The sequence below is a fragment of the Haloarchaeobius caseinilyticus genome (assembly GCF_051207395.1).
Taxonomy (GTDB): Archaea; Halobacteriota; Halobacteria; order Halobacteriales; family Natrialbaceae; genus Haloarchaeobius.
Window position 1 is genome coordinate 1,326,026 of sequence record NZ_JBPJZC010000001.1, and the last position, 222,467, is coordinate 1,548,492.

The 222,467-nt window shown below is 64.5% G+C and carries 225 protein-coding genes and 3 tRNA genes (2 of these 228 running past the window's edge); 102 read left to right on the top strand and 126 right to left on the bottom strand.

Translation table 11 applies throughout. From position 1 onward, the window contains the following. The 4 genes from ACSC1P_RS07025 to ACSC1P_RS07040 form a co-directional block, all read right to left on the bottom strand. Window positions 1-901 carry the 5' portion of an outer membrane protein assembly factor BamB family protein gene (locus tag ACSC1P_RS07025; RefSeq protein WP_435359424.1) on the bottom strand. 356 nt of this gene lie to the left of the window's left edge, so only the first 901 of its 1,257 coding nucleotides appear in the window; the start codon lies at window positions 899-901; the stop codon falls past the left edge of the window. An 81-nt stretch (window positions 902-982) separates the two neighbouring features. After that, window positions 983-1,864: an ATP-dependent ribose-1-phosphate kinase gene (locus ACSC1P_RS07030; RefSeq protein WP_435359425.1), complete on the bottom strand. Its 882-nt coding sequence runs from the start codon at window positions 1,862-1,864 to the stop codon at window positions 983-985. Continuing rightward, complete coding sequence (locus ACSC1P_RS07035; protein ID WP_435359426.1) at window positions 1,865-2,809, bottom strand: DUF63 family protein; 945 nt, start codon at window positions 2,807-2,809, stop codon at window positions 1,865-1,867. It abuts the gene before it with no gap. Window positions 2,810-2,906: 97 nt separating this feature from the next. Continuing rightward, window positions 2,907-3,872: a ribose 1,5-bisphosphate isomerase gene (locus ACSC1P_RS07040; protein ID WP_435359427.1), complete on the bottom strand. Its 966-nt coding sequence runs from the start codon at window positions 3,870-3,872 to the stop codon at window positions 2,907-2,909. 406 nt (window positions 3,873-4,278) lie between these two features. Here ACSC1P_RS07040 and deoC point away from each other — a divergent pair, with 406 nt between their 5' ends. Further along, window positions 4,279-4,923, top strand: a complete 645-nt coding sequence (gene deoC, locus ACSC1P_RS07045; protein WP_435359428.1) for a deoxyribose-phosphate aldolase — start codon at window positions 4,279-4,281, stop codon at window positions 4,921-4,923. Window positions 4,924-5,025: 102 nt separating this feature from the next. Here the strand turns inward: deoC and ACSC1P_RS07050 are convergent, their stop codons facing one another. Next, window positions 5,026-7,035: a hypothetical protein gene (locus tag ACSC1P_RS07050; RefSeq protein WP_435359429.1), complete on the bottom strand. Its 2,010-nt coding sequence runs from the start codon at window positions 7,033-7,035 to the stop codon at window positions 5,026-5,028. A 238-nt stretch (window positions 7,036-7,273) separates the two neighbouring features. After that, window positions 7,274-9,178, bottom strand: a complete 1,905-nt coding sequence (locus ACSC1P_RS07055; RefSeq protein WP_435359430.1) for a PGF-CTERM sorting domain-containing protein — start codon at window positions 9,176-9,178, stop codon at window positions 7,274-7,276. Window positions 9,179-9,451: 273 nt separating this feature from the next. Here ACSC1P_RS07055 and ACSC1P_RS07060 point away from each other — a divergent pair, with 273 nt between their 5' ends. Together ACSC1P_RS07060 and ACSC1P_RS07065 are read left to right on the top strand one after the other, a co-directional pair. Continuing rightward, window positions 9,452-10,708 carry a tRNA (N(6)-L-threonylcarbamoyladenosine(37)-C(2))-methylthiotransferase gene (locus ACSC1P_RS07060; protein ID WP_435359431.1) on the top strand — a complete coding sequence of 419 codons (1,257 nt, stop codon included), beginning with the start codon at window positions 9,452-9,454 and terminating at the stop codon, window positions 10,706-10,708. Between the two features lie 319 nt (window positions 10,709-11,027). Further along, a complete protein-coding gene (locus ACSC1P_RS07065) occupies window positions 11,028-11,414 on the top strand; it encodes a winged helix-turn-helix transcriptional regulator (protein ID WP_435359432.1) in 387 nt (128 codons plus the stop codon). A gap of 31 nt (window positions 11,415-11,445) precedes the next feature. Here ACSC1P_RS07065 and ACSC1P_RS07070 read toward each other — a convergent pair whose 3' ends face one another. The 3 genes from ACSC1P_RS07070 to ACSC1P_RS07080 form a co-directional block, all read right to left on the bottom strand. Next, on the bottom strand, window positions 11,446-12,372 hold the full coding sequence (locus tag ACSC1P_RS07070; RefSeq protein WP_435359433.1) for a cation diffusion facilitator family transporter: 927 nt from the start codon (window positions 12,370-12,372) through the stop codon (window positions 11,446-11,448). A 49-nt stretch (window positions 12,373-12,421) separates the two neighbouring features. After that, window positions 12,422-13,225 (bottom strand): ZIP family metal transporter, encoded by an 804-nt coding sequence (locus ACSC1P_RS07075; RefSeq protein ID WP_435359434.1) that lies wholly within the window; start codon window positions 13,223-13,225, stop codon window positions 12,422-12,424. Between the two features lie 170 nt (window positions 13,226-13,395). Then, window positions 13,396-13,932, bottom strand: coding sequence for an HIT family protein (locus tag ACSC1P_RS07080; RefSeq protein WP_435359435.1), 537 nt, complete (start codon window positions 13,930-13,932; stop codon window positions 13,396-13,398). A gap of 255 nt (window positions 13,933-14,187) precedes the next feature. Here ACSC1P_RS07080 and ACSC1P_RS07085 point away from each other — a divergent pair, with 255 nt between their 5' ends. Further along, window positions 14,188-14,388: a DUF7835 family putative zinc beta-ribbon protein gene (locus tag ACSC1P_RS07085; protein WP_435359436.1), complete on the top strand. Its 201-nt coding sequence runs from the start codon at window positions 14,188-14,190 to the stop codon at window positions 14,386-14,388. 340 nt (window positions 14,389-14,728) lie between these two features. Here the strand turns inward: ACSC1P_RS07085 and map are convergent, their stop codons facing one another. After that, window positions 14,729-15,631, bottom strand: a complete 903-nt coding sequence (gene map, locus ACSC1P_RS07090) for a type II methionyl aminopeptidase (RefSeq protein ID WP_435359437.1) — start codon at window positions 15,629-15,631, stop codon at window positions 14,729-14,731. A 133-nt stretch (window positions 15,632-15,764) separates the two neighbouring features. Here map and ACSC1P_RS07095 point away from each other — a divergent pair, with 133 nt between their 5' ends. Next, window positions 15,765-16,472, top strand: coding sequence for a metallophosphoesterase family protein (locus tag ACSC1P_RS07095; protein ID WP_435359438.1), 708 nt, complete (start codon window positions 15,765-15,767; stop codon window positions 16,470-16,472). Window positions 16,473-16,889: 417 nt separating this feature from the next. On the opposite strand, the gene ACSC1P_RS07100 is transcribed toward ACSC1P_RS07095, so the two are convergent. Continuing rightward, window positions 16,890-17,801, bottom strand: coding sequence for an isoaspartyl peptidase/L-asparaginase (locus tag ACSC1P_RS07100; RefSeq protein WP_435359439.1), 912 nt, complete (start codon window positions 17,799-17,801; stop codon window positions 16,890-16,892). Window positions 17,802-17,874: 73 nt separating this feature from the next. Between ACSC1P_RS07100 and ACSC1P_RS07105 the strand changes: the two genes are divergently transcribed. From ACSC1P_RS07105 to ACSC1P_RS07125, 5 genes are all read left to right on the top strand, one after another. Continuing rightward, complete coding sequence (locus ACSC1P_RS07105; protein ID WP_435359440.1) at window positions 17,875-18,597, top strand: hypothetical protein; 723 nt, start codon at window positions 17,875-17,877, stop codon at window positions 18,595-18,597. 123 nt (window positions 18,598-18,720) lie between these two features. Next, on the top strand, window positions 18,721-19,980 hold the full coding sequence (gene icd, locus ACSC1P_RS07110) for an isocitrate dehydrogenase (NADP(+)) (protein WP_435359441.1): 1,260 nt from the start codon (window positions 18,721-18,723) through the stop codon (window positions 19,978-19,980). Window positions 19,981-20,104: 124 nt separating this feature from the next. Beyond that, window positions 20,105-20,779, top strand: a complete 675-nt coding sequence (locus tag ACSC1P_RS07115) for a helix-turn-helix domain-containing protein (RefSeq protein WP_435359442.1) — start codon at window positions 20,105-20,107, stop codon at window positions 20,777-20,779. 64 nt (window positions 20,780-20,843) lie between these two features. Next, complete coding sequence (locus ACSC1P_RS07120) at window positions 20,844-21,131, top strand: SUI1 family translation initiation factor (protein ID WP_435359443.1); 288 nt, start codon at window positions 20,844-20,846, stop codon at window positions 21,129-21,131. A 97-nt stretch (window positions 21,132-21,228) separates the two neighbouring features. Continuing rightward, complete coding sequence (locus tag ACSC1P_RS07125) at window positions 21,229-21,750, top strand: DUF5817 domain-containing protein (protein WP_435359444.1); 522 nt, start codon at window positions 21,229-21,231, stop codon at window positions 21,748-21,750. 27 nt (window positions 21,751-21,777) lie between these two features. Here ACSC1P_RS07125 and ACSC1P_RS07130 read toward each other — a convergent pair whose 3' ends face one another. The 6 genes from ACSC1P_RS07130 to pdxS all read right to left on the bottom strand — a co-directional run bounded on the left by ACSC1P_RS07130 (window position 21,778) and on the right by pdxS (window position 28,282). Then, the gene (locus tag ACSC1P_RS07130) at window positions 21,778-22,128 is read right to left on the bottom strand and encodes a hypothetical protein (protein WP_435359445.1); all 351 of its coding nucleotides are present in this window, start codon (window positions 22,126-22,128) and stop codon (window positions 21,778-21,780) included. A 63-nt stretch (window positions 22,129-22,191) separates the two neighbouring features. Beyond that, window positions 22,192-22,533 (bottom strand): cupin domain-containing protein, encoded by a 342-nt coding sequence (locus ACSC1P_RS07135; RefSeq protein WP_435359446.1) that lies wholly within the window; start codon window positions 22,531-22,533, stop codon window positions 22,192-22,194. A gap of 73 nt (window positions 22,534-22,606) precedes the next feature. Beyond that, window positions 22,607-22,813, bottom strand: coding sequence for a heavy-metal-associated domain-containing protein (locus tag ACSC1P_RS07140; protein WP_435359447.1), 207 nt, complete (start codon window positions 22,811-22,813; stop codon window positions 22,607-22,609). Window positions 22,814-23,067: 254 nt separating this feature from the next. Continuing rightward, window positions 23,068-24,282, bottom strand: coding sequence for a hydroxymethylglutaryl-CoA reductase (NADPH) (gene hmgA / locus ACSC1P_RS07145; RefSeq protein ID WP_435359448.1), 1,215 nt, complete (start codon window positions 24,280-24,282; stop codon window positions 23,068-23,070). 40 nt (window positions 24,283-24,322) lie between these two features. Further along, window positions 24,323-27,121, bottom strand: a complete 2,799-nt coding sequence (locus ACSC1P_RS07150; protein WP_435359449.1) for a vWA domain-containing protein — start codon at window positions 27,119-27,121, stop codon at window positions 24,323-24,325. 252 nt (window positions 27,122-27,373) lie between these two features. Further along, a complete protein-coding gene (gene pdxS / locus ACSC1P_RS07155) occupies window positions 27,374-28,282 on the bottom strand; it encodes a pyridoxal 5'-phosphate synthase lyase subunit PdxS (protein WP_435359450.1) in 909 nt (302 codons plus the stop codon). Window positions 28,283-28,524: 242 nt separating this feature from the next. On the opposite strand from pdxS, the gene ACSC1P_RS07160 reads away from it, so the two are divergent. Beyond that, complete coding sequence (locus tag ACSC1P_RS07160) at window positions 28,525-30,375, top strand: asparagine synthase-related protein (RefSeq protein ID WP_435359451.1); 1,851 nt, start codon at window positions 28,525-28,527, stop codon at window positions 30,373-30,375. A 93-nt stretch (window positions 30,376-30,468) separates the two neighbouring features. Further along, window positions 30,469-31,203, top strand: coding sequence for a DUF1405 domain-containing protein (locus ACSC1P_RS07165; protein WP_435359452.1), 735 nt, complete (start codon window positions 30,469-30,471; stop codon window positions 31,201-31,203). Between the two features lie 24 nt (window positions 31,204-31,227). Here the strand turns inward: ACSC1P_RS07165 and ACSC1P_RS07170 are convergent, their stop codons facing one another. The 3 genes from ACSC1P_RS07170 to ACSC1P_RS07180 all read right to left on the bottom strand — a co-directional run bounded on the left by ACSC1P_RS07170 (window position 31,228) and on the right by ACSC1P_RS07180 (window position 35,991). Then, entirely contained in the window at window positions 31,228-32,112 is an 885-nt protein-coding gene (locus ACSC1P_RS07170) for a mechanosensitive ion channel family protein (protein ID WP_435359453.1), read from the bottom strand. Between the two features lie 82 nt (window positions 32,113-32,194). Further along, a complete protein-coding gene (locus tag ACSC1P_RS07175) occupies window positions 32,195-34,816 on the bottom strand; it encodes a valine--tRNA ligase (protein ID WP_435359454.1) in 2,622 nt (873 codons plus the stop codon). Window positions 34,817-35,100: 284 nt separating this feature from the next. Continuing rightward, on the bottom strand, window positions 35,101-35,991 hold the full coding sequence (locus ACSC1P_RS07180) for an HFX_2341 family transcriptional regulator (protein ID WP_435359455.1): 891 nt from the start codon (window positions 35,989-35,991) through the stop codon (window positions 35,101-35,103). A 432-nt stretch (window positions 35,992-36,423) separates the two neighbouring features. Here ACSC1P_RS07180 and ACSC1P_RS07185 point away from each other — a divergent pair, with 432 nt between their 5' ends. Continuing rightward, window positions 36,424-37,857, top strand: a complete 1,434-nt coding sequence (locus ACSC1P_RS07185) for an MFS transporter (protein ID WP_435360263.1) — start codon at window positions 36,424-36,426, stop codon at window positions 37,855-37,857. A 47-nt stretch (window positions 37,858-37,904) separates the two neighbouring features. After that, window positions 37,905-38,462 carry a maltose acetyltransferase domain-containing protein gene (locus ACSC1P_RS07190; RefSeq protein WP_435359456.1) on the top strand — a complete coding sequence of 186 codons (558 nt, stop codon included), beginning with the start codon at window positions 37,905-37,907 and terminating at the stop codon, window positions 38,460-38,462. A gap of 9 nt (window positions 38,463-38,471) precedes the next feature. Here the strand turns inward: ACSC1P_RS07190 and ACSC1P_RS07195 are convergent, their stop codons facing one another. Beyond that, window positions 38,472-39,128 carry a DUF6517 family protein gene (locus ACSC1P_RS07195; RefSeq protein WP_435359457.1) on the bottom strand — a complete coding sequence of 219 codons (657 nt, stop codon included), beginning with the start codon at window positions 39,126-39,128 and terminating at the stop codon, window positions 38,472-38,474. A 254-nt stretch (window positions 39,129-39,382) separates the two neighbouring features. Between ACSC1P_RS07195 and ACSC1P_RS07200 the strand changes: the two genes are divergently transcribed. Continuing rightward, the gene (locus ACSC1P_RS07200) at window positions 39,383-40,309 is read left to right on the top strand and encodes an ArsR/SmtB family transcription factor (protein WP_435359458.1); all 927 of its coding nucleotides are present in this window, start codon (window positions 39,383-39,385) and stop codon (window positions 40,307-40,309) included. A 170-nt stretch (window positions 40,310-40,479) separates the two neighbouring features. Then, complete coding sequence (gene dnaG, locus ACSC1P_RS07205) at window positions 40,480-41,859, top strand: DNA primase DnaG (RefSeq protein ID WP_435359459.1); 1,380 nt, start codon at window positions 40,480-40,482, stop codon at window positions 41,857-41,859. Window positions 41,860-41,923: 64 nt separating this feature from the next. Here dnaG and ACSC1P_RS07210 read toward each other — a convergent pair whose 3' ends face one another. Both ACSC1P_RS07210 and ACSC1P_RS07215 read right to left on the bottom strand, forming a co-directional pair. Next, a complete protein-coding gene (locus ACSC1P_RS07210) occupies window positions 41,924-42,343 on the bottom strand; it encodes a GNAT family N-acetyltransferase (RefSeq protein WP_435359460.1) in 420 nt (139 codons plus the stop codon). Then, window positions 42,340-43,716: a DUF92 domain-containing protein gene (locus tag ACSC1P_RS07215; protein WP_435359461.1), complete on the bottom strand. Its 1,377-nt coding sequence runs from the start codon at window positions 43,714-43,716 to the stop codon at window positions 42,340-42,342. Before ACSC1P_RS07215 ends, ACSC1P_RS07210 begins: the two co-directional genes overlap by 4 nt. A 98-nt stretch (window positions 43,717-43,814) precedes the next feature. On the opposite strand from ACSC1P_RS07215, the gene ACSC1P_RS07220 reads away from it, so the two are divergent. Further along, on the top strand, window positions 43,815-44,423 hold the full coding sequence (locus ACSC1P_RS07220) for an undecaprenyl diphosphate synthase family protein (RefSeq protein WP_435359462.1): 609 nt from the start codon (window positions 43,815-43,817) through the stop codon (window positions 44,421-44,423). A 68-nt stretch (window positions 44,424-44,491) separates the two neighbouring features. Here the strand turns inward: ACSC1P_RS07220 and ACSC1P_RS07225 are convergent, their stop codons facing one another. Both ACSC1P_RS07225 and uppS read right to left on the bottom strand, forming a co-directional pair. Continuing rightward, complete coding sequence (locus ACSC1P_RS07225) at window positions 44,492-45,109, bottom strand: hypothetical protein (RefSeq protein WP_435359463.1); 618 nt, start codon at window positions 45,107-45,109, stop codon at window positions 44,492-44,494. A 115-nt stretch (window positions 45,110-45,224) separates the two neighbouring features. Further along, the gene (gene uppS, locus ACSC1P_RS07230) at window positions 45,225-46,148 is read right to left on the bottom strand and encodes a polyprenyl diphosphate synthase (protein ID WP_435359464.1); all 924 of its coding nucleotides are present in this window, start codon (window positions 46,146-46,148) and stop codon (window positions 45,225-45,227) included. A gap of 164 nt (window positions 46,149-46,312) precedes the next feature. Here uppS and ACSC1P_RS07235 point away from each other — a divergent pair, with 164 nt between their 5' ends. The 4 genes from ACSC1P_RS07235 to ACSC1P_RS07250 all read left to right on the top strand — a co-directional run bounded on the left by ACSC1P_RS07235 (window position 46,313) and on the right by ACSC1P_RS07250 (window position 49,195). After that, on the top strand, window positions 46,313-46,507 hold the full coding sequence (locus ACSC1P_RS07235) for a cold-shock protein (RefSeq protein ID WP_435359465.1): 195 nt from the start codon (window positions 46,313-46,315) through the stop codon (window positions 46,505-46,507). 192 nt (window positions 46,508-46,699) lie between these two features. After that, window positions 46,700-47,104 (top strand): DUF5778 family protein, encoded by a 405-nt coding sequence (locus ACSC1P_RS07240; RefSeq protein ID WP_435359466.1) that lies wholly within the window; start codon window positions 46,700-46,702, stop codon window positions 47,102-47,104. 87 nt (window positions 47,105-47,191) lie between these two features. After that, complete coding sequence (gene ahbB, locus ACSC1P_RS07245; RefSeq protein ID WP_435359467.1) at window positions 47,192-48,310, top strand: siroheme decarboxylase subunit beta; 1,119 nt, start codon at window positions 47,192-47,194, stop codon at window positions 48,308-48,310. Window positions 48,311-48,709: 399 nt separating this feature from the next. After that, window positions 48,710-49,195, top strand: coding sequence for a hypothetical protein (locus tag ACSC1P_RS07250; protein WP_435359468.1), 486 nt, complete (start codon window positions 48,710-48,712; stop codon window positions 49,193-49,195). A gap of 144 nt (window positions 49,196-49,339) precedes the next feature. Here ACSC1P_RS07250 and ACSC1P_RS07255 read toward each other — a convergent pair whose 3' ends face one another. Next, entirely contained in the window at window positions 49,340-49,882 is a 543-nt protein-coding gene (locus ACSC1P_RS07255) for a hypothetical protein (RefSeq protein WP_435359469.1), read from the bottom strand. Between the two features lie 130 nt (window positions 49,883-50,012). Here ACSC1P_RS07255 and ACSC1P_RS07260 point away from each other — a divergent pair, with 130 nt between their 5' ends. Together ACSC1P_RS07260 and hemA are read left to right on the top strand one after the other, a co-directional pair. Then, window positions 50,013-50,660, top strand: coding sequence for a precorrin-2 dehydrogenase/sirohydrochlorin ferrochelatase family protein (locus tag ACSC1P_RS07260; RefSeq protein WP_435359470.1), 648 nt, complete (start codon window positions 50,013-50,015; stop codon window positions 50,658-50,660). Further along, window positions 50,660-51,982: a glutamyl-tRNA reductase gene (gene hemA / locus ACSC1P_RS07265; RefSeq protein WP_435359471.1), complete on the top strand. Its 1,323-nt coding sequence runs from the start codon at window positions 50,660-50,662 to the stop codon at window positions 51,980-51,982. Before ACSC1P_RS07260 ends, hemA begins: the two co-directional genes overlap by 1 nt. Here the strand turns inward: hemA and ACSC1P_RS07270 are convergent. Further along, window positions 51,966-53,501, bottom strand: coding sequence for a PQQ-dependent sugar dehydrogenase (locus ACSC1P_RS07270; RefSeq protein ID WP_435359472.1), 1,536 nt, complete (start codon window positions 53,499-53,501; stop codon window positions 51,966-51,968). The genes hemA and ACSC1P_RS07270 overlap by 17 nt on opposite strands. Window positions 53,502-53,757: 256 nt before the next feature. After that, window positions 53,758-54,564 (bottom strand): twin-arginine translocation signal domain-containing protein, encoded by an 807-nt coding sequence (locus ACSC1P_RS07275; RefSeq protein ID WP_435359473.1) that lies wholly within the window; start codon window positions 54,562-54,564, stop codon window positions 53,758-53,760. Window positions 54,565-54,707: 143 nt separating this feature from the next. Here ACSC1P_RS07275 and ACSC1P_RS07280 point away from each other — a divergent pair, with 143 nt between their 5' ends. Then, on the top strand, window positions 54,708-57,824 hold the full coding sequence (locus ACSC1P_RS07280; protein WP_435359474.1) for a PAS domain S-box protein: 3,117 nt from the start codon (window positions 54,708-54,710) through the stop codon (window positions 57,822-57,824). A gap of 39 nt (window positions 57,825-57,863) precedes the next feature. Continuing rightward, on the top strand, window positions 57,864-58,385 hold the full coding sequence (locus tag ACSC1P_RS07285) for an HAD family hydrolase (protein ID WP_435359475.1): 522 nt from the start codon (window positions 57,864-57,866) through the stop codon (window positions 58,383-58,385). 29 nt (window positions 58,386-58,414) lie between these two features. On the opposite strand, the gene ACSC1P_RS07290 is transcribed toward ACSC1P_RS07285, so the two are convergent. The 3 genes from ACSC1P_RS07290 to ACSC1P_RS07300 all read right to left on the bottom strand — a co-directional run bounded on the left by ACSC1P_RS07290 (window position 58,415) and on the right by ACSC1P_RS07300 (window position 60,515). After that, window positions 58,415-59,491, bottom strand: a complete 1,077-nt coding sequence (locus tag ACSC1P_RS07290; RefSeq protein WP_435359476.1) for an archaeosine biosynthesis radical SAM protein RaSEA — start codon at window positions 59,489-59,491, stop codon at window positions 58,415-58,417. Between the two features lie 350 nt (window positions 59,492-59,841). Then, window positions 59,842-60,120 carry a DUF7521 family protein gene (locus tag ACSC1P_RS07295; RefSeq protein ID WP_435359477.1) on the bottom strand — a complete coding sequence of 93 codons (279 nt, stop codon included), beginning with the start codon at window positions 60,118-60,120 and terminating at the stop codon, window positions 59,842-59,844. Then, window positions 60,117-60,515 carry a helix-turn-helix domain-containing protein gene (locus ACSC1P_RS07300; protein WP_435359478.1) on the bottom strand — a complete coding sequence of 133 codons (399 nt, stop codon included), beginning with the start codon at window positions 60,513-60,515 and terminating at the stop codon, window positions 60,117-60,119. The genes ACSC1P_RS07295 and ACSC1P_RS07300 overlap by 4 nt, the downstream gene beginning before the upstream one ends. A gap of 110 nt (window positions 60,516-60,625) precedes the next feature. Between ACSC1P_RS07300 and ACSC1P_RS07305 the strand changes: the two genes are divergently transcribed. From ACSC1P_RS07305 to ACSC1P_RS07320, 4 genes are all read left to right on the top strand, one after another. Further along, window positions 60,626-61,171 carry a GNAT family N-acetyltransferase gene (locus ACSC1P_RS07305; RefSeq protein ID WP_435359479.1) on the top strand — a complete coding sequence of 182 codons (546 nt, stop codon included), beginning with the start codon at window positions 60,626-60,628 and terminating at the stop codon, window positions 61,169-61,171. Window positions 61,172-61,196: 25 nt separating this feature from the next. Next, window positions 61,197-61,754, top strand: coding sequence for an SRPBCC family protein (locus tag ACSC1P_RS07310; protein WP_435359480.1), 558 nt, complete (start codon window positions 61,197-61,199; stop codon window positions 61,752-61,754). An 80-nt stretch (window positions 61,755-61,834) separates the two neighbouring features. Continuing rightward, the gene (locus ACSC1P_RS07315; protein WP_435359481.1) at window positions 61,835-62,593 is read left to right on the top strand and encodes a class I SAM-dependent methyltransferase; all 759 of its coding nucleotides are present in this window, start codon (window positions 61,835-61,837) and stop codon (window positions 62,591-62,593) included. Window positions 62,594-62,704: 111 nt separating this feature from the next. Continuing rightward, window positions 62,705-63,238 (top strand): SRPBCC family protein, encoded by a 534-nt coding sequence (locus ACSC1P_RS07320; protein WP_435359482.1) that lies wholly within the window; start codon window positions 62,705-62,707, stop codon window positions 63,236-63,238. On the opposite strand, the gene ACSC1P_RS07325 is transcribed toward ACSC1P_RS07320, so the two are convergent. Further along, the gene (locus ACSC1P_RS07325) at window positions 63,205-63,645 is read right to left on the bottom strand and encodes a VanZ family protein (protein ID WP_435359483.1); all 441 of its coding nucleotides are present in this window, start codon (window positions 63,643-63,645) and stop codon (window positions 63,205-63,207) included. The genes ACSC1P_RS07320 and ACSC1P_RS07325 overlap by 34 nt on opposite strands. A 148-nt stretch (window positions 63,646-63,793) precedes the next feature. Between ACSC1P_RS07325 and ACSC1P_RS07330 the strand changes: the two genes are divergently transcribed. Then, a complete protein-coding gene (locus ACSC1P_RS07330; protein WP_435359484.1) occupies window positions 63,794-65,728 on the top strand; it encodes an aldehyde ferredoxin oxidoreductase family protein in 1,935 nt (644 codons plus the stop codon). A 204-nt stretch (window positions 65,729-65,932) separates the two neighbouring features. Beyond that, window positions 65,933-67,711: a vanadium-dependent haloperoxidase gene (locus tag ACSC1P_RS07335; protein WP_435359485.1), complete on the top strand. Its 1,779-nt coding sequence runs from the start codon at window positions 65,933-65,935 to the stop codon at window positions 67,709-67,711. Window positions 67,712-67,760: 49 nt separating this feature from the next. Here the strand turns inward: ACSC1P_RS07335 and ACSC1P_RS07340 are convergent, their stop codons facing one another. The 3 genes from ACSC1P_RS07340 to ACSC1P_RS07350 are packed head-to-tail and all read right to left on the bottom strand — an operon-like array spanning window position 67,761 to window position 68,702. Further along, window positions 67,761-68,162, bottom strand: a complete 402-nt coding sequence (locus ACSC1P_RS07340) for a DUF8048 family protein (protein ID WP_435359486.1) — start codon at window positions 68,160-68,162, stop codon at window positions 67,761-67,763. A gap of 1 nt (window position 68,163) precedes the next feature. Then, window positions 68,164-68,421, bottom strand: a complete 258-nt coding sequence (locus ACSC1P_RS07345) for a MoaD-like domain-containing protein (RefSeq protein ID WP_435359487.1) — start codon at window positions 68,419-68,421, stop codon at window positions 68,164-68,166. Then, on the bottom strand, window positions 68,418-68,702 hold the full coding sequence (locus ACSC1P_RS07350; RefSeq protein ID WP_435359488.1) for a ubiquitin-like small modifier protein 1: 285 nt from the start codon (window positions 68,700-68,702) through the stop codon (window positions 68,418-68,420). Before ACSC1P_RS07350 ends, ACSC1P_RS07345 begins: the two co-directional genes overlap by 4 nt. A gap of 127 nt (window positions 68,703-68,829) precedes the next feature. Here ACSC1P_RS07350 and ACSC1P_RS07355 point away from each other — a divergent pair, with 127 nt between their 5' ends. Next, window positions 68,830-69,432, top strand: coding sequence for a riboflavin synthase (locus tag ACSC1P_RS07355; RefSeq protein ID WP_435359489.1), 603 nt, complete (start codon window positions 68,830-68,832; stop codon window positions 69,430-69,432). 25 nt (window positions 69,433-69,457) lie between these two features. On the opposite strand, the gene ACSC1P_RS07360 is transcribed toward ACSC1P_RS07355, so the two are convergent. Continuing rightward, on the bottom strand, window positions 69,458-69,844 hold the full coding sequence (locus tag ACSC1P_RS07360; RefSeq protein WP_435359490.1) for a DUF7971 family protein: 387 nt from the start codon (window positions 69,842-69,844) through the stop codon (window positions 69,458-69,460). 424 nt (window positions 69,845-70,268) lie between these two features. On the opposite strand from ACSC1P_RS07360, the gene ACSC1P_RS07365 reads away from it, so the two are divergent. Continuing rightward, window positions 70,269-72,365 (top strand): outer membrane protein assembly factor BamB family protein, encoded by a 2,097-nt coding sequence (locus ACSC1P_RS07365; RefSeq protein WP_435359491.1) that lies wholly within the window; start codon window positions 70,269-70,271, stop codon window positions 72,363-72,365. 249 nt (window positions 72,366-72,614) lie between these two features. Here the strand turns inward: ACSC1P_RS07365 and arcS are convergent, their stop codons facing one another. Continuing rightward, complete coding sequence (gene arcS, locus ACSC1P_RS07370; RefSeq protein WP_435359492.1) at window positions 72,615-74,366, bottom strand: archaeosine synthase subunit alpha; 1,752 nt, start codon at window positions 74,364-74,366, stop codon at window positions 72,615-72,617. A 322-nt stretch (window positions 74,367-74,688) separates the two neighbouring features. On the opposite strand from arcS, the gene ACSC1P_RS07375 reads away from it, so the two are divergent. After that, window positions 74,689-75,174 carry a hypothetical protein gene (locus ACSC1P_RS07375; RefSeq protein ID WP_435359493.1) on the top strand — a complete coding sequence of 162 codons (486 nt, stop codon included), beginning with the start codon at window positions 74,689-74,691 and terminating at the stop codon, window positions 75,172-75,174. Between the two features lie 54 nt (window positions 75,175-75,228). On the opposite strand, the gene tgtA is transcribed toward ACSC1P_RS07375, so the two are convergent. The 7 genes from tgtA to ACSC1P_RS07410 form a co-directional block, all read right to left on the bottom strand. Further along, window positions 75,229-76,716, bottom strand: a complete 1,488-nt coding sequence (gene tgtA, locus ACSC1P_RS07380) for a tRNA guanosine(15) transglycosylase TgtA (RefSeq protein ID WP_435359494.1) — start codon at window positions 76,714-76,716, stop codon at window positions 75,229-75,231. A 100-nt stretch (window positions 76,717-76,816) separates the two neighbouring features. Then, window positions 76,817-77,008, bottom strand: coding sequence for a hypothetical protein (locus tag ACSC1P_RS07385; RefSeq protein WP_435359495.1), 192 nt, complete (start codon window positions 77,006-77,008; stop codon window positions 76,817-76,819). A 415-nt stretch (window positions 77,009-77,423) separates the two neighbouring features. Next, window positions 77,424-77,999 (bottom strand): NUDIX hydrolase, encoded by a 576-nt coding sequence (locus ACSC1P_RS07390; protein ID WP_435359496.1) that lies wholly within the window; start codon window positions 77,997-77,999, stop codon window positions 77,424-77,426. 53 nt (window positions 78,000-78,052) lie between these two features. Then, window positions 78,053-78,208, bottom strand: coding sequence for a C2H2-type zinc finger protein (locus ACSC1P_RS07395; protein WP_435359497.1), 156 nt, complete (start codon window positions 78,206-78,208; stop codon window positions 78,053-78,055). Between the two features lie 42 nt (window positions 78,209-78,250). After that, on the bottom strand, window positions 78,251-79,147 hold the full coding sequence (locus tag ACSC1P_RS07400; RefSeq protein WP_435359498.1) for an alpha/beta fold hydrolase: 897 nt from the start codon (window positions 79,145-79,147) through the stop codon (window positions 78,251-78,253). A 64-nt stretch (window positions 79,148-79,211) separates the two neighbouring features. Then, a complete protein-coding gene (locus ACSC1P_RS07405; RefSeq protein WP_435359499.1) occupies window positions 79,212-80,009 on the bottom strand; it encodes an ABC transporter permease in 798 nt (265 codons plus the stop codon). Next, window positions 80,006-80,932 (bottom strand): ABC transporter ATP-binding protein, encoded by a 927-nt coding sequence (locus ACSC1P_RS07410; protein ID WP_435359500.1) that lies wholly within the window; start codon window positions 80,930-80,932, stop codon window positions 80,006-80,008. The genes ACSC1P_RS07405 and ACSC1P_RS07410 overlap by 4 nt, the downstream gene beginning before the upstream one ends. 252 nt (window positions 80,933-81,184) lie before the next feature. On the opposite strand from ACSC1P_RS07410, the gene ACSC1P_RS07415 reads away from it, so the two are divergent. From ACSC1P_RS07415 to ACSC1P_RS07425, 3 genes are all read left to right on the top strand, one after another. Beyond that, window positions 81,185-82,240, top strand: a complete 1,056-nt coding sequence (locus tag ACSC1P_RS07415) for a hypothetical protein (RefSeq protein ID WP_435359501.1) — start codon at window positions 81,185-81,187, stop codon at window positions 82,238-82,240. A 150-nt stretch (window positions 82,241-82,390) separates the two neighbouring features. Beyond that, window positions 82,391-84,214 carry a histidine kinase N-terminal 7TM domain-containing protein gene (locus ACSC1P_RS07420; RefSeq protein WP_435359502.1) on the top strand — a complete coding sequence of 608 codons (1,824 nt, stop codon included), beginning with the start codon at window positions 82,391-82,393 and terminating at the stop codon, window positions 84,212-84,214. 223 nt (window positions 84,215-84,437) lie between these two features. After that, window positions 84,438-85,241, top strand: coding sequence for a hypothetical protein (locus tag ACSC1P_RS07425; RefSeq protein WP_435359503.1), 804 nt, complete (start codon window positions 84,438-84,440; stop codon window positions 85,239-85,241). A gap of 190 nt (window positions 85,242-85,431) precedes the next feature. Here the strand turns inward: ACSC1P_RS07425 and ACSC1P_RS07430 are convergent, their stop codons facing one another. The 3 genes from ACSC1P_RS07430 to ACSC1P_RS07440 all read right to left on the bottom strand — a co-directional run bounded on the left by ACSC1P_RS07430 (window position 85,432) and on the right by ACSC1P_RS07440 (window position 87,651). After that, window positions 85,432-85,944 (bottom strand): P-loop nucleotide/nucleoside kinase family protein, encoded by a 513-nt coding sequence (locus ACSC1P_RS07430; RefSeq protein ID WP_435359504.1) that lies wholly within the window; start codon window positions 85,942-85,944, stop codon window positions 85,432-85,434. 124 nt (window positions 85,945-86,068) lie between these two features. Continuing rightward, a complete protein-coding gene (locus tag ACSC1P_RS07435; protein ID WP_435359505.1) occupies window positions 86,069-86,794 on the bottom strand; it encodes a profilin-fold protein in 726 nt (241 codons plus the stop codon). Window positions 86,795-86,868: 74 nt separating this feature from the next. Next, a complete protein-coding gene (locus tag ACSC1P_RS07440; RefSeq protein WP_435359506.1) occupies window positions 86,869-87,651 on the bottom strand; it encodes a helix-turn-helix transcriptional regulator in 783 nt (260 codons plus the stop codon). A 125-nt stretch (window positions 87,652-87,776) separates the two neighbouring features. Here ACSC1P_RS07440 and ACSC1P_RS07445 point away from each other — a divergent pair, with 125 nt between their 5' ends. Further along, window positions 87,777-88,301, top strand: coding sequence for an Lrp/AsnC family transcriptional regulator (locus tag ACSC1P_RS07445; protein WP_435359507.1), 525 nt, complete (start codon window positions 87,777-87,779; stop codon window positions 88,299-88,301). Window positions 88,302-88,368: 67 nt separating this feature from the next. On the opposite strand, the gene ACSC1P_RS07450 is transcribed toward ACSC1P_RS07445, so the two are convergent. Then, window positions 88,369-88,797, bottom strand: coding sequence for a PaaI family thioesterase (locus ACSC1P_RS07450; RefSeq protein ID WP_435360264.1), 429 nt, complete (start codon window positions 88,795-88,797; stop codon window positions 88,369-88,371). A gap of 43 nt (window positions 88,798-88,840) precedes the next feature. Next, entirely contained in the window at window positions 88,841-90,799 is a 1,959-nt protein-coding gene (locus ACSC1P_RS07455; protein WP_435359508.1) for a 3-hydroxyacyl-CoA dehydrogenase/enoyl-CoA hydratase family protein, read from the bottom strand. A 394-nt stretch (window positions 90,800-91,193) separates the two neighbouring features. On the opposite strand from ACSC1P_RS07455, the gene ACSC1P_RS07460 reads away from it, so the two are divergent. The 5 genes from ACSC1P_RS07460 to ACSC1P_RS07480 all read left to right on the top strand — a co-directional run bounded on the left by ACSC1P_RS07460 (window position 91,194) and on the right by ACSC1P_RS07480 (window position 93,097). Further along, window positions 91,194-91,445, top strand: coding sequence for a hypothetical protein (locus ACSC1P_RS07460; RefSeq protein WP_435359509.1), 252 nt, complete (start codon window positions 91,194-91,196; stop codon window positions 91,443-91,445). 130 nt (window positions 91,446-91,575) lie between these two features. Beyond that, the gene (locus ACSC1P_RS07465; protein WP_435359510.1) at window positions 91,576-91,797 is read left to right on the top strand and encodes a hypothetical protein; all 222 of its coding nucleotides are present in this window, start codon (window positions 91,576-91,578) and stop codon (window positions 91,795-91,797) included. A gap of 172 nt (window positions 91,798-91,969) precedes the next feature. Continuing rightward, on the top strand, window positions 91,970-92,284 hold the full coding sequence (locus ACSC1P_RS07470; RefSeq protein ID WP_435359511.1) for a hypothetical protein: 315 nt from the start codon (window positions 91,970-91,972) through the stop codon (window positions 92,282-92,284). Continuing rightward, entirely contained in the window at window positions 92,271-92,657 is a 387-nt protein-coding gene (locus ACSC1P_RS07475; protein ID WP_435359512.1) for a DUF5658 family protein, read from the top strand. The genes ACSC1P_RS07470 and ACSC1P_RS07475 overlap by 14 nt, the downstream gene beginning before the upstream one ends. Further along, a complete protein-coding gene (locus ACSC1P_RS07480; protein WP_435359513.1) occupies window positions 92,657-93,097 on the top strand; it encodes a helix-hairpin-helix domain-containing protein in 441 nt (146 codons plus the stop codon). Before ACSC1P_RS07475 ends, ACSC1P_RS07480 begins: the two co-directional genes overlap by 1 nt. Here ACSC1P_RS07480 and ACSC1P_RS07485 read toward each other — a convergent pair whose 3' ends face one another. Next, window positions 93,098-93,640, bottom strand: a complete 543-nt coding sequence (locus tag ACSC1P_RS07485; RefSeq protein WP_435359514.1) for a hypothetical protein — start codon at window positions 93,638-93,640, stop codon at window positions 93,098-93,100. 486 nt (window positions 93,641-94,126) lie between these two features. On the opposite strand from ACSC1P_RS07485, the gene ACSC1P_RS07490 reads away from it, so the two are divergent. Next, complete coding sequence (locus ACSC1P_RS07490; protein ID WP_435359515.1) at window positions 94,127-94,663, top strand: hypothetical protein; 537 nt, start codon at window positions 94,127-94,129, stop codon at window positions 94,661-94,663. Between the two features lie 35 nt (window positions 94,664-94,698). Here the strand turns inward: ACSC1P_RS07490 and ACSC1P_RS07495 are convergent, their stop codons facing one another. After that, window positions 94,699-95,001, bottom strand: a complete 303-nt coding sequence (locus tag ACSC1P_RS07495; protein ID WP_435359516.1) for a hypothetical protein — start codon at window positions 94,999-95,001, stop codon at window positions 94,699-94,701. A gap of 158 nt (window positions 95,002-95,159) precedes the next feature. Here ACSC1P_RS07495 and ACSC1P_RS07500 point away from each other — a divergent pair, with 158 nt between their 5' ends. Continuing rightward, complete coding sequence (locus ACSC1P_RS07500) at window positions 95,160-95,750, top strand: tyrosine-type recombinase/integrase (protein WP_435359517.1); 591 nt, start codon at window positions 95,160-95,162, stop codon at window positions 95,748-95,750. Window positions 95,751-95,876: 126 nt separating this feature from the next. Here ACSC1P_RS07500 and ACSC1P_RS07505 read toward each other — a convergent pair whose 3' ends face one another. Continuing rightward, the gene (locus ACSC1P_RS07505) at window positions 95,877-96,290 is read right to left on the bottom strand and encodes a type IV pilin domain-containing protein (RefSeq protein WP_435359518.1); all 414 of its coding nucleotides are present in this window, start codon (window positions 96,288-96,290) and stop codon (window positions 95,877-95,879) included. A gap of 6 nt (window positions 96,291-96,296) precedes the next feature. Continuing rightward, on the bottom strand, window positions 96,297-96,710 hold the full coding sequence (locus tag ACSC1P_RS07510; RefSeq protein WP_435359519.1) for a type IV pilin domain-containing protein: 414 nt from the start codon (window positions 96,708-96,710) through the stop codon (window positions 96,297-96,299). A gap of 520 nt (window positions 96,711-97,230) precedes the next feature. On the opposite strand from ACSC1P_RS07510, the gene ACSC1P_RS07515 reads away from it, so the two are divergent. Next, the gene (locus ACSC1P_RS07515; RefSeq protein ID WP_435359520.1) at window positions 97,231-98,037 is read left to right on the top strand and encodes a hypothetical protein; all 807 of its coding nucleotides are present in this window, start codon (window positions 97,231-97,233) and stop codon (window positions 98,035-98,037) included. Window positions 98,038-98,044: 7 nt separating this feature from the next. On the opposite strand, the gene ACSC1P_RS07520 is transcribed toward ACSC1P_RS07515, so the two are convergent. The 7 genes from ACSC1P_RS07520 to ACSC1P_RS07550 form a co-directional block, all read right to left on the bottom strand. Further along, the gene (locus tag ACSC1P_RS07520) at window positions 98,045-98,551 is read right to left on the bottom strand and encodes a hypothetical protein (RefSeq protein WP_435359521.1); all 507 of its coding nucleotides are present in this window, start codon (window positions 98,549-98,551) and stop codon (window positions 98,045-98,047) included. 418 nt (window positions 98,552-98,969) lie between these two features. Next, on the bottom strand, window positions 98,970-100,652 hold the full coding sequence (locus ACSC1P_RS07525; RefSeq protein WP_435359522.1) for a DUF7845 domain-containing protein: 1,683 nt from the start codon (window positions 100,650-100,652) through the stop codon (window positions 98,970-98,972). Window positions 100,653-100,725: 73 nt separating this feature from the next. Continuing rightward, window positions 100,726-101,211 (bottom strand): hypothetical protein, encoded by a 486-nt coding sequence (locus ACSC1P_RS07530; RefSeq protein ID WP_435359523.1) that lies wholly within the window; start codon window positions 101,209-101,211, stop codon window positions 100,726-100,728. Continuing rightward, the gene (locus ACSC1P_RS07535) at window positions 101,204-101,389 is read right to left on the bottom strand and encodes a hypothetical protein (RefSeq protein WP_435359524.1); all 186 of its coding nucleotides are present in this window, start codon (window positions 101,387-101,389) and stop codon (window positions 101,204-101,206) included. Before ACSC1P_RS07535 ends, ACSC1P_RS07530 begins: the two co-directional genes overlap by 8 nt. Then, window positions 101,389-101,643, bottom strand: coding sequence for a hypothetical protein (locus tag ACSC1P_RS07540; protein ID WP_435359525.1), 255 nt, complete (start codon window positions 101,641-101,643; stop codon window positions 101,389-101,391). Before ACSC1P_RS07540 ends, ACSC1P_RS07535 begins: the two co-directional genes overlap by 1 nt. 170 nt (window positions 101,644-101,813) lie before the next feature. Further along, window positions 101,814-101,886, bottom strand: a tRNA-Pro gene (locus ACSC1P_RS07545). Between the two features lie 59 nt (window positions 101,887-101,945). Next, window positions 101,946-103,031: a hypothetical protein gene (locus tag ACSC1P_RS07550; protein WP_435359526.1), complete on the bottom strand. Its 1,086-nt coding sequence runs from the start codon at window positions 103,029-103,031 to the stop codon at window positions 101,946-101,948. 138 nt (window positions 103,032-103,169) lie between these two features. Here ACSC1P_RS07550 and ACSC1P_RS07555 point away from each other — a divergent pair, with 138 nt between their 5' ends. Both ACSC1P_RS07555 and fdhF read left to right on the top strand, forming a co-directional pair. Continuing rightward, the gene (locus ACSC1P_RS07555) at window positions 103,170-104,720 is read left to right on the top strand and encodes an NADH-ubiquinone oxidoreductase-F iron-sulfur binding region domain-containing protein (RefSeq protein WP_435359527.1); all 1,551 of its coding nucleotides are present in this window, start codon (window positions 103,170-103,172) and stop codon (window positions 104,718-104,720) included. Further along, on the top strand, window positions 104,717-108,019 hold the full coding sequence (gene fdhF, locus ACSC1P_RS07560; protein ID WP_435359528.1) for a formate dehydrogenase subunit alpha: 3,303 nt from the start codon (window positions 104,717-104,719) through the stop codon (window positions 108,017-108,019). The genes ACSC1P_RS07555 and fdhF overlap by 4 nt, the downstream gene beginning before the upstream one ends. 231 nt (window positions 108,020-108,250) lie before the next feature. On the opposite strand, the gene trmY is transcribed toward fdhF, so the two are convergent. Both trmY and ACSC1P_RS07570 read right to left on the bottom strand, forming a co-directional pair. Beyond that, a complete protein-coding gene (gene trmY / locus ACSC1P_RS07565; RefSeq protein WP_435359529.1) occupies window positions 108,251-108,847 on the bottom strand; it encodes a tRNA (pseudouridine(54)-N(1))-methyltransferase TrmY in 597 nt (198 codons plus the stop codon). 39 nt (window positions 108,848-108,886) lie between these two features. After that, window positions 108,887-109,828, bottom strand: a complete 942-nt coding sequence (locus ACSC1P_RS07570; protein WP_435359530.1) for a CE1 family esterase — start codon at window positions 109,826-109,828, stop codon at window positions 108,887-108,889. Between the two features lie 72 nt (window positions 109,829-109,900). On the opposite strand from ACSC1P_RS07570, the gene ACSC1P_RS07575 reads away from it, so the two are divergent. The 3 genes from ACSC1P_RS07575 to rnhB all read left to right on the top strand — a co-directional run bounded on the left by ACSC1P_RS07575 (window position 109,901) and on the right by rnhB (window position 112,890). Continuing rightward, complete coding sequence (locus ACSC1P_RS07575) at window positions 109,901-110,527, top strand: hypothetical protein (protein ID WP_435359531.1); 627 nt, start codon at window positions 109,901-109,903, stop codon at window positions 110,525-110,527. 17 nt (window positions 110,528-110,544) lie between these two features. After that, the gene (locus ACSC1P_RS07580) at window positions 110,545-111,870 is read left to right on the top strand and encodes a tRNA pseudouridine(54/55) synthase Pus10 (RefSeq protein ID WP_435359532.1); all 1,326 of its coding nucleotides are present in this window, start codon (window positions 110,545-110,547) and stop codon (window positions 111,868-111,870) included. 378 nt (window positions 111,871-112,248) lie between these two features. Then, window positions 112,249-112,890, top strand: a complete 642-nt coding sequence (gene rnhB / locus ACSC1P_RS07585) for a ribonuclease HII (RefSeq protein ID WP_435359533.1) — start codon at window positions 112,249-112,251, stop codon at window positions 112,888-112,890. Window positions 112,891-112,922: 32 nt separating this feature from the next. On the opposite strand, the gene ACSC1P_RS07590 is transcribed toward rnhB, so the two are convergent. From ACSC1P_RS07590 to secF, 3 genes are all read right to left on the bottom strand, one after another. Beyond that, window positions 112,923-113,321, bottom strand: a complete 399-nt coding sequence (locus ACSC1P_RS07590) for a hypothetical protein (RefSeq protein ID WP_435359534.1) — start codon at window positions 113,319-113,321, stop codon at window positions 112,923-112,925. A 93-nt stretch (window positions 113,322-113,414) separates the two neighbouring features. Beyond that, window positions 113,415-114,959: a preprotein translocase subunit SecD gene (locus ACSC1P_RS07595; protein ID WP_435359535.1), complete on the bottom strand. Its 1,545-nt coding sequence runs from the start codon at window positions 114,957-114,959 to the stop codon at window positions 113,415-113,417. Further along, a complete protein-coding gene (secF, locus tag ACSC1P_RS07600) occupies window positions 114,956-115,852 on the bottom strand; it encodes a protein translocase subunit SecF (RefSeq protein ID WP_435359536.1) in 897 nt (298 codons plus the stop codon). Before secF ends, ACSC1P_RS07595 begins: the two co-directional genes overlap by 4 nt. A gap of 124 nt (window positions 115,853-115,976) precedes the next feature. Between secF and ACSC1P_RS07605 the strand changes: the two genes are divergently transcribed. Beyond that, window positions 115,977-116,294, top strand: a complete 318-nt coding sequence (locus tag ACSC1P_RS07605) for a DUF7968 family protein (RefSeq protein WP_435359537.1) — start codon at window positions 115,977-115,979, stop codon at window positions 116,292-116,294. Window positions 116,295-116,312: 18 nt separating this feature from the next. Here ACSC1P_RS07605 and ACSC1P_RS07610 read toward each other — a convergent pair whose 3' ends face one another. Together ACSC1P_RS07610 and ACSC1P_RS07615 are read right to left on the bottom strand one after the other, a co-directional pair. After that, window positions 116,313-116,786 (bottom strand): DUF5812 family protein, encoded by a 474-nt coding sequence (locus tag ACSC1P_RS07610; RefSeq protein WP_435359538.1) that lies wholly within the window; start codon window positions 116,784-116,786, stop codon window positions 116,313-116,315. A 44-nt stretch (window positions 116,787-116,830) separates the two neighbouring features. Further along, window positions 116,831-117,346, bottom strand: a complete 516-nt coding sequence (locus ACSC1P_RS07615; protein WP_435359539.1) for a DUF8056 family protein — start codon at window positions 117,344-117,346, stop codon at window positions 116,831-116,833. 226 nt (window positions 117,347-117,572) lie between these two features. On the opposite strand from ACSC1P_RS07615, the gene ACSC1P_RS07620 reads away from it, so the two are divergent. The 4 genes from ACSC1P_RS07620 (at window position 117,573) to ACSC1P_RS07635 (ending at window position 120,286) form a co-directional block, all read left to right on the top strand. Then, a complete protein-coding gene (locus ACSC1P_RS07620) occupies window positions 117,573-117,764 on the top strand; it encodes a hypothetical protein (RefSeq protein ID WP_435359540.1) in 192 nt (63 codons plus the stop codon). Between the two features lie 41 nt (window positions 117,765-117,805). Continuing rightward, window positions 117,806-119,098 (top strand): phosphoglucose isomerase-related protein, encoded by a 1,293-nt coding sequence (locus ACSC1P_RS07625; RefSeq protein WP_435359541.1) that lies wholly within the window; start codon window positions 117,806-117,808, stop codon window positions 119,096-119,098. Between the two features lie 80 nt (window positions 119,099-119,178). Then, window positions 119,179-120,012, top strand: coding sequence for a CPBP family intramembrane glutamic endopeptidase (locus ACSC1P_RS07630; protein ID WP_435359542.1), 834 nt, complete (start codon window positions 119,179-119,181; stop codon window positions 120,010-120,012). Between the two features lie 136 nt (window positions 120,013-120,148). Next, window positions 120,149-120,286, top strand: coding sequence for a CopG family transcriptional regulator (locus tag ACSC1P_RS07635; protein WP_435359543.1), 138 nt, complete (start codon window positions 120,149-120,151; stop codon window positions 120,284-120,286). Window positions 120,287-120,290: 4 nt separating this feature from the next. On the opposite strand, the gene ACSC1P_RS07640 is transcribed toward ACSC1P_RS07635, so the two are convergent. After that, window positions 120,291-120,752 (bottom strand): NOB1 family endonuclease, encoded by a 462-nt coding sequence (locus ACSC1P_RS07640; RefSeq protein WP_435359544.1) that lies wholly within the window; start codon window positions 120,750-120,752, stop codon window positions 120,291-120,293. After that, window positions 120,753-120,998 carry a PRC-barrel domain-containing protein gene (locus tag ACSC1P_RS07645; RefSeq protein ID WP_435359545.1) on the bottom strand — a complete coding sequence of 82 codons (246 nt, stop codon included), beginning with the start codon at window positions 120,996-120,998 and terminating at the stop codon, window positions 120,753-120,755. A 153-nt stretch (window positions 120,999-121,151) separates the two neighbouring features. On the opposite strand from ACSC1P_RS07645, the gene infB reads away from it, so the two are divergent. Next, entirely contained in the window at window positions 121,152-122,963 is a 1,812-nt protein-coding gene (gene infB / locus ACSC1P_RS07650; RefSeq protein ID WP_435359546.1) for a translation initiation factor IF-2, read from the top strand. 359 nt (window positions 122,964-123,322) lie between these two features. Beyond that, window positions 123,323-123,988 carry a helix-turn-helix domain-containing protein gene (locus tag ACSC1P_RS07655; RefSeq protein WP_435359547.1) on the top strand — a complete coding sequence of 222 codons (666 nt, stop codon included), beginning with the start codon at window positions 123,323-123,325 and terminating at the stop codon, window positions 123,986-123,988. On the opposite strand, the gene ACSC1P_RS07660 is transcribed toward ACSC1P_RS07655, so the two are convergent. The 4 genes from ACSC1P_RS07660 to ACSC1P_RS07675 all read right to left on the bottom strand — a co-directional run bounded on the left by ACSC1P_RS07660 (window position 123,989) and on the right by ACSC1P_RS07675 (window position 128,106). Then, a complete protein-coding gene (locus ACSC1P_RS07660) occupies window positions 123,989-126,307 on the bottom strand; it encodes a CPBP family glutamic-type intramembrane protease (protein ID WP_435359548.1) in 2,319 nt (772 codons plus the stop codon). After that, window positions 126,304-127,062 (bottom strand): ABC transporter ATP-binding protein, encoded by a 759-nt coding sequence (locus ACSC1P_RS07665; protein ID WP_435359549.1) that lies wholly within the window; start codon window positions 127,060-127,062, stop codon window positions 126,304-126,306. Before ACSC1P_RS07665 ends, ACSC1P_RS07660 begins: the two co-directional genes overlap by 4 nt. A gap of 142 nt (window positions 127,063-127,204) precedes the next feature. After that, window positions 127,205-127,600 (bottom strand): DUF5811 family protein, encoded by a 396-nt coding sequence (locus tag ACSC1P_RS07670; RefSeq protein ID WP_435359550.1) that lies wholly within the window; start codon window positions 127,598-127,600, stop codon window positions 127,205-127,207. Window positions 127,601-127,683: 83 nt separating this feature from the next. Continuing rightward, window positions 127,684-128,106 (bottom strand): hypothetical protein, encoded by a 423-nt coding sequence (locus ACSC1P_RS07675; RefSeq protein WP_435359551.1) that lies wholly within the window; start codon window positions 128,104-128,106, stop codon window positions 127,684-127,686. Between the two features lie 94 nt (window positions 128,107-128,200). Here ACSC1P_RS07675 and ACSC1P_RS07680 point away from each other — a divergent pair, with 94 nt between their 5' ends. The 3 genes from ACSC1P_RS07680 to truA are packed head-to-tail and all read left to right on the top strand — an operon-like array spanning window position 128,201 to window position 130,123. Next, complete coding sequence (locus ACSC1P_RS07680) at window positions 128,201-128,629, top strand: hypothetical protein (RefSeq protein ID WP_435359552.1); 429 nt, start codon at window positions 128,201-128,203, stop codon at window positions 128,627-128,629. Further along, complete coding sequence (locus ACSC1P_RS07685) at window positions 128,622-129,227, top strand: DUF7965 family protein (RefSeq protein WP_435359553.1); 606 nt, start codon at window positions 128,622-128,624, stop codon at window positions 129,225-129,227. Before ACSC1P_RS07680 ends, ACSC1P_RS07685 begins: the two co-directional genes overlap by 8 nt. Window positions 129,228-129,271: 44 nt before the next feature. Beyond that, window positions 129,272-130,123 carry a tRNA pseudouridine(38-40) synthase TruA gene (gene truA / locus ACSC1P_RS07690; protein WP_435359554.1) on the top strand — a complete coding sequence of 284 codons (852 nt, stop codon included), beginning with the start codon at window positions 129,272-129,274 and terminating at the stop codon, window positions 130,121-130,123. A gap of 162 nt (window positions 130,124-130,285) precedes the next feature. On the opposite strand, the gene ACSC1P_RS07695 is transcribed toward truA, so the two are convergent. Then, window positions 130,286-131,302 carry a spondin domain-containing protein gene (locus ACSC1P_RS07695; RefSeq protein ID WP_435359555.1) on the bottom strand — a complete coding sequence of 339 codons (1,017 nt, stop codon included), beginning with the start codon at window positions 131,300-131,302 and terminating at the stop codon, window positions 130,286-130,288. A 251-nt stretch (window positions 131,303-131,553) separates the two neighbouring features. Continuing rightward, window positions 131,554-132,876, bottom strand: coding sequence for a M28 family peptidase (locus ACSC1P_RS07700; RefSeq protein WP_435359556.1), 1,323 nt, complete (start codon window positions 132,874-132,876; stop codon window positions 131,554-131,556). A 250-nt stretch (window positions 132,877-133,126) separates the two neighbouring features. On the opposite strand from ACSC1P_RS07700, the gene ACSC1P_RS07705 reads away from it, so the two are divergent. The 6 genes from ACSC1P_RS07705 to ACSC1P_RS07730 all read left to right on the top strand — a co-directional run bounded on the left by ACSC1P_RS07705 (window position 133,127) and on the right by ACSC1P_RS07730 (window position 139,816). Next, window positions 133,127-133,306, top strand: coding sequence for a hypothetical protein (locus ACSC1P_RS07705; RefSeq protein WP_435359557.1), 180 nt, complete (start codon window positions 133,127-133,129; stop codon window positions 133,304-133,306). 157 nt (window positions 133,307-133,463) lie between these two features. Then, entirely contained in the window at window positions 133,464-135,257 is a 1,794-nt protein-coding gene (pepF, locus tag ACSC1P_RS07710) for an oligoendopeptidase F (RefSeq protein WP_435359558.1), read from the top strand. A 147-nt stretch (window positions 135,258-135,404) separates the two neighbouring features. Continuing rightward, entirely contained in the window at window positions 135,405-136,541 is a 1,137-nt protein-coding gene (locus tag ACSC1P_RS07715; protein ID WP_435359559.1) for an outer membrane protein assembly factor BamB family protein, read from the top strand. 138 nt (window positions 136,542-136,679) lie between these two features. Further along, window positions 136,680-137,816: an outer membrane protein assembly factor BamB family protein gene (locus tag ACSC1P_RS07720; protein ID WP_435359560.1), complete on the top strand. Its 1,137-nt coding sequence runs from the start codon at window positions 136,680-136,682 to the stop codon at window positions 137,814-137,816. A 201-nt stretch (window positions 137,817-138,017) separates the two neighbouring features. Beyond that, window positions 138,018-139,262, top strand: a complete 1,245-nt coding sequence (pan2, locus tag ACSC1P_RS07725) for a proteasome-activating nucleotidase Pan2 (RefSeq protein ID WP_435359561.1) — start codon at window positions 138,018-138,020, stop codon at window positions 139,260-139,262. Between the two features lie 80 nt (window positions 139,263-139,342). Further along, window positions 139,343-139,816, top strand: coding sequence for a pyruvoyl-dependent arginine decarboxylase (locus ACSC1P_RS07730; RefSeq protein WP_435359562.1), 474 nt, complete (start codon window positions 139,343-139,345; stop codon window positions 139,814-139,816). A gap of 48 nt (window positions 139,817-139,864) precedes the next feature. On the opposite strand, the gene ACSC1P_RS07735 is transcribed toward ACSC1P_RS07730, so the two are convergent. Together ACSC1P_RS07735 and hisS are read right to left on the bottom strand one after the other, a co-directional pair. Continuing rightward, window positions 139,865-140,200 (bottom strand): putative quinol monooxygenase, encoded by a 336-nt coding sequence (locus tag ACSC1P_RS07735; RefSeq protein WP_435359563.1) that lies wholly within the window; start codon window positions 140,198-140,200, stop codon window positions 139,865-139,867. A gap of 89 nt (window positions 140,201-140,289) precedes the next feature. Further along, window positions 140,290-141,600: a histidine--tRNA ligase gene (hisS, locus tag ACSC1P_RS07740; protein ID WP_435359564.1), complete on the bottom strand. Its 1,311-nt coding sequence runs from the start codon at window positions 141,598-141,600 to the stop codon at window positions 140,290-140,292. Between the two features lie 416 nt (window positions 141,601-142,016). On the opposite strand from hisS, the gene ACSC1P_RS07745 reads away from it, so the two are divergent. Further along, window positions 142,017-143,066 (top strand): sensor histidine kinase, encoded by a 1,050-nt coding sequence (locus ACSC1P_RS07745; RefSeq protein WP_435359565.1) that lies wholly within the window; start codon window positions 142,017-142,019, stop codon window positions 143,064-143,066. Window positions 143,067-143,217: 151 nt separating this feature from the next. Here ACSC1P_RS07745 and ACSC1P_RS07750 read toward each other — a convergent pair whose 3' ends face one another. From ACSC1P_RS07750 to ACSC1P_RS07765, 4 genes are all read right to left on the bottom strand, one after another. Beyond that, window positions 143,218-143,808 (bottom strand): DUF7411 family protein, encoded by a 591-nt coding sequence (locus tag ACSC1P_RS07750; protein WP_435359566.1) that lies wholly within the window; start codon window positions 143,806-143,808, stop codon window positions 143,218-143,220. Further along, window positions 143,808-144,158: a DNA-binding protein gene (locus ACSC1P_RS07755; RefSeq protein ID WP_435359567.1), complete on the bottom strand. Its 351-nt coding sequence runs from the start codon at window positions 144,156-144,158 to the stop codon at window positions 143,808-143,810. Before ACSC1P_RS07755 ends, ACSC1P_RS07750 begins: the two co-directional genes overlap by 1 nt. Window positions 144,159-144,246: 88 nt before the next feature. Beyond that, on the bottom strand, window positions 144,247-144,702 hold the full coding sequence (locus ACSC1P_RS07760) for a 30S ribosomal protein S19e (protein WP_435359568.1): 456 nt from the start codon (window positions 144,700-144,702) through the stop codon (window positions 144,247-144,249). A gap of 51 nt (window positions 144,703-144,753) precedes the next feature. Next, complete coding sequence (locus tag ACSC1P_RS07765; protein WP_435359569.1) at window positions 144,754-145,803, bottom strand: lysylphosphatidylglycerol synthase transmembrane domain-containing protein; 1,050 nt, start codon at window positions 145,801-145,803, stop codon at window positions 144,754-144,756. A gap of 102 nt (window positions 145,804-145,905) precedes the next feature. Here ACSC1P_RS07765 and thiL point away from each other — a divergent pair, with 102 nt between their 5' ends. Next, window positions 145,906-146,802 (top strand): thiamine-phosphate kinase, encoded by an 897-nt coding sequence (thiL, locus tag ACSC1P_RS07770; protein WP_435359570.1) that lies wholly within the window; start codon window positions 145,906-145,908, stop codon window positions 146,800-146,802. Between the two features lie 274 nt (window positions 146,803-147,076). On the opposite strand, the gene ACSC1P_RS07775 is transcribed toward thiL, so the two are convergent. The 4 genes from ACSC1P_RS07775 to ACSC1P_RS07790 form a co-directional block, all read right to left on the bottom strand. Continuing rightward, on the bottom strand, window positions 147,077-148,210 hold the full coding sequence (locus ACSC1P_RS07775) for a site-2 protease family protein (protein ID WP_435359571.1): 1,134 nt from the start codon (window positions 148,208-148,210) through the stop codon (window positions 147,077-147,079). A gap of 355 nt (window positions 148,211-148,565) precedes the next feature. Beyond that, window positions 148,566-148,817 (bottom strand): DUF7123 family protein, encoded by a 252-nt coding sequence (locus ACSC1P_RS07780; RefSeq protein ID WP_435359572.1) that lies wholly within the window; start codon window positions 148,815-148,817, stop codon window positions 148,566-148,568. A gap of 276 nt (window positions 148,818-149,093) precedes the next feature. Beyond that, the gene (locus tag ACSC1P_RS07785; protein ID WP_435359573.1) at window positions 149,094-149,930 is read right to left on the bottom strand and encodes a molybdopterin synthase; all 837 of its coding nucleotides are present in this window, start codon (window positions 149,928-149,930) and stop codon (window positions 149,094-149,096) included. Window positions 149,931-149,968: 38 nt separating this feature from the next. Further along, window positions 149,969-150,325, bottom strand: coding sequence for a hypothetical protein (locus tag ACSC1P_RS07790; RefSeq protein ID WP_435359574.1), 357 nt, complete (start codon window positions 150,323-150,325; stop codon window positions 149,969-149,971). 237 nt (window positions 150,326-150,562) lie between these two features. Between ACSC1P_RS07790 and pyrH the strand changes: the two genes are divergently transcribed. Next, window positions 150,563-151,279 carry a UMP kinase gene (gene pyrH, locus ACSC1P_RS07795; protein WP_435359575.1) on the top strand — a complete coding sequence of 239 codons (717 nt, stop codon included), beginning with the start codon at window positions 150,563-150,565 and terminating at the stop codon, window positions 151,277-151,279. Between the two features lie 117 nt (window positions 151,280-151,396). Then, on the top strand, window positions 151,397-153,052 hold the full coding sequence (gene lysS / locus ACSC1P_RS07800; RefSeq protein ID WP_435359576.1) for a lysine--tRNA ligase: 1,656 nt from the start codon (window positions 151,397-151,399) through the stop codon (window positions 153,050-153,052). 27 nt (window positions 153,053-153,079) lie between these two features. Here the strand turns inward: lysS and ACSC1P_RS07805 are convergent, their stop codons facing one another. Further along, window positions 153,080-153,346 carry a hypothetical protein gene (locus tag ACSC1P_RS07805; RefSeq protein WP_435360265.1) on the bottom strand — a complete coding sequence of 89 codons (267 nt, stop codon included), beginning with the start codon at window positions 153,344-153,346 and terminating at the stop codon, window positions 153,080-153,082. A 172-nt stretch (window positions 153,347-153,518) separates the two neighbouring features. On the opposite strand from ACSC1P_RS07805, the gene ACSC1P_RS07810 reads away from it, so the two are divergent. Both ACSC1P_RS07810 and ACSC1P_RS07815 read left to right on the top strand, forming a co-directional pair. After that, window positions 153,519-155,318, top strand: coding sequence for a site-2 protease family protein (locus ACSC1P_RS07810; RefSeq protein WP_435359577.1), 1,800 nt, complete (start codon window positions 153,519-153,521; stop codon window positions 155,316-155,318). 4 nt (window positions 155,319-155,322) lie between these two features. Next, window positions 155,323-155,616, top strand: coding sequence for a hypothetical protein (locus tag ACSC1P_RS07815; RefSeq protein WP_435359578.1), 294 nt, complete (start codon window positions 155,323-155,325; stop codon window positions 155,614-155,616). Here ACSC1P_RS07815 and ACSC1P_RS07820 read toward each other — a convergent pair. Next, on the bottom strand, window positions 155,580-156,107 hold the full coding sequence (locus ACSC1P_RS07820; RefSeq protein WP_435359579.1) for a PadR family transcriptional regulator: 528 nt from the start codon (window positions 156,105-156,107) through the stop codon (window positions 155,580-155,582). The genes ACSC1P_RS07815 and ACSC1P_RS07820 overlap by 37 nt on opposite strands. A 143-nt stretch (window positions 156,108-156,250) precedes the next feature. On the opposite strand from ACSC1P_RS07820, the gene ACSC1P_RS07825 reads away from it, so the two are divergent. Both ACSC1P_RS07825 and ACSC1P_RS07830 read left to right on the top strand, forming a co-directional pair. Further along, window positions 156,251-156,580, top strand: a complete 330-nt coding sequence (locus ACSC1P_RS07825; protein ID WP_435359580.1) for a DUF7957 family protein — start codon at window positions 156,251-156,253, stop codon at window positions 156,578-156,580. 58 nt (window positions 156,581-156,638) lie between these two features. Beyond that, window positions 156,639-158,171, top strand: a complete 1,533-nt coding sequence (locus ACSC1P_RS07830) for a heme-binding protein (protein ID WP_435359581.1) — start codon at window positions 156,639-156,641, stop codon at window positions 158,169-158,171. Between the two features lie 476 nt (window positions 158,172-158,647). On the opposite strand, the gene ACSC1P_RS07835 is transcribed toward ACSC1P_RS07830, so the two are convergent. Continuing rightward, on the bottom strand, window positions 158,648-159,700 hold the full coding sequence (locus tag ACSC1P_RS07835; protein ID WP_435359582.1) for an aldo/keto reductase: 1,053 nt from the start codon (window positions 159,698-159,700) through the stop codon (window positions 158,648-158,650). A 152-nt stretch (window positions 159,701-159,852) separates the two neighbouring features. Between ACSC1P_RS07835 and ACSC1P_RS07840 the strand changes: the two genes are divergently transcribed. Further along, window positions 159,853-161,991: a glycoside hydrolase family 32 protein gene (locus ACSC1P_RS07840; protein ID WP_435359583.1), complete on the top strand. Its 2,139-nt coding sequence runs from the start codon at window positions 159,853-159,855 to the stop codon at window positions 161,989-161,991. A gap of 368 nt (window positions 161,992-162,359) precedes the next feature. Here the strand turns inward: ACSC1P_RS07840 and ACSC1P_RS07845 are convergent, their stop codons facing one another. Then, window positions 162,360-163,685: a glycoside hydrolase family 68 protein gene (locus tag ACSC1P_RS07845; RefSeq protein ID WP_435359584.1), complete on the bottom strand. Its 1,326-nt coding sequence runs from the start codon at window positions 163,683-163,685 to the stop codon at window positions 162,360-162,362. A 276-nt stretch (window positions 163,686-163,961) separates the two neighbouring features. Between ACSC1P_RS07845 and ACSC1P_RS07850 the strand changes: the two genes are divergently transcribed. Continuing rightward, window positions 163,962-164,861 (top strand): acyltransferase, encoded by a 900-nt coding sequence (locus ACSC1P_RS07850; protein ID WP_435359585.1) that lies wholly within the window; start codon window positions 163,962-163,964, stop codon window positions 164,859-164,861. Between the two features lie 39 nt (window positions 164,862-164,900). Next, window positions 164,901-165,986 carry a PQQ-dependent sugar dehydrogenase gene (locus tag ACSC1P_RS07855; RefSeq protein WP_435359586.1) on the top strand — a complete coding sequence of 362 codons (1,086 nt, stop codon included), beginning with the start codon at window positions 164,901-164,903 and terminating at the stop codon, window positions 165,984-165,986. 54 nt (window positions 165,987-166,040) lie between these two features. On the opposite strand, the gene ACSC1P_RS07860 is transcribed toward ACSC1P_RS07855, so the two are convergent. Next, a complete protein-coding gene (locus ACSC1P_RS07860; RefSeq protein WP_435359587.1) occupies window positions 166,041-167,339 on the bottom strand; it encodes an aryl-sulfate sulfotransferase in 1,299 nt (432 codons plus the stop codon). Window positions 167,340-167,755: 416 nt separating this feature from the next. Here ACSC1P_RS07860 and ACSC1P_RS07865 point away from each other — a divergent pair, with 416 nt between their 5' ends. Together ACSC1P_RS07865 and ACSC1P_RS07870 are read left to right on the top strand one after the other, a co-directional pair. Beyond that, window positions 167,756-168,046 (top strand): DUF7577 domain-containing protein, encoded by a 291-nt coding sequence (locus ACSC1P_RS07865; RefSeq protein ID WP_435359588.1) that lies wholly within the window; start codon window positions 167,756-167,758, stop codon window positions 168,044-168,046. A gap of 94 nt (window positions 168,047-168,140) precedes the next feature. Next, complete coding sequence (locus ACSC1P_RS07870) at window positions 168,141-168,296, top strand: DUF7331 family protein (RefSeq protein ID WP_435359589.1); 156 nt, start codon at window positions 168,141-168,143, stop codon at window positions 168,294-168,296. On the opposite strand, the gene ACSC1P_RS07875 is transcribed toward ACSC1P_RS07870, so the two are convergent. The 4 genes from ACSC1P_RS07875 to ACSC1P_RS07890 form a co-directional block, all read right to left on the bottom strand. Beyond that, window positions 168,272-168,763: a cupin domain-containing protein gene (locus tag ACSC1P_RS07875; RefSeq protein WP_435359590.1), complete on the bottom strand. Its 492-nt coding sequence runs from the start codon at window positions 168,761-168,763 to the stop codon at window positions 168,272-168,274. The genes ACSC1P_RS07870 and ACSC1P_RS07875 overlap by 25 nt on opposite strands. A 73-nt stretch (window positions 168,764-168,836) precedes the next feature. Continuing rightward, complete coding sequence (locus tag ACSC1P_RS07880; protein ID WP_435359591.1) at window positions 168,837-169,019, bottom strand: hypothetical protein; 183 nt, start codon at window positions 169,017-169,019, stop codon at window positions 168,837-168,839. Between the two features lies 1 nt (window position 169,020). Next, entirely contained in the window at window positions 169,021-169,284 is a 264-nt protein-coding gene (locus ACSC1P_RS07885; RefSeq protein WP_435359592.1) for a hypothetical protein, read from the bottom strand. A 376-nt stretch (window positions 169,285-169,660) separates the two neighbouring features. Further along, window positions 169,661-169,731, bottom strand: a tRNA-Gly gene (locus ACSC1P_RS07890). Between the two features lie 211 nt (window positions 169,732-169,942). On the opposite strand from ACSC1P_RS07890, the gene ACSC1P_RS07895 reads away from it, so the two are divergent. Then, window positions 169,943-170,740 (top strand): NAD+ synthase, encoded by a 798-nt coding sequence (locus ACSC1P_RS07895; protein ID WP_435359593.1) that lies wholly within the window; start codon window positions 169,943-169,945, stop codon window positions 170,738-170,740. A gap of 21 nt (window positions 170,741-170,761) precedes the next feature. Here the strand turns inward: ACSC1P_RS07895 and ACSC1P_RS07900 are convergent, their stop codons facing one another. Beyond that, window positions 170,762-171,382, bottom strand: coding sequence for a MoaD/ThiS family protein (locus tag ACSC1P_RS07900; RefSeq protein WP_435359594.1), 621 nt, complete (start codon window positions 171,380-171,382; stop codon window positions 170,762-170,764). A gap of 69 nt (window positions 171,383-171,451) precedes the next feature. Further along, on the bottom strand, window positions 171,452-172,141 hold the full coding sequence (locus tag ACSC1P_RS07905) for an enoyl-CoA hydratase/isomerase family protein (RefSeq protein WP_435359595.1): 690 nt from the start codon (window positions 172,139-172,141) through the stop codon (window positions 171,452-171,454). 60 nt (window positions 172,142-172,201) lie between these two features. Between ACSC1P_RS07905 and ACSC1P_RS07910 the strand changes: the two genes are divergently transcribed. The 3 genes from ACSC1P_RS07910 to ACSC1P_RS07920 all read left to right on the top strand — a co-directional run bounded on the left by ACSC1P_RS07910 (window position 172,202) and on the right by ACSC1P_RS07920 (window position 174,041). Further along, entirely contained in the window at window positions 172,202-172,876 is a 675-nt protein-coding gene (locus tag ACSC1P_RS07910) for a DUF7114 family protein (RefSeq protein WP_435359596.1), read from the top strand. Window positions 172,877-172,940: 64 nt separating this feature from the next. Further along, window positions 172,941-173,012: transfer RNA gene (locus tag ACSC1P_RS07915), tRNA-Thr, on the top strand. Window positions 173,013-173,408: 396 nt separating this feature from the next. Further along, entirely contained in the window at window positions 173,409-174,041 is a 633-nt protein-coding gene (locus ACSC1P_RS07920; protein WP_435359597.1) for a GNAT family N-acetyltransferase, read from the top strand. Window positions 174,042-174,056: 15 nt separating this feature from the next. On the opposite strand, the gene ACSC1P_RS07925 is transcribed toward ACSC1P_RS07920, so the two are convergent. Next, window positions 174,057-174,620 carry a hypothetical protein gene (locus tag ACSC1P_RS07925; RefSeq protein WP_435359598.1) on the bottom strand — a complete coding sequence of 188 codons (564 nt, stop codon included), beginning with the start codon at window positions 174,618-174,620 and terminating at the stop codon, window positions 174,057-174,059. 172 nt (window positions 174,621-174,792) lie between these two features. Here ACSC1P_RS07925 and ACSC1P_RS07930 point away from each other — a divergent pair, with 172 nt between their 5' ends. Together ACSC1P_RS07930 and ACSC1P_RS07935 are read left to right on the top strand one after the other, a co-directional pair. Further along, the gene (locus tag ACSC1P_RS07930) at window positions 174,793-175,776 is read left to right on the top strand and encodes an NAD-dependent epimerase/dehydratase family protein (protein WP_435359599.1); all 984 of its coding nucleotides are present in this window, start codon (window positions 174,793-174,795) and stop codon (window positions 175,774-175,776) included. A gap of 93 nt (window positions 175,777-175,869) precedes the next feature. Next, window positions 175,870-177,450: an Hvo_1808 family surface protein gene (locus ACSC1P_RS07935; protein ID WP_435359600.1), complete on the top strand. Its 1,581-nt coding sequence runs from the start codon at window positions 175,870-175,872 to the stop codon at window positions 177,448-177,450. On the opposite strand, the gene ACSC1P_RS07940 is transcribed toward ACSC1P_RS07935, so the two are convergent. Together ACSC1P_RS07940 and ACSC1P_RS07945 are read right to left on the bottom strand one after the other, a co-directional pair. Beyond that, window positions 177,436-179,631 carry an LUD domain-containing protein gene (locus ACSC1P_RS07940; protein WP_435359601.1) on the bottom strand — a complete coding sequence of 732 codons (2,196 nt, stop codon included), beginning with the start codon at window positions 179,629-179,631 and terminating at the stop codon, window positions 177,436-177,438. The genes ACSC1P_RS07935 and ACSC1P_RS07940 overlap by 15 nt on opposite strands. After that, complete coding sequence (locus tag ACSC1P_RS07945; RefSeq protein ID WP_435359602.1) at window positions 179,628-180,134, bottom strand: LUD domain-containing protein; 507 nt, start codon at window positions 180,132-180,134, stop codon at window positions 179,628-179,630. The genes ACSC1P_RS07940 and ACSC1P_RS07945 overlap by 4 nt, the downstream gene beginning before the upstream one ends. A gap of 136 nt (window positions 180,135-180,270) precedes the next feature. Here ACSC1P_RS07945 and ACSC1P_RS07950 point away from each other — a divergent pair, with 136 nt between their 5' ends. Next, complete coding sequence (locus tag ACSC1P_RS07950; RefSeq protein WP_435359603.1) at window positions 180,271-180,927, top strand: potassium channel family protein; 657 nt, start codon at window positions 180,271-180,273, stop codon at window positions 180,925-180,927. A 408-nt stretch (window positions 180,928-181,335) separates the two neighbouring features. Next, a complete protein-coding gene (locus ACSC1P_RS07955; RefSeq protein ID WP_435359604.1) occupies window positions 181,336-182,199 on the top strand; it encodes a dihydrodipicolinate synthase family protein in 864 nt (287 codons plus the stop codon). On the opposite strand, the gene ACSC1P_RS07960 is transcribed toward ACSC1P_RS07955, so the two are convergent. After that, window positions 182,176-182,901 carry a TOBE domain-containing protein gene (locus tag ACSC1P_RS07960; RefSeq protein ID WP_435359605.1) on the bottom strand — a complete coding sequence of 242 codons (726 nt, stop codon included), beginning with the start codon at window positions 182,899-182,901 and terminating at the stop codon, window positions 182,176-182,178. The genes ACSC1P_RS07955 and ACSC1P_RS07960 overlap by 24 nt on opposite strands. 64 nt (window positions 182,902-182,965) lie before the next feature. Here ACSC1P_RS07960 and ACSC1P_RS07965 point away from each other — a divergent pair, with 64 nt between their 5' ends. From ACSC1P_RS07965 to ACSC1P_RS07980, 4 genes are all read left to right on the top strand, one after another. After that, entirely contained in the window at window positions 182,966-183,982 is a 1,017-nt protein-coding gene (locus ACSC1P_RS07965; protein WP_435359606.1) for an extracellular solute-binding protein, read from the top strand. 69 nt (window positions 183,983-184,051) lie between these two features. Further along, entirely contained in the window at window positions 184,052-185,035 is a 984-nt protein-coding gene (locus tag ACSC1P_RS07970) for an ABC transporter permease (protein WP_435359607.1), read from the top strand. Continuing rightward, window positions 185,032-185,967 (top strand): ABC transporter ATP-binding protein, encoded by a 936-nt coding sequence (locus ACSC1P_RS07975; RefSeq protein ID WP_435359608.1) that lies wholly within the window; start codon window positions 185,032-185,034, stop codon window positions 185,965-185,967. Before ACSC1P_RS07970 ends, ACSC1P_RS07975 begins: the two co-directional genes overlap by 4 nt. 122 nt (window positions 185,968-186,089) lie before the next feature. Continuing rightward, the gene (locus tag ACSC1P_RS07980; protein ID WP_435359609.1) at window positions 186,090-186,557 is read left to right on the top strand and encodes a DUF7384 family protein; all 468 of its coding nucleotides are present in this window, start codon (window positions 186,090-186,092) and stop codon (window positions 186,555-186,557) included. Between the two features lie 28 nt (window positions 186,558-186,585). On the opposite strand, the gene ACSC1P_RS07985 is transcribed toward ACSC1P_RS07980, so the two are convergent. From ACSC1P_RS07985 to ACSC1P_RS08000, 4 genes are all read right to left on the bottom strand, one after another. Next, a complete protein-coding gene (locus ACSC1P_RS07985) occupies window positions 186,586-186,783 on the bottom strand; it encodes a hypothetical protein (protein WP_435359610.1) in 198 nt (65 codons plus the stop codon). Window positions 186,784-186,822: 39 nt separating this feature from the next. Beyond that, window positions 186,823-187,602, bottom strand: a complete 780-nt coding sequence (locus tag ACSC1P_RS07990) for an SDR family NAD(P)-dependent oxidoreductase (RefSeq protein ID WP_435359611.1) — start codon at window positions 187,600-187,602, stop codon at window positions 186,823-186,825. 416 nt (window positions 187,603-188,018) lie between these two features. Next, window positions 188,019-188,582 (bottom strand): XTP/dITP diphosphatase, encoded by a 564-nt coding sequence (locus ACSC1P_RS07995; RefSeq protein ID WP_435359612.1) that lies wholly within the window; start codon window positions 188,580-188,582, stop codon window positions 188,019-188,021. Between the two features lie 62 nt (window positions 188,583-188,644). Beyond that, window positions 188,645-189,298 (bottom strand): helix-turn-helix domain-containing protein, encoded by a 654-nt coding sequence (locus tag ACSC1P_RS08000; protein WP_435359613.1) that lies wholly within the window; start codon window positions 189,296-189,298, stop codon window positions 188,645-188,647. Window positions 189,299-189,448: 150 nt separating this feature from the next. Here ACSC1P_RS08000 and ACSC1P_RS08005 point away from each other — a divergent pair, with 150 nt between their 5' ends. Beyond that, complete coding sequence (locus tag ACSC1P_RS08005) at window positions 189,449-191,119, top strand: NADH-quinone oxidoreductase subunit D (RefSeq protein WP_435359614.1); 1,671 nt, start codon at window positions 189,449-189,451, stop codon at window positions 191,117-191,119. Window position 191,120: 1 nt separating this feature from the next. Here ACSC1P_RS08005 and ACSC1P_RS08010 read toward each other — a convergent pair whose 3' ends face one another. The 12 genes from ACSC1P_RS08010 to ACSC1P_RS08065 form a co-directional block, all read right to left on the bottom strand. Continuing rightward, window positions 191,121-191,393 (bottom strand): DUF5808 domain-containing protein, encoded by a 273-nt coding sequence (locus ACSC1P_RS08010; protein WP_435359615.1) that lies wholly within the window; start codon window positions 191,391-191,393, stop codon window positions 191,121-191,123. Window positions 191,394-191,434: 41 nt separating this feature from the next. Beyond that, entirely contained in the window at window positions 191,435-192,013 is a 579-nt protein-coding gene (locus tag ACSC1P_RS08015) for a VIT1/CCC1 transporter family protein (protein WP_435359616.1), read from the bottom strand. A gap of 2 nt (window positions 192,014-192,015) precedes the next feature. Continuing rightward, a complete protein-coding gene (locus ACSC1P_RS08020) occupies window positions 192,016-192,303 on the bottom strand; it encodes a DUF211 domain-containing protein (RefSeq protein ID WP_435359617.1) in 288 nt (95 codons plus the stop codon). 61 nt (window positions 192,304-192,364) lie between these two features. Then, on the bottom strand, window positions 192,365-194,002 hold the full coding sequence (locus ACSC1P_RS08025; protein WP_435359618.1) for a bifunctional N(6)-L-threonylcarbamoyladenine synthase/serine/threonine protein kinase: 1,638 nt from the start codon (window positions 194,000-194,002) through the stop codon (window positions 192,365-192,367). A gap of 217 nt (window positions 194,003-194,219) precedes the next feature. Then, window positions 194,220-194,354, bottom strand: coding sequence for a 30S ribosomal protein S27ae (locus ACSC1P_RS08030; RefSeq protein ID WP_435359619.1), 135 nt, complete (start codon window positions 194,352-194,354; stop codon window positions 194,220-194,222). Next, a complete protein-coding gene (locus ACSC1P_RS08035; protein ID WP_435359620.1) occupies window positions 194,354-194,656 on the bottom strand; it encodes a 30S ribosomal protein S24e in 303 nt (100 codons plus the stop codon). The genes ACSC1P_RS08030 and ACSC1P_RS08035 overlap by 1 nt, the downstream gene beginning before the upstream one ends. Before the next feature lie 68 nt (window positions 194,657-194,724). Then, the gene (locus tag ACSC1P_RS08040) at window positions 194,725-195,273 is read right to left on the bottom strand and encodes a GTP-dependent dephospho-CoA kinase family protein (RefSeq protein WP_435359621.1); all 549 of its coding nucleotides are present in this window, start codon (window positions 195,271-195,273) and stop codon (window positions 194,725-194,727) included. 5 nt (window positions 195,274-195,278) lie between these two features. Continuing rightward, entirely contained in the window at window positions 195,279-195,476 is a 198-nt protein-coding gene (gene spt4 / locus ACSC1P_RS08045) for a transcription elongation factor subunit Spt4 (RefSeq protein WP_435359622.1), read from the bottom strand. A 2-nt stretch (window positions 195,477-195,478) separates the two neighbouring features. Further along, window positions 195,479-196,048, bottom strand: coding sequence for a DNA-directed RNA polymerase (locus ACSC1P_RS08050; RefSeq protein WP_435359623.1), 570 nt, complete (start codon window positions 196,046-196,048; stop codon window positions 195,479-195,481). Next, window positions 196,049-196,435: a PIN domain-containing protein gene (locus ACSC1P_RS08055; protein ID WP_435359624.1), complete on the bottom strand. Its 387-nt coding sequence runs from the start codon at window positions 196,433-196,435 to the stop codon at window positions 196,049-196,051. Beyond that, the gene (locus ACSC1P_RS08060; RefSeq protein ID WP_435359625.1) at window positions 196,436-197,671 is read right to left on the bottom strand and encodes a translation initiation factor IF-2 subunit gamma; all 1,236 of its coding nucleotides are present in this window, start codon (window positions 197,669-197,671) and stop codon (window positions 196,436-196,438) included. A gap of 92 nt (window positions 197,672-197,763) precedes the next feature. Continuing rightward, window positions 197,764-199,599 (bottom strand): SLC13 family permease, encoded by a 1,836-nt coding sequence (locus ACSC1P_RS08065; protein WP_435359626.1) that lies wholly within the window; start codon window positions 199,597-199,599, stop codon window positions 197,764-197,766. 122 nt (window positions 199,600-199,721) lie between these two features. Here ACSC1P_RS08065 and ACSC1P_RS08070 point away from each other — a divergent pair, with 122 nt between their 5' ends. The 3 genes from ACSC1P_RS08070 (at window position 199,722) to ACSC1P_RS08080 (ending at window position 201,971) form a co-directional block, all read left to right on the top strand. Then, on the top strand, window positions 199,722-200,606 hold the full coding sequence (locus tag ACSC1P_RS08070; RefSeq protein WP_435359627.1) for a DUF7351 domain-containing protein: 885 nt from the start codon (window positions 199,722-199,724) through the stop codon (window positions 200,604-200,606). 103 nt (window positions 200,607-200,709) lie between these two features. After that, the gene (locus ACSC1P_RS08075; protein ID WP_435359628.1) at window positions 200,710-200,958 is read left to right on the top strand and encodes a hypothetical protein; all 249 of its coding nucleotides are present in this window, start codon (window positions 200,710-200,712) and stop codon (window positions 200,956-200,958) included. A gap of 41 nt (window positions 200,959-200,999) precedes the next feature. After that, a complete protein-coding gene (locus ACSC1P_RS08080; protein WP_435359629.1) occupies window positions 201,000-201,971 on the top strand; it encodes a DUF5787 family protein in 972 nt (323 codons plus the stop codon). Between the two features lie 124 nt (window positions 201,972-202,095). Here ACSC1P_RS08080 and ACSC1P_RS08085 read toward each other — a convergent pair whose 3' ends face one another. The 4 genes from ACSC1P_RS08085 to ACSC1P_RS08100 form a co-directional block, all read right to left on the bottom strand. After that, window positions 202,096-202,977 carry a phosphorylase family protein gene (locus tag ACSC1P_RS08085; protein WP_435359630.1) on the bottom strand — a complete coding sequence of 294 codons (882 nt, stop codon included), beginning with the start codon at window positions 202,975-202,977 and terminating at the stop codon, window positions 202,096-202,098. 54 nt (window positions 202,978-203,031) lie between these two features. After that, a complete protein-coding gene (locus ACSC1P_RS08090) occupies window positions 203,032-203,862 on the bottom strand; it encodes an MBL fold metallo-hydrolase (RefSeq protein WP_435359631.1) in 831 nt (276 codons plus the stop codon). A 3-nt stretch (window positions 203,863-203,865) separates the two neighbouring features. After that, the gene (locus tag ACSC1P_RS08095) at window positions 203,866-205,215 is read right to left on the bottom strand and encodes an ATP-binding protein (protein WP_435359632.1); all 1,350 of its coding nucleotides are present in this window, start codon (window positions 205,213-205,215) and stop codon (window positions 203,866-203,868) included. A gap of 136 nt (window positions 205,216-205,351) precedes the next feature. Next, on the bottom strand, window positions 205,352-207,646 hold the full coding sequence (locus ACSC1P_RS08100; RefSeq protein ID WP_435359633.1) for a flippase activity-associated protein Agl23: 2,295 nt from the start codon (window positions 207,644-207,646) through the stop codon (window positions 205,352-205,354). Window positions 207,647-207,967: 321 nt separating this feature from the next. Here ACSC1P_RS08100 and ACSC1P_RS08105 point away from each other — a divergent pair, with 321 nt between their 5' ends. From ACSC1P_RS08105 to ACSC1P_RS08120, 4 genes are all read left to right on the top strand, one after another. Continuing rightward, on the top strand, window positions 207,968-209,113 hold the full coding sequence (locus ACSC1P_RS08105; RefSeq protein WP_435359634.1) for a thiolase family protein: 1,146 nt from the start codon (window positions 207,968-207,970) through the stop codon (window positions 209,111-209,113). Window positions 209,114-209,639: 526 nt separating this feature from the next. Beyond that, window positions 209,640-210,107: an HTH domain-containing protein gene (locus ACSC1P_RS08110; RefSeq protein WP_435359635.1), complete on the top strand. Its 468-nt coding sequence runs from the start codon at window positions 209,640-209,642 to the stop codon at window positions 210,105-210,107. Between the two features lie 79 nt (window positions 210,108-210,186). After that, on the top strand, window positions 210,187-210,963 hold the full coding sequence (locus ACSC1P_RS08115; protein WP_435359636.1) for an ABC transporter ATP-binding protein: 777 nt from the start codon (window positions 210,187-210,189) through the stop codon (window positions 210,961-210,963). A gap of 10 nt (window positions 210,964-210,973) precedes the next feature. Beyond that, on the top strand, window positions 210,974-212,467 hold the full coding sequence (locus tag ACSC1P_RS08120; RefSeq protein WP_435359637.1) for a hypothetical protein: 1,494 nt from the start codon (window positions 210,974-210,976) through the stop codon (window positions 212,465-212,467). 14 nt (window positions 212,468-212,481) lie between these two features. On the opposite strand, the gene ACSC1P_RS08125 is transcribed toward ACSC1P_RS08120, so the two are convergent. Continuing rightward, window positions 212,482-213,012 carry a 2'-5' RNA ligase family protein gene (locus ACSC1P_RS08125; RefSeq protein ID WP_435359638.1) on the bottom strand — a complete coding sequence of 177 codons (531 nt, stop codon included), beginning with the start codon at window positions 213,010-213,012 and terminating at the stop codon, window positions 212,482-212,484. A gap of 2 nt (window positions 213,013-213,014) precedes the next feature. After that, window positions 213,015-214,694: an aldehyde ferredoxin oxidoreductase family protein gene (locus ACSC1P_RS08130; protein WP_435359639.1), complete on the bottom strand. Its 1,680-nt coding sequence runs from the start codon at window positions 214,692-214,694 to the stop codon at window positions 213,015-213,017. Between the two features lie 157 nt (window positions 214,695-214,851). Here ACSC1P_RS08130 and ACSC1P_RS08135 point away from each other — a divergent pair, with 157 nt between their 5' ends. Further along, window positions 214,852-215,058: a hypothetical protein gene (locus ACSC1P_RS08135; RefSeq protein ID WP_435359640.1), complete on the top strand. Its 207-nt coding sequence runs from the start codon at window positions 214,852-214,854 to the stop codon at window positions 215,056-215,058. Between the two features lie 98 nt (window positions 215,059-215,156). Then, a complete protein-coding gene (locus tag ACSC1P_RS08140; RefSeq protein WP_435359641.1) occupies window positions 215,157-215,411 on the top strand; it encodes a hypothetical protein in 255 nt (84 codons plus the stop codon). Between the two features lie 19 nt (window positions 215,412-215,430). Here the strand turns inward: ACSC1P_RS08140 and ACSC1P_RS08145 are convergent, their stop codons facing one another. The 4 genes from ACSC1P_RS08145 to ACSC1P_RS08160 all read right to left on the bottom strand — a co-directional run. Next, window positions 215,431-217,362: a cation:proton antiporter domain-containing protein gene (locus tag ACSC1P_RS08145; RefSeq protein ID WP_435359642.1), complete on the bottom strand. Its 1,932-nt coding sequence runs from the start codon at window positions 217,360-217,362 to the stop codon at window positions 215,431-215,433. Window positions 217,363-217,503: 141 nt separating this feature from the next. Continuing rightward, the gene (locus ACSC1P_RS08150; RefSeq protein ID WP_435359643.1) at window positions 217,504-219,486 is read right to left on the bottom strand and encodes an AMP-dependent synthetase/ligase; all 1,983 of its coding nucleotides are present in this window, start codon (window positions 219,484-219,486) and stop codon (window positions 217,504-217,506) included. Window positions 219,487-219,565: 79 nt separating this feature from the next. Next, window positions 219,566-221,548, bottom strand: coding sequence for an AMP-dependent synthetase/ligase (locus ACSC1P_RS08155; protein WP_435359644.1), 1,983 nt, complete (start codon window positions 221,546-221,548; stop codon window positions 219,566-219,568). A gap of 113 nt (window positions 221,549-221,661) precedes the next feature. Beyond that, a protein-coding gene (locus tag ACSC1P_RS08160) for an AMP-dependent synthetase/ligase (RefSeq protein ID WP_435359645.1) crosses the window boundary here: on the bottom strand, window positions 221,662-222,467 show its final stretch. It continues 1,135 nt past the right edge of the window; only the last 806 of its 1,941 coding nucleotides appear in the window; the start codon falls outside the window, past its right edge; the stop codon is at window positions 221,662-221,664.

Genomic DNA, 222,467 nt, shown 5'->3' on the forward strand with positions numbered 1-222,467 from the left:
CGCCGCCGCCGGTTTCGTAGCGCCACACCTCTGTCCCCTCGGTGCGGTCGATTGCGTGGCAGACCCCGTCGCGCCCGGCGAAGTAGACCAGGTCACCGGCGACACAGGGCGGTTCCAAGACCCGGGTGTGGGTCGTGTACTCCCACTCGACGTCGCCAGTCGCCGCGTCGAGCGAGTAGAGTCGGCCGCCGTCGGTCGCCGTCGCGAACACCCGGCCCGGTGTCGCTGCCGGTGCCCAGACGCGCCCCGGTAGTTCGGTTTCCCACTCGACTCCACCAGTGTCCATCGAGAGCGAGACGAGTTTGTCGTCCAGTCCGGTGTACACACTGTTGACGAGTGGGACCGGAGAGGTCGGGTGTCCGTCGAGCGAATTACTCTGCCACACCGTCGTTCCATCGGCTGGGTCGATGGCGTACAGATAGCCCTCGGTGTCGCCGACGAACAATCGGCCGTCTTCGATGGCGGGTGACGAGACGAGGTGGCCCTCGAACGGTCGCTTCCAGTGGACCTCGCCGTCCGCGTAGTCGACGGCGAACAACTGCGTGCCGCGCTTCGCAGTGAACACCGTTCCGTTGACGATGGCCGGCGTCAGCCACGACGAAGCACCCTGGCCACCGGGCAGGGCCCACGATACCTTCACGTCGTCTTTCGGTCCCGTCGTCCCCGGATGGTGGCCAGTGTTGGCGGCGTCGGCCTGCAACATCCGCCAGTTGGCAGTGGTCGGTCCGGCCTCGGCCGCCGCCGTCTCCGTGTCCGTCACTGCTTCCTGGTCAGTGCCGCCGCTGGTCTCGCTCGGTACTGCCGCGTTGCCATCCGTCGTCGTTCCATCGCTGGAGTTGAGCCTGAGGCAGCCAGCGGCCCCGAACCCCACCGTGGAACCGAGAAACGCCCGTCGTCGCATTGGACAGAATCGACACTCTTGGTGCAAATACCTGTTGGCTTTCGGTACAATTCGGCAGGAAGCCGCCAGTAGGCAGCAGACTTAGAACTGCGAGTCGAGGAACGCTTCGAGGTCGTCCACCGACGGAGCGACGCGTGCGCCCTCTTCGGCCGCCGTGATGGCTCCGCAGGCGTTGCCACGTTCGAGCGCTCGCTCGTAGTCGTCGGAGTCGAGCAGCGCCGAGATGAAGCCCGCAGCGAAGGCGTCGCCGGCACCGGTCGTGTCGACAGGGTCGATGCCGAAGCCGGGGTGTCCGTAGCTCGCGCGGGGGGTGTAGACCTCTGCGCCGTCGCTTCCGCGCTTGATGACGAGGACGCGGTCGGCGAAGCGAGACTCGTGGTACTCACCCTCCATGACCGACTTCGCCTCCTTGTCGTTCAAAAAGACGATGTCGGCGTCGGCCAGCGCCGCCGAGAAGTCGCGGTCTGCGAGGCGACGACCAGGGTCGAAGCTCACCGTGATACCGGCGTCTGCGGCCAGTTCTGCGATTCGTGCCGCGGTATCGGGTCGCTGGCTGGTCAGGTGGACGTGCTCGGCCGACCGGACGTACTCGGCGTCGACATCGGCCGGTGTGACGGCCTCGTTCGCCCCGTCGTTGCCCAACACCGCGACCTCGCCAACTTCGTCGACGAGCAGGTACTTCACCGCGGTCTCGGCGTCTTCGACGGTCTTCAGCCCGCCGGTGTCCACGTCGGCTCCGTCCAGTTCGCGTCGAGCGAGCAGCCCGTGCTGGTCGTCGCCGAGACTGCCGATGAGGCCGGTCGCGACCGCGAGACGCGAGAGCGCGACGGCGACGTTCGCGGCACTACCGCCGCCCGAGGAGCGTTGCGAGTGGATGCGCGACTCGCCGTCGGGTTCGGGCAGGCGGTCTACGCGTAGGGTCACGTCCCAGTTCACGTGGCCCGCAGTCAGGACGCGCACCACTCAGAACACCCCCACGAGCGTGGCGATGGCGAACGGGAGCGTTTCGGCGGCCACGTTCTCGGACACCGCGAACAGGACGAGGTTGTGGACGCCTGGCCCGAGCCCGACCGCCGCGACGAGCGTGAGCAACAGTCTGGCCTGTCGGGGTTCCTCGTCGACGTACTCCTTGAACGCCGCGACGATGACCAGCGCGAGGAGCACCTTGACGAGGACGAACAGCCAGCCTGCGCCGATGTACTCGGCGGTCGGCAGTCGCTCTCCCGCTTCGAGGAGGTACTTCGAGAGTGCGACGCGCTCGCCAGCGTTGAGGATATCGTATCCGATAGCGGTCGTCACGCCGTCGAGCGTGTGTGCGAAGACGACGAACGCGCCGGTCTTGCCGACGTGTGCCGCGATTTCTGTGTAGCGAAGGCTCAACAGGAGCCACGCGACCGCGGCGACGATACCCGCACCGACCGCACCGATGACAGACCAGAACGGCGTGAACGTCTCACCGTTGACCGCGAGCAAGATGGCGAAGATGGTGAACATCACCGCGAATCCCGTGCCGACGATACCGACGCCACGGTCCACGTCGAAGTCGGACCGGACCGCGGCGGCGAACGTCATCACGATCCAGACCAGTCCGGCGGCCGTCGCCGTCGTCACGTACACCGAAAGTGTTCCGAACAGTGGTGCGACCGCTTCGGGATACGCCCCCATCTGGTGGAGGACGTGCAACACCGCACCGGTCGCCATCCACGGCCCGAACGCGATAGCGGTCCAGTCCGTGACCGGTGGATGAATCGCCCACAGGAACGCAGCGACCCCGAGCAACGCGAGGACGAGTGGGACGGCGTAGATGAGCGGCGGAATTTCGGCACCCGCTGGCAGCACCCCCGAAGACTGGAGGAGAAGCGTAGACGTGGACGAGAGGGGAGTCGCACCCCCTGCTGACAGCACCATGGTCCCATATCGTGATGGGGAGTAGAAAGAAGGTTCCGGTCGGTCCGGCCGAAAAGAAAAGGAGGGGACCCGGGTCAGTCGTCCAGTAACCGACCGCTCAGACTTCCCACGGCCGGTCCGTCTCGCTCCCGAACAGGTCGCGCATCAGGACGACGACGCTCTCCGGCGGGAACTGTCCGCGCTCAGTGACGATAGCGTCGACGTACCGCGGCGGCGTCACGTCGAACGCCGGATTTCGAACCGTGAACCCGTCTGGGTCGCCCTGAATCGCCTCGCGTTCCTCGTCGGAGATGATTTCCGTCTCGTCGCGCATCTCGATTTCGACGGTGTGGCCGGTGAGCGTGTCCGGGTGGAGTTTGATGGTCTGGGCCGCGACCATCACGGGCGTGCCGCGGTCGCGGGCGTTGACCGCCAATCCCGAGGTCCCGATTTTGTTGATGACGCTCCCGTCCGCGGCGATGGAGTCCGCACCGACGAGGACGTGGTCCACGTCGTTGAGGTAGCGTCGTGCCGCGCTGTCGACGACGAGCGTGACTGGGACGCCCCACTCGCGCAGCTGTTCTGCGGTGATGTGACCCTGCTTTCGCGGGCGCGTCTCCTTCACGATTGCTTCGATGTGTTTGCCCTGGTCGAGCGCCGCCTTCACGCACGAGAGTGCGTCCGTGGAGTGGCAGTGCGTCATCACGGTGTCGCCGTCGCGCAGACGGTTCGCGCCGACCTCGCCGAGTCGGTCCTGCGCGTGGTCGAGGTCGCGCTGGAACGTCGCAGCGCTCTCGACGGCCGATTTGCGGACCGCTTCGACCGTGTCGCCGTCGATGTGCGCCATCACGAACCGGAGGGCGTTCGGCAGGCTGACCGCGGTCGGTCGCGTCTCGTACAGCACTTTCGCCGCTTCTCGGAGTTCCGTGAGGAGGGCCTCGGGCGAGTCGGCGTCGCTCTCGCGCGCCTGTGTCGCCAGTGCGCCGGCGGCCGCGTTGGCGATGGTCGCCGCGCCACGAATCTCCATCGTGGCGATATCGTCGGCCGTCTCGGCCACGTCGGGGTGAACGTCGTGTTCGCTCATAGCTGAACCTCTCGCAGGAGCAACCAAAAAGTGCCCGGACCCGGGAGTATCGAGGATTAGGGAGACGTAGGGAGTCGAACGACCGCCGTGGCGCGCGCTCGTGAGTGTGGCCGAACGACGAGGCGACGCAGTCGCCTCGCAAAGTGAGGCCCACGAGCGGTAGTCGCGCGAGGGATGAGCCAGACGAAACGCAATGGAGTCTGGCGAATCGGATGGGGATGTAGTGGCGGAAGGCGGGGGTCGCGGTGCGGTCATGTTCCGTCGGCATTCGTGGTCGTGTTGTCGCCACCTGAATCAGCGACGACGCCCGACACCAACACACCAACCACGCCCGAAACAGCGACCGACACCGAACACACGAATAGAGAACACGGCGTATTTTACCGTCGACACACAACACCGGGCCATGAACCGCGACGATCTCGCAGCCAGCATCGACCACACGGTCCTCGGCCCCGAGACGACACTCGACGACGTGAAAGCAGTCCTCGACGACGCCAGCGAATACGGCATGAACGCCTGTATCCCGGCGTGCTACGTCGAAGAGGCCGCCGAGTACGCCGCGGACGTGACACTCGCGACCGTCGTCGGCTTCCCGCACGGCCAGCACGTCCCCGAAATCAAGCGACGTGAAGGCGTCGAAGCGTGGAACGACGGCGCTGACGAACTCGACGTCGTCATCAACGTCGGCCGACTCAAGATGGGCGACACCGACGCGGTCCGCGACGAACTCGCCGAACTCGTCGCCGCGGTCCCGATTCCGGTCAAAGTCATCATCGAGACGGCGCTGCTCACCGACGAGGAGAAACACGCCGCCTGTCAGGCCGCGAAAGACGCCGACGCGGAGATGGTGAAGACCTCGACCGGCTTCGCCGACGGCGGCGCGGAAGTCGACGACGTGGCACTCATGAGCGAATACTTGCCCGTCAAGGCCAGCGGTGGCGTCGGCTCGTGGGCGGACGCGAAGGCGATGTTCGACGTCGGCGCGGTCCGTATCGGTGCGTCGAGTGGCGTCGAAATCGTCGACGACTTCGAACAGAACGCAGAATAGCGCCGTAGTGCGGTAGCGCGGTAGCGCTAGGAACGGCCCGTTCGGGTCGGGCCGTCAGTTCGTTCGTCGATTCGGGCAGCGCAGCTCGGCAGCCGCTGCGGCTCAGCGTTTCCGAGTCCGAGCGATGAGCACGCTGCCGAGGACTGCTCCTGCGGCGAGGAGTGCAACACCCGTGCCGGTGCCGGGCAAGTCGCCCGGAGCGGTACTGGGTGACTCGTCCCCGTCGGCGAGGAACGTCTGGACTGACGCTTCGTCGAATTCGGGGATGCCGGCGGTCTCAGCGTCCCAGGTTCCCGGCAGGTGAACGATGGTCTGGTCGTCGACTTCCGAGATGGCGAGGACGTCGTCCATCGTCGCGTTCTCGACGGTCGCACCCGTCACGTGGACGAACACGACTTGCTGACCCGCTGCCATCGTGCCGGTGATGCGCTCGACGGCGAGGCCATCGAACGTCTCTGCGAGGTGGTCCTGCAGCGGCGTGAGGTCTTCGAACTTCGTGGCGGCTTCGAAGGTGATGGTCCCCTCGGCCATCGAGACGTCCATCTTCACCTTCTCGAAGCCAGCGTCTCTGAGCATCTCCAGCATCTCTGCTTGCTTCTCGTCGCCCGAACCCTGCTTCTCGTCGCCCGAGCCCTGCTTCTCGTCGCCCGAGCCCTGCTTCTCGTCGCCCGAGCCCGGTCCCATCGCGGTTGCGCCAGCCAGAATCTTGTCGACGATGGAGTCGACCACGTCTCGCTGGTTCAGCGTGACGCTGATGGTCACCGTGATGGCCCCTTCGTCGTCGGTCGTGGCGTCGAGCGTCACAGTGGACTCACGGAACTCGATGTCCTGCGCTTCGAGTTCGTCGACGTAGTCGGTCCAGTTCTCGGTCTCGTAGCTGGCGGTGAGCTGGACGGTCGTCGTCTCGGCCTCGGTCGTCGTGGTACCACTCCACGACAGTGTGGCGGCGAGGTCGGCGTTCTTCTTGGCCTCCAGCATGGCGGCCTGTTTTGCGAGCGCCTCTTCGTCGGCGTCCGGCGCGAACGAGTCGAGCGTGAGGCTCGCCTCCATCAGCGAGTCGATTTCGTCGATCTGGAGGGTCCAGTCGAAGAACGTCTCGGTGCCGACCGTCTCCATCACGTAGGAGATCTCCGTCAGCTGAGCGGTCTCGATGTGGGCGGCGACTTCGCCGAGTTCCTCGTCGGTGAGGGTCATGTCACGGTCGTCGGCCATCATCTTCGCGATCTCCATCGCGATAGCGGGCTTGACGTCGGTCAGCGTGGCAGTGTAGCGAAGGTCGAGACGGTTCGTCTCGGTGTCGAACGCGTAGGAGTCGATGGTCACCTCGGCGGTGCCACCGAGCGAGTCGGCGACTTGGGTGAAGCGCTCGTCGAGCGCCTGCTGGGCCGCTTCTTCGGTCTCGAAGTCGGTGGTTTCGAAGTCTTCGAGCATCGCGCTCTTCTCGACGGTGATGACGATGGCGTCCTCAGTTTCAGTCAGCATCATCGAGAGGTAGCTGTCGGCTGCCTCGTCGTCGGTCGCGGCACCGGTGACGGTCGTGACCATCTGACCGGCGGCTTCGAGCGACGAACCGACCACCACGAAACCGTCACTGGTGACGGTCATCTGCGTGTCGGCGTGGGCGGTGTCGGACTCGTCTCCGACCTCACCGACGTCACCCATCTCACCCATCTCCCCACTCTCGGGCGTGCGAATCGTCGCATCGAGTGAGAGCGACCCGCTCGCTTCGTCCCTCGTCTGAACCATCGAGGCGTGCATGTCGAGCGCTTCGATGTCCTCGGGCTGGAGGAACGTGATCTCACCGTCGGTCATGAGTGAGTCGGGCTCTGCGACGAACTCCGCGTTCGCGTCGAGTCCGGGGTCGACCTCGTCGGTCAGGAAGACGTGAGCGAGGCCGCTCGGAACGTCGATTGCGAACGTTCCTTGCCCTGTCGCGTCGGCGTCTGTCATCCGGTACAGCAGTACCGCGTCGCCGTTGTCGTACACGAAAATCTCGTCTGCTGCAGTAGCAAGTGTGTCATCAGAACTGGCAACCGCACTCGTCATCCCACCACTCAGAACGAGCATGGCGACGACGGCGAGTACGACCGCAGTCCGTAGTTGAGACGGCATTACAACAGAGGTTAGCCGCACAGCAGAATAACACTCGCGTGTAATCTGACACTTTTTGGGAGTCTCCAAATAGAGGAGTCGTGCGGAACGAAACCGAGAGCCCGCAGCAGCGTAATTCGCAATTATCCCCAGCTAGCATCTGAATCTCACCGAGACTGATGCGGTTCGAAGATACATCTGTCGACCGGTGCGACGCTCACCACGAAGAGACGAAAGAGAACAGCAGTGAGAGTCCGGTTCAGTCGCGCCGCAGTGCGACGAGCGAGACGCCGACGAGCGCGACGAGTGCGACGCCGACACCGAAGCCGGGCATGCCGCCGAGGAAGCCACCGTCATCCTCGTCGGTCTGGAGGTAGCCTTTCACCTCGGAGGCGTCCATCTCGGGGAAGTCCTGTTCTTCCTGACTCCAGTCGCCCGGCAGGTGAACGGTCGTCTCGGCGTCGACGGCCGCGAGCGCGCGGACGTCGGACTCGGCCGGGTTCTCGCCGGTCGCGCCCTTCAGGCGGACGTAGGTAACCGACTCGCCGTCTTCGACCTCGCCGTAGGCGCTGGCGACGTTCATGCCGCCGTACTCGTCTTTCAGCACGTCAGAGAACGCAGAGAGGTTGTCGAACGAGGCACCGGCTTCGAAGGTGACGCTGTCCTTCTGGACGGAGACGTCCATCCGTGCCTTCTCGAAGTTCGACTTCTTGAACGCGTCGAGGACCTTCCGCGCCTGCGAGTCCTCGGACGCGCCGGTCGTGCCCTGTGCGGAACTCAGCATGCCGTCGATTGCCTCGCGAATCATGTCCTCCTGAGCCACTTCGGCCTCGAAGGAGGTCTGCAGTTCGCCGTTCTCCGTCTTCGCGTGGAACTCGGCCGTCGTCTCACCCATGTCGTCGATGCCACGGGATTCGAGTTCGGAGATGTACGCGCCCCAGTTCTCCGTCTCGTAGGAGCCGTCGAACGTGATGCGTGCCGAGTTTGCGTCGGGCGACGTGAGTTCACCGTTCCAGGTCGCCGTCTGTTCGAGTTCGGCCGCCTGCTGTGCCTCGAACATCTTTCGGGCCTGCGTGATGGCCTCGTCGTCCTGCATTTCGGTCGCTTCGGCGATGTCGAGCATCGCCTTCGCAGCCTCGTCGTACTCGTCGAGCTGGACGTCCCACGACGCCGTCGCCTCCGTGTCCGTCACGTCGAGCGTCGCAGAGACCTTCGTCACTTCGAGCTTCTGGATGCGCTGGGCGAGGTCTTCCGCTTCGGACTGGGAGAGGTCCATCTGCTGGGAGGACGCGAGCGACTGCGCGATCTGCTCGGAGAGCATCTCGTCGACGCCGCTGAACTCGACCACGTACTCGATGTCGAGTCGGTTGGTCGCGCTGTCGAACGAGTGCGACTTGATGTTCACCGACACGTCACCACCGAGCTGTTGCCCGATCATGCTGAACTGGGCTTCGAGGGACTGGCGTGCGGCTTCGCGGGTCTCCCACGAACTCTTGCCGAACGAGCCGACCTCGTAGTTCTGCGCCATCGAGAGCGTGTAGCCTGCGTTCGTCTCTTCGAGGGTGAACTCGTGGTGCTGGTTCGCCATCGACGCCGGGGCCTGCTCGAACGTCGCCGTCACGGAGCCGTCCGTGGCGAACGAGGAGGCGGTCGAGGTGAACGTCCCCTGCGTGGAGACGGACTCGAGCATGGAGGTACCCTGTCCGACCGTGCCGGACTCGCTCTGGAACGTCGCGTCGACGGAGGCGGACGCCTTCGCGTCCTTCTTCGTCTGCGTGAGCGAGGCGTCGACCGTCAGGTCAGACACCGAGTCGGGCGTCGGCATCTGGAAGTCACCTTCGCCGGAGAGCGACTCCGGCCCCATGACGAACGACGCGTTGCCAGTGACGTTCGAGTCCGTGGAACTGTTGTCCTGCACGAAGGCGTGGAGCAGCCCTTCAGACACGTCGATACCGTACTGTCCGGTGGTCGTCGACGACGACTGGTCGTCGCGGTACACCAGCATCGCATCGCCGTTTTCCTGCACGTAGATTTCGTCAGCCGGCTGGACCGAGTCCTCGCTGGACTGGCCGAGTCCGCCAGCCATCGCCACGGACCCGACGGTACTCCCGACGAGGAGGGCGGCGACGGCGAGGACGAACGCCGATTTGAAGCTATCTCTCATTCGCGCGAGTCTTTCGGTTCCGGGAATATAACTCTCCCGGTCTGGTCTGTAATCTGATTATTCTCTCAATATGGGTATTTTGAGCTGGAATCGGCATACTCGGTCGACTTACCGTTCTCGTCTATGGCCGTGCATACGCGTAGCACCCCGGGATAACTCGGATGGATTACCATCGACCAGCGCGTGTGAAACGAGACCATCGGGCAGTCGCCCGCCGGTGAGTAATCGCGTTTCGTGGCCCTTTTGCCCGCCGACACGGTAGCGAGTGATAGTATGGCCCGGTACCACATCGAAACGTACGGTTGCACCTCCAACCGTGGGGAGAGTCGACAGATAGAGTCGGCACTCCGCGACGCCGGCCACTACCGCGTGGACGGTCCGGAGGCGGCCGACGTCGCCATCATGAACTCGTGTACGGTGGTCGAGAAGACGGAGCGAAACATGCTCCGCCGGGCCAAAGAACTCGAAGCCGAGACCGCAGACCTCATCGTCACCGGCTGTATGGCGCTGGCACAGGGTGAGGAGTTCCGCGACGAGGAGATCGACGCGCAAATCCTCCACTGGGACGAGGTCCCCGAAGCCGTAACGAACGGCGAGTGCCCCACGCCAGGGCCGGGCGTCGAACCCGTCCTGGACGGCATCGTCGGCATCCTGCCCATCGCCCGTGGCTGCATGAGCGACTGCTCGTACTGCATCACGAAGCACGCCACCGGAAAGATAGAGAGCCCACCGGTCGAGGCGAACGTCGAGAAAGCTCGCGCGCTCGTCCACGCGGGCGCGAAGGAGATACGCATCACCGGACAGGACACCGGCGTGTACGGCTGGGACACCGGCAAACGCCAGTTGCACACGCTGCTGGAGCGCATCTGCACCGAGATAGAGGGTGACTTCCGCGTGCGCGTAGGCATGGCGAACCCGAAGGGTGTCCACGGCATCCGCGACGAACTCGCCCGAGTGTTCGCCGAACACGACGAACTGTACAACTTCCTGCACGCGCCCGTCCAGTCCGGCAGCGACGACGTACTCGGCGACATGCGCCGCCAGCACCAGGTCTCCGAGTACCTCGAAGTCGTCGAGACGTTCGACGACGCACTCGACCACTGGACCCTGAGTACGGACTTCATCGTCGGCTTCCCGACCGAGACCGGCGAAGACCACAAACAGAGCCTCGCACTCCTGCGCGAGACCCGCCCGGAGAAGATCAACGTCACGCGCTTCTCCAAGCGCCCGAACACGGATGCAGCCGACATGAAGGGGCTCGGTGGCACGCTGAAGAAAGAGCGCTCGAAGGAGATGTCCGACCTGAAGATGGACGTGGTCGGCGACGCCTACGACGCGATGGTCGGCGAGACGTTCGAGGACGTACTCGTGGTGCAGGAAGGAACGGGTGATTCGGTGAAGTGCCGCGACGCGGCCTACCGACAACTCATCGTTCGGAACGCCTCCGACCACGGCCTCGAACCCGGTGACTTCGTAGACCTCGAAGTGACGAGTCACAATACGGTGTACGCGTTCGCGACGCCGGTGTAGTTCGGACCCGACTCGGACTCGTTCCGTCTCGATTCCTTTCCTCCCGCCCGATTCGCCCGCTCAACAACAACAACAACAGCAGCCGGAGCCACAGCAGCAGTCGGTCCGTCGGCGGTCACGGCAGCCACACCCAGACAGCACGACGACGACGGGTGCGGACGAATCGGTCGGACAGCAGTTCTCGGTCGGTGTGTCTTCTGACATCACAGGAGGATGGACGACCCGGTCGACCATAAATTAGCAATTTACTGAAATATGGGTGGTTTCTCGCGGGAAACTCGGCGGCAGGGTTGAAACCTACCGGGGGCGAACGGGCGGTATGGACGAGTCGTCGCAGGAACTGTGGCACGGCCTCCGGTCGGTCGTCGGGTCGAAGTGGGCGATGCACGTCGTCGCTGCGCTAGCCGACGAGGAACACGGGTTCAACGAGTTACGGCGGGAAGTGGGCGACGTGACCGCCAAGACACTCTCGGCACGCCTCGCAGAGTTGCGCTGTCTCGGCTTCGTCGAAAAGGAGGTCCACGCGACCACGCCACCGACGACCAGCTATCGACTCACCGAGTATGGTCACCGACTGGCCGACGTGCTGGCCGACCTCGAATCGCTCGTCCGCGTGATGGACTGTACCGACACGAACTGTCCGGACGACGACTGTCCGGTCGAGTACTGTGTGACACCCGCAGACCCGGCGTACTGCGACTGTTGAGTCGTCGAATCGCCGAGTCACTCGACTCTTCTTACTCGTCCGGTGAGGCCCCTTCGAGCAATCGGTCGGTGTCTTCGTCCTCTTTCCACTCACCGAGTTCTTTCGGGTCGACGTGGACGAACACGTCGTCGACCTCGTCGATGGCCTGAATCGACTGGACGACCGCTGACTCGATGTCGTGCGCCTCGAACAGCGTATGGTCCCCCTCGACCTCGATGTGCAACGAGACGTCTATCTCCGGGCCGACGTAGTGCGCAATCACGTCGTGGACACCGTGGACCTCGGGGTGTTCGAGCGCCCGCTCGACGATTTCTGCGCGGAGGTCTTCCGGCGGGGCAGCCCCGACGAGGTAGTTCACGTTGTCGCGGACGATTTCGACGCCGGTCCAGAGGATGGCGAACGAGACGACGACCGCGGCGAGCGGGTCGAGCACGGGAAAGCCGAGTCCACCACCGACGACACCGACGAGTGCCGCCAGCGCGGTGAGCACGTCGTTGCGGTTGTCGAGCGCCGTGGCGACGAGTGCGGGTGAGTTCACGTTCTCTCCGGCGGTGAGACAGTAGCGGTAGAGACCGAGCTTTATGACCGCAGAGCCAGCGAGGACGGCGACCGCCATCGTGGAGTAGTGCGAGACGTAGGTGCCGGAGAGGAGCGTCGTCACCGACTGCCAGAGGACGACGCCACCGGCGAGGAACACACCCGCGGCGACGAACAGCGAGACGAACGGTTCGATGCGTTCGTGGCCGTGCGGGTGTTCGAAGTCGGGTGGTTGCGTGGTGAGGTAGAGTCCGGCGAGGACGACGATGCTGTACACCGAGTCCGAGAGGCTATTGACGGCCTCGGAGCCGACGGCGAGGCTCCCACTCTCAGCGTACACGACCGCTTTCGCCAGTGCGAGGACGACGTTCGTGGCGACGACGACCAGTCCCACGCGACGCACCGCGTTCGCCCGACTCATGCTGGATTCGCCTACGAGGGGAGTGGTAAAAGGGCCTGTCGGCAATAGCTCAGATGAACGCGAGCGGAACCATCACCGCAAACCCGAGTGCCAGCCCAGAGAGGAGTTCGCGCGTGCCGCCGCCGGGGAGTTCTTCGCCGAGTTCGCGCGCTTCGGGGATGAACTCCGTCGCCACGAGGAAGATCATCGCACCCGCGGCGAAACCGAAGCCGAACGGGAGGAACTCACGCGCGACGCGGACGAACGCGAAGGCCATGACCGCGCCGATTGGCTGTGGCAAACTGGAGAACACGGCCCACCAGACCATCTTCGGTTCGCTGACGCCCATCGCGCGCAGCGGAATCGAGATAGCGACGCCCTCCGGGATGTTGTGGATGGCGATGGCGACCGTCATGAACACGGCGAGAATTGGTACTCCAAAGCTGAGGAGGCCGAGCGTCTCTGCGTCAGCGAGGTTGAGGTCGGCGAACGAGACACCGACGGCGACGCCCTCCGGGAACGAGTGGACCGTGAGAATCCCGAGGATGAGCACGAGTTTCTTGAAGTCGGCTTCGGCGTACTCGCCCGGGTCCGGTTCGTACTCTTCGATGACCTCGTGTGCGACGACGACGAGCGCAGCACCGGCCACCATCCCCCCGGCGACGCCGAGGAGTTGTCCGTTCGCCGCGCCCTCGAAGATGAGACCGAACACCGACGCAGACACCATGATGCCGGAGGCGAGTCCCCAGAGGAGGACGTTCGTCCGGTCGCTGATGTCGTCGAGGAAGAAGAAGGGCACCGCGCCGAGTCCGGTGGCCAGTGCGGTTATCAGCCCCGCGACGAACACCAGCACGAGATTCTCGACGAGTGCCATGGGTAGCTGAATCTCGGTGCCGGACCACCATAGTGCTTCTCACTTCAAGAACAAAATTTTGGGTTGCCTAAAAAATTGTTGTCGGGGTGGGCCGCAGGCACGCCGTCGGTGCGCGGCCGACGCGTGATGTGACCGCGCGCGCCAGCGCGCACCGGCGAAATCGGGCCCGGTCAGAACTGGACTGCAGTGGCCTCGTCGACGACAGAACTACCGTCTTGAGCCGCGAAGGCGGCGTGGAGCCGGTCGTAGGTGTCTTCGAGTCCTTCGACGATGACTTTCGTGTCTGCGACCACCGGCATGAAGTTCGTGTCACCGTTCCAACGAGGAACCACGTGTGTGTGCAGATGGTCGTCGATAGAACCGCCTGAAGCCCCACCACCCAGATTCAAGCCGGTGTTGAAGGCGTCAGGACCCATCGCGTCGGCGAGTGCGTCGAGCGTCCGCTGTTTGAGCTTCGCGTGGTCTAACAGCACCTCGTCGGCGAGTTCGGTGTACTCACCGCCGTGGGCTGCGGGGATGACCATGGCGTGGCCCGGATTGTACGGGTAGTTGTTCAGCAAGACGAAGGCGTGCTCCGACCGCGCGACGATACGGTTCTCTCGGTCCGCCTCACGCTCGGGGAGCACACAGAACGGACAGCCGTCGATGCCGTCACCACCGTCTCGCTCGACCCAGTCGATACGCCAGGGAGCGAACACTTGGTCCATAGTTCCCACTCGTGAGCGACCGATTTGAAAGCCCCGTTCGCGCAACTATCAGCTTCCGTATGAGATTGGGGTGCTATCCCTGCTTCAAGTACTAATTTCGAGACTACAAGGACCGGCAATTCGGCCGACAGACGTTTCGAAACCGGTAGATTATCGATTTCGACACAATTCCTCCAATCGCTATCACATTCGGTCAGTTCAACCGATTAAACGGTCGGTTCTTTTTATAGGGTATCCCACTCTGGAGGATATTGGATGGCGACGACTGACAACGCAATCGACGGGAGAACCGAACGCTGCAACAATTGTGAAACGGACACGGTCCACCAGGTGTCGGTGCAGCTCGTGACCGAGAGCAAGAAGAAAGAGAACGCACAGTTCTCGCGCGAACCCTACCGTGTGACCGAGTGCCAGGCGTGCGGGACGCGCGAGAGCACGCGGATGAACAACGCCTGAGTGGGTCCGGGTGACGCCTGCGTGGCCGCAGGCGAACGGTGCCAGGGCTGGTGACACGGGCGTGGTGGCCCGAGTCACGTACGACGGACGGCACACTGGTGATGCGGACGTGGTGGTCCGCGCCGGCGTGTGCCACGCGGTATGGTGGTGACGCGGACGTGGTGGTCTGCGTCACGCGGTGATGGAAACGAGATGTGGTGTATCCCACGCGGGCTGTGGTGCGGTTGCCCGGCGGGTGGTGGTGCCCGCCGTGCGGTGGCTATCGCGACGGGTGTATCGACGTGAAAACAGCGGCTTCGGTGGGTACCGCAGCGGCTTCAGTAGATAACGGGTCGGCCGGTCAGCGCGACCGGGTGGTCACTTCGCAACCGTCTTCGGTGACGATGACGGTGTGTTCTTTCTGACTCACGAGCTTTCCATCGGCTTCCTTGAGCACCGGGTAGCCGTGGACGATGTTGTTCATCTTGAGCCGGCGCAGTGCCATCTCCGGGCGCGGGACGTCGAGCCATCGCGTGGCGAACGGGAGCGTACGGAACTCTTCGGCGATCTGTTCGAGGGCCTGCCGCGCGCCGCGGTCGCGGACCGAGCCGTCGCGCTCCAGCGCGAAAATCTGTTCGTCGGCCCCTTCGGTCACCTTGCCGGAGCCGTCGGTGGCGAACGGTTCGATGGCGACGACCTGCCCGACTTCGAGCGTCGTCCCCTGCGAGACGGCGCGGTTCGGGATGTTCGGGTCGGTGTGCTGTTCCCAATGGCCGAGGCCGTGGCCCGAGAGATTGACGACCGGGTTGTAGCCGTAGCCCTCGATGACGTCCTCGATTTCGGCCCCGATGTCGCCCGTGTCGACGCCGGGTTCGACCATGTCGAGTGCTGCGGCGAGTGCCTCCTCGCTCGCTTCTGCGAGTTCCGGGTTGCCGGAGAGGTCGACGGTGATGGCGGTGTCGGCCAGCCAGCCGTCGATGGAGACACCGATGTCGAGGTTCACCATGTCCTCACCGAACGTCGAATCGTCGTCGATGCTCGGTGTGGCGTGGGCTGCTTCCTCGTTCACAGAGATGTTGACTGGGAACGCCGGTTCACCACCGAGTTCACGGATTCGGTCTTCGGCCCACTCCGCGACTTCGAGGTGGCTCGCGCCGACTTCGACCATCTCGGCGGCGGCGTCACGAACCTCCGCGAGGATGCGACCCGCTTCCCGATGTTTCTCGTACTGTTCGGCCTCCAGGTCGACCTCCGTCTCGCTCATGGCCTGCAGTTCGCCCACGACGGAAAAAGAGGTTCCGCCTCGGCTGCCTGCTAGCGGTTCGCAAACCATGGTCTATATAGACATGTTAGAAAGGTTTTATGGCCCCGAGTTCTTGCTACCAGCCAGTTCAACTATGAGTACACCAGCACCTTCGTTCCCCGACGACGACGACGCGCGGCATCAGACGGTCGACGCGGACGATTGGGACGAAATTTACCTCGTCGGTGACGTCCACGGCTGCCTGGACGCGCTGGAGAAACTGCTGGCCGAACTCGACCCTAGCGACGACGACCTCGTCGTCTTCGTCGGCGACCTCGTGCGAAAAGGACCGGACAGTCAGGGTGTGGTCGAACGCGTCCGTGAAGCGGACAACATGATTTCGGTACGCGGAAACAACGAGGACAAGCTCATCCGCGGCGACAAGGAACTTCCCGAACTCACCGACGAGGACATGGCCTACATCCACGAGATGCCCGTCGCACTCTCGTTCGACGATGCGCTGGTCGTCCACGGCGGCATCGACCCCCGAAAACCGCTCGACGACCACACGCCGAACGAAGTGCTGAACATGCGCTCGCTCGCGCCCGACGGCAGCTACGACCGGCCGTACTGGTTCGAAGAGCACGCGGACGGCCCGCGCGTGTTCTTCGGCCACACCGTCCTCGAATCGCCGGTCGAGCGCCGGCACGCGGTCGGCCTCGACACCGGCTGCGTCTACGGTGGGGAACTCACGGCCTACAGCTACTGGGAGGACGAATTCGTCGCGGTTTCGCTCGACGGAGACGGAAAAGGTCGCAAGGACTCGAAAATCGTCACACCGCCCGCGAAGCGCGTCGCGTGAGGAACTGCCCCGAAAACTGACGACAGCACCCGTGATTCGTCGGACTGACTCACTGGTTCAGCAATTCGTTCGGCTGCGACTCGTTTTATTGCGGTTCGACCCAGGAACACTCCGGGCAGGCGTCGACTCCTTGTACGTTCACCGTCTCTGTGTCGCACTCCGGGCAAGTTCTGGCTGCACCGTGTTGTGGCTGTTCGAGCATGATAGCCATATGGAGTTCGACGACAATAAATGTCGGCTACGACAAATGACGAAAATCGTGTGTCTCTGTATCACTTTCTCTCCCCTGACCAGTCCTGCCTCGTCGGGTGAGTGTCCGACAGTGCGCGTGTCTCACCCGTACCACAGCCGCCGGTCACCATCGGCGACCGTCGAAACCCGGTGAGTGGGCTGTGGCTTCCGGTCGGCGACTGGCAGTCAGCGACTGACCGCAGTCTGCATCGCGTCGGAGTTGTACGCGCTGCCGACGCTCCCGTCCCGGCCGAGGACGATGACGCCCGCCGACGAGCCGGTGAGCTCACCGAACTCGTCGATGGCGCGGTCGGCCGCCTGCTGTGCGCTGTAGCCCGCTTCGAGGTAGCCGACGGCGCGGCGCGAGAGCGTCACCCGGGCGATGTCTTCGCCCGCACCCGTGGCCGACGCACCACCAGCCGGGGCGCAGTAGAAGCCGTTGCCGAGCTGTGGCACGTCGCCGACGCGGCCAGCCAGCGCGAGCCAGCGACCACCCGTCGAGGTGGCTGCAGCGAACGACTCCCCGTCGTGGGCGACCGCGCCGACCGTATCGTGGTCGTACTCGTCGCCGACGCCGGCGGACGTGGCCTCATCCGCTTCGTTCCCGTCCGGGTCGGTCGTCCCGAATCGCTCGCGCAGATAGGCGAGGTGCTCACGCGGGCCGCCCTCGGGAACGTCCTCTTCGGCCCATCGCTCGCGGGTCCGGTCGCTCCAGAGGTTGACGCCGGTCTCGACGTCGAAGTCCTCGGCGAGCGAGACCGCGTGTTCACCGGAGACACAGATGTGTGGCGTCTCCTCCATGACGACGCGCGCGACGCTGACGGCGTGTTCGACGCCGGGCATGGAACAGGCTGCACCAGCCTCGCGGTCGTCGGTCATCACACCGGCGTCGGTTCGAACGACACCGTCGGACTGGACCGCGCCGCCGACGCCAGCGTTGAACCGTGGCGAGGATTCGAGGACGTGAATCGCGCGTTCGACCGCGTCGAGCGGTGTGTCGGCTGCTGCACCCGCGTCGGCCGCGTCGTCGAGGACTGCCTGTCGGGGCTCTGGTTCGTCGGGGTCGGCACCAGCGCCGCCGTGGACGATGACGTGCATACCGCTTTCTGGCACCCGAGTCGTCTTCAATCCCGTCGAAAAGCGAAAGAGGGCGACGTGAGTAGCCGCGAGCATGCCGGTGTACGACCGTGGGGGCGCGACCGAGTTCGAGGTCATCGACGAGTGGGAGGCAGGTGTGGGCTGGGTCGCCCATCCCGACGAGGAGGGTCGCCGCGCCAGTCACGCGATTCACGGTGAGAACGGTGACGTGTGGCTGTTCGACCCACTCGACGCACCCGGTGTCGAGTCGCTGTACGACGAACTCGGGCCGGTCGCCGGTGTCGCCGTCTTCTCGGACTGGCACACCCGCGACGCGGCAGTCTTCGCGAGCCGACACGACGTGCCCGTGTTCGTTCCCTCCTGGCTCGACCGCGTGGCGGACAAACTGCACGCCGCCGACGAGTCGGTCGACGTCGTCCGATACGACCGTGACCTCGGCACTTCAGGGTTCGAAGTCCGCCGTGTCGACCCGTTCCCCGGTTGGCACGAAGCCGTCGCCTACCGCGACTCCGACGAGACGCTGTACGCCGCCGACGTGCTGGGGACCGTCATGGGGTCGACAGTTGGGGACGAACGAGTCGGCTTCTTCCTCCTGCTTCGACCTGCGCCACCGGTCGCTCCCTTCGTCGACCGCCACCCAGAACGCATCCTCGTCGGCCACGGTGCGGGCGTGTTCGATGACGCGACCGCCGCACTGACCGACGCAGTGACTGGTGCACGACGACGGTTCCCTCGCACGCTCGCGAACTACGGTGTCACACAATTTCGCGGACTCGTCGGTGCGTTGTGGAACTGACACACCACTATGTCAATAGGGCACACAGCCGGTGTGTAGCGGCCTTCACGAGCGATTTCGCAATATTTGCCACCGGGCGAAATGGGAGGTCTTTTAGGCGCAACTTCCGACGAACTAGACGATATGAGCTACGACTACGACAAGGTTGAGGTGCCGGATGAGGGGCAGCAGATCACGGTCGAGGACGACGAACTCGTCGTTCCCGAGAACCCCATCATCCCCATCATCCACGGCGACGGCATTGGCACGGACGTCGGTCCGGCCGCACAGAAGGTGCTCGACGCCGCCGCCGATGCAACCGGTCGCTCCATCTCGTGGATGCGCGTCTACGCTGGCTCGTCCGCCCGCGACAAGTACGACGAGAACCTGCCCGCCGACACCGTCGAGGCAATCAAAGAGTTCAACGTCGCAATCAAGGGCCCGCTCACGACGCCGGTCGGTGCTGGCTTCCGCAGCCTGAACGTCGCGCTCCGTCAGAAGCTCGACCTGTACGCGAACGTTCGCCCGACCTACCACCTCGACGGCGTCCCGTCGCCGGTCAAGAACCCCGAGGAGATGGACATGGTCACGTTCCGTGAGAACACGGAAGACGTCTACGCCGGCATCGAGTGGGAAGCCGGTACCGACGACGTCCAGAAGGTCAAGGAATTCGTCGAGGAGGAGATGGGCTACGACGAGACCATGCACGACGGCCCCATCGGCATCGGCATCAAGCCGATCACCGAGTTCGGCACGAAGCGTCTCGTCCGTGAGGCCATCGACTACGCCATCGAGAACGAGCGTCCCTCCGTCACCCTCGTCCACAAGGGTAACATCATGAAGTTCACCGAGGGCGCCTTCCGTGACTGGGGCTACGAGGTCGCCGAAGAGGAGTACGGCGAGGACGTCATCACCGAGGACGAGCTGTGGGACGAGTACGACGGAGAGCAGCCCGAGGGCAGCCTCGTCGTCAAGGACCGCATCGCAGACAACATGCTCCAGCAGCTCCTGACCCGCACCGACGAGTACGACGTCATCGCGACGATGAACCTCAACGGTGACTACATGTCCGACGCCGCCGGCGCGCAGATCGGTGGCCTCGGCATCGCACCCGGTGCGAACTTCGGTACCGCCCGCTGTCTCGCAGAGCCGGTCCACGGCTCCGCCCCGAAGTACGCCGGCCAGGACAAGGTCAACCCGACCGCGATGATCCTCTCCGGCCGTCTCATGCTCGAGTACATGGGCTGGAACGACGCCGGTCAGCTCGTCCGTGACGCCGTCGAGAAGACCATCTCCGAGGGCGACGTCACGTACGACCTCGAACGACAGATCGAAGGCGGCAACAAGCTCGCGACGAGCGAGTTCGCCGACAAGATCGTCGAGAACATTCACGAACTGGCGTAAGTGGCTTCCCCCGTCGACGCTGACGGACCGCAACACACCATTTTTCCGCCGGTCATCACGTTGTGCACCGAGTGCCAACTGAGCCGTACACACGCTTAACCCCCTTGCCACCATCTACCACACCATGGCCATCATCGCGGAGGTGACGATTGCTCCAGAGGCGTTCCCCCTCGGCCGCGTCTCGCTCGCCGAGCCGTCGGTGCGCGTCGAACTGGAGCGAGTCGTCCCGACGACGGACGTGACGCTGCCGTTCATATGGGTGACGGGGGCGAACCTCGATGCCTTCGAGCGGTCGGTCGAGTCGCTGGAGGAGGTAGACGAACTGACCGAACTGGCCCGGTTCGACCGGTCTGCGCTGTACCAAGTCCAGTGGGGACCATCGGTCGAGAGTTTCGTCACGGCGCTCGCCGAACGCGGTGCGACGGTCCTCACGGCCGAGGCCGACGGCGAGTGGCAGTTCAAACTCCGGTTCGCCAACCACGCCGACCTCTCACAGTTCAGCGAGTGGTGTCGAGACAACGACTACACCATTGGCCTGCGACGATTGCACTCCCTCGCCGACGCGACCGACTCCCGAAGCGAACTCGGGTTGACCGGCGAACAGCACGAGGCACTCACGCTGGCGACCACACTCGGCTACTTCAAAGTGCCAAAACGGGCGACGCTCGCCGACCTCGCCGCAGAGCTCGACATCAGCGAACAGGCCGCGGGCGAGCGGGTACGTCGCGCGATGGACCGGCTTGCCAACGCGGTCGTCCTCACCGACGAGTCACCGGTACAGTCGACGACGCCGCGGTAACTGGCGGAATCGCCACGATGGTCGACGAGACAACCGCTATATCGCCTGAGACCGTATTTGTGCCGTGGGACACGAGAATCACACAGAATTCGACGACCTCGACTTAGACCTCATCGGCGACCTCGACCGCGCGGACACCAAGCTCTCTGTCCGGGTCGAGAAACGCCGGTACGGGAAGCCGATGACGATCGTCGAAGGGTTCCCGCACGGGACCGACCTGCGAGACCTCGCCTCGACGTTGAAGCGTGCGGTCGGCGCTGGCGGCACCGTCGATGGCGACACCATCGAGATTCAGGGAGACCAGATCGACCGCGTCCGCGATATTCTGAAGCGCGAAGGCTACGCACTCTAACACTTTTGCGGCGCGGCGACGACCCTCGTCGAGCCGATGCCAGATTTCGGCGCAGCCGTTGGGAACGTTCAACACGTAGGCGGCCCCAGCCACAGCTATGTACCACGTGGTGGGCTGTCGTGAGTGCAGTGCGTTGCGGATCATCGAGGGACGGCCAGAGACGACCCAGTGCGGGCGATGTGGACACCGCCGCAAGTTCAAGAAGGTCCGGTCGTTCGTCGAGACCGACGACCTCGACCACGCCCGCGAGGTCCGCGCATCGATGCTGGCGAACCGGCAGGGCCACGGCGACGAGTTCGCGAAAGTCGATTCGTTCACCGAACTCGAATCGGCGGTCGAAGACGGTGTCGTCGACGACGAGGAGTTCCTCGAAGCGTCGGGGCTCGACACCGACGAAGTGAACGACGCCGGGAAGCGAGCGAGCGAGACGACCCGGACGATGAACAGAAAGGAGACCGTCGAGGCCGCCCTCCGCGAGCTCGACCACCCGACCGAAGACGACATCGTCGCGTACGCCGCCGACCACGGTGTTCCCGAATCCTACGTCACGAAGGCACTCGACAAACTGGCACGACGCGGTGAGGTCTCTGAGAGTCGTGGTCGCTATCGACTGCTCTAAGCCGAGTGACTGCCACCCCTGTTCTCCTCAGCCAAACACGCCACTCGTCACGAGGAACACCCCAATCGAGGTGAGCCCCGCCCCGAGACAACAAAAGGCGACGCCGAAGCGGCTGGAAAGCCCGCCTTTCGGCTGGACCGACCACGGGTTCGTGACGTCGAAGCCACCCGAGACCGACGCGCCTGCCGAGTCGAGGCCGGCGTCGCTCGTGGCGAACGCAGTCGGAAAGGCCACCAGCATCGCACCGCCGAAGAAGAACGCGACGCCCGTCAGTGGCGCGCCTGCGGCGACGGACACGCCAAGGACGACGGCGGCGAACACCGGGCCGACGAGCAGGGTGTACCGTAGCACGTACGGTTTGAGTGCGGTCAGTGCCATACATCACCTACATGACAGAAACATATCAATCTTCCGTTGGGTCGTGCACCGACCGGGGCGGACTCAGTCCTCCTGCCAGTCCGGATTCTCTCGCGGCGGACTGAAGATGTCGACGCCACGGACAGGCACGTCCCCGCGGTTTACCGCTGCGTGCGGTTCGTCGCTCCGTAACGAGTACGAATCACCGGCCGCGACGAGGACATCCTCGTCGTCGACGATGAAGGTGAGCGTCCCCTCGTAGACGAAGCCAGCCTGTTCGTGGTGGTGACTGTGTTCGGGGACGGTCGCACCCGGTTCGATGACGAAGTGCTGGACGTTCATCCCCTCGCCGCCAGCGAGGATGGCGAGGTGGACGCCGTCGACGGCTTCGGTGGACTCGACCGACTCAGTGGGAACGTGTTCCATACCACACCCTCACAGCCGACCGTGATACAGTTTCGCCCGGGGGCCTAAAAGAGACGAAGTCCGCCAGCGGCAGCTACCGACTCGCCGTAAATCCGAGTTTGTTGATGGCGCTAACGACGTCGTTCGGGTCGACACTGCCGACGACCTCGACGGTCCCTTCGATGTGATTGGCGCTTACTCGCTCGACACCATCGATGCGCCGAAGTCCGTCCTGAATCGTGTCCTCACAGCCGTTACACTTCATGTCCTCGACTGTTACCTGAATCTTGGAGACTGCCATCGTACGCTGAAAGAGGCGGCCGAGGCGGATAAGGTGGCGACCGGATACCTCAGGACGGGCCGCTGGCCGACAGTTAGCCTGACATTCGAGCCACAACAGTACGTTGCTCGGTGTACTCTCGGGTACCGTGCATCAGGGTCGTGTCCTCCGTCGCAGTGCAACGAACCGGACTCGCTGAGGCAAGTCGTCTCTCGACGATACTCGACAGTAGTGAGTAACGAGGACACAGCCACCACGAAAACGCGTGAGCGCGATTACCGGCCCAGTTCCTCGTGCGCCGACGAAAGGTGACGCGACGCGAGTGCAGCCAGCAGCGAGAGTTCACCCGCCAGCGCACCAACCGCGATGACCTCTGCCAGCGCGTCGGCGTTCGACCCGGCCGGGTCGCCGCCGCCAGCCAGTCCGAGCACGTCGAGTGCCTCGGACTGCGTCGGGAGTTTCGTCCCGCCGCCCACGGTCCCGACCTCCAGCGACGCGAGCGAGATGGAGACGTACAGGTCCCCGTCGCGTTCTTCCGCGGTCGTGATGGCGTTGCTGCCTTCGACGACCTGCGCGGCGTCCTGTCCAGTGGCGAGGAACGCCGCCGCGACGGTGTTCGCCGCGTGCGCGTTGAAGCCGAGTGCGCCCGCCTTCGCGCTGCCGACGAGGTTCTTGCGTGTGTTCGCCTCGGCGATGGCTGCGGAGGTGGTGTGCAGACGCTCTTCGACCACGTCGCCAGGAATCAGCACGTCGGCGGTCACGGAACGACCGCGGCCTTCGACGGCGTTGACGGCTGCCGGCTTCTTGTCCGAGCAGAGGTTGCCCGAGAGGGCGACGAGCGACGCTGGCGTCGCTTCCTCGACGACTTCGCACGCCTCGCGCGTGGCGATGGTGGCCATGTTCATCCCCATCGCGTCTTTCGTGTCGTAGCGGAATCGCAGGTAAACGGAGTCGCCGACGACGTAGGGCGTCACGTCGAGCAGTTCGCCGTGACTCGTCGTCGACTCGGCGGCCTCGCGCAGTGCGTCGGTGTTCTCACGAACCCACTCGACGACTTCGGCCGCTTCGACGATGCCCGAGACACGGAACACCGGTGCGCGAGTCATCCCGTTCTTGGTGACGCGTGCGTCGGCCCCGCCCGCGGATTCGACGACAGAGAGACCGCGGTTCACGCTCGCCAAGAGCGCCCCCTCGGTCGTCGCCAGCGGCAGGTAGTACTCGCCGTCGGCCGCGCCACCGTTCACCGTGACGGGACCGGCCACACCCATCGGGAGCTGTGCCGCCCCGAGCATGTTCTCGATGTTCGACTCGGCGTCGGCCGCGTCGAACGCGTAGTCACCTACGGTGTCGAGCGAGGCATCGGTCTCGTCTTCGAGAAGGAGTCGGCGTGCCGCCGCCGCCACGTCGGCGTCGTCGGCGTGTGCTTCGAGTTCGTGCAATCGCAAGTCGCCCTCGCGGACGCGAGAAGCGAGCGTCGGCGCGTCGGTCATACGAGGGAGTCCGTATCGGGACCTGATACCGGTTGTCCTTTCAGGCGAGTCGGGCACGCGGCGCGACGGGACCGACTGTGCCTGCTGGGCCCGAAGAGACCAGCCGCGCCGAGTCGCCGACAGCCTCGACCGTCGGCGACGAGACGACCGAGGGTGTGACGAGTCGGCTGTCGTTCTCGGTCACGACCTGACTCACGTCGACGGTCAGTACGGAGTCTGGCTGTTCGGTACACGACCCCACCGAGAGCTTCAACACGAGGTTGTTCGCGTCCGTGACGCCGCCACGGTCTTCCGCAGAGACGACGGCGATGACCTCGTTCGCACAGAGATTGGCGGTCCGCATCGTGCCGCCATCCATGCGGTAGTACTGGTCGCCGCTTCGGGTCGTCAGCATCGACGAGAGCGAGTCCTGCCACGCGAGGCTGCTCGTGTCCGCGATGACCGTGTCGTTGGCGTAGAAGCGCACCGTCGACTCGTCGTCCGTGAGGTTCAGCCCGCCGAGTTGGGTGCAGGCGGCGTCTTCGTACGTCTCGCCGCCGATGGTCGTCGACCCCCCGGTCGTCGTGTTCGCCAGACAGTCGCGGAACTGTGGCGAAAGAGTCGTCGTCTGGCCGTCGTCGACCGTGAATCCGACCGCGGGGTACGTCTGGCCTGCAGTCCAGTTGTTCAGGTTCTGGCCGCTCCAGAGCGATTTCGTGGTCCCACCGACGTCCGCCGTGAGCGTCGTCGGTCGGTGGACGAGATACCGACCGCTCGTGGTCGTCGTCGGGGTCAAGTGGCGCGACTGTAGGACTACCGAATCGTCGACGGGAACCGTGCGCGTCTCGCTGAACGAGAGCGTCATCGGCACCGAGACGGTCTCGGTCACGTTCTGCATCGTCGCCTCGTCGAACGTCGTGCGAGTGAAGTCGACCGACACTCGCTCCGTGCCCGAAACGGTCGTCGTGTTCGTGCCGGTCACCGAGACGGTGTCACCGACGGAGAGATTCGCGGCCTCGTCGGCGGTGAGCGTCCGTTCGACCGACGCGGTGAATTCGACGTCTTGGACCAACTGCTCGGCGTTCGCCGCGTCGGTCTCGTCCCACTCGTGATAGCGGACCACGGTTCCGCGGTACACCTGCTCGCTGCGGTTGACGTGGATTATCTCCGTCGTCTCGTTCCGGGCGATTTGCTCGAACAAGCCGTCGAGTTCGGTCGACCGGTCGACGTCGTAGTAGTTCCCGCCCGCGGTCGTCGCCACGTCCGAGAGCAGACTCGCGTCGACCCCTGAGCCGACGCCGACCGAGTGGATGGTGATGTTCTGCTGGGCGGCGAGCGTCGCGGCGTAGCGCGGGTCGGTCGTCTGCTGTGTGTTCTGCCCGTCTGAGAGCAGGACGATGACCTGATTGTCCGCGCCGTCGCCCTGCGATTCGAGCATGTTGATGGCGTCTGCGAGGCCGTCACCGACGGGTGTGCCGCCGTCGGCCCGGAGCCGCTGAACCTGTGCCTTCGCACCGTCGAAGTTAGTCGTCAGGTCCTGATAGCGCTGGGTGAATATCGGACACTCGTACGGGTTACCCTGCTGGTAGCACCAGCGTTCCTGCGGCGTCGAGTCCCAGAGGTACCGCGTCGAGTAGCCGACGACACCGACCTCGTGCGACTGGTTCCGCCGGACGGTGTCGAGGAAGTGGCGCGTCGCACTCTTCGCGTGCGAGAGTTTAGAGCCACGCATCGAACCGGATTCGTCGACGACGAAGACGACTTCGAGCGGCGGGACCGCGTCCGTGTGTTCGCGTCTGGTCGTGTTGTTCCAGACCGTCTCGTAGACGGGGACTTCGTACGGCACGGAGACCGAACCAGTTCCCGGCAACGCGAGCGTGGAGTTGTTCCAGCCGACGAGTGGGTCGCCGGGCCCGTTCGTCCGCGTGGTCGCGGTCTCGGTGTAGGCGTTGGCCGTCCCGAGCAGTTCGACACTCACGTCGTACTCGTTGCCGGCACCCTTGTCGACCGAAAGCCGGTCGTCGTCGCTCGGGACGGTCGCCACGTCTCCGTCCGTCGTGTCGGGATTGGTGAAGTCGACGACCTCGTTCGACCCGTGGTCGAGGCGGTCGGGGAGCATCGACTTCGAGACCACGACGCGGACCGTGTCCGGAGCCGGCGTCGTGACCGTCGCACCCTCGAACTCCGCTTCGAGGTGCGTCCGCCACGCCTCGTGGTAGTCGCTCTCGACCGTGATGGTGATGTTGTCGACGTTCTGCGCCTGACCGCACGACCCGGCGAAGAGGTTCTCCTTCACGCGGGCAGTCATCTGCCGCGACTGCGTCGTGTTCTTACGGACGGCGAGCGTCTCGTCGTCGACGGCACCAGCGAGGTGGACGACGGAGAGGTGGAGTGTCCCGTCGCGGTAGCGCAGGTCGGGCGCGTCGAGTTCGACCGTCCCACTCGCCGACGAGCGCCAGATTGCACCGCCTTCGTACGCGATGGTCGTCCCACGCTCGTGACGATATTCGAGCGCCGAGAGCGGCAGCGTTGCTTCACACGCTGGCAAGTCGTTCACCCGGAGGGCGATGGACCCCGTCTGCACGATTTCCGTATCCGGCGGCGACATCGAGCCGAGCTGTAGTTCGTCTCCTGCGGCTGAGGAACCAAGCGCGAGTGAACCGAGACGTGCGTCGACGTCTTCCATCACCATCTCCGCAGACTGTACTTCGGTGCTGTCCTGGACGCCGTTACTGACCGCTGTCCCGCTGACGAACAGCATCGCCGCGCCAGCGACGACGATGCCGACCAGTATGACGACCCCCGTAATCTCTGAGACACCGCGATTGGTGGCGTCTCGATGTGTGTGTGGCGACCACATGGCGCAACCCTTTCGTTCATACAACAGCAGACGAGATATTAAATCTATTCACCAGCAGTGAAAAAATATAGGAACGATGTCTAAATCTAGTTCCCACCTACTTCTGGCTCCAGCGTGAAGAGCCTAGAATAGAACCGAGCCCGGTAGGTCGAAACCCACGGCTGGAGTGGGGAGTCGCGGGCACTCGAAGTCTATGGCGTCGGCTAGCGGGCAGTGTGTCGCAGAAAACCGTGAGTGAACGTCGGGACCGACTCAGACGCCGCGACCCTGCATCTTCTCCTCTTCGGGCAGGTCGACGTTCGCGTCGCCCTTCATGCCCTTGCCGATGTTGGAGGAGATCGCTGCGAGTTCTTCGGGGTCGTCCCAGTTGTTGACCGCCTGTACGATGGCGTTGCCCATCGCTTCGGGGTCCTCTGCGCCGAAGATACCGGAACCGACGAAGATGCCGTCGCACTCGTGGTGCATCATGAGCGCGGCGTCGGCGGGCGTCGCGATGCCGCCGGCCGCGAAGTTGACGACGGGGAGGCGGCCCATCTCGGCCGTCTCGTGGACGAGTTCGGCGGGTGCCTCGTGCTCGCGGGCCCACTTCTCGCGCTCTTCCCAGTTCATGCCTTCGAGTTTGCGAATCGCACCCTTGATGGTGCGCTGGTGGTGGACTGCCTGGTTCACGTCGCCGGTGCCGGCTTCGCCCTTGGTCCGGATCATCGCTGCGCCCTCGTCGATGCGGCGAAGCGCCTCACCGAGGTTACGCGCGCCACAGACGAACGGCGACGTGAAGTCGCGCTTGTCGATGTGGTAGGCGTCGTCCGCGGGTGTGAGGACTTCGGACTCGTCGATCATGTCGACGCCGATGGCCTCCAGAATCTGGGCCTCCTTGTGGTGGCCGATTCGGGACTTGCCCATCACCGGGATGGAGACGGAGTCGATGATCTCCTTTACGTCTGCGGGGTCGGCCATTCGGGCGACGCCGCCGCGCTTTCGGATGTCGGCCGGAACGGCTTCGAGCGCCATCACGGCGACTGCACCGCACTCTTCTGCGATTTTCGCCTGCTCCGCGTTCACGACGTCCATGATGACGCCGCCTTTCTGCATCCGAGCGAACCCGCGCTTGACGAGTTCGGTCCCACGCTTGAGTTCTTCGAGGTCAGTCTCGTCGGTCATACCGCCGACTTAGGCCCACCTCCACTTAATGAGGTCGGTCGTCGTCGGTCGACCAGTCGCAGCGTCGTCGCACGGTTCCAGTCGGGCGGACATCAGCGAACGGAGAACTCCCGCGTCCGCGTAGCGAGACACCACCGCGACGACCGTTTCAGCCCGTCCCAGCGATTACCAGCGGGGTAACGGGTTATTTTATCTACTTATTCTGCTGATAACTGTATGGGTATCACTCAATAGACCAACGTATGGCTGGTATCTGTGGCGTCGTCGGTGAGGGCTCCGATGCCGTCGACGCGCTAGCGAGTGACCTCCAGTGGACCGGCGACGAGCGCATACAGGCGACACGCGAGGACGGTCTCGGCGTCGTCGTCGCCACGCATCCAGCGAGTACCGACCCACAACCGGCGAGCACTGGCGACGTGACGGTCTGGTGCTGGGGGGAAGTGTACGGGTACGACGGCCCAACCGGGTACGTTTCGTGTGACCGACCCCCCGCCGACTTCATCGCCGAACTGTACGACCGACGGGGCCGCCGGGCGTTCGCCGACGTGAACGGCCTGTTCGCCGCCGTCGTCCGCGGCGGTGACCGGGTCGAACTCGTCACGGACCGCCTCGGCACGCGACCGTTCTACTACACCCGAATCGACGGCGGCGTCGTCTTCTCGACGCACATCCAGTCGCTGGACCGTCATCCCGCCGTGACGACCGGCTTCGACCCCGACTTCGTGACGGAATACCTCGCGTGCAAGCGCGCGTACGGTGTCCATACACCACTGTCAGGCGTCACGCAGACGCAGCCCGCAGCCGTGAGCGTCGTCGACCCCGGCGGCGACGGCGCACTCGCCCACCAGCGGTACTGGCGGCCGGTCCATCGACCGGTCGACCGGCCGAAGTCGTACTTCGTGCGGGAATTAGCCGACCGGTTCGAGCGAGCCGTCGCAGAGCGGACCAGCGACCGCGGCCGGACCGGTGTCCTCCTCAGCGGCGGCAGCGACTCCCGACTCGTCCTCGCGGCACTGGACTCGCTCGGCCGCGACGCGACGATGTTCCACCTGAACGAGTGGGAGAACGCCGAGTACGACATCGCGCGCGAATCAGCCGCCACGACCGACGACGAGTTCGTCTTCTGTCGACGCGACCCCGACTATCAGGCCCGCGCCCTCGAACGAAACCCTGCGATGATGAACTTCGTCGGCTACTTCAATCAGGCCCACGCCGCCGGGTTCGAAGACGAAATCCGTGGTCGGGTCGACCACCTGCTCACCGGCCACTACGGCGATATGCTGTTCAAGGGGAACCATCTCCCCTCGAAGACGGTCTCGCTCGGCCCACTCGGCGAGATGTCGGTCCCCACCGGCTCTATCGAGACGGTCGACGAGTACGTCGACCATCGCGCGAGCGACGCCCCGCCGTTCCTCGCCGGGCGGTCGCCACGGCAAATTCTGGCCGAGAATATGCACGCGGTCGACGGTCGAGTCGTCGACCACGGCGTCGAGTACGACTCCATCCGTGAGGCACTGTTGGCGAGTCGCAGTCCGCTCACGAACGGGACCTCACAGTTCTTCTACTTCGGGACGGCCCAGAGCATCCCGGCGACGACGCCGTTCCTCGACACCCGACTGGTCGACCTGTTCCTGACGATTCCACGCTCGCTCCTTCGTCACGGTGGGCTAGTCAACGCCGCGGTCGAGCGCCTGTCCCCCGCCCTCGCCGAGATTCCCCACGGCGCGACTGGCCAGCCACTCTCACGGTCGTACCCGGCGCAGTATGCGGGCAAGTACCTGACCGCACTGAAGCGAAAACGCGCCAGTGCCCCGCCGGTGGCACACGGCACGCACGGCCCCTGGACCGCCCACGACGACCTCGTCCGCGAGCGCGAGTTCGTCCACGACTGCGTCGACCGCAACCGCGACCTGTTCGAGACGCTCCCGTTCCTCGACTGGGACGGCGTCCAGCAGCAGTTACGGGCGCAAGAAGCCGGTGCAAACGAGTTCGGCTCGCTGTACGCACTCGTCAGTTTCCTCGAAATGCCGGTGACCCGCCGACTCGCGACGACCGACCGGCCGAGCGTCGCCGACCGGGCGAGAGCGGACTGAGACAGGACCAGCAGGTGCAGTCGGCGGCGGCCGGGCACGCTTCCCCACCGTGAACCGTCATGGCTTTGAAACCCCCGTCCATTCTCGTATTCGATGCGAGGGTTCACTGACCCGTTGCCCGAGCGCGAGTCGCTGCCGTGGTACGTCGCACCCGTCCCGGAGGCCATCGAGGACCTCGGCCTACGACTGGTGTGGCTCGTCGTCCTGACGAACCTCGTCGGGACGGCCTTCGGCTTCTACTACTACGGGCTGACCCCGACACTTTCGGGCTTCGTAATCGAGGGACAGTTCGCCATCGAACCCCTCGTGATGTGGCCGTTCGTCCCCGACAGCCCCGTTGCGACGCTGTTCATCGCGCTTGCCTTCGGTGCGTGGGCGATGGGGCGCCGGAACGACTACCTCTCGGCACTCGCCTTCTTCGGTTGCTTCAAACTCGGTGCGTGGACCCCGTTCGTCCTGCTCGCGTTCAAAGCCGACTTCTCGTACGTCCACTGGGCGATGTACAACTTCCTGTTCTGGAGCCACCTCGCCATGGTGCTGCAGGGCTTCGTCCTGCACCGCATCACCGACTTTCCGGTGAAAGCCGTGGCCGTCGCGCTGCTCTGGTACGGGTTCAACGACCTCGTGGACTACTTCGTCCCCATCGTCGGGACACCCCACCACACGCTCATCCCGGCCGAACAGATTACGTCGACCGGCGTCATCCACACGCCGGGACCGCACCGCGTCGCCGCCGCGGGCGCACTCGCGCTCACACTGCTGGCGACGTTCCTCTCGCTGTCGACGCGGGTGAAGAAGTTGGAGCTACGACTGGACCAGCGGTCGTGAGTCGCCGGGCAACATCGACGCTCGTCACCGCCCAAATTCTGGGACTTCCGCTAGTTGGTCGACGATCACCTGCCCGAGCAGTTCGCGCTTCGTCGCCGGGCTGAGAGTGATCTCACCGCGCTCGAACTCGCGTTTCAGTCGCCGCGCGAAGTTCGACCGAATCGAGAGCAGGTTCCGGCGGGTGTCCGCGGGGAGCCAGTACTGTACCATCAGTTCGACGGCGTCGCCACCGAACGCGACGACGTAGGCCGCCGGTGCAGGGTCTCTGAGAACACTTGGGTCCGCGCTCGCCGCCTCACGAAGCAGGCGCAGTGCGGCGTCCACGTCGTCGTCGTAGCTGATGCCGACGTGTTCGGTGATGCGAAAGCGCCCACGACCGTACGGCGGGCGGGCCACCGAATTCGCGGTCAATTCGGTGTTCGGCACCGTGATGACTTCGTTCTGGAGCGTCCGAACCCGAGTCGTCCGGAGCGTTATCGACTCGACGACGCCCTCGCGGCCGTTCCACGATATCCAATCACCGACGTTGAAGTACGGGTCCGCGACGAGGAACAGGCCGCTGATGACGGCACCGACGACCTGCTGACCCGCGACACCGAGCGCGAGCGTGACCGCCGCCAGCACGATAGCGGAGTTGGTCAACCACGCGCCGTATCCCGCCACCGCCAGTGCAGTCGCCGCCGCGACAGAGAGTACGAGCACCCAGACGTACCGGGAGACCGCCTCCTGTACCGTCGGATTGTTCCGGTTTCGGGCGCGGACGATTCGGACGACAGACGGGAGGACGAGGTACTTGCCGACCAGATAGACGGCTAGAAATCCGAGTGCGAACCGACCGAGTGTAAACAGGACCGTCTGATACTCGACGGGGACACCGGGGACCGTCTGCGCCGGAACGAACGAACGCATGCGCCTGCTAGGTGCTGTAGCGAGAAAAGAAACGTCGAGAGGAGGTGTCACCTCACGCTGCCGAGGGACGAGACGACGCGCCTCAGGAGACGATGACGAGCGTGTCGTCCGTCTCCAGCATCTCGCCTTCGCCGGAGTAGGTCCGCTCCTCACGGACTTCGAACTCGTCGGCGGCCAGTTCCTCGCCCGCGACGTGGAGTTCGTCGCCCGCGAGTTCGTACTCGCCCTGTGCGATGGCCTGGTCGAACTCGCCGACCTTGCCGCCGTACTTCGGCCCGAGGACCGAGTACTCCAGACTGATGTCGGCGATTTCGGTCGTGATTTCGGGTGGTTCGTCGAGGAATTCCATCTCGCCGACGTGCATGACGCCCGCGATGGCCTCGGCGAAGCCGCCGATGTCACCGTACACCTGCACGCGGTCGAGTTCCGCGTTCAGGGGCAACTGGTGTTCGGACTTGTACCGGCGGAGCGCGCCGATGACGGCCATGGCGTTCTCCCCGGCGTCGAGGTTCGCTTCGTAGCCCGCCGGTTCGGGCCAACTCTGCAGGTGCAGGCTCTCCTCGTCCTCGGCGTGCATGTCCTGCCACAGTTCCTCCGTGATGTGGGGCATCAGCGGCGCGAACAGGTGCAGGAACGTCTCGTGGGCCGTGCGAAGCGCGTACTTCGTGGACTGGCTGTCCTCCTCGTCGAGTCGCTGTTTGGCGATTTCGAGGTAGTCGTCACAGAACGTGTTCCAGAAGAACCCGCGCAGGTGGTCGCGAGCCTTCGAGAACTCGTAGGCGACGAAGTGGTCGGTCAGCGTCTCGATGGTCGCGTCGAGTTCCGCCAGCAGCCACTCGTCGAGGTCGTCCAACTCGTCAGGCTCGTCTACTGGTTCCGGCGCGAGGTGTTCGATGAGCTTCGACGCGTTCCAGAGCTTGCGGAGCAGCTTCTCGCCCGCGACGATGTCCTTCTCCTTGAACGGGAAGTCGTCGCCGACGGCGGTGCTCGCGGCCCAGTAGCGAATCGCGTCGATGGGGAAGTCGGCGACGACCCGAGCGGGGTCGACGACGTTTCCACGCGACTTCGACATCTTCTCGCGGTTCTCGTCCAGCACGTGGCCGTTGATCATGACCGAGTCGAACGGGACTTCGCCGGTGTGCTCGTAGCACTTGACGACCGTGTGGAAGAGCCAGAACGAGATGATGTCGTGGCCCTGCGGTCGCAGGTCGGCCGGGTAGAGTTCGGGGTTCTCGAAGGTGAACTCTCCTTTCGAACTATCCCAGTCCCACCCCGAGTTGACGAGCGGCGTCAGGCTGGAGGTCGCCCACGTGTCGAGCACGTCGTCTTCGGGTTCGAACTCGTCGTGGCCACACTCGGGACACGAGTCGACCGGCGGGTCGTCCGAGAGCGGGTCGACGGGCAGGGACTCGCGCTCGGCGAGGACCTCGTGGCCGCAGTCGCCACAGTACCAGACCGGGAACGGGATTCCGGAGTCGCGCTGGCGCGAGATGAGCCAGTCCCACTCTAAGCCCTCTATCCAGTGCTGGTAGCGCGTCCACATCTTCTCGGGGTACCACTCCATCTCGGCCCCGGCGTCGAGGTACTCCTGTTTGTGGTCGAGAATCTCGATGTACCACTGCTTCGAGACGCGGAACTCGACGTCGGTCTCACATCGCTCGTGGACCTGCACCGTGTGCGTGAGTTCTTCGCGACCTTCGAGATGGCCGAGGTCGTCGAGGTCTTCGACGATTTCCTCGCGTGCCTCGTGCGTGGTCATGCCCTCGTACTCGCCCGCGAGGTCGGTCATCGTCGCGGACTCGTCGATAGCCACGCGCAGTGGGAGGTCGTGTGCCTGGTACCACTCGATGTCCTTCTGGTCGCCGAAGGTACAGCACATGACGACGCCCGTGCCCTTTTCCAGGTCGACGCGGTCGTCCTCGATGATGGGGACTTCGTGGCCGAAGATGGGCACTGTGGCGGTCTCGCCGACGAGTTCCTGATTCTGCTCGTCGTCCGGGTGGACGAAGACGCTGACACACGCCGGGAGCAGTTCCGGGCGCGTGGTGCCGATGACGAACGAGTCGCGGCCCGATTCCGTGGGCTCCGCGAGGTCGAAGCGAACGTCGTTGAAGTGCGTGTGACGCTCTGCGTCCTCCTGTTCGACCTGCGAAATCGCGGTCTCACACTCGGGACACCAGATGGCCGGGGCCTTCTTGCGGTACTCGCGACCCTGGTCGTACAGGTCACAGAACGAGAGCTGCGAGACGCGCTGGACCTCCGGACTGATGGTCTTGTACGTCCGGTTCCAGTCGATGCTCATTCCGAGGTTCTGCATCTTGTCCGTGAACTCCGCCTCGTACTGGGCACAGACCTCGCGGCACTTCTCTTGGAACTCGCGTCGCTCGAAGTCCTGATGGCGAATCCCGAGGTCTGCCTCGGTGAGGCGCTCCGACGCGATGCCGTTGTCGTCGTAGCCGAACGGGAACATCACGTCGCCGTCGTGCATCCGCTTGAAACGCGCCGCGAAGTCCTGCAGCGTGTGGCCGTACAGGTGACCCATGTGCAGGCTGCCCGACACCGTCGGCGGCGGCGTGTCGATAGCGAACACCGTGTTCGGGTCGACCTCCTCGTCTTCGGGTGCGTAGGCGTACGTCTCCTCGTCCACCCATCTATTCTGCCACTTCTCCTCTGTCGTCTCCGGGTCGTAGTCTCCCTCTGGCATGTGAATCTAGATACCGTACGTTGTGCGTTCAGTGGTCCAATCGCCGTTTAATACAATCGATGCAGTCTCACGACGCGACGCCGTCGCTACGCGAGACGGTCGACGCGAGAGAAACGTCGGGCACCGCTGGCTGGCCTTACAGACGTACTACGGCGACAGCAGGATGCTCCATACAGTCGAGTGGTCGGTGGGAAGGTAAAAAGCCAGCGGTGGCGTGTGTCTCGTTCGCTCGCTCGAACGATTTGTTGTTCCAGTAGCGGGCGCAAGCAGAGTCGCGTCGGCGACTACTCCTCGCCGGAGTGTGCTCGAACCCACAACTCGCCGATGCGCGACAGTCGCGTTCGGTAGGACTTCCCGGCGTCCTCCTGCTCGATGTAGCCCTTCCCACCCGGGCCGAGTCGGTCGACGTTGTAGATGACCTTCGAGCGGAACGAGTCGGTGTACTCCTCGTTCAACTCCTTCGCCAACGCTTCTGCGAGTTCCGACACCGAGTCGAACTCACCCGCGTCGCCGAGTTTGTACAGGATGACCTCCTCGAACGGTTTGACGTTCGAGAACGAGGCGACCGGCAACTCGACGATGTGGCTGCCGCCGACTTCCTTCGCCCCGATGGTCGTCCCACGCTCGTCGAACTCCGAGAGCAGGTCGGTCGCGGTGTCGAGTCGCTCGGTCACGCGGTCGTCTTCGACACCAGACTCCTGCAGGTCGCGAAGCAGGTCCTGTTGCTTCCGCAGTTCCTCGGCGAGTTCCGTCTCCAGATACTTCTCCGGGGCCGTGTAGTAGGTGTGAATCTTCTCGCGGTCTTCCTGGCGCTCGACCATCAGCGAGTGCGCCGCCGTCGCGTACGCGAACGAGACCGTCCGGGGCATCGCGGCGACGTTCACCCACACCTCGTTCCCGCGGTCCAACTCGTCGTTGATGAGGTCGTACGCCTGCTCGAACGCCTCGTCGTAGTTGTACACGTCCGGGATGACGAAGCGCTCCGTTTCGGCCCCGAGCAGGTTCTGGAAGTCCTTTTCGAGCTTTCGCGAGAGGTTCTTCGAGTACTCGACGTTGGCCTCGCTTCCCACCGCCCCTTCGAGGAGGATGACCCGGTCCACGTCGAACTGGTCCCGGACCAGTGGCGCGATGAGCCGGTCGTAGTCGAACCCGACCGGGACGATGTGTGTCTGCATGGGGGTGGGTTGGCTGGTGGGGCGCTTCAATCTGATTACTCGCTATCGGTGTGCTGGGTCGCAGAATTCGCGTCTCGTGTCACTGTGACCGTCGACGTGACTCCTCGATTCGAGAAGCAGACTACTACTGCTGGTGCACATGACCGCAGCCACACCCTCCCCAACCGATTCGCTCCACTCACTCTGCTCACGGGTCGTTTCACTCCCCGTTCGCAACGAGGCGACGCAGTCGCCTCGCTCCGTTCGTATCACTCATCCCTCGCGCGGCTACGTCTCGCGGTCTCGCAAAGCGAGACACGCTCACCAGCGCGCGCCAGACCGGTTGCTGCTCCGAGCGACGACGACCACGCCGGCGTCGTCGACGGGAGAACCGGCTAAACGACGGAAAACCCATCCGATTTATGCGGTTTCGAGGACACGCCATTGAGTAACGTGACCCAGAAATCTGCGACCGAGGACACCGTCTCCGTCTCCCAGGTCCTCGACCGAATCCCAGTCGGACGGTTCCACCGCCGCTTGCTCGCCATTTGCGGCAGTGCGTGGGCCTTCGACGGGATGGAGGTCATCGTCATCAGTTTCACGCTTCCAGTGCTCGTCGAGGCGTGGGGACTCTCTGGCCTGTCTGCGGGGCTACTCGGTGCTGCGAGCCTCATGGGCATGATTCTGGGCAACTGGGGCTGGGGCTGGTACGCCGACCAGCACGGGCGCATCGACGCCTTCCAGTGGACCGTGTTGATGTACTCCGTGTTCGCCGGACTGACCGCCCTCGCAACCGGGTTCGCATCCGGGTTCCTCCTGCGCTTTCTGACCGGTGTCGGCCTCGGCGGGGCACTCGCCGTCGACACCTCGTACCTCTCCGAACACCTGCCAACCGACAAGCGCGGTCGCTATCTGGTCTACCTCGACGCCTTCTGGCCCATCGGAAACCTCCTCGCGGTGCTGCTCGCGTGGGTCTTCCTCTCGGTACTGCCCTCGGGCGGAACCGTCGCGGTTCCTGCACTTGGCGAGGTCGCCGGCTGGCGACTGCTCTTTGTCGCCTCCGCGTTCCCGGCCCTGCTCGTGTTCGTCATCCGGTCGCAACTGCGCGAGACGCCGTACTTCCTCGCGCGAAGCGGTGACATCAAGGGTGCGAACGACCGCATCCGCGAGATTGCAGAAGAAAACGACGCCGAGTACACACCCATCGAGGCGGCACAGGTCGAGACTCGTCCTGCAGCCTCGTTCTCCAGACTCTTCGAACCGGACCTGCGCCGCCAGACCGTCATGATTTCGACGGCGTGGTTCGCCATCAACTTCGGCTACTACGGCGTGTTCATCTGGCTGCCACAGACCGTCGGTGCGGCGGGCGTCGTCGAGAGCGTCAGCATCGGCGGCGCGACCCTCGAAGGCATCTACGTCTACTTCGTCCTCATCGCACTCGTGCAGATTCCGGGCTACCTGAGCGCGGCCTACCTCGTCGAGCGAATCGGAAGAAAGCCGACCCTCGGTTCGTACCTCGTCGCCTCGGGCGTGTTCACCTTCGTCTTCGCCGCGTCGATGCCCGGAGTCGACTTCTTCGGCCTCGGCCTCTCGGGCTTCTGGCCGTTCCTCGGCGGCCTGCTCGCCGCGAGTTTCTTCACGCTCGGCGCGTGGGGAGCCATCTACGCCTACACACCCGAACTGTTCCCGACCGAGGCCAGAGCGACCGGCAACGGCTTCGCCGGCGGCGTGGGCAAGGTCGCCGCAGTGGTCGGCCCCATCCTCGCCGGCCTGCTCGTCGAGACAGGCTACCTCGTCGCACTGCTCCCGTTGGCCGTCGCGTTCGTCCTCGGCGGTCTCGTCGTCCTCGCACTGGGTGCGGAGACGATGGGCGAACCGCTGTTCTGACCCCGCGCTGACGAGGATTTATCCCGTCGCTCCGCGCCAGTTACTCCATGCCGACCGAGAAGGAGAAGATGCTCCGTGGCGACCTGTACGACCCGTCGGACCCGATTCTCTCTGAGGAACACCACCACGCACGAGAAGAGTGCCAGCGCTTCAATCGGACCGACGTGAGCGAGACGGCCGAGCGCAACGTCATCCTCGCGGACCTGTTCGGCGCTGTCGGCGACGACGTGACGGTGAAACCACCGTTTCGGTGTGACTACGGCTACAACATCAGCGTGGGCGACAGGTTCTTCGCCAACTTCGACTGCGTCTTTCTGGACGTCTGTGCCATCGACTTCGGCGACGACTGCATGCTCGGCCCCGGTGTCCACGTCTACACCGCGACACATCCACTGGAGGCCGACGAACGAGCCAGCGGCGAAGAGTACGGAAAGCCAGTCACCGTCGGCGACGACGTGTGGATCGGCGGGCAAGCCGTCGTCAACCCCGGTGTGACCATCGGTGACGGTGCGGTCGTCGCCGCGGGTGCTGTCGTCACCGACGACGTGCCACCGGCTGTCGTGGTTGGCGGGAATCCTACTGCGGTCATCAAAGAACTGGACTGACTCGACCGATTACTCCACTCGCCGCATCGCCTCGAACACGCGCTCTTTGTCTCTCTCGGGAGTGGGGTCGACCCGCGCGTCAGTCGCCAGTCGTGCACCCGACGCTTGCCGCTGAATCGCCTCGTCGACCTCTTCGACCGGCCACATGCCGCCCGCCATCGCGTACGCGCCTTCGGTCGGCCACAGACACGCCCACAACTCCGACTCCAGGACGAACTGGCCGTCGACCACGTCCTGTTCGATGACGTCGTCGTGCAGGGGAAAGTCGACTTCGTAGCCGAATATCCGGGCAGGGCCGTGGCCCGGCCGGTCGAAGTCGCGGGCGTCGACCTGTCGCACGTCGGTCAGTCCGTCGGCTTCGATGCTCTTTCTGAACTCCTTCTTCGCGTGCGAGACCGCGATGTTGAACACCGAGGCTGGGTCGACGCCGAACTTCGACAACGGCGGGCGAAACTGCAGGTCGGTCGTAAAGAAGGCTCGACCAGCGATTGTCACCCGTGGGTCGGCGATGGCGTCGTAGGCGTCGACGCTCGCCGTGTCCTCGTAGATGGCGTTGTGTGCAGTAATGGAGAAAAAGGGCAATTTCAGTGCGTCCTCGCTCTCGGTCTGCGCGAGGGTCCAACCGAAGTCCGCGAGCAGGTCGTCTGGGACGCGGGGTGCGTGCATCGCTCGCTGGTAGTCGGTCGATGGTCTTCGGCGTGCCGGTCGCGGCGGACTCGTCACTGACTGAGACGAGATTTTCACCCTCTTCGACGAACGACAACGAGCGTTTTAGCTACCGTATCACAGTTGCCTACCGAGCACCGAGTGTTTCGGTCCAATATTTACGAATCACAAGACTGCGTCGTGGTAGGGTAGGTTAAAACAGCGTTTCAGCTTGCGAAACCCGTTTACTTACGGGGGAAATACAGTGGAGTACGATGTCACGGCTCCTCCCGTTCCGCGCGGACGACACGCCCACACCCGGCGAGCAGGCACCACGGGTCGTGGACTTAGAAGGCGACGACGCCGACAAGGTGTTCAGTGCCCTCTCGTCCGACACTGCTCGCCGAATCTACACCTGTCTGAACGAGGAGCCACGCACACCCTCAGACGTCGCCGAGGCGATAGACTCGTCCATCCAGAACGTCCGGTACCACCTCGAGAAGCTCGAAGACGCCGGACTCATCGACGTGGTCGACGTGTGGTACTCCTCGCGCGGCAACGAGATGAACGTGTACGCGCCAACTTCCGGCCCGCTCATCGTCTCCGGCGACGAGCAACGTGCGTCACGACTCCGCGGTGCCCTCGCCCGGTTCCTCGGTGGTGTCGGCGCACTCGCCGCTGGGAGCCTCTTCGTCCAGTACGCCCTCCCGCGACTGCTCGGCGGGCCGACGAACATCGGGAGCGGCGGCGATTCCGGCGGTGCCGGAGGCGGCGACACCAACTCCTCCATGGGCGGCGGGAGCGCGGACGAAGCCGCGACCGCCTCGACTTCCACGGTGAGCGACGCGAGCACCGGTGGTGGCGGCGGCGGCGGTCCCTCCGTCAATAACGTGGACGGAACGTCGACCTCTGCTGCACAGGCCACGCAAACACAGGCCACGCAGAGTGGGGCAGAAGCCACGCAGGCAGCCACAGAAGCACCGACCGGGGCACAGGACACGACCCACCAGACCGTTACCGAGGCCGGAAAAGCTATCGCCGACGGTGGCGTCCAGACCACGCAACAGGCAGCGGATGCCGCCAGTTCTGGGACCGACGCCGTCCTCTCGACCATTCCGCCGGGCGCGCTCTTCTTCGCGGGCGGGCTCTGCGTGCTGCTCGTCGTCACGGGGTTCTGGTACTTCAGTAGTGCCTCCCGCTGAGGACCACGAGACGACGCGCGCTTCCCCGCCGTTCACGGTTTCTCCCGCCCCGAGGCGCTGCCTATGCCGATAACAACAAGTATCCGCGACGAAGCCCTACGTAGTAGTGCGGTCCATGAACACATTCATGGCTTCATCAGCATTCGCCCCCGCGACGGGGCAGATCATCAATGGACGATACATCCAAATACCTGATTCACGCGGAGATAGCGGCCGACGGGGTGGTAGAACGCAGTGACGTCGTCGGTGCCATCTTCGGCCAGACAGAGGGATTGCTCGGCGACGAACTCGACTTGCGAGACCTCCAACAGTCCTCGAAAGTCGGTCGAATCGACGTCGAGATACAGTCAGAGGCCGGTCGGTCCTTCGGTGAAGTCACCATCGCGACCAGCCTCGACAAAGTCGCGACCGCCACCCTCGCGGCCGCACTCGAATCGATAACACGAGTCGGGCCGTGTACCGCACGACTGGACACGAAGAGCATCGAGGACGTTCGCGCAGCGAAGCGTCGGGAGGTCGTCGACCGTGCCAAAGAGCTACTCGCGACCTCCTTCGACGACACGGTGATGTCCTCGGAGGAGATTCTACGCGAAGTACGCGAACACGTCCGCGTCGAGGACATCACGGAGTACGAAGGCTTCCCAGCAGGACCACACGTCACCGAGTCCGACGCAATCGTCATCGTCGAAGGCCGGGCAGACGTGCTCCAGTTGCTCAAGTACGGTATCAAGAACGCCATCGCCGTCGAAGGGACGAACGTCCCGGAGGCGGTCGCGGACCTCACGCAGGAGAAGACCGTGACGGCGTTTTTGGACGGCGACCGCGGCGGCGACCTCATCCTCAAGGAGTTGTCGCAAGTCGCCGCTGTCGACTACGTGGCGTTCGCTCCGGCCGGCAAGTCCGTCGAGGACTTGCTCCACCACGAGGTGTTCGAGGCGCTGCGCGAGAAGGTCCCGTTCGACGTGGTCTCGGAGACGAACGTGCCCCACGAAGCCGTCGCCGCGACCGACGGGAGCGCCGTCCCGGCACCCGAATCCGAGAGCGAGTCACCGACGGAAACAGTCACGGCGACGACCACAGCGAGTGCCGAGACGGCTGGAACCGAATCGCCGGAGCCAGTCGATATCGAAGACACGGCGGACGCGACGACCGACGCGACCCCGGACTCACCAGAAACGGCCGACCAGGCCCAAGCGGCCGAAGCGAGTGAGTCCGCAACTCCCACAGGCTCGGACACTGCACCCGCCGAGACGCTCCGTGGACACGTCGCTGCGGTAATCGGCGACGCGACCGGACAGGTTCGCCTACTCGACGCCGAGTTCGAAGTCCTCGACGACGGCGACGCCGAGGACGCGTTCGACCTCGTTCGGGACGCAGCGACCGTCCCGTTCGCCGTCGTCGTCGACGGAGAACTCAGCCAGCGCGTCCTCGACGTGGCGGCGCAGCGCGGCGTCGACCACGTCGTCGCCCGGTCGCTCGGCGAGTTTGTCAAGCGCCCGACGAGTGTCCGTATTCGGACGGCAGAACAGTTGCTCGGGAACGACGCCTGAAACACGCGGCACTTTAGACTCCACACTCCGGCACGCTTTTCGCGCAAGGTATTCGGTTCGACAGTTACCCTCGCCTGAGCCGAAGCGCGTCCTGTCCCGAATCGTAGAAACCGGGGAGTTCCTCGTCGACCACGAAACCGAGCGACGCGTACAACTGGCGGGCACCGTCGTTGTCGGTCGCGACAGTCAGCGTCGCTGTCGGATAGCCGTCTCGTTCCAGTCGGGTGAGGACGTGCGAGAGAAGTCGTCGCCCGTGTCCCTCGCGTCGGTGTGCGGGCGCGACGGCGAGTTCGGAGACGTACGCGGGGTTGCCGGTGAAGGCGTGGACGTACCCGACCGGCATGGAGCCGTCGCGGTCGGTCGGAACCGAGACGAACGTCAGGCCGAGTGGGAGGTCGTCGAAGAGGTCACTCGCGGGGTCGGTGAGACAGGACTGGAGTGCTCGAATCGCCGGAAGGTCCGCACTGGTCGCCGGTCGAATCACGCGAGGCCTCCGGTGACGACGATGGCCGCGGCAGCGACCAGTGCCCCGGAGAGGGTGGCGAGGAAGTTCACGCCCTGATTGCCCAGTACTTTGCCTTCGAGCGTCGCGCCGAGCAGGCTGTCGACGGTCATCCCGGCGACGCCCGCGGCCAGCACGACGGCTGCCCCAGTCGCCGACACGGGCAACCCGGCGCCTGTCGCCTCGAACGCGCCGAAAGCGACCGCGGCGACCAGCGCTGCCCCGGTGAGACCGGCGATTTCACCCTGCCACGTCACCGCGCCGTCGGTGCCGGGTTCGACTCGTTCGAGCGTCGTCACGAGTATCGGGTCGTCGTACACGCAGCCGATTTCGCTCGACAGGGTGTCACTCAGTGCGGTCGCCAGCGACCCAGCGAACGCGTAGAGGAAGATACCCTGTTCGACCGAGACGAGGCCGACTTCCGGGTCGGCGGCGGCGTAGCCGAGCACCGCGAACAGGGCCACCGCGGCGTTACCGAGGACGTTCCCGGTGCCGCGCGCCCCGTCGTTCTCTTCGGCGACACCGCGGTCAGCCTTCTCGTCGTACTTGAACTTGGTCGCGAGCGCGCCGACGCCGAAGAAAGTGATGAGGACCGCGAACCAGCCGATACCGCCGAGGACGATGGTGAGTACGGAAAGGAGAACACCGGTCAGCATGCCCTCGACGGAGGCCGTCTGGAGCGCGTAGGAGATGTAGCCCAGCGCGAGTGTGACCGCGATTGCGGCCGCCACGTCTTGCTGATGGACCTCCGGGGCGAGTTCGGTGAGCAGCCAAGTGAGCAGTCCGACGGAGAAGAGGACGAGCGAGTCGTCGTGTTCGAACAGTGCGGCTCGGAGCAACGCCCCGAGGAACGCGCCGCTGGCGGCGAGGAACGCGATTTTTGGGAGTGGTGCGCCTGCCAGACTCCCATCGACCAGCCAGACCGTCACGACCTGTCCGATGACGCCGGCGAGGAAGCCACCGGCGACGAACGCCGTGCTCACGGCGAACGGGTCCGGCCGGTACTGCTTGACGATGGCCGAACAGAGGTTGCCGTAGACGAGCAACAGGACCGTACCCACGAACACCGACAGTGGTAGCTCAGGTGCATCACCCGTGGTGAGGACGGACGCTGTGGTCAACAGACCGAGGCCGGCGACGGCGAGGACGAAGCCGATGAGCCCGTACAGGCGGTTCTCCTCGCGGTCACCGGGTCTGGCGAACAACTCGAACACAGGGCCGTTGGTCACGAACGCGGCACCCACGAGTATCGCCACGGCCAGCGGTGCGGCGACGGCCGCACCGAAGACCGGAACGACGAGTACCAGCGTTCCCACCGCGGCGAACGCCCCTGCTCTCCGGACTGCAGTAGTCACGCGAGTCCCCCTATTCCCGGCGGTTACTTACCGTTTCCGAAGCCAGCGGTTCGTGGCGAGGCGACAAGTACAGGGATGATGCGTGGCAACGACAGGTCGTGCGACTGTACGACCGGTATCTCGCCGCGCGAGTGCGACGAGACCAGACGACGCTGCCCGAACACGTCGCGCTCGTCATCACGGAGCGCGACCTGCTCGAACAGGGCGCGTACGAGACGCTAACGGACGTGTTCGAGTGGGCGTTCGAGTTCGGCGCAGCGCGCGTCACCGTCTACGTGAGTGTCCTCGACGCGGCCGCCGCCCCGACCCTCGCCCGCCAACTCGACGACCTCGACACCCCGCGCGAGGTCGCGGTTCGCGGTCCCGGCGACGCCGAACGCGCCGACGCGCCGATTCAGGTGAGCATCGGCCTCGGCGGGAAACACGAGTTCACCGCCGCGGTTCGGGGCGTCGCCGAGGAGGTCGCAGCGGGTAATCTCGACCCGGGAGACGTGGACGAAGCCGACATCGAGGGTCGACTGGTCTTCCCCGCCGAACCCGACCTCGTCATCAAGACCGGTGCGGAGCGCCTCTCCGACTTCATGATCTGGCAATCGGTGTACTCGGAACTGTACTTCACCGACGTGAACTGGCGCGACTTCCGGAAACGTGACTTCCTCCGTGCGGTCAGAGAGTATCAGAATCGGAATCGACGGTTCGGGCGGTAGAAAGCGGCGACCGAAGCGAAAAACGAGACGGCGACTGTTCTCACTCGACGACGTGACGGCGACTGTTCTCACTCGACGACGTGGTAGCCTGCACCGGCGAGCGCCTCGGCGACTCGCGTGTCGAGTTTCTCCCGCATCGTCGGTGCGAGATTCCCTACAGCGTGGTCGTGGCGCCAGAAGTTCACGTCCCGCTCGTTGCCTCGCTCGACGAAGTGATAGCGCAAGCCGTATCGTTCGCCGTTGTCGCCGTAGGCCAGTGCCATCACGTAGGGGTCGCCGACGAACGTGTGTTCGCTGTGGGTGACCTCGTCGAGTCCCCACTCTCCGAACTGGTGGATGGTGACGCGCTCGAAGTCGGAGAGCGTGGTAGCGAGGCTCCGGACGACCAGTTTTCGTTCGAACTCCTCGCGGTCCCACTCCCGGATGTCGACTTCGCCGTCGACGACACCCTCTGCGACGACGTGGTCTGGTGTTATTTCGGTGACCGTCCAGCGTTTGATGAGCGGCGATTCGACGTCTCGGTCGGCGTCTTTCACGACGTCACCGATGCGGACGTGGAAGAACACCGGGCGGGACGGTCGCCACTCGACGTGTACCTCCTCGGGCTCTTGCCACACCCGGGTCTCCTGGCCCTGAATGGTGCGGACCTCGACGGGTGCGTCTTTCTTCGAGAGAGATTTCGTCATGTGCTAACAGAGGTCGCGTACTCGGTTAACGTTCTCGTCGAAAGGGGAAGTCGAACGACTCGTTCGGTCTTTTCCACCGAGAAGTCGAGTGTGAGGAATTCGGCTAAACTGGGAGTCAGTCCGCCACCGATGGCTCTTCGGCGACCCGGTTCGCCTCGTCGCGTTCGTCCCCGGTGAGCGAGTCACGGAAGCGCGAGACGACCGACCGAGCCTCTTCGAGTTCGGTCGAACCGAACGCCCGCAAGAGGGCGAGACCGCGACGAGCGCGGGTCCGCCGCCACGACTGCTCGCGGTTCTCGTAGGTCCGAATCGCTCGCAGGAAGTCGACCTTCGAGAACTCCGGCCAGTACGGCGTACAGAAGAACACCGCCGCCTCGTTCCCGTTTGCGTGCCACGGGAGGAAGTTCGAGGTTCGCTCGTCGCCGCCGGTCCGGATGATGAGGTCCACGTCTCGAACCGGTTGGCCGTACAGTCGCTCCTCGATGGTCGACACGTCGATGTCGTCGGGGTCGAGGTCACCCGCCGCGACCGCCTCGGTGACGCCGCGCGCCGCCGTGAGTAGTTCGTTCCGGCCGCCGTAGGCCAGCGCGATGTTGAGGACGAACTCATCGTAGTCACGAGTTCGTTCGGCCGCGTACTGCACCGCAGCCTGGACACGCTCGGGGAGCAAGTCCACGTCGCCGAGGACGCGGATGGCGACCTCGTTCTCGTGGACCTTTTCGTTGTCGGCGAACTCGCGGAGTTTGTTCTCCAGTAAGTCGAACAGTGGGTCGAGTTCCTCCTGTGGCCGGTCGAAGTTCTCCGTCGAGAAGGTGTAGAGCGTCAACTCCTCGACACCCATGTCCTGACACCAGCCGAGGACCCGCTCGGTCGTCTGGGCACCGGCCCGGTGGCCATCGGGAGCGTCGCCGCCCTGATTCCGGGCGTAGCGACGGTTTCCGTCCTGAATCACCGCGACGTGCGTCGGCGACCCGGTAATCTCGCGCCTGAGCAGGCGCTCGTAGGCCATGCGCCATCGTTCTCGGACCCACGAGTACATTGACCGGTCTTTCGACAGTCCGGCTAATGGTTCTTGTGTTGTCCGTGTGTCGACGACTCGGGAAAACGAGCGACGACGGGACCGATATCCGCCGATTACTTTTATACTGATTGCTTGACCCTCACGTATCTTTTTATGGTATGGGTTCGTGACCCACAGTTGCAATGGCGAAAGGTAAGGTGGATTTCTTCAAGGAATCCGGCGGCTACGGTTTCATCGCGACGGACGACTACGAGGACGACGTGTTCTTCCACATGGAGGATGTCGGCGGCCCTGACCTCGAAGAGGACCAGGAAGTCGAATTCGACATCGCGGAGACGGACGACGGTCCGCGGGCGGAGAACCTCGAACGGCTGTAAACGTCTGTCCGAGTAGGCGGGCGAAACTGTAGGGGAGTCCAGTTCCCGGTGGTGGCGGGTGGTTCCGTTGCGCCGTGCAACACTCACTTTCTCACGTGGTGAGCGGCTGCGCTGGCTCTGGCAACCGATTCGCGACCGCCGGCGCGACCACGGACCGTGAGTGCTTTGAGTGGCGCGAGACGACTCCTCGCCATGAGCGAGACCATCGACGACGACCTGAAGAGACGGACGAAAGCACTGCTCGACCCCGGCGAGGTCCAGTTGAACGGGGCCATCGTCCACACCGAGTTCGACGGGCAAGAGGACGTCCAGATGATGCAGGCGACGCTCGATACGGGCGACATCATCGCCGAGCACGCGGGCCACGACCCGAAAGACGTGTTCGTCCACTCCGGTAACGACGATCCGGACTTCTCCTCGAACCAGCATCAGGGGCTGACCATCGACGGCGAGGAGTTCGTCTGGGAGTGCCAGCAACTCCTTCGAAACGGCTCGTTCGACATCGTCATCTACTACGAAGCCAGCGCCGACCACGAGGCTATCCTCGCCGACATCGAGGACCTCGGGTTCGACGTGACGGGCGTACGCGGCGAGTAAGCCGCGAAACCTGTTCGACCGAAAGCCGCGTTCCTTATACGACCCCGTCCCCGATTCCCGGGCATGCCACGGGCGGTGGACTACGAAATGGACAGCACGGACCGTGCTATAGTCAACGCGTTTCAGGGTGGGTTCCCCGTCGTCCGCCGGCCGTTCGACCCGGCCGCGGCCGCCCTGCGAGACCGCGGTGTCGACGTGAGCGAAGCCGACCTCGTCGAGCGCGTCCGCCGACTCGACGACGAGGGTGTGCTGACGCGCTTCGGACCGCTCATCAACGCACAGGAGATCGGCGGAACCGCGACGCTCGTCGCCATGCACGCCCCCGAAGCGCGCTTCGACGAGATCACCGAACTGGTCAATTCGCACCGTGAGGTCGCGCACAACTACGAGCGCGAGCATCCGCACCTCAACGTGTGGTTCGTCGTCTCGGTCGCCGATTCCGACCGCGTCGACGAAGTGCTGGCCGAAATCGAGGACGAAACCAACCAGCAGACGTACAATCTCCCGAAAGAGCGCGAGTTCCGCGTCGAGGCCAAGTTCTACGTCGACTCCGTCATCGAGGGCGGGTCGGTGGACCTCCGCGGACTCGGCCCGAACGAGGACCCATCCGGCCGGACCACGCTCACGCCCCAAGAGCGCGACCTCGTCCTGGAGATTCAGGACGGATTCCCGGTGACGGCGACGCCCTACGCCGACGTTGCCGAGGCCATCGGGGCAGACGTGGAGTGGGTGCTCTCGACTATCCGACGCTTCGAAGTCGAAGGGAAGATTCGCCGCATCGGCGTCATCCCGAACCACTACGCACTCGGCTACACGGAGAACGGGATGACCGTCTGGAACGTCCCCGACGACGTGGTCGATGAAGTCGGCCCCGAAATCGCCGCACTGGAGTTCGTCACCCACTGTTACAAGCGCCCGCGCCACGACGGCGTCTGGCCGTACAACTTCTTCGCGATGACGCACGGACAGTCGGAAGAAGAGAGTCAAGAGCGCATCGAACAGGTGCGTGAGAAGATGACCGAGTTCTGGGACGTAGAGGAGGACGACTGGGACAGTCTGTTCTCGACGCGAATCCTGAAGAAGACCGGTATCCGGATGGCCGAACGAGCCGAGGCGAACACGGAAGACGAGGCAGAAACGGCCGACGAGGAGGCCGAGTCGGCCAGTGAAGACGCGGAGTCGGAATCGGTCGTCGGCACCGAGTGAGGCGGTTTTTGGACGCGAGTTGGCGGACTGGTCTCCGGAGAGTGGGACCGCTCTCGGGCGTAGACCGATACGTCACCGATGCCGTCGGACTCTACCTCGTCCATTCCGATGATTTTCAACGCATAGAGTGCGTCATCCTTGCAGCGGTAGGCGTTGTCGACGTACGACGGAAGTCAACTCTGTTGATGCCGTTTACTATTTTTGCAGTGATAGCGTTAGCAGATACCGGGATTCCTGTTCTGTGCATAGCAGCAGTAGTAGGAGCAGGGAGGCCAACCTATTTAATTTCTGAAAAGATTGTTTCTTTGGTAGGAAAAGAAGATACGATGACGTAGTAGATTCCCGCACCATCTTGGTACCGCCATTATTTATATCGTCTTCTTAGATAAAAATAGGTTAATGGAGGGGATCGACACCATGGTCGGTAGTATCATAATCACGGAAAAAGGAATAGAAGTCAACCATGGACTCGTTAAATTCTTTAAAAGAGGGTGGGAGATAAATCCATTGGTCTTTTTCCTCTATCTGTTATCTTTCGCCTTCCCATTTTACAAATTCACTCAACAATCCCCGTTCCAATTTATTTATACAACCATGGTGGCGATATATCTCATTGGGTTTTTAATTTACTGTGTCGGAAAATATTATGGGCTGTTTAAATTCAATATTTCAAAAGATTCGATAGAAAACGTTCGATGGAAAGAGGGGAAATACTATCCACCCTACATTCAAATTGAGACTGACTCAGATAGTTGGTCAAAGGACACAAGAATTCGATTTGACCATTCGATTTTGGGTGGAGAGAAAAACTTCAATGAAGCACTAGAAGCATTGGAAAGGGAAGGAATGATTGCTTCAGAAGATAACGCCCCCATCAACAGTTGAGTACTACGCATCAAATCTGGATTGAGAGTACTAGTGGTTCACCAAGGCTCGCAAGCCCAGTCGCGCTTGTTTCGTCGAGATACACCTCAGCCTGCTTCCCGCTCTTCTCGAAACGTTCGTCTCTCAGTCGGTCGGTTGGACCCCTCAGTGGACGTTGCCGTCAGACTCCACCTCGTCCATGACGACGATTTTCAATGCGTACAGCACCTCATCTTTCGAGAGATAGGCGTTGTCGACGTACGACGGAAGCCCGGTCGCGCCTGTTTCGTCGAGGTACGCACTGGCCTGCTCGCCACTCTGCTCGACACAGTCGTCTATCAGCCGGTCGGTCGACTCGCTCACCGGGTAGCACTCGTCGATACCCATCGAGATGGCCGTGTCCGCAACCCGTTGCAGCGACGAATCCAGTTTCTCGTACTCGACGGGGCGTATCCACTGCAACTTCTCGTCGCTCAGTTCGACTGCCCGGCCCTCGAAAACGACGGGTTCGCAGGTCGCCTCAGTCGTCGCGTATACTTTCGTCTCGCGGTCTTCAAACGACGTTCCCTCGGTCGTCGTCGCCGTGTTCGTCACTGTTGGCGTCCGAGTCGCGGACCGAGAGGTTGCCGCGCCGTCGTCAGCGTCAGAGAGACACCCAGCGACGCCGACCGCCGCGGCCGCGGCGAGGAACTGTCTGCGAGAACGCATACCGTCGGCAATTCGTGTCGATGGTAAGTACTTTCTCCACGAACACGGCAGATTCCGCCCGTGGACGGTGTCTTTTTCCCTCGTCGCTCCCCAGAATCGCCAAGCAGCGTCGCAAGCACGTCCAGTCCACATGATTCCACTCCTCCACGATTTCACCGACGAACCGGTCCTGATTTTCGGTGGTGGCCGCGTCGGTGCCCGGAAGGCCCGACGCTTCGCCCGCGAAGCCCAGGTCGTCGTCGTGAGTCCCGACTTCGCGGACGAAGACTTCGGCGACGCCGAGTTCGTTCGGGCAGCCCCCGAACCCGACGACGTGCCGGACTGGCTCGACCGATTCGACCCGGCGCTCGTCGTCGCGGCGACGAACGATTCAGCCCTGAACGCGGCCATCGAGGCCGAGGCCCGGGAGCGTGGCGTCCTCGTGAATCGGACCGACACGCACGGAAGCCGCGACCGCGGGAGCGTCGTCGTCCCGGCGACGGTCCGCGACGGCGACGTGACCATCTCCATCTCGACGGGGGGAGCCTCGCCAGCGCTCTCGAAACACCTCCGCGAGCGACTGGAGGACGAGTTGGCGGGCGCAGGCGCGATGGCCGAACTCACCGGTTACCTCCGCGACGAGCTACACTCGCGCGACGTGCCACCGGCCGAGCGGCGGGCCGTGGTGCGAGATGTCGTTCGGTCGGACGACGTTTGGACAGTTTTACGTACAGGTAACACTAATCCCCGCCAGATAGCGCGCGAGGTTCTCGCAGCGCACGACCCTCTCAACGAATGATGGCAGGCACAGGAGTCATCTCCGGCGTTCGCGTCACGCACGACACGGCCAGTGTCGACGACATCGCAGCAGCCAGTGGTGAGTCCCAGCGGGCCGTCGTCGCCGCGCTCAGAGCGGAGTCCGGCGTCGAGGAGGCGTACTGCCTCCAGACGTGCAACCGGGCCGAGGCGTACGTCGTCACGACCGACGAGCACGCCGGCCGGGCCGCATTGGCAGACTACGCCAGCGACGTGGGTGATGAAGACGCCGTCGTCGAGATGGGCCACGAGGAGAGCCTCCGCCACCTTTTGCGAGTCGCCGCCGGGCTGGAATCGCTCGTGTTGGGCGAAGACCAGATACTCGGCCAGATCCGCACCGCCTACGAAGACGCCCGCGCCGAAGACGGCGTGGGTCGTGTCCTCGACGACGCGCTCCTCAAGGCCATTCACGTCGGCGAGCGCGTCCGCACCGAGACGGACATCAACGAAGGCGTCGTCTCGCTCGGGTCCGCCGCGGCCGAACTCGTCGCCGCAGAGCGCGACCTGACCGACGCGACCGCACTGGTCGTCGGCGCGGGCGAGATGGGAACCCTCGCCGCGCGGGCGCTGGCGAGCCGCGACGTGGCCGAACTCGTCGTGGCGAACCGGACGCTCCCACACGCCGAGCACGTCGCCGACGAAGTCGATGCGCCCGCCGAGGCGGTCGCACTCGCCGCACTCCCGACCGTCGTCTCGCAAGCCGACATCGTCGTTACCGCGACCGGGAGCGACGACCCAGTGCTTCGAGCAGCAGACTTGGACGACGGCCGCGAGCGTATCGTCATCGACCTCGCACAGCCGCGAGACGTGACGACCGACGCCCGCGACCTCGACTACGTCACCGCGTACGACCTCGATACACTGGAAGACGTGACGAGCGAGACACGTGAACAGCGCCGCGAAGCCGCAAGTGAGGCCGAGGCACTCATCGACGCCGAGTTCGAGAACTTACTCGACCAGTACAAGCGAAAGCGCGCCGACGAGGTCATCGCCTCGATGTACGAGTCCGCAGAGCGCGTGAAGGGCCGCGAGGTCCAGACTGCACTCGCCAAACTCGATTTAGACGACGAAGAGCGCGAAGTCGTCGAGTCGATGGCCGACGCGCTCGTCGGGCAGTTGCTCGCCGCGCCGACGAAGAGTCTGCGCGACGCCGCCGCGGACGACGACTGGTCGACCATCAACACCGCACTCCAGCTGTTCGACCCCGACTTCGGGCCCGAGGATATGCCGCCGTTCGCGGCACTCGGTGACGCCGAGGACATGCCCTCAGACGTTCCGATGGGCGCACTCAGCGACGACGACTGATTCTTCCGAGTCCGTAACTCCCGAGTCCGATGCCGAGGCCGAGGAGCGCCGCCAGCGACCCGAATCCTGGTGTCTCGCCGCTGGCGTTCGTGTCCGTTCCTGTCTCGTCCACGGTGGCCGTCTCCTCACTGTCCGTCGCAGACTCGACCGACTGACCGGTCGTCGTTCCGGCGGACCCAGTCTCTGTGTCGGCTTCACCGTCTACAGCAGCCAGTCGGAACACCTGTCCACTCTCGCCTGAGAGCGTCGCACTGTCCGTCGTCCCGATGTACAGTTCGCCGTCGTGGTCGCGGCCGAACGAGAGCAGGAGATTCGAAAGGGTCGTCCCCTGTCCCTCGACTGCGACGCTCGACATGGGCCACGCGCCACCGTCGGCGTCGTCGCTGGCCGTCGGGTCGGCGACGTAGAGTCGCCCGCCGGAGCCACCGCGCCAGTCGCCGAAGACGTAGCGGTCCTGGAGTGCGGGAATCGCACTTCCGTCGTATACGTAACCGCCGACGACCGCGATTCCGAGCGTCTCGCCGTCGCGTTCGTGCGGATACTCGACGACCGGGTCGACCAGCGGGTCGCCGTCCGGTGTCTCGCTCGGGCAGTTCGAGGCGTCGTAGCAGTGCGCGCCTTCGCGGACGTTCCACCCGTAGTTCCCACCCGACCGGACGAGGCTGACCTCTTCGTACTGATTTTGGCCCACGTCGGCGACGAGCAGGTCCCCGCCGGAGAACGACATTCGCCACGGGTTGCGAAAGCCCCACGCGAAATGTTCGTCGATGCCGTCGCGGCCGACGAGTGGGTTGTCCTCGGGAATCGCGTAGGGCTTTCCGTCCGATTCGCGGTCCACGTCGATTCTGAGTACGCTCCCGAGCAGGTTCTCGGTCACGTCCTGTCCGTTCCCGCCGGGGTTCGCCTCGTACCAGTCCGAGACGTGGCCGGTGCCGCGGTCGCCCGCACCGCCGCCGTCACCGGTCGCCACGTACAGGAAACCGTCGGGGCCGAACACGACCGCGCCAGCGTTGTGATTTCCTTGCGGTTGTGGGAGTTCGAGGATAGCCCGCTCGCTGTCGGGGTCGAACCCGTCGCCGTCGACCGTGAACTCCGAGAGCACGAACGTGTGCGAGTAGTTCGAGGGCGTTCCCTCCCGCCGCGGCGCACTGTACCGGACGAAGGCTCGCCCGTTCGACTCGAAATCGGGGTGGAAGGCGAGTCCGAGCAGGCCACGCTCTTCGTACCCCGACAGCGAGACCATGCGGTCGCGCACGTCGAGGACGGTCGTCGCCTCCCCGTCCGAGTCGACACGCGAAATCGTCCCGATCTGGTCGACCACGTACGGCCGGTCGTCACCCGGTGCGAACTCGACGGCGAGCGGCGCGGTGAACCCGTCTGCGACCGGTTCGAGTCGCACGGTCGCACCGGTCTGGAGGCGAGACGACGCGCCGACACACCCCGAACCGACGCCGATGCCGGCGACGGCCGCAGCTGCTGTCGTCCGGAGGAAGCGACGGCGGCCCTGTCTGGTGTTCATACCTGGGGTACGTGATGGAGTAGCAAAGGTGGATGGTTGGAGAATTTTGTCGTGGCGTGGCGGAAGGACCGCCACAACTGGTCTGGCGCGCGAGGAGCGCGCGAGGGATGAGCGAGTGAAACGGAGTGAGCGAAGCGAATCGGATGGGGAGGCTGTGGCTGCGGTCATGTGCACCAGCATTTGTGACCTGCTCGGCAACACCGACTGAGTTGCATGCGGTGATACAGAGCACAGCCGCAGTAACCGCAAAAAGCACTCACAACAGTCGTTCTTCGATAAATCGCGTCGTCGCCTGTAACGTCGCCTCACTCAGTACCCACGTGTGCTCCCAGTGTCGAGGCGTGAACTCCCGGCCATCGTGGCGGGCGAACTGGCCGTGGTGGTAGCAGCCGCCTCCGTGCCAGCGCGTCTCGCCGCCGAGGACCGTCGTGTCCGCGTAGGCGGTCGCCAGCGGCGTGACGACGACGGTTCCCAGTTCGCGCATGGCGACCGTTCCGAGGTCGTGTTCGCAGCGTGACCCGTTCACGGCCTCGGCTTCGTCACCGGTCAGGACCGTGTGCAGCCACTCGTGAACGGCGAGGTTCGCAGAGACGTGCTCGTCGTCCCAGAACTGTGTCGCGCCGAGGTTGGCGAACGCGACGGCACGGTCGCGGGCGACGTGGCCGCCCGCCCAGCCGTATCCCAGAGCACGGTTGAACGGTTCGTTCGCCAGATAGAGGTGTGTCGCGCCGTCGTCGTAGGCGTCGCGGTCGCGGAGCCACGATTCGAGCGTGTCGACGAGTGCGGGTGACGACGCGGTCGGGACCGTCTCGGGCGGGACCGGTTGCCCTTGGACGACTTCGGCCGTAACCGTTGCGTCGAGTCGGCGGTCCGCCCGGAACGCGACCTGTTCGACCCCGCGGTGGACAGCACGAGTGATGCGACGGGTGAGTGGGGACCAGCCAAACGAGTCGTCCGGATGGACGTGGACCCGGAGCGAGACAGTCGGTCGAGAACTGAAACCGACGCCGAGCGCCCCAAGCCCGGCAGCGGCGAGAAACGAGCGGCGGGTCGGAGGGGACACGCCCCGTGATTCACCCGAGGGCGCAATGAGCGTTCTGGCGCTGCTCACGGTTCGATTCGAGTCAGGGAACGGCTCAAAGATTAATGAGTATGCATCACCTGCGTAGAGGTGAACCGAGGTAGTACGCTACCTCAGCGACTCGCATGACAGGACGAGAGACTGACACACTTTGCGTCGGGCTGTCGCCCGAAGTGACGGCGAAGGTGACCGAGTCAGTGCCGGGAGCAGTAGCGACCGTTTCGACCGCCGAGGCGGTGCGCGAGGCGACGACAGCAGCAGTCGACTGTGTGGTCGTCAGTGACACCCTTCCCGACGGCGACGGACTCTCAGTACTTCGCACTGTCCAGTCACGACACCCGGACGTAGCCTGCTTTCTCTACGCCGAAGCCGGGAGCGAATCGCTCGCCGGTGACGCGCTGGCGGCTGGCATCGACGGGTACGTGCCCGCGAGCGACGGCCCAGCGACGCTCGTCGACCGCATCGAGACCGCCCTCGACGCGGGCGACCTGACCGTCGAGAGCCGTCGCGACCGACTCGAACTCGTCTACGAACAGGCTCCCCTCGCCATCATCGAAGCCGACCCGTCGGGCGACATCGTCGCGTGGAACGACGGCGCGACCGACCTGTTCGGCTACGACCGCGAGGCGGTCCTCGGCACGAACCTCATCGAGACGCTCGTCCCACCAGAGATACACAACGAGGTCACACCGGTGTGTGAGCGCGCGATGGCGAACGAGGACATCGACTGGAACGTGAACGCCAACGTCACCAGCGACGGCCGGACCATCACTTGTGAGTGGTTCAACCGGACGATGACCGACCACGACGGGAACGTCGTGGGGGCGCTCTCGTTCGTCCAGGACGTGACCGAACGGGTGACCCAGCGCCAGACCGTCGAAGACCTGCAGGAGACGACGCGCGAACTCATCACGGTCGATAGTCGGGACCACGTCGCCGAGTTCGCCGTCGATGCGGCCCGTACCGTCTTGAACGAACCGTACGCCGGTGTCTTCCTCTACGACGAGGACCGCGACGCACTCGTCCCGACGGCGGCGACCGAACCACTTCGACGGGTGTTCGAACCGGACGGCGTCCTTCGCGAGGGAAGTTACTCGTGGCGGGCGTTCACTGCCAACGAGCCCGTCATCCAGCCCGAAGGCGTCTCCCGAACCTCGACGGCACCAGCGGGTAACACGATCGAGAGTGGCATCTTCATGCCGCTGGGCGACCACGGCGTCCTCTTCTTCGGCACCGAGGAACTGGATGCCTTCGACCAGACCGACACCCACATGGCCAGTATCCTCGCGTCCGCGACGACCGCGGCACTGGACCAGAGCGAGCGCGAAGAAGAACTCAGACGCCAACAGACCATCGTCGAGGCCGCGGGCGACGCCGTGTTCGCGCTCTGTGAGGACGCGACCTTCCGGACCGTCAACGACGTGATGACCGAGATGACCGGCTACGACCGCGAGGAACTACTCGGGTCGCACGCCACCAAAGTCATCGACGAGAGAGATTACCAGCGCGGCCGCGCGGCGCTCGCGGACATGCTCGAAGCGGACGACCCGGACGTGTACAGCTTCGACGTGACCGTTCACACCGCTGACGGCCGCGAACTCCCGTGTGAGGGGACGATGGCACTGTTCCCCGACGATACCGGCTTCGACGGGACGGCGTTCGTGATGCGAGACATCACCGAGCGACAACAGATGGCGGACGAACTCGTCGAACAGAAGCGAAAAATCGAGAACCTCCACGACGTCGCCTCCAGTTTCGAAGACTGCGACAGCAAAGACGACGTGTGGGAACTCGCCGTCGAAGCGGCAGAGGGCGTCCTCGACTTCGACATCTGCTGTGTCGACAGCGTCGACGGCGAGTACCTCGTCTCCGAGGCACTCTCGTCCGAAGTCGAGCCGAAAGAGTACAAACAGCGGGCGCACATCTCGGACGGTATCGCCGGAAAGACCCACCGTACCGGCGAGTCGTACCTCGTCGACGACATTCAGGGCGACAACGAAGCGACGCCAGAAGCGGGCACGTATCGGTCGCTGCTGTCGGTCCCCATCGGCGACGAGGGCGTGTTTCAGGCGGTGTCGAACGAGCCGGGCGGCTTCGGCGAGACGGACCTCGAACTCGCCGAACTCCTCATGAGTCACGTACAGGACGCACTCGACCGAACCGCATTCGAGGAGCGACTGCGCGAAGAACGCGACCGCTTCGCTGCCCTGTTCGAGAACGTGCCCGACCCCGTGGTCTACGCCGTGCATCAGGACGGCGAACCGGTCGTCGTGCAGGTGAACACCGCGTTCGAGCGCGTCTTCGGCTACGACCAGACCGAAATCGTCGGTGACCATCTCGACGACTACATCGTCCCCGACACCCGCGACGCGGAAGCCAGCCGCATCAACAGCCGCTCGCAGAACGGCGAACTCGTCGACGCGGAAGTCAAACGCCGGACGACGGACGGGCTTCGGGACTTCCTGATGACCGTCGTGCCCGTCGACATCGGCGACGGCGCTGCCCGAACGTTCGGCGTCTACACCGACATCACCGAACGGAAAGAGCGCCAGAAACGTGTCGAGATTCTGAATCGCGTCCTGCGTCACGACCTGCGCAACGGGATGAACATCATCAAGGGGTCGGCACAGATGCTCGGCGACGTCGTCGAAGGGACGACCGCGGCAGGCTACGCCGAGTCCATCATCGAGCGGGCGGACGAACTCATCGGGTTGGCCGAGAACACTCGCGCGGTCGAACGGACGCTCGACCGTGACCAGACCGCGACCGGTCCCGTCGACGTCTGTGACAGCGTCCGGACCTCGGTCTCACGCCTCGAACAGGAGTACCCACACGCGACCGTGACGACGGACCTGCCCGAGGAGGCCGAAGCACGCGCCGACGACCTCCTGCGGACCGCCATCCATCACGTCATCGAGAACGCGCTCCAGCACAACGACCCGGACGACGCGTCGGCCCACATCTCGGTGTCGACCGACACCGACTCGCGGCACTCGCTCCGCGTCGTCGTGGCCGACGACGGCCCGGGAATCCCGGACGAAGAGCGTAAACTCATCACCGAAGAACAGGAGATAACCCAGCTCAGACACGCGAGTGGACTCGGCCTCTGGCTGGTGAACTGGGTCGTCACCCAGACCGGCGGGACGCTGTCGTTCGCGGAGAACGACCCGCACGGGACCGTCGTGACGCTGACCGTGCCGCTGGCGGTCGACGACGAACTCGTGCGCTCGGCGGACGACTAGGGGATACGTTTTCGCGTCGGCCGGTCGAACCGGACCGACATGACCGACGCCTACGACGCCGTCGTCTACGACTTAGATGGAACACTCGTCCGACTCGCCGTTGACTGGGAAGCGACAGCCGAGACCATCGCCCCGATTCTTCGTGACCGTGGCTGGGATGGCGACGCCAACGACGCGCTCGACTTGCTCCCCATCGCCGACGAACTGGACGCGAGAGCGGCTGTGGACCCTCACCTCGAAGCGGCCGAGGTCGAGGGCGCACGCCAGTCCGAGCGGCTGCCGATGCTCGACGAATTCGTCGAGTCGGACGTGCCGGTCGGTATCTGCTCGCTGAACTGCGAGGCGGCGTGTCACGAGGCGCTCGACGCGCACGGCGTCGAGCGGTCGGTCGGAGCCGTCGTCGGCCGCGATTCCGTCGAGACGCGAAAACCAGACCCCGAACCGCTGCTCGCCGCCGTTTCTGCGCTCGACACGAAGCCGGAGCGAACGCTGTTCGTCGGCGACTCGGACAGCGACGAAGTGACCGCCAACCGGGCTGGAACAGACTTCAGACGAGTGTAGAAGGAGAGAGATTACCGCGACAGCGGGTGTTACCGCGAGAGCGGCATGTTGTACGTCGTCTCGTGTTCGAGGACCGCCTCCCACGAGGCCTCGCACTCGCAAGAGACCTGTTCGAACACGGTCGGGTCCTGTCGCAGGTCGAAGTCCTTGATGGCCGTTTGCACCTGGTCGTCGCACTCGCCGCAGTTGTGCGGGCCGCGCTCGGAGCCGTGACCGACCGGGTCGGAGACGACGATGACGTCCTCGTCGGCGGTCGCTTCGAGTACCTTCGCGACCGACCAGAGCCACGGTGGGCGGTAGCCCCCGCGGAAGAACAGGTCGTCGACCATCGTGTAGCGCTGGACGTTACACGGGTTCATCGAGACGGTGTGACAGCCGTCGACGCCGGCACAGCGCCGGACCGAAGAAATCATGTCCTCGAGTGCTTCCGGCTCTGCGAGGAACGGCGGCTTCATCAGCAGATACGCCTTGATACCGGCGTCGGCGGCGCGGGCCTCGGCGGCCGCCGCCTCGAAGTCCTCGAAATCGAAGTACTTGTTCACGCAGTCGTGGCGTACCCTGTCCGTGGCGGTTTCGAGACCGACCGCAACGTCGGTGTCCAGTCCCTGCTCGGTGAACTCCTCCAACTTTGCCTGGCTCACGAAGTCCGGCAGCGACTCGACGACGATGCGCTCGCGGTCGCCGAACGTCTCCGCGATGGCCTGTCGCGTCTCGGCTGGGACCTCGCGCTCGTCGAGGAAGGAGCCGGAGGTGTAAATCTTGATGAGGCCCGATTTCTCGTCCGCTTCCTCGGCTTCGTGGTCCAGACAGACCTGAATCTGGTCCATCAGCGCCTCGTGGCTCACCGAGCCGCCTTCGACGGATTCGGCCACGTATCCACACATGGTACAGCCACCCGCGCGTGCCCAGCGGCAACCGCCCGTGTTGAGGATGATGGTCAGCGACTGGTAGACACCGCCGGGTGTGTTGTCTTCGTCCAGCCAGACCCGCGTCGGCTCGTGCGGGTCGTACGTCTTGTCCTTCTGGGCGCGGATGTCGCGCATCACCTTGTTGTGCGCGTCCATGCCCTTGCCCTGCTCGTACACTTCGGGCGTCGGCTTGCTCATTGGCAGGAACCAGCGGCCGTGCGCGTAAATCGGCTTCGGGTCTGTGGTGGTGGCCGGATTTACCGAGGCCGACGACGCCGACACGACCGGCATGGCGCGCGCTGGTGAGCGTGGCTGAACGAAGTGAAGCCCGCGAGGTGTAGCCGCGCGAGGGATGAGCCGCCTCGCCGGAGGCGAGCGGCGAATCGGTTGGGGAGGTAGTGGCGGGAGGACGGGAGGTGCGGATTTGTTCCGTCGTGATTCGTGAACTGTCTGTCGAGAACGACACCAATCACGACGACACACCGACCGACAGCCACAACGACAAACTGACCGAAAACACACCGCGAACAGACCCGAGAATCAGCGTCTCATTCCGCGTACAACGAGTACAGAATCACGCCGAATCCGACCGTCGTGAGTGCGCTCTCGATGATGAGCGCGGTCGAGTTATCGCCGAGGGTGAGGAACTGGTCGAGCGCGCCGGCGATGGCCGCCCCGGTGGTGATGATACCGAACCCGATAGCGAGTGCCCGGAGTGCCGGCGACCCGGTCCGGCGGTAGGCCTTCAGCGAGATGTAGGTGATGAGGCCGCCCATCACCAGTGTGAGCGTCTTGAACGCGACGACGAGTGGGGTAACGTCGCTCATGTCTCTTTGCGCACCTCCTTCCACATCGAGGCGAGGCGTTCCTCGGGCGTTTCGGGTGGCCGTTCGATACTGAGTGTGAGTGCGTGGTCCTCGGTGAGCATGATGGAGACGGTCTCGAAGTCGACGCGATACTGTGACGTGTGGCGGCCGTCCTTGCGGAGCTGGGTCTCCTCGGCGACGAGCGAGGAATCAGTCAGGAGTTCCAGCTTCCGGTAGGTCGTCGAGAGCGGGATGTCACACGCCTCGGAGAGTTCACTGGCCGTCATCGGCTCCGTCAACTCCTCGACGATGGCGTGACACGCCTCGTCGTCGAGTGCGTCGACGACTGCCTGGAACTCTGGGTCGTCCCCACCGGACGGGTCGCGCGGCTTCACTGGCTGGGACTGCTCGCGCATCCACCAAGTTCGTTCGGGTTTCGTCGGTCGTTCCCACGAACTGGTAACGACGGGGTAACGACCTGTCGGTCACAGAAGGGCTATTTACGTCTGACTCCTGATATACACCTATGTTAGCAGCTGTCAGAGGTGTATCGGCAATCGAAGACGTGTGGGCGGCCGACGACGTGAACCGGGCATCGTGGACGGCGGCATTCGGGGACGTGTTTCCGGCACGGGTGCTCGAACAGGTCGACGTGCCACCCGAAGAGCCGTGGGTCGAGTCTCGGTTCAATCAGATGTGTACGCATCCGGGGTTCTTACTGGCGACCGTAAAGGAGGACGTGGTGGGCTACGCGTACGCGGACTGGGGTTCGACCGCGCCGTTCGTCGGTGACACCGAAGCCGAGTTGAAGGAACTGTACGTCCACCCCGAGCACTGGGGCGAGGGCGTCGGGACGACGCTCCTCGATGCTGTCTGTGGCGCACTCCCTGTGGACCGGACCGCACTGGTGCTGACGACGCCGGAGCGCAACAGTATCGGTCGCTCGTTTTACGAGGCCCGCGGGTTCACCCTGCGAGAGACGCTGCCGGCGACTGACCCCGCCGGACAGTATCCAATGGTAGTTTACGCCCGAGAATTGCCGGTGACCGATGCATCTTGGTCGGCGACGTAACTGTCTCCACCGAGTAGCAGTAGGTGTGCCCCACAGTATCGAAGACATCCACGTCACGGTGACTCACCAGTACGACGCGAGGCCGCGTGCGGTGTGGACCGTGCTCTCGGACCCGGCAGTGGCCCGAGACGCGCTCCCTGCCGTCCGGTCGACGGAGACGGCAAGCGACGGGCTCGTTCCGGACGGCCTCGGGGCAGGAAGCGTGGTGACGGGCGAAGAATCGATCGAGGAAGGCGAGCGCTACGCGATGGTCATCGCATCGCCGCTCGACCGGTTCCCGACCGAGTTCCAGACGTACGCCACAGTCGGCGAGCACCGCTTCCCGCGGCTGGCCGTCGCCATCGGTGGAGACGGTGACCACGGGTCGTTCGACGCCCGGATGGAAGTCGAAGTCGAGGAGACGCCGACGGGGACGACCGTCGAGTGGTCGCTCGTCGCCAACGTCGCCGGCGAAGTCGCCGAGGTCAGCGAACGCGCGATTCAGCCCGTCCTCGCCCGGGAGGCTGACCGCTACTTCGAAGCTATCGAGACCCTGGTCGACTCGCACGCCGGTAGCGCCGACTCCTCTACAGGGAGTACCTGAGACAGTCGGCGATTTCTGACACGGACGGCCGATTCTGACACGAGCGATACGCCTACCGCACTGGCGAGTCGACTCGTGACATGGACGACGCCCAGCAGAAACGGCGGAACGTGGACTCCTTCTCGGCAGTCGCCGACCAGTACCTCGACAGTGCCGTCCACCGCGAGGGCCGCGACCTCGCGTTGCTCGCGTCGTGGAGTGACGACGCCGAGCGGGCGCTCGACGTGGCCTGTGGTGCAGGGCACGTCGCCGGGGCGCTCGCGGACTCGGGCGTCGCCGAAGTCGTCGCCGTGGATGTGACCGCAGAGATGGTCCGCACGGCACGTGCGGCGTTCGCCGTGCCGGGCGTCACGGGCGATGCAGAGCGACTCCCGTTCCGGGACGACAGCTTCGACGTGGTCACCTGTCGCATCGCTGCCCACCACTTTCCCGACCCGGCCGCGTTCGTCGCCGAAGTCGCGCGCGTCCTCGCACCCGGCGGCGTCTTCGCGCTGGAGGACAACGTCGCGCCCGAAGACGCAGCCCTCGCGGACTACTTCAATCGCGTCGAAGGCCACCGTGACGAGTCACACGGCCACGCCTACCCGGTGTCGTGGTGGCGCGAGACGCTCACCGCTGCGGGGTTCTCCGTCGAAGAGGCTGTGACGATGCGCAAGGAACTGGACTACGAATCGTGGCGCGACCGGACGACGCAGACCGCGGACCAGCGCACAGCCATCGACGACCTCGTCCGACGGTCCGAGAGTCGAGACGTGTACGGCGTCACCATCGAGGACGACGAAATCACGTCCTTCAGCAACGAGAAGGGGCTGTTCCGGGCACGGCTGCCAGCACGCTGACCGGCGACATCAAGAGAGTCGGCAACCACATCCTGTAATCTGGCGAGATTGTATTGGAACCCCAACTATCTTGGGACGGTTTGTAACGTGGTAGCTCTCGTATCCAGTAGTATGCCCCGCAGCATCGAAGACATCGAGTTCAGCGTCAGTAGCACGGTCAGTGCGGACCCGCACGTCACGTGGGTCGCTATCTCCGACACGGCACGCCTCCGTGAGACCCTCTCCGTGATGAGCGACTTCGAACACGTGAGTGCCGGACGACCCATGACCGACGGCGGGACCGTCGCGGACGCCGGCGCGATGTCCGCACCGACACAGCAGGCCATCGCCGCCGGAGAGACGTACACGGCGACGCTGTCGGCGCCGGTCGAACGCCTCCCGATGTCGTTCGACACGTACTGCACCGTCGAGGACCACTGCTTCCCGTGCATGGTCGCCACCGTCGGCGGTGACGGGGCGATGGGCTCGTTCGACGCCCGGGCCGTCCTGACCGTCGCGGACCACCCCGAGGGAACCGAAATCGAGTGGTCCGCGCGCGCGGGCGTGGCCGGGCCACTCGCCGGCCTGGGCGAGTCCGCGATTCAGGGACTGGTCACCTACATCGTCGAGGACTACCTCGACCGACTCGACGCCAGTCTGGCGTAAGCGAGCCAGCAGCCGAGACCGAGCGCCGCGCCTACCGTATTGACCGCCGCGTCGGTCAGGTCGAAGGCACGCGCTGGCAAGAAGAGTTGAACGACCTCGATGCTGCCCCCGAAGGCGGCCACCGCGACGAGTATCGTCGCGTGGCCCCACCACGACTCCGGTTTTTTCGCCGTCGCCGCCACCACCGCGAGCGTCGCGTAGCCAGTCGCGTGGAACCACTTGTCCGCACCCACGAGGCCGAGCGGGCCGGTCCCGCTCGTGACGCTGTCGCCTGCTGACCCGGTGCCCGGCGGCGTGATGACACTCGCGACGAACACGGTGAGCGCGAGCACTGCGACGACGAGCCACCGCCGGACAGCGACCGTCGCCGTGCCCAGCGGACGTGACTCGGACGATTGCCTGTCCATACCCACGCGACGGCCCCCGAACCGAAATGCTCGTCGGCGCCCTGCGTGGAAGAAAATCGCGAGACGGCGGCGAGTAACCACATTCAGTTACACCCTCTTTGCCAACAACCAACATGGTCGCGTCCCTATGTAACTATTAGACCTTACAATGACAGACATCGGTGGCTTCCAGGACCACGTCGCCCGAATCGACCTGTCGTCGGGGGACGTCAATTACGAGGGAATCGACGACGAGGACGCGAAGAAGTACATCGGGGCGCGCGGCCTCGGCGTGAAGTACGTCTTCGACAATGGACCAGACGTAGACCCGCTCGGCCCGGACAACCTGCTCGCGTTCGTGAACGGGCCACTCACGGGGACACAGACCGTGATGAGTGGCCGAATCGCGGTCGTGACGAAATCGCCGCTCACGAACACCGTGACCGACAGCCACCACGGTGGCTGGTCCGGCGCACGTCTCAAGTGGGCTGGCTTCGACGGCCTGCTGTTCGAGGGACAGGCGGACGAACCCGTGTACGCCGTCGTCGAAGACGGTGAAATCGAACTCCACGACGCCTCCGACCTCTGGGGCAAGGGTGTCCACGAGACCCGCGACACGCTCGAAGAGCGCCACGAGGGCAGTTACGGCAAGAACATGTCCATGATGGCCATCGGCGAGGGTGGCGAGAATCAGGTCCGGTACGCCTGCATCGTCAACGAGGACGACCGCGCCTCGGGCCGCGGCGGCACTGGCTGCGTGATGGGCAACAAGAAGCTGAAAGCCATCGTCGTGAAGTCGAACACGAAGATGCCGAAGCCGAAAGACCCCGAGACGTTCCAGAAGGGCCACCAGCAGGCCATGAGCGTCATTCAGGAGTCCGACGTGACCGCGCCGAACGAGGGCGGCCTCTCGATGTACGGGACGAACGTCCTGATGAACATCACCGAAGAGATGGACGGCCTGCCGACGCGAAACGGTCACTACACCTCGACGAGTTCCGAGGCCGAAGAAGACCCGAGCGAGCCGAACATCGACTCGGAGAAGGTCTCCGGGGAGAACGTCCGCGAGAACATCCTCGTCGACGAACCGACGTGTCACTCCTGCCCGGTCGCCTGTAAGAAGGAAGCAGAGGTCACGTACAACCACAAAGGCCAGGACATGAACGTCCGGATGGAGTCCTTCGAGTACGAGTCGGCGTTCGCACTCGGCCCGAACTCGATGAACGACGACCGCGACTCCATCGCCGTGATGATCGACCGCTGTAACGACCACGGCATCGACACCATCGAGGTCGGCAACATGATGGCGATGGCGATGGAGATGACCGAAGAGGGCAAACTCGACGACGCGGACGTCGAGGGCCTCGAATGGGGCGACAAAGAGACGATGATCGACCTCATCACCGACATCGCCAACCGCGACGGCGACCTCGCCGACCTGCTCGCCGGCGGTGCGAACCACATCGCCGAGGAGCACGACGCCCACGACAACTCGCTCGCGGTCAAGGGCGAGACGATTCCGGCGTACGACCCGCGCTGTATGAAGGGCATGGGCATCGCCTACGCGACCTCGAACCGCGGTGCCTGCCACCTGCGCGCGTACACGCCATCGGCCGAAATCCTCGGCTTCCCCGAGAAGGTCGACCCCTACGAGTGGGAGGGCAAGGGTGAACTGACCGCAGTCTTCCAGGACATGCACTGCATCTCCGACTCCTTCGACATCTGCAAGTTCAACGCCTTCGCGGAAGGCATCGAGGAGTACGTGCTGCAGTTCAACGGCATGACCGGTCTCGACTGGTCGGAAGACGAGATGCTCACCGCGGGCGAGCGCATCTACAACCTCGAACGGTACTACAACAACCTCGCCGGCTTCGACGGCAGCGACGACTCCCTGCCGGACCGGTTCCTGAAAGACGGCGTCCCCGGACAGGGCGCGAGCGAGGGTGAGTACTGTGAACTCGACCAGATGAAGGAAGAGTACTACGAACACCGTGGCTGGGTCGACGGCGTCGTCCCGGACGAGAAACTCGACGAACTCGGCATCGACATCGGCCCGGGCACCGGCGTCAGTTCGGGCGACTCCAGCGCACCGGCAGACGACTGAACTGCGGCAGCGACTCGACTTTTTTCGCGTCGGCGTCGACGCAGCGACCATGACGTGTCGTGCTACCGTCCAGTGAGGAGCCGGTGACTCGCTTCGAGACACACCGGAGACTCCGTCGGTGATGTATCAGTAAGCTAGAGTTATCTCCGAATATCGACTAGTGAGGTGTAGACAGGGTGGGAGTAGTCTCACTGCTGGCATATCATGACGAACACAGACAGTAGGTCTTCTGGCGTCCTCCGTCGGACGGTCCTCTCCGGACTGGGAGCACTCGGTATCGCAGGAACTGTCACCGCGAAAAACGGTGGGAAGAACGGTCGCAGTAGCGGTGGCCCCGTCGCCGCCGACGTGTCGGGAGACGACCTCGATTCGCCGCAAGAACGGCTCACTGCGGCGTTCCAACGTCGGAAGAACGCGGCGAGGGAACAGTTGTTGGGTCACGACCCGGCCGAGTGGACACCGAATCGAGACGAGCGTCGTTTCGGCACGCGTGCAGCGTTCACCAAGGGACTCCCACACGACGACCTCGGCGTCGGCGACGCTGACGCGTTCGAAGCGTTGCTCGCGGCCCTGTACGGTGATGGGGACTTCGAAGGGATTCCGCTCGGTGGCGACCGCGTCCTGGCGAACCCGCAGGCTGCACACTCGTTCGATATCTCGGGAGCCGACTCGCACGACCTGGCGATCCCGCCCGCGCCGGCGATGGACAGCCCCGAGGCCGGGGCGGAGATGGCGACACTCTACTGGCAGTCGTTGCTCCGCGACGTGCCGTTCGCCGAGTACGAGGGAAACGAACTCGTGGCGGCCGCCGCCGCAGAGTTGAGCGACATCGGCGGGTACGCTGGCGCGACCGACGAGTCGGGACGCGTGACGCCCCATCTCGCCTTCCGTGGCCGCCTCGCTGGCAGCGAAGTCGGTCCGTACCTCTCGCAGTTCTTCTACCACGAGGTTCCACGGGGTGATGGCTTTAGACAGGTCCAGCAGTACGACGTGTTACAGGCCGACACTGACTACATGACGACCGTCGACGAGTGGCTCGCCGTCCAACGTGGGGAGTCGCCACAGTCGCTTGACTTCTACGAGGAGACGCCTCGACACCTCGAGACCGGCCGGGACCTCGCCACGTACGTCCACCGAGACTACCCCGCACAGGCGTATCTAGACGCCGCCCTCATCCTGCTCGGACTCGGGGTCCCGTTCGACGAGAACGTCCCCTCGTTCGAGAAGACCGGGCTGTTCGTCGACCTTGGATTCGTCGACGTGCTGGACGCGGTCGTCGCCGTCTCACAGCCAGCCTTGCACGCTGCGTGGGTCCAGAAATGGCTCGTTCACCGACGACTCCGTCCCGAGGCGTTCGGCGGCCGAGTTCACCAGCACCTCACTGGTGCAGCCGACTATAGTGAGATGTTGCCAGCGAACCTGCTCGCGACCGCCGCGAACGATGGAGTCCTCGAAAACGTCTTCCAGAAACAGGGGACGTACCTGCTCTCGCAGGCGTATCCCGAAGGATCGCCGACGCACCCCTCCTATCCTGCCGGACATTCGACGCTCGCCGGCGCGTGCGTCACGGTACTCAAGGCGTACTTCGACACCGACATCGAGATGCCAGTCGCCGTCGACACGCCCGGCGAGACGGACGAATCCCTCACTGTCGGTGGCGAACTGCACAAATTAGCCGAGAACATGTCTATCGGTCGGGACTGGTCCGGCATCCACTACTGCGAAGATGCGAACTCGGGCTATGGTCTCGGCGAAGCGGTGGCGCTCGCGTTTCTCGTCGACCGGACGCGGACTTACGATGAACGCTACCAGTTCGACGGCTTTACACTGACGACGTTCGACGGCGACAGGGTTCGCATCACGCCCGAAGGCGTCGTTCCCGCAGACGGCGACGGAAACGGCAGCGGGAAGAACAGCGGGAGCGAGAAGAACAGGGGCAAGAATGGGAACGGGGCCTACGGCGGACAAAACGAGGGCTACTGAGTAGCTGTTCTGGCTTCCGCCTGAACCGGCGTCGGCTTCTCGCTGGGCGTCAACGGTCGGTCCTGTGTGCGGGTCTCGCACCTTCACACGCTTCCTCTTTCCCGATGAAGACACACTCTCGAATCTCCAGTGCCGTGTCGAACTCGTCACTCCGGTCGGTGTCGTAGCCGATGCGGTGTAGCTGCTCGGTATGGGCACGTTGGACCGCGTCGTAGGCCTGTCGCGTCACGTCGAGTCGTTTCCCGATGCCTTCCCAGTGTCCCGACTCGACCAGGAAGACGACGTAGTCCTCGCACTCGACGACCGACTCGTAGTTCGTCCGGTAGTCGTCGAGTCGGAGTCGGAGGTCTGCTTGCACGAGGTCGACCAGTTCCGGGAGGCGTCTCGGTGGGACGCTCGCCTTCGCCGCCGCGATGAGTAGTGCCTCACCGTCGATAGGGTAGCCGTCCATCTCAGCCACCCGCCCGCATGGCTTTCTGTGCGAAACGCTCGACGAGCGAATCGAGCGTCGAGTCGTCGCCCTCGAACTCGACGGTGACTTCGGTGACTTGGAGCGTCGGGCCGACGTCGACCGTCTCAGACGAGAGCGATGCGGTCCACCCGTCGCCCGCGACAGTCGCGTCGTCGACACGCTCGCCGCCGAGGTTTTCGAGGTAGTGAATAGCCAGCCGTTGTGAGATGCCGCGGAAAGACCGTACGACTTCGGTCATCCGCCGCCACCGGCGACCGGCGGAAACACCGAGACGGCGTCTCCGTCGGCCAGCGTCGTCTCAGTCCCCTCCATGTGCACCACGTCACGGCCGTTTTTGAAGATACTGAGCTGTGGCCGTATCGCTCCCCCCTCGAGGAGTTCCCCTTCCAACCCGTCGAACTCCGACTCCAGTGCGGCCAGCACCTCGCCCACGGTCGATCCCTCGTCGAAATCACGGTGGATGGTCTTCTGGCCGACTGCCTCGCGGAAGTTGGCGAAAAAGCGCAACTCCAGGTTCATTGCTCGCCTAGATATCGTCTACCCGTATAAGCACATGCCGCAACCAGTTGGTGCCGTGCCAGACGACGTCCTTCCAAAAGTGAGAACGGTAACAGGTTTGTGTGGTCGGTGAGCAGGTCGATTCGTCGTGTACACAGGACTCGTCGCGGGTACCGGGACGGTACTCGCTGCCAAACCCCAACAAGAGGGGTATCGACTCCGTATCGAGACGCACAACCACGTCGCACCAGCCCCCGGAGACAGTGTCGCCGTCTCTGGCGTCTGTCTGACCGCCGAGTGCGTCGGTGACGGGTGGTTCGACGCCTACTGCAGCGAGACGACGGTCGCGAAGACCGCCGTCGCCGACCTCGAACCCGGCGATCCAGTGAACCTCGAATCACCACTGACCGTCGGCGACACACTCGACGGGCACCTCGTCCGTGGCTGTGTCGAGACGACGGCCGCGGTTCGGTCGGTCGAGTCGACCGGCGCTGGGTGGCGACTGGCAGTGGCCATCCCCGACGGATTCGAGCACTTGCTCATCACCGGCGGCGGTGTCGCCGTCGACGGCGTGAGCCTCACCGTCGCGTCGCTCGACGACGACAACGGTACCTTCAGCGTCTCAGTCATTCCGGAAACCGCCGCGCGGACGACGTTGGCCGAGTTGCGTCCGGGTGACCGCGTCAATCTCGAACCCGACGCATTGGCGAGATACGTCGCTCGCCAAGCAGCGGTGGCCTGCACAGACTGAAAACCAGCACCGAGGAACAGTCGCGTTATCGGTCGCTCAGGCGAATCCCGTCTTCGACCAGTCGCGCGTTTCGCTCCCGGTCGAGTTCCTCGGCCACGGCCTCGTGTTCGTACAGTTGATGAACGAGGTCGGCGTAGAGGTTCCGCCACGCGATGGCGTAGATGGGCGACTGGCCCCACGCGCGCAGTTCCGGCACGAAGTCGTCGAATCGCTCGACGCGCTCTTCCATGCGCTCTACGGCGTCGGCGACGAATCGGATGGCCTCGCGGTCGTCGTCGGCCTCACCGAAAGCTCGGTTGATGCGGTCTTCCCAACTGGCGACCGCTCGCTGCATGTCTGCGCCCGCGTTGTCGCCGTCTTCGGGAAGCGATTCGAGAATCTGTCGTGGCACACCGAGTGAGACGTCGTCCATGTCCTCGTGGTAGGGGTGTGGGCGTAAAAAGACACGGCGAAGCGGAAGCCGTCGACTGGGTATCGTGCAGCGTCGATACCCGAGATTTTCGTTGCAGTCCTGGGTCCGCCTACAGCAGATGACTACGAGGAGTGAGTCAGTCTCGGCTGGCGACACTCGTCCGACCCCGCGTCGAGAGTGACGGAAAACAGTACAATCGGGGCGTTCGTTGCCGAATCGCCGGCACGGTTGACGACGTCGGCTATTACCGAACCGGTCCATAAATTCGGGTAGACCCCGACGCAGTCTGGCGATATCCCGACTGTTGTGGTGGCCTTCGCCCGATTATTCGCGAAGTAAGTAACGTACAACGACCATTTCGGGTAGAAGAGTACTGATTACCAACAATATATGATTTTACCCCACGTTCGATGGGGAACTTGCAATGGGACGACAGTCCTCCACACCCAATCGACGACAAGTCCTGACCGGCCTCGCCGCCCTCGGTGGTGGCTCGCTGGTCGCGAACGGACTCGCCGCCGCGACGACTGACGCCGACGCCGGCACCACGAACACCCGGACTACCCAGACCGTCCCGGCCACTGCACCCGGATTCGCACGCGAGTGGGTCAACGGCCGAGACATGGTCGCCGACCAGCGTCAGACCGTCGTCGCCGACGGTGTCGTGTACAACACCGACTACGGGGAGAGCGACGACGGCGACCGAGCACCAGTGGTCGAGGCCTACGACGTGGCCGACGGGGAACTGTGGCGAACCGAACTCGCCTTCGACCCGCCGACGGAGTTCGGGACCATGGTCCTCGGCGACGAGACCGTCTACGTCGCCGGGCTGTTCACACTCTACGCGGTCGACCGCGAGACCGGTGAAATCCGCTGGCAGCGCGATATCGGCTCTGAACTGGCAGTCACGGACGAGGATACGGTGTACGTGTTCACCGGCCCACTCGAAGGAGCCCCGCCAGCCGACCCTGACCTCCCCGCACTCACGATAGAGCGAGTGGTCGCGCTCGACGAGATGGAGGGGACCGCTCGCTGGGAACGCGAGACGACGGACGTCTACGACGCGCACTACACGGACGGGCACGTCGTGCAGGTCGTCGGCGACGACGACGACCCGACGGAGACCGATATCGCGACCCTCGACGCCGAGACCGGCGATGCCGGCTGGACGGCCGCGGGAACTGGCTGGGTCGAGACGACGGTCGCCGACGGCCTCCTCTGTCGCTTCGAGGACCGACTAGTGGTCAGAGCGACCGCGACCGGTGACGTTCGCTGGGACCTGACGGCCGACGATGGGTCTCGAATCGACCGGGACCTGACAGTCGCCGACGGAACCGTCTACGGCTTCGCGTTCACGGACACCGACGGCTCCATCTACGCCGTCGACACCGCGGACGGGACGGTCCGCTGGGAGACCGCGTTCGCCGGTGCCATCTCGTACTCGTACGACACGAGCCTGCACACCGAGCCGCCGGCTGTTGGCGACGGCAGCGTCTACGCCACGGTCGCGACCGGCACGGACGAGGAGGCCGACTCCGCGGTCGTCTCGCTCGACGCCGAAACCGGCGAGAAGCAGTGGGAGACGACCGAGTACGTCGATGCCCGCTTCGACCCAGTAACGGCTCCCACGGTCGGCGACGGATACGTCGTCGTCGGTGCGTACGTCGGTGACGACGCCGCCCCGGACGTCGCGAGTCTCGACGCGGAGACCGGTGCCATCTCGACCTACTACTGGTGGCCCGAGATGGAGCGAAGCTTCACCCCGCCGCCGTCGATTCGCCGTCCGGCCGTCGTCGACGATCACGTCGTGGTCACGTTCTCCACGCTCCCGAGCGGTCCCGGTGAACCGCTCACTGCCTCCCTGAAGTGGGGTGGGACGCCGCAGGCCGACGGCCCAGTCGCGCCCACCTTCTCGGTGAACGAGGATGCCGCCTGTACGACAGACGGCGAGACGACCTACGTACCGGTCTCGGTTCGGACGCCAGAGAGTGCCGACTCTCGGGACGCGTACTGGAGCAAGACCCACGTCGCGTTCGACGTCGACGACTCGGACGGCCTCGACACGACCAGCGGGCCGCTGCCGGTGCAGGGGTCGGGCGAACAGTCGGTCACGCTGGTCGCCTACGACCGCAACGGTCGGACCGTCGAAGAGACGCTCACCATCGACCCGGCTGCCGTCTGCGACTCGGTACCCAGCGAGCCAGAACCCGAACCGGAGCCGGAGCCCGAACCTGAACCACGGTTCGAACTCTCCGTCACGCCGAATCGGCTAGAGACCGACGAGACGATGACGGCGGAAGTCACCGCTACGAACGCCGACGCGTCGGAATACGACTTCCACTGGCTGGTCGACGCCGACTGCGAGGAAGACGCGGTCGACACGACCGGGCAGACGCTTCAGACCGACTTCGAAAATCAGGGCTCTTACCAGCTCCACCTCACGGTGACCGACGCTGAGACCGACGAGACGGTCAGGACGTTCACGGAATACATCGAGGTGGCCTGCAAGAACGAAAACTGAGCGTAGAACTGGGAGCAACGAGCCACTCAACCACCCGTTTTCTCACGAGCTGTTCCGACCAGCGTCGCTTCCGGGACTGACGAACGGTAGTTCTCGAACGCCGGCGATAGATACCGCAGCCACACCCTCCCCAACCGATTCGCTCGTTACACTCGCTCATCCCTCGCGCGATGTCTCCTCGCGGCCTCGCTCCGCGAGGCACGCTCGAAAGCGCGCGCCAGAGTGGTTACGTCGAAACTCGTCGCGCAGTTACAGTTCTTCGACGTGACGCACCGAGGTCGCTTCGCCGCGCGTGCTCTCGACCATCGCGTCGCCGTGCATCTGTGCGCGGCCGATACCGAACGCCTTCGGGCCGGAGATGACGACTTCGTCGCCGACGCGGATGTCCTCGTCGGCGTCGACCACACCGGGCGCGAGGACGCTCCCGTGCGGGACGAAGCCGTCGATTTCGACGGTCTTGGTCGGGACATCGGACTCGTCCCACATCTTCGCGCCTTCGAGCGTCAGCGACAGGGTGCCGTACTGCGGGACCTGCGTGGCGAGTTGCGTGCCCTCAGGGTCGCGGACCTGAATCTTCGGGTAGCGACTCGTCGTCTGGAAGTCCCCGAAGACGGTGTCGCCCGCGCCGTCGCCGAACTGGTAGTCGGCGATGGCCCGGACCGTGTTGTGTTCGCGCTCACGCTTCGAGTACTTCAGTTCGCCCGCGAGGGCGTCGCGCAGGTTCGACAGGCTCTCGTCGTCGGTCGGGTGCTCGGCAACGGTGTACTCGATGGGCGTGTCGATGTCGTCCTCGACGCGTTCGAGGATGGGCCGGTAGTCGTGGGGCAGGTGGGCGACGATTTTCGGGTAGTCGTTGCGGTCGAGGTAGCGCCCAAGCACCTTGCTTACGAACTCGATTTCGCCCGCGGTCCAACTGCCCGTGACGACGGAGTCGTAGTGCTGGGCGGGGTAGGTCGTCTCCAGTTCCTGCGGGACGACGCCGATGGGCGAGGTCATCGAGACGACGTGGCCGCGGAACTGAATCGCGTCCATGTACTGGCGGTGGCTCTGGGACTCACTGTAGGGCTTGCGTGCCGAACACGGGACGAGCACGAGCGGGTGGCCATCGAACCGGTTGTTGTACCGCGACGTGATGCGGTCGGCGAATCGCTGAATCTCCACGCGTCGAAGCGTGTCCTCCGTCGTCGCATCGAGATCGGCCTCGCGGTAGACGGGCGTGCGAGATTCGAGGTAGCCGTACTGCTGGTCCAGTTCGCGGAAGAGTGCGGTGAGCCACTGGTCCTGTCGGGCCTGGCCCTCGATGTAGTCGCGCAGGCGGCCGTCGCGGATGCGGCGGCGAACTCGTGCGAGTTCCGCAGAGAGCGCGTTGACGTTGTGTTCGGCGCAGGCGGCCCGGTCGAACTCCTCGCGGGGCACCTGACACGCCGGGCAGGAACACGGCAGTTCGTCGAGGTCTTCGAGGAAGTACCGGTCGTCCGTGGTCAGATACTCGCCGTCGGTCCCCTTCACGATGGCCTTCGTCGCGTCGAACAGGTCGACGCCAGCGTAGGCGAGGACTGCCACGTTCCTCGGTGTCGCCACGCCGGAGAGGAAGAGCGCGGTGTCGTCCGGAATCGCGTCACGGACCGTGAGGATGGCGTCCTTCATACCCGCGCCGTGGCCGACCGACCCCTGCGCGTCGGAGACGACGTACGCGTCCGCGCCGTAGTCAGCGGCAGTGTCGGTCGAGACGGCGACTGCGCTCGGGTAGTCCACTTCGGGGTAGTCGACCGCGAAGGAGTCCTGTACCTCGGGTGCGGTCCCCGCTGGCAGGCCGCGGTGTGGGAGAATCGTCAGTGTCGACTCGTCGCCCTCGGGCAGGTCGCGCTCTGCGGGCCAGAGGCTCCCGGCGTCAGTGACGACGTCGTCCACGAGCGCCGGGGTGTCGACCGGCTCGGACAGGCGCAACTCCGCCCGTCGCGCCGCCCCATCGCGCTCGTGTACTTCGAAGTACTCGGTCATAGCCCCGTCTCAGTGACCCACGCTCAACAGTCTTGCTTTCCTCCCCCACCTAAAGTGTGGAACTGTGAACGGACAGGATGATTGTCCAATCGACACTTGGTGGAAGTGGGTGCGGGCGTTCGGTAGACCAGATGCGGACGGCAGCAAGCAGGCAACCGTGGGCTGACAACCATCGCAGTCCGCTCTCCACACGTTTCACACCCGGTATCGTACAGGGTCGACGGCAGGTGTCGACCCCACCTCGATTCTTTCCCCTTCCCCCCTTTGGGACCGAACCGACGACTCGATAGATGAGAGACGATACGTCGACTCACCGAGAACCATGAATACGACTAGACGCGCCCTTCTTTCGTCCACCGCAGGCAGTGTCCTCGCGAGTACGGCCGGGTGTCTCGGCACCTTCGTGGGGACACCGCAGGCGACGACGAGACTGACCGAACTCACGTACCACAACCAGACCGACGAGCGACACACACTCCGAATCGAGGTCTCGACCGACGGTGGCAACGACACGCTGGTCGAGCGAACCGTCGACCTCGCGCCAGCGTCTTCAGACGGGGACGAAGACGGTGGAACGACGGCTGCGGCGAGTGGTACCATCGGCGACGCCCTCCCCGACGAGCGAGGTTCCTTCACCGTTTTCGCGACACTCGTCGACGAGAACGCCCGGTCGGCCGACTCGGAACGTACCCAGAAATTTCGCGTCCCCTTTTTCGACCGACGACGGGAATGCAGTCGAGTCGAGTTGCGCGTCGAACCGGGGGCAGACCTCGAAAGTGGGATACAGAACGGCTGCGAGAACGAGTGAGCGAGACAGCAGTCAGAGAACGCAGACAGTCAATCAGGTAACGTAGAGAACCTGTCAGGGCAGTCGTTCGCTACGCTCGACGAGGTTGACCACTTCGACAGCGTCGGGGACGCTCGCGAGGGCGCTCTCCGGCCAGTCGGCGTGGGCCAACGTGAACGAGGTCTCGGGATTCAGGTCGACCAGTCGCGCGACACCGCGGGCCGCACGCTCGTAGGCGTCGCGGTCGAGTCGCTCCGGAATCTCCGCGGTCAGCGGGTAGGTGTTGCGCAGTGCCTTCGGGAACGGCCCGAACGGCGGGACGACCGCCCACGACTCGTCGTAGTTCTTCGAGTGCGACCCTTCCGTGAGCAACACGTCGTCGCCTTCGGGCGAGAGCCGGTCCAGTCGCTCCTGATGCCGGAGGACTTCGGGTCGCGCGGCGCTCTCGTTCGAGGTGTAGAAGAACGACCCCTTCGAGGCGGGGTCCGTCTCCTCCAGTTGTGCGGCATGGTCTGTCAGTGCCCGGTAGCCGTCGAGCATCGCCGGGTGCGAGCGTGCGCGCTCGTCGACGAGTTCGAGCAGGTCGCCGTCGCGGATGGCCTGCTTGATGCGGCGAATCTCCTCGAACGTGACGTGCAGGTTGTGCGCGGCGAGTTCCTCCTCGCACTCGCGCTCGGGCAGGTCGCGCATCTCGGCCGGGTCGTACTCGGTACACACCGGGCAGGAACACGGGAAGTAGTCGAGCTCGTCGAGGTGTTCGGTCCCGCGAACCGTCAGGTAGCGACCGTCTCTAGCGTACAGCGCGTAGGCCGCGCTGTCGAACAGGTCACAGCCCATGGCGACCGCGAGCGCGAACATCATCGGGTGGCCCGCACCGAACAAGTGGACCGGACAGTCCTCGTCGAGACCGCGCTTGGCCCCGGCGACGGCGTCGACCATGTCGCCGTAGCGGTAGTCGTTCATCATCGGGACGACCGCGCCGACCGGGAACACGTCGAGGTCAGTGCTGGCCGCGTGTGCGCCCGCTTGCTCGCGCAGGTCTGGGTAGGTCGACCCCTGCACCGGCGCGTTGACGAGCATGTCGCCGACGTCGACCGTCTCGGCGAGTTCGAGTCGCTCTTGCGTCGTCGCGAGTTCCTCCTCGGCCTGCTCGCGCGAGACGTCCGGTGGCGTCGGGATGTCCACCGGCGTCCCGATGTCGCTCCCGATGTCGTGCTGGAACTGCAGAATCTCCTCGGTCGTGGTGTCGATTTGCCCGTACTCGGCGAGCTGGAAGCTCCCCGAGTCGGTCATGATGGCCCCGTCGAAGTCGAGCAGGTCGTGCAGGCCGTCGTCGAGGGCCTGCTCGCGGATGTCGTCGGTCGTCTTGATGATGTAGGAGTTCGTGATGAGGATTTCCGCGCCGAACTCCTCTTCGAGTCGCTTCGGCGGGATAGTGATGATGTTCGGGTTAATGACCGGCAGCAGCGCCGGTGTCTCGACGGTGACGCCCGCGCGGGGGACGGTCAACTCCCCGATGCGGCCGGCCGCGTCGGTGTCCCGAAGCTCGAAGTGGTCTCTCATTGGCCTCGGCTATCCGGGCAGCGCCGGTAAGGGTGTCGTTTAGGCGCGCTGACTGGGTCGCGTCGTCCACGAGAAAACGGTGGCGTATGGAGCGAGGCACTCAGCGATGGCGTCGCTCGGCGCGGGCGAATCTGGTCAGTCCGGGCCGGCGAATCTCCAGATACACCGACGCCGTCGCTGCGAGCGCGAACCAAAGACCGCCCCCAGTGAGAAAGCCGTAGACGAGGAGCAGGACGAACCCCAGCAGTCGGACGACCAACTGCTGTCGGAACGTGAGGAACGTCGCTGGCACGGACAGTTCTAGGGGCTGGGGGGAGATAACTACTGTGCCACCTTCTCGCACGCGATGGCCGGGGGCTGGCGGTGATGGCGAACAGGCGACGCTGTCGGTCGTGGGCACCGGGCGGGGCGTCGCACACCCGCGAACCGCCCGGTGATTACGGTTATCGGATGCTGGCTCTGGTGCCGGGTTGGTACTTGAAGACTCACACTGACGAATTCTCGGCAGGGTTGCCGCGGGCTCTGGTTCTGAGAAGCAGTTCACGACTCACGACGGTACATGACCGCAGCCACACCCTCCCCATCCGATTCCTCACTCGCTCCGCTCGCTCGTCATCCCTCGCGCGACTACATCTCGCGGTCTCACTTTCGTTCGACACACTCGCCAGCGCGCGCCAAAGTGGTCGTGACGGCCCTTCCGACCAGTCCTACTCGAACAGTTCGTAGTACATGAGTCCGGTCAGGGCACGCCCGTCGCGGAGGTCACCCGACTGCACGTCGGCCAGCAGGTCGTCGTACTCGGCCGTATCAACCCGGATGGACTCGTTGAAGTCGAGGTCCTGGGCGTCGGCGTCCTCGCAGTCGTAGGCGACGAAGTGGTGGTGGACCGAGTTGGCGATGCCGTTCGCTGGCTCGATGGTCGTCAGGTGTTCCACGCGGTCGGCCTCGTAGCCGGTCTCTTCCGTGAGTTCGCGATGGGCCGCGAGCGCGAGGTCGTCGTCGTCCGGTTCGACCGTTCCGGCCGGGAGCCCGCGGTTGACCGTCCCGACGGCCTGTCGCCACTCCTCGATGACCACTACCTCTCCCTCGCTGGTGAACGGCAGGACGACCACGGCGTGCGGTTCGTCGACGTAGTCGAAGTCAGTCTCGGTCCCGTTCGGCAGTCGAACCTCGTCGTGAACCACGTCGAAACCGGGGCACTCGTAGCCGACCCACGAGTCGGTCACGTCCCACGCGAGTTCGTCAGCAGCGTCCGTGTCGGGTGCGTCAGGCGTGTCGCTCATTGTCGGCTGGTCGCGCCCACGAGTAGAAAAGGTACGGCTTCAGGGTGTCCGGACTATCTGGCTTCGAACTGGAGGTCTTTCGCCGGGTCTTCGGCGACCATCCACCAGCGAACGTCGACTTTCGGATGCCGCTTTTTCACGTGGTCTTTCAGACTCCCCCCGTCGTCGAAGTCACGACCACAGAGGTTACAGCGGTTGTGTCGTGCCATACCTACAATACGCTGGCAGTGGGTTTAGCCGTCTCTTCGTCGTCACTGAGAGGTTCCGACGAAGTCGAGAATCTCCGTGGTCACGCGCTCCGGCGCGTCGAACTGCACCCAGTGGCCGGCGTCAGGCAGGCGCTCGATTCGCAGGTCGGACACCCACTCGTCAAGTCCCTCGGTGAGTTCAGGGACGAGTGCGAGGTCTCCCTCGCCCCAGACGAGCAGCGTCGGCACGTCGACGTGTTGTGCGGCCGTGTCGCTGTCGAGAAACGGGAGCGAATCTTTGACACTCTCGCGAATCACCGCCCGGTAGTAGTTGATGGCTGAGGTCGCCACGCCCGGTCGCTCGAACGCGGCCTTGTAGCGAGCCACGTCCTCGTCGGTGAACGCGTCCTCGCTGACTGCGCCGCCGTGGAATATCGCCTCCAGTGCTTTGCAGTTCCCGCGAGTCATGTACCACTCGGGCAGCCACGGCAACTGGAAGTAGAACATGTACCACGACTTGCGCAACTGCTCGCGGTTCGGTCGCCGGAACTCGCGTTCGAGCGCACCCGGATGCGGCGCATTGAGGACAGTGAGTGTCTCGACGACTTCGGGCGTGCGCGCAGCCACGTCCCAGACGACGCCGCCGCCCCAGTCGTGGCCGACGAGGTGGACCGGTGCGTCGAATTCCCGGCAGAGAGCGGCGATATCGGCCGAAAGTTCCGAAATCCGGTAGGCAGCCACGCCGTGCGGTTTCTCGGAGCGGTTGTACCCACGCATGTCCGGCGCGACGACGTGGTAGCCCGCGTCGGTGAGGGCAGGAATCTGGTGGTGCCACGAGTACCAGAACTCGGGGAAGCCGTGAACCAGCACGATGGTCTCGTCGTCGGGGTCGCCAGCCTCGACGTAGTGGAGGCGCACGTCGTTCACGATGGTCTGCTTGTGGGACCAGTCCGCAGTCATGGTTGGACGTGGTGGTGGCAGGACGAAAAGCGCAGGTGGTGACACCGCAGGGACGAGTGAGTCGCTACTCCATCAGCCCGTAGCCGCGCCGAATCAGCATCACGTCGACGGCGAAGATGGCTCCAGTCACGACGGCGAGGACGCCGAGCGAGAACAGCGGGTCGACTTCCGCGAAGTCGAGAAAGCCGTAGCGAACCGCGTTCACCATGTACACCATCGGGTTCAGGAACGAGAGGTCGTACCAGATGCCGGTGCCTTCGAGCGCCGACAGCGGGTAGAACACGCCGCCGAAGAAGACCAGCGGCCGGATGATGAACTGGTTGAGCACGGTCAGGTAGTCGAAATCTCTCGCCCAGAGGCCACCCAGAATCCCGAAACAGGCGAACAGCGCGGCGACGAGCACGAGCGAGACTGCGAGGTAGACCGGATGGGCCACCGACACGATGCCGTAGTCGGGGTTCAGCAGCGTGAAGCCGACGCCGATAACCGCGATGATGACGCCGACGAGGACACCGCGGAGCGTACTCGCAGCGACGTAGGCGAAGGTGAGTTGCCGGTACGACAGCGGCGACGTGAGCACTTCGTGGATGTACTCGTTCCAGCGCCCGTGAAAAATCGAGAACGAGGCGTTCTCGAATCCGTTCGAGACGGCTCCGAGGACGACCAGCCCCGGAAGGACGAACGTGATGTAGGGGATGCCGCCGGCGTACTCGCCGATTCTGCTTCCGAGGATGACGCCGAAGACGGCGAAGTAGAGCACGTTGTTGATGAACGGCGGAAGGAACGTGTTCCGGGGTCGACGGACGTATCTGAGGATTTCGCGCTTCGTCAGCGCCCACGTCCCGGTCGAGAGGCCCATCATCGGCCGTCACCCGTCAGTTCGACGAATATCTCTTCGAGCGAGGTCCGCGAGATGTCGAGGTCTATCGGTTCCAGCCCCATCGCTTCGAGTTCGTTCAGGAGTGCGGGCGTCACGGCCCCGCCGTTTTTCGCTCTGACGAGCAACCGGTCGCCGTCGAGGTCGACCGACTCGACCCTGTCGAGCGTCCCGTTCAGGTCGGGGGCACTCGCGGGTGGGTCGCGCAGGGTGACGGTGATGGTGTCGGTGCCCCGCCGCATGAGTTCGTCCGGCGTCGCGACTTCGACTTTCGACCCCTCGTTGACGATGGCGACCCGGTCACAGAGTCGTTCGGCCTCCTCGATGTAGTGCGTCGTGAGCAACACGGTCGTCCCGTCGTCGTTCAGTTGCGAGACGACTTCCCAGAGGTCGTGGCGTAACTGCACGTCGACGCCGGCGGTCGGTTCGTCGAGGATGAGCAGGTCCGGGTCGGTGACGAGTGCTCTTGCGAGCAACAGGCGTCGCTTCATCCCGCCCGAGAGCCAGTCGAATCGCTCCTCTCGCTTGTCGTAGATGCCGACGCGCTTCAGGGCTTCGTGCGCCCGGTCCAGTGCCTCGTCCTCGGGAATCCCGTGGTAGCCCGCCTTGTGAACGAGCACTTCTTCGATGGGGAAGAAGCGGTCGACGTTGAACTCCTGTGGCGCGAGGCCGATGGCGTCTCTCGCGTCGCGATAGTCGGCGACCACGTCGTGGCCGAACACGCGAGCCTCGCCGCCGCTCTTGCGGCAGAGGCCGACGAGGATGTTGATGAACGTCGTCTTGCCCGCTCCGTTCGGCCCGAGCAGTCCGAAGAACTCGCCCGACTCCACCTGCAAGGAGAGCCCGTCGAGCGCCCGTAACTCCCCGTACTCCTTCACGAGGTTCGACACCTCGATGGCGTGGGTCATTACCGAGCAGTCGGGTGAGTCGTCGGTTAAGCCCGTCGAAGGCGGTAGACGGCGGCGACATCGACGCCCCCAAGCTGTCCATACCGCAGCCCGAACGACCCGTTCGGTGCCGGATAAGCGACCGTGTGTCGCGCCCGAACTTTCAGTTCCGAACACGTAAGCAACCCGTAAGTAAGCCGGTACCCGACGAACCCGCCTCTCACCCACATCGCACGACTACGGCGTGCTTTTAGGGGATATACGGAGACAGGGATGACCAACGATAACGATACGACACAGCCGCTCTCCCGGCGAGCGATCCTCGCCGGACTCGGAACTATCGGCGTCGCGTCAGCGGGCGCGGGGCTGGGGACGACGGCCTTCTTCGGTGACAGCGAGCGACTGCAGGGCTGGTACGAAGCCGGTCGGGTGGACACGAAACTGGCGTTCAGGAGCCTGTACGAACCGTGGGAGCGGTTCGAACTCCAGCCGGACGACCCGCTCGCCGGGCAGGTACGACCGGTCGCCGGCGACGACATGAAGTTCGAGCAGGCCTCGAAACCCGAACTGTTCGACGCGACTGACGCGTCGTTCAGCCCCTCACTACTGGACTGGCTCGACAGCGTGACAATGATGGACCACTGCGCCGACGGGGTCGACCTCGTCGACGGCGTGGATGGCCTCGTCGTCGCACTGAACGACGTGAAGCCGGGTGATAGTGGGCTTCTCACCATCGCTGCCACGACCTGTGGCAACCCGTCGTTCGTCTCGACGGCGCTGCTCGAAGCCGACGACGAGGGGCCGCTCCCGCGACGAAAGGAGAACGGCGTCTTCGAGCCAGAAGTCGAAGCCGGTGACGACATTACCGCACTCGGCGAGCAGGACGGCGAACTCCCCGATTTCACGTACCTCCAGGTCTCGGCCGACCCCGGCCTCACCGGTGACTTCGACGGGAGCAACGTGCTGTACGAGGGCTCGTTCACCGGCTTCTTCGAGGCCCTCGAACTGGACCCGATGCTGCTGGCTCCAATCTCGGCCACCGCGTCGGACCCGAACTGTTCGGCCCCCGACATCGCCAACGTGTACCAGTTACGCTGGCGACTGCCGACGACCACCGACGACCTCTCGACGTTCAGTTCGAACGTCGACGTGCTCGTCGGCAACAGCTTCGGTATCCAGTTCGTCGACGTCGAGAGCAACGGGTTCGACTTCGAAGACGAACTGGTCGCCCGTGGCTATCTCGAACCCAACGTGAACATCGCACAGACGGACAGCTACGAGTTCGGCCTGACCTTCAGTGCTCAGCAGTGCCGCGGGAACGCGGTCTGAACGGTCTGATTTCGACTTTTTGCAGTTTCGGCTCGCGGACTCGACCCTTCGACGCGAGACGAGTGGCCCTAACGAGTTGGGCCAATAGCCATAAGACGGCGCGGAACACACCCAGGGACGAATCGTGGGTACAGGGGGACCGACGAACCGATGGTAGCCGACGCGCACCCGTACACGGCCGTTCTCTTCGTAACAGCCGTCGCTTCGGCTGTCGTCGCCGCCAAAGCGTGGCGCTATCGACCAGCGACCGGTGCGACCTCACTCTCGGTGATGTTGCTCGGCGTCACGCAGTGGCTCGCGTTCCACGCGCTCGAACTCGCCGCGACCGACCCGGGACGACGCGAACTCTGGGCAGACCTCCAGTGGATCGGTGCAGTCGTCGTTCCCGTCGCGTGGGTCGCGTTCGCACTCGCGTACACCGGACGGGACGGAGCGCGAACCGACCAGTTAGTGACGCTGCTCGCGCTCGAACCGCTCGCTGGACTCGTGTTGCTCGTCACGAATCGGTCGCACGAGCTACTCTGGGGAGACGTGACGATGGAGACCGTTTCCGCGCCAATCGGCGGCCCGGTCGTCATCGCATCCGCCGAGCCACACGTCGGCACCATCGCCCACGTACTGTTCAGTTACGTGCTGTTCCTCGTCGGCACCCTATTGCTCGTGCAGTTCAGCATCGAGCGGCGGTCGGTGTTCCGCTGGCAGGGCGCGACTATCGTCGTCGGTGTGCTCGCCCCCGTGGCCGCCAGCGCGGCTGCGGTTCTCGCCCTGACCCCACTCGACCTGACGCCGCTCGCGTTCGCCGTGACCGGCGTCGCGCTGACGCTCGGACTGTATCGCTACCGGTTGCTCGACCTCGCGCCCGTCGCACACGACCGTATCGTCCAGCAACTCGACGATAGCGTCATCGTGTTCGACCGCGACGACCGCATCGTCGAACTGAACGAGGCCGCCTGTGGACTTCTCGACTGTGAGGCGTCCACGGTCGTCGGACTGCCTGCCGACGAGGTCTTCGACACGGAACTGGTCGAGCGATACAGGACGACGTCGGAAGTCACCGATGAACTGGCCGTGAATCTGAACGGTGAGACCCGTCACTTCGTGGTCCGACTTTCGAACTTGACCGACGGTCGCGGTGAGCGTGCTGGCCGCATCGCCGTGTTGACCGACATCACCGCCCAGAAACAGCGAGAGCGCGAGTTAGAGCGAGCGAACGACGAGCTGGCCGAGACGAACGCGAAGCTCGAAGGGACGAACGAACGGCTGGAGGCGTTCACTGCCGTCGTGAGCCACGACCTTCGAAATCCACTCACTGTGGCCGCCGGCTACCTCGAACTCGCGCGCGAGTCGACCGACGTCGACGACGACCATCTCGCGGCCATCCGCGAGTCACACGACCGGATGCAACGCATCGTCGACGACCTGCTCGTCCTCGCACAGCAGGGAATCGACGCCGGGGATTGCGAGCCGATTCCGCTGTCGATGGTCGCCCAGAACGCCTGGACCGTCGTCGACACCGGCGAGTCGACGCTCGCAGTGGACACCGAACGCATCGTCGAGGCAGACCCCACCCGACTCCAGCAGGTGTTCGAGAACCTGTTTCGCAACGCCGTCGAACACAACGACGGCCCCGTGACGCTCCGTGTCGGCGACCACCCGGAAGGATTCTTCGTCGAAGACGACGGCCGCGGGATTCCCGCCGCCGACCGGGAACGGCTGTTCGAGTCCGGCGTCTCCGACGGTGGCGGGACCGGCCTCGGTCTCGCTATCGTCGACCGGGTAGCCGAAGCACACGGGTGGGACGTGCAGGTGACCGACAGCCACGACGAGGTCCCTAGAAGGGAGACGGTCGACGAGCGCGCAGAGACCACGGCAGCCGAAACTGGGGCGACGAACGATGGGGCACTCGCTGCGCCAGACGACGGACAACCGGTGACTGACGCACACGGCGCACGCTTCGAGTTCAGTGGCGTGTGATGCGAGTACGCGGCGATGGCAACTACCTGAGGGCTGACTATCCATCTACACCGAAGCGGGGCAGATGGTCAGCCACACCGGTATTTTCACGTTCATGAGTGTTGCAGTAAAATCAGGGCCGAGCGTTATTCCGTCAGCTATCGTACGTTCACTGCTAGCACGCAGGAACTGTCGTGGGCACACAGACGCTACACGTCGTTCGTCTAGCAGTCAGAGGGGAGTTATGACACCAACCGAACCTACAACAGGACCGTCCGTCAGCCGTCGTCACGTACTCGTCAGCGCTGGTATCCTCGGCGCAACCGTCTTCTTCGCGCCCGCAGTCAGCGCCGGCGACGACTCGACACCGACCGGGATGGAAGAAGAGGCCCCGACCGGCGGAGAAGAGCAAGAAGAAGAAGGGTACACGTCCTTCACGACGACCACCGACGACGCCGGCGTCATCAGCGCCGACGTGCCGACGGAGTGGACCGCGACGGCCTCACTCGGTGATGCAGAGAACGGCATCATGTTCGCCGTGGGACCCGACCTCGACGCGTTCAACAGTTCGTTCGAGGCGGAGACGTCGACCATCGAGAGTCCGGGTGCGTTCGTCCTCTGGAACCCGACTGGAACGGGCGACCCGGCCCAGTTGAGTACCGAATCCGAGAACGTGCCGATGAACTGCACGCAGTTCCACAGCACCGAGTACGAGAACCAGATGGGCCTGACGGGCACCGTCTCCATCCACGACCAGTGTGGTGGTGGCGAGGGCCTCGTGTTCAAGTTCATCGGGAAGCCGAAAGAGGGAGACGGCCTGTTCATCGCGCTGGTCGCGGTCAAAGACGACCGTGACATCGAAGCCGCGGTGACGTTCCTCGAGACGCTGGCCATCGCGGTCGAAGCCGAAGAGGACGGTGCAGAGGGACCGATGGAAGAAGAGGAGCCGTTGGAAGAAGAAGAGCCGTTGGAGGAGGAGGAACCGATGGAAGAAGAGGAGCCGGTAGAAGAAGAAGAGGAGCCGCCGTTGCCCGGCGAGTTCCTCTGAGTCGGCCACCACGACCGGCATTTTTCGAGTGACGACGTGACGAAGCCGTTCTGCCCGTGCTGAATCGAGTAGTGTCGACCTCGTCACACGCAATGGCGCTATCGACGCGAATCTGAGTGAGCGGTGACTCGGCGCTCCGAGACCAGTGTCTGTACCGCTTTCTCGTGTGAAACAGTCGGTGATGTGAGAATCAGTGGGGCGACATCGACACCGGCTCCTGAAACAGGGCCGCGACCTGTCGTGCGGTCTCGACCTCGCTGCCGGAGTTGTCGACGCGCTCGTGTGTGAGCGAGATGTCGTCGAATATCTCCCGGTAGCGCTGATGGACTTCGAAGTCGGCGTCGCTCGCGTCGCCCTCACGGGCGGCGATGCGCCGTTCGACGACCGACTCGTCGCAGGTGACACGGTAGAGGTCGAAATCGACGCCGAGCGACCGAGCGATGGCTTTCGCGCGGAGTCGGTCGCTGGAGCGCTGGAACGTCGCGTCGAGGACGACCGCCTCACCCTCGTCGAGGAGTCGCTTGGCACGCTCGAACAACGCCTCGTACACCATGTACGACTCGACGGTGGTGTACTCTGGGTCGTCGAGAATCTGTTTACGTATCACGTCGGACCGCAGTAACTGTCCGTCGAGGCGTTCGGTGACGTCCTCGGCGACCGTCGTCTTCCCGACGCCCGGCAGTCCACAGACGATGACTAACATCGCTCGTGGCCCCCTGTCGCCGGTCCAGCGCACTCGTCGTATCCAGTCCGTCCCGGAGACATGCTGTTCACCCTACTCGTAGTGCGACCCCTTCATGAATGTACGGAAACGTCTCTCGGGGCGCTCAGTCGAAGGAGATACCTTCGAGGTTCGCTTCGAGGTCGTCGACGTGGTCGTTGTAGGCGGCGACGAACTCGGCGAACGGTTCGGCGTATTCACGAACGACCGGGGCCGCCGGCGGTTCGTACTGCGACAGCAGGTAGACCCCACCCTCGCCTCCCACACGGAGATACGAGGCACGAGCACCGTCGCGTTTCAGTTCCCAGCGGCGGCCGTTCACCGACTGTTTGAACGAACCGTAGTCGGTGCCGTCGTAGCGGTGGAGTTGCCCGGCCATCTCGTCACAGACCTCGCGGATTCGCGCGACGATGCGGTCGCGCTCGGCGGTCACGTCCTCGGTCGAGGCGACCGACGGGAAGTCGGTCGACACGTCGTCGAGGACGCCAGAGAGCGAGGCCACGTGGTCGTTGTACGCGGCGACGAACGCCTCGTAGTCGCCCATGGCGTCCGTGAGGTCGTCGTGTGCCGGCGGCTGTTTCGTCGAGACGACGTAGATGTCGTCGCCGGATTTCGGCGAGAACCGGAGGTACTCCAGCGCGCCACCCTCGTACTTCACCGTCCACTGGCCGTCGTCGGTGTCGAAGTCGGCACGGCCGTAGTCGCCGCCTTGCAAGAGCGCGAGTTCACGCGCGATGGTCCCGGCGTGTTCACGGACCTCGGCGACGAGCGCGTCGCGCTCTGCCGCCGCGTCTTCGGTGCCATCGACGGTCGCATCTACCCCATCGGTCATCCTGTGGGTGGTGGCGGGCGACCGGCATAACGACTGCGTGTCTCGTCGGTCGACCGTCCACGATGCTGCCGCTGCTACTGCGCCGAAAACAGGTCGTCGGCCGCGTCGCGGTACTGTTCGAACACCTGGTTCGCCCACGCGACGGCGTCGGGTGAGTCGTTCTCGACGATAGCCTGAACGAGTTGGTTCTCGTCGTAGATGCCGAACAGGACCCGTTCCGTCCCATTTCGCTCGGCGATGAACAGGCCGAACGGGAGTTCGTCGATGGTGTACAATCGGACGCTGTCGCTCTCTTCAGCTTGGGCAGTCAGGTCGGGGTACGCCGAGAAGAGGCGGTCGGTCATCGGTCGCGTGAACACGACCTCGGCGTCGAGTTCACCCGCGACGACACTTCGCTCGTGGAGGTCGCGTATCGCCTTCGACTCGTGGTCGGCCACAGAGAGCCCGCGGATAGTGTCTGCGTCGACGAGAACCGAGGTCGCGTGTTGGATCGCCTCCATCGGTGCCGGGCCGGTCGCCGAGTGGACCGCCGCACCCCGAAAGAGTGCCGGCGGCAGTGCCGCGTCGGTCGGCAGGTGCGACAGCACGCTGTTCACCTCGTCGATAGTCGCGACTGTCTCGCGCGTCTCGTCGACGGTTCGGCGAAGGACGTCCCCAGCGTGCGATGTCCCGTATTGGCCGTCAGACCCCCGCTCCAGCAACCCCGCCGCCGTCAACTCCTTCATCGCCCTATCGACAGTCGAGCGCGAGTCGTCGAGTTCTTCGACGAGGTCACGCTTGTACGCGGGCGACCGAGCCAACCGGACGAGGTACTCGTATCGCCTGTCGACGAGGGTCAACAGGTCCTCGAACTCCATCCATCGAAGAGTGTCAGTCAGTCATTAAATCTCTTCGGGAGTGACCAACTACGCCACGCAGACGCGAGTGACCGGGCGACTATCGACCGAAACACACAGGAAAACCGCCAGCACACGTACCCACAATGACAGACGGCACGCCACCGGAGTGGTCCTTCAAAGAGCGTGACGTCATCATCTTACAGGAGCTCGCGGCGGACCCGCAGTTGTCGTCCCGCGACCTCGCCCGTATCTTAGCCGACGAGTACGACATCGACGTCTCGCACGTCACCGTGAGTGAGACCATCCGGAAGATGCGCGAACGAGGCGTGTTCCGCGAGGCGATCATCCCGAACGAGGAGTACTTCATCTTCGGCCTGTTCGAGTTCAAGTTCAACCCAGAACACTTCGCCGACGAGTGGTACGACGCGATGACGACCATCCGCGACGACCCGCACACGCTCTTTTACTTCCTCTCCGACGGGGAGTACCAGTGGAAGTCCGTGATGATGTTCAGAACGCGCGAACAGGAGTCACGCTGGATTCACGAGTTCTACAAAGAACACGGGAAGGTCATCTCGAATCTCCGGAACTCGGTCATCCACAACGTCCTCAAGTTCCGGACCGACCCGAGCGTGTTCCAGAGCTTGGACGACGAGACCGAAGAGTAGTCCACACCGGCGACGACTGCCGACAGAGACAGCGGGCAGCGGTCGGGGCTCGCCGCCGTCGTGATTGCTACTCTCGGAACAACCGATAGCTCGTCTGTCCGACTGCGACCTCCCGGCAGTCACCGGCGGAGTCGACGCTCTCGACGGTCACGTCTGCGACGCCCATCGAGCCACCGGCCCGGACGACCTCGGCCGTGACGGTCAAGTCGCCGGTTGCGGGCCGAAGGTACTTCACGTCGAGGTCGGTCGTCGTCAGTTTCGCGTTCGCCGGGTTCTCCCAAGTCGTCCGGAGAACGAACCCGCTCGAAGTGTCGACCAAGGTGGCGAGGATACCGCCGTGGACCGGCGTCGTCTCGACCGCGTCTTGGCCCGGGAGCGCGACGTTCTGGAACTTGTCGTCGTGGGGAACCGACATCACGATGCGCCCGCGCTCGACCGATTCGACGCCGAGTCCGAGCCACGAGAGGTAGCCGTGGCTGGCGATGTACGCCTCCATCACGTCGACGGCCTCGTCTGGTAGTGGCGGCAGGTCGTCCACCCTACTCGCCTCGGAACTCGGGGTCACGGTCCTGCGCGAACGCGGCCGTCCCCTCACGCACGTCGTCCGTACTCATGAGGAGGCCGAAGCCCTGACTCTCCATCGCGAGCGCCGCGTCGAGACTGGCGTCTGCGCCTTCGTTCATCACCGTCTTGGCGACTTCCAGTCCGAGCGGGGGCCCAGCGAGGATGTCGTCGACGAAGTCCTGCACCGTGTCGTCGAACTCCTCGGACGGCACTGCCCGATTCAGCAGCCCCCAGTCTGCCGCGCGCTCGGCGTCGATGTGGTTGCCGCGGAAGACGAGTTCTTTGGCGCGCGTCTCTCCGAGGAGCCGAAGAAGTCGCTGGGTGCCGCCACCGCCGGGGATGAGTCCGAGTCCGATTTCGGGTGCGCCGAGGGTGGACCGCTCGGTGGCGATGCGGAGGTCACACGCCAGTGCGAGTTCGAGACCCGCACCGAGACAGTAGCCGTCTATCTTGGCCAACACGGGCCGTGGGAACTCGTTCACCGTCTCGAAGGCGGGCGTCACGCGCATCGCGTCAGTCGGCGAACGGTCGTCGAAGCCGCCGATGTCCGCACCTGCCGAGAAGGCACGGTCACCTGCACCCTCGAAGGTGACACACAGCACGTCGTCGGGGTCGACTTGCGTGAGTAGGTCGTCGATTTCGTCGAGCAGGTCGCCCGAAAGCGCGTTCATCCGCTCCGGTCGGTCGAGTTCGACGGCGAGCAGGCCGTCGTCGGTCAGTTCGTAGTTCAGCAGGCGGTAGCTCCCGGGACCGTCGCCCGTGTCGTACTCGTAGAAGCCCGCACCTGCGTCCTCGCCAATCTTGCCCGCCTCGACCAGTTCGACGAGGTAGTCGGCCGGCCGGTGTCGCTCGTCGCCGCTTTCCTCGTACAGGTCGCGGAGCACCGAGAGGACGGTATCGAGGCCGTGTTTATCGGCTCGCCGGCAGGGACCTTCGGGAAAGCCCGTCCCGAGTCGCATCCCCGTGTCGACGGCCTCCGGCGTGGCCACGTCGTCGCCGACGAGTTTCGCGGCCTCGTTGACCATCACGGCTTCGACCCGGAGCGTGTCGAAGTCGCCCGCGTCGTCCGGTTCGTAGTCCGCACCGGAACCGTCTTCGTACTCGTAGTAGCCACGGCCGGTCTTGCGGCCGAGGTCGCCAGCGTCGACTTTCTCCTGCATGACAGGCGAGATGGGCCGCCCACTCTCCTTGCGGACGTGGTAGCCCACGTCGATACCGGTGAGGTCACCGAGTTCGAAGGGACCCATCGGGTAGCCACGACGGTGAACCATCGCGGCGTCTGCTTCGCGGATGGTCGCCTCGCCGTTCGAGACCATCCACGCCGGCTCGTCGATGAACGGCCCGAGGACGCTGTTGACGACGAACCCCCGCACGTCCTTGCGGACGTAGATGGGCGTCTTGTCGAGCGACTCGACCCACTCGTACGCCAGTTCCGCGGTGGCGTCGCTGGTGTGCTCCCCGTAGATGACCTCGACGAGGTCCATCTTCACCGGCGGGTTGAAGAAGTGCGCGCCGACGACGCGTTCCGGCGTTTCCACCGCTTCGGCGATATCCGTAATCGGGAGGCTAGAGGTGTTCGACGCGAGGATTGCGTCGTCGGGTGCCAGCGCTGCCACCTCGGTGAAAATATCGTGTTTGATGTCGAGTTGTTCCGGCCCGACTTCGACGACGAAATCGGTGTCGCCGACGGCCTCTGCCACGTCGACGGTCGTCTCGATTCGGGCGAGCACGTCCTCGGCCGGTTCGTCGAGTCGGCCCTTCTCCTCCAGTTTGTCGAGGCTCCAAGCAATGTTCTCGTACCCCTCTGTGACGATATCCTCCTCGATGTCGCGCATCGTGACCTCGTACCCGGCGAGCGCGGCGACCTCCGCGATTCCGTGACCCATGCTCCCCGCTCCGAGGACCGCGACGTGGTCGATGTCGGCGTGCGTCATGTCACAGTGTGTAGCGACGACCGCCTTAACTCCACCGTCGCGGTTTAACGATGTAAGGAAGCACGTCGTTTCCACGTCCGTGGAACGAAGCTAGACCGGCCTGCGTGCAGTACCGGACCGGACAATGTAAATGAGAGGTTGGGCGCTCGTCACGTTGTCGTCGACGACTCGGGTGGCGAATGCTCGACTTTGCTCAGGGGTGCACAGGGCCAAACATACCACCTTACATTTCTAATTTTTAATTAAATTTGAATTTACACGTTTCGGAGCCTATTCAGGCGTGTGAAACACACCGAGTTGGCGGTTTCCCGGGACATCGTCGAGGCGTTTCCGTCGCGAGGGTCGTGAGAACGTGGTTGCGGTCACCCAGTACGCATCGCACGTGGGTGTGAAAATGCGGGATAAGTGGGCCGGCATGACGCTCGACGACCCGACACACCAGATCTGGAACGCGAGTTCGACGAGAGAGGAGATCGAACTCCTCATCGAGTACCGAAGCCAGGCGACCGAGAACTACGGTTCAGGCGGCAGTGGCGGTGGCGACTGGGGTCTCGGTGGCTTCGGGGGTGCATTCGGAATCGGCCTCATTGCGCTCCTCGCGATAGCCCTACTCGCCGCAGACAGCGGAAACGACCTCATCAACTAACCCACCAGACCCATCTTTCGATGAAACGACGCACTCTACTCAAGACCCTCGGAGCCGCAACGCTCGCCAGCTAGCCAGCACTCGCACAGTCCGACAACCAGACAGTGACGACGGACCCAGCGCGGCCGACGTGCAGCGCGACACCTACATCGAGACCGCGGTCCGGGCCGCGAAACCGTGGACAGACGACGGCGGGATGACCTACCGCGAGATAGCCGACACCAGCGAAGACGGGCAGGAGAGCAATGGACTCGTGCCGAAGTCGAAGAGTTGGGTCGGCGAGCGTGTGCGCGAGTGGACGGACGGACAGCACCGAGACATCGTGGACGACCCGACGGAGGAAACCGCATGACTGCGTCCAGACGCCCGGCTGTCCACCACCACACACCCCCCGGCGGGAGCATAATTATATACATAGTGCCCCACCCGGCGGGGAAATCCGCGGACACCCGGCCCCAACCGGCGGTCGAAAATCGAGATTCACCCGGATTTGCAGCGGAAATGAAGGGGGTGACTTGCTGACGATGACGAGCTTCGAACTCTCGAAGCGAGAGAAGGCACTCGTCGTCGGCGTCGGCGCGGTCGCGCTCGTCGCCGGGATGTGGATCGGGCTCTGGCTCGTGCCCGACGCCGCCCTCGACGTACCGAAGGAGACTGTCGAGCAAGGCGGGCAGACGTTCGTCGACGCGCGCTACCAGCCTGTACCGTCGGCCATGCCGCTGTACAGCTTCGCCGTGCTGTTCCTCGGCGGGTTCGTCATCCAGCTCATCTACAGCGACGACGAGCTGGGAGAAGACGCGCTCGTGACTGACGGAGGTGACGACCGTGGCGACGAGTAGCCGCTTCGCCCGCCTCGACGACCCGGCCTTCCGCCAGCGCTGGCTCACCGCCTACCTCTGGTGTCTCGCCACGCTCACCTGGGGCGTCGGCGACACCGTGACGACGTGGGCCGGCATCGGCCACCCACTCGCGTACGAGGCCGTCCCGATCAACGCCTGGGCGCTCGACGCCGCGGGCATCGCTGGCGTCGTCGCCATCAAACTCGTCGTGCTCGCGTCGCTGTGGACCATCCATCAGCGAGCGCCTCGCGTGGTTCGGGCCCGGTACGGCTACTGGCTCGGTGGCGTCGAGCACGCCATCCCGCTGGGGCTGTTCGTCGCTGGTGCCCAGCTGACGCTCACGAACATCGAAGTTCTCGGAGTGGTCGGCTGATGAGACTTCCAGACCGCGAGTCAGTCAAAGTCACTACCTTCGTCGGCGTTATAACGTTCATCGCCATCCAGACGTGGGGATTCTACATTGGCGCCGCCATCGTCGTCCTCTTCGTTTCCGGTACTGACCTCGCCATCGGCTTCGTCCAGGAGGAAGACGACCTCGACGACGCCGAAGCTATCCGGCGGGCCTACGTCGACGGCGACCTCACCGACGCCGAGTTCGAACGAGAGCTATCGTTCGCCCTCGACGATGACGCCCAGGAGGTCCGGGCGACTGTCGAGGAGATCGGCGGCATCGGGCCGGACACCAGTGCGGCAATCGCAGAGGAGTTTCCGACGATGTATCAGCTTCAGAAGGCCAAGTACGATGATTTAATCACTATCCACGGAATCGGTGAATCGACGGCTGGGGCCGTACTCCAACAATTTCGAAGGTAATTATTGGAAAGCGCGCCCACCAGTATCGACCTCGGTATCATCACTTCCTACTGTCTCCTCAATACCTTCTATATCTACTCCGATAATATCCACAGCCTCTTGGAAAGCGTCAGTCACAACTCTATCAATCTGACAGAGCGACTCATCGAATCTTTTTGGACCAAACCGATCCTCATACACAAAGATGGGGGCAACGGCTCGAAATCCATCAAAATATTCTACTGGGTCATTCGATTTTGTCTCAGTAATCTCAAATATCTCTATGTTCCTCATATCCAAGCTGCTGTATAGGCGATTGAGTTCGGTCCTGATATTGACTACCGGTGTGCTCTGGCTGATTTCGAACCCTTCGATATTTAGGAGTCGCCTGGTCGTTGTTATCCTAAAGTATCCATCAGAGGGCTTCCCAAAGATTGTGAAAGGTCTGCCCCTATGCTCGACAAATATTCTGTATTGATCTTGGTCCCAAACTCCTTCGAAAGAGGCTCTCATCGTAGAGCAACAGCTGACAAGGTTCCCTAGTGCTTCATCAAACTCTCGCATACAAGGGAATCTGTCACCTCTCTATTAGAGTTTCCGGGCGTTTCTCATCAGTATCTTGAACCACAGGTAAAACTCTGAGTTCGTCACAATCCATCTTCATTAAAACAGAGGTGGCAGGAGATTGCTATCGCTTCGGATCCACCTTCGAATAGAGTAGCAGACACAGAATACACAGTGCTGCCAGTGCCATCAGGTTCACCGATAGCGGTACTCCTACAGGAACGGCTGAAGATAGCTCACGCCACCCAACTACGCCGAAGATGAACGCGGATACTGCTACTCCAACTCCTACAGAGTCAGTCATGATCCATACCCCAAAACGCAACTGCGGGTTGCGTATTTCTCGGTTCCAGTTTGATGCTTTCCTGCATCAACAGGTTAGAGGGCCAGTAGGTACATATTACCCGAACCTGTCACCCCATTCGACGGTCGCAGAATCGTATTTCGCCTACCGAAGAGGAGTGATTCGTCGACCGAAGAATGACAATGTCGGAGCTTCCAGACTGGATTGAAGACCGAATTGAACCGAACGCAGACCTCTCTTTGCAGTATCGGCCAGTCGTGGAGGTGTTTGTCGAAAATGATCGCCCATTCTTCACCCGTCGCCAGGTAGAGGCAGAGTTGGACGAAGAGTTCACGAAAGACACCGTGAAGGCCAGACTGGATGAACTGTGCGAGGACCAAATCTTGAAGATTGATCGAACCTCGGCAGGGGATCTCTACTGGTTGAATAACGAAGAATCGGATTGGCCAGTTCCAGGTGACGTAGTAGTAGAGGCAAAAAACGATGAACTCACTGTTTCTGAGTTTTTCGACAAAGATTCTGTGGGGTACGCTGCTCTCGGTGTCGGAAGTATCCTTATCTCCAGTCTGTTCATCTGGGCAGGTGGGTTCCTCGGGGCCTTCGAAACCTCAATCTGGTTCATCGGACCCACGGGACTGGCGGCAGCTGGTCTGTTTGCGACTTTCATTGGGTGGATCCTGTTTGGATATGGTGTGTTCAGATATTTCCAAGAATTGTAGACTTTAGACTGGGCTGCCTCTTGCCCGACTCTCTGTCAAAAGGCGCGGTCATACTTGAGCGACCAGTGCGCAAGAAGTGTGACCGCAACCACCAGATTCAGCAGTATCATAACCATGTTCCACTGGGTGAGACCTCCGATAAATCGAGGATAGAGCGTCTCTACATATAGCTCTAATACCATAATGAGGCCCTCTGTGTCTCTGGTCCATACGGCCTTACCAACCAATATCATTACCAACTGCACAGATGTGCTGAATCCGTTGGCAATTCCATAAGCCAGTATTAGTTGCTTGCTGAAAAATGACCCGAGGAAGTGGTTTATCGAGCGTTGCCGCATACTACCCGCATTTTACATAATATTCCATAAATAATCTCTGGCCAGTTGTGTCCGACTCTCAGCCAAGACTCGGACACCGTCGCCCTCGATCACCACCGAATCCCTCCCGAACCGCGCTCGATTCGTGGATTTTTGACCGCGACCCCGGCATCACGGACATGAACCTGCGACCGTACGCCGACAAAGACGGGATGCGGGCCTGGCTCTCAGAGAGCGAGGTCGGCCTCCTGTTCGACCAGTTCGACGCGGGCAGCGAAGCACGAATCGCCGTCGCGCTCGCGGTCCGGTGTGGGCTCCGCAGCGCGGAGGTCCTCGACGTCGCGCCGGACCACGTCGCCGACACCGACGCTGGCACGATGCTCCGCGTCTGGGAGGGCGCGAAGACCGGCGAGTACCGCGAGACGCCCATCCCCAGCGACCTGGCGACGACCATCCGGACCATCGGGCATCACCGCGACGCTCCTGCTGACGCGCCTGTGGTAACCGTCTCGACGCGCACGCTTCGACGGTGGATGGCGACCGCGACCGACGCGCTCCTCGACGAGACCGATGACCCCGGCTGGCAGTACGTCGGGATGCACGATCTTCGTCGGACGTGGGCGACGTCGCTACGGTCGGCCGACGTCGACGCGATGGTCGTCTGCGACTGGGGCGGCTGGAACGACTTAGAGACGTTCCTCGACCACTACAGAGGGACGCACTCACCAGAGGCGCGGCTCAGGGAGCGTGAGAAAGTGGCGTGGCTGTAGCTGTCCATGGCAACATCGATTTGAACAAGGTGGTTTCTGGCCAGTCTGACCGAGAGATTACGTTCTCACCCGGTGCTGCCGCTGACAGATTTGAAATATGAAAAAATGGATCCCGTTAATCCGTGGTTACGGAGACGTCCACTCGCTGAGGACGTTCGAGCCATCACCGGAGGGCGACGACCACACGATGCGGACATCAGTACCAGAGGACGAGACTGCTTCGCCAGTAGAGTAGGTCTCCCCACCAGACCAAGTGTCGTCGTTGTTTCCAATCTCCGTGGCATTTGCGTTCTCCGAAATGCCTCCAGAGAGCTTGATGTTCGCGATTTCGAGGTCGTCACCGCCATCGTGCGTGATGTTCACCGAGCTACCGTTTTCGAATCCGAACGAGGCCTGCGGAACCTGTTCCTGCGACCCGCCGATGTTCAGCACGAATGCACCGATTACAGCCGCGAGAATCACCGTTATGGCGACCATCAGAATGACGCCAATAACCGGTGAGACCGCGTCGTCGTCCGTAAAGAGGTTTTTAAGTTCCATTGGAATTCAGAAGGTGTGTTCTCCGATCACGTTGCTGCCGCCACCGCTCGGCGAGGTCCAGACGAGGCGACCCTCAAGACCGTCGTCGACAGTAGTGCCACCTTTGTTGACGTTGGTCAGAACTTCACCGCCCGAGAACTTTCCATCGCCACCAGCGGAAATCGAACTGTTGTCGAAGTCGCCCGTCACCGAAAGCGTACTCGTATCGAGGTCGTCACCGCCGTCGTGGACGATGTCGAGCTGGCCACTGTTGTTTTCCCAAGTGAAGCTGGCCTGCGGGACCTGCTCCTGCGATCCACCGATGTTCAGTACGAACGCACCGATCACTGCTGCGAGGATGACGGTTATCGCGACCATCAGAATGACACCGATGACCGGCGAAACCGCATCGTCTTCCGTAAAGAGGTTTTTCAGTTCCATGTTTGCGTGTATCCCACACCTTTGCGGCTGCGAGTTCCTGCCAAGGGGAAGGAGGCAGGTATCCCACCTCGCACCGTCAGGTGTTATCCAGTTCACCCCATTCGTTCGGGATAAAGGTACCGGAGTATGAAATCTTACTGACGGTAATCGCCCATTAGCAACCACCTTCAGCACCCACTTGCATGCTATCAAGCCCCCATTGAAATGCAGATAGATAGTTTAAAACTCCGGAAACCGCATTATTATCGGCTGTGATAACTTCGGCAGCTGTGAATGGTACGATGATTGACTGCTTACGCCCACGGCCGACAGGCTTAATTATACGCTCGAACTGCTGATTGGCCAACAACTCGCGCGCACATCGGCTTCGTCGCTCGTCTGACGTTGGACCACAGAAAGAGAGAGTGAAAATATCGTGTGGGATACGATAGCGAGGTCGTATGGTGCGCCCCGCCCATCTCTATCGGTAGTCGCCAAACCCATAAGGGTAGCACAGCGTTTGCACGAACAGAGAACACCCATGGCACTCGTCACCGAGCGCGACCTCGCCGATACGTTCCCGCTCCGGAACGGCTTCACCCCCTGGGAGCGCGTCGTCGAGTATCGCGAGGTTCAGTCGTACGCTTCCCGGCACCCGAACAAAGGTAGCGGCGCGGTCTCGACCGCCCTCGAACTTCCCCGCGGTCGCATCCGGTCGTGGGTCGACGGCAACGGGATGCCGGACCCAGTGCGGGCCATCGAGCGCGCCCGTGAACTCGGCTGGCTCGACATCGCCGCCGGGACCGACAAGGCTAGCGGACTGGTGAAACTCGTCGCGTGGATCTACTCCGGCGGGTCGATTGCACGCGAACACTTCGTCCCGACGTTCGCGATCCGCGACTTCGGCGGTCCCGACACCGTCGACCTCTCGATGCTGGAGACCGCCTTCGACGAACTCGGCGCGGAGCCCGAGGTCGTCCAGCGCGACGAAGGCCGCGCTACCGAAGTCCGGCCCGCTGAGGACGCTACGCTTCTCGGTCGACTCCTCGCCGCTGCTGGCGCACCCGTCGGCGAAAAGAACGACACCGCCGACATCACGCTGCCCAGCTGGCTCCCGGGCGTGTTCAAGTTCCACCAGCGCGAGTTCTGCCGAATCTACCTGTACAACCGCGCGGTCGAACGCGAGAAGGGACCGAGTCACCGCTACTCGATTCGCGAAGAGCGCACCGACGCCTACCACCAGGAACTCGCCGCGTTCTTCGAGTCCGTCGCTGGCGTCAAGGGCACGACGATATCCGAGCACAACATCTACCTCTCCGAGGACCTCGTCGACGCGATTCTCGGCTGATGAAGATTCAATCCGCCTTCTCGAACTCCTTAGTTGCGCCTGCGAACAGGACCCTTCGAATCAGGCTCTCAGTCAAGTAGTCATCTAAATTTTCTTCTGCAGTAACAATCAAGTCTTGAATCTCGGATAGTCGCGCGACGATTTCCTCCTCTGAATCTGCGACATACGCATCCGGCCGTTTCGACTCGTACTGCTCTCGTTGGATAAACTCTAGCTCTGCGAGAGCCAGAGTGAGGTCCTCAACGCTCTCGAAAATCTCGATGTAGTCCCCTGGAGAACCAGTCCTCACCGCTTCAATCATGTCTAACCGTACTACTCTGGAATAGCTTTCTGACCAGTCATCCCTGTGAATATCTTGAATCTCCCCCTCCAGACGCCAGTAATTGGAAGTGAGACCATGCTGGATCGCCGAAATAGAAGACCGCTTCCTACTCAAACTATCTACACCTTTTACCGCTACCGCACCAAGCAGTGCTGATAATACGGGTGGTACGAATATCAACAACTCCGTCATATTCGTGACTGGGTAGTTGGTAACTCAACACTATCGGTTGGTACAGCAGAATCAGCCACCCCTGCAAGTGTTTCAAGTGAACTGACTCCACGCGAAACAGGGGTTCGGTTCGGATAGAGAAGCCAGGAAACCGGTTTTCGACAGATACACCGAACCACGGGCGACCTCGGGGACCGTCCTTCCGGTGTAGCTGTGCGGAGGTGGGGGTATATTTTTCAGCGGGTCGCTTTAGCGACACCCGCTAAGGGGGCTGTGCCGCCCAGCGGCACAAGCACACGCACCGGTGCGGTTCCTCGACGACCAGACCACCTCGGAGTGTGGCCACTAACACAAGTAGACCAGAACACTACCGAAGTGTGTACAATCAGGGTTGCAGAAAAGAGGGTGTCGGAGAGCGTTGCCACTCAACTGGGCAGCGCTACCGCGTGGTCGTGCCCGCCTTGTCGCGTGCCTGACGGAGCACGCGGCTGAACCAGCCCATCGTCGACGTGGTGTTCCCGTCGCTCCACTCGACGACGATCTTCGACCGGTCGATGTCCAGGCCAGCCCGGGCGAGCGCCTTGTCGAGGTAGTCGAGCACGTCGCCGACGTACTCGCCGTTGCCCGCCATGTACCGCGAGAGCGTCGCGCCGATCTTGATGAGCATCTGTTCGGGTGAGTCCTCGACGACGTCCGCGGCGTAGTGCGTGAGCCAGCGCTCGAACGCGCCGCCGTTCTGCTTCACGACCTCGGGGTCGAGGTCGAGCACGCGACACATCGCCTTCGCGCCGTTCTCGACCGTGTTCTCGATGCGCTCGTACACCGCGTGTAGCTCCTGTCGAATCTTCTCGGAGCGGAACCGAACCGCGGCGTTGTCGTTCTCGACGAGTTCGTCCAGGCGAGACAGCGCGCGGTACACCGTTCGAATCGAGCAGCCGGCTTCCTCGGCTATCTCGCCGGGGTGTACGCCGTCGTTCTTCCCGCCGTCGGTCATCGCTCGCAGAACATCGTCGTCGGCGTCGGTGAGGTCGCGAAGCGTTCGCACCAGGAGGTTCTCCTGCTTCGCTTCGAGGTTCGGCGTCGGGTCGGAGTACCGCGTCACCGTCGGCGCGTCCTCGGACCGCGGACCGCCGGTGAACACATCGTCCTCACCGAAGACGGTCGGGTCAGCCCCGCGGGTCGGAATCTTCGCCCACGACAGGCAGTTGATGAGCGTCTCGTCGATCTCCCGCGTGAGGTCTTCCAGGTCGTTCCAGTTGAACGCCTGCCCGCCGTTGAACCGCTTCTTCAGCAGGACACCGAATTTCGGGTCCTTCAGCCGGTCATCGGCGTTCTCGGCGTCGCGGTTCTTCAGGTGGTAGTGCTTCAACTGCTTCCCACGGCGCCCGCCGGGGAGTTCGCGAGCCGCGCTCGGTTGCAACTGGAGCGCGTGGAGTTTCCCGACGATGTCGGTGTTGTCGACCTTGTACGTGTACTTCGTCCCGCGCTCGTCGCCCAGCAGCAGATGGAACCGACCGAACAGGCCGGACATCCGAATGAGCTTCTTCGCCACATCGGTTCGAAGCCGGACGTAGCGCTCGTAGGCCGTGACCTTGCTCGTCACGTAGACACCGCGCGGGTGGAAGTAGCGCTCGTTCAGGTTCGTACCAGCGAGGTTCGCGACCTCGCGCGCCGCCCAGCACAGGAGCTTCGGGTACTCCTCTGGCTCGATGTTCGAGCCGTCGACCTCCACGTCGAGGCCGGCGTCCGGGTGTCTATCTGATTCGCACCAGGTGTGCAGCGACGACGTGCTACCGTCGTCCTTCCGGTACTCCATGTTCTTCCAGCGAGGACGGACGAAGAAGGTCGCCTTTCGCTTGTTCTCGCCGCGGAGCATGATCTTCCACTCGGCGAGTTTTTCGACGTTGATCGGGTCGGTCGCACGGGGCACGAGTGAGCCAGCGCGGTAGCCGGTCGACAGTTGCCACGTCTCGCCCGTGGTCGGGTGCTCTCGCTCGACGGCGTCGAAACCGGCGTCGTGCGCCTGCATGATTGACGAAAGCGCCCAGTACGGCTTGTCGCGGTTCGTGGCGTAGTGGAGGTAGCCCTCGAACTCGTGCGGGGCCGTCTCGACGTACGTCACGAGAGAATCACCCAGCAGAGGAACGCGGTCGGACCACCGACCAGCAGCGCGAGCCCGAGGAGTAGTCGGGCAATCACTGGTCGTCACCGCCGTCGGCGAGGAGCGTCGACTGTGAAGTCGTCTGCTCAGTGTCGTCGACCTCGTAGACCGGGCTGGTCCCGCTGACGAAGCTCCCTGTGCTGCCGTTTTCGAAGGAACTCCGGAATGTGACCGGCTTCGGCGTGTACTCGTTGCCGTCCTCGTCGGTCCACCGGACAGAAGTCTCACCAGCTGCCTCGGCCAGTTCGACCGCGGCTTCGCGGAGATTGTCGGGCGACCGAGCGCCGAGTTCGGCGGGCGAGTCTTCGAGCAGGTCTGTGTTCTGCTCTCGCAGCGCCTCGACGACGGGACCGCGGTGACCAAAGTCAGCCTCGACGCGGAACCACGCTTCGAGGACCGCCATTCGTCGGATACCTCGGATTCTCGCGTAGGCGAGGCCGTTCTTCCAGTCCCCGTTCCGTAGCTCTCGCTGAGACAGTAGCGACAGGAACCGCCGAGCATCGGCTTCGTGATCAGACACGCCGACCACCTCGCGGGAGATTCCGCGGCGTGTACTGCCGGTCGTAACGATACTTCGTCCGGCAGGTCGGACAGAGAATCAGGACGTCTGCCCGGTCTCTGGCGTCGTCCCAACCACGGACGTACACCTTCTCCCGCGGGTGCGAGACCTGCGATTGGCACTCGTCGCACCGCGGCATCAGACATCACCTCCGTGCGTGTCCGGGAGGTCGTCGTAGCTCGGTGCGATTCGTCGCGACCGCTGGCCTCGACGGAGCCGACGCGGACAGTCCTGCCCATGACCGGCCTCGCGAACGCCGTCGGTGAGTCGGGTACAGCGAGCGTGACAGTGCGGACAGCGGAACTCTCGCTCCGTGTTCGGCTTGGGGCGAGAGTAGTAGCGACGACGGAGGGTCTCGGCGTCGATGCCGCCGAGGATGTCCTCGGCGCTCATCGCCAGGACACCTCACAATCGAGCGTCGAACAGCTCTCGCTCAGCTGGTCGAGAAAACCATCAGAATACGCAGATGATGGGCGCTGGTGCGGTGACTCAGCGACCACTGAGACCACCTCCAGATAGGCCGATACCTATCAGTAGAAGGTGGAAAAAGTATATGCGGGAAGTGGGCCGGCGCGAATTTGAATCGCGGTTACGGCCACCCGAAGGCCGAAGGATACCAAGCTACCCCACCGGCCCGCACTCTAAACAATGTGCGGTATACTTTTAACGCTTGCGAATCGAGGAACCGGCCGTCGTCACTCGATTCGGGCGAGGGCATCGAGGTGACCGCGGAAGTCGAGGTCGTGCCCGGCGACCGTCGAGATGCGGACGGCTTCGGAGGAGAAACTCGACTCGAGCCGGTACTCTTCGCCGTCGTCGCCGTCGACGTAGATGGTCGAGCCGCCGATGTAGCTGGTCTCGGCGCGGGTGACCGTGCCATCGACGGTCGAAATCTCCGAGGAGCCGTCGCGCGAGTCGCGCCGGATATCGAAGCGGACCTGGTCGTCGGTCTCGACATCGTCGAGTCCGGAGTCGAGGACGTTCTTCAGGTCGGAAGCGTCTGCTGCGGCGGCGGCCGTCGCGGCCTCGTCGGCGTCGTGGAGGTACTCGTCGTCGGTGTCGTCAGCACCGGCCTCGTCTTCCGCCGCCTCGTCGGTGGCGACTTCGTCAGCTTCGTCGGCCACGTGTTCGACAGTTTCGTCAGCAGTATCGTCGGCTGCTTCCGCGACTTCGTCGGCAACCGCGTCCGAAGCCTCGTCGGTGATTTCTGCGTCCTCAGCCTCCGCCTCTGTCTCACCAGCCGCTTCGACCGCTTCCGACTCGTCGCTCACGTCGGCCGACTCGTCTTCTGCGGCGTCTGCTGCTTCCTCGGTGTCCGACTCAGCCGCTGCGTCCGATGCTTCTGCGTCTTCGGCAGCCGATTCGTCGCCGCCGTCGGCTGCCACCACGACGTCGCCCTCGGGTTCGGACTCGGGGACGTTCGAGCAGAACTGGTCGAAGACGCTGGAACAGCCGGCACAGAGGACGTAACAAGTGTCGTCGACGGCGAGCAGTTCGAGGCTCGCATCGTCGTCGAAGTCGTTGCCACAGAAGCTACAGTCGGCGACCGCCGCCAGCGCGTCGGTGTCGGTCGCGTCCACATCGCGGGCCATCATGTCGCCAGTGAGCGAGAGGATCTCACCGAAGCAGTGCGGGCAGGCGAATCGCTCTGTAACGGCGTCAGCCCCGGTCTCGATGTCGAGACGGCGGTGGCAGAGCGAGTGGCAATCGGCGTGTGCATCGGGTTCGACTTCCCTGTCACAGAACGTGCAGGAATCCAGCGTGGTCGTGACGTCGGTCATCGTCTCTCCCATCCCACGGCCCACCACTTAATTTCGACCGTTCTCGCAACGGGGGAACTGTTGGGTGAGAAAGATATCGTGGTCGCGGGACACGTGTTAGGAGCCACGCTTTTGCAGGGTCACAGAGTAGCACGCGTCATGACGAGGAACTCCGGCGCGGTCGACCACGAGACGGTCGTCCGCATCATGGCGGATTCCACAGACGGCGCGGCAGTGCTCGCTGCCGCGCAGGAGGCTGCGACCGGCGTGCCAGTCGTCGAAGTCGGCACGACGGGTGTCCACGGACTGGACCCGCTGGTCGCGGTGACCCGTGACGGCCGGACGGTGTACCACGCGGCCGTCTCGCCGGACCGCGCGCGAACGCTCGTGGCTGCGGTCGACGACGAGTCGCTTCCGACCGACGACGCGCTCGCAGTCGTCGACCACGGTTCGGGCCAGGCGACACTCCCGATGCCAGCCGAGGGCCCGCTCTCGCACGGCACTCGACACGTTCTCGGCCCGTGCGGCTGGGTCGCGCCGACGGTCCCCCAGGACTACGGCGAGTTCGTCTCGCCCACGGTCCAGGATGACCCTGAGACTGCGCTCGCCACCGTACGCCGTGTCGGCCTGCTCGGTCGCGGTCGCGGCGACGCGCGAGTCGACGACCCGATTGCGCCCGCGTGGGAGACCGCGCGCGACGCCGACGGCGAGTCGGTCGTCGTGGTGAACGCGAACGAGTCCGAACGAGGCAATCGAACCGACAGAACGCTGCTCGGGAGCGCGCCGCTCGCGGTCCTCGACGGCGCAGTCACGGTCGCGCACGTAATCGACGCCGACGACGTGGTCGTCTACCTGAACGAGACCGACGAGGTGGTCCGCCGCCGCGTCGAGGGTGCAGTTTCGGCAATGGCCGAGGACGACTGGACAATCGTCCCTGCAGTCGTCACCGGCCCGGACCGCTACATCGCGGGGGAACCGACGATGGCACTGGAGTCGCTGGAGGGTAACGACCGACTGGAGGCTCGCCTGCGCCCGCCCGGCCCGGCGACTCACGGACTGTACGGGCGGCCGACCGTCGTTCACACGCCGCGGACGTTCGCGCAGGTTCGCCACCTGCTGCAGAATCCCGAGGACACCACACGGTTCGATCCGGCAGACGCCGACCCGGGCACGCGACTCGTGACCGTGACTGGCGACGTGCAATCGCGGGTGACGCTCGAACTCCCGACCGGTGGGTCGCTGGCGACTGCCCGGGAGGCGGTGGCAGTCGACGGCCGGTTCAAGATGGCCTGCGTCGGCGGTCGCTTCGGCGGCCTCACGCAGTCGCTCGACTGCTCGCCAAGCGCGCCAGCGCTGGCCGCGGCGGACCTCGGCACAGAGGGCGTGGTGCAGGTCTGCAACGACGAACGGTGTGCAGTCGCCGTCGCAGGTCACCGCGGCAGGTTTGCGAAGGACGAAAACTGTGGCCGCTGTGTTCCCTGTCGTGAAGGCTCGAAACAGCTCACGAACAAACTTCGTGCCATCTACGACGGAACCTACGACGGCGACGGCATCCGCGAGTTGACGCGGGTGATGCGCGAGACGAGCACCTGCGACTTCGGTCGCCACGCACCGCGACCGGTCACGACCGCGATGGACCGCTTCGAGACGGAGTTCCGCGCACACGCCGACGGTCGCTGCCCGGCCGGGGCCTGTGGAGGTGGGCAATGAGCCGTAGTGACGATGGCGGGGACCCGACCCCGCGCGTCCCCTCCTTCGAGGACCCGCGGCCGAGTACGCCAGTAACGGAGGACTTCCGACCAGGCACGGCGAACGACCCTGACTTCGGTACTGCTGGCGGTTCGACTGCCGACGCGGACGAGATGACCCACGTCACGGTCGACGGGCAACCAATCGCACTCCAGCCCGGTGCGACGCTCATCGACGCGGTGCACGCGCTCGACACCGAGGGCGACGTGCCTGCTGTCTGCTACTACGACCGCGACACCGAGCAGGCCGACGAAATCGGCACGCGGAGCGAGTGCCGGACCTGTATGGTCGACACCGACGAGCACGGACTGGTCCCGTCGTGCAGTTACCCAGCCGAGAACGGCATGACGATTCGGACGGACACCGAGGCGGCCGCCGAGGCCCGGGACGTGAATCTCGACCTCGTGCTGTCGAACCACAACCTCCGGTGTACGACCTGCGGCCAGAACGGTCGCTGTGAGCTACAGGATGCTTCCATCGAACACGGCGTCGACGAACCGCGATACGGCGTCTTCGAAGACCGTGACGAGTACGAACCAATCGACGACACCTCGTCGGTCATCCAGATCGACCGCAACAAGTGCATCCTCTGCAACCGCTGTGTCGAGGCCTGCAACGACGTACAGGTCGAAGGCGTCCTTCGAATCGAGGGCCACGGTGAGGACACCCGCATCGGCTTCCAGAACGACGCCGACGCGTTCGACGACTCAACCTGCGTCTCCTGTGGCCACTGTGCGACGGTCTGCCCGACCGGCTCGCTCGTCGAGAAGGGTATGGCCGACGCGACGACGATTCCGCTGCCGGGCTTCACGCAGAAGAACTCCATCGGCAAAGTGCAGTCGAAGGAACCGCCCGAAACCGCCGACGAGACGGCCGCGCCGAATCGCGACGTGCCAGCCGAGGCTGGCGGGAAGACGGCGACAGAGATAGCGGAAGAATCGGGTGTCGCACGCTTCATGCGCAAGGCGAAAGAGCGAGCGACAGCGACGGCCAACCGGGCGAAAACCGACACGGTTCGAGCGGTCGAACACACCGCCGAAGGGCTGGCGTCGCGGATGCTCACCGCCAGCCAGATGTTCGACATCGCCGGTGTCGTCTCCGGGGCGCGACTCTCGCGCATCGACACAACCGAGACGACCTGTAGCTACTGCGCGGTCGGCTGTCGCTTCGAGATGTACGGGAAAGACGGCTCGGTGCTCGGCGTCCGACCAGCCGACCCCGAGGCGACCCCTGCGAACGACTTCTCGACCTGCGTGAAGGGGAAGTTCGGCTACGACTACGTCGATAGCGACGACCGACTCACGATGCCCCTGATTCGCGAGGGCGACGAGTTCCGCGAGGCGACGTGGGACGAAGCACTCGCACGAATCGAGTCGGAGTTGTCCGACATTCAGGCGAAACACGGCGACGACTCGGTGGCCGTCACCTCCTCCTCGAAGTGTACCAACGAGGAGAACTTCCTCGCCCAGAAGTTCGCCAGGCAGGTGCTCGACACGCCCCACGTCGACAACTGCGCCCGGCTCTGTCACTCCTCGACGGTCTCCGCGCTCAAGCAGACACTCGGCTACGGCGCGATGAGCAACCGCATCAACGAAGACATCGCCGAGACCGACTGCTACCTCATCACCGGGTCGAACACGACCGAGAGCCACCCCGTGCTGGCAACGCGCATCAAGCAGAACGTCCGCGATGGCGCGGACCTGTTCGTCTTCGACCCGCGGAAAGTCGGTGTCGCGGACCACGCCACGCAGTACACCCGGACCAAGCCCGGGACCGACATCGCGTGGCTGAACGGGATGATTCGCTACATCGTCGACAACGACCTGCACGACGCCGAGTTCGTCGAGGAACGGACGAAGCACTTCGACGAACTGGTCGAGAAGGTCGAACCGTTCACGCCCGAGAAGGTGGAAGAACTGACCGGCGTGCCCGAGGACGAACTCATCAACGCCGCCGAGACCATCGCCACCGCCGACACGTGCATCTTCGGCTGGGCGATGGGCATGACCCAACACGCCCACGGCACGCGAAACCTGCTCGCCGTGACGAACCTCGCCCTCGTCACGGGCAACCTCGGCAAGCCCGGCGCTGGCGTCTCGCCGTTCCGCGGCCAGAACAACGTCCAGGGCGGCGGCGGCGACATGGGCCCGGCCCCGCACAACCTGCCCGGCTATCAGGACCCAGAGGACGAGGACGTGCTGGACAAGTTCGCAGCCGAGTGGGGCGAGCGCCCGCCGGGTGAAATCGGCCTCAGGTTGCCCGAACAGTACGAAGCCATGCTCGATGGCGAAATACGCGGGATGTTCATCATGGGCGAGAACCCGGCGCTCTCGGAACCAGACATCACGGAAGCGAAGAAGGGAATCGAGGAGCTCGACTTCCTCGCCGTGCAGGACATCTTCCTGACCGAGACGGCCGAGTTCGCCGACATGGTGCTCCCGGCTGCTTCTGGTGCAGAGAGCTACGGCACCTACACGAACACCGAACGCCGCGTCCAGATGGTCCGGCCGGCCGTCGACCCGCCGGGCGACGCCCGAACCGACTTCGACATCCTCTGTGCCCTCGCCAGCGAGTTCGGCTACGACTGGGACTACGCCGGCCCCGCCGACGTGATGGACGAGATTTCGCGCCTCGTGCCCATTTACGGCGGCATCAACTACGACCGACTCCAGTCGAAACCCGACGGGCTTCAGTGGCCCTGCGAAGACGCCGACGACCCCGGCACGCCGTTCCTGTACGAAGACGAGTTCAATTTCGACGACGGGAAAGCCCGGTTCGTCCCGGCCGACTTCGCCCAGCCACCGGAGTTACCGGACGAGGAATATCCGCTGATGCTCACGACGGGCCGCGTGCTGTATCACTGGCACACCGGAACGATGACCCGGCGGAACGAGGCGTCGATGGACAAAGTCCCGGAGAGCTTCGTCAGCATCCACCCGAAGATGGCCGAGCAACTCGGTATCGAACACGGCGAGTACGTCCGCGTCGAGTCGAAGCGCGGCGAAATCGTCGTGAAGGCGAACGTCGAGGACGTGTCTGACCCCGGCGTCGTCTTCATCCCGATGCACTTCGCCCACGGCGCGGTGAACACGCTCACCCAGCACGAACTCGACCCGACCTCGCGCATCCCCGAGTACAAGGTGTCGAGCGTGCGGATAACGCCGCTCGGGGCGAATCCCGATGCGGAAGTGATGCCGGTAGAACCGCCGGGCAACAGCGTGGAAGACGACGGCGAACCCAGACCGGCCGACGACGACTGAGCAACCACCACTCGGGTCGCCCAACCGCTAAGGTTTACGCCTGGTGTAAACTTTCGGTCCGCGCTCGACGCTTCGAGTCGGTTGGGGAGAGTATAGGCGAAGATGCTGGAGAGAGAGCGATGCGTGTATCTCCGTCGCGATTCGTGGTCGAGTCTCCAAAATCGCCCACGACGACGACATCCGACGAAAAAAACCGAACCAAACAGAAACCCGATATCGAACTCAGAGAGTTCAGAACTCCCGATAGCCTGCAGTATCCAGAAAGTGATGCGCGACCGTGATGGAGTGGTCGGCGTGCAGAATCTGCGGGCCGAGTCGCACGCGCATGTCGGCCGCCTCCGAGAGCAGTGCCTCCTCTTCGTCGGTGAAGTCGTTGTGGTCGGAGAGGACGAACACCGGGTTCTCCGGCACCTCGGCGTCGGCGAGCGGTTCACCGTCTTCGTGCAGTTGCACGATGGTTCCCTCGCGGGCACACTCGTCCAGTATCGTCTCGAAGCCGAACCGACGAATGGAGACACCTGGCGACGCCTCCGCGGGCATATGGCCGATGGCGTTCTCGCGGTGGTCTAATGCGTTCCTGACGAGCGCGGCGATGGAGCGTTCGTCGGGGTGGAGATTTCTGACTTCGCTGCCGTCGACCGTCACGGTGTACTCGTCGGCGAGCACGAGATGGACACGCACGTCCTCGCGCAGGCCGTAACTGGCGAGGAAGGCGGCGTTCAGACAGCGGGCGAGCAGGTCCATGCGGCCGGCCTCGCTGGCGAGCGCGTCGAGCGAGAAGTCGGCCGTGGTCGGGGCGTCGTGGCCCACGACGATGAACTGGCGCATACTGGTGAGTGACGATTCGTGGTCAAAGTCGCGTCGGAATCAGCGTGCGGCGAAGAACTCCCACGCCAACTCCTCGCCCGAAACCTCCTGCGTCGTCGGCCCGACGAGCATGTCGAACCAGGGCGAGTCGGCCCCGGGCCAGCCGTGGCCGCCACCATGCAACACGACGTGGCGAACGGGAGCAGTGCCGCCACCGTACTCTCGAAATTCGACGCTCGTCTCGTCGTCTGCGCAGTCCTGCGTGGTGACGGTGGGCTTCGGGTCGCAGCCGTTCGCGTCGACCCAGACCGCGACCGTGTCGTCGGCCGAGCGGACCCGGCCGCGTCCCTCCGAGGAGCGAGCGAAGCCAACGACGCCACCGTCGTAGGGCACCAGTGGGTCGGCGGTGCCGTGGACGAACGCCATCGGGAGCGGTGCCGGGTCGATTGGCAGGTCGCTCGCGTCGGAGACGGGCAGGTTCGCCGAGACGGCCATCGCACCGGTGAGCAGGTCCGGTCGTTCTGTAGCGAGTCGGAGCGTCATCATCCCGCCGTTCGAGATACCTGTACAGAACACGTTCTCGCGGTCGGCGATTTCCTCGTCGACGAGTCGGTCGATGACGGCTGCGAGGAAGCCCACGTCGTCGATACCCTCGCGGTGGGCCGTCGTCACGTCGGTCGACCGCAGGTCGTTCCAGTTGCCGTCGACGCCGTCGGGGAACACCGCGACGAAGCCTTCGCTGGCGGCCAGTTCTCGGAATCGCGTGTCGCGCTCGACCTGCTCGGCACTGCCGCCGCCGCCGTGCAGAATCAGTACGGTCGGGAGCGGCCCGGTGGCGTCGACCGGCCGAAAGACGAAGAACCGCCGTTCTCGGCCGTCGTGGGTGAGCGTTCGCTCTTCGAGCGGGCCGGGCGAGTCGGTCACGGTACAGCGACCGAGACAGCCTGCCAACCCGGTGACCGAGAAGCCACCGAGACCGGTAAGCAGTCGACGCCTGTTCACGGCCTGACAGACGTGTTTGTCGGTCCTGAATCCGTCGGCGGGTTGAAAGCCGGTCGAACCCTTGCAGCGTCTATGGTGTCGTGGCGCGCCGTGGGCGTCGGCCTGGTGGCAGAACTCCTCGCGCTGGTGTTCTTCGTGAGCTTCGCCGCCGTAACTGGCCTGTCGCCGTTCTACGACCCGTTCTCGCCGTCCAGACTCGCACCGGTCTGTGGCGGGGTGGCGGCCGGGTGGTGGGCACTTCGGCGGCACGAGGAGGCCGGTCCGAAGTCGCGGCCACGTCCGCGCCTCGACCCGGTTCGAACCGCGACGGAACACGGCGTCGCACTCGCGGGCGTCGTCGTCACGGGCGCACTCGTCGGAATCCTCTTGCAGAGCGGACGGTGGTTCCTCGTCACGCTCGTGTGTCTCGTTCTGGCCGGTGTGGCGTGGCGGAGCGACCGGGACGACCGCCGCCGACTGACCGCGACGGCCGTCTTTCTGGCGGTCGTGACCCTCATGCCTCGGCTCAGAGTTGGCTTCGGCTTCGCACTCGTCGTCGCCTCGCTCTGGCCGCACATGGGTGCGTACACGTTTCTGGTTCCTCGCCCCGGCACGGCTGGCTGGACGCTCCTCGGACTCGCCCTCGTGGGCTACGTCGTCGGCGCGGCACTGGCCGGTGTGTGGGCGAAGCGACGAGATGGCAAGGGACTAAGCCAGTGAGCGTCTGGAACCCGGTAATGGACGTACTCGACATCGCCCGAAAGCTGGTCGCGACCGGTCCCGTCTGCGACCCGTGTCTGGGTCGCCCGTTCGCCGACCGGAGCTTCGGCCTGACGAACGCCGAACGCGGCAAGTCGCTGCGCGTGAGCATCGCACTGGCCGACGACGAACCGTACGAGTCGCCCGAACGCGAAGCGTGCTGGGTCTGTGAAGGCCACACCGACCGCTTCGACGACTACGCCGAACTCGTCGCCGAACAGCTGACCGACGTGAGTTTCGGCACGTATCAGGTCGGGACCCGCGCGCCGCCGCTCGTCGAGGAGAACGAGCGCCTGTTCCGCGAAGACGCCGGGATGGACCCCGAAGCCGGTGAACTGTTCAAATCCGAGTTCAACCGCGAGGTCGGCAAGCGCGTGGGTCATCTTACGGAAACGGAGGTCGACTTCGAGCGCCCGGACGTCCTCGCCATCCTCGACCTCGAACGCGCGGGCGAAGACCCGTCCGACCACGCCGTCGACGTGCAGGTCAACCCCGCGTTCGTCTACGGTCGGTACCGGAAACTGGAGCGCGACATTCCCCAGACCGAGTGGCCCTGCCGCGAGTGCGGCGCGACCGGTGTCCAACTCTCGACGAAGACCGGCGACGAGCCGTGTGAACACTGCGGTGGCTCGGGCTTCCTCTACGACGACAGCGTCGAGGGGTTCGTCGCACCGCACGTGCTGGAGGCGATGGACGGCGACGAAGCCGTCTTCCACGGTGCGGGCCGCGAGGACGTGGACGCGCTGATGCTCGGCACTGGCCGGCCGTTCGTCGTCGAAGTGAAGACGCCGCGGGCGCGCTCACCCGACGTTGAAGCGCTCGAAGCCGAAATCAACGAGGCCGCCGCGGAGTCGGTCGAAGTCGAGGGCCTCCGACTGGCGACCCACGAGATGGTCGAGCGCGTCAAGGAACTGGACGCCTCGAAGACCTACCGCGCCGAAGTAGAGTTCGGCGACGAAGTCGGTGAAGAGGACCTCGCCGCCGCAGTCGACGAACTCGACGGCGCGACCATCACGCAGCACACCCCACAGCGCGTCGACCACCGCCGGGCGAGCCTCGACCGCATCCGGACCGTCTACGACATCTCCGCCGAACAGGTCGATTCGACCCACGCGACCGTCGAGATTCACGGCGAAGGCGGCCTCTACATCAAGGAACTCATCAGTGGCGACGAGGGACGAACCGAGCCGTCGCTCGCTGGCCTGCTCGGTGTCGACGCGGTCGTGACCGCACTGGACGTGCTCGCCGTCGAAGGCGAAGACGAGGACTTCGACGACCCCGAGTACATCCGCGACGAGAACTGACGACCGCGTTTTTCGGTGCGGGTTTCTTCTACGGTTTCGTCTGCGCTGCACTTTGGACCGTCGTCGCTCAGAGACACTACCGGTCTGGCGCGCGCTGACGAGCGTGGTCGAACGAAGTGAGGCCCGTGAGTCGTCGCCGCGCGAGGGATGAGGAGCACAGCCGAAGGCGAGCACCGCAATCGGTTGGGGAGGACGAGGTGCGGTGCTGTGTGGTCGCGGTCGTGTTCCGTCGGCAGTCGTACCCTGCTTCTCGAAACCAGTGGCAGTACCGACGATTCCAGAACAGGCTCGTCCACAGACTCTTCTCGCGCTCCGAATTCACACGTTCCACACGAAACCACGCCCTAGAAGACACCACACGAACAACCACACCGACGAATGCGATTCGGTGTCGACGAAGCCGGGAAGGGACCAGTGTTCGGGTCGATGTGGGCAGCCTGCGTGGTCGCCCCCGACGAGTCTGCCGTCCCCGATGGCGTGGACGACTCGAAACGACTCAGCCCCGAGCGACGCGAAGAACTCGCGGCCGTCATCCGCGACGACGACCGCCTGCGCGTCGGTGTCGCCGAGATTACGCCCGAGCGAATCGACGACCCCGAGACGGACATGAACACGCTGACTGTGGCAGCCCAGGCCGAGGCCATCGACGACGCGGGAGTCGACGGCCTCGCGGGCGAGGTCGACGCTGGCGACACGAGCGAATCTCGATTCGCCCGGCGCGTGACCGAAGCCGCCAGCGCCGACGTGGACATCACGGCCGAACACGGCGCAGACGAAACCTACCCGCTGGTCGCCGCGGCCAGCATCGTCGCGAAGGTCGAACGCGACGCCCAGATGGCGCGCCTCGCCGAGGAGTTCGGCGAAGTCGGCTCCGGCTACCCGAGCGACGGGACGACGCGGGAATTCCTCGCCCAATTCGTCGCCGACCACGGTGAACTACCACCCTTCGCCCGCACCTCGTGGTCGACCTGCCGGGACGTGCTGGCCGCACACGAACAGTCGGGACTGGGCGACTTCTGAACAGGATTCACGAATTGCCCACTCGCCACCGACTACGGGAAGCGGCCGCCGGTCACCGACATCTCCTGTTCGGCGACGACCGAGCCCAGCCCGTCGACGGCGACGACGGTCGCCGTGCCGGTCGTCGGCAACACGACAGTCGCAGCCGTCGCCGTCGGTTTGAGTTCGGTCGTGTAGAAGTCACTCCCGTCTTTCATGACGACGAGTTCGGCCACGCCGAGGTCTCGCGTCGCTTGCGTCGTGAGCGTCACGTCGACACGGGTCGTCGATGTCGCCCACGATTCGGTTCGCGTCACCGACTCGAACACGTCCGACGACTCGATACCGGGCGTCTCGACGCCGATGTCCGTCGTCAGACAGCCGCCGAGGCCAGACAATCCGGCGAGGGCGACGAGACCACAGACGCGGCGGCGAGTCTGACCGCGCTTCATACCGAAGCGTATCGCAGGAGGACGCAAAGACAGTCGGCCTAATCGACGAGTGAAGCAGGAAACAGTGAACGCAAAACGCAACCCGAAACCGCGTCAGTTGTCGCCGGTCGTCAGCGCCCGCAGGATGTCACCGTAGGCCGGACGGGTGATGAGGACCCCGATGAGGACACCGAGGATGGTGACGATGGCGAACCCGCGGAGGTCACCGAGCGAGAGGACCGCGAGCGGCGACATCGCGATGATGGTCGTCGCCGCCGCCGCGCCGATGACCCAGAACGCCTTGCGGAAGCGTGACTGGAAGACGCGGGCGGAACTCACGTCGCCCTCGGACATCACCTCGTCGGCGATGATGATGAGGTCGTCCACCCCTGTCCCGATGACCGCGATTAAGCCAGCGATGTGTGAGAGGTCGAGCGGGAGTCGCACGACCGCGATGAAGCCGAGTAACAGCGCGACCTCAGAGAGCGCGGTGACGATCATCGGCAGCGCGACCTTCGGCTCGCCGTAGCGGAGGTAGACCACGCCGCTGACGGCCAGCACGGCCACGAGTCCGGTGAGCAGCGAGTTCAGCTTGAACCGGTCGGCGAGCGACGGTTCGAGCGTGTACACTTGCGCGTTCTGGAAGTCGAGCGGGGCACGCAGGGCACCGGCGCGGAGGTTGATGGCCTGGGACTGCGCTTCGGAGGCGTTCGTCGTCGTCATGACGAAGACGGGGTCCTGTTCGAACTCGCCGTTGTTGATCGGGTTGGCGAGACTCCCGCTCATGGAGTGTGCTGCTTCCACGTCGCCGTTGACGAGGGTCAGGAGACAGTACCCTTGCTCGTTGGGCTGTCCCTCACCGGCACTGCGCGGACACTGGCCCACGCCAGTCGTCGTGATACCCGACTGTTTCATCTTCTCGACGAATTCTGGAGCAGCGCTCTCTGTGAGCCTGACGGGAACCTGATGCTCGCCGTTCGGGCCGACTTCCGGGTCACCGACGCGCTGTAAGTCCTCGGCGTCGAGGACGCGCTCCTGCGTCATCGTCCCGTTCTCGCCGGGATACCGAATGTGAATCTCGACGACACCACGGTCGCTGATGAGGTTCCGGAGTTCCTCGGCACCGCGGTTCGGCGCTTCGATGACGATGTACTTCTCGCCGTTGACTGTCGTAGCTACGGTTGCGGACCCGCCAGCCAACCCGGTCTCTTGCAGTTTCCGGTTAATCGTCTCGAGCATCTGCTGGCGCGTCGCCTCGGTGACGCGGTTCTCGATGTTGTCGGTCGTCACCTGTGACCCGTCGGCGGTCGTCACGCCCTGGTCGTTGAGGACGGTCGCGAACTCCGACTGCGAGACGCTGTCGTTGAACACCTCGACGGTGCCTCCCTGTGGTCGGACGTACACGTCACGGGTCGGGACGCTCAGGTTGTCTGCGACGGCGTCACGGAGACCGTCGGGAGTCTGTCCGACGTTCACGTCCGCAGCCGTCATACCGACGACGGGGGCGCGGATGCGCGTCCCACCGTCGAGTTCCAGCCCGTACTGGAGGTTGGTCGGCCCAGTCGAACCTTCGATGATGCCGGGCGCGAGCAACACGGTGCCACTCCCGACGAGCAACAGTGTGAGGACGATGACGCGCCAGTTCTCGCGGAGGTTCATTCCGGCGTCACCTCCCCGAGCTTGTACCAGCGAAGGAGACTCAGGTTGAGCATGTACGTGTTCACGAGGTCGGTGGCCAGTCCGAGCACGAGGACCAGCCCGATGGAGGCCATCAGGTCGATACCGAAGAGGTAGGCGACGACGGCCATGACGGCCATCGCGGCCAGCGACGTGACCGTCATGGTCACACCAGTCTCCATCGCGCGCCGCGTGCTCTCGTAGAAGTCACCGGAGCGACGGAGGATGTGGTTGTTCAGCAGGATGTCCGAGTCCACCGAATACCCGATAAGCATCAACAGCGCGGCGACCGTGCCGAGCGAGAGTTTGATGCCGACCAGATTCATCACCGCGAGCGGGATGACGATGTCCGAGAACGCGGAGATGACGATGGCGATGGAGGGGACGAACGAGCGGAAGAAGACGAACGCGAGGATGCTCATCCCGGCGAAGGCCGCGACGATGCCGTAGAGAGCGGTCGTCTGTGCGCTCGACGCGAACCGTGCCGAGGTAGACTGCCGCGAGAGGACGACGTCACAGTCAGCACAGGCTTGCTGGAGGTTCTGCTGTGCGGTGTCTGCAAGCGTCGTGCCGTCTGCCTCCGGCCCGAACGTCAGGATGTACGTCGGCTGCTGGATGTCCGGTCCACGAACCTGCTGGACCGACCGAACGTCGGCGTCGAACGTCGACGTGAGTTCACCACGCGGTGTGCTTGTCTGTACCGTGAGTTCCGTGCCACCGGTGAAGTCGGTGCCGAGCCCGACCGGTGTCCCGAACATCACATACCACCCGAGTATGACCACCAGCGCCACGGCGAGGAGCGCGAGGGGGACCGCCGCTAGCTGGCGGTTCGAGTACCGGGTGTAGTCGATTTCCGGTACCTCGAACTTGCTCATGGCGACCGGTCCGGTATCGGTCCACCTAAGCCTTCTTATCTTCTGTTCACATGCTTGCACGAATCCACCACTGCACTGAGAGGACCGCCACACGCTTTTGCCCGCGCTGGCCGTATCCTCCAATATGGTTCGAACTGCGACGCGTGTCGTCCTCTCGTATCCCGAGGACCTCTCCGGCTGGGGGCGTCAGCAAGTCGACACGGGCCACTTCAAAGCGTGGCTTCGCAAGAGCCACGAGACGGCCGCCGTCGGTGACGTGTGGGAAGAGTTCGTCGACGTTGGCTGCTGCGGGAGTACCTACGACGTACCCCTCCAAGTCGAATCGGTCGACGGCGGCACAGCGATGGCTCCCGAGACGGAGATTTCGTACACCACACGCGAGGCTTGCGGTATCGAAGGTGGCTGGAAAGTACAGAGTCAGGCCGGGCCGGAGAACGACTGAAGAGCCGCGTCGATTCGCTCAGTCCGGCAGGTATCGCACGTTCAACACACCGTGTTCGACAGAACGTCGAACCTCGACGCGAACCGCGTCGAGTCTGGCCGCGCGGGCGACCGTCTCGTCGTCGTCGAGGACGTCCTGTGCGGCCTGTTCGGTCTCGGCTGGCGGCACCGACAGCACGTGAACCTCGCCCGTTCCGGCACGCTGGACGCGTTCGATGTCGCCGGTCTCTTGCTCCTCGGCGATGTCCAACGCCTGTTTCGTCGGCGAGAGGTCGCTGTCGACCACGTCGACGGTCCGGCGGAAGTCCTCTTCTTCGACCGCCCAGACCACGTCCATCGGTGGGACCGATTCGAGCGTCGCACCGACGACCATCAGGCGCTCGTAGCCGTCGTTCTCGTCGAGCGTGTGAATCTGGCCGGTCTCTACGTCGCGGAGGATGGCCGACCCCTCGTCCGCTTCTGTGACCAGGAACGTCGCGGTCTTCGCTGGCATAGCCGGTCGTAGCGCGCCGAGCCCCTTTCGAGTTTCGTCCTCGGTTACGACCCGCGTTCGACGCCGAGGATGCCCAGCGCGCCCAGTACCGGCGGCACCAGCCCCGCCAGCGGCGGCAGGTCGTACAGGAACTGAATCGTCGCACCGAGCAGTGGCGTCGCCGGTGCTGGGTCGCGATACGCCGCCGGCGCGGAGATGAGCAGCGCGACGTACAGCGACAGGAGGAAGAAGAATCCTGCCACGGCGAGCAGGAAATCGGTCTGCGGCGACGACCGCTCGTCACGGACTCGACGCGCCGCGTAGAAGGGCGGCGCGAGCATCGGACCGAGCAAGAGCAGGCCGATCCACGGGAGCATCGCCCGCGAGAAGGTGTTGAGTTCGCCCTGCCCGAGCGTCCACTTCACCCACTGCGGAATCGCCAGCACGAGCAACAGCGCGACGAACACCGCGGTCAGCGCGCTGATGACGGTGTAGAGTCTGAGCAGGCGCGAGTCACTGCGGACGCCGTTGCGGAACGACCGCACGACGACGCTGTATCTGCCCACCGATTCGTCGCTCATCGAGTGAGGCTATCGGCCGCGTGGCTAAAAAGGCCGCGAGAAGCGACTGGGCGGAGGCCCGGACGACTGAACCCAAACAACCGGTCTGGCGCGCGCTGGCGAGTGTGGCTGAACGAAGTGAAGCCCACGCAGCCGAAATCGCGCGAGGGATGAGCCAGACTGAACGGAGTGAAGTCTGGCGAATCGGATGGGGAGGGTGTGGCGAGGGCAGTGTGGGAGGACGGCGGTGCGGTCATGTACCGTCGTGATTCGTGGACTGCTTGTCGAACCCAGCAATCGTGACAGCAGAGACGCGATTCGTGAACTGCTCGTCGACGACAGCAGTCACAGCGACGAACACGACAGCAATCACAACTACGACAAACACGACAACAGCCACAGCGACGACGAACAGAACACCACGAAACCACACTACTAGTTACAGGAACGATTTTCAAGAACCACCGAGACAGCCAGAGTATGCGAGTAGACATCGGCAACGCCCTGGCTTCTGAAGCCTCGCCGGGCATCTCACGCGACGCGCTCGACCGACTGGACACACAGGTCGCGGCCGCCCACGAGCGCATCGAGCGCGGGATGGCCGAGAACGAACACGGCTACGCGGCACTGAACCTGCCCGACACGGTCGACACTGACGCTATCGAGTCGGCAGTCACGCCGTTCGACGACAGCGAGGCGGTCCTGAACGTCGGTATCGGCGGGAGCGCGCTGGGCGCGGCGACCATCGCCGACGCACTCGAAAGCGACGTAGACGCCTACTTCCTCGACAACGTGGACCCGGAACACGTCTCAGGACTGCTGGCGGACCTCCCGCTCGATAGAACGACGGTCAACGTCGTCTCGCGCTCGGGCACCACCGCGGAGACGCTCGCCAACTTCCTCGTCGTGCAGGAAGCGATGGAGGCCGCAGGCGTCGACTGGACCGAGCGAACCTTCGTGACGACTGGCGAGTCCGGCCCGCTCCGGACGCTCGCGGACCGCCACGACCTCCCCTCGCTGCCGGTCCCCGACGGCGTTCCGGGCCGTTTTGCGGCACTGTCGACGGTCGGGCTGGCCTGCGCCGCGATTCAGGGCCACGACCTCGACGCGCTCGTGGCGGGCGCAGCCGACCAGAAGGAGAAACTCTCCGGGTCGCTCTACGACTCGCCGGCGTACGCCTACGGCGCGATTTCGTACGCACTGGACGTTCGCGGCGCGTCGGTCAACGCCATGATGCCCTACGCTGAGTCGCTGGAGACCTTCGCCGAGTGGTTCGCGCAACTGTGGGCCGAGAGTCTGGGTAAGGACGGCCTCGGTCAGACGCCAGCGCGGGCACTGGGTGCGACCGACCAACACTCGCAGTTGCAGTTGTACCGGGCCGGCCCGCGGGACAAACTGGTCACGCTCGTGCGCCCGACCGACTACGACGACACGCCGATTCCGGACACCGAGTTCGAGGCCATCGCCTACCTCGGCGACCACGGCCTCGGCGACCTGCTCGACGCCGAGTTCGAGGCGACCGAAGCGAGTCTGGCCGCGGCGGGCCGGGCGAACGTCCGGGTCGAACTCGACCGCGTGGACGAGTATGGCATCGGCTCGCTCCTCTACGCGATGGAGGCCGCCTGCGTGCTCGCCGGCGAACTGTACGGCGTCGACACGTTCGTCCAGCCGGCGGTAGAGTGGGGAAAGAACGCGGCCCGTGGCCTGCTCGGCGGCGGCGAGTTCGAGGAAGCCGAGGCCGTCGCCGACAAGGTCGAACTCCGTATCGAGTGAGTTGGCAGACGCCTGCGTCCGTCGCGGAGAGCCTACACACGTAGCAGAGAGCCTATATCGCTTCGACAGATAGAGCAGGTATGAACGATTCCCTCGCGTCGGGGGAGGGCGGCGGCTCACCCGGCAGTGGTCCCGAGACGTCCGTAGCCGGGACCATCAAGTCGGTCCTACAGCTCGCACTCCTCGGGTTCAGCTCGTTGGCCGTGTTGTTGGTCTACCAGATCGTCCTCTACGTCGGCGCGACGGCGACGTTCGGGAGCATCGACACCGGGTCAGCCGCCGCGCAGGTCATCTCCGTCCTCAGCCTCGGCCTGGCGACCGGGTCACTCGCGGCGTTGTACATCAGGTACTCCGACCTCGACTGGTCGTTCGTCGACCTGAAGTGGCCCAGCCTCCGTGACGTCGGTCTCGCACTGGGTGGGTTCGTGGTCCTCCTGCTGGGCTTTTTCGCGGTCACGCAACTGTTCACGATTCTCGGTATCAACACCGCCCAGCACAGCACGACGGAATCGGCCTCGCAGTCGGGGAACCCCGCGCTGTTGCTCCCGCTGATTCCGCTCTCGCTGCTCATCATCGGCCCGGGTGAAGAACTGCTCTACCGCAACGTCATCCAGAAGTCGCTGTATCCGAAGCTCGGCAAGCCCGCCGCAGTCGGCGTCGCGAGCGTCATCTTCGCACTGGTCCACATCCCCGCCTACGCCGCGGGCGGCGCGGGCTGGGCGGCCGTCGGCAGCACGCTGCTCGTCATCTTCGTGCTCTCGCTCGTTCTCGGGGGAAGCTACGCCCTTTCTGGCAACATACTGGTACCGGCGTTCATCCACGGCCTGTACAACGCGCTGTCGTTCTACGCGACGTACACCCAGATGGTGAACGACAGCACCGAAGCCCTCGTCACGCTGTTTACTCTGTTCTGAGTGTCGGGAGAAAAACACTCGAAAACGACCCGATTGTCCGTACAAACTCCGTGCAGGACACCTCATGCTCCGAACGTCTTCGTCTTACGATTGTCTGACAAACCTTTTTCGACAGGTAGCCCGTGTGTCTGATTGCATGTCGAAGCAGTACTCACTCGTCTGTGGGGACGACGTGGGTGAACAGATCGACCGACTCGCGCACGAGTACGGCCTCACGGAGCAAGCAGTACTCCGACAGCTCATCGCGCGGGGCCTCGAACAGTGCGAGAACTGAGGGGTCAGTTCGAGGGGTTCTTTCGGGAGAGCGAACTCCCGCAGATGGGGCAGCGGTCCTTGTTTTCGTCGAACTCACGACCACAGCCCTGACACTGGAACAGCCAGTCACGCCGCTCGTCGATGCCGTCTCTGGCGATGGCTTCGACGGTGACGTTCAGGCGCTCGGCGACGTTCTGCATCGCGTAGTCGTCGGTGACGAGCGTGGCGTCGAGTTCGAACGACGCGGCGACGAGTCTGATGTCGGTGTCCGACAGCACGTCTAAGTCGCCGGTCTCCTTCGCGGCGCGTCGGACGCGGTCGGTCGTCTCCGAGTCCGGGATGTGGATGTGCATCCCCGCACCTTCCATCGCGTCGTACCGGTAGACGTTGTCGCCTTCCAGTTCCTCGCGGACCATGGGGACGGTGGCGGTGTCGTTCGTCGTGTGGTACTCGTGGATGAACGCGGAGGTGTCGAGTACGTGCATCTACCGGGAGACGACGATGTAGTCTTTGACTGCCTGCACGCGCTCGACCGGCACACGGAAGCGGCCGTTCTCGTCCTGGTCGAAGTCGATGGTTCGCGTCGGCGTCTCCTCGTCGGGTTCGATGACGAGGTCGAACAGTTCGCCGCTCTTCAGGTCCATCGTGATGTTGTACAGCATCCCGAGTTCCGTCCCGTCAGAGCCCATGACGGACTTCCCGGAGAGGTTCTCGGCGAGTATGTCGGACATACCACCCCCTTCCAATGCGCGACTATTAAACGCCACGGGGTCAGACGTGTCGGAAGACCAGAATAATCGTGGGTTGGACCGCCGACACGGTTACGATGGAATTATACGCGGCGCGAGAATCTGATTCGGTAACGACCTTCTCAGGTGGAACTCATGTCGAATCCGGATACTTCTGAACCGAACGGAGGCGGTGGAAACCTCAGGACACCCATCGTCGCCGTCCTCGGACACGTCGACCACGGCAAGACCAGTTTACTCGACAAGATACGCGGCTCGGCCGTCATCGAAGGCGAGGCCGGGGCCATCACCCAGCACATCGGGGCCACTGCGGTCCCGCTGGACGTGGTGTCGGAGATCGCCGGGTCACTCGTCGACCCGACCGACTTCGACCTGCCCGGCCTGCTGTTCATCGACACGCCAGGGCACCACTCCTTCACGACGCTTCGCTCTCGCGGTGGCGCACTCGCCGACATCGCCATCCTCGTCGTGGACGTGAACGACGGCTTCCAGCCCCAGACCATCGAGGCCATCAACATCTTGCAGGACACGGCGACCCCGTTCATCGTCGCCGCGAACAAGGTCGACACCGTCCCCGGGTGGCGCTCCGAGGAGGGTGCGCCCATCCAGAAGGTGTACGAGTCCCAGTCCGACCGCGTCCGCAAGGACGTGGACGAACGACTGTACAACATCATCGGCGAACTCTCTGACAACGGCTTCTCTGCGGACATGTACTGGCGGGTACAGGACTTCCAGAAGAACGTCGGTGTCGTCCCCGTCTCCGCACTCACCGGCGAGGGTATTCCGGACCTGCTCGCCGTGATGATGGGCCTCTCCCAGCGCTACATGAAGGAGGCTATGGCCATCGACGTGACCGGCCCCGGCGTCGGGACCGTCCTCGAAGTCAAGGAAGAACGCGGCTTCGGGACCACGCTCGACGTGGTACTGTACGACGGCATCGTCCGCGAGGACGACACCATCGTCGTCGGCGGAGAGAACGGCCCCATCGTGACCGACGTGCGGGCGCTGCTCCAGCCCCGCCCGCTGGCCGAGATTCGCACCGAGAGCCGCTTCGAACGCGTCGACGAAGTGAAGGCCGCATCCGGTATCAAAATCGCTGCACCGGACATGGACGAAGCGATGGCTGGCGCACCGGTCCGCGTCGTCCGCGACCGAGACCTCGACGAAGTCGTCGCAGAGGTCGAAGCCGAACTCGCCGAAGTCGCCGTCGAGACGGCCGAACAGGGCGTCGTCGTCAAGGCAGACACGCTCGGGTCACTCGAAGCGATGGCGAACGCGCTCGGAGAAGCCGAGATTCCCATCGTCCGCGCCGAAGTGGGCGACATCGCCCCGCGCGACATCTCCGTCGCCTCGACCGCCGAGGACGACCTCCACAAGACCATCCTCGGCTTCAACGTCGACGTTCTCAAGGACGCCGAGGACCGCGCCGACATCGACGGCGTGCGCATCTACACGGACGACGTCATCTACCAGCTCATCGAGGAGTACGAGGAGTACGTCGCGGAGACGAAGAAGGCCCAGCAGGACACCGTGATGGAGAACATCGCCCGACCTGCTCGCTTCCAGATTCTCCCCGACCACACGTTCCGCCAGAACAACCCCGCCGTCGTCGGTGTGGAGGTGCTGGCTGGGACGATGAAGAAGAACATGAACGTCGTGAAGTTCGAGGGCAACGACCCGAAACGCGTCGGCCAGCTCAAAGGCATTCAGGAGCAGGGTGACGACGTGGACGAGGCTCGCGCGGGCGACCGTGTCTCGGTCGCCATCGACGGCCCGACGGTCGGCCGCCAGATCAACGAGAACGACGAACTCTGGATCGAACTCCCCGAGAAGCACGCGAAGATTCTGGAACAGGAACTGAAAGAGGAGATTCCGATGGACGAGCGCGAGGCACTCTCGTTCTACCTGGAGAAGCGGCGTAAGATAGACCCGTTCTGGGGCAAGTGACGGCCGCTTCGAACCGAGAGACGGCGTAGACACTGGCGGGCTGTTTTCGTGAAGGCGAAAGGTTGTGGACGGTAAGTGGACCTACAAACACGCACCCCCCTTATCGAGCACGTGTGAAGCGTCATCGTCGATAGCCGTCCACTCGTCGTGGCCCCGTCGCGAACGAGACGACGCGACCTGATGGTGAATTCTATCGCCACTGGGAATGTACTAACGCTTGCACACTACGGTAGTACTTAGGGCCGGTCGGTTTCGACCACGATTGCCGTGTCGTGCACGAGGAAGTTCGCGAGACCACCCCGGCGGATTCGTCCCTCGTACAGGGCTTTATCGACGCTCGCGTGGTACTCTATCCTGTGATGGCTGTCATCGTTGAACTCAGTATACCCCCGGACGCCTTCGACCTCGGGCGCGTGACCGCCGTCGCCGACGACATCCACCTCGAACTGGAGCGTGTGGTGCCGACTGGCGGCGAAGTGATGCCGTTCTTCTGGGCGAGAGGCACGGACTTCGAGGAGTTCGAGCGACACGTCCGGGAGAACAAACTTGTCGAAAGATTGACCGCGCTCACCAAGGTCGACGACCGCATCCTCTACCACGTCGTCTGGGGTGACACGGTGTCGAACCTGACCGAGATTCTCTCCGCCACGGGCGCGACCATCCTCGAAGCACACGGAAACAACCCGTGGCAGTTCCGGCTTCGTTTTCAGGACCACAGCGGGCTGAAAGACTTCCACAACCTCTGTCGGGAGCAAGAAATCGAGTTCCGAGTCGAGCGAATATACACGCTCGAAGAAGTAGAACACGAGGGCTTCGTCCTCGATTTGACGCCGGAACAGCACGAAGCCCTCGTCACGGCGGTCGAACGCGGCTACTTCGGCGTCCCGCGAGGGGTCAAACTGGCGGATATCGCCGGCGACCTCGGCATCAGCCAGCAGGCAGCGTCAGAGCGGGTCAGACGTGGCACAGACTCCGTCCTTCGGAAGGTGCTGTTGCCGCGGTCGGCGGCCGATTTGTCGAAGTAGTCACAGCAGTAACAGCAGCGCGACCGCTAGCGCGTTGCTCACACCGTGACAGAGGATGGGGACGAGCAGATTGTGCGTCCGCGCGTACACCGTCCCCCAGACGACTGAGACGGCGAAGAGTTGCGCGACGGCCATCCCGATGGCCGCCGTCGTCCCGGTGTACACCGGCATGTGCGCGACCGCGAACACCGCAGAGCCGACCAGCACCGCCCCTGCCGTCGTGAACGAGCGGTCGAGGTTGCGCTGGATGACGCCGCGGAACAGGAGTTCTTCGATGGGTGCGTTCACGAGTAACACGAGCGGAATGAGCGAGACGAGCAGGCCAGCGCCGCCCGTCGCCGCGTACTCCGTGATGGTGTGACTCGCGACCGGTAGGTCGTAGTACCAGACGAACACGGCGACGCCCATCTCGACTGCACCAGTCGCCGCGATGCCCAGCACGATGTACGAGAAGTCCGTCAGCGAGGGGACGTACACGTCCAGCCCGCGGAAGCCCTCGCCGAAGCCCTCGACGACGAGGACGGCCACGAGCAGGTAGCCGAGGTAGCCAGCGACGACGATGAGGACGAACCCAGCGACGCCTTCCAGCGGGACGAGAACGAACGCGGCCAGCCCGACCGCCGAAGAGACTAACGTGCCGAGGACCGCGACGCCCACCGCGAGGTGGACGGCGAGCCGTCGCGACCAGCGGAATCGGTCCGGTGGCTTCCCGTAGCCCTCGAACGATTCGACGGCGTACCGATACGAGCCATCGGTCACGAGGACGAGCAGGCCGAGCAGGAAACACCCGACGATGAGTGGGTCGAAGTCCGCGAGCAAGAGCGCGGGGCCGACGACTGCCAGCAACGTCGTGACCGCGAGGTGGTAGACCACCGCGGTGAACGACGGGGCGACGCTCTCGACCCGGTCGAACAGTTGTGTGGCCGTGAATCGGGGTGCGAGCGTCCCGACGCCGAGGGCGAAAGTGGCACTCGCGAGCGTGAGGACCGCCCAGAAGCTGCCGACCGCCACGGCGTCGAGCGGGGCGATACCGGCGGCGAGTAGCGCGACCGTGCCACCCAGCACGAGTGGGACGCCGACCGACACCCCGAGCAGGACACGAGCGCGCAGGATAGTGTGTGCCGATGTCGACGAGAGCAACAGCTGCGCCAGCATCTCCTCTTCTTCGCCGAGCGGGTTGAGGCAGAACAGCGCCCCAGCGAACCAGACGCCGAGCAGCCCGAGCGAGACGCCGACGAGCACGAGTGCGTACTCGGGGAAGACTACCGCTGGAACCAGCAGGAGGCCGAGGACGAACACGTAGTAGAACACGTAGACGAACCGGTGCGGGGCCCGAACTGCACGCCACCAGTAGCGGGTCGCGACTCGACGAATCGGCGAGCGCGACTCGGCCCGCTGTGACCGGGTATCGACTCGGCGGTCGGCCGAATGCGGCGGGTCGGCGTACCAGAACCGGGGGGCGAACAGGGCGATGACCGTCAGGGTGCCGGGGATGGTGAGGACGACGGCGAGACAGGCGACGACCGTCGCCGTCGTCACGACTTCGACCGCGGGCGTCCCGACGAACAGCAGGTCTGCGTACCAGCCGAGTCGTGAGAGTGGGTCACCGGCCGGCAGGACTGGTGCAGTGATGCTCCCGGGTGAGAGCGTGGAGCCACCGCTGACGGTTGGCTGCCAGTGGCCGCCTGCGGCACTGCTCCCGACGAGCGCGCCGAAGCCACCCGCGACGACGGCGGCTGTGACACCACCGAGCGCGCCGAGGACCTGTCGGACGGCTTGTGGCAGCGGTACTCGTCGTAGGACGAGTCGCGCGATGAGCCCGACTGCGTACCCGAACAGGATGGCCGCGACGAACAGCGTGGCGATGGCGACGGTGCCCACCACCGCGAGAATCGGTGACCCGGCACCGACCGCGACGACGAGGACGAGCAACGTCGCCGGAGCGAGGAACGCGACCGACCACTCCAGCAGGTCCGCGAGGACGAGCCCACGAATCAGCGTGGGGGTCGGCACGGTCGTCAACACCATCTCGCGGGCGTCGAGCGAGAGGACTCGCCGCCCCGCCTGCAACGCGCCGAGGACGACGAAGAACAGGACGAACCCGGGCAGGTAGTATCGAGCGGCGTGGACCGGCGACGTATCGCCCGCCGCCAGCGCTCGGCCGACGGCCAGTCCGAGTTGGACGAGGACCACGAGGACCGGCGCGAGCAGCACCAGTGCGAGCGCGAGCAGTGCCTCGTGATGGCGGCTCTTGACGTACCGGCGACCGTTGCGCCGCACTTCGGCGCTGGCGATGCGCCAGACGACGCCGCGGCTCACGCCGTCGCCTCCGACCGGTCCGCGGTCAGGTCGAGGAACACTCGTTCGAGCGACTGCTCCCCGTCGGCGACGCGCTGGACGAGTGCTGCCGGCGGGCCTTCCGCGACCAGCCGACCGTGGTGAAGGACACCGACTACGTCGGCCAGTTCTTCGACCACGGGCAGCGCGTGCGAAGAGAGGAAGACCGTCGTCCCCTCGTCCGCCAGTCCGTCGATGAGGTCTAAGACCTCGCGGGCCGCCCGCGGGTCCAGCCCGGAGGTCGGCTCGTCGAGTAACAGGACTTCGGGGTCGTGCAGCATCGCCTGCACCAGCCCCACCTTCTGTCTGGTCCCCCGCGAGTACGACTCGATTCGTTCGTCGGCCACGTCGCTGAGGCCGACCCGAGCCAGCAGCTCGTCGATACGGCGGGCTGCCACGTCGGGGTCCATCCCGCGCAGGTCCGCGACGAACGCCAGTTGTTCGTGTGCGGTGAACTCGTCGTACAGCGGCGGCTCGTCGGGTAAGTAGCCCACCCGCGGTTTCAGTGCCTCTCGGTCGGCGATAGTGACGCCAGCGACCGACGCCGTGCCCGCCGTCGGCGGGACGAGCGTCGTCAACATCCCCATGGTCGTCGTCTTGCCCGCCCCGTTCGGCCCGAGGAACCCGTAGACGGCCCCTCGCGGCACGGCGAGGTCGAGTCCTTCGACGGCGACGACCGGGCCGTACACCTTCCGAAGCCCAGACGCCACGATCGCGTACTCCTCCCCCCGTGTCATGGATAGAGAATGGAGTGCCAGAGAAATATCTCGTGTCCTCCCAGCGGGTTGCTACGGGGACGTTAGGTTAGTTCCTGTCCGGAGAACGTGACGTTACGCGTTCGTCAGAGCGCGAATCGAGACGAGATGTGTCCTGCTGTGGTTACCGAGCCGTCGGCGTTACCGAGTCGGAGATGGCCAGTTTCACCTGCAACGCGGCCGAGGCGGCCAGACCACGGGCAACCTCCGCCTGGTCGTCGGGGTCGATGAGGTGGTCACCTTCGAGGTCGTCGATATCCGGCGTGAAGCCAGCGCTGACGGGGCTACCGACCGGCGGCTGGACCGCGACGGTCGCCTGTGGCCCACCGACACCCTGCGTCACGTCGCCGTCGACGAGATACTCGTCGGGCAGGAACTCGCGGGTGCGCGAAGCGATGGCCGACACCTCCGCTCGAAGCGCCCGTTTCTGGTTAGTCGACAGTTCGGGAACGTCAGCACTCGAGCGTTTCCCTGCCTGCGTGACACCCGGACGGCCGGCGTACGGTGTGTTTCCGTTCATAAAAACTCGCTACGCAAACGTACGCACTGCGCCGGTTAAAAAGTGTTCGGCTGCGGAGACCGAAATCGGCCGGGTGACCGCCCTCACAGTCCGTCGACCTGTCGGCGCGTCCGGTCAATGACTGCCGTCTGGACCATCTCGCCCGGGGTCTCGAACGCCGTGGTTCGCGAGAGGAACGAACTGTGTTGCGTGGACTGTGCGTCCTGCGCGTCGGCGTCACGGGCCGCGAAGGCACCGGCCACGTCCGCACCCCACGGGCTGGCCGCGTGGAACGCGGCGAAGTCGTCGAAGTCAGTATGTGCCGCCATGAATCCGGGCGTGAACAAAAGCGGGAGGCTGTCCGTGTCGCCGTCGCCGACGGCCTCTGCGAGCGCGGTACTCTCCTGTAAGACGAGCGTGAGCGATTTGACCTGTGCCTCGGTGAACTCGCGGTCGGCGACACCCAGTGCCCGCGCGAGCCCCGGTCCGATGAGGTCGGCGACATCCGACCCCGAATACGTCTCCATGGGCGTGGCTGGGTGGCCGTCGGTCTAAGCGTTTCGGGCGAGACCTGTCAGAAACAGTGCGAACTTCTATATCGAAACCCGGACAATCTCTGGTATGGCTCTCCTCGTTCGATTGCTGCACGTGCTGGCAGCCGCGCTCCTCAGCGGCGGCGCGGCCGTCGTCTGGCTCCAATTTCGCACGGCGACGGGCGAGTCGGAGGGCCACCTCCTCTCAGCAGCAACCGGTTACGAGTGGCTGTTCTGGGGCGCGCTCGGGCTGGTCGCCATGACCGGCGTGGGCAATCTCGGGTCGCTCGCCCCTGGTGTCCCGCTTCCAGATACTCGCTGGGGCACCGTCCTCGCCGGCAAGTTCGTCCTCTTGCTCGCGTTCGTCCTGTTGTCCGTCGTGCGGTCGCTCGTGGTGATTCGCGCCCGGAGCGTCGACAGCGCCGATGCCACGCACACTCTCCAGACGGCGTACGGCGTGACGACGCTCTCGTTGCTCGCGCTGCTTTCGCTCGGCGAGGTGCTGGCGCATGGCTGAAGACCACACTGTGGCCGAATCGTCGGCAGGCTGGCCCCGACCGACGCTGCTCTCATGGTGCTTCGGGACGTTCCACGCAGTCACGCTGACCGTCGTCGGGGTGCTGAGTCTCCACCTCGGTGGGTCGGTCGGTGACCTACTACAGGGATTGAGTACAGCCGTCGGCTTCGCCGCGTTCCTGTTCCTCTGGGGACTCTCGATGTGGACGGCGACAGCGGTTCTCCAGCGAGTCACGCTGTTCGGGCCGACCCGGTCGACGAAGTCTGCGATTCTCACCGCGAGCGCGGTGTGGGGCGGAGTGACGGGAGCCTCCTTCCTCGCTGGTGTGGTTCTCACAATCGCCGTGAACTCCGCGGGGGCACTGCCGACCCTCGGGTTGCTCTTGATTCTCGCGTTCGTCTTCGCGCTCGCCTTCCTCGTCGGTGCGCTCGTCGGCATCGTCTTTGGCCTGCTCGACCTCGGTTTGCTGGCACTCGCACGGTGGCTGGTTCCGGCTGCCGAACGAGAACTGGACGAGGCGAACGCAGTGGTCGAACCCGCGGACTCGGCGGCCACCGACGACCAGCCGACGACCGACGACCCAACGACGACCGATTGAGCCGAACGCGGCAGCTACAAACCGTTTCGTCCTGAAATCGACACATGCGCGCCTTCCGGGTCGCCTACGACGGTCGACCGTTCCACGGCTTCCAGCGCCAGCCAGCGGTGGCGACGGTCGAGGAGACGCTGTTCGATGCGCTCCGGAAGCTCGACGTACTCGCCGAGGAGGCTGCCAAACCGCCCGGATACGCGGCTGCTGGGCGGACCGACGCGGGCGTCTCCGCCGTCGCCCAGACCGTCGCGTTCGAGTGCCCGGACTGGCTCACGCCGCGGGCGTTCGACTCGCAGCTACCGGCACACGTCAGAGCGTGGGCCAGCGCCGACGTGCCGGCCGACTTTCACGCGACCTACGACGCCGAGAGTCGGGCGTACGAGTACCACCTGTTCGCGCCGGGAGCCGACCCCGAACTCGCCCGGGCAGCGACGGCGAAACTGGCAGGCGAACACGACTTCGCCAACCTCACCGCCGTTTCGAGGAACGCAGAATTCGACACAGTCCGGACGCTGGAGACGGCGACGGTCGAAGTCGACGGCGAGTTCCTCGTGTTCTCGCTCCGCGCCGACGGGTTCCTCTGGGAACTGGTCCGGCGCATCGGGTCGCTCGTGCGGGCGGTGGCGACCGGGCAGGCACCACTGTCGAAGGTCGAGCGCGTCCTCGACCCGGAACCGCTTCCGGGACACGAGGGCGTGCCGGCGGCACCGCCGGAGGGGCTGGTACTGGTCGATGCGCACTACCAGGGAATCACGTTCGAGCCGGACGACCAGGGCATCGAGAGCGTTCGTGAAGTGTTCGGCGAGAAACGGGCGACCGCGGCGACGACGGCGCGGATGGCTCGGTGCGTCCGCTCACGGGTCGAAGCTGTCGGTGGAAAACACGACGAAACCGACGTGTAGAGCCGGTCGTCATCGCACCCGAGCGGTGAGCCGGGTGCGGGAGTGACAGACGGAGTTGTGGAACGACCGGCTCAGAACGGTCGACTCACGGATAGATTCTGGTGACAGTCGAAGACAGTCGCGCTCGCTGCGCGACCCGTCTCAGTCAGTTCTCAGTCGCGTTCAGTAGGGGAACGCTCGGCGAGGCCTGTAGCCCGTCTGCTTCGTACCGCTCGGGCAGGCAGTGGTAGTGCACGGGTCGGCCTCTTGCTCCTGGCATGGGTCGGCACACGGGTCGACATCCTCAGCGCACGGGTCAGCGCACGGGTCGACCTCGGGGCACGACTGGCACGGGCTTGCGACCTCTTCGGGGCAGCACGGGTCGACCATCGTGACGGTCATCAGGCCGACGGGACCTCTCCAGCCGTGGGCCGTCGTATCGAGGTCAGCGTAGCCACCGATGCCAGGGTGGTTGTCGATGAAGCCCTCACCGACGAGGGCGTCTGCAGACGACGCCTGCAGGTCGGACTGCGGGATGTCCGCGAGGAGGAACGCCTCCTCGACGAGGTCAGCACCGATTTCGGTGTTGCACTCGCAGCCGACGTCGTAGGGTTCGATGAGCGCGGTGCACGTCTGCCCACACTGAGCCGGGAGGCTCATCGAGTCGACACCGGCGAACCCGTCGTTCGTGGCGAGCATCATGCTCGCCATCGAGAGGACCGCACGTGGTTCGATGGTCTCGATGGTGAACGTCGTCTTGCTCGACAGTCCGGTCTGGAGCGGGTCACAGTCGGCGACGAGTGCGTCGTCGTCCAAGTGGAGACTGAAGACGCTCCCATTGCAGTCGATCTCCTTCTGGAGCATGTCCCTCATCGGCCCGAGGTCTGCGTCCTTCGCGAGCGAGACGAGTTCGGGGTACGGTGACCCGCCGACCTCGAAGAGTCGCGCACGGGGATCGTGAATGGCCACCATCGGCGGCGTCCAGGGCTGCCCCTCGGTCAGGTTCCGAATCGTCACGTCGTACTTGAACGTCTCCGGCTCAGCACACGTCCCACACGGGTCCGCGAGTGGCCCAGCATAGCGGCCGCCGTACCCACCACGTGCCGCCGCAGTCCCGGTGCCCCCCACGAGGGCGAGGCCCCCCGCACCGAGTGTCGTAAGAACAGTACGCCGGTTGACAGTAGTCTTCGTTTTTCTCATTGTAGCTATTGCTCTGGTGCCGCGAAACGACACCATCGCCGCGCGCACCCCCCTGCGCGCTCGGGCAAATCGCGTTTCGCACCGTAGCTACGTCGTGGTTAGTAGGTAAGCATATCTTAACTTAATTGGATGATTAATGCAAATCAGTTAGGAGTTAACGAATAAAATCTTTGAGAGTAAAACTAGTAACGGCATGACGTGTCGGTCAGTTGGTTCCTCACCACTCGTTTCGTAACGAAGTCGAAACCGACCTACTGCGGCCACACGCCGGCCGCTCGCATTCCGGGTTCGAAATCCTGCTCGACGAGGGCGTCGAGGAGGTCGCTTCGGTCCAGCCGACTGAGGTTTCTACGTTCCAGCATACGTACAAGTAAGGCGGTGAGCATCGCGTGGCTTCGTAACGTTCGGGAATCCGCCTTATCTCTCGTGTCCGCCCGCGTGTGTGTTACACCTCTCCCACGCTCGGCACTTTTCGAGTGGAGTTGGAGGGCCGGCACGCCCTCGCGGAGGAACGGCCAGTGGTCGCTCCACGGATGCGGGTCGGGTTCGACGTGGACCGGATGGCCGGTCTCGTCGGCGAGTGCGTCGGCGACTTCTGTGACACCCTCATGTGTGTGGGTGTACGCGAGCAGGTCGCGGTGCCGCCCTGCGCCGTCGACGTTGATCACTGCCCGAATCCGGTCGGTGTCGAGCGTTTCTGCGAGGGCTTCACTCCCGAGCAGACCGACCTCTTCACCGCCGACGCCGGCGATTCTGACCCGACAGTCGTGGTCCAGTTCGGCCAGTGCGCTGGCGACCCCGCAGACGACGGCGATGCCACAGCCGTTGTCGAACGCACCTTCGCCCACGTCGTGTGCGTCGAAGTGTGCGAGGACGAGAATCTCGTCGTCGGTGTCCGGGCCGACGGTGCCGTGGACGACGTGTGTCTCGCCGTCGTCGGTCGTCGCGTCGACTGCCAGTCGGACTTCACCGTCGCGTTCGGCGTACTCGCGGAGCCACTCACCCGTCTCGTAGGAGACGCCGACGCCCGGAATCGCGCCCTCTTCGTCGAAGCGGAGCGACCCGGTCGGTGGCAACTGTCCGGGTTTGTGGTTGGCGAAGACGAACGCCGCGGCCCCGGCGTCGACCGCGTGTCCGTACTTCTCCATCCGGTGGACGAACCGCTGGTCGGCGGGCGTGTTCGTGCTGGCGACGACGATGGCGTCTTCGACGTCGGTCTCCGCGATTTCCTCTGGCGTGCCGTAGCCCACGTCGACCAGTCTGCCGCGATGGTCGCCCGCTGGCGAGTACGGCAGTGCGACCGCCTCGAACGACCGTTCGACCGGGTCCGTGATTTCGAAGGTGGTGTGGCCCCGTGTCCAGCGGGTGATGGGCGACGTGTCGTGCGTCACGTCGGCCAGCCCCGCCGTCTCGAAGGCATCCGCGATGCGCTCGGCTGCTCGGGCCTCTCCCGGGTGGCCCGCGAGTCGGCTCTCTATCTCACACAGGTCGGTGAGGACCTGCCACGGCGTGTCGTCGCGCCACAGATGTCCGAGTATCGCGTCGACTGCCGCCTCGTCGCCGTCGTCGTGCATGGCAGTGACTGCGCACCCCGGCGAGAAAACCTTGCGTGGCAAGCAGTGCCGATTGGACGAGCAGCCCCTGAAACAGTCCACGATTCGTGTGGGACAGTGTAACACGCCGTTTCGGGCACCGCCTCGCCCGTCGTAGCGTCGGTGAACCGACCGAAACAGCACTGTTCAGCCGTGCAACGGTCGAGCAACCGTCTGAACGACGCTCTGGGTTGATAGTGCTCGTCTCCCCAGATTCAGGTGGAGAACACAGATGTCAGTCATCAAGTCCATCACCAGCGCACTGCGCGGCGGACAGAAAGAACAGCACACGTACGAGTGTCAGGTCTGTCAGACCGTGTTCGACTCCGAAGAGGGTGCAGTCGAGAACGTCTCCTGCCCCAACTGCGACGCCGACATGGTTCGCAACGCGGACGCCGCCTGGGGCGAGTGACACACCAGCGACGACACACCCAGCTACGTGAACACGCGGAATCATCGTCCTGCTTTTCGGTCGAATCCCCTGACTGGCCCATCGACGAACAGCCCTGTCCATCGGTGCGAGGGAGCAGGTGACAAGGCTTAGGTCGTTTCGATTCGAAGCCCGCCCCATGAGTTCAGTCCCTGAACGGTCCGAGATAGACACCGAACACAAGTGGGATTTGGAGTCTATCTACGCGTCCGACGAGGAGTGGGAGGAAGCCTTCGAGACGGTGGAGGCTCGCATCGAGGACCTCGGCGAGTACGAGGGCCGGACGACCGAGGACGGCGAGACGCTGCTCGAAGTGATGGAGCTTCGTGACGAGATTATGCGCGAGGTGTCCATGGTCGCCTCCTTCGCCCGCATGCGAAAGGACGAGGACACACGCGACCAGCAGTACCAGGGCTTCACGGCCCGCTCGCAGTCCCTGATGGCCGACGCCTCCGCGACGGCGTCGTTCATCGACCCCGAGATTCAGTCGCTCACGCGCGACGAACTCGAATCGATGATCGAGTCCACCGACGGCCTCGAACAGTACGACCACTACCTCGACGACGTCATCCGCATGAAGCCGCACACGCGGTCTGCGGAGGTCGAGGAACTGCTGGCCGACCTGAGCGAGGTCACCTTCGGCGCCAGCGAGACGTACAACATGCTGTCGAACGCGGACCTGGAGTTCCCGACGGTCGAAAAGCCCGACGGCGAGGAAGTCCAGATTACGCAGAACAACTTCACGACGCTGCTCAAGAATCCGGACCGTGAATTCCGACAGACCGTCCACGAGTCGTTCTACGAGGACTGGGCAGACGTGCGCAACACGGTCGCCACGACGTTCAAGAACTCGACGAAGGCCGACGTGAAGACGGCGCAGGCCCGAAACTACGAGACGGCACGTGAGGCGTCGCTCGACGGCCCGAACGTCCCGACCGAGGTGTACGACAACCTCGTCAACACGGTCCACGACAACGTCGACAAACTCCACCGCCACACCGAACTGAAGGGCAAGGCCCTCGACGTGGACGAAGTCGAGATGTGGGACCTCTACATGCCGATGACGGAGACCGAGAGTCCCGACGTGCCGTACGACCAGGCGTGTGAGTGGGTCGTCGACTCGCTCGCCGCACTCGGCGAAGACTACCAGCAGCGCGTCGCCAACGGATTGGAGTCGCGCTGGGTCGACGTGTACGAGAACAAGGGCAAGCAGTCCGGTGCGTACTCCGGCGGCACCTACGACACTCAGCCGTTCATCCTGATGAACTGGCAGGACGATATTTCTTCGATGTTTACGTTGGCCCACGAGCTGGGCCACTCGCTCCACAGTGAGTACACCCGCGAGAAACAGCCCTACGTCTACTCCAGCTACGAAATCTTCGTGGCAGAAGTGGCGAGTACGGTCAACGAGACGCTGCTCACCCACCACCTGCTCGACACCGTCGAGGACCCGCAGTTCCGCCGCCACGTCCTCAACGAGTACCTCGAACGGTTCCGGTCGACGCTCTACCGCCAGACCATGTTCGCCGACTTCGAACACCGCACCCACACGATGGTCGAAGAGGGCAAGCCGCTCACGCCCGACGCCATCGACGAAGTGTACGGCGACCTCAAGGGTGAGTTCTACGAACCTGCGAACGTCGACGAGCACATCGCCCGCGAGTGGATGCGCATTCCGCACTTCTACTACTCGTTCTACGTCTACCAGTACGCGACAGGTATCTCCGCCGCCGTCGCCCTCTCGCAGGGTATCCTCGACGAGGACGACGACGACGCAGTCGACGACTACCTGAACTTCCTCGCTCGCGGGTCGCGCGAATACCCGCTCGAACTGTTGCAGGGAGCCGGTGTCGACATGTCGTCGCCCGAACCCATCCAGTCCGCACTGGACGTCTACGGCGAGTATCTCGACGAGATGGCCGAGTTGCTGTAGGCGCCCTTCGTTTTGGTTTTCCGTACTTTTTCACGCAGAATCGGCGCAGTATCACAGAATTAAGTTATCTAAAACCGTACGTTCTCTACCCATCCCACGAGTTTGTCGCTGGATAGCTAATATCCAGGGACCTATCGTCCCATCTGCATGTCGGAACTACCCTCCGCCGACAGACGTACCGCCCTGAAAGTTATCGCAGGCAGTGGGGCTGCAGCGCTCCTCGGCAGTCCCGTCGCCGCCGCACTCGACCCAGACGAGGTCTCGGACACCAAGTGGGAGACGCAAGTCGCGGACGATGTAGTCGGCCAGTCAGGCTGGCTCGGTCCGGTGGACGACAGAACCAACCTCGACGGAGAGTGGACGTTCCCGTACCACTTCCAGACGGACGAAGACCCGGAGACGCACATCGTCGGCTGCCTCGGCACCGACGGCGACGTCCTCTGGGAGAACTCGTACAGTGCGGTCTACGGCCACGCTGCCGACAGAGAGCACCTGTACACTGCAGACGAGACCGGTGTCTATGCCATCGACCGTCAGTCAGGTGAAACGATGTGGTCGGTCACCGGTGACACCCTGAAGACCTCGGTGAACGCGCTGGCCGTCGACGACGGCACGCTGTTCGTCGACACAGAAGGTCGCCTCTGGGCGCTCGACACAGCCACCGGCGAACCCATGTGGAACACCGGACCGCGCTGTGCGAACGAGATGGACGAAGTCGGACAGATGGCCGTGACCGACACGGCCGTCGTCACGCCGGTCCAGACGGAACTTCGCGCCTACGACCGGGCCACTGGCGAAGAACTGTGGACGTTCGACGAGGCCGAGTACGTCATGGCGCTCGATGGTCACAAAGAGACGGTGTACGTCGGCCACCGCGACTGGATAACCGCCTTCGACGCCACCACCGGTGAACAACGCTGGGAGAACAACGACGCGTACGTCGAGACGATTGCGACCAACGACTACGGCGTCGTCGTCGGCCGGACTATCGACATCGAAGGTGACCTCTACGAAGGCTTCTCCCACGATGGCACCAAGCAGTGGCGGGCCGCAGACGACTACTACGAACTCACCGCGCCAGCAGTTCAGTCCCCCGACTCCGAAACTTCCGTCGCAGGCGGCACTGAAGACGGTGTCTTACTGCACATCGACCAGGAAACTGGTGAACTGGTGAACACGTCTGCGCCGGACGAGTCGCACCCGCTGGACAGACACGTGCGCCACGGCGACAACGGCCACTACGCCACGAGCAGCGATGGCTACGTGTTCCGGTTCGTCCACTGAGACCGTCGACGGCCGCGCAGCCGTCTCGTATCGCTGACCTCTCAGCTTTCGATTACGTCTGGGTTAATCGGTCGCTCCCAGTCGGTCCCTCCGTTTTCCAACTCCATACTAACCACCCCGCAGCGTCTGTACAGTTTCATGACGCACGGTCCTCGATACGACCGGCGAACGGCCCTCCAGATGCTTGCGACCGCGGGTGGCGCGGCCTCACTCGGTGCGAGTGCGACTGCAGCCGTGGGTGCTGGGACGACCCAGCAGACGAGCCGAGACGAAACGGAGACGACCGATTGGCGCTGGCGACGCGAACTCCCCGGCCCCGACGGCGCGAACCCGACGGACGCGACGCTCGGCGGCTACCACGACGACCTCCCGGTCCTGGTCGAAAACGTCCGGATGGACGGCCAGTTAGCAGTCCTCGGTGACGATGGCGCTCCAGTGTGGACGACCACCGTCACGGACGAGACAGCCGCCGGACCGGTCGACGACGACGAGCGCGTGTACCTCGGTGACGAGTACGGTGTCACCGCGTACGACCGCGACAGCGGCGAGGTGGCGTGGACGAGCGAGGCGTTCCACTCGTCGGTGACTGGCGTGGTCCTCGGCGACACGAGTCTCTACGTCGACACCAAGCGACGCCTGTTCGCGCTCGACCCGGCGACGGGCGCGATTCAGTGGCGTGGCGGTGCACCCTGTGGTGACGCCTACTCGCCGTACCGGGACCCGGTCCTCGTCGACGGTGCCGTCGTCGCCGCGGTCGACGACGGACTGGGGGCGTTCGAGGCCGCGACTGGCGAGGTTCGCTGGTCGACCGAGGTGAAGGCGACGGCAGTCGCCAGCGGTGGCAACAACTTGTACGCGGCCGTCGAGGGGCGCGTCGTGGGGATGGACACCGACAGCGGGGCTATCTCGTGGCGTGGTGACCGCGGGGCGAGTATCGTCTCCATGGCGGCCGACGGGCTGGGCGTCGTCGCCGAGCGCTCGGTCGACATCAACGGGGACGAACTGGAGGCAGTCGGTCCCGGTGGCGACCAACAGTGGGCCGTGTTCACCGGCTACCGTGACGTATTCCAGTGTTCAGAACCCGCACTCACCGGCGGATCGGTGTTCGTCGGGACCGACTACGACGACACGGCACTGGTCGAACTCGAACGCGCGACCGGCGAGGTGCGGACGGCCTACACCGCACCCGACTCACTCATCAGTCGACCGCGGCTCACGGGCGACAGCGTGTTCGCCGCGAGCGACGAGGGAGTCGTCTACGCGTTCGACCGCTGAAGCGTGACGATCACCCCGTGACCGCCGGTGTGTGACACGGTTCTCGCCCAACGGTACCGACATCGATATTGTTCCACCCTCGACCGTGAGAACAGCACACACCCCGACGCCTGCATGCGATTTTTTGCACACTTATCAATCTTCTCGCGCACTCCGTTACCCAAAGGCTATTTTACACGCCACGCATACGACCGATAACTCATGTCCCGGAGTCCTTCGTTGCCTGACCGCCCGCGGCTCGACCTCGACCCGGAGATGTCCGAGGACGAGCGCCTCTCTGCACTCAGAGAGCATTTCGCCGACGTGGTGGAGGTACACGAGCAGCTGTCGTCGCAGCTCGACGCTGCCCACGACCGCCGCGAACAACTCAAAGAAGAAGTCGACAAAACAGAGCGCGAGAACGAGGCCCTGAAGACCTCGTCGCTGTACATCGCGACCGTCGAAGAACTCGAAGAACACGAGCAGGAAGCCGTCGTGAAACAGCACGGTAACAACCAGGAGGTCCTCACGGACGTCTCCCGGCGTCTCTCGGAAGAACTCCGCGCCGGTGACCGCGTCGCCGTCAACGATTCCTTCTCCATCCAGACCATCCTCGCCCAAGAGACCGACGCCAGAGCGCAGGCGATGGAAGTCGACGAGAGCCCCAACGTCGTCTACGAGGACATCGGTGGCATCGACGAACAGCTCCGTGAGGTCCGCGAAGCAGTCGAAGAACCACTCGTCGATCCGGAGAAGTTCGAAGCGGTCGGCATCGAGCCGCCGTCGGGCGTCCTCCTCCACGGCCCACCGGGCACCGGGAAGACGATGCTCGCGAAGGCCGTCGCCAACGAGACCGACGCGACGTTCATCAAGATGGCTGGCTCGGAACTCGTCCGCAAGTTCATCGGTGAGGGCTCGCGCCTCGTCCGCGACCTGTTCGAACTCGCCCACGAGCGCGAACCCGCCATCATCTTCATCGACGAAATCGACGCTATCGCGGCGACGCGCACGGAGTCGAAGACCTCCGGCGACGCCGAGGTCCAGCGCACGATGATGCAACTCCTCTCCGAGATGGACGGCTTCGAAGCCCGCGGTGACGTCCGCATCATCGCCGCGACCAACCGCTACGACATGCTCGACCGCGCGATTCTGCGCCCCGGTCGCTTCGACCGTCTCATCGAAGTGCCCGAGCCCAACGGCGAGGGCCGCGAGCAGATCTTCGCCATCCACACCCGCAACATGAACCTCGCAGAGGACGTGGACTTCGAGGTACTCGCCGACGAAACCACCGGCTTCTCCGGCGCGGAAATCGAGAGCGTCGCCACCGAAGCCGGCATGTTCGCCATCCGCGACGGCCGCACCGAAGTCCGCGAGACGGACTTCCACGAGGCACTCGACAAGATAGAGGCGGGCGATTCGAGCGGCGAACACGTCCCCTCGGCGGGCCACGCGGCGTATCACTACTGACCCAGGGACACACGGACTCACGGTCGGACTCCAAGGACACGAACCGCAACGCCCTTTCTTCGCCGTCGATTGCTGCCAGTATGGACCCGATTAGCGTCGTCTGGGGACACGCGACCGGCCCGACGAAGATGTCGTCGTACGACGCCGCGCTGGCGGCGGCCGGGGTCGAGAACTACAACCTCGTCGCCGTCTCCTCGGTCATCCCGCAGGGAGCCGAGGTGCAACCGGTCGGCACCGCGCCCGACCTCGGCCCGGTCGGCGAGCGCCTCACCGTCGTCGAGGCTCGCGCCACGAGTACCGAACCAGGCCACGTGAGCGCCGGCCTCGGCTGGGCACAGTCGCCCGACGGCGGCCTGTTCTACGAAGCGTCTGGTGATACGGACGAAGCAGATATCGACGAACGTGTCCGTCGCGGCCTCGCCGCTGGCCAGGAACTTCGCGACTGGGACTTCTCTGACCCGCACGTTCGCGTCGAGAGTGCGTCGGTCGACCCCGGAACGTACACGACGGCAGTGGTGCTGGCGGTGTACGGCGACAGCGACCCGTTGCTGTGAACGCTCGGACTGGAAAAGACGACTCGGACAGAACCGTCGACCGACTCACTATTCCTCTGGAACCGCCGCTTCTGCCGGGAACTCGAACTCGTCGATGGCGTCGTCGACCTCGAACTGCACGTTGTGCAACTTGCCGTCGCTGAGTGCCGGCAGTGCCTCGACGAACGCTCGGTACTCCTCGCTCTCTGTGTGGGCTTCCAGCGCCGTCTGGTCCTCGTAGCGTTCGAAGAACCGGACCGTGTTCGGGTCGGTCAGGTCGGCCATCACGCGGTACTCGATGGTCCCTGCCTCCCGCTGGCTTCGGTCCGCGAGTGCTTCGGCGAGTGAACAGAACTCGTCGCGTCGGTCGGGGTCGACGGGGACGGTCGTCAGGATGACGAACATCAGCACAATCGACGAATGGAAGGGATAAAACAGTTTGTCAGGTGCGCGATTCGTTCTCACTGACCGACGCCGACACTGGCCGGGTCAGCTTACTCGAAGTCGGCGAGCGTCGGGCGGTCGTACTCGCCCGGGAACGCGTCGACCGGGACCGTCGTCTGGTCGCCGGAGTGCATGTCCTTGATGGTGAACTCGTCGTTCTCTAAGTCTTGTTCGCCGACGATGACGACCGTCTCCGCGTTGATGGAGTCGGCGTAGTTCATCTGTGCGCCGAAGCTTCTGCTGGAGACGTCCGTCTCGACGACGTTTCCGGCCTCGCGCAGGTCACGAGCGACCTGTGCCGCGACGGGGCGCGTGTCGCCAACTTGCAGGACGTAGTAGTCCGTCGAGACCGCTTCCTCGGGCCAGACGCCAGCGCGCTGGAGCAACAGCGGGAGCGTCGAGTTCATCACGCCGGGGGCGACGCCGACGGCGGGCGTCGGCTGGCCGCCGAACTGCTCGATGAGGTCGTCGTAGCGACCGCCGCCGAAGACGGAGCGAGACACTTCGCCCGCGGAGTCGAAGCACTCGAAGACGACGCCAGTGTAGTAGTCGAGACCACGAGCCGTCGTCAGCGACACGTCGCAGTATTCGCGGACGCCGAAGTCCTCGGTCGCGGCGAGCACGTTTTCGAGGTTGGCCACGGCGTCGTGGACCGCCTCGCTGTCGGACCACGCCGTGAGTTCGGCGAGGTCTTCGTTCCCGGCGAGGAGCAGGTCGTCGAACTCGCGGGCCTGGTCGTAGGAGAGGCCGGCCTCGTACAGCAGGTCGAGGTACTCGTTCTCCTCGACCTTCGCGCGCTTGTCGACCGCGCGGATGGCGTCGCGCTCGTTCACGTCTGCGTCGAACTCGTTCAGGAGTTCGCCGAGGATGTCTCGGTGCGAGACGCGGAACTCGAAGTCCTCGTTCGTCAGGCCGAGGTTCGTGAGCATGTCCGCGCAGTAGGCCAGAATCTCGGCGTCGGCGTCCGGTTCGGACGACCCGAAGATGTCCATGTTCGCCTGGTAGAACTCGCGGAAGCGACCCTGCTGGACCTGCTCGTAGCGCCAGAACGGGCGCGTCGAGAACCACTTGATAGGCTTCGAGAGTTCCTGCTGTTTGGCGACGACCATCCGCGCGACCGTCGGGGTCAGTTCCGGCGTGAGCGTGACGAGGCGGCCGCCCTTGTCCTCGAAGGCGTATAGCTCGTCGACGATGTCGTCGCCGCTCTTGTCCGTCCACATCTCGGCGCGTTCGAGCGCGGGCGTGGCGATTTCGCGGAAGCCGTAGCCCCGGGCCGTCTCCTCGACGGTGTCGATGACCTCCCGATAGGCGGCCATCTCGGCGGGGTAGAAATCGCGGAAACCCTTGAGTCCCTCGTACATACGCCGCGGTTCGGCAAGAGCGCGCTTGAAAGCTTTCATCGCGGCCGGTCTTGGTTGGGTAGCTGGTAGGTGTGGAAAGTGTTCAGTCAGGGTTCGTCGATGTGAGGACCGTTTCGAGCACAAAGGTCACGAATCACTATTCTGCTTGTGTAATGGTCGCTGGCGGCGACGAGCAGTCCAAGAGTCACGACGGTACATACCGCAGCCACGTCCTCCCCACCCGATTGCGCTCCTCGCTCACCTCCGGTTCGCTGTGGTGCTCATCCCTCGCGCGATATCTCCGCCGCGGACCTCGCTACCGCTCAGTCACGCTCGGACGCGCGCGCCAGAGTGGTCGTGTCGGAATCGCTGATTCCCAAGAACGGCTTCACTAGCCCCCGAGAGTTATAGTGTCGCGGCCGGAACGGCCGATGAACATGGCCACTGAGGACCGGACCGACACGGCGTGGCTGGTGCAGGTGTCAGAGCACCTGCCAGTGTCGCCCCTGTCGGCCCTCGGCGTCGTCCTCGCGGTCACCATCCTCGCACGCGCAACCTTCGACGGGGAACCGCTGGTCCGGGACGTCCTCGAAGGCACACTCCCGCTGGCTGCGAGCCTCGTCGTCCTCACCGTCGACCGCCAGCTAAAGCGCGATGGCGTCGGCACCCGCGACCGGTTCACCGTCTTCGCCTACGCGCTGTTCGGCTTCATGGTCGCCGCGATGGTCACTTCGTTGCACCTGCTCATTCTGCTCACTGACGGGGTAGACGTCTCCGACCCACTGTATCTCACACTGGTCGCGGGGACCGTCGGCGTCGGGGCGGGCACCGTCGCCGGGGCAGGCGAGGTCCGCCAGCGCATCGCGGCCAGAGAGGCAGAACGCCAGCGCGAACGACTCGACGAGTTCGCCAGCGTGGTGAGTCACGACCTGCGCAACCCACTGAGCGTCGCACACGCCGAACTGGAAGAGACCTTTCGAACCGGTGACCCATCGCACCTGCAGGGCGTGAAGCAGTCGCTGGACCGGATGGACGACCTCATTCAGGAGTCGCTCGAACTCGCCCGACAGGGCAGAGTCGTCGGCGAGCGCGAGTCCGTGGCGCTGGACGGCGCGGCGACGGCCGCGTGGGACAACGTCCAGACCGAAGCAGCCACGCTCGCGGTCGACTACGGCGGCAATCTGGAGGCTGACCGCTCGCGACTCGTGGAACTGTTCGAGAATCTGTTCCGGAACGCTATCGAGCACGGCAGCGACGACGTGCGAGTCGAAGTCGGGACCTGCGCCGACGGCTTCTACGTCGCCGACGACGGACCGGGCATCCCCGAATCGAAACGAGACGAGGTGTTCGAGCGCGGCCACACCGGGGCCGATGGGTCGGGACTCGGCCTCGCCATCGTGGCGTCCATCGCCGACGCGCACGGCTGGTCGGTCGGTGTCGACGAGAGCAAGTCCGGCGGGGCGAAGTTCGTCTTCAGCGTCACGTGAGAGCAATCGGAGCGGCCGAGACAGCCACTGCTGGCGAGGAGGGAGACAGAGACACCTGCGAGAAAGCGTCGACGGTCCATGCGACAGCAGACCCGGCGGTGTTATAAATTATTCCTGACAGTAACCGACAGGAGACCGGGCGAAAACGAGGTCAGCGCGTTCCGGTGACGAACGTCTGGTCGTGGGCCGGGAAGACCTCGTGAATCGCGCCTTCCCCCTCGCGTTCGGCCAGAATCGCACGCAACTCGGCCTCGTAGTCTGCTCGACGAATCTCCTCGCTCGGCCCGATAGTCACGTCGAGCTCCGCCCTGACGAGTCGGTCGACCGCACCACGACCGAAGCCAGACAGCGGCGCGATGTAGTCCACATCGTGGCGGTCTTCGAGACTTTGGGCTTGCGCACGCGAGACGGTCGGAACTCGGTCGTCACGGCGCGTCCCATCCGCGATGGCGTCGAAGCCCGCCTCGGCGAGGCGTTCCAGTGCGTGTTCGTGGACGTGCTGGATGGCGTTGCGCGGGAAGCCGTCGGTGACGAGTCGGTCCACTGCGGACTCGGCGACCGACCGGTCGAGTTCGAGTCGCTCGTGGTCGAAGCCGACAGCCGCGGCTGCGTCACGGGCGTGTTCCCAGTCCTCGGTCACGCCGAAGTGACCGGTGACGAGTGTCACGTCGTAGAACTCCGAGCAGAGGAGTGCAGCGAGCGTGGAGTCTTTCCCTCCGCTGTAGAGGAGTCCGAGCCGCATCAGCGACGGATGTTGAAGCTCTTGGAGTCGGGCTTGAGCTCGCGCAGCAGGGCCTTCATTTTGTCTTCGTCTATCTTACCCTGAATGCGACCGGAGCGGGCGAGGGCGACGACTTGCTGTTCGACCTGCTCACCGAAGTCCGGCTTGGACATCTTCACCGAGTTGAGCCGCTGGCGCGCGTCGGCGGTGAGGTACTGACGCAACAGAGCCTGCTTCTGTGCTTCGGCCTGCTCTTGCATGGCCTCTTGCGTTTCGGCGTCGGCGCCGCCACCCTGCTGCTGTTCTTTCATCTGTTCCATCTTCTCGCGTCGAAGCCGTTCGAGTTCGTCCTCGTCGGAACTTCCGCTCATGTGGGCACGTAGTCGATTAAGCAGGAAAATCGTTTCGACTGTCGAGATGGCAGTCGCTACCGACGCTGTAAAACGGAGAAGTCCGTGTTCAGGCGTACCGTTCGAGTTCCGGACGGTCGAGGTCTTCCATGACCTGGTCCGCCGTGTTGTCGAGGAGGCTGCGACCCTCGTCGGTGATATTGCGGCCCTGACCCTTCTGCGTCTGAATGAGACCTTCGTCTTCGAGCTGCTGGAGGATGGTCCGGATGACCTTCTTCGAGCCGCTGGCGCTGTGTGCCTTGGCGACGCGGTAGCGCGTCGACCCCTTCTTCGAGCCACCGTACTCGGTGGAGAGGCGGTCGACACCGACCGGGCCGTTGTCGGCGACCTTCCGCAGCAGGGAGCCTGCGCGGATGGCCCAGAAGTTGTCCTGCTCCGGGGGCAGTTCACGGTTTGCGCCTGTCTTCGTGAATTCGATCCACTCGGGTGCCTCGAGTCGTCCCTCGAGGTCTTCGGCGAGCGCCTCGATGAGCGCGTCCGCCGGAACGTCGTACATCGTCGTCATTGACGTGTCGTTCCCTCGCGCGGGTTAAAAGGCCATCGTCTTCTTCCCAGACTACCCCCGGTCGGCAGCACCGAGGGCCGCTGTGGCACTGCCCCCAACGAGGACGGGAACCCAGTAGGTGCCGATGCGGTGGAGCAAGATGGCCGCACTGATAGTCGCTGCTTCGACACCAGTGACGGTCGGTAAAATCATCAACAGGACGGTCTCGATACCGCCGAGTCCGCCCGGCAGTGGTGTGACGCTGGCGACGCTCCCGAGGGGGACCGCGAGCATCGCGGCGACGAACAGCCCCTCACCCCGGAGGCCGAGTGCGTACATCGACAGCCAGAGGCAGACGATGAGCATGAGCCACCCGATGGCCGAGAACGACAGCGTGGCCAGCATCGAGACACGGTCCGTGGCGACTCGTTCGATGGTGGCGAAGAAGCCCTCGATACGGTGACGAATCGCGTCTGGCGTCGGGGGAGACCGTGACGGAATGAGGCGGCCCACCCGCTGGATAATCGGCGAGACGACTCGCACGACCACCTCTTCGACACGGTATCGATTGTGCCAGCCGACGTACGCGCCGGCGGAGAGACAGACAGTCATGAGCACGACGACGACCGCCGCGTCGGCGAGCCGGTCGGTGAGCGTGACTGTCGCGGCGTAGTACGCGATGGCCGCGAGCGCGAAACCGACGGAGGGGACGAAGTTGATGGCATCGACACTCGCGATGGCCGCCAACCCCGTCTCGTACTCGTTGTCCGTAACTCGTGAGATGAGCAAGGCACTGAACGGTTCGCCGCCAGCCTGTCCGAACGGCGTGACGTTGTTGGCGAACGTCGCCGCCGCGTAGACGAGGAACACTTTCCGCACCGAGATATGGATGCCGAGCGACGAGAGAACAGAGCGTAACGCGAGTCCCCAGGCGAGCAGCCACACGAGCGACGCGCCGATGGACAGCGCGAAGATGCGCAGGTCGACCATGGCGAGTTGCTCGATGACGGCGTCGACACCGACGAACCAGAGGAGCACCGCGAGGACGAGAACTGCGCCACCGAATCCGGCAACCATGGCGCGAACGTCCCAGTCACCGGCCATGCCAACCTCGTCGCCCACGACTGGCTTGAACCCACCGACTTACCGGCGGCGTGACACGCACTCGCGGTACGCGACGGTCGACCGGTCGATTTTTCAGCGTACCCTCGAAAATCCTGCAGTATGGACGAACGGGCGGCGCTTTCCCTCCTCGGTGACGCAGTTGGACGCGCTGGCGACGACGCGGCCGTCGTCGACGGACAGGTCGTCACCACGGACATGCTCCACGAGCGAACGGACTTCCCACCCGGCACGACCCGCTACACGGCCGGCTGGCGAGCGGTCGGTGCGTCGCTCTCGGACGTGGCCGCGATGGGAGCCGAGGCGACGGCCGCCGTCGCGGTGTACGCCGACCCGGAATTCGTCGAAGACGACCTGCTCGCGTTCGTCACCGGCGCGAGTGACGTCTGCGAGGCTGTCGACGCGGAGTACGTCGGTGGCGACCTCGACACCCACTCCGAGTTCACGGTCGCCACGACCGCGCTCGGCCGGACCGACGACCCGATTCGGCGCTCCGGTGCGAACCCAGACGAAGACGAGGTCGCCTGCGTCACTGGGACAGTCGGGCGCTCGGCTGCCGCCCTCCGACTGTTCGAGCGCGGCGACACGGAACGAGGCGACGTCGAACGGGCCAACGACCTGTTCCAGTTCGAACCGCGCGTGGCCGCCGGGTGCGCGCTCGCGCCACACGCGACCGCGATGATGGACTCTTCTGACGGCCTCGCACGCTCGCTCCACCAGCTTTCGGAGGCGAGCGACTGCGGCTTCGCCGTCGAGTACGACGCAGTCCCGGTCGACGACGCAGTGCGAGAACTCGCCGCCGACGAAGCCGACGAACGCGACATGGCCTGCGCCTTCGGCGAAGACTTCGAACTCGTGTTCACGCTCCCGCGAGACAGCCTCGACGCCGCCCGCGACGCCTGTCCGACCCCGTTTTCGGTCATCGGCGACGTGACCGAATCGGGCGTCACGATGGACGGTGACCCGCTGCCCGACGACGGGTTCACGCACGGCGAGTGACCGGGCAGCCAAGCAATCTGGAACTTCGACGACCGATTTTCGAGTAGCGACTGGGGCGTCACAACCGCTCTGGCGCGCGCTGGCCCGGGTGTCGAACGATAGTGAGACCCCGGGCGGTAGCCGCGCGAGGGATGAGCGAGTGAAACGAGCGAATCGGTTGGGGAGGCTGTGGCTGCGGTCATCTGCACCAGCAGTAGTGGTCTACTCGGCAGAGGAGCAGCACTCGTCGGAAAGAAGTCCAGTTGCGAGACGCTCCGGACCGCGATTGGCAGACTCAGTTCACAATCGCGACTGGGACGGACATGAAGCACAGCAACCCGAGCGCGAACGTGAGGAACCCGATGGCCATCCTGGCCGTCCCGAGGTCGTCGTCGTCGCGCACCGGTCGGGCCGACCCGGCAGCGGCGACGAACGCGGCGAGACCACCCCAGAATATCCAGATGAACACGTTGTTCAGCGAGTAGTGTTCGATGTAGTGGAGGTAGCCCGCGAGGCCGAACAGGCCGACGGGAACCAGCGTCGCCACGGTGTCGTGGCGCTCGCCGAACATCGCCCGCATGATGTGCCCACCGTCTAACTGCCCCACCGGAATGAGGTTGAGCAGCGTGACGAAACAGCCAGCCCAGCCGCCGATGACGACCGGATGGACGTTCGTCAGCGGGTCCTGATACGTCAGCGGCTGGTTCGTCAGCGTGGCGAGAATTTTGATGAGCGGCGGGAACATCAGTTCGATGGTCACCGGGTCCGGCCCAGGGTCGAACCCCGGCGGAGCCGACACTGGCGGCAACTGCAGACCGACGATGGTGACGATGACCGTCGCGACCAGTCCAGCGAGCGGTCCCGCCGCGCCGATGTCGAACAGTGCTTTCCGGTCGGGCATCCGCCCACGCATCCGGATGACCGCACCCATCGTCCCGATGAGCGTCGGAAACGGGATGAAGTAGGGCAACGAGGCGTCCACGTCGTGGTAGCGACTCATCGCGTAGTGGCCGAGTTCGTGCGTCCCGAGGACGAACAGGATGGCCGCAGAGAAGGGCCACGCGACGGTTATCGCACGAATCGGTTCCTGTATCGGGTCGACGTAGAACCACTGTGCGCCGACGAGCAGCGTCGAGAAGACGGTCGCGACGAACAACAGGACGTTCTTCCACGGGAACCCGTCGATACCGTGTGATTTCGGCTCGGCGACGATGACGTAGCGACCCGATTTCGTGGTGAGTTGTGGCTCGAGCCCAGTGTCGTAGAACGCCTGCCAGACGTTCTGCATGACGACCTCGGGCGGTTTGAGCGGCATCCCGTAATAGTACAGCGTCTCACCGTCGATTCGCACCTCTTCGACGTAGAAATCCTCGGTGAACGCCGAGAGTGGGGGACCCCGTTCTGGCGATGACGGGTCGCTAGCAGCCATTGCTCGTTCTACGGCCGCCTGTCGTAAAAACCCACGGCGGGCAGGCGGTCGCTTCGCAACGAGGGCGGAATCGACTCACCCGACGGTGACTCTGCCGGGGCAAGGAGGTGGAGGGCCGAAGCAGTGCTGTCGCTCTACGGCATCGCTTCAAGAGAGACAGCAGTGGGGAGTCCGCGTCAGGGCGACGCGGCGTCTGCGGGGACCGACGAACTGGCGACGACAGGTGTGGGATGACGATGCGTCGTCACCGGGCCGGCGTGGGAGTGTTGGTGGAGTTGGTGTGGGACCCCGGATGGGGTGTGGGGTGCCGGGTGACCAGCGTTGGGGCGGCGTGGGGCGACCGCGTGGTGAGGGCTTACGCGGACTCGACGCGCCAGGTCGTCGCGCTCGTGTACGACCACTTCTCGATTTCGAGGTCGACCGCGGAGTCACGGAGCTTGACCATCAGTGCGCCGATCTCTTTCGGCGAGAGCCCGACGTCGTCGGCGATGAACTTGGACTTGAAGTACATCTCGCCTTCGTTTGCCTTTTCGCGCAGGTAGTCGGCAAGACGTGTCTCTTTGTTCACGGGCTCGCTTTCGGTGGAGGGGTTCTGGGTTGCGCTCATTTGCTTTCGCCTCACTCCATCCTATCCACTGTGGGATGGTATAAGGGGCAGATGCTTTGAGCTGTTTTTCCACGATTCGAGATAAATCGATTTAGTAACGTGTTTTTCGGGTGATTTTGCACCAGTTCTTACGGCACCAGAAACCGTTAGAAATTTTAAAATCGGTTCTAATGCTTTAGAACCGGTATAGCACATCCAGCAAAGAGACAGATAATTTCTCGTTCTATTTTTCGGAACATAGTCGTTCAGGCGGTGACTGCAAGTGGTAATTTTCGTTCATCGACGGTCGTGAACCCAGAACGACTCCTCGGTCGTTCGCTCTTTTTTGAATATAGGCACTTCGTCTTTGAGCCTATTGATGCCGTCTTCGACAGTTTCGAACGCCTCGCCACGATGGCCAGCGAGGACGACGACGAAGACGATGTCCTCGCCGTAGGGGATGACGCCGGTTCGGTGGTGCATGACGACCTCGAACACCCCGTCACGGGCTTCGAGTTCGCGCTCGATGACGCGCATTCGGTCTGCAGCGACGCCCTCGTACTTCTCGAACGTCAGCGACTCCGTGAAGTCGTCTTCGTCGTCCTCTTTCGCGCGGACACGCCCGGTGAACGTGGCGATGGCACCTGCCTTCTCGGCGTCTGCCGAGCGCTTCACTTGCGCGACCAGCGAGTCGAGGCACTCGTATGGATCGGTGGCGGTGAGTTCTTCACACACAGTTGGAACGTCTACATCCTCCGCGCGTGCCGCCGTCGCGAGCAGCCTGTCGCTGTCGGCTTCTGTGCTGGTGCCCGTCTCGTCGGTGAGCGCGTCCTCGCCGAGACGAATCTGCGGGACAACTGCGTCGGCGAACCCGTCGAGGACGCAGTAGTCGTAGGCGGGTGCGAGGTCCGAAAGCGTCTCAGAAAGCGTCCGCTCGTCGCCCGTCGCCGACCACGACGAGTCGCCGAGCGCGTAGTGGACGCCCGCACCGCCACGGTCGGCCGCCGTCGACGCCGAGTCGTCGTGTTCCTCGACGGTCGCCACCCGGCCGGTCTCGGCGAGGTGCGAGACGACCTGCGAGGCGAGTGTCCTCCTGCCTGCATCGGCTGGCCCGGCGACACCGACTACGTACATAGAACGATCGAAGGACGGCACGCGCTTGTAGGTTGCGTTCAGAACTGTTTCCAGGCGAGGTTGAGTGACCGGAGCCAGCCGAGCGAACGAAGCCAGCCGACTCTGAGGACACCGACTGGAAGCAGGACCAGTCGCACACACACCGCGAACAACGAATCTTTGGCGACGACGAGCGTGAGACAGAGTAAAACCCCGCCGACGAGTCGGCCTGCCTCGGCCCGACCGGTCTCGGCCCCGAACGCGATGGCGACGAACGTGAGTGCCGCGAACGTCGTCCCCACCACCCGCCGAAGGTCCGTGGTCGAGAGCGTCCCGTCGATGCGACGCTGTGCGGCGTAGCCGATGACGCCACAGCATGCGAGGCCAGCAACGGACGCGACGACCATCCCGAGCATACCCCAACAATAGCGTCGTTGACATAAAAGAGAGACGGTTGGTTCACGGGCTCAAACGCCCATATGAACCGCCTAACCCGCTGTTAGCGGTTGTTTAGCCGCAGCAGGGTTAGCTTGCTTCGCGCCGGAAACCGGCGTAGTCGGATCGGGCTGAGCCCGCCGAATCACTCAGTCTCGCGGAGAGACGCCACGAACTTGGCAACCCTTAAGAGACGTAGTCGGCTACACCGGCATAACATGAAGGTAGTCGTCTCCGTCGGTGGCAGCGTCCTCGCGCCGGAACTCGATGCGGCCCGGGTCTCCGCGTTCGCCGATGTCGTCAACGAACTCGTCGCGGACGGGTGCCAGGTCGCGGCCGTCGTCGGCGGCGGCGGCGTCGCCCGTGACTACATCGGGACCGCCCGCGAACTCGGCGCGAACGAAATCGAACTCGACCAGCTCGGCATCGATGTGACGCGGCTGAACGCCCGCCTCCTCATCGCCGCGCTCGGCGAGAACGTCGTCACCGCGCCCGCGAAGAACTACGAACAGGCCGGCGAAGTCATGCGCAACGGCGACGTGTGCGTGATGGGCGGCGTCGCACCCGCACAGACGACCGACGCCGTCGGGGCAGCCGTCGCCGAGTACGTCGGCGCGGACCTGCTCGTCTACGCGACGTCGGTCCCCGGCGTGTTCTCTGCCGACCCGAACGAAGACGAGACGGCCGAGAAGTTCGACCGCCTCTCCGCGGACGAACTCGTCGACGCCATCGCCGGACTGGAGATGAACGCTGGCTCCTCGGCACCGGTCGACCTGCTCGCCGCCAAAATCATCCAGCGCTCGGGCATGCGGACCATCGTCCTCGACGGGAACGAACCGAGGCGCGTACTGGAGGCCGTCCGCCACGGTGGCCACGAGGGCACCGACATCATCCCCGAGGGCGTCGGCGACGAACTGACGTACTGGGCCGAGTGACGCGGTAGCCGAGTCTCTCTTTGCGACCCATTTTCACTGCTTGACAACCCTTAAGAGCGACACAGCGGTACGCACGACCATGCAACGGACATCGACACGCTTCGGGGTGAGCGACCGGTGAGCGACGACGCCACCAGTCCGTACACCCTCTCCGCCGACGAGGGCGACGGCGAACGACACGTCTTCTGGGCCGACCGCATCGCGGACGTAGTCGAAGCGCGCGAGCCGGACGAACCCATCATCATCAAGGGCGGCATCTCGCCGTCTGGTGTGCCCCACCTCGGGAACATGAACGAGGTCATGCGCGGCTACTTCGTCGCCGAAGTACTGCGCGAGCGCGGCCACGAGGTCCGACAGGTGTTCACCGCGGACGACCGCGACCCGCTTCGCAAGCTCCCGCGAAAGCTGGCCGATTTGGACGGCGAAATCGTCGACCTCGGCGACGTGAACGCCGGGGCACTCGGCCGGAATCTGGGTCACCCCTACACCGACATTCCGGACCCGTTCGACTGCTGTGACTCCTACGGCGACCACTTCTCGAACCTCATCGCTCGCAGTGCCGAACTGCTCGAAGTCGAGTTCGACATCGAGTCCAACACGGACCTGTACGAGTCCGGCGAGATGGACGAAGTCGTCGAGTTCATCCTCGACCACGCCGACGAAGCCCGCGAGATTCTGGGCGAGTATCAGGACAAGGTCGACGAGGATTACGTTCCGTTCAACCCCATCTGCGAGGAGTGCGGGAAGATTACGGAGACGGTGACGGCTATCGACACCGAGGCTGGCACGGTCGACTACGTCTGTACCGACATGGAAGCAGGCGACAACACAATCTCGGGCTGTGGCCACGAAGGAACGGCCACCTTCCGCGAGGGCAAACTCCCGTGGCGCTTCGAGTGGCCCGCCCAGTGGCAGGTTCTGGGTGTGGACTTCGAGCCGTTCGGCAAGGACCACGCCGAAGGCTCGTGGCCCTCCGGGGACGACATCGCGCGGAACCTGCTGGGCAACGAGCCGCCGGTCCCGATGGTGTACGAGTGGTTCACGCTCGACGGGAAGGCGTTCTCCTCCTCAGAAGGCAACGTCATCCTCGTCCACGAAGTCTTGGAACTGCTGGAGCCAGAAGTCGTCCGGTACTTCTTCGCGAAGGACCCGAAGAAGGCTCGGGACTTCTCCATCCAGCGCCTCGACCAGTTGGTCGACGAGTTCGACCGCTTCGAGCGCCTGTACTTCGGCGAGGAAGAGGGCACCGAGGAGGAGACCGAGCGCGCAGCGCGCGTCTACCCGTTCGTCGTCGACGAGGTCGACGAAGACCGCATCCGACTACCGTACACGTTCGCGGCCGTCCTCTCGATGTTCCCCGACGAGCAGACGCGACTGGAACACGCGAAGAAGCAGGGGCACATCCCCGAGGATGCTTCCGACGCAGCTATCGACGCCGCCTTCGAGCGCGTCGAACGCGCCGAACACTGGGCACAGCGCACCAACAACGAGTACAACTACACTGTGCTTGAGGAACTGCCCGAAGTGGACTTCGACGAGGAGACCTGCGAGGCCCTCGACCAACTCGCCGACTTCGTCGCCGAAGGCCACACCGGCGACGAGATTCAGGGCGAAATCTACGAGTCCGCGAAGCGCCGCGACATGGACATGGGCTCGTTCTTCGGCGCGGGCTACCAGCTGTTCTTCGGACAGGACCAAGGGCCGCAACTCGGCCAGTTCCTCTCGAAGTTAGAGACGGAGTTCGTCGTCGAACGGCTTCGGCGCGAAGCCTGAGCAGCAGGTACTACTCGCGGCGAGTCGCTACTCGTCGCGCAGTTCGACCGCGATGGCGGTGAGGTCCGCTTTTCGGAACGACCCGCTGTCGGCCGCGTCGAGGTCGGCCACGTTTTCGCGTATCCCGTGGCGCATCTCGGACTTCGATGGGCGGCCATCGGTGTCGACGTCGGCACCGACGGCCTCGCAGATTGCCGCGAGTGACTCTTTCGTGAACCCGGTGGACTCCATGCGTTCGTACCGCCCGACAGTGACCCGAATCTCGTTGCGGAGCGCGTGAACCGTAGGTGACACTGGTAGGATGTGGATGGCCTCGCCCGAGTAGGTTGCGGTCGACCGCACAGGTCGCAATTCTCCCGTGAGTGAGGTGATTCGGTGGACAGTTCGCGGGCTCCGAACCCGGCTCGGTTCGGGTAACCCTCCCTAAACCAAAATCATTTGCCCGTCCCACCCCGAGTGACAGCCAATGGTCTCTACGCTGCAGTTGGTTCTCGTCGGCCTCCTCGCCTACTGGATGGCGGTGATTCTGGCCAAACGAGAGGGACTGCTCCCGTCGTACGTGTCGACGCAGGGCCCGATCCTGCTGTTGCACACGCAACGAGGGAAGGAGTTCCTCGAATGGCTCGCCGGCCCCAAACGGTTCTGGCGAGCGTGGGCGAACATCGGGGTGGGTATCGCACTCGTCGTGATGGCTGGCGCGTTCCTCTTCCTGTTGCAGGGCGCAATCGCCATCATCCAGAACCCGCCGGCACCGAGCGCGGTGAACCAGCCGAAGAACGTGCTGGTCATCCCGGGCGTGAACGACTTCCTCCCGCTGTCGGTTGCCCCTGAAATCCTGTTCGGCCTGCTGGTCGGCCTCGTCGTCCACGAGGGCGGCCACGGCCTGCTCTGCCGTGTCGAGGACATCCGTATCGAGTCGATGGGCGTCGGCCTGCTCGCAATCCTACCCATCGCGGCCTTCGTCGAACCGGACGAGGAAGACCGCCGGAAAGCGAATCGCGGCGGCCAGACCCGGATGTTCGCCGCGGGCGTGACGAACAACTTCGCGATTACACTCATCGTCTTCGCGCTGCTGTTCGGCCCCGTCTCTGGGTCCATCGCCCTCGCAAGCGGTGCCCACGTCGGTGGGACGCTGCCGGGGTCGTCGGCCGCCGACGCCGACTTGCAGTTCGGTGATAGAGTGACTGCGGTCGACGGCACGGCCGTCGAGAACAACTCACACCTCGGAGAGTTACTCTCTGCGACCGACCAGCAGACGGTCCAAATCGAGGTGAACGGTGCGGACACGCGGACGATGGAGCGCTCGGTGCTGGTGACCGAGTCGCTACAGGACGGCCCAACCGGGTTAGACATCCGGTCGACCATCACGTCCGTGAACGGGACGCCGGTGGCGACGACGAACGAGTTCAAACGGGCGCTCGCGAACTCGTCGGGGCCGGTGACCGTAACCGCGGAGACGCCCGACGGCGAGACGAAGACGACCGATTTTGTCGCTGGCGCGTACACGCAGATACAGGCTGGCGGTCCGCTCGCAGACGCTGGCGCACCGGAAGGTGAGACGGTCATCGTCACGAGCATCGACGGCCAGCGGACGGCCGACTGGGAAGCACTCGCTGCCGGTATCGACGACACCGAACCGGGCCAGACTGTCCCGATCGTCGCCTACGTGGACGGCCAGAAAGAGACGTATCAGGTGACGATGGGCGACAGCGATGGGTCGTCACATCTCGGCGTCCTCGGCATCGCGCAGGGGACGACGGGGCTGGTCGTGACCGACCTCGGACTCCAGTTCTACCCGTCGAACAACTACCTCGCACTGCTCGGCGGCGGTGACCAGTCCGGGTTGAACCAGTTCGCCCAGTCCTTCTTCGGGAAGATGCTCCTGACCCTCATCCTCCCCGTCGCGGGCGTCGCCTCCGGCGGTGCTGGTTCGCTCCCGTACAACTTCGCGGGCTTCACCGGCGAGATGACGAACTTCTTCGTCGTCGACGGCCCGCTCGCGTTCCTGGGCGGCGGCGTGTTCTTGCTCGCCAACCTGCTGTTCTGGACCGGCTGGATCAACGTCCAGCTCGGCTTCTTCAACTGCATCCCGGCGTTCCCGCTCGACGGCGGGCACATCCTTCGGACCTCGACCGAGGCAGTCATGTCGCGGTTGCCCATCAAGGCGACCCGCGGTCGCGTCCGGTTGGTGACGACGACGGTGGGGCTGACGATGCTGTTCAGCTTCCTCACGCTCGTCATGGGGCCGCAGTTGCTCGCCGGGTAAGTCGATGGTCGGTCTCGAAACGCTCGAACCGTTCGTCGCACCGGCCATCGTTCTGCTGCTGTTCACGGTCGCCCAGCACGTTGCCGACGACGACAGCAGGTTCGGCCAGTACGCGTGGTGGCTCCTGCTCGGCGCGTTGACGCTCGTGTTGCTCGCTGGAACCGCGTGGCTCGCGCTGTCTGGTGACTCGGTGTCGCTACTGGTCGGCGTGGCGCTATTCGTGTACGTCTGCCTGTTCGTGGTCGCCTTCTGGCGGGCGACTCACTCCTCGTCGTCGTCGATGCCGTGGCGGGCGTAGAACTCGTCCGGCGTGTCCGTGATACGGTCGAAGTCGTCGGCGAAGTAGTGCTCGTGATGGCGAATCATCTGCTCGACGATCCAGCCAGAGAACTCGTCGTCGAAGCGCCACTCGCCGTCTTTCGCCGGGACTGAAAATCGCTCGTCGGTGGCGAAGGCGACGTAGACGTGGTAGAAGCCGAGGATGACGTCGGCGAACTCTCGGGCCTTCGTGGCCGACTCCACGCGCCGGTTTTCGAGTTCTTCCTGCCCAGACTCGGTTAGTTCGAAGTATTTCCGGTCGGGTTCGTCCTCACGCTCGATGCGCTGGGCCCAGCCCTCGTCTTCGAACTTGTAGAGGATGGGGTAGACGGAACCGTACGAGGGCTCCCAGTGACCGCCGGAGATGTCGCGTATCTCTTTGAGTATCTCGTACCCGTAACGAGGTTTCTCCGCGAGGAGTTCGAGCACGAGGTAGGCGATGAGTCCTTTCGGCGGTCCGCTTTTCCGCATTGCTCCAGCATTGCTCTGGTCGAAGGGAAAGGGTTTCGGTACTCACGGGAGGGAGTGTGCGTCAGGATTTTGGCAGTCTTGGGCGATGTCGACGGTGTCAGAGAAGCCGTTATGTCAGTGGATTTTGGACGGGTACAGAACCGATGGACGTGCGAACCGAGGGACGGACACTGCACATCGGCGACGTTTCGGTCGAACTGCCCGCGGAGCCGGCACAGGTACGACGCTTCGGCAGGGTTGTTCTCGTCAGGTTCGACTCCTCGACCGAGGCCGTCGACGCTCGGCGGAACGTCTGGGCCTTCGACGGGAGGGGTGACCGGATTTGGCGAATCGACCGAGCCGTTGGACCGAACAACACCTATGTGGACGTCGTAGACCGAGACGGCGAGTTATGGGCGTACAGCTGGTGTGGCATCGACTACCGGGTAGACCCAGAAACCGGCGAACACGTCGACAGCGTCTTCACGAAGTGAGGAACCCATCGACGACGAGAACAACAAGCCATTAACCGACTCGCTCGAAGGTCCGGACATGGAGCGACGCGAACCTCCGATGACGGAGGAAGGCTGGTACGCACTGCACGACTTCCGGACGGTGGACTGGGACGCGTGGCGCGACGCCCCCGAGCGAGAGCGCGAACGCGTCCTCGGTGAGGGTGTCGCGTTCTTCGATGCCCACAGCGACCCCGATGTCGGCGGCACGGCCATCTATTCTGTAATCGGACACAAAGCCGACCTGCTCGTGGTTCACCTGCGAGAGTCGATGGCGGACCTCGACCGCCTCGAACGGAGTTTCGAGACGACGGCACTCGCCGAGTACACCGACCAGACGAGTTCGTACGTCTCGGTGACCGAAGCGTCGGGCTACACCGAGCGCGCCCAGGAGTACTTCGAGGGCGAAGTCGACGACGACTCCGGACTGGCGCAGTACATCCGCTCGCGCCTCTACCCGGAGATTCCGGACAAGGAGTACGTCTCGTTCTACCCGATGAGCAAGCGCCGCGGGCCGGAGGACAACTGGTACGACCTGCCCCACGACGAGCGCGCCGAGCACATGGCGAGCCACGGCGACATCGGCCGTGACTACGCGAGCAAGGTCTCGCAGATGATCACGTCCAGCGTCGGCTTCGACGACTACGAGTGGGGTGTCACGCTCTGGACCGACCAGCCGACCGAACTCAAAGACCTGCTGTACGAGATGCGCTTCGACCCCTCGACGAGTCGCTTCGCCGAGTTCGGGACGTTCTACTTCGGTCGCCGGATGGAACCGAGCGACCTCCGGGCGTTCCTCGCAGGCGAGGCAGTCCCGGCCGAGGGCGGCGGGCACCACCACGGAGACAGCCACGGACACGGCCATCACGGCAGCGACGATGGCGGTCACCATCACGGCGGCCACGGACACGGCGACGATGACGGCCACCACCACGGAGAGGGCGGCCACCACGGCGACGCCGGACAGGACGAGAAACCGGGCACCGACGTTCGCGAGACGCTCGAAGACCGCGGTGTCTACGGCGGCCAGCCCCACGGCGAGGACGTGTACGCTGTCGTGCTCTACTCCGAGGCCGACGAGGACGAACTGTTCGAGGAGGTCGACGGTCTGCGCGGGAACTTCGACCACTACGACTCGCACGTCAAAACGGCCGTCTACACCAGTGACGGCGACGCGCCGACCGGCATCGTGAGCATCTGGGAGACGCAGTCGGCGGCCGACACCGCCAGCGGCTTCCTCACCGACCTGCCCGGTATCGTCCGGCAGGCTGGCGACGACGCGGAGTCGGACACGTGGGGGACGATGGGGATGTTCTACACGGTCAAACCGGAACACCGCGAGGACTTCACCGAGAAGTTCGCAGTCGTCGGTGAGGTCCTCACCGACATGGACGGCCACGTGCAGACCGACCTGCTGGCCAACGTCGAAGACGAGAACGACATGTTCATCGCCTCGCGTTGGGACTCGAAAGAGGACGCCATGGCCTTCTTCCGCTCCGATGCGTTCTCGGACACGGTCGACTGGGGCCGCGACGTGCTCGCGGACCGCCCGCGACACGTCTTCCTGGCCTGAAAAGCCGCCACCCGGTCACCACGCGCCGCTCTTTCTCACGTGGACCGATAAAAAGGCGACAGGAGACGGTTAAGAAACGTGTCCGACTCCTGCATGCCATCGCCTGCCGACCCGCGGGGGGTTGCGGAAACGTGGCAGACGGCCCCGACTGCACTCTGGGGGGCTCGTGCGGTCGGGACGGTACGGACGACAGGGACAGGCATCGGCCCGTATTTCGACACGCACCGCGCTGGACGAGTGGTCGAACCGGTGAAACACGAACGGAATCACGTCGTCTCGGGCGGAGAGTCGAACCTGTAAGAGACTCGGACGACGACCAGGACCAATACCAGCAAATCCGCCCTAGTCGCGGCCCGGAGCCACTCCTGTGCGCTCTCAGTCACGAGGGACCTCGCCGAGAGCACATATAAATAGCACCTGGAGCAGTAAAGCTAATCGCCCGTTCGGTGCCGGCCAAAACGGCCGCAAACGGCCGCTCAGGCGACTTGTTTGTCGATATCGGCGTCTTCGATGTCCTCACCGCCGACCGAGGAGCGAAGCACGTCCATCCCATCGCTCCGGTCGATGTCGAATCCGTCCGCGTAGAGGGCCGCCACCTGCTCGTACTCCTCGTCGCTGAGGGGTGGCACGTCGCTGGCGGCCGCCCACTCGTCGATGTCCTCGGTGGTCCGGAACGTCGGCGTAATCGAGGCGACCGAATCGTGGTAGAGGAGCCACTGGAGGGTCCCCTGCGACAGCTTTCGCTCGCCGTCCTTCTCGAGGAATCGTAGCTTGTCGACTTTCTCCCAGCCTGTCTCGTACCACGCGTCGGGGCGGTACGCCCGGTGGTCGCCTTCGTCCAGTTCGGTGTCACGGGTGACCTGTTCGTTCAGGACGCCCGAGGAGTGTGGCACACGCGGAATGAGGCTGGTCGGGGAACCAGTCTCTTCGATAGTTTCGAGGAAGTGGTTGCCGACCTCCTGTTCGAGTGCGTTCCAGACGAACTGGAGGGAGTCGAACTCCTCCGTGATGGCCATGTCGCCCTCTGCCAGCCAGCCGATGGAGGGGCCGAGCGCCCAGCCAATGGCGTTCACGAGACCCTCCTCGCGGAGTTCGTCGAGCGTCTCCAGTACGTCCGCGTCGACCTCGTCGACGTTCGCGTTGTGGAGTTGGAGCACGTCGATGGTGTCGAAGTCGAGTCGCTCCAGACTGCGCTCCGTGGCGGTCCGGATGTACTCGGCGTTCAGCTCTTTCGGGAGTTCGCCGTGGCCCGCCTGCGGGTTGTTGTAGAAGTCGTAGCCGACCTTGGTGGCGACGACGACCTCGTCGCGGCGGTCGCCCAGTGCCTCGCCGATGAGTTCTTCGCTGCGGCCGTGGCCGTACACGTCGCCGGTGTCGAAGTACGTGATACCGGCGTCCAGCGCGTACTGGACCATCTCGATGGCCTGCTCCTCCGTGCGGTCGCCCCACCAGTCGGTGCCGACGACCCACGCGCCGAAACCGATCTCCGAAACCTCCAGTCCGGAATCGCCGAGTTCGCGGTACTGCATATCCACGGCTTGGGAATCGGGGCACTTAGCGCGTGTGCTTCGTTCCCGGACAGTGAGAACTGCCGCGCAGCGCCTGCAACCGACTGAACCGCCGTGTTCAGTTCTGCCACAAGGTGTGCCCTTTATCTCGCTCCCGAGTAAACACCCGCCAAATGGACGAGCTACCGGTCCGCGTGGCGTGTCTCACCGCCGCGGACCTGAGCGAGGAACAGCGCGCCGCCTACGACTGGTGTGCCGGCGCGGCGGCCCGGGCCGACCGTCTCTCGTTCGAAGTCGTCGCCGACGGCGCAGTCGATTTGACCGCGTACGACGTGGTGTGGTGGCATCGCGACGAACCACTGGACGTGGACGTATCGGGCGCACGGGTTCCTCTGCGCGCCTACGTCGAGTCCGGCGGCGGGCTACTGTTGAGTCTGCGCGCGATGGAAGCCGTCGCCGACCTCGGCTTCGACTCGGTCGCCCCCGATTCCACCGGCGTCGAGGAGATTCACGGGCGGGCTGGCGTCCTGCGCCGGTCGCTGCACGACGCCCATCCCGCCTTCGAGACGTTCGACGGCTCGCGGGTGTTCACTCGCGCACCCAACCGTGAGCAGTCGTTCGCCCGGTACGAGCGACTCGCGCCGGGCAAGGGCGACGTGCTGGCCTGTTCGGTCCGCGGCGACGAGGATTTGGTCGGCCACCGGACCCTGGTCGAGTGGCGACCCGGCAGCGGCCGCGTCATCGGGGCCGGGAGCGCGCTCGGCTTCCTCGACCCCGGCGACTACGAAACGGCCATGCACCACGAACAGTTCGCGCGAAATCTCCTCGGTGCGCTTGGAAGCACCCGACCGGCCGACACGTGGGGGCGACCGACCGACAGCGATGGCTTTGCTCGCCTGCGCGAGCAACTCTCTGACGACCACCACCGCCCGGCGTATCACCTCTCGCCGCCAGCGAACTGGCTCAACGACCCGAACGGACTCGTCGAATACGAGGGCGAGTACCACGTCTTCTACCAGTACAACCCGAGCGGGCCGTTCCACGGCTCCATCCACTGGGGCCACGCTGTGAGCGACGACCTGCTCCACTGGCGGGACGAACCGGTCGCGCTCGAACCGACCCCCGGTAGCCCGGACCACGACGGCTGCTGGTCCGGCTGCACAGTGATAGACGACGGGACGCCGACACTGGTGTACACCGGCGGCCACGGCCACGTCCAGTTGCCCTGTCTGGCGACGAGCGACGACGGCCTCCAGTCGTGGACGAAGGACGAGCGAAACCCGGTCATCGCGGCCGCGCCCGACGACCTCGACATCCTCTCGACAGAGGACTGGGAAGCCGAGTTCCGCGACCACTGTGTCTGGTACGACGACGAAGCCGACTGCTGGTACCAGCTCATCGGCTCCGGTGTGACCGATACTGGCGGCACAGTCCTGCTCTACCGCGCCGACGACCTCGCGGAGTGGACCTACGTCGGCCCGCTGCTGACCGGCGAGGACGGCCACGGGACGGTCTGGGAGTGCCCCGAACTGCTCGACTTCGGTGACGAGCAGGTCCTCCACGTCTCGAACTACGACGAGGTTCGATACTTCGTCGGCGAGGCCGACCTCGGAACCCCAGCATTTCAGGTCGAACACGAGGGCGTGCTCGACTACGGGGACTTCTACGCGCCACAGTCGCTCACGACCACGGACGGGCGCGAACTCACCTTCGGCTGGCTGCCGGAAGCCCGTGGCCTCGACGCGCAGTGGGAGGCTGGCTGGTCCGGCCTCATGTCACTCCCACGTGAAATCGACATCGGCGACGACGGCGAGTTGCGCCAGCGCCCCGCCGCCGAAGTCGCCTCGCTCCGTGGTGACCTACTCGACGGTCGGCAACTCGGCCTGCCGACCGAGGCGCATCGGCAACTCTCAGTCGACGGGAGCGCGCTCGAACTCGAACTGTGGGTCGACCCCGAACCCGACGCCGTCTTCGAACTCGGTGTGTGTGAGTCACCAGCGCTCTCCGAGCGAACCGCCATTCGTTACACCGGCGACGAACTCGTCGTCGACCGGTCTTCGAGCAGTCGCGGCCCCGCGGCGGCCGACGACGAACAACGGATGCCGATTCCCGACGACGGCCCGCTGGAACTGCGCGTCTTCGTCGACGGCTCAATCGTCGAACTGTTCGCCAACGAACGCCACTGCCTGACCAGCCGAGTCTATCCGACCCGGGAGGACGCCACTAGCGTCTCGGTCCACTCTCTCGGTGGGCCGGTCGACGTGGACGTGAAAGCGTGGGCGATGGAGCGCGTCTGGCCTGCTGGCCGCTGACGGAGTGGGCAAGAGGGTTCGTCTGCTGGGTGATTTTCTGCCGACGAACGTCGTCGCCACAACCGGTCTGGCGCGCGCTGACGAGCGTGTCTCGCTCCGCGAGACCGCGAGGTGTCGTCGCGCGAGGGATGAGTCAGTCGGAACGTAGTGACGACTGACGAATCGGATGGGGAGGTTGTGGCGGGGGGTGCTGGGGAGATGCGGTCATGTTCCGCCGGCGTTAGTGAACTGCTTCTCCAACGAACCACCGGTGCCGAAGACAGCAACACACAGCGGTCGTGTTCCGCCGGTGTTCGTGGACAGCGTCTCGAATCGGTGAGAGACGACGACGGACGATTCAGGCCGGAAATCGACCACTCGAACCAGAATCAGTACTCGCCAGAATCAGCATCCGCTGAATCACGATGGCCGTGCCGGTCGTGAAAGTCCGCAGGCGGCAACTCTTCGCCCGAAACCGGCAGGTGCCCATGGCCCAAGACACCGCGGAACCACGTCTCGCTTCCCTCGTACCCGAGCCGGGCCGTCGGCGCGAGCGTCCCACCGAACCGGCGCAGTTGCTCGGAATCAGGGAGTAAGGCCACGTCGTCGAGCGACGGCTGGTCGAACTCGACATAGTTCACGAAACTCGTCACCAGCAACTCGTCGCGGTGCGGGTAGACCAGCCACGAGTAGGCCTGAAACGGTGCGTTCTGCGGCGTGGTCAGCACGAGCCCCGAATCGTTGAGTGGCTCGTACTCGCCGAACAGGTCGTCCGCCACGAAGCCGTACAGCGCGTCGTACCCCGACAACCCGGGCGCGAACGTGTGGACGTGGCTGGAGACGAACAGGTAGTAGGTGCCATCGTCGACCACGAAGTGTGGGCGTTCGAGTTCCTGATTCACGCCGACGGCGTCGACCAGTGGGTCACGGAACTGCCAGTCGGTCGGGTCACCGGAGGGCGATTCCGCGATGCCGACGCTGCCGTTGAATTCTTGCTGGGCCGAATCGCCGTCGCAGCGGTCACTGCCTTCGGGCACGGGCGTGTTGGCCTCGAACAGGAGGTACGTCTTCCCGCTCACTGGGTCCTCGAAGAACCACGGGTCGCGGAATGTGTAGGTCATCCCGCGGGACTGTGCTTCGGTCTCGTAGCGGTCGCCGTCGGGTTCGAGCAGGATGTCGTGGTCCCACGGGCCGACGAGCGAGAGGGCCTCGCCGGATTCCGGGTCGGCCGTGCCGTCTGTCTCGACGTGCCCACCGGAGCCGCAGGCGAGTCGCTGGGTGTAGGTGAGTTCATCCTCGGCACTGAACCCTGCGGCGGTGTAGTAGAGGTACAGCGTCCCGTCGTCGTCCAGCAGTGCGGAGCCGGCCCACTGGCGCGACCCGTGGGCCTCGTCGGGTTCGATGGCGACGCCGCCGCGATGCCACGTCTCGCCGTCGCGCGAGTAGAAGTACCGGATGGTGGCCACGTCGTGACGCTTGCCCGGGAGCAGGTGTGCGGGCGCAGAGAGACAGAAGATGACGCGATAGCCGCCAGGTGTGGCGACGCTCCCGTCGCGGTTTCTGAGGAGCCACGTGTCCCAGACGTGGTAGTCCGGGTCGGTCTCGGTCGTCGGTGGGTAGATGATGGGCGTGACGGTCTCTTCGCTGCGAGCGATGCCCGCCGCGCTCTCTCGCGTCCAGGCGGGTGTCTCGCGTCGTGGCGACAGGTCGGTCATATCCGATACGGACGTGTTCGACCGGCAAGGAACCACCTACTCGCGGCAACGCCCGCCGGGGCCGGTGCGCGCAGACGCTGTCGGCGCACACGTTGACGGACCAGTCGTCGACCAGACGAGCGAGGGCCACCCTCAGTAGTGAGACCGTTCGGGTCCCGTGTAACAACCGGTCGTGCGATTTCCAGCCGGGTGACGCTGCTGAAGACGCAGTGTTTCGCCCCGAACTTTCGCTAGTTGGGCTTCGATTTAATAATCAGTGGCGTCGAACGGAGTTGCATGACCAAACGTCACGTCTCCCTCCCGGACGGGGCCGAGGCTGGGGTCCGCGCCTTCATCGAAGAGGTGGACGAACGACTCGCGTCGGACGAGAACACCTGCGAAGTCGTCACGGACGTCCTCGTCGACCTCCACGGCGACCGAGACGCCTACGAACGGTGGCAAAACGGTGACGACGTCTCCCCGGCCGAGCGCGTTCGCCTGCAGGGCTACGACCCGTGCAACACGACCCTCGAATCCGAGTACTACGCCGAGAAGGACGAAGAAGCGTTCAAGCAGTCGAAACACCTCCAGTGGCTCTGGCGGCAGTTCGACGCGACGCCGATGGCCGACAACGTCGAGTTCGCGCTGCGATTCCGCAAGATGCTCGCCGAACACCTCTTCGAGGAGGTCGGTGAGAACTGCCGGTTCTTCAAGGGAATCACGTTCACCTACGGCCACAACATCGCCATCGGCGACAACGTCGTCGTCCACGACGACGTGCATCTCGACGACCGCGGCAAGCTGACTATCGGGGACCGCACCTCCATCTCCGACGGCGTCCACGTGTACAGCCACGACCACGACGTCGTCGACCAGACCGCCGTCGAGAACTTCCACACCATCATCGGTGACGACGTGCGACTCACCTTCGACGTGATGGTCCGTGCCGGCTGCCGGGTCGAAGACAACGCCGTCGTCGGCGCGCGCGGCATCGTGCAGACGGACGTCCCGGCTCACCACGTCGCCGTCGGCCAACCCGCCAAGAGCGTGAAGATAAAGCCCGGCTGGGAAGACGAGGCTGCACCGCTCGACGACGCCAACGTGAACCGACAGGCCGAGCGCAAAATCGAGTACACACTTCCGGACGACCTGGACGCCTTCGACGAGTTCGGACGCGACCTGTCGCCCCCGAAGTAACAGATTTTTACCGAGTCCGCTCCAAAGCCGGGTAGACAGATGCACCGTCGCCGGTTCCTCGCCGCCCTCAGCAGTACCTCCGTCGCGGCCAGCAGTGGCTGTCTGAACCTCGACCCGGCCACGTCGACGCCGTCGACGGACGAGCCGAAGCCGCTCCGACTCGAACGCGTCCGGATGCGCCTCGACACGCCGTGGGGCGCAGCGTTCCACCCGGACACCGGCGACCTCTACGTCACCGAGCGCCCCGGGCGCATCCAGAAGCTGACCGGTGACGACACGGGACTCGTCCGCGACTTGGCCGACGAGACGGCCGAACGCGGCGAAGGTGGGCTCCTCGGACTCGCCTTCGACCCGGCCGACTCGAACAGCGCGTTCGTCTACCAGACCCACGAGAACGACGGCGGGTTGACGAACCGAATTCTCGAACTCGACGTGCGCCGCGAGTTTGCCGTGAGTCGCGTCCTGTTCGACGACATCCCAGCGTCGTCCATCCACAACGGCGGCCGCCTCGCCATCGGCCCCGACGACGCGCTGTACGTTACGACCGGTGACGCTGGCGAAGAGAGTCAGTCGCAGGACACCGACTCACTCGCGGGCAAACTCCTCCGACTCACCCGCGACGGCGACCCACACCCGGACAACCCGTTCGACAACGCGGTGTACGCCTACGGCTTCCGAAACCCGCAGGGCGTGACGTTCGTCGACGGCGACTGCTACCTCACCGACCACGGCCCGGACCACGGTGACGAATTGAATCGTGTGGCGGCTGGCGGAAACTACGGTTGGCCGTCGGTCGCCGGCCCGAGCGATGGCGACCGGTTCGTCGACCCCATCACGTCGTGGACGCCGACGCTCGCCCCCGGAAGCTGTACTTACTACGACGGCACCATCCGGACGTGGCAGGGCAGTTTCTTCGTCGGGATGCTCGGTGGGCGACACCTCCGGCGCGTCGTCGTCGAAGACGGCGAAGCCGTCAGGCAAGAAGAACTGTTCACCGACCGCGGGCGCATCCGGACGGCGTTCACCGGCCCAGACGGTCACCTCTACCTCACGACGAGCAACCAGGACGGTCGCGGCACACCCTCGCCGACCGACGACGTAGTGTATCGCGCACGGCCGCCGTAGCCCGTCACTCGACGAATCGCGCTATCGTTCGAAAACAGTAGCAGCGGCCGGTTCTCAGTTCGTCGCTCGCCAGCGTCGCACACCCAGCACCGCGAGATCTGCGACCATGACGAGCGCAGCGAGCACGCCGAGCAGTGCTGCACCGAACTGCTCCATGCTGACCCAACCGGGGACGACGAAGCGTGCCCAGGCGACGTACGTCCCGACCTGTTTCTCGACGCCTTCGCCTTCGACTTTGCTCGTGAAGTTCTGGCCGGTCACGTCCGTGCCGGACTCCTCGGGTGCGTCGAGGCGATCGGCCGCGTACGGCATCATGATACCGCCGTACTGCCAGACCACCTCACCCTCGTCGTTCACCTCGATGACGCGGTTGTTGAACGTGTCCACGATGAGCGTGTTCCCGTTCTCCAGTCGGTCGGCGTCGCGGGGCCAGAGGACACCCTGACTGTACTCCCACACTTTCGAGCCGTTTTCCACGTCGTACTCGACGACGCGGTCGTTCTCGCTGTCGGCGACCAGCACGGTCCCGTTCAGCCGCATCGGGTTGTGCTGTTCGTGGAGGATGTCGTGGCTGCCGGGCTTTCCGACGACGCTCACGACCTCTTTGGTCGAGCGGTTCACCTCGATGACCACGTCGAAGTTACGAATCGAGAGTTGGAAGTTCCCGTCACCGACGGGGTCGATGTCGTTCATGTGCGTCCAGTCGGCCTCGGGCCCGGTGTAGTCGGGACTGTCGTACTCCTCGTCGAACTTCGTCCCCTCACCGAGATGCTCGCGGGCGTGCCACTCCCACGTGATTTCGCCGGACTGGTCGACGGTGAACGCGCGGTTGTTCCCCATGTCGACGATGGCCGTCTCGCCGTTCGGCAGGCGGTCGGCGTCGTGGACCTCGTGGTTGTGGACGAACACGTCGTACCACGAGTAGTTCCACACCTCGTCGTTCGTCTCGTAGTCGAGTTCGACCACGCGGTTGTGGACACATTGACCGCCGTCGTCGAACTCGTCCGGGCACGCCTTCGCGGGCCGTTTCGTCGCGACCGACACCAGCACGTTTCCGTTCGCGAGCAGTTCGGTGTCGAAGACACGGGAGTTCTCGGGCGTGTACTCCCAGACGACATCGCCATCGGGCGTCACCTCGATGGCGCGACCTTCGTACTTGTCGCCGTAACTCTGGACGCCGATGAGCGTGTTTCCGGCGTGGGCTTCGTACACCGACTGATTCGTCGAGTTGTTCGTGGCAGCGTTCGGCCCGGCAGACGCCGCTGGGGCGGCGAACACCGCTTGCAGGCCGAGAAACGCCGTCACGCACAGGAGGAGGGCAGCGAGCGCGAGGACGCGGGACCGTCGTTCCATACCGGGCCGTATGTCTGACGGGGCCTAACTCTGACGGAAACCGTCACACGTCGAATCGGCGACAGGCTGGTGCGTGAACCCGCCGATGTATGGCGATTCGAGCCAATACAACCGCTCTGGCGCGCGCTGGCTCGTGTGTCGAGAGCGAGGCGGCGCAGTCGCCTCGAGGCGAACGGGGAGTGAAGTGACCCGTGAGCCAGTGAGACCACGAGCTGTAGTCGCGCGAATCGGGTGGGGAGGGTGTGGTTGCGGTCTCTACCGTCGTGATTCGTGGACTGCTCGTTTCATACGAAACCAGAGACGACAGCTAGACGCAAGATTCGACGACGACGAGTGACGCTCGTTGGACAGCCAGCACACAATTTCGCCGGTGGTGGAAGCCAACAGTGAAGTACCATGACACACTATGGCACAGCATGGTGGAGGTCTGGAACTGGGCCGTTGGCTACCTGCTCGTGTTCGCGGTGCTCCAGCTGGCCGTATACCTGTACTACGTCCGGCAGAACGAGGAGGCACGCTCACGCCCGCTACTCGACGGCGAGGGGTACCCGGTCGGCGACGGTGACGGGCCGACGCGGGCACGAACAACCGAGGGCAGCAGCGCGCACGTCGGGACGCGACCCTGCCCACACTGCGGCGCGGAGAACGAACCCGACACGACGTTCCGGTACTGTCGGGAGTGCGCAGCCTCGTTGACACAAATATAGGGTTTTCGGCCGTTAGAAGCAGCCTAAAAGCCGTTTCGGCCCGGGAGGGCCAGCAAGATTATACGGTATCCGCGAGTAGCAATTTTCGAGTGGAATGAACACGACCGATACCGAAGAGGAGCGCTACGTCGGCCGCGAGACCGTCAACGGACTCATCATCTACGACCGAGAGAACCTCGACGCGTGGATCGAATCCGACACCACAGTGTCCGTCGCGAGTTCCGACTACCGATCTTCCCCCTCCCAGTAGTCGACCGTCGACTCGCGCTGGAAGTAGCCGCCGACCGTTCGCTCCGATGGGTCGCCGCCCGGCGGTGACCCAGCGAAGACACCGATTTTCTCCGACTCCGGATACACCGTCACGTCCGGTTCTCGCATCGTCGACAAGCAGAGGTAGCGAAGCGGTTCCGCACCCGTGTTGACGACGCGGTGGCCACCTGCCTCGCCGACCGGCAGCGAGACGAAGGTCCCGGGGTCGAGCGCGATTTCGTCGTCGTCGAGTCGTACCGTCCCCGAGCCAGCGAGTCCGTACAGCGCCTCTTCGTTCGCCGTGTGGAAGTGGAAGGGCCACGAACGCTTGCCCGGCGGGAGTTCGTACAGACTCGCACCGAGTGCCTCGGCGTCCGTCGCCGCCGACAGCCGCTTGCGCCGGAAATACGTCTCGCCGTGTTCGGTCTCCTCCCAGTCACCGTCAGCTTCACGTATCGAATCTGCCATAGCTATCGCTTCTCACCCAACAAGGAAAGTGCTTGACGTGGACACGAACCGTGACGGATTCTTCGACGGCCACTCAGTACGACCGACCCCGCAACTCGGGTTCGAGTAACATGACGACCAGCCCGACAGAGAGGACGACAAGTCCGACGGTCCCGAGTGCGTACTCGTAACCCTCCATCACCCAGATGAGTGCGAGCGCCGCCGCGGCGAAGATAACCATCCCGACGACGAGGCGCACCATGATCGGAAAGCGCATCTCACGCGTCCTCACATAGCCGAAGGCAGTCTTCTGGTTCCGTGTGGAGGTCCGGGTGGTCCACGGTGTCCACGTCTGCGAACACCGTCGCCCGGACCGAGGTGAAGTCGTTCTCGCCGTACCCCCGCGCCAACTGCGGCCACCGAAGCGCGATGGAGTCGTCGTCGTAGTGCAGGCTGAACACAGCGCCGTCGTGGTGTGCGTCGAGCGTCGCCGGTACCGATAGCGTGTCGGCGTCGACGGCGCGTCGAATATCGAAACTCATTCCCAATCTCCCCGAGATGTCTATCGGCCAACAAGGCTATAGGTAATGTCTCGCTAAGTCCGCGGTAACCGGCCACTAGTCGTGTTTTCAGGCCGGGACGAAATGGTGTACTCTGCCGTTCTTCGGGCTATAGCGAATACCGGCGAAGAAATCGAACCGAGAAATGCGCCGTCCGGGAATTGAACCACGGTCGCTCACTCCGTTTGCTCTCTGACTCAATCCCCGAGAACGCCTCCGCTCCTCACGTTCGTTCGTCGCAGGATGCGCCGTCCGGGAATTGAACCGAAGTGAGACGTGCTCGCACCCTACGGTCGCTGTGCGCGACTCACAGGGTTCAACCGCCCTCCGGCGATGTTTCTCACTTGCGTTCGAAACATGCGCCGTCCGGGAATTGAACCCGGGCTATTAGCTTGGGAAGCTAATGTCCTACCACTGGACCAACGGCGCTCGTTCGCCCCGGAATTCGGACCTCGCAATCCGGCGACGACGAACCGAGTGTCTGTACCCAAACTATTCGCATCGGCATACTTGAACGTAGCGTTTCACCAGACGGAGAGGCGACGACCGACGCCAACACCGTGTCCGCCGAACTGGACGAACGTCCATCGTTTCTCCCAGTGAGGCAACGTATTAACCGCTGCACTCCCAACCATCGCCCATGTTAGACCTGCGGTTCTCGGACGCTGAACTGGCTGCACAACGCGACCACATCGTCGCGTTTATCGAAGAGACAGTCGCGGCTGCTGGGGCAGATGGGGCAGTGCTCGGACTCTCGGGCGGCGTCGACAGCACGACGACGGCCTACCTCGCGGTGGAAGCCCTCGGCACAGCGAACGTCCGTGGGCTCGTCCTCCCCGCATCCGTCTCCAGCGACGAGAACATGAGCGACGCAGAGCGCGTCGCCACGGAACTCGGCATCGACTACGACGTGGTCGAAATCGGCTCCATCGTCGACGAACTGGTCGAGACGATTCCGGGCGCAGACCGCGACCGCGTGGCGGTCGGGAACGCTCGCGCACGTTTGCGCGGCGTGGTCAACTACTACGTCGCCAACGAGGAGAACCGCATCGTGCTCGGGACGGGCAACCGCGCCGAAGCGATGACCGGCTACTTCACGAAGTACGGCGACCAGGCAGTCGACTGCAACCCCATCGGCAACCTGTACAAACAGCAAGTTCGCCAACTGGCGAGCTACCTCGGCGCAGCCGACGACCTCGCAGAGAAGGAAGCCACCGCAGAACTGTGGGCCGACCAGACCGACGCCGACGAGATGGGCGTCGACTACGACACAGTCGACGCGGTCATCGCACTCCACATCGAAGGCGACGCGTCCACGACAGCGACGGCACGCGAACTCGGTATCGACGAGTCGGACGTCGAGCGCGTGCGCGAACTCTACACTGTCAGCGAGCACAAGCGCCACATGCCGCCCGCACCGGCACCGCTCACGCTCTGAGTCGCCAGCGCGTCCTCCGGTTCAGTCCTCACGCACCACGACTTCGACCCGGTCACCCGGCTGGAGCACGTACTGCTCGGGGTCGACCGACTCGCCGTTCACCGCGTAGCGAACGCGGTCGCCATCGGACCGAACGTACGTCTCGTTTTGCGCCGCGAACCCACCCTCGGCCACGCCGAAACCGAGCGTCTCCAGTGCGAACTCCAGCGTGACACCATCGCCGTGCGCGTGCCACCGACGACCGTCGCCCGCCTGGAAGTGGAACGCCTGGCTCCGGTGCTGATAGCGGTCCCCGCTGAAGTCGATGGCGTCGCCGCCGACAGTAACCGAGAGCGTCCCCGCGTCGTACTGTGGGCCGACGCCGGACGGTTTCGCGACGGCGTCGTCCGTCAGCGAGCCGGACTGCTGTCCGCTGTCGCCGAGTTGGGCGAACAAGCCAGCGACGATGAGACCGAACACGACGACCGCCCCCGCGAGTGCCAGTTTGCTGGTCTCCGGCGCGTCGGTGGTCTCGTCATCGTCCAGTGTCGCGACACGGCGGGACTCGATTCGACCGAGTGACGCCGCGTGCTCGTCGCGGAGATGGCGGAGGTACGCGTCCTCCGCCGCGAACGACTCGTCGCAGTACTCGCAGTCGTGCACGCTCGTCGACTGGGCCGCGAGGCACTAGTCGTTTTCTGCATGGGGAGACCAAGCCAGTTCGACGGACAGTCAGCTCGGCAGGTCGTCGGCGTGTTCTTCGACGAGGTCCGCGAATACGGCTGCCTCACGTGATTCCTGTACTTCGCGCTTCGCGTCGTCGCGCATCCGACGTTTCAACACGGTGAGTGCGTCCGGTTCGTTGGCAGCGACCTCGACGGCGACTGTCCGCGGGTCGTCGACGACGCGCGAGACGAGTCCCATCCGCAGGGCTTCGTCGGCGTCGACGACCCGACCAGAGAGTGCGAGGTCCATCGCTTCGCCCTCGCCGAGGACGCGTGGGAGTCGGACCGTGCCGCCCCACGCGCCGAACAGGCCGAGTGCGACGCCCGTCTCCGCGAAGGTCGCCTCGGGAGTGGCTACGCGAATGTCACAGGCCAGCGCGAGTTCCACACCGCCGCCGCGGGCCGGGCCGTCGATACCGGCGACGACGACCGACTCGGCGGTCTCGATGGTTCGTGCGACGCGCTGGCCGTGCCGGGCGAACTCTTTGGCTCCTTCCCGGTCGAGGTCGGCGACGACCGAGAAGTCTGCCCCGGCCGAGAACGCGCCGCCGGTACCCGTGAGGTAGACGACTGGCGTGTCCGCGTCGTCGACCGCGGCCGCCAGCGCGTCCAGTCCCTCGGGTGTCAGTGCGTTACGACGCGACGGCCGGTCGAGCGTCACGAGCGTCACGCCATCGTCGACCTCGCTTCGAATCATGGGCGTGCGTCTGTCGGCGTTTCCAAAGGTCTTTGGCTTTCCCCCCGCTAGTCGCAGCCAATGGACGAGGCCGCTACGTGTCGGCAAGCCGCCATCAAGGCGCTACAGGACATCTATCCGGATCGGCTCCGCGACGACCTGCAGGCCAGACTCGACGCCGAGTCGATGGCCCCCGGTGTCCTCACGCTTCGCTGTGCCCGCGCCTGCGACGAGAGCGTCGACCCCGCTGCCCTCGCTGAAGCTGCTGCCGGCGTCCAGCTCATCTACTCCGGCCTCCGTCTGACTCGAACACTCGCCCACGACGAACCGTGGGCCGACGCCGACGACGAGACACAGGCCAACCTCGACTCCCTCGCTGCGACCGTCCTCGTCTCCCGCGGTTTCTACCTCCTCGCAACCAGCGACGCCGCGAGCAAGGCGGTCGGCACGGTCCGCCAGTTCGGCCGCGACCAGACCCGCCGCCGCGACCCCGAGGCCGACGCCGACGCACTCGACCGCACGCTCGAACGCGACGTGTTCGAACTCGCGGCCACGACCGGTGTCACTGCAGTCGGCGCGACCCCGACGACCGACCTGTTCGAGCAAGTCGGCGCGGCCGCCGACGACGCCGGCCTCGGTCTGGACATCGACCCCGACGGCTTGCTGGCGGCGACGGACCTCCAAATCGGTGCCACGGCCAGCGATTCGGCCGGCAGCGCGGACGACCACGTCCGCCAGTCGGCGACGGATTCGTGACGGCGAATCGAAGGGGTTAAAGAGTGGACCGGACAACGATAAGATGCGCCGAACGCGGTACGGTGCCTGGGTAGCTTAGCGGTAAAGCGCGTCCTTGGTAAGGACGAGAGCCCGGGTTCAAATCCCGGCCTAGGCTTTCTGTGAACTCAACCCCCGAGCGATAGCGAGGGGTGCAGAGTGAACGAAAGCCGGACCCGGGATTTGAGCAGCGAGCAAATCTCTGATTTGCGAGTGAGTTCAAATCCCGGCCGACACATTTTCACGTATTCACGCGTCAAGCAGAGGCTCTCCCTTTTTCACGAATCTCCGACCGAATATCTCGGTATCGCGCACTGAAGACGCAACGGATTGAACGTCTGTCTCGATGCCAGTGAGCAACGAAAAACGGATTCAGATAATCGGACAGCACCACAGAAACCCCTCTCGCACTATACTTCCAATTCACACTTCTCGATAAATACGCATAGGTCTACCGGCGACAGCAGACGGTAGCGACAGCCCTTGAAACACCCTCGAACAACGAATACTCGTAATGTCCCGCGACATCTTCCCGACACAGCTAGAGACGGACCGACTTCTGTTCGAGCGCTTCTCGCACGAAACCGTCGACCCGTACGAGTTCTACGAGTTCGTCCAGCGCGACGAGTGGCAAGACGACGCCACCGAGCACATGCCCTGGTTTCGACTGGCGCGACTCGACCAGGTCGCGGGATTCGTCGACGTGGCCGAGCAGCAGTGGGCCGACCGCGAGCGAGCGCGGTACCTGCTCCGGTCGAAGGACGAAGATGGAGCCATCGTCGGGACCACGTCGTTCGTGCCGGAGTGGGAGAAACGCTACGCTACGTCGGATGTAGTCCTCTCCTCGGAATTTTGGGGACGAGGCTACGGCCCGGAACGAGCGTCGACGTTCGTCGAACTGACGTTCGAGACGTTCGACCTCGACGCCTACTGTACGAGTTGTGCGGGGGACAACGAGCAGTCGCGGCGGATGATAGAGAAGGTCGTCGACCGGTACGGTGGCCGGTACGAGGGGTTGTTGCGGAACTTCGGGTCGGTGCATCCGGACGGGACCGTCACCGACCAGCACCGGTTCTCGATTACGCGAGAAGAGTACGAGGCGGCGACGGCGGCAGACGAGCGACTGGCCTTCGAGGTGACGTGGTAGTTCGGACTCACTCTGTCACTCGAAGCACTCCAGCACGGACGCCGATTCCCACGGGTCAGACCCGAGGTCCGCTGGGTCGTCTTTCTCCCCGCGGTCACCAGTCCGTACGACTGCGGACTGGTCGACGTAGTACGTGGCGTACTCGCCCCACGAGTCACCGTATGCCGCCTGCTCGTCACCATATTCCACTGCCGTCCCGTACGAAAACTGCACACGGACGATGGCGGCGTCTGCAGGTGCCGCAAACGTCCACGACTGCTCTATCGACGTGTTCTGTTGGTGGAGTTCCGACCCGTGCCGCTGAAGGAGCCGATTCCGCTGGTACGCCCGCTCGTAGTCTTCGACGTAGGCGATGGCGTCACTGTCGCTCGACAGTGAGTTTGGTCGGTCGGGATAGTCGAGCGGTGCGACCGTCTGGCCGTCGTCGGTGCCCGGGGCAGTCGGCGGCGGCCGGTAGGCGGACTCGCAGTCGTACGACGGGGCCTCGGCGGTCGCTTCAGAACCGAAGGTTTCCTGACAGCCGGCGAGTGACAGCGACAGCCCGGTTCCGGCGAGTGCGAGGAGGTGGCGGCGGCGCATCTGTGCGTGACCGTCACTCCTGTCTGGTAAGTGTCTTCTCCCGGTCAGCACACTTACGTGAAGGAGCAGACAGCGGATGTCACCGGGCCGTCAGGCCGTGATACGTGCCTTCTCCGGATTCCTCACACGAACGGACAGCACAGTTATCCCCGTTCCATCCGACTTTCGACACATGCCGACGCTGCTCACAATCGGGGGAACGCGGTTCATCGGTCGCCACACGGTGGCCGAGTTCGCGGACGCGGGGTACGACGTGACGACGTTCTCGCGCGGCCAGTCGGAGAACCCGTTCGCCGACGACGACCGGGTGTCGAGCGAGACGGGCGACCGGAACGACCGCGAGGCACTGGAAGCCGCCCGGGATGCGGTCGACCCTGACATCGTCGTCGACTTCTGTGGGATGTTCCCGCGACAGGTCGAGATAGCGACCGAAGTGTTCGAAGACGCCGAGGCGTACGTGTTCGTCTCGTCGGGGTCGGCCTACGCCGACGACGACGTGCCCATGCGAGAGGGCGAGACACGACTGCACCCTTGCTCGCCGGAACAGGCCGAAGACGAGTCGTGGGAGACCTATGGGCCCAGAAAAGCCGAGTGTGACCGGCGGGTGTTCGCCGCGGCCGAGCGAGGCGTGAACGCGATGTCGGTTCGACCGATGCTCGTCTACGGGCCACACGACTACACCGAACGAACAGACTACTGGCTGCACCGCGTGGCGACCTACAACCGGGTGCTGGTCCCCGGCGACGGCGACAGCCTGCTCCACCGCGCCTACGTTACGGACGTGGCGCGAGCACTCCGTCTCGTCGCCGAAGACGGCGAACCGGGCGAGTCGTACAACGTCGCGGACCGGAACGCCGTGACGCTCGACCGGTGGCTCGAACTCGCGGCGACTTCGCTCGGCACCGAGGTCGAACTGGTCCACGTGAGCGAACGTGAACTCACGGCCTACGACCTCTCTCCGGGGGATTTCCCGCTGTACACCGCGTCGCCGATGCTGGCCGCGACCGGGAAACTGGCTGCCCTCGGCTGGGACTCGACGCCACTCCAGACCGCCTACGCCGAGACGGCGACCGACCACCGAAATTCGGACCGCGACGGGACCGAGAACGGCCCGTTCCGCGAGCAGGAAGAACGGATACTGGACGCACTGACCTGAGACCCCACCGACATCTGGCGAGTGCCAGCAGCGGCGAACGGCAGTACCGACGGGCACACGGCTTTTACCGCCCCACCCCCAACCGTCTGAGGAATGCGCCGTCTCCCGTTGCTCGCCCTCGCGCTCGTCTGTCTGTGTGGTCTCGCCGGATGCAGTGCCTTTCACATCGGTGCACAGGACGCAACCGACCCGGCAGCGGCGGACGATTCGCTCGCCGGCAACGCCTCGGTGACCGACCCACAGTCCGACGTGCTCGGCTGGGAAGGCGGCTTCTGGGCGAACGAGACGCTGAACGTCACTCCCGAGGACGGCCTGAACCAGTCCGAACTCGATGCCGTGGTCGCCCGTGGGATGGCTCGCGTGGAGACAGTTCGCGGCGTCGAGTTCGCTCGCCCGGTCGAAGTCTCGCTCCTCAGCCGGAGCGAGTACCGTGACTCACTCGGGTCCGGGTCGGCCAGTGGCGCTGGTGGCAGCGGCGATGCCGGCGCAGCGGCCGCCGCCGCCGAACAGGCCGCCAGGTACGAGGCATTGTTCCTCGTCGGCGAGTCGACCGACGCTGGGAAACAGCAGTCCGAGAACGACGCCGCGACCGTGCAGGGCTTTTACGACACGCGAGAGGACCGAATCGTCGTCGTCTCCGAGTCTGCCACGCCCCGAATGGACGAGATAACGCTCTCGCAAGAGCTCTACCACGCCCACCAGTTCCGCCACGCACTTCGGGAGACGCCGTTCCCGCGGAACGCCACGGAAGATCAGGTGACCGGCCTCATCTCGCTCGTCGAAGGTGACGCGAATTTCGTCGACGCGCGCTACCAGCAGCGCTGTGAGTCGGGGTGGTCCTGCCTCGGCGACGATGGCCCGACAGAAGGTGACGAAGATGGCGACAGCGACGCCGGAGCTGGAGCCGACGACGACACTGCCCCAGACACCGACGAGCCCGGCAGCAACGTCCACATGGGCCTCTACCTGCTCTCGTACTTCCCCTACGCCGAAGGCGAGGAACTCGTTCGGGACATCCACGACGACGAGGGCTGGGACGGCGTCGACGACCTGTACGGCGACCCGCCGCTGTCGAGCGCGGCCGTCATCCATCAGGACCGCTCTCGGCAGACGACCGAAGTCACCCTCGCCGACCGAAGCGGCGGGTCGTGGGAGCGCGTCGCCGCCGGCGAACCGGGCACTACCGTCGGCGAGGCGGGCATCGCCACGATGTTCGCGTACACGCTGTACGACGACCGCGACGGGACGCTGGTCGCGCGTGAGGACTTCCTCAACACCGACGACTCCGGCGCGGTGAACGCGACGACCCCGCTAAACTACGACCTCGCACCGAGTGCGGGCTGGACTGGCGACAAACTCTACGCGTACCGGAACGGCGACCAGACGGGCTACGTCTGGCAGACCGCGTGGCAGTCTCCGGCAGAAGCGACGGAGTTCGCCGAGGCCTACCGCCAACTCCTGGCGTATCAGGGCGCAACACAGACTGGCGAGAACGCGTACGTCGTCGACGACGGTCCCTTCTCGGATTCCTTCGGCATCACGGTCGACGGCCAGCGAGTGACCGTCGTGAACGGGCCGGGCTCGGCCGACCTGTCGAATCTGTATCCGCGTATCAGCACGGAGTCGACTAATTCGACTGTGGCGACGACCGCGACCGCCTCAGCGAACCAATAACTCGACGGGGTGTCGAATCCCCTGCGAGAGCAGGTCGCCTAACTGCTCGGTACAGGAGGTCCCACTGGCGACGACGACCGATTCGTCGGCGAACTGCTGACCAAGTGGTTCGCCCACATCCATACTCAACTCGTAGTACTCCGTCTTGTAGCCGAAGCTCCCGGCCATGCCGCAGCACTCGGTGTCCGAGGTGCGGACCGTCGCGCCGCAGTCTTCGAGGACGGCGACCGTGTACGGTTCCAGTCCGAGGGTACGCTGCTGGCAGTGGCTGTGGTAGGCGACCCGTTTGGGCGGCGACGCCAGCGCGTCGGCCGACCCACCGTTTTCGAGCAATCCGTACAGGTACTCCATCACCTCGTAGCTCGCCTCGGCGAGTCGTTCGTGTGACTGCGCCGCGAGCAGTTTCTCGTACTCGCGCTCGAACATGGCGAGGGCAGAGGGTTCGACGACGACCACGTCACGGCCCGCGTCGATGTGTTCGGCCAGCCCCGCGTACACGTCGTGAGCGTGGTCCTCGGCCGTAGCGACCATCCCCTGCGAGAGCGGGGCGCGCCCGGACGACCGGATTTTGGGGACCTGCACGTGCACGTCGAGGGCTTCGAGTGCCCGAACCGCGGCTTTCCCGCGCTCGACCAGCACGTGATTCGTGTAGAGGTCGGGATAGAGGACGGCTTCGCGGGTCGCTTCGTCGGCTGGAACCGTGGCCCCGCGCGAGTCGAACCAGTCGACCAGTGTCTCGCGACGGAATTTCGGCAGGTCGCGCCGTCGGTCGACACCCACAAAACGCTCCATCGCGGCCCGGACCGGACCTGCCTCTGTTACCCAGTTCGACACCGGCGCGGTGGTACTGCCCAGTTTCGCCAGCGTCTCGAAGTTCCCGAACAGCCGCTTGTCGAGGGCGAGACCGGACGGTTCTTCGTCCGGCGTGAGGCCGTCGACGAGGTGGTCGAATCGGTCGGAGCCTTCGCCCTGATTCAACCGGTCACGAACGACCGTGTTTATCCACGGGATGTCGATTTCGACTGGACAGGCGTTCACACAGCGACTACAGCCGGTGCAGAGGTCGTTGAACTCGGCTGCCGAGTCGAGGCCGTGGACGCCCGCCTCCCAGCCGGTGGCGATGCCGCCGGAGTACGTCTCGCCGCCGAAGGCGTGGCCACCGACGCTCTGGAAGTTCCCGCACGAGTTCGAGCACGCACCACAGCGGATGCAGTACAGCGTCTCGCGCAACTGGTCGTCCTCGCGCATCGCCATGCGGCCGTTGTCGACGAGGACGAGGTGGAAGTCGCGGTCCGCGGCACTGGCCCCGTCCAGTGGCTCGTCCGCCCCGTCTTCGAAGTCGAGCGTCGGCGAGTCGGTCGGCGGCGTGAGCAAAGAGACGTACTGCGAGATGTCCTGTCCCGTCGCCGCCTTCGAGATGAGATCGAGGAAGGGACCGAACTCCGACACCGAGGGAAGGACCTTCTCGACGCCGGCGACCGCGACGTGGGTATCGGGGGTCACCGCGGACTTCCGGGCGTTCCCCTCGTTCGTGACCAGCGCGATGGTGCCCGACTCGGCGAAGACGAAGTTCGCACCGGTGACGCCCACGTCGGCCTCGCGGATGCGCTCACCGAGATAGTCTCGTGCGAAGGCGGTCAGTTCCTCGGTCGTTGCCAGTTCCTCCTCGGGGTCGAACACCGAGTTGAGCAGGTCGGCGATTTCCTCGCGCGATTTGTGCAGTGCTGGCCCGACGATGTGACTCGGCGACTCGTCGGCCAACTGGACGACGAACTCGCCGAGGTCGGTCTCGTACACGTCGACGCCGACCGATTCGAGCGCGTCGTTCAGGTCGAGTTCCTCCGTCGTCATCGACTTCGACTTCACGAGCGTCTCCGCGGTTTCGGCCTCGCAGACCTCCTGCACGTAGCGGTTCGCGTCGGCCGCGTCGTCGGCCAGATAGACGGCCCCGCCGTTCGCCTCGACCGAGTCTCGGAGCGTATCGATGAGGTCAGGTAAGTTCGAGATGGCGTCTTCCTTGATGGCGCGTGCCTCGCCGCGTGCCGCCTCCCAGCGGTCGAAGCGTTCGATGGCGGCGTAGCGCTCGGTGTTCTTGTTGCGGACGCTCGGACCGATGTTGGGGCCCTCCGTCTCCAGCAACTCACGAATCTTGGCCGCCTTGCGCCGTCGCTCGGCACTCATCTGTCTGTCACCACCACGATGTGGACCTCGTTGGGGCCATGGACGCCCTGGACCAGTCCGCCCATGTCGGCGGTCGCCGACGGGCCAGTGGCGAACACGTACGAGGTTCGTCCAGCCGCGAACTCGTCTGCTAACCAGTCGACGGCGGCGCGATTGTCCGCGACGATGTCGCTCGCGGCGACCACGGCGACGTGTTTCGTCGGGTAGAGACTCAGCGGTTCGTCGCCCTCGGAGGCCGAGCGAACGAGGACGCTGCCGTGTTCTGCGACGCCTAGTCTGGCCGGCGTGATGCCCGTCTCGGCGGCGTCGAGGTCGGCGGGTGTGGGGGCGGTCTCTACGTCTTTGGGGAGCGAAACGCCCTCGAACGGCAGTGGAACGCCGACTGCGGGCTCGTCGGCTGCGGAAGCCACCGCGTCCATCACACCTGTCGCGGGGACGGTCTCGACCGTTGCGCCCGTGTCGGCGGCTGCAGCGGTGAAGGTTTCTGTGTCACCAGCACTCATTGTCCGAACGTTCTGCCAGCAGTGTCTTTGCTGTGGCGGAGGCGGCGACCGCCGAAAGAACAGTAAAATCCAGTGCAGACACGACAGACCCGAGCGGGACGTGCCTTTTTACCCTCCCCCAGCGTAGCGGTCAGGTATGAAGTTCGTTATCGTGGGCTATGGTCGAGTCGGAACACGAACGTGCCGCATCCTCTCCGAGGAGGGCCACGACGTCATCGTCGTCGACAACGACCACGACAAGGCCGAACGCGCACGCAGCGACGGCTTCACCGTCGTCGAGGGCGACGGTGAGGAAGAAGACGTACTGGAGGAGGCGGGCATCGCCGACGCCGACGGCATCGCCGCGCTGACGCCGGACCTCAACGCGAACTTCACCGCCTGCATGATCGGCAAACACTTCGGCGCGCGGACGGTCCTGCGCATCGACGAGGACTACCGCGAGGACATCTACGAGAAGTACGCGAGCGACGTGGACGAAGTCGTCTACCCCGAGCGTCTCGGCGCGGCGGGCGCGAAGACGGCGATGCTCGGCGGCGACTTCAACGCCCTCGCGGACGTGACCGAGACGATGCAGTTCTCCGTGTTCGAGGTGCCCGCAGACTCGCCGCTCGTCGGCAAGCGTGTCGTCGAGGTCGACCTGCCGGAGACCGCCCGGGTCTACGCGCACGGACACAGGAACGAGTCGCTCACCATCCCGATGCCGTCGACGACCATCGAAGCCGGTGACAGACTCGCCGTCGTCGTCGAGACCGAGGGCGTCGAGGACGTGCAGAACGCGCTCGCAGCGGTCTGAGCCGGGAATAGCGACATTTTCGAGGAGTTGGTAGTCACACTCGGAGAGCACCGCTGTTCGTCGGTTGGGTGCCGGGGGGAAGGGGAAAGGGGGACAGCGATAAGGTTGGGGGAAAGGGGGGGGGGAAGAGCGTATTCCGGGCGCGCGCCGCGTGAGGATGGGATTCTCGAGGCCGTCGGACAGCGCGCCCGGATGGAGGCAAACGGTCGAGTAGCTTAAACCTACGTCAGACGTTCGTCATACTTCAACGGTAAAACACGTTGAAACGCACCGTCAGCGAGTCACAGCAGCGACTTCACCGAGCGACGACAGCCGGGAACAGAGAGACTTCCAACACGTCTCGGGCGGAGCCGTGCCAGCCCTGCCGGGTCGCGCAGCCTTATCGGCACCCGCCGAGACGTTCGAACTATGCGAGGCACCGGACTCCCCCTTGTGACGCCGTTCGACGCCGACGAATCCATCGACGAGTCGTCCCTGCGCGAACTCGTCTCGTGGGTCGCCGATTCGGGCGTCGACTTCGTCGTCCCGTGCGGTTCCAACAGCGAAGCCGCGTTGCTCACACCCGAGGAACGAACCCGCGTGGTCGAGGTCGTCGCCGACGAGACCGACTTGCCCGTCGTCGCGGGGACGGGCCATCCCGGACTGGGGCAGACCCTCGACCAGACTGTCGCGGCCGCCGAGGCCGGTGCCGACGCGGCGCTCGTCGTCACACCCTTCTTCCACAAGCACGACCAGGCGACGCTGACGACCTACTACTGCGACGTAGCCGACGAGAGCCCGATTCCCGTCTACTGTTACAGCGTCCCGAAGTACACTGGAACCGTTCTCGAACCCGAGACGCTCGGCGAACTCGCCGCCCACGAGAACATCCACGGACTCAAAGATTCGAGCGGCGACCTCGAAGCCCTCCAGCGAACCGTCGCGGCGACCAAGGACAACGATTTCTCCGTCCTTGTCGGCAGCGGGAGCATCTACGCCGCGGGCCTCGAACACGGCGCAGACGGCGGCGTGCTCGCGATGGCAAACGTCGTCCCGCGGGAGGCGAGCGAGATATTCGACCTGCACGAGTCGGGCGACGAGGCCGCGGCTCGCGAGGCGAACCAGCGACTCGTCGAACTCAACCGGGCCGTCACGGCCCGCTACGGTGTTCCCGGGCTGAAGGCCGCGATGCACCACCGGAACCGACCGGCCGGCCGAACCCGGCGACCGTTCCAACCGGTCGGCGAGGACGCCCGGGCAGAACTCGCCTTACTCCTCGACACCGCGCTCTGACGCGGCTGAACCGGCGACCGGGTCGACCGCGACCGCCCGGGTCGACGTCGCCTTCGCCGTGGCGACCACCGCAGTGCCAGCTGCGAGGTCGAGTCGCTCGACACTGTCCATCGTCACGAGTGCCGACAGGGTCGTGTCCGCACCCACGTCGACCGTGACCGTCGCGACCGACTCGCCAACGTCCATCGAGACGACCGTCCCGTCGAACCGGTTTCGCGCGCTCGTCCCACCGGCCGCCGGCGCGTCGTCGGGCGCGTGCAGCGTCACGGCGTCGGCCCGGAGCCACACCTGGATGGCGGTTCCCGTGGGCGGGACGAGTGCCCGAACCGGCCCGATGGCTGTCTCGACGGTGCCGAGTTCGCCATCGCGCGCGACGATTTCACCGTCGAGGACCGTCTCCGCGGCCGTAGCGACGCCGGCGAACTCGGTCCGGAGACGGTCGAACCGGGCGAGCAGGTCGCGCGCACGACTCGTGAGCCGACTCCCGCCGCCGCCTGCGCCCCCGCGCTGGCGCTCGACCAGTGAACCGAACGCTCCTTCGAGCGATTGCAAGCGGTCGAGCGACCGGGCGTACGACCGGCCGAGGTCCGAGGCTGCGCGGTTGAGCGACCCCGCATCGTCGATGGCTCGCAGCAGTGCGGCGTCGTGTGGCCCGAAGGTCAACCCATCGACACGCAGTCCTGCCTCGAACTCGCCTTCCATATGCCCTCGTCGCCCAGAAGTGGGAAAACCGTTATGTCACGTCGGTAAGAATCGCGTTATATCTATGTCGGAACAACGCACGTCACGGCGACGGTTCCTCGCCGGAACAGCGGCGACAGCCACCGCAGGACTCGCGGGATGTATCTCTTCGTTCACTGGTGGCAGTGGCGGTAACTCGATGACCATCTTCCACGCAGGGAGTCTCTCGGCCCCGTTCGAAACGGCCGAAAAGTCGTTCGAAGACAGCGAAGACGTCGAGGTCGCCCGCGAGCCGAAGGGGTCTGTCGGCTCGACGAAGAAGATCACCGAGCAGGAGAAGGCCGCAGAAGTCCTCGGCGTCTCCGACTTCCGACTCATCCGTGACATGGTCGTCCCCGACTTCGGGAGTTGGTACAGCATCTTCGCGACGAACGCGATGGCCATCGCCTACACCGACGAATCGACCGGCGCGGACGAGTTCTCGACCGACACCTGGTGGGAGGTCCTCGCGCGCGACGACGTGAACTTCGCCCACAGCGACCCGGCCGTCGACCCGAACGGCTACCGCTCCGTGATGACGATGAAGCTCGGCGCGAAGGAGTTCGAGGGCGAGGCGCTGTACGACCAGTCGACGGCGGACAAACTCGTCGAGAAGGCGACCATCCCCTCGGGCACCGAGACCGAACTCCTCGCCCAACTCGAATCCGGCGAACTCGACTACGCCTGGGGCTACAAGTCCGCCGCGGCCAGTCACGACACGAAGGTCATCGACCTCCAGCCGGCGGTCAACCTCGCCGTCGCCGACCAGAAACACGCCGAACACTACGCGAAGGCCGAGGTCAACGCTGGCGGCGAAACCTACACCGGCGCGCCCATCGCCTACGGCATCACGGTCCCCGACGTGGCCGAGAATCCCGACCTCGGCGCGAACTGGGTCGAGTTCCTCGCCTCCGAGGAGGGGAAAGGCATTCTGACGGACAACGGCTTCTCGCCCGTCTCGCCGCTGGTCGTCCCGCAGAGCATGCAGGACTCGGTCCCCGAGAACATCATGTCGAACGCCGAGGCGAAACAGGCGCTCGGCCCGCTCGGACTGTCGAAGTAGCGCGCGACTTTTCACTCCCTACCGTCTCACCACGAACAACAGACCCACTCCACGCACACTGCCCACCCAATGTCGACAGACCACGCCACACCGACGACGGCCGGACTGACCGAGAGCATCGGCCGTGGCTCGCTGGCGCTCGCCGTCGCGACCGTCCAACTCCTCGTCTTCGCCGGCTTCGTCCTCGTCGACCGGCCGACGCTGTACGTCCCGGTCGCGCTCGCCAGCGCCGCCGGCCTCGGCTACGCCAGTGGGCGTGGCTGGTTCGGCATGGCGACCGCCACCCTCGGAAGTGTCCTGTTGCTGGCACTCGCGCTCCCACTCGGACTATTCGTCGCCAGACAGAAGCCGGACCTGCTCGCCGACACCGTCACCGACCCAGCCGTCCACCAGATGCTCTACCTGACGGTGTACGCGCCGCTGGTCGCGGCGGTCGGCGCGCTCCTCTTCGGCGTCCCACTCGCCTACCTGCTCGCGCGTGGCTTCCCCGGCCAGTCCGTCGTCGCCGCGCTCGTCGACCTCCCGCTCGTCGTCCCACACTCCGTCGCAGGTATCCTCATCCTGTTCGGCTTCGGTCGAAGGGGAATCTTCCCCGGCTTTTCGGTGCTCGGTACGATGCTCGGGATGATACTCGCGCTCACCTTCGTCGCCGCGCCGTTCGCCGTGAACGCCGCCCGCGACGCCTTCGAGGCGGTCGACGAGCGACTGGAGTACGCCGCGCGCAGTCACGGGGCGAGTCGCGCCCAGACGTTCTGGCGCGTGAGCCTCCCGCTGGCCGGCCGCGGCATCGCCACCGGCGGTGTCCTCGCGTGGGCCCGCGGCGTGAGCGAGTTCGGGGCGGTCGCCGTCGTCGCCTACACGGTCGACTTCTTCTACCCGCCCGCGGGCGGAACGGTTCCGGGGACGCACGCGCCGGTGTACATCTACAAGCAGTACAATCAGGCCGGCCTCGACGCCTCGGGGTCGGTCGCGTTCATCTTGCTCGTCCTCTCGGCGTGTATCTTCCTGCTCGTGCGCTGGCTCGGCTTCGGTAAACTCGGAGGTGCGTCGTGAGCCTCGACTTCGCCGTGCAGGCACGCTTCACCGCACCCGGCGCGGAGCCGTTCACGGTCGACGCCGAACTCACCGTCGAGACGGGCGAGACGCTCGTCGTCCTCGGCCCCAGCGGAAGCGGCAAGACACTCCTGCTGGAGTGTGTCGGCGGCCACCACCCGCACGACGGCCGCGTCGTCAACCACGGAGTGGACTGCACTGACTCGCCGCCCGAAACGAGGGGCTTCGGCTTCGTCTTTCAGGACTACGCACTGTTCCCGCACATGACCGCCCGCGAGAACGTCGCCTTCGGGACCGACTACCACGACGAATCGGGCGACCCCGACGAGCAACTGGCCGAACTCGGCGTCTCCCACCTCGCTGACCGCTACCCGACGACGCTCTCCGGTGGCGAACAGCAGCGCGTCGCGCTCGCTCGTTCGCTCGTCATCGACCCCGGCGTGCTGTTGCTGGACGAGCCACTATCGGCACTCGACGCGCCGACGCGTCGAAGCCTTCGTGGCGACCTCGCAGCCGTCCTCGACGACGTGACGGCCTGCTACGTCACGCACGACCGGACGACCGCGCGGGCACTGGGTGACCGCGTCGCCGTGATGGACGGTGGCGAAGTCGTGCAAGTCGGCACGCCCGAGTCGGTGTTCGAACGCCCGCGAACCGCCTTCGTCGCGCGGTTCGTCGGCGCGAACGTCCTGCCAGGCGACCTCGTCGAATCTGACGCCGACACCGTGGCGATTCGGCCGGAACACCTCCAACTCGGTGCGGGTGAGTTACGCGGCGAAGTCGAGCGCGCCGTCCGCGAAGAGACCGCAACTCGGGTGACCCTCGACGTGGAGGGCACGCGAATCGACGCGCTGGTACAAGAGCCACCGGCAGTCGGCGAGACGGTCGCCGTCTCACTTCCTGACGCCCGCGTCGTCGCACTCGACGAGTAGCGTTTTCTCCCGGCACCCCGTCGTCGTGCGTATGACCTGGCGCGAACTGTTCGACCGTGTCGATTCGTCCGACGTGACCGTCGAGGACATCGAGACTGCGCTCAAGCAGCGACGCGAGGCCGATGACTGACGCCGCAGCGCGGGTCGTCGCTGACGCCGACGTACTGGCTGCCGACTTACTCGTCGGTGGGGCCAGCCGCGACGCGCTCGACCACGTCCGCGAGCACTCGTGGGTGACGCTCGTCGCCAGTGAGCACCTCTTGGACGACGCCGAGGCCGTCATCGCCGACCTCGCCGACACAGACCTCGCGGCCGACTGGCGCGAGCGCATCGAAGAGGAGGCCGAACTCGTCGAGCACCCGGCGAGTGACCATCCGGCGCTGGCCTCGGCCTACCGCGGCGAGGCGGCGCACGTCCTCAGCTTCGACGAGAACCTCAGAAGTGTCGAGGCTGGCGCGTCGCTCAACTCGCGGCTGTCGGTGAGCGTTCGCTCGCCGGATGCCTTCGCGCGGCTGTTCGACGCCGGGAGCCTGTACGAGGCAGTCGTCGGCGGCGAGTATCCCGGACCGGACCGGGACCCCCGCGCCTGACCGACTGTGAGAATTCGCAGGCTGTTACCTACTGCTTCAACGAGCGGCGCAGCAGGGTGTACACGACGACGAAATCGACCGGAATTATCGCGAGGACCAGCCAGAACATCGTCGAACCGAACTCGAACGTGAACGCGACGATGGCAAGCATCAGCGCGCCACCGCCTGCGGCGAGCAGCGCGAACTGGTCGGGACCGAGACCTGCAGGGAGGGACTGTTCTGCCATGCGCGAAGCTATGCGAAACCGAACAGGTAAGAATGTTGATTACCGGTCGTCGTTCACGCGACGGGTGAGTCGCCGAAGGACCGGTTTCGGCGTGACCCGAGCCAGCATCGTCAGTGCCTTCATCGGTAACCCAGGCACGACGACTGCCTTCCCCTGCATCGTGCCCTCGTAGCCGGCCTTGCCGACTTGTTCGACCGAGTGCGTGAACGTCGACCCGACAGTCGAGTGACCCATCCCGGCTCGCGACTGGAACTCGGTGTCGACCGGCCCGGGACAGAGAACGGTCGCGCTCACGTCGCTCTCGCGCAACTCCTCGGCGAGTGCCTCGGTGAACGAGTTCACGTACGCCTTGCTGGCGTAGTAGCCGGCCATGAACGGCCCGGGCTGGAACCCCGCGACCGAGCCGACGTTGAGGATTTTGCCCGAGCCGCGGGCGGTGAAGTCGTCGAGGAACAGCCGTGTGAGCGTGACGAGCGTCGTGACGTTCAGCCGGAGCTGTGTCAGTTCCCGGTCGAGGTCGGACTCGGCGAACGGGCCGTACGTCCCGATACCGACGTTGTTGACGAGGACCCCCACGTCGAGGTCTTGCTCGTGGACCTCGTCGTAGAGTTCCTGCGGTGCGTCGTCGTCGTCGAGATCCTTCACGATGGTCGTGACTGTGACGCCGTATCGTGATTCGAGTTCGTCTGCGGCTTCGTCGAGGACTGCCTCGCGGCGCGCGACGAGGACGAGGTCGTGACCGTGGCGAGCGAACTGTCGGGCGAGTTCGCGGCCGATACCGGCGGAGGCACCCGTGATGAGGGCGGTGTCGCGGTTCATGGTGGAGTCGCCGGGTTCCGGGCGAGTAATCCTTCGGTTTCCGGTTGACAGTGTGCTGTGTGGAGTATGGCGAACAGGCGGTGCTGGCCGTCGACGCTGGTCCGACGTTGCACCGCTCACCCGCCGAGTTCGCCGGACCACGATGGTCGTTAGAGGATGTGCTGGCTGGCCGCGTTTTCGTACTTGAATCTGCGGTCGTCGACGAGACTGAGGATTCTGAAGAGCAGTTCACGAATGCCGACGGAACATGACCGCAGCCACACCCTCCCCATCCGATTCCGCTCCTCACCTCACTCGCTCCGCTTCGTTCGGCTGCGGTGCTCATCCCTCGCGCGACTACGCCTCGCAGTCTCGCTCTCGCTCAAATTGCTCACCAGCGCGCGCCAGAGTGATAGTTCCGAAAAAGTGGCAGCCCCTCAGCGCGGGCCCTTTCGCTCGGCCGGTTCCGCCGCCAGCCAGTCCGCGAACTTGGCGAGGGCACGCCCGCGGTGGCTGATGGCGTTCTTCTCCTCGGCGGTCATCTCGGCCATCGTCTGCCCGTCGTGTTCGAAGATGGGGTCGTAGCCGAACCCGCCCTCGCCGCGCGGGGCGACGATGCGGCCCGGAACTGCGCCCTCGAAGGAGACACTCTCGTCGCCGTCGTAGTACACCATCACGGTGCGGAAGTACGCCCGGTCGTTCGCCTCGGCGTCGACGAGGTCGTACACGCGCTCGACGCCGAGCGTGTGCTGGACGTAGGAGGAGTACGGCCCGGGGAAGCCGTCGAAGGCGTCACAGAACAGGCCGGAGTCGTCGACGAGAACGGGCTCCTCGCCACCGAGGTGTTCGAAGGCCTCGCGTGCGCCGTGTTCGGCGATGTCCGCGAGGTCGTCGCTCTGAATCTCGGTGTAGTCGTAGTTCACCTGCTCGACCGGTTCAGAAAGGTACTCACGGGCTTCGCGCACCTTTCCCTCGTTGCTCGTCACGAAGCGAATCGTCATGTGCGAGAGGCGGGTGGCGCGCGGCAAAGAGGCGTCGGTTGCTGGTCGAGTGTCCACAGAAGTCAGCAGTCGAGGTCGCCCATCACGGCGGACTCGGCTTTCCGGAGGTGTTCGGTCGCGGTCCCGGGCGCACAGTCCATCTCGGCGGCGACTTCGGCGACGCTCGCACCACGCGGCACGTCGTAGTAGCCGAGGCGCTGGGCAGTTCTGACGGCCTCGCGCTGGCGGTCGGTCAGCCCGGCACCGACCGCACTCGGGTCGGCCTCGTAGTCACCGAGGCGGTCGACCGAGACGGAGATGTCGTCGGGCGTGGCGGCGAACGCCTGACGGATGCGGTCCGGGTCGCCGACGATGCCGAACGAGACGGTGCGGTCCATGTGGTAGCGAAGCGGCGGGACTGGGACCAGACTCAGCTTCGAGAACGCGCCGATGAGTTGCTCGCCGGTCTCGTCCATCTCGTCTAAGACGTAGACGTAGAACTCGTCGTCACCGAGCGGAGCGACCTCGTACTCCCGAATCGACGGTATCTCGGAGAGCCGCTGCTCGTACGCCTCGCGGTCGCCACGGATGTGGAACAGCAACGTGTTCGCCGGTTCGGTCGCGTGGTTCCAGTGGACGAGTCGGTACTGGTCGTACCCGCCGTGGTCGCAGACGAACTCGTGCATCGGATGAATCGTCTCGGACGAGTGTCCGAGTGTGACGCGGAGGTACTTCACGTCGAGACTACTCGCCCGCCCGACACTTAAACGGCCTAGACAGTGGCGCAGAAACGCCGTGTTCGAGCGCCCACCTTCTTCGCGTATGCGACTAGCGAGCAGACGCGACGAGACACCAGCGAGACGTGACGAGGTGTGGGGCCGACACCGATGAATCAGCAAGAGCCACCGAAGATAGTTGCCGAGCAGCAGTCGGGACCCGACTGCGAGACCCCAGCAGACTTCGACGCACTCCTCGGCGACTACGTCCTCGACCACGAAGACCACCTGAACGCGCCAGCCATCGTCATCCGGCCGGATGAGGTGCAGGCCGTCCTCTCGACGCTTCGGACCGAGGCGGGCTACGACCACTGCTCGTGTGTGACCGCCCAGCAGTACGACGACCGCTTCGAGACCGTCTACCACCTGAAGTCCTACGACGACCCGACCGACGAGGTCAGCGTCGTCGTTCCGACGAGCCTTGCAGACCCGCGGAGCGAGTCGGCCGCGCCTGTCTACGAAACCGCGAACTGGCACGAGCGAGAGGCGTACGACCTCGTCGGTATCCAGTACGAGGACCACCCTGACCTGCGCCGAATCCTCCTCCCGCGGACGTGGCAGGGCCACCCCCTCTCGCAGGACTACGACCAGAATAGTCCACAGGTCGTGCCACTGGAGGAACACGCAAATCCACTGCAAGCGGACCACCGCGAGCAGGACACGATGCTGTTGAACATCGGCCCACACCACCCGTCGACCCACGGCGTCCTCCACGTCGAGACGGTCCTCGACGGCGAGACAGTCGTCGACGTGGAACCGGACATCGGCTTCATCCACCGCTGCGAGGAGCAGATGTGCCAGCAGGGAACCTACCGGCACCAGATAATGCCGTACCCCGACCGCTGGGACTGGGCCTCGTCGGGCCTGTTGAACGAGTGGGCCTACGCCCGCGCGGCAGAAGACCTCGCGGACATCGACGTGCCGGCGTACGCGAGACTCGTCCGAACGATGGGTGCCGAACTCTGCCGCATCGCTTCGCACATGCTCGCTGTCGCCACCTACGCGTTGGACGTCTACGGCGAGTTCACGGCCGTCTTCCAGTACGGTATCCGCGACCGCGAGAAAGTGCTGGGCCTGCTCGAAGACCTCACGGGCCAGCGGATGATGTTCAACTACCTCCGACTCGGCGGGGTCGCGTGGGACCTCCCCGAACCGCGCGAGGAGTTCTTCGAGAAGATTCGGTCCGTCCTCGAAACCTTCCCGCGAGCCATCGAGGAGTACCACGACCTGCTCACTGCGAACGAACTGTTCCAGGTTCGGACCGTCGACACGGGCTACCTCTCGCCCGAAGAGGCGAAGCAACACGGCTGTACGGGGCCGGTCGCTCGTGGCTCTGGCATCGACTACGACCTGCGCCGCGACGACCCCTACGGCTTCTACGACCGCCTCGACTGGGAGGTCGCGACGCGACCCGAGGGCGACAACTTCGCGCGCGTCCTCGTCCGCCTGCAAGAGGTCGAAGAGAGCGCGAAGATCATCGAACAGTGTGTCAGCCTGCTCGAATCGTGGCCCGACGACGACCGAACCATCCAGTCGAACGTTCCCCGGACGCTCAAACCCGACGCCGACACCGAGACGTATCGCGCCGTCGAGGGCGCGAAGGGCGAACTCGGTATCTACATTCGGGCGGACGGGACCGACTCGCCGGCGCGCTTCAAGATTCGCAGTCCGTGTTTCTCGAACCTCTCCGCGCTCCCGACCATGGCCGAGGGCGAGTACGTGCCCGACCTGGTCGCGTCGCTGGGGAGTCTGGATACGATAATGGGAGAAGTCGACCGGTAGTTCAGTCTTCGACGACGACTTCGACCGGCTCGTCCTCGACGTCTTCGCCGCCCTTCGACTTGCCACGCTCCATCCAGAGCATCCCACCAGCGACGGCGAGGACGACCCACGAGCGCCAGTTGGCGAGGTTGAGCGTGTACCCGATACCGAACGGCTTCTTCACGAGCATTCCCTCGCCTGGCTCCCAGTACGACGAGATCATACGACTCATACTGGGGCGTTCGAAGTTGTACGGGATACCGAGAATTTCACCGGAGGTCGGTTTGTCGGCCATACGGAACTGTATGCTCGTTGTGGGTAAAAACGTACCTCCTCTCAGCCCGGCAACACGACGTTGACGACAGCGACGAGCAGTCCGGCGAGCGCCATCCTGACCCCTGTCACCAGCCAGTTAAGTTCCGCGATAGAGCCCATGTAGGCCCCGAACCCGAACAGCAGGCCGACGCCGACGCCGACCGAGCAGAGTGTCGCCTGTAGCAGTGATAGTGACCAGCCCTCGAACAGAAAGGGAACCAGCGGCAGCAACGTCCCGACGAGCGGTCCGAACCCGCTCGCGAGCGCGTTCACCGTCCGAGCCGCGCGGTCTTCGCGGTGGAGTCGCGTGTCGTTGAGGTCGCGCAGCATCGCCCGTTCGAGTTCGCGGCGCTCACTGAGTTTCTCGGCGCGCTCTATCTCCCAGACGCTCCACACGCCGGACGTACACAGACCGACCGCACCACCGACGCCGACGAGGACGACCGTCCGACCATCCGGCACGCCCGAGAGGTACGCGCCGGTTGCCACGCCGATACTGGTGAGTGTCCCGTCGAAGCCGTTGGAGACGAAGTACCGGCGAGAGATGGATCGGACGTCAGGACGGCCGACGACCGCTCTGAACGCGTCGAGTCGGCCCATGGTCAGTCCTGTGGGGTTTCTGCCTGTTCGATGAATCGATCACCACACGCCACCTCGTCGATGGAGTGGACCGATCCACCGAGGTCTTCGACGAGTTCACGAACCGTCTCGAACGACACGTCCGCCCCCTCGACCGTGAGCTGTATCGTCTCGACCTGTCGGTCCGTCTCGACCAGTACGACGTTGACACCTTCGACTCCGTCGAGCCCCGCGACCTCCGTCGCGTACCGGACCGTGTTCGGCTCGTGCGGTTTCATCACGTCGAGGACGAGGCGGCGAATCGACGACATTCGTGTGGACGACTTCGTGTCGAATCCCCTTCAAGCCGACCCCGGGGCCGCCAGCCCGGTGCTAGGACTGGTACCGGCCGCGCCCTTCGACCGCTTCGAGCCGGGCGAGCACGGTGTCTGCTTGCCCACTGGCAGCCCGATAGGCCTCGCGCACGGCTTCCCGAAGTGGTTCCGGGTCGTCGGCCGTCCCGACGAGGCTCTGGTCGAACACGTGTAGGTCCATCGCGTAGTCCTCCACGTGGTCGGTGTGGTAGCCGAGGCCGAAGTCGATGAGGTAGGTGCGGCCCGGTTCGGCCCCGTTGTCGGCACCGTCAGAACCAGCCGCGACCCGGACGTTCCGCGTCGTCGGGTCGCCGTGAACGAAACCGGCGTCGTGGATGGCTGCGAGGTGTCGGCCCACGTCGCGCACACCTGACTCGGTACAGTGCTCGCGGAGGTCCAGGTCGCCGACGAACGCGAAGGTGATGCTCGCCTCTGCGGTGTCCACGTCCCTGACGACCGGCGTCGGGACGCCCTCACGCCGTGCCTGACTGGTGAGTCTGGCTTCGAGGACAGTCCGGTCTCGGCGCAGCGTCTCGTCCAATTCGGGATGGCGGTACGACTTCGGCACGCGTCGCTTCACGACGGTATCGTCCTCGAACGAGACGACTGCCTCGGCACCACGGACCGTCTCGCCCGCTTCCGGACTCACGTGGACGTCTTCGGTCGCCCCACGCCACGTCACTGGCACCTGGTCGGGACGGTAGTCCGGGTTCACCGCCGAGTCCTCGACGGCGATAGTGTCTCCCGCGTTGGCCATCTTCGCGCCCAGCAGGGCGATCATCCCGGCGTTGTCCCGCAGGAAGCGCGGGTCCGGCGCGTAGAACGAGGCACCGCGTTCGTCGCACATCGTCTCCAGCATCTCCCGAAGGCGCGCGTTCTGGCCGACGCCGCCGCCGAGGACGAGTTCGTCGCTGCCCGTCAGCGACAGGGCACGCTCTGCGACTTCGGTGAGCATCCCGAAGATGTGCTCTTGCAGGCCGAAACAGACGTTTTCGACGGACTCGCCGTCGTCGTAGACCTGCTTCGCCGCGCTCATGATGCCCGAGAAGGAGAAGTCCATCCCCTTCACGACGTACGGCATCTCACAGAACTCGCCGTCTTTCGCGTGCGCCTCGACCTTCGGCCCGCCGGGGTGCGACCAGCCGACGTGGCGCGTGAACTTGTCGATGGCGTTGCCGACGCCGGTGTCCATCGTCTCGCCGAGGACGCGATAGCGGCCGTTCCGGTAGCCCAGCAGGTGGGCGTTCGCACCGCTCGCGTTCAGACAGACCGGCGAGTCGAAGCCGGACTGGTGGCGCCCGACCTCGAGGTGGGCCACCATGTGATTCACGCCGACGAGCGGGACGTCGAGCGTCTGCGAGAGCGCCCGCGCGGCAGTTCCGACAGTGCGGAGACACGGTCCGAGGCCGGGTCCCTGCGAGAACGCCACCGCGTCGATTGCCGGACCGTCGCCGTCGTGGGTCGCGCGCGCCTCGTCGAGGACCATCCCGACGACTTCGGGAATCGCCTCGTGCATGTGCTCGGCGGCCTCACGCGGGTGGATACCGCCACTTTCGGGCTCGTACGCGTCTGACTCGATGGTCGTCTCGTCGGTCGCGTCGTCGTACAACGCGGCGCTCGCACACCACGCTGTCCCTTCGATGCCGAGGACGCGCACTCAGACCACCCTGCCGACGGCTCGCCGGCCAGTTGCACTCGCCGCTCGTCCGTCGCTACGCACCAGTCGTCGCATTGGTCAGTCGTCACGGAGTCGGACGTGGACGGAAAAGACGACTTCGGTATCGAGCGAACGCAGAGACACGGCTACGGCTCAGCGAGGAGTGATAGGCGAGAGAACGAACCGAAAATCGGTCAGTTGGGAATCGGTCGTCGCGTTACTCCCACTCGGTGTAGGAGCACTTGCCGCAGTGCTTGCGGTCGCCGTAGTCGCCGAGGAAGGTGTCCCCGCAGCGCGGGCACTGTTCCTTGGTCGGCTGACCGTCGTCGTCGTAGTACTCGTAGCGCGCCATTATGCCTCCTCGCCCTCTTCGGTGGCGCCGATCTTGTTCCGCTCGAGCATGTGCTCCTGCTCGACCTCCTGGGCGCGCGCGGCCGAGTCGTAGACCTTCGCGAGACCGACGGTCTTTCGCATGCCGAACTTGGTGTCCAGTTTGCGAACGACGACTTCGTCGGCGTCCTTGTTCAGCTTGGCCGCGAGAGAGTCTCGAACCGACAGACGCGAGGGGGTCGCCTCGTCGTGAACCATTTCGAACTTGACGTCCGTTCGGTGCAACATGGGGTTCTCCTGTTCGGAGAGGATTTCGATATCCATGATATCCAGTTACCTATACCTTCCCCTCGTCGCGGGTAAAAGGATTTCGAAGCCAGAGGCGAAAGTGGCTAGAAGAGGTCGAAAAAGCGCTCTGTATCGCCGTCCATCCGCTCGATGAGGTCCCGAATCTCCGCCTGTCCCGCGGCTGTCACCTGTACGTGGACCATTCCCACGTCCGGCTGGCCGTACACGACACTCCCACCGACCGGCGCGGCGAGCACCGCGGGCAGGACCGCGAGGTCTTCCTCGCCGTCGACGAACACCGTCGTCGGTCCCTCGCTCGCGAGCGCGTCACGTAACGCGACCACGAGTTCTTCGGTCAGCGTTCCGGCCGGGTTCGGGACGCGCACGTCGGGTTCGACGGCGACCGTCTCACGAACGTCGTCCTCGACTCGCTCACGCTTCGTCTGCTCGTCGACGAGCGCCACGTCCGGGTCGCGGCCCGCGCGAACCAGATGGTACGTGACGATGTCGCCGACGGCGACGAGTGGCCCGTCCACGTCCGCCAGAAGTATCTCGGCGTCGGTTTCGACCGGCCCCATCGGGTCCTTGAACGCGCTCCGGAGTTCGCGAGGGAGCGTGAGCAGAACCGTCCCGTCCGGGTCGTCCTCGGGCACGGTCGTTATCGGACTTTCAGGGCGTAACTGCCCGGCTCGGTGACTTCCATCTCACGGGCGATTTCGGACTCTTCGGGGTGGGCGATGACGACGTAGCCCGCCCAGTCCTCGGTCAGCGAGGTGGAACCACAGGACTCACACTGGTCGTGGTCCGGTTCGTTGACCCGATGGCACTCGCGACAGACGAGACGTTTCGACGCCATCGTCAGTCACCCGCCTGTGCTTCGCGAGACCGGCGGTCCTCTTCGAGCCAGACGTGGCCACCGAGGCCCGGCTGTTTCGCCGTGAGCCCGATCTTCGAGTCGCGCGGGTTGCGCTCGTCGATGCTCTTGGTGACGATGCGTGCCCGAACGGCGTCCTCGACGCCGAGCGTGCGGTTCGACTCGTTCGAGGAGAGCTGCTGGTTCTCGCCGTCGAACGCGAGGTACTCGTCGGAAATCTGCGAAACGTGGAGCAGGCCGTCGACCGGCCCGATGCCGACGAAGGCACCGAACTCGACGACTTCGACGACCGTCCCGTCGACGACTTCCTGCATCTGCGGGTCGAACGTGACGGCGTCGAAGTCCGCTTCGTAGTAGACGCCCGGGCGGTTCGGCAGGACCGTCCCCTCGCCCACGTCGTGGACCTTGGTGACGGTGACGACGCTGCCGACGTCTTCGTCCATGCGCCCTTCGAGCTTGTCCTGCAGCAGTTCCTTCACGAGTTGGGGAGAGACCGCTCCCAGTTCCTTCGGTGGCACCTCGACCGTATCCTTCAGCCTAACGCGCTTGTACATCTATGGTTGAGTGATTGCGAGTTTGTTCCTGCCACGTAAAGCTATTACCGGAATACCCGCATCGAGCACCCGGTCACGCAGCGGCAGGTCGTTCGTGACGACGTAGTCGACGTGGCCCTCGCGAGCGAGTTCGACGATTGCGTCGTCGGCGTACGATTCTTCGGTATCGACGATGAGACAGCGTTCGGTCGCCAAGTCGCGGCCAACGGTCGCGGCAGTGCCTTCCTGTCCGCCTTTCTCCGAGAGGCGGCGCAGTTCTTCGACCACCGCCTGCGGCGAGACGCCCTCGTACATCCCGAGGAGGCGGTCGAGTTCGTCGAACAACCGCACGTCGAGTTCGACGGGCATCATGAGCGCGTTGGTGTCGATAGCGACCCGGGCTGTCATCTATTCCTGCAGCGTTCCGACGCCGATGAGCCGCCAGCGTGCGCCGACGCGGCGGTTGATGGCTATCTTCGCGCCTTCGGCCGCACAGACCGGTCGCTTCAGGTTGACCTCACACTCGCCGTCGCGGGCGGAGGTGACGGCACCGACCGTCGTCGCCGTGCCGACCGTCAGCATCAGCGGTTCGCCGGTCGAAATCTCGTCGACTTCCGCCATGTCGTCGCCAACGACCCGTTCGAGCAGGTCGACCGACATCGTGAACTTGTTCCACGTCGGTGGGAGCGACCCCGGCGGGCCAGCGATCTGGCCAGCGAGCGCGTCACCCTTCGTGTACGACGGGTCGAGACCGGTCCCGACGCCGAGCAGGCCTCCCGGCGACGCCTCGTCGACGGACTCGCCACCGGCCTGAATCGACCGGATGCTCGTCGTGATGGGACGGTACTCGGTCTGGCCGCCCTCGTCGACCTCACGGCCGGGGCGGACTTCGAGTTCGTCTTCCGTGTGGAGCTGTCCAGCGACGAGCGAGCCGCCGAGGACACCGCCGAGCAGGCCGTCCCACTTCGTGCCGGGACGGTTGATGTCGAACGAGCGAGCGACGTGCATCCGGGCGTCGGCCTCGGGGTCGCGCTCCGGCGTCTGGATGTACGTCTCGATGGCCTGCATGAGCACGTCCATGTTGACGTTTTGGCCCGCGCTGACCGGGATGACCGGCGCGTCCTCGGCGACGGTTCCCTCGACGAACTCCTGAATCTGCTCGTAGTTGTCGCGGGCACGCTCGGCGTCGACGAGGTCGACTTTGTTCTGCGCGATGACGATGTTCTCGATGCCGATGATGTCGAGCGCCATCAGGTGTTCTTCGGTCTGGGCCTGCGGGACGTCCTCGGTCGCGCTCACGACCAGCACGGCACCGTCCATGATGGACGCGCCGGAGAGCATGGTCGCCATCAGCGTCTCGTGACCGGGTGCGTCGACGAACGAGACGGTCCGGACGACCTCCGTTTCGACGTCGTGCTCCGGACACGTGTCTTCGACGGTGTAACACTCGGGCTCGTCACACTCGGGGCAGCGACGGAACGTCGCGTCCGCGTAGCCGAGACGAATAGAGATACCGCGTTTCATCTCTTCGGAGTGCTGGTCGGTCCACTCACCGCTCAGTGCCTGGACGAGCGTCGTCTTGCCGTGGTCGACGTGACCGACGAGACCGATGTTCACCTCCGGTTGTTGGTGGGTTCCTGCCATATCGAGAGTAATCTTGGCTACGTCTACCCTTGTGCGCCTGATAAACCCACCGTTCTCGCACGCGACCTTCTCCCGGCGGTAGGGGCCTCCACTCACCCCATCGGTGGCCACAACAAACCGATGCCGAGCGTCGTCACGACGAGCAACACCAACTGCAGCGGCCCGCCGACACGGAGGTAGTCCGTGAAGTGGTAGCCACCCGGTCCGTACACCATCAAGTTCGTCTGATAGCCGATAGGGGTCATGAACGCGGTCGACCCGGCGAACGTGCACGCGAGGACGAACGAGAACGGGTCCGCACCCGTCTGTTGGGCGGTGTCGATGGCGATGGGAATCAAGAGAGCGACGCTCGCGACCGGGGTGACGACGTTCGCGAGCAGGCTCGTGAGCAAGTAGAACAGGCCGAGCAAGACGAGTGCTGGCACGAGCATCGCCACGTTCGCCACGACCAGGTCGGCGATGTAGGTCGCCGCCCCCGTCGCCTGAAGTGCGGTCGATAGCGGCAGAATCCCGGCCAGCAAGAAGATGACGTCCCACGACACCGCGTCGTAGGCGTCACTCGTGTCGAGACAGCCGGTGACGACCATGGCGACGACGCCGCCGAGCGCCGTGATGACGATTGGATACGGTGAGACGGCGGCGAGGGCGACCACGGCGACCATGATGCCGAGTGCGAGCGGCGTCTTCGTGCTGAGTTCCGGTGGCTCACGCGGTCCGTTGTCTCGACTGCCCCGAGTCACCACGAGGTCGTTCATGTCCGCCAGCAGGTCGACCGCTTCGGTGGTCGCGTACAACAGCAGTGAGTCACCGGCGTCGAGCGGCATGTCGGCCAGGCCTTCGTGGGACACCGTGTTCCCACGCCGAACCGCCATCACCGATGCGTCGTGGCGCTCTCGGAACCGAAGTTCTCGGAGCGTCTCGCCGACGTACGCCGAACCCGGTGGCAGCACGACCTCGACCAGTTCACCACGGATCCACGGCGCGTCGAGGCTGTCGCCCGTGACCTCTTCGCGTGGGAGTTGTCGGAGGTCGTACTCCTCGGCGAAACTGTTCACCTCGCGAAGGTTCGCCCGGACGGTCAACACGTCCCCAGCCATGATTTCGCGGTCGGTCCGTGGCGCGATGAACACCTCGTCGTCGCGAATCAGTTGGAGGGCGTCGAGGTCGCGACCCAGTTCGCGGAAGGCGTCGTCGAGGCGTTGCCCGACCAGCGACGACGACTCGCGGACCCGAACCTGTGCGAGATAGTCGCTCACCTCGTACGCGTCGGTGATGTCGAGCACGGGTTCGATACGCTCCGGGATGAGCCCCGGCGCGACGGTGAGCAAATACACACTCCCGACGAGGAGCACCACGATACCGAGCGGCGTCAACTCGAACATCGAAATCGGGTGGTCGAGAATCTCCGCGGAGAGACCAGACGCCACGATGTTCGTCGCGGTCCCGATGAGCGTCAGCGTCCCGCCGAGCATCGACGCGTACGAGAGCGGGAGCAAGAGTTTCGACGGCGAGAGGTGACTGTCCTCGGCGAGGTCGGTCACCATCGGGATGAACACCGCGACGACCGGCGTGTTGTTCACGATGCCCGCCAGCGGCCCAGTCGTGCCGACGGTCGCCGCGAGGACCCATCGCTCCTCGCCGCCAGTGACCTGCCGAAGGAACACGCCGAGCCACTCCACGACCCCAGTTCGCTGGACGCCCTCGCTGAGCATGTACATCGCCATGATGGTGACCGTCGCAGAACTGGCGAAACCGAGGATGGCCGTCTCGGCGTCGACCTGCGTCCACGGTTCGAGGACGACGAGCGAGACGAGTACTGCGAGGGCGGTCACGTCCGGTGAGACGACCTCTGTCAGAAACAGAACGAGCGCCGCGAGGGTGACGGCGAACACCACGAGCATCGATGTGGTGAGCGTGGACGTGGCCATATACGTTGGCGTACTCGGGTGTAGGAAAAATAAGTACCCTCACCAGAACCACAACCTGTGAGAAATTTTACCAAAACTCGTTTCAGTGAACGACTTTACCCCACCAGTGCGATACAAACGACATGAGCAAGGCGACCATCACCGACGCCGTGGACGAGGTCACGCCGGCCGAGGCGTTCGCCGTCATCGCCAACGAAACGCGCCTCTCCATCCTCGAAGCACTCTGGCGCGCCGACGAGCGCCCAGTGCGCTTCTCCGAACTGCGGAGTGCCGTCGGCATGCGCGACTCGGCACAGTTCAACTACCACCTCCAGCAACTCTGTGACCAGTTCGTCGTGAAACGTGCGGACGGGTACGATCTCCGCCACGCCGGGGAGAAGGTCGTGAGCGCGGTCCTCGCAGGCGACTTCACCGAAAACCCGCATTGGGAGCCGTTCGAAATCGACGGTCGCTGCGTCGCCTGCGATACGACGCTCCTCGCCGAGTACGAAGACGAGAACATCCGCATCGAGTGTCCCGACTGCAGCCACGCCCACGGCGAATACCCGTTCCCGCCGGGCGGGCTCAACGACCGCACCCGCGACGAAGTGATGGAGGCCTTCGACGAACGCGTGCGTCACCTCCACTGCCTCGCGGCCGACGGTGTCTGCCCGGAGTGCGCCGGAAAGATGCAGAGCACCATCGAACGCGGCGGCGAGTGCTGTATCGGCCTCGACCTTCGCGTCGAACACACCTGCCAGCAGTGTGGCCACTCGCTCTGTTCAGCGTTCGGCCTCCTCCTGCTCGACCAGTCAGACACCGCGACGTTCCACCGTGACCACGGCATCGACCTCCAAGACACGCCCTACTGGAACCTGCCGTGGTGCGTGAGCGACCACTCGACCGAAGTCGTCTCGCAGGACCCGTGGGAAGTCGTCGTCTCGGTCACGCTCGACGACGAGACCTTACGTGTCACGTTCGACGACTCGCTCGATGCGACCCGCGTGGAACGAGAGCGCGAACGCTGACCGGCGCTTTCTTCTCGCACGAATTCTCGGACCGACCTGTTCAGCGAAAACGACGTTCTACCCGGGATACATCGATTTCTCGCTCCTCGTCGTACTCTCACGTATGCGCCGCATCACCTTCCCCACTGGAAAGGCCGTCGCTCGGCACGGCTCGAACACGGTCGATGTCCTCGGGTTCGCGGGCCTGACACTGCTCACGGTCGTCGTGGCCGCCGCGTGCCTGTTCGTGCTGCTCTGGGTGCTGCCGGAACTCGGGATTTACCTGGCCATCGCCGCGTGGGTCGCCGTCCTCGGCCTCGCCATCGGCATCCCCGTTCTCCTCGTCCAGATAATCGGCGAGGCGATGGACTGACCGCACGAAGGTTTAGGACGACCGACCACCGAACCTCGGTCGTGCGAGAATTCGGGTTCGAACTCCATGTTTGCGCGCTGCTCGAACGCGACGACGAGGCCGTCGTGGCGCGACAACTCGGCGGCGGCGTCCACAGCGCGCGCCGCGTCCTCGACGTGGTCTGTGTCGAACCCGGCCCGAACTTCGACGAGCGCGTAGCCATCACACCTGAAACGATTCCAGCGGCAGCTATCGAGAGCGAGGTCGGTACCGGACAGGCCCGGTACTGGCGCGACGCGTTCGACGGGCGCTCCGACCACATCCGAGAGGTGGTCGACCGAGCGGTCGAACTCGGCTTCTTCGAACGCGAACGTCGCGGGAGTCGCGACTACGTCCGCCAGAGCTGTCGCTACCCGACCGACTGGTTCGGGCAACTCGTCGCCATCGAGAACAAACCGGACCTCGGGACGCCGGGCGACCTAGAGATGCAACTCCGCAAGGACGTGCAACTCGGCCTGGTCGACGAGGTCGTGCTGGCGACCGAGAGCTACGTCACCGGCGCACACCTGAACCGTATCCCCGAGGAAGTCGGCGTGTGGCGAGTGGATACCGAATCGGCGACGAGGGCGGTGATTCGAGAACCGATGCCACTGCCAGTCGCAGAGCCGGGCGTCGAAATCGTCCAGACGCACGCGGGCCGGACCGACGTGCGAATCGCCAGCGCGACAGCGAAGGCACGGGCGCGCCGGGCACTCGCCGAGCGTGCCTACGGCAAGGGCTGGCGGACCTACGATTTCCCGGGGTGTGCGCGCGCCGCGGAGACGACGCTGGCCGAGAGCGGCTGTGTCCCCTACTGCGACTGGCACGAACGCGTCGTCGACCCCGGTTCGGAGTGCGGCCAGGACTGCCCGGGTTTCGAGGCGGCCGACCCACTGGACGTGGCCGTCGCTGCCGAGCGCGAGCAGCAGACACCCTGGGTCGCCGACCCGGACGGTCGGGCGCGCAGACAGTCGGGACTCGACCAGTTCTTCTGAAAGTGGCGAACAGACGGCGAAATCTCGGAGACGTGGACGGGGACGCCGTACACCCGCTGACCCGCCCACGATGACTCGTCAGGGCACGGCGACAGTGGCCGCCGGTTCCGTCTTGAACCCTCGGTCAGTCGCGTCGCCGGTCCACGAGCGCGCTGGCCACGGCCACCGCGTTCGTGAGTCCGAGGTCGAACCCGGCTTCGAGGTCACCGTCGAGGCTCTCGGCGACAGATTCGCCCGGTGCCGGTCTGTCGAAGTTAGCGACGCCGCGGACGCTCAGGTAGTCGTCGAGTCGGCCGAACCGGTCGAGGACGGTCGCCGTCGCCGCGTCCTCCATCTCGGTCGCACAGTACGGGCTGGCACCGTACTGCTCGCAGAGCCACTCTACCTGTTCGGCGAGCACGCGGCCGTGCCAGAACTCGTCGCCGCAGACGTTGGTCCCGACGACGGTACCGGGGTCACTGCGTGCTGCGGACTGGCCGAACTGGGTGCGGTGACTGTCGAGTGCTGGGTCGTCTGCGAGTTCGACAGACTGGGCTACACCCGTCGCCCAGTCGAGTAACTCGTCGTCTGGCCGGTACACGAGGTCGTTCTCGCGGTACGGATTGAGCGCGAGTGGCACGTCGTCGCCACCATCGCCTTCGCGCTCGTCCCAGCGAACCTTCACGTCCCAGTCGACGACGGCGGCGGCGACGACGACAGACCCGAGCGTCGTCCGAGTCGGCGGCCCACCCGCCACACCGACAGAGAGGAACAGGGTGTCGGAGAGGTCGAGCGCGGGGGTCGTGAGTGCGGCTGTGACAGTACTCGCCGTCTTCGACTTACCCATCCCAGTCGGGAGGAGTACGAGGCCACCTTCGGCGTCCGTGTACTGGAGCGGCTCGGGGACCCCCGAAACGTCGAGGGCGTGGTCGAAGTCGTAGCGGTCGAGCCACGGTTGGCGTTCGTCGAGCGTGTCGGCGTCGTGGACGAACGCGGGGAAGACGAGTACGTCGGGCGCGATGGACACGACCGGAACAGCGGTTGCCGGAGAGAAAGTGCTTCCGTCAGCGTGGCCGCGTCGTCAGAGCGTGAACGTCTCGCCGTCGACCGCGATTTCGTCGGCGAACGCCTGCGCTTCGGGATAGAAGTGTGCGGCGTGGACGACGCGCGTCTCCGCCGCGTCGAGGTCGGCGGCGAGTTGCAGCGCGCCTTCGCGAGTCATGTGCTTAGTGCCGAACGTGTGGAAGACCCCGTCTTCGGTCTCGCTCCCGTGTTGGCCGCCGAGCGGGTGGTACTCACAGAGTTCGCTCGGGACGATGCCGTCGGCCAGCAGCAGGTCGGCATCACGGAGTTCTTCGCGCGATTCGGCGGGTACGTCGTAACTGGTGTCGCCGGAGAGCGACAGCTTCGCGCCACTCTCGGGGTCTTCGACGACGAGTCCGTAGCAGACCAGCGGCGGGTGGTCCACCGGCACGAGCGTTACGTCGAATCCACAGGTTTCGAACGTCGAAAGCGGCGCTTGCGGGTGGACTGTCACCGTGTCGAGGTAGTCGTACTTGCGTGAGACGGTGTCGGCGACGCTCTCGTCAGTCACCGGGTCGACCTCGTCCGCGGCGAACACGTCGAGGTGGTCGAACAGTCGGTAGGCGTTCCCGAGGCCGTCTAAGTGGTCGAAGTGGATGTGCGTGATGACCGCCGCGTCCGGCAAGGGAACTTCCTCGCGGAGGAACTGGTAGCGAAAGTCGGGGCTGGCGTCGACGAGTAGACACTCGTCGGTTCGTTCGTTGCGTACGTGAACCGAAAAACGGGTCCGCTCGACACCCCGGCGCTTCGCTGCCTCGCAGGTGTCACAGTCGCAACCGGCGGTCGGGGTTCCCGTGGTGTCGCCGGTCCCGAGCAGCGTCACCTCCATGGCTCAGTGGTCGTGGTCGTCGTGGCTGTGGTCGTGATCGTCGTGGTCGTGGTCGTGTCCAGACCCATCCCCAGCGACGAGGGCGTCGCTGTCGTCCATCATGTCGAGGTTCTTCAGGTTGTCACGCTCTTCGAAGTCGGCGACAGCGGCTTCGAGGTCGTCCTGCGTGAGCGTCATCCGTTCTTCCGTGAGCGCGTCGAGGACGGCCTCGCGCATGACCAGTCGGAGGTCGCTCCCGGTCAGGCCTTCGGTGATGTCCGCGATGGCTTCGGGGTCGAACTCCTCGATGTCCATCGCGCGGGTGATGATGCGGAGGATGTCCGCACGCATTCCGTGGTCTGGCTTCGGGAAGTTGACGATTTCGTCGAAGCGCCGCCACGCCGCGGCGTCGAGTTGGTCCGGGTGGTTCGTCGCGCCGATGAGCAACACGTCGTCTTGAATCAGCGAGATGTCGTCGATGCTCTTCAACAGGGTGTTGACGGCGCGCTTGATGGCGTTGTGTTCGTCGCCGCCGCGAGTCTTCGCGACGAAGTCGAACTCGTCCATGAACAGGATACACGGCGAGAGTCGCTTTGCGACCTCGAACGTCTTCTCGACGTTCTTGGCCGTCTCACCGAGGTACTGACTCGTAATCATCGAGAGTTTCACCTCCACGAAGGGCAGGTCGAGTTCGTACGCGAGGCCCTTCGCTGCGGAGGTTTTCCCCGTGCCCGGCGGGCCGACGAACAGCAACTTACCGATCTCGCGCAGGCCGATTTCGGCGAGGTAGTCGCGGTGCTCGATGGCTTTGACGACCTTCTGAATCTCGTTCTCCTGTTCTTGCGTGAGGACGATGTCGTCCAGCGTCTGGTCGATTTCCTCGGGCGCGCGGATGTCGACGAGGTCGAGCATCTCCTCTTCTTCCTCGTCCTCGAACATCTCGTCGAGGAGCGAGTCTATCCAGACGCGGTCGGCCTGAATCGGCCGGTTCGCGTCGCGTGCCGCCTCGTAGGAGACGCCCTCGACCTCGCCGTCGTACACGCTGGCGAGGACGGGGTTCTGCTGGATGGTCCCCACGTCGACACGGTCGAGGAACCAGTTCTCGGCCATCTCCGGCTGGGTCAGCTTCAGCTTCCCGGTGAAGTCGTCCCGGTCGGTGAACAGCAGGTCCGAAATCGCCTCCCAGGGGTGGTCGATGCCGGTCGCTGCGCGGGTCGTCTTGTTCGTCACCGCCAGCGGTCGCTCCACCTCCCCATCCGTATAGAAGACCCGCCGGTAGCGAGGCGGTAGGTCGTTCTCGTCCAACTCTCGGTTCTCGGTGTAGGCGTTCGCCGTCAGCAGGAACTCGACGACAGAGAGCGCCGCTGTACTCATTCCCGGTAGCGTACTCCCCACACGCGCTTAAGACCGTCGAAGCACAGAAATCGACCCCGAGAACCGGAGACGTGGAGCGAACGGGAGTACGAACGTGAGAAAAAATCGACGCGTTGGGGTGTCGACGACGGTCGAATCAGCCAGCGACGCGAAGCCGGTTCACCTGATTCCAGACAGGCGGTGTCGCCAAATCCGGAACGGTCCACGCTGGGGCGGCGTCTGCCGCGGCAGCCACGAGGTTCGACGAGTTCGTTGCGTCGTCGCTCGACGTACTGCCGTTGGCTTCGTTCAGCGCCGACTCGTCGATGTAAATCATGAACGGCGTTCCGGGACCGTACCCCTCGTCGGTGCGGTCGACGGAGCGGAACCGCTGGAACTGACGGGCATCGTAGCCGTTGTCGAGCATCCACTGGTGGATGTCTTCGGCGTCCTGCCCGTTGCTCCCGTTCCCGATGGCCATCACGACGGGCGGGCGCGTCTCGTTGATGTTCGACAGCGAGATGGTGGAGTCGACGTTGAACGCCGTCGCGGCGTCGTCGTCGTGGATGGCGTTGTACCGGTACATCTCCATGTACCACATCAGCGTCCGGCGTTCGAAGTAGCCGCCGCCGGCGTTCGGTTGTAAGTTCTCCGACTCGTTCGAGACGTAGTACTCGTTCCCGTAGAACATGACGTCTGTGTCGTTCACACCACCTTCCTGGTGACCGACGCGCTCTACGTCTTCGAGCGTCGCCTTGAGGTCCGTACTGGACGACTGCGCGTACTGGATGAGTTTGTTGTCCGGGTCTTGCGGATTCATGTACACCTGGTCGGACGCGGCCGCACCGATGTTCCCGAGCAGGAGCAACACGATGATGACCGAGAGCGCGACGCCGATACCGTCGTCGTCGGTGAACGAGTCGATGCCCCAGCGAAGGACGATACCGACGCCGACCGCGGCCGGGATTGCCAGCGGGAGGATGGCGTGGGCAGTCGCCCATCCGGCCTTGATGTCCGTTGCGATGGGGTAGCCGAGGATGCTGACGAAGCCCCAGTACGAACAGAGCGCGACGAGGTCACGCTGGCCGCGGTTGGAGTACCGGTCGACGACGAAGCCGATGACCGAGAACACGAGGATGATGAGCGCCCCCGCGACCAGCACGTCGACGTAGTGCTCGAAGAACGAGAGGAACGGGTGGTCCTGATGACTTCCACCGGCCCACGTACCGGTGAACTGCTCCCACGAGCCGACGGTCGCCTCCCAGACGACCGCACCGAACATGTTCATGTCGAGTGTCTCGATGGCTCGCCACAGACCGATGTCCATCCCCGCCTGTTCCGGGCCGGGGAAGCCGGAGACGTTGTCGGCGGCACCGGGCGGGTCCTCGGTGAACCCGCCACCCCGCGGCGCGTAGAACAGCACGATGATGGCGAAGAACTCGACGACGAGCGAGACCGCGAAGCCCACCGAGACGAAGTTACGTTCCCACCACTGGAGGTGGCGGTCGATGAGGGTCCCGCCGTCGAATCGCCGGGCGTAGGGCCAGCAACCGCGCAGGTCGAATGGCACGGTGCGGTCGACGAAGTCGAACAGGACGCCCATCGGACTTCGGTCGCCCGACCCCGGCGCGCGAATCATCCGGTAGTCGAGCAGCAGGTAGGCAGCACCGAGCCAACACAGCGGGTAGAGCAGCCCGTTCTCCTTCGTCGTCAGCGAGAGGGCGAAGGCTGCGACACCGGCCGCGAGGTGCCAGCGCTTCCCGTCGTCGTCGGTGTAGCGCAGGAAGAACCCGAACGCCCACGCCGCGAAGACGACCAGCGGGATGTCCTCGCGCATGAACCGCGAGTAGTAGAGTAGGACGGGGTTCGCTGCGAACAGCACACCGAGGGCGACGAGTTCCACGTCACGCAGGTGCTTGCGGTAGAGCCACGCGGCCAACGGCAGCGTCGCACCCATGATGGCCGGGACGAGCCGAGCCGTGAAGTCGGAGGGACCGAGCAACTGGAAGACGTACTTGTTGACGTGGAAGAGGAACGGTCCGTGGACGATGGGCCGGTACTCCCACACGCCGCTTTCGAGGTAGCGAAGTATCCAGTAGCCGACGCGACCTTCGTCCTGATGGGCGACGCGCTGGCCGAGCCACACCAGTCGCGCGGCCAGTCCGAGGAGCGCGATGACCACGAGCGCACCGAGCGTCCGGTTGCTGGAGGAGAACGGCACGAGCCGGCTTCGGTCGGTGGTCGCGTCGGTGGTCGTCGTGGACCCGTCGGCGGCACCGACGGACTCGTCCGCGGCCGTCTCGTCGAGTGTGGCGGTTCCACCCGCTGCACTCGATGACGGCGGTGCAGTGTCCGAAGACTCGGCCGACTCGGTCGTGGAGGACGACCCACCGTCGGCCTGAGCGGCGTCGGCCGGCGGCTCGTCGGGCGAGCGCGGGGACTCGTCTGACATTAGTCGCTTACAGCGAGACTGCGCGTATACGCTTTTTGGGTTTCGTCGGCTGATGCACACGTTTCACCGGGAGAGACACAGTCGCGAAACGAGGGGAAGTGCGGGCGGTCAGTGGGTGCCAGCAGACACCCGAGAGGGCCTCTGCCCTCCGCAACTTCAGCAGGGTTGAATTTCGTCCGTGTCGGAATCACCCTCGCTGTGTCGCCCCTAAACCGCAGATTCGGCGGTCGTCGTCGAAAACAGACTCCAGAACATAAACTCTAGTTGCGATTACTTTGGGTTCTACAGTGATTTAAGGGGACGCACTCCCAGTGTCTCACCATGGCAGCAAACACGCCGGTCATCGCGGCAGCGTTCCGGACCCCGCAAGGGAAGAAGGGTGGCGTCTACGCCGACACCCGTGGCGAAGACCTCGCCGTCACACTCATCGACGAGATTCTCGCAGAGACGGGCATCGACTCCGACGACGTGGACGACCTGCTCTGGGGCTGTGCCCAGCAGCGAGGCCATCAGGACAACAACGTCGCCCGCGTCATCGCCTTGCTCTCCGAACTCGGCGAGAACGTCCCGGCGACGACCATCAACCGCTGGTGCGCCTCCTCGATGCAGGCCGTGATGTCCGCCAGTGACGCCGTCGCGGCGGGCAACCGCGACTGCCTCATCGCGGGCGGCTTCGAGCACATGACGAACGTCCCGATGGAAGGCGGCATGGACGGCCGTAGCTTCCACCCCGCGTTCCTCGAGATGTACAACGTCGCGGAACTCTCGATGGGCATGACCGCCGAGAAGGTCGCCGAAGAGTACGACATCTCGCGCGAAGCACAGGACCGCTACGCGGCTCAGAGCCAGCAGCGCGCCCACGAGGCGACCGAAGAAGGTCGCTTCGAGGACGAAATCGTCCCCATCGAGACCGACGACGGCACGGTCACGAAAGACGAAGGCATCCGCCCCGGCACCACCTTCGAGGATCTGCAGGGTCTCCCGCCGGCGTTCATGAAGGACGTGACGGCCGGGAACTCCTCGCAGATTTCCGACGGCGCGGCCGCACTGCTCGTCACGTCGAAGGAGTACGCCGAGGAGAACGACCTCGAAGTCCTCGCCGAGGTCGGCATGAACAACGTCGCTGGCGTCGACCCGACCGTCATGGGTATCGGCCCGGTCCCGGCGACCCGTGGCCTGCTGGAGCGCAACGGTCGTGACATCGACGACTACGACCTCGTCGAACTCAACGAGGCGTTCGCCAGTCAGACCGTCTACGCCCGTGAAGAACTCGGCATCGACGAGGATATCTTCAACGTCAACGGTGGGGCCATCGCCATCGGCCACCCGCTCGGGGCCTCCGGCGCTCGCCTCCCCGTGACGCTCATCCACGAACTCCGAAAGCGCGGCGGCGGCCGCGGTCTCGCCACGCTCTGTGTCGGCTTCGGACAGGGCGCAGCCATCGAGTTCGACGTCGAGAGCGAGTAAGGCGACACAGTTCGCGAGAGTTCCCTCGTTTCGTTCAGGTCTGTTTTTCGATAGTCTGTTTTCGGACCGTTCACAGTGATGGGGAATCGGAGAGATTTCGGCCCGGTTTCCGGCCGTTTGAAGCGGTCGTATCGGGGTATCTGCATCACTCACTATCAGTACACATTTACTGTCTTTCTGAGGTGACTGAAAATGAGTACACTCGGCAATTGAGATGGTAACTATCAAACAAGTTTGCCAGCCGACAGCAGTACTCACTTCGCCGAGTTGTTCGATTTCTATATCATCGAGTGCCGAGTGAACTGTTCGCTGAAATATCCGCGCACGAACACGACGTTTGTCAGCCAATGAGGACGTTTGACAGTATCTTTCTGTTGAAACGTATGACCGAACCGTCCGCGAAAAACCGAACGACTGTGTCGGGATAACGGCTGGTTCGCCGACTGGCGTCGTCGTTTCGTACTGACACGCCACTGTGTGACATAGACCCACACACCTTAGATACCTTCGCACCGTCTGTACAGGCATGACAGAAGACTACCCGAGCGGGACGCGCCTGGAGCTATGGCTGCGCCCGTCGTGCGAGTGGATGTGCAGACACGAGAAGGGCCTCGTCGAGTGTGCGAAGGGACTCGAAGCGAGTGGCGTCGTAGACGAGGTCCACGTCGAACAGTGGGGAAAGTACGCACCTATCGCCCCCGACGACGCCACCACGGACTCGGAACGGAAGGCGAGTGAACGACTCGCCAGCTACCGCGAGTGGGCCGAAGCCACCGAGAACGACCTCCGGGCGTTCTCCCGGACGGCGGTGCTCCAGCGTGGTAGCCAGCCGGTGACCATGCAGATCCTCCCGCTGGTCGCACTCGCCTCGTACGACGACGATGGCGAGTTGCTGTGGGTGGCCCCACACGGCGAGGGCGAGGCAGCCGTCAGTGTCACCGACCGACTCGACGAACTGGAAGAGCGCGCCGACCGGTTACTCATCGCGGACTGACCGCCGCGCAGGGACCGACTTTTTCTCCGGGAAAACACATTCGAGAAGTTTCATACTGTTGGCCAGAGAAGCGGCGACCATGACCCAGCCCGCCATCGAGACGGACTCGCTCACGAAAGCGTACGATGGAGAGACGGCAGTCCGTGACATCGACCTCCACATCGAGTCCGGGGAGGTGTACGGCTTCCTCGGCCCGAACGGGGCGGGCAAGACGACGACCATGCGGATGCTGACGACGCTCACTCGACCCACGTCGGGTGAGGCCCGCGTCGCCGGCCAGCCTATCACCCAGCGTGACGCTGTGACGCCACACATCGGCTACCTGCCGGAGGAGCCGCCGCTGTACGACGAACTCACGGCCATGGAACAGTTGCAGTACATCGCTGGCTTGCGCGACATCCCCGACGACGCGGCCGACGAGCGCATCGAGTCCCTGCTCAAGCGGTTCGACCTGTACGAGGACGCCGACAAACGCATCGACGCGTACTCGAAAGGGATGCGCCAGAAGACCGGCGTGATTCAGGCGGTCCTGCACGAACCCGACGTGGTGTTTTTAGACGAACCGACCTCTGGCCTCGACCCGCGGGCCGCCCGGACGATGCGCGACACCATCGCCGACCTCGCCGACCAGGAGATGACCGTGTTCCTCTCGACACACATCCTCCCGGTCGTCGACGAACTCGCCGACCGCATCGGTGTTCTCCACGACGGCCGCATCGTGGCCGAAGGCGCACCCGACGACCTGAAACGTCGTGCAGAGACGGCCGAGGCAGGTGGCGCCGGCGACGGCGCGACCGCGAGCCAGACCCGCAGTCTGGAGGACGCCTTCCTCGAGATTACGACGGACATCGAGTGATGAAGGCGTGATGCAGGCCGCGGCCGTCGCGGCGACCGAACTCCGCTGTACCCTGCGGCGAATCCGCGACCACCCGAAGAGTGCGGCGCTTCGACTCTTACTCCTCTCGTTGGTCGTTCCGTCGTTCGTCAGTGGCGACGCGCTCGCTGGCCAGCCAGCGGCCGCCGACGCCCGGATGGTCGCCGCTGGCCTGTGGACGTTTATCGCGCTGACAGCCGCACTCGGCGCACCGCGCTCGCTGGACGACGTGCGAGCAGGGAACGCGGTGTTACCTGCGGTCGGCCTCCGCCAGACCGTCCACGCGACGTTGCTCACACACACGGTCGAACACGGCGTGTTCGCCGGCGTCGTCGGTGTGGCGCTCTTCGTCCAGAGCGTCCTCGGCGGTGCCCCGGCCGCCGGGCTGCTCGGTCTCACCGCCGCCGTGGTCGGGACCACGACCGCCGCCGTCACGGGCACAGCCCTCGGTATCGGGCTTGGCCCCTTCCTCCGGCGCGTTCCAGTCGCGAACCGCTACCCACAGGTCGTCGCCGTCGTCCCCGTGGTGCTAGTCGTGTTCACCGTCGTGAACCCCGACCTGGTCCGGCCACTGCTCGCCGACTTGCCGCCGGGGTGGTACGCCGACTGGTTCCTCGTAGGGACCGGCGGCGGCTCGCTCCAACGGGCTGGCGCGGCCCTCGTGGGAACGCTCGTCGTGCTCCCCATCGGTGTCTTCTGCACCGAGCGTGCGGCCGACCGCGTCTGGTTCGGTGACAGCAGTGGCGGCGAGCAGGGCGGCACGACAGTCGGCAGTCGCTCCACCGCCGCAATCGTCTCTCTCGCCGCACCAGTGACGACCCGCCCCACTCGGGCGGTCGCCCGGCGCGCGTGGCTCAGAATGCTCCGCAATCCCCGGGCACTCGTCCAGCTCGCACTGCCACCGTTCATCCTCGTCAGCGTCGCGCTCCAAGGGAGCATCGACTCTCGCATCGGTCCCGCGTTCATCGTCTTGCTCGCCGCCGCGAGCGGCGGCCTGACCCTGACACTCAACCCACTCGCACTGGAGGGGAACGCGCTTCCCGCACTGCTCACGACGCCCGTCGCTGGCGGACGGGTCGTCCGTGGCTACGTCCTCGCTGGCCTCCTCGGGGCCGGCCCGGCGCTCCTGCTCGCGGCCATCGTCGCACAGTTCCTCGCCGACCTGTCGCTGCTGTTCGTCGTCTGTGCTGTGGTGTGGGGGTTCGTCGTCGCCGCGGCAGGCGCGGCCATCTCGACGAGTCTCGGGTTCGTCCTCCCATCGCTCGACGCACTGGCCGACGGGTCGGCCACGAGTCCAACCCGGGCAGCCGTCTTCGCCTACATGTTCACGATGTTCCTCGTCGGCGCGCCGGGCCTCGGCGGTCTCGTCGCGCTCCCGAACCTCGTCGGCGTTCTCGCTGTCGTCGGCGACGTGGCCTTACTCGCGGCCGTCGGTGGCGTCGCGTACTGGCACGCTGGGCAGCGTTTCGCCGAGTTGACGGTGTGAAAAACGAGGTCCCGCTACAGTTCGACGCGCGAACAGATGCGCGTCTCCCCATCGCTCGACTCCAGATGCGCGATATCCGTAATCTCCATCTCCCAGTCGAACTCCCTCGCAGAGAGGTACGATAGCACGTCGCCGAGCACTTCGTGGTCGAGGCTGTAGTACGCCAGCGTGACGTGCGGGAACCACCGGTCGGGGTGGTAGTAGTCGTCGGCGTGCTCGGCGAAGTCGGTGAGGCGCGTCCAGAGGCTGTCGTGGAGTCGGGCCAGACTCGGCGAACGCGCGAGCGGGAGGTAGACGACAGGCGCGGCCGTGAAGACGCCGAGGCCACCGGTTCGGACGGTAAAGGCGTCGAGTTCCGAGGTCACGGAGTGCAGTCGCGATTCGACCGTCGTGGCGTCGTACTTCTCCGCGACGTGGTAGGAGATGTGTGGCGGTGGAAGTTCGCCCGCCGGGTCGATACCGAACTCGTCGTGCAGGTCATCCCAGCAGTCGAGGACGCGCTGGTGGTGCTCGTCGGGCAACGTGGAGATGACCGCGGAGTTCATCGTCAGTCGTCGGCGACAGCGTGACCAGTTACGTTGTCGTCCGGGACGGTCCCGTCGTCGTTCCAGCCGCGCTCGGCGTAGTACGCCGAGAGGGCGTCGTCGAAGTCGGGGATGTCGTACGGGAGAACGTCGTCGCCGCGGTCGAACCCACGCTGGTTGTTGAAGTGGCGTTCGAGTTCGACGATGCGCGCGCCGACCGAGAGCAAGTCGTCGTAGTCCTCGTCGAGGAGTTTCCCGAGCGTCTCTCCACTGATGAAGTCACGCGAGAACTTGCAGACGACGCCGGAGTCGAGCACCGCGTTGTGGTTCTCCTTGTAGGCGACCTTCGGGGCCTTCCCCTCCAGTCCTTCCTTCGGAACTGCTTCGTCCTTCCCGACGAGTGGGTACTCCAGCGCGTAGAACTCGGCGTACATGTGGTCCGCGCCGCGGTTCGACGTGGCGAAGGCGAGGCCCTGGCCGTTCAGCGTACGGCCGTCGTGAGCCGGGAACTCCAGTCCCTTTACGGACCAGTTCTCGACGCCCAGTTCCTCGTGACAGCGCGCGACTCCTTCGGCGAGCGTGTCCCCGATGTCCTCGCGGGCGGCTATCTTCTCGACCGTTTCGTGAATCAGGTCGGCGTCGCCGAAAGCGTCCTCGCTGGCGAGGTAGGCCGAGACGACGTCGCCCGCGGAGATGGTGTCCATCCCGAGTTCGTCGCAGAGTTCGTTCGACTTCATCACGTCGACGACGTCGTCGACGCCCGCGTTCGAACCGAACGCCATGACGGTCTCGTACTCCGGCCCCTCGGTTTCCACGCCGGATTCCTCGTCCTTCGTCGGGAGTTTGCACGCGAAGGCACACGCAGAGCAGGTTCCTTTCTTGTACTTCTTCTCCTCGACGGCGTCGCCGCCGATGCCAGCCGCACCCTCGAACTCCAGTTCCGAGAAGTATCGCGTCGGGAGCGCGCCGACGTGGTTCGCGAACTCGGTGACGCTGGAGGTCCCCTGTCGCTTCATGATGTGGTCGGTCGTGGCCGCCTCGCGGTGGACGTCCATCTGGATGGGGTCGATTTCGACTTCGCGGGTCGAGTCGCCCTCGAAGGTGAGCGCCTTCACACCCTTCGAACCGAGGACGGCACCGAGGCCGCCGCGGCCGAACGCCCGCGTCTCCGTCGTCAGGATGGACGCGAATCGGACGAGGTTCTCACCGGCCGGGCCGATACAGGCCACCTGGTCCTCGTCGAGGTCGTGCTGTTCAGTCATATACTCGGAGACCTCGGACGTCGTCGCGCCTTCGAGGTCGGAAACGTCCTCGAACTCGACGCCCTCGTCGGTGACGTGGATGGCGAGCAGATCGTCGCTTTTCCCGGTGACCTCGACTGCACTGTAGCCCGTGCCCGTGAAGTTCCGCGACAGGAAGCCGCCCGCGTTCGACGAGAGCAGGCCGCCGGTCAGCGGCGAGATACCGGTACAGTTCATCCGACCGGTAAAGGACATCTGCGAGTGCTGCATCGGTCCCGTCGCGAAAAAGAGCGAGTTCTCCGGGCCGAACGGCTCGGCGTCGAACGGGACGCGCTCGTGTGCCAGTTTCACTGCCACGCCGCGACCGCCGATGAACGACGACAGCACGTCGTCGATGTCCGTTTCCCGTGCCTCACGTGCGCTCACGTCGAGTGTGAGCAGTGGCCCCTTCGAGTGGTTCATACCTCCACTGTTGCGGGCAATTCCCGATAAACGTTGTTGCGAGACTCGGCCGACGGTGACACGTCTGCCGTGGACGTGCTGGAAGACGACCACGTCGTCCCCGGTTTGGCCGCAAATCACCGACAGATTTATGACATAACTCATACATGTTCTGTGTATGAACGATCGCCAGACGATTCCGTGGCTGGACGTACTCAACGCGCTCGGCTCGGTCGTCGTCGCGTATCTCGTCGTGTTCTGGTTGACCACCTTCGGCCCCCTCCGGCCGCACGGCCAACTAGGCGGTCAACTGGGTTTCGTCATCGCGGTTGTCGTCAGTGTCGGCGTCGCCTACGGCCTGTACACGACCCTCGACCGGGTGTGAGATTCGCCCGCGGTTTTTCTCAGTTCCGAAGCGACGCTGCCGACCGGTCGCACCGAACAATTTTGTCGTATCGGTGAGAAGAACTGGTCGAGTCCCCCATGTCGGAACAACAGTCCCACAACGACCACCATCCGCCACTCGTCGACCGCTGGCGCGCGTTCTACGCCGGACTCGGTGGCGCGACGTCAGCAGTACTGGACCCAATCTTTGCAGGCGCGTCGACTGACTTCTTCGGTGTTTCCGGCACCGCTGGCGTCGTCTTCGACAGACTCGTCTCGTTTCTCGCTTTCAGCGCAGGATTGTACGTCACGTTGACCCTGTTCGCACTGCTGGCACATCGACTGCAAAAGTGAGGACGAGCCGAAAATCCGACTATTCGTCCGAGGGGTGACAGAACGTCATCGCCTGTCGAACGCCCTCGTTTCGACCGATGAACGTCAGGCGGTCGCCTTCTTGCACCGTGAAGTCGGCGTCGGGCACCTGCGTGTCACCGTTGCGACTCACGAGCGCGATGAGACAGCCCTCGGGCAGTTCCGGGCCGATTTCGCGCACTGTGCGGCCGACGAGTTCGGACGAGGTGACCTCTATCTCTTGGACGTCCCCGCTGTCGCCGATGTGAGTCATCCAGTTGGCGAGCGCCGGGCGTTCTATCTCGTTGTCGATGGCCCACGCCGTCGCCATCGTCGCGGAGATAGTCCGCACGCCGAGGTCTTCGAACGCGTCGACGTTGTCCGGGTTGTTCGCCCGGGCGATGACCGTGTCGATGTCGAACTTGCTGTTTGCGAGCTGTGCCACGAGGAGGTTCGCGTCGTCGTCGCCGGTCGCGGCAACGAGTATCTTCGCGTTGTCCGCACCGGCGGCACGCAACACGTCGGTGTCGGTGCCGTCGCCGATGCGGGCTGCGAAGCCGGACTCGCGAGCAGTCTCGACGATGTCCGGGTTCTTCTCGACGATGACGACGTTCTCTCCACGGTTTTCGAGGCGGGCGGCGAGTTGTCTGCCGACTTTGCCGCCGCCGATGACGAGTACACGCATTGGAATCACATCTAGGAACTCCGCAATCTGCCGGGCGAGTCCGGCTTCGAACACGACCGTGAGCAGGATGGTGAGGAAGACGGTGCCGACGAGGATGTTAGCGCCCACCTGGTTGGTGGGGGCGACCGTCGGGTCCTGCAGGGTGAGCGCGAACAGCGTGGCGACCGACGCGGGGATGATGCCGCGCGGGCCGACGAAGCTGATGAACATACGCTCGTCGAACGTGAGCCGGTCGCCAGTGGTGCTGAGTAGGACCAGCGCGGGCCGGAGGAGCAGGGCGACGATGAACACGACTGCCAGTCCCTGCCAACCGAGGTCGATTAGCTTCTGGAACTCCAGCAACGCCGCCAGTCCGATGAACACGAACGAGAGGACCAGCAGCGTCACGTCGCCTTTGAACTCCTCTATCTGCTCCTCGTAGGGCAGGTCGGCGTTGCCGAGCAGGAATCCGGCCGTCGCGGTCGCCGCGACCCCGGCCTCTGAGTACACCGCGTTCGCGGTGGCGAACGCGACGATGGCCCCGGTCAGCGTCAACAGTCGCGCGTTCTGGGGCGCGTTGTCTGGCGAGAGGTCGACGTGGCGAAGCAGGTACCAGATGACGCCTGCGACGATGACGCCAACCAGCAAGCCGGTGCCGAGGCGCTCGGCGAACAGTCGGACGTACTCCTGGACGCCCGGCTCCTCGACGCGCAGCGTCTCGAAGATGACGATGGCGAGAATCGCCGCCGTCACGTCGTTGACGATGCCCTCAGTTTCGAGCGCCGCCTCGACACGGTCACGGACGGCGACCACTTCGAGAATCGGCGTGATGACCGTCGGTCCGGTCGCCACGAGCAACGACCCGACGAGGAACGAGATGCCCCAGCTGGCACCCAGCAGGTAGTGGACGGTGATAGCCGTCCCGACGAGCGAGATGGCCGCCCCGATAGTGACCAGCCGGATGGTCGCTGACGGCGCTTGCCGGAGCTTATCGAGTTTTAGGTGGAACGCGCCCTCGAAGACGATGATGGCGACGGCGAGCCCGACGATAGCCGACAACGGGCCAGCCCCGCCGAACGTCTCCAGCGTGACCAATCCCGCGCCTTCCGGGCCGACGAGAATGCCGGCGATGATGAGGAACAGGACGCTGGGAACGCGAAAGCGGTCCCCGAGCACCTGCGCCACGACGCCGAGTGCGATGATGAGCGCGACGAGCGTGAGCAAGTCGCTCCCGTGGCTCTCAGCGGCAACGGCCAGGGCGAATTCGGGGACACCTCGGTCGAAGACCATGTACGCTGGACGAAGGCCCCATCCGGTATAAACGAACCGCTTGCCGTCGTGAAAATTCGATGCTCTATCTGGGATTATCGGTGTGGAAACGACGGTTCTTTCACTAATACCAGAATAAATTGCCCATGTTTCCGAATTTGGTCAGTCGTCGGTCTGCGTCACGTCGGTGGCCTGTCCCCTATCGTACATCTCCGCGACGAGGTGGTCGTACCGCTCGACGATGTTCCGGCGCTTCTTCTTCATCGTCGGGGTCATCAGGTCGTTCGCCTCGGTGAACTCCTCGGGGACGAGTTCGAACCGCTTTATCTGTTCGTGACTCTCGAATCGTTCGTTGACCGCATCGACCTCGCCTTCGACGATTTCGTGGACGTGCGGGTGTTCGCAGAGCGCCTCGGGGTCGTCGGGCAGCGTTAGGTCGACGGCTGCGGCTTCCTCGCGCAGGGCAGGGATGTTCGGCACGAGCAACGCGGCGACGAACTTCTCACCGTCGCCGAGGACGAACGCCTGTTCGATGAAGCGGTTCGCCGCGAAGGCGTCTTCGATAGGTGCTGGTGCGACGTTCTTGCCCGTCGAGAGCACGAGTAACTGCTTGGCGCGCTCGCGGAAGACGAGGTAGCCGTCCGGTCGCTGCTGGACGATGTCGCCGGTGCGGAAGTAGCCGTCGTCGGTGAACGACTGTGCGGTCTCACCGGGCTGGTCCCAGTAGCCGTCGGTGACGTTCGGGCCGCTGACCAGCAACTCGCCGAACTTGCCGAGCGCGTCGTCGAACTCGCCCTCGGGGACGACCGACGTGTCGATGCGGGTGTCGACGCCGGAGAGCACCGGTCCGATTGTGCCGATTTTCGGTTCTTCCGGCGGGTTCGTCGTCACGACCGGCGAACACTCGGTCAGGCCGTACCCCTCGTAGATGGGGAGGCCCATCCCGTGGTACAGCGTACAGAGTTCGGCCGACAACGTGCCGCCGCCGCTGATGAGGAAGTCGACGTTGCCGCCGAGGGCGGCGCGCACGTCGCTGAAGACGAGGCGGTCGGCCAGCCAGTAGCGCGCCTTGAGCAGCGCCCCGGGTCGGTCGGATTCGTAGTAGTCGCGGCTCACACCTGTCGCCCACTCGAACACGCGCTGTTTGAACGACGACTCCGACGCCTGCTCGCGAATGGCGTCGTATATTTTCTCGTACACGCGCGGCACGCTCGTCGCCGTCGTCGGCTGGACGAGCTGGAAGTCCTCTTTCAGCGTGTCGGAACTCTCCGCGTAGGCGATAGAGGCACCGACACCGAACATGAGGAAGTGCCCAGCGAGGCGTTCGAACACGTGTGCCAGCGGCAGATACGAGACGCCCTCAGTCGTCTCGTCGACCGTCGGCGAGCCGGCTGGCTTGCCCGGACGTGGGCCGTATCGTTTGTACACCTGGTTCACGTTCGACCGGAAGTTACGGTGGGTGAGTCGCACGCCCTTCGGCTGGCCGGTCGTTCCCGATGTATAGACGAGACTGGCGAGGTCGTCCATCTCGGTCGCGTCGAGCCACGACTGGTAGTCCTCGTAGTCGAAGCGTTGCTGACCCTGTTCGTACACTTCGCCGAGCGTGTACACACCGTCTTCGTCGGCGTGTTCCGGCGGCAGTTCGTCTATCGAGATGATGAAGCGCACGTCGAGGTCGTCGACGACTTCGAGGACGCGTTTCAGACAGTCTTCGTTCTCGACGACGACGCCCGACGCGCCGGGGTCGTCGAGCAGGTAGCGGACCTGCTCGGGAGAAGATGACTTGTACACCGTCGTGACGGCCGCGCCAGCCGCGAGCAGCGCGAAGTCACACTGTGCCCACTCCATGCGTGTGTCGGCGAACAGGCCGATACGCTGCCCGTGGTCGACGCCGAGTGCCCGAAAGCCGGCGGCGAGGTCACGGACCACTTCGCGCATCTCGCCGTACGTTATCTCGGCGTAGTCGCCGCTCGGGGCCGCATCGAGCGCCCCCGTCGCCGTCATCGAGCGGTCGTAGACCCCACCCTTGTATCGCTGAGCCGGTCGCCCAGTGTGTCTGTCCGCCGTCGCTTCGAACATCTCGGGAAGCGTGTTCTCGACCGTTATCTCGTCGGAGAACGCCGCTTCAGACTCCCGCCAATCCATAGTGTTGACACTACGCAGGCGGAGAAGATAATAAAAGGTTATGTAAAATTTCAGAGAAAAGTCGGCGTCGAGTCCGCCCTCAGTCGGCGGTGGCGGGTTCTTCAGACGACGATTCGACCGTCCCGTAGATCTCCGCGACGACGTCGTCGTGGCGGTCGCGAATCTTCATTCGCTTTTTCTTCATCGTCGGCGTCAGCATGTCGTTCTCCTCGGTCCACTCGGTGGCGACCAGCCGGAACGACTTGATGCGCTCGTGATGTTCGAAGTGTTCGTTGATACGCGAGACCGCGTCGTCGACCGCATCGACGGCGAACTCGTGGTCGCAGAGTGCTGCATCGTCGGCTGGCACGTCGACGCCGGCCTGTGCTGCGAGTGCGCGAATCGTCTCCGTGTTCGGGACCACCAACGCCGAGATGAACTTCTCGCCGTCGCCCATGACGAGCACCTGTTCGATGACTTCGCTCTCGGCGAAGGCGTCCTCGATGGGTGCCGGCGCGACGTTCTTCCCCGTCGACAGCACGACGAGTTGCTTCGAGCGCTCGTGGAAGACGAAGAAGCCGTCGGGGCGCTTCGTGACGATGTCGCCCGTCTTGAAGTAGCCGTCTTCGGTGAACGCCTCGCGCGTCTCGACCGGCTTGTTCCAGTAGCCGTCGGTCACCTGCGGGCCGTTCACGAGCAGTTCGCCCGTCTCGCCGAGCGTGTCGCTCAACTCGCCCTCCGGGATGACCGACTTGTCGATGCGGACGTCGGTGTCCTCGACCGTCGGGCCGATGGTACCGACTTTCGGCTCCTCCGGCGGGTTGCCGGTGACGGCGGGCGCGGCCTCGGTCAGCCCGTACGCTTCCCACACCGGCAGGCCCATCCCGTTGTACAGCGCGGCGAGTTCCGGCGAGAGCGAGCCACCGCCCGAGAGCATCGCTTCGACGTTGCCGCCGAGTGCTTGCCTGATGTTCGAGAAGACGAGTTTGTCGGCGATTGCACCCTTCAGATTCAGGCCGAAACCCGGCGAGTCCGTCCGATACTGCTCCCGAGCGACCTCGGTCGCCCACGCGAAGATGCGTGCTTTGACGGCAGACTCCTGTGCCTGTTCTCGAATCGCATCGTACAGTTTCTCGTACACGCGCGGAACACCGAGCATCACCTGTGGCTGGAGCTTCTCGAAGTCCTCTTTCAGCGTATCAGGACTCTCGGCGAAGCCGACGCAGGCCCCGACGATGTACATGTGGAAGTGGCCGGCGTGGCGTTCGAGGACGTGCGCCAGCGGGAGGAACGAGATGGTCTGTGCCCCGCCAGTCGACGGAATCGAGTCCGGTCGGTCGTCACGAGGACCGTAGCGCCGGAGCATCTGGTTCAGGTTCGCCCGGAAGTTGCCGTGGGTCAGCTGGACCCCTTTCGGCTGGCCGGTGGTCCCCGACGTATAGACGAGGCTGGCGAGGTCCGCTTGCTCGATTTCGTCGATCCAGCCCTGATACGCTTCCTCGTCGAATCGTTGTCGTCCCTGCTCGTACACCTCACCGAGCGTGTAAATCCCGTCTCGGTCGTCGTATTCAGGGCCGATGTCGTCCATCACGACGATGAAGCGCACGTCCAGCGACTCGGCGACTTCCTCGACCCGTTGCAGGAGTTCCTCGTTCTCGACGACGACCCCGACCGACCCGGAGTCCCCGAGGAGGTACTGGACCTGTGCCGGGGACGAGGACTTGTACACCGTCGTCACGACGCCGCCGGCCGCGAGCAGCCCGAGGTCTGTCTGTGCCCACTCCATGCGCGTATCGGCGAAGATGCCGACACGCTGGCCGTGTTCGAGTCCAAGCGCGCGGAAGCCGGCGGCGAGGTTCCGAACCACGTCTCGCATGCTCTCGTAGTCGAGGGACGCGAACTCGCCCTCGGGAGCGGCACCCACCGCCCCGTGTGAGACCAGCGACCGGTCGTAGATGCCGCCTTTGTACCGCTGTGCTGGTTTCGTCCCGTGTCTCGCCACCGCCTGCTCGAACGTCCGCGGCAACGAGTCCTCGCCGAGAGTCTCGCCGTCGAACGCTGCTTCGGCCTCCCGCCAATTCATATTATTCCATTGAACAGTACAGCGAGGGATAAGCGTTGAGGCCGCAGTTCGACAGAAAAGTCGGCGAATCGAACGACGTGGCGGCGACGCGCAAACCGGCCGGTCGTCAGCCGTTACTGGCCGTACATCTCGTCGACTTCGACCGAGAAGTGGCCGAGGATGTTGCGACGTTTCTTCTTCATCGTCGGCGTCAGCATGTCGTTGTCTTCGGTGAACTCCGGGGCGACGAGGCGGAACTTCTTGATGCGCTCGTGTTTGTCGAGGTCGTGGTTGATGCGTTCGACCTCGGCTTCGACCGCCTCACGGGCGTACTCGTGGTCGAGCATGGCCTCGTCGTCTGCCGGGAGGTCGACACCGTCTTCGGCCGCCTGCGTCCGCAGTCGCTCGAAGTTCGGAACGAACAGTGCCGAGATGAATTTGTAGCCGTCACCGACGACCATGCACTGTTCGACGATGGGTGAGGCGGCGAATTCGTCCTCGATGGGACCCGGTGCGACGTTCTTCCCCGTCGACAGCACGATGAGCTGTTTCGAGCGCTCGCGGAACTCCAGATAGCCGTCGGGGCGCTGGTGGACCACGTCGCCAGTGCGGAAGTAGCCGTCCTCGGTGAACGCTTCCGCAGTCTCGTCTGGCTTGTTCCAGTAGCCGTCGGTGACGTTCGGTCCCTTCACGAGCAGTTCGCCGACCGTGCCCGGGTCGTCGGCGAACGGTGCCTGTTCGACGGCGGACTCGTCGACTTCGACCTCGACATCTGGAAGCGACGGACCGATAGTGCCGATTTTCGGGTCCTCCGGCGGGTTGACGGAGACGACGGGCGCGGTCTCGGTGAGGCCGTAGCCCTCCAGTATCGGCAGCCCCATCCCGTGGTACAGCGCGCAGAGTTCGGCCGAGAGCGAGCCACCGCCGCTGATGAGGAACT

Excerpts from the sequence above, each read along its gene's own strand:
- ACSC1P_RS07035 (WP_435359426.1), bottom strand. The coding sequence starts at position 2,809 with ATGGTGCTGTCAGCAGGGGGTGCGACTCCCCTCTCGTCCACGTCTACG.
- ACSC1P_RS07040 (WP_435359427.1), bottom strand. The coding sequence starts at position 3,872 with ATGAGCGAACACGACGTTCACCCCGACGTGGCCGAGACGGCCGACGAT.
- deoC (WP_435359428.1), top strand. The coding sequence starts at position 4,279 with ATGAACCGCGACGATCTCGCAGCCAGCATCGACCACACGGTCCTCGGC.
- ACSC1P_RS07050 (WP_435359429.1), bottom strand. The coding sequence starts at position 7,035 with ATGCCGTCTCAACTACGGACTGCGGTCGTACTCGCCGTCGTCGCCATG.
- ACSC1P_RS07055 (WP_435359430.1), bottom strand. The coding sequence starts at position 9,178 with ATGAGAGATAGCTTCAAATCGGCGTTCGTCCTCGCCGTCGCCGCCCTC.
- ACSC1P_RS07060 (WP_435359431.1), top strand. The coding sequence starts at position 9,452 with ATGGCCCGGTACCACATCGAAACGTACGGTTGCACCTCCAACCGTGGG.
- ACSC1P_RS07065 (WP_435359432.1), top strand. The coding sequence starts at position 11,028 with ATGGACGAGTCGTCGCAGGAACTGTGGCACGGCCTCCGGTCGGTCGTC.
- ACSC1P_RS07070 (WP_435359433.1), bottom strand. The coding sequence starts at position 12,372 with ATGAGTCGGGCGAACGCGGTGCGTCGCGTGGGACTGGTCGTCGTCGCC.
- ACSC1P_RS07075 (WP_435359434.1), bottom strand. The coding sequence starts at position 13,225 with ATGGCACTCGTCGAGAATCTCGTGCTGGTGTTCGTCGCGGGGCTGATA.
- ACSC1P_RS07080 (WP_435359435.1), bottom strand. The coding sequence starts at position 13,932 with ATGGACCAAGTGTTCGCTCCCTGGCGTATCGACTGGGTCGAGCGAGAC.
- ACSC1P_RS07085 (WP_435359436.1), top strand. The coding sequence starts at position 14,188 with ATGGCGACGACTGACAACGCAATCGACGGGAGAACCGAACGCTGCAAC.
- map (WP_435359437.1), bottom strand. The coding sequence starts at position 15,631 with ATGAGCGAGACGGAGGTCGACCTGGAGGCCGAACAGTACGAGAAACAT.
- ACSC1P_RS07095 (WP_435359438.1), top strand. The coding sequence starts at position 15,765 with ATGAGTACACCAGCACCTTCGTTCCCCGACGACGACGACGCGCGGCAT.
- ACSC1P_RS07100 (WP_435359439.1), bottom strand. The coding sequence starts at position 17,801 with ATGCACGTCATCGTCCACGGCGGCGCTGGTGCCGACCCCGACGAACCA.
- ACSC1P_RS07105 (WP_435359440.1), top strand. The coding sequence starts at position 17,875 with ATGCCGGTGTACGACCGTGGGGGCGCGACCGAGTTCGAGGTCATCGAC.
- icd (WP_435359441.1), top strand. The coding sequence starts at position 18,721 with ATGAGCTACGACTACGACAAGGTTGAGGTGCCGGATGAGGGGCAGCAG.
- ACSC1P_RS07115 (WP_435359442.1), top strand. The coding sequence starts at position 20,105 with ATGGCCATCATCGCGGAGGTGACGATTGCTCCAGAGGCGTTCCCCCTC.
- ACSC1P_RS07125 (WP_435359444.1), top strand. The coding sequence starts at position 21,229 with ATGTACCACGTGGTGGGCTGTCGTGAGTGCAGTGCGTTGCGGATCATC.
- ACSC1P_RS07130 (WP_435359445.1), bottom strand. The coding sequence starts at position 22,128 with ATGGCACTGACCGCACTCAAACCGTACGTGCTACGGTACACCCTGCTC.
- ACSC1P_RS07135 (WP_435359446.1), bottom strand. The coding sequence starts at position 22,533 with ATGGAACACGTTCCCACTGAGTCGGTCGAGTCCACCGAAGCCGTCGAC.
- ACSC1P_RS07140 (WP_435359447.1), bottom strand. The coding sequence starts at position 22,813 with ATGGCAGTCTCCAAGATTCAGGTAACAGTCGAGGACATGAAGTGTAAC.
- hmgA (WP_435359448.1), bottom strand. The coding sequence starts at position 24,282 with ATGACCGACGCGCCGACGCTCGCTTCTCGCGTCCGCGAGGGCGACTTG.
- ACSC1P_RS07150 (WP_435359449.1), bottom strand. The coding sequence starts at position 27,121 with ATGTGGTCGCCACACACACATCGAGACGCCACCAATCGCGGTGTCTCA.
- pdxS (WP_435359450.1), bottom strand. The coding sequence starts at position 28,282 with ATGACCGACGAGACTGACCTCGAAGAACTCAAGCGTGGGACCGAACTC.
- ACSC1P_RS07160 (WP_435359451.1), top strand. The coding sequence starts at position 28,525 with ATGGCTGGTATCTGTGGCGTCGTCGGTGAGGGCTCCGATGCCGTCGAC.
- ACSC1P_RS07165 (WP_435359452.1), top strand. The coding sequence starts at position 30,469 with ATGCGAGGGTTCACTGACCCGTTGCCCGAGCGCGAGTCGCTGCCGTGG.
- ACSC1P_RS07170 (WP_435359453.1), bottom strand. The coding sequence starts at position 32,112 with ATGCGTTCGTTCGTTCCGGCGCAGACGGTCCCCGGTGTCCCCGTCGAG.
- ACSC1P_RS07175 (WP_435359454.1), bottom strand. The coding sequence starts at position 34,816 with ATGCCAGAGGGAGACTACGACCCGGAGACGACAGAGGAGAAGTGGCAG.
- ACSC1P_RS07180 (WP_435359455.1), bottom strand. The coding sequence starts at position 35,991 with ATGCAGACACACATCGTCCCGGTCGGGTTCGACTACGACCGGCTCATC.
- ACSC1P_RS07190 (WP_435359456.1), top strand. The coding sequence starts at position 37,905 with ATGCCGACCGAGAAGGAGAAGATGCTCCGTGGCGACCTGTACGACCCG.
- ACSC1P_RS07195 (WP_435359457.1), bottom strand. The coding sequence starts at position 39,128 with ATGCACGCACCCCGCGTCCCAGACGACCTGCTCGCGGACTTCGGTTGG.
- ACSC1P_RS07200 (WP_435359458.1), top strand. The coding sequence starts at position 39,383 with ATGTCACGGCTCCTCCCGTTCCGCGCGGACGACACGCCCACACCCGGC.
- dnaG (WP_435359459.1), top strand. The coding sequence starts at position 40,480 with ATGGACGATACATCCAAATACCTGATTCACGCGGAGATAGCGGCCGAC.
- ACSC1P_RS07225 (WP_435359463.1), bottom strand. The coding sequence starts at position 45,109 with ATGACGAAATCTCTCTCGAAGAAAGACGCACCCGTCGAGGTCCGCACC.
- uppS (WP_435359464.1), bottom strand. The coding sequence starts at position 46,148 with ATGTACTCGTGGGTCCGAGAACGATGGCGCATGGCCTACGAGCGCCTG.
- ACSC1P_RS07235 (WP_435359465.1), top strand. The coding sequence starts at position 46,313 with ATGGCGAAAGGTAAGGTGGATTTCTTCAAGGAATCCGGCGGCTACGGT.
- ACSC1P_RS07240 (WP_435359466.1), top strand. The coding sequence starts at position 46,700 with ATGAGCGAGACCATCGACGACGACCTGAAGAGACGGACGAAAGCACTG.
- ahbB (WP_435359467.1), top strand. The coding sequence starts at position 47,192 with ATGGACAGCACGGACCGTGCTATAGTCAACGCGTTTCAGGGTGGGTTC.
- ACSC1P_RS07250 (WP_435359468.1), top strand. The coding sequence starts at position 48,710 with ATGGAGGGGATCGACACCATGGTCGGTAGTATCATAATCACGGAAAAA.
- ACSC1P_RS07255 (WP_435359469.1), bottom strand. The coding sequence starts at position 49,882 with ATGCGTTCTCGCAGACAGTTCCTCGCCGCGGCCGCGGCGGTCGGCGTC.
- ACSC1P_RS07260 (WP_435359470.1), top strand. The coding sequence starts at position 50,013 with ATGATTCCACTCCTCCACGATTTCACCGACGAACCGGTCCTGATTTTC.
- hemA (WP_435359471.1), top strand. The coding sequence starts at position 50,660 with ATGGCAGGCACAGGAGTCATCTCCGGCGTTCGCGTCACGCACGACACG.
- ACSC1P_RS07270 (WP_435359472.1), bottom strand. The coding sequence starts at position 53,501 with ATGAACACCAGACAGGGCCGCCGTCGCTTCCTCCGGACGACAGCAGCT.
- ACSC1P_RS07280 (WP_435359474.1), top strand. The coding sequence starts at position 54,708 with ATGACAGGACGAGAGACTGACACACTTTGCGTCGGGCTGTCGCCCGAA.
- ACSC1P_RS07285 (WP_435359475.1), top strand. The coding sequence starts at position 57,864 with ATGACCGACGCCTACGACGCCGTCGTCTACGACTTAGATGGAACACTC.
- ACSC1P_RS07290 (WP_435359476.1), bottom strand. The coding sequence starts at position 59,491 with ATGAGCAAGCCGACGCCCGAAGTGTACGAGCAGGGCAAGGGCATGGAC.
- ACSC1P_RS07295 (WP_435359477.1), bottom strand. The coding sequence starts at position 60,120 with ATGAGCGACGTTACCCCACTCGTCGTCGCGTTCAAGACGCTCACACTG.
- ACSC1P_RS07300 (WP_435359478.1), bottom strand. The coding sequence starts at position 60,515 with ATGCGCGAGCAGTCCCAGCCAGTGAAGCCGCGCGACCCGTCCGGTGGG.
- ACSC1P_RS07305 (WP_435359479.1), top strand. The coding sequence starts at position 60,626 with ATGTTAGCAGCTGTCAGAGGTGTATCGGCAATCGAAGACGTGTGGGCG.
- ACSC1P_RS07315 (WP_435359481.1), top strand. The coding sequence starts at position 61,835 with ATGGACGACGCCCAGCAGAAACGGCGGAACGTGGACTCCTTCTCGGCA.
- ACSC1P_RS07320 (WP_435359482.1), top strand. The coding sequence starts at position 62,705 with ATGCCCCGCAGCATCGAAGACATCGAGTTCAGCGTCAGTAGCACGGTC.
- ACSC1P_RS07325 (WP_435359483.1), bottom strand. The coding sequence starts at position 63,645 with ATGGACAGGCAATCGTCCGAGTCACGTCCGCTGGGCACGGCGACGGTC.
- ACSC1P_RS07330 (WP_435359484.1), top strand. The coding sequence starts at position 63,794 with ATGACAGACATCGGTGGCTTCCAGGACCACGTCGCCCGAATCGACCTG.
- ACSC1P_RS07335 (WP_435359485.1), top strand. The coding sequence starts at position 65,933 with ATGACGAACACAGACAGTAGGTCTTCTGGCGTCCTCCGTCGGACGGTC.
- ACSC1P_RS07340 (WP_435359486.1), bottom strand. The coding sequence starts at position 68,162 with ATGGACGGCTACCCTATCGACGGTGAGGCACTACTCATCGCGGCGGCG.
- ACSC1P_RS07345 (WP_435359487.1), bottom strand. The coding sequence starts at position 68,421 with ATGACCGAAGTCGTACGGTCTTTCCGCGGCATCTCACAACGGCTGGCT.
- ACSC1P_RS07350 (WP_435359488.1), bottom strand. The coding sequence starts at position 68,702 with ATGAACCTGGAGTTGCGCTTTTTCGCCAACTTCCGCGAGGCAGTCGGC.
- ACSC1P_RS07360 (WP_435359490.1), bottom strand. The coding sequence starts at position 69,844 with ATGGACGACGTCTCACTCGGTGTGCCACGACAGATTCTCGAATCGCTT.
- ACSC1P_RS07365 (WP_435359491.1), top strand. The coding sequence starts at position 70,269 with ATGGGACGACAGTCCTCCACACCCAATCGACGACAAGTCCTGACCGGC.
- arcS (WP_435359492.1), bottom strand. The coding sequence starts at position 74,366 with ATGACCGAGTACTTCGAAGTACACGAGCGCGATGGGGCGGCGCGACGG.
- ACSC1P_RS07375 (WP_435359493.1), top strand. The coding sequence starts at position 74,689 with ATGAATACGACTAGACGCGCCCTTCTTTCGTCCACCGCAGGCAGTGTC.
- tgtA (WP_435359494.1), bottom strand. The coding sequence starts at position 76,716 with ATGAGAGACCACTTCGAGCTTCGGGACACCGACGCGGCCGGCCGCATC.
- ACSC1P_RS07390 (WP_435359496.1), bottom strand. The coding sequence starts at position 77,999 with ATGAGCGACACGCCTGACGCACCCGACACGGACGCTGCTGACGAACTC.
- ACSC1P_RS07395 (WP_435359497.1), bottom strand. The coding sequence starts at position 78,208 with ATGGCACGACACAACCGCTGTAACCTCTGTGGTCGTGACTTCGACGAC.
- ACSC1P_RS07400 (WP_435359498.1), bottom strand. The coding sequence starts at position 79,147 with ATGACTGCGGACTGGTCCCACAAGCAGACCATCGTGAACGACGTGCGC.
- ACSC1P_RS07405 (WP_435359499.1), bottom strand. The coding sequence starts at position 80,009 with ATGATGGGCCTCTCGACCGGGACGTGGGCGCTGACGAAGCGCGAAATC.
- ACSC1P_RS07410 (WP_435359500.1), bottom strand. The coding sequence starts at position 80,932 with ATGACCCACGCCATCGAGGTGTCGAACCTCGTGAAGGAGTACGGGGAG.
- ACSC1P_RS07415 (WP_435359501.1), top strand. The coding sequence starts at position 81,185 with ATGACCAACGATAACGATACGACACAGCCGCTCTCCCGGCGAGCGATC.
- ACSC1P_RS07420 (WP_435359502.1), top strand. The coding sequence starts at position 82,391 with ATGGTAGCCGACGCGCACCCGTACACGGCCGTTCTCTTCGTAACAGCC.
- ACSC1P_RS07425 (WP_435359503.1), top strand. The coding sequence starts at position 84,438 with ATGACACCAACCGAACCTACAACAGGACCGTCCGTCAGCCGTCGTCAC.
- ACSC1P_RS07430 (WP_435359504.1), bottom strand. The coding sequence starts at position 85,944 with ATGTTAGTCATCGTCTGTGGACTGCCGGGCGTCGGGAAGACGACGGTC.
- ACSC1P_RS07435 (WP_435359505.1), bottom strand. The coding sequence starts at position 86,794 with ATGACCGATGGGGTAGATGCGACCGTCGATGGCACCGAAGACGCGGCG.
- ACSC1P_RS07440 (WP_435359506.1), bottom strand. The coding sequence starts at position 87,651 with ATGGAGTTCGAGGACCTGTTGACCCTCGTCGACAGGCGATACGAGTAC.
- ACSC1P_RS07445 (WP_435359507.1), top strand. The coding sequence starts at position 87,777 with ATGACAGACGGCACGCCACCGGAGTGGTCCTTCAAAGAGCGTGACGTC.
- ACSC1P_RS07450 (WP_435360264.1), bottom strand. The coding sequence starts at position 88,797 with ATGGAGGCGTACATCGCCAGCCACGGCTACCTCTCGTGGCTCGGACTC.
- ACSC1P_RS07455 (WP_435359508.1), bottom strand. The coding sequence starts at position 90,799 with ATGACGCACGCCGACATCGACCACGTCGCGGTCCTCGGAGCGGGGAGC.
- ACSC1P_RS07460 (WP_435359509.1), top strand. The coding sequence starts at position 91,194 with ATGCGGGATAAGTGGGCCGGCATGACGCTCGACGACCCGACACACCAG.
- ACSC1P_RS07470 (WP_435359511.1), top strand. The coding sequence starts at position 91,970 with ATGACGAGCTTCGAACTCTCGAAGCGAGAGAAGGCACTCGTCGTCGGC.
- ACSC1P_RS07480 (WP_435359513.1), top strand. The coding sequence starts at position 92,657 with ATGAGACTTCCAGACCGCGAGTCAGTCAAAGTCACTACCTTCGTCGGC.
- ACSC1P_RS07485 (WP_435359514.1), bottom strand. The coding sequence starts at position 93,640 with ATGCGAGAGTTTGATGAAGCACTAGGGAACCTTGTCAGCTGTTGCTCT.
- ACSC1P_RS07490 (WP_435359515.1), top strand. The coding sequence starts at position 94,127 with ATGTCGGAGCTTCCAGACTGGATTGAAGACCGAATTGAACCGAACGCA.
- ACSC1P_RS07495 (WP_435359516.1), bottom strand. The coding sequence starts at position 95,001 with ATGCGGCAACGCTCGATAAACCACTTCCTCGGGTCATTTTTCAGCAAG.
- ACSC1P_RS07500 (WP_435359517.1), top strand. The coding sequence starts at position 95,160 with ATGAACCTGCGACCGTACGCCGACAAAGACGGGATGCGGGCCTGGCTC.
- ACSC1P_RS07505 (WP_435359518.1), bottom strand. The coding sequence starts at position 96,290 with ATGGAACTTAAAAACCTCTTTACGGACGACGACGCGGTCTCACCGGTT.
- ACSC1P_RS07510 (WP_435359519.1), bottom strand. The coding sequence starts at position 96,710 with ATGGAACTGAAAAACCTCTTTACGGAAGACGATGCGGTTTCGCCGGTC.
- ACSC1P_RS07515 (WP_435359520.1), top strand. The coding sequence starts at position 97,231 with ATGGCACTCGTCACCGAGCGCGACCTCGCCGATACGTTCCCGCTCCGG.
- ACSC1P_RS07520 (WP_435359521.1), bottom strand. The coding sequence starts at position 98,551 with ATGACGGAGTTGTTGATATTCGTACCACCCGTATTATCAGCACTGCTT.
- ACSC1P_RS07535 (WP_435359524.1), bottom strand. The coding sequence starts at position 101,389 with ATGCCGCGGTGCGACGAGTGCCAATCGCAGGTCTCGCACCCGCGGGAG.
- ACSC1P_RS07540 (WP_435359525.1), bottom strand. The coding sequence starts at position 101,643 with ATGAGCGCCGAGGACATCCTCGGCGGCATCGACGCCGAGACCCTCCGT.
- ACSC1P_RS07550 (WP_435359526.1), bottom strand. The coding sequence starts at position 103,031 with ATGACCGACGTCACGACCACGCTGGATTCCTGCACGTTCTGTGACAGG.
- ACSC1P_RS07555 (WP_435359527.1), top strand. The coding sequence starts at position 103,170 with ATGACGAGGAACTCCGGCGCGGTCGACCACGAGACGGTCGTCCGCATC.
- fdhF (WP_435359528.1), top strand. The coding sequence starts at position 104,717 with ATGAGCCGTAGTGACGATGGCGGGGACCCGACCCCGCGCGTCCCCTCC.
- trmY (WP_435359529.1), bottom strand. The coding sequence starts at position 108,847 with ATGCGCCAGTTCATCGTCGTGGGCCACGACGCCCCGACCACGGCCGAC.
- ACSC1P_RS07575 (WP_435359531.1), top strand. The coding sequence starts at position 109,901 with ATGGTGTCGTGGCGCGCCGTGGGCGTCGGCCTGGTGGCAGAACTCCTC.
- ACSC1P_RS07580 (WP_435359532.1), top strand. The coding sequence starts at position 110,545 with ATGGACGTACTCGACATCGCCCGAAAGCTGGTCGCGACCGGTCCCGTC.
- rnhB (WP_435359533.1), top strand. The coding sequence starts at position 112,249 with ATGCGATTCGGTGTCGACGAAGCCGGGAAGGGACCAGTGTTCGGGTCG.
- ACSC1P_RS07590 (WP_435359534.1), bottom strand. The coding sequence starts at position 113,321 with ATGAAGCGCGGTCAGACTCGCCGCCGCGTCTGTGGTCTCGTCGCCCTC.
- ACSC1P_RS07595 (WP_435359535.1), bottom strand. The coding sequence starts at position 114,959 with ATGAACCTCCGCGAGAACTGGCGCGTCATCGTCCTCACACTGTTGCTC.
- secF (WP_435359536.1), bottom strand. The coding sequence starts at position 115,852 with ATGAGCAAGTTCGAGGTACCGGAAATCGACTACACCCGGTACTCGAAC.
- ACSC1P_RS07605 (WP_435359537.1), top strand. The coding sequence starts at position 115,977 with ATGGTTCGAACTGCGACGCGTGTCGTCCTCTCGTATCCCGAGGACCTC.
- ACSC1P_RS07610 (WP_435359538.1), bottom strand. The coding sequence starts at position 116,786 with ATGCCAGCGAAGACCGCGACGTTCCTGGTCACAGAAGCGGACGAGGGG.
- ACSC1P_RS07615 (WP_435359539.1), bottom strand. The coding sequence starts at position 117,346 with ATGAGCGACGAATCGGTGGGCAGATACAGCGTCGTCGTGCGGTCGTTC.
- ACSC1P_RS07625 (WP_435359541.1), top strand. The coding sequence starts at position 117,806 with ATGCGAGTAGACATCGGCAACGCCCTGGCTTCTGAAGCCTCGCCGGGC.
- ACSC1P_RS07630 (WP_435359542.1), top strand. The coding sequence starts at position 119,179 with ATGAACGATTCCCTCGCGTCGGGGGAGGGCGGCGGCTCACCCGGCAGT.
- ACSC1P_RS07635 (WP_435359543.1), top strand. The coding sequence starts at position 120,149 with ATGTCGAAGCAGTACTCACTCGTCTGTGGGGACGACGTGGGTGAACAG.
- ACSC1P_RS07640 (WP_435359544.1), bottom strand. The coding sequence starts at position 120,752 with ATGCACGTACTCGACACCTCCGCGTTCATCCACGAGTACCACACGACG.
- ACSC1P_RS07645 (WP_435359545.1), bottom strand. The coding sequence starts at position 120,998 with ATGTCCGACATACTCGCCGAGAACCTCTCCGGGAAGTCCGTCATGGGC.
- infB (WP_435359546.1), top strand. The coding sequence starts at position 121,152 with ATGTCGAATCCGGATACTTCTGAACCGAACGGAGGCGGTGGAAACCTC.
- ACSC1P_RS07655 (WP_435359547.1), top strand. The coding sequence starts at position 123,323 with ATGGCTGTCATCGTTGAACTCAGTATACCCCCGGACGCCTTCGACCTC.
- ACSC1P_RS07665 (WP_435359549.1), bottom strand. The coding sequence starts at position 127,062 with ATGACACGGGGGGAGGAGTACGCGATCGTGGCGTCTGGGCTTCGGAAG.
- ACSC1P_RS07670 (WP_435359550.1), bottom strand. The coding sequence starts at position 127,600 with ATGAACGGAAACACACCGTACGCCGGCCGTCCGGGTGTCACGCAGGCA.
- ACSC1P_RS07675 (WP_435359551.1), bottom strand. The coding sequence starts at position 128,106 with ATGGAGACGTATTCGGGGTCGGATGTCGCCGACCTCATCGGACCGGGG.
- ACSC1P_RS07680 (WP_435359552.1), top strand. The coding sequence starts at position 128,201 with ATGGCTCTCCTCGTTCGATTGCTGCACGTGCTGGCAGCCGCGCTCCTC.
- ACSC1P_RS07685 (WP_435359553.1), top strand. The coding sequence starts at position 128,622 with ATGGCTGAAGACCACACTGTGGCCGAATCGTCGGCAGGCTGGCCCCGA.
- truA (WP_435359554.1), top strand. The coding sequence starts at position 129,272 with ATGCGCGCCTTCCGGGTCGCCTACGACGGTCGACCGTTCCACGGCTTC.
- ACSC1P_RS07695 (WP_435359555.1), bottom strand. The coding sequence starts at position 131,302 with ATGAGAAAAACGAAGACTACTGTCAACCGGCGTACTGTTCTTACGACA.
- ACSC1P_RS07700 (WP_435359556.1), bottom strand. The coding sequence starts at position 132,876 with ATGCACGACGACGGCGACGAGGCGGCAGTCGACGCGATACTCGGACAT.
- ACSC1P_RS07705 (WP_435359557.1), top strand. The coding sequence starts at position 133,127 with ATGTCAGTCATCAAGTCCATCACCAGCGCACTGCGCGGCGGACAGAAA.
- pepF (WP_435359558.1), top strand. The coding sequence starts at position 133,464 with ATGAGTTCAGTCCCTGAACGGTCCGAGATAGACACCGAACACAAGTGG.
- ACSC1P_RS07715 (WP_435359559.1), top strand. The coding sequence starts at position 135,405 with ATGTCGGAACTACCCTCCGCCGACAGACGTACCGCCCTGAAAGTTATC.
- ACSC1P_RS07720 (WP_435359560.1), top strand. The coding sequence starts at position 136,680 with ATGACGCACGGTCCTCGATACGACCGGCGAACGGCCCTCCAGATGCTT.
- pan2 (WP_435359561.1), top strand. The coding sequence starts at position 138,018 with ATGTCCCGGAGTCCTTCGTTGCCTGACCGCCCGCGGCTCGACCTCGAC.
- ACSC1P_RS07730 (WP_435359562.1), top strand. The coding sequence starts at position 139,343 with ATGGACCCGATTAGCGTCGTCTGGGGACACGCGACCGGCCCGACGAAG.
- ACSC1P_RS07735 (WP_435359563.1), bottom strand. The coding sequence starts at position 140,200 with ATGTTCGTCATCCTGACGACCGTCCCCGTCGACCCCGACCGACGCGAC.
- hisS (WP_435359564.1), bottom strand. The coding sequence starts at position 141,600 with ATGTACGAGGGACTCAAGGGTTTCCGCGATTTCTACCCCGCCGAGATG.
- ACSC1P_RS07745 (WP_435359565.1), top strand. The coding sequence starts at position 142,017 with ATGGCCACTGAGGACCGGACCGACACGGCGTGGCTGGTGCAGGTGTCA.
- ACSC1P_RS07750 (WP_435359566.1), bottom strand. The coding sequence starts at position 143,808 with ATGCGGCTCGGACTCCTCTACAGCGGAGGGAAAGACTCCACGCTCGCT.
- ACSC1P_RS07755 (WP_435359567.1), bottom strand. The coding sequence starts at position 144,158 with ATGAGCGGAAGTTCCGACGAGGACGAACTCGAACGGCTTCGACGCGAG.
- ACSC1P_RS07760 (WP_435359568.1), bottom strand. The coding sequence starts at position 144,702 with ATGACGACGATGTACGACGTTCCGGCGGACGCGCTCATCGAGGCGCTC.
- thiL (WP_435359570.1), top strand. The coding sequence starts at position 145,906 with ATGGACGAACGGGCGGCGCTTTCCCTCCTCGGTGACGCAGTTGGACGC.
- ACSC1P_RS07775 (WP_435359571.1), bottom strand. The coding sequence starts at position 148,210 with ATGGCTGCTAGCGACCCGTCATCGCCAGAACGGGGTCCCCCACTCTCG.
- ACSC1P_RS07780 (WP_435359572.1), bottom strand. The coding sequence starts at position 148,817 with ATGAGCGCAACCCAGAACCCCTCCACCGAAAGCGAGCCCGTGAACAAA.
- ACSC1P_RS07785 (WP_435359573.1), bottom strand. The coding sequence starts at position 149,930 with ATGTACGTAGTCGGTGTCGCCGGGCCAGCCGATGCAGGCAGGAGGACA.
- ACSC1P_RS07790 (WP_435359574.1), bottom strand. The coding sequence starts at position 150,325 with ATGCTCGGGATGGTCGTCGCGTCCGTTGCTGGCCTCGCATGCTGTGGC.
- pyrH (WP_435359575.1), top strand. The coding sequence starts at position 150,563 with ATGAAGGTAGTCGTCTCCGTCGGTGGCAGCGTCCTCGCGCCGGAACTC.
- ACSC1P_RS07810 (WP_435359577.1), top strand. The coding sequence starts at position 153,519 with ATGGTCTCTACGCTGCAGTTGGTTCTCGTCGGCCTCCTCGCCTACTGG.
- ACSC1P_RS07815 (WP_435359578.1), top strand. The coding sequence starts at position 155,323 with ATGGTCGGTCTCGAAACGCTCGAACCGTTCGTCGCACCGGCCATCGTT.
- ACSC1P_RS07820 (WP_435359579.1), bottom strand. The coding sequence starts at position 156,107 with ATGCGGAAAAGCGGACCGCCGAAAGGACTCATCGCCTACCTCGTGCTC.
- ACSC1P_RS07825 (WP_435359580.1), top strand. The coding sequence starts at position 156,251 with ATGGACGTGCGAACCGAGGGACGGACACTGCACATCGGCGACGTTTCG.
- ACSC1P_RS07830 (WP_435359581.1), top strand. The coding sequence starts at position 156,639 with ATGGAGCGACGCGAACCTCCGATGACGGAGGAAGGCTGGTACGCACTG.
- ACSC1P_RS07835 (WP_435359582.1), bottom strand. The coding sequence starts at position 159,700 with ATGCAGTACCGCGAACTCGGCGATTCCGGACTGGAGGTTTCGGAGATC.
- ACSC1P_RS07840 (WP_435359583.1), top strand. The coding sequence starts at position 159,853 with ATGGACGAGCTACCGGTCCGCGTGGCGTGTCTCACCGCCGCGGACCTG.
- ACSC1P_RS07845 (WP_435359584.1), bottom strand. The coding sequence starts at position 163,685 with ATGACCGACCTGTCGCCACGACGCGAGACACCCGCCTGGACGCGAGAG.
- ACSC1P_RS07850 (WP_435359585.1), top strand. The coding sequence starts at position 163,962 with ATGACCAAACGTCACGTCTCCCTCCCGGACGGGGCCGAGGCTGGGGTC.
- ACSC1P_RS07855 (WP_435359586.1), top strand. The coding sequence starts at position 164,901 with ATGCACCGTCGCCGGTTCCTCGCCGCCCTCAGCAGTACCTCCGTCGCG.
- ACSC1P_RS07860 (WP_435359587.1), bottom strand. The coding sequence starts at position 167,339 with ATGGAACGACGGTCCCGCGTCCTCGCGCTCGCTGCCCTCCTCCTGTGC.
- ACSC1P_RS07865 (WP_435359588.1), top strand. The coding sequence starts at position 167,756 with ATGGTGGAGGTCTGGAACTGGGCCGTTGGCTACCTGCTCGTGTTCGCG.
- ACSC1P_RS07870 (WP_435359589.1), top strand. The coding sequence starts at position 168,141 with ATGAACACGACCGATACCGAAGAGGAGCGCTACGTCGGCCGCGAGACC.
- ACSC1P_RS07875 (WP_435359590.1), bottom strand. The coding sequence starts at position 168,763 with ATGGCAGATTCGATACGTGAAGCTGACGGTGACTGGGAGGAGACCGAA.
- ACSC1P_RS07880 (WP_435359591.1), bottom strand. The coding sequence starts at position 169,019 with ATGCGCTTTCCGATCATGGTGCGCCTCGTCGTCGGGATGGTTATCTTC.
- ACSC1P_RS07885 (WP_435359592.1), bottom strand. The coding sequence starts at position 169,284 with ATGAGTTTCGATATTCGACGCGCCGTCGACGCCGACACGCTATCGGTA.
- ACSC1P_RS07895 (WP_435359593.1), top strand. The coding sequence starts at position 169,943 with ATGTTAGACCTGCGGTTCTCGGACGCTGAACTGGCTGCACAACGCGAC.
- ACSC1P_RS07905 (WP_435359595.1), bottom strand. The coding sequence starts at position 172,141 with ATGATTCGAAGCGAGGTCGACGATGGCGTGACGCTCGTGACGCTCGAC.
- ACSC1P_RS07910 (WP_435359596.1), top strand. The coding sequence starts at position 172,202 with ATGGACGAGGCCGCTACGTGTCGGCAAGCCGCCATCAAGGCGCTACAG.
- ACSC1P_RS07920 (WP_435359597.1), top strand. The coding sequence starts at position 173,409 with ATGTCCCGCGACATCTTCCCGACACAGCTAGAGACGGACCGACTTCTG.
- ACSC1P_RS07925 (WP_435359598.1), bottom strand. The coding sequence starts at position 174,620 with ATGCGCCGCCGCCACCTCCTCGCACTCGCCGGAACCGGGCTGTCGCTG.
- ACSC1P_RS07930 (WP_435359599.1), top strand. The coding sequence starts at position 174,793 with ATGCCGACGCTGCTCACAATCGGGGGAACGCGGTTCATCGGTCGCCAC.
- ACSC1P_RS07935 (WP_435359600.1), top strand. The coding sequence starts at position 175,870 with ATGCGCCGTCTCCCGTTGCTCGCCCTCGCGCTCGTCTGTCTGTGTGGT.
- ACSC1P_RS07940 (WP_435359601.1), bottom strand. The coding sequence starts at position 179,631 with ATGAGTGCCGAGCGACGGCGCAAGGCGGCCAAGATTCGTGAGTTGCTG.
- ACSC1P_RS07945 (WP_435359602.1), bottom strand. The coding sequence starts at position 180,134 with ATGAGTGCTGGTGACACAGAAACCTTCACCGCTGCAGCCGCCGACACG.
- ACSC1P_RS07950 (WP_435359603.1), top strand. The coding sequence starts at position 180,271 with ATGAAGTTCGTTATCGTGGGCTATGGTCGAGTCGGAACACGAACGTGC.
- ACSC1P_RS07955 (WP_435359604.1), top strand. The coding sequence starts at position 181,336 with ATGCGAGGCACCGGACTCCCCCTTGTGACGCCGTTCGACGCCGACGAA.
- ACSC1P_RS07960 (WP_435359605.1), bottom strand. The coding sequence starts at position 182,901 with ATGGAAGGCGAGTTCGAGGCAGGACTGCGTGTCGATGGGTTGACCTTC.
- ACSC1P_RS07965 (WP_435359606.1), top strand. The coding sequence starts at position 182,966 with ATGTCGGAACAACGCACGTCACGGCGACGGTTCCTCGCCGGAACAGCG.
- ACSC1P_RS07970 (WP_435359607.1), top strand. The coding sequence starts at position 184,052 with ATGTCGACAGACCACGCCACACCGACGACGGCCGGACTGACCGAGAGC.
- ACSC1P_RS07980 (WP_435359609.1), top strand. The coding sequence starts at position 186,090 with ATGACTGACGCCGCAGCGCGGGTCGTCGCTGACGCCGACGTACTGGCT.
- ACSC1P_RS07985 (WP_435359610.1), bottom strand. The coding sequence starts at position 186,783 with ATGGCAGAACAGTCCCTCCCTGCAGGTCTCGGTCCCGACCAGTTCGCG.
- ACSC1P_RS07990 (WP_435359611.1), bottom strand. The coding sequence starts at position 187,602 with ATGAACCGCGACACCGCCCTCATCACGGGTGCCTCCGCCGGTATCGGC.
- ACSC1P_RS07995 (WP_435359612.1), bottom strand. The coding sequence starts at position 188,582 with ATGACGATTCGCTTCGTGACGAGCAACGAGGGAAAGGTGCGCGAAGCC.
- ACSC1P_RS08005 (WP_435359614.1), top strand. The coding sequence starts at position 189,449 with ATGAATCAGCAAGAGCCACCGAAGATAGTTGCCGAGCAGCAGTCGGGA.
- ACSC1P_RS08010 (WP_435359615.1), bottom strand. The coding sequence starts at position 191,393 with ATGGCCGACAAACCGACCTCCGGTGAAATTCTCGGTATCCCGTACAAC.
- ACSC1P_RS08015 (WP_435359616.1), bottom strand. The coding sequence starts at position 192,013 with ATGGGCCGACTCGACGCGTTCAGAGCGGTCGTCGGCCGTCCTGACGTC.
- ACSC1P_RS08020 (WP_435359617.1), bottom strand. The coding sequence starts at position 192,303 with ATGTCGTCGATTCGCCGCCTCGTCCTCGACGTGATGAAACCGCACGAG.
- ACSC1P_RS08030 (WP_435359619.1), bottom strand. The coding sequence starts at position 194,354 with ATGGCGCGCTACGAGTACTACGACGACGACGGTCAGCCGACCAAGGAA.
- ACSC1P_RS08035 (WP_435359620.1), bottom strand. The coding sequence starts at position 194,656 with ATGGATATCGAAATCCTCTCCGAACAGGAGAACCCCATGTTGCACCGA.
- spt4 (WP_435359622.1), bottom strand. The coding sequence starts at position 195,476 with ATGGCGTCGAAACGTCTCGTCTGTCGCGAGTGCCATCGGGTCAACGAA.
- ACSC1P_RS08050 (WP_435359623.1), bottom strand. The coding sequence starts at position 196,048 with ATGTACAAGCGCGTTAGGCTGAAGGATACGGTCGAGGTGCCACCGAAG.
- ACSC1P_RS08055 (WP_435359624.1), bottom strand. The coding sequence starts at position 196,435 with ATGACAGCCCGGGTCGCTATCGACACCAACGCGCTCATGATGCCCGTC.
- ACSC1P_RS08060 (WP_435359625.1), bottom strand. The coding sequence starts at position 197,671 with ATGGCAGGAACCCACCAACAACCGGAGGTGAACATCGGTCTCGTCGGT.
- ACSC1P_RS08065 (WP_435359626.1), bottom strand. The coding sequence starts at position 199,599 with ATGGCCACGTCCACGCTCACCACATCGATGCTCGTGGTGTTCGCCGTC.
- ACSC1P_RS08070 (WP_435359627.1), top strand. The coding sequence starts at position 199,722 with ATGAGCAAGGCGACCATCACCGACGCCGTGGACGAGGTCACGCCGGCC.
- ACSC1P_RS08075 (WP_435359628.1), top strand. The coding sequence starts at position 200,710 with ATGCGCCGCATCACCTTCCCCACTGGAAAGGCCGTCGCTCGGCACGGC.
- ACSC1P_RS08090 (WP_435359631.1), bottom strand. The coding sequence starts at position 203,862 with ATGGAGGTGACGCTGCTCGGGACCGGCGACACCACGGGAACCCCGACC.
- ACSC1P_RS08095 (WP_435359632.1), bottom strand. The coding sequence starts at position 205,215 with ATGAGTACAGCGGCGCTCTCTGTCGTCGAGTTCCTGCTGACGGCGAAC.
- ACSC1P_RS08100 (WP_435359633.1), bottom strand. The coding sequence starts at position 207,646 with ATGTCAGACGAGTCCCCGCGCTCGCCCGACGAGCCGCCGGCCGACGCC.
- ACSC1P_RS08105 (WP_435359634.1), top strand. The coding sequence starts at position 207,968 with ATGGCAGCAAACACGCCGGTCATCGCGGCAGCGTTCCGGACCCCGCAA.
- ACSC1P_RS08110 (WP_435359635.1), top strand. The coding sequence starts at position 209,640 with ATGACAGAAGACTACCCGAGCGGGACGCGCCTGGAGCTATGGCTGCGC.
- ACSC1P_RS08115 (WP_435359636.1), top strand. The coding sequence starts at position 210,187 with ATGACCCAGCCCGCCATCGAGACGGACTCGCTCACGAAAGCGTACGAT.
- ACSC1P_RS08120 (WP_435359637.1), top strand. The coding sequence starts at position 210,974 with ATGCAGGCCGCGGCCGTCGCGGCGACCGAACTCCGCTGTACCCTGCGG.
- ACSC1P_RS08125 (WP_435359638.1), bottom strand. The coding sequence starts at position 213,012 with ATGAACTCCGCGGTCATCTCCACGTTGCCCGACGAGCACCACCAGCGC.
- ACSC1P_RS08130 (WP_435359639.1), bottom strand. The coding sequence starts at position 214,694 with ATGAACCACTCGAAGGGGCCACTGCTCACACTCGACGTGAGCGCACGT.
- ACSC1P_RS08135 (WP_435359640.1), top strand. The coding sequence starts at position 214,852 with ATGAACGATCGCCAGACGATTCCGTGGCTGGACGTACTCAACGCGCTC.
- ACSC1P_RS08140 (WP_435359641.1), top strand. The coding sequence starts at position 215,157 with ATGTCGGAACAACAGTCCCACAACGACCACCATCCGCCACTCGTCGAC.
- ACSC1P_RS08145 (WP_435359642.1), bottom strand. The coding sequence starts at position 217,362 with ATGGTCTTCGACCGAGGTGTCCCCGAATTCGCCCTGGCCGTTGCCGCT.
- ACSC1P_RS08150 (WP_435359643.1), bottom strand. The coding sequence starts at position 219,486 with ATGGATTGGCGGGAGTCTGAAGCGGCGTTCTCCGACGAGATAACGGTC.
- ACSC1P_RS08155 (WP_435359644.1), bottom strand. The coding sequence starts at position 221,548 with ATGAATTGGCGGGAGGCCGAAGCAGCGTTCGACGGCGAGACTCTCGGC.